Annotated in this window: 196 protein-coding genes and 12 pseudogenes (1 of these 208 cut by a window edge); 103 read left to right on the top strand and 105 right to left on the bottom strand. The window is 57.7% G+C overall.

What is annotated here, in order from left to right:
• Positions 1-1,873, bottom strand: the 5' portion of a protein-coding gene (treS, locus tag HGP17_RS10170) for a maltose alpha-D-glucosyltransferase (RefSeq protein WP_168809104.1). 1,406 nt of this gene lie to the left of the window's left edge; the window shows 1,873 of its 3,279 coding nt (coding positions 1-1,873); the start codon lies at positions 1,871-1,873; its stop codon lies off the left edge, out of view.
• A 16-nt stretch (positions 1,874-1,889) separates the two neighbouring features.
• A complete protein-coding gene (locus HGP17_RS10165) occupies positions 1,890-5,093 on the bottom strand; it encodes an alpha-1,4-glucan--maltose-1-phosphate maltosyltransferase (protein WP_168809103.1) in 3,204 nt (1,067 codons plus the stop codon).
• Between the two features lie 509 nt (positions 5,094-5,602).
• Here HGP17_RS10165 and HGP17_RS10160 point away from each other — a divergent pair.
• From HGP17_RS10160 to HGP17_RS10150, 3 genes are all read left to right on the top strand, one after another.
• Positions 5,603-5,989 carry a response regulator gene (locus HGP17_RS10160; RefSeq protein ID WP_168809102.1) on the top strand — a complete coding sequence of 129 codons (387 nt, stop codon included), beginning with the start codon at positions 5,603-5,605 and terminating at the stop codon, positions 5,987-5,989.
• Positions 5,990-6,284: 295 nt separating this feature from the next.
• Positions 6,285-8,312, top strand: coding sequence for a transketolase (tkt, locus tag HGP17_RS10155; RefSeq protein ID WP_168808514.1), 2,028 nt, complete (start codon positions 6,285-6,287; stop codon positions 8,310-8,312).
• A 355-nt stretch (positions 8,313-8,667) separates the two neighbouring features.
• A complete protein-coding gene (locus tag HGP17_RS10150) occupies positions 8,668-9,183 on the top strand; it encodes a sigma-70 family RNA polymerase sigma factor (protein ID WP_168808513.1) in 516 nt (171 codons plus the stop codon).
• Between the two features lie 568 nt (positions 9,184-9,751).
• On the opposite strand, the gene HGP17_RS10145 is transcribed toward HGP17_RS10150, so the two are convergent.
• The 3 genes from HGP17_RS10145 to HGP17_RS10135 all read right to left on the bottom strand — a co-directional run bounded on the left by HGP17_RS10145 (position 9,752) and on the right by HGP17_RS10135 (position 12,943).
• The gene (locus tag HGP17_RS10145) at positions 9,752-10,027 is read right to left on the bottom strand and encodes a hypothetical protein (protein WP_168809100.1); all 276 of its coding nucleotides are present in this window, start codon (positions 10,025-10,027) and stop codon (positions 9,752-9,754) included.
• A 182-nt stretch (positions 10,028-10,209) separates the two neighbouring features.
• Positions 10,210-12,072, bottom strand: a complete 1,863-nt coding sequence (gene malQ, locus HGP17_RS10140) for a 4-alpha-glucanotransferase (RefSeq protein WP_168809098.1) — start codon at positions 12,070-12,072, stop codon at positions 10,210-10,212.
• 97 nt (positions 12,073-12,169) lie between these two features.
• Complete coding sequence (locus HGP17_RS10135) at positions 12,170-12,943, bottom strand: SDR family NAD(P)-dependent oxidoreductase (RefSeq protein ID WP_168808512.1); 774 nt, start codon at positions 12,941-12,943, stop codon at positions 12,170-12,172.
• 430 nt (positions 12,944-13,373) lie between these two features.
• On the opposite strand from HGP17_RS10135, the gene HGP17_RS10130 reads away from it, so the two are divergent.
• Together HGP17_RS10130 and HGP17_RS10125 are read left to right on the top strand one after the other, a co-directional pair.
• Entirely contained in the window at positions 13,374-13,622 is a 249-nt protein-coding gene (locus HGP17_RS10130) for a hypothetical protein (RefSeq protein WP_168808511.1), read from the top strand.
• A 40-nt stretch (positions 13,623-13,662) separates the two neighbouring features.
• Complete coding sequence (locus HGP17_RS10125; RefSeq protein WP_168808509.1) at positions 13,663-14,373, top strand: Crp/Fnr family transcriptional regulator; 711 nt, start codon at positions 13,663-13,665, stop codon at positions 14,371-14,373.
• A 170-nt stretch (positions 14,374-14,543) separates the two neighbouring features.
• Here HGP17_RS10125 and HGP17_RS10120 read toward each other — a convergent pair whose 3' ends face one another.
• Positions 14,544-15,002: a cyclic nucleotide-binding domain-containing protein gene (locus HGP17_RS10120; RefSeq protein ID WP_168808507.1), complete on the bottom strand. Its 459-nt coding sequence runs from the start codon at positions 15,000-15,002 to the stop codon at positions 14,544-14,546.
• Positions 15,003-15,260: 258 nt separating this feature from the next.
• Positions 15,261-15,545 (bottom strand): hypothetical protein, encoded by a 285-nt coding sequence (locus HGP17_RS10115; RefSeq protein WP_168808505.1) that lies wholly within the window; start codon positions 15,543-15,545, stop codon positions 15,261-15,263.
• Positions 15,546-16,908: 1,363 nt separating this feature from the next.
• Between HGP17_RS10115 and HGP17_RS10110 the strand changes: the two genes are divergently transcribed.
• The 5 genes from HGP17_RS10110 to HGP17_RS10090 all read left to right on the top strand — a co-directional run bounded on the left by HGP17_RS10110 (position 16,909) and on the right by HGP17_RS10090 (position 23,766).
• Positions 16,909-19,290, top strand: coding sequence for an FdhF/YdeP family oxidoreductase (locus tag HGP17_RS10110; RefSeq protein ID WP_168808503.1), 2,382 nt, complete (start codon positions 16,909-16,911; stop codon positions 19,288-19,290).
• 140 nt (positions 19,291-19,430) lie between these two features.
• Positions 19,431-19,958 carry a DUF4142 domain-containing protein gene (locus tag HGP17_RS10105; protein WP_168808501.1) on the top strand — a complete coding sequence of 176 codons (528 nt, stop codon included), beginning with the start codon at positions 19,431-19,433 and terminating at the stop codon, positions 19,956-19,958.
• 25 nt (positions 19,959-19,983) lie between these two features.
• Positions 19,984-20,526, top strand: coding sequence for a DUF2934 domain-containing protein (locus HGP17_RS33995; RefSeq protein ID WP_205925910.1), 543 nt, complete (start codon positions 19,984-19,986; stop codon positions 20,524-20,526).
• A 738-nt stretch (positions 20,527-21,264) separates the two neighbouring features.
• Complete coding sequence (locus HGP17_RS10095; protein WP_168808499.1) at positions 21,265-23,205, top strand: PAS domain-containing sensor histidine kinase; 1,941 nt, start codon at positions 21,265-21,267, stop codon at positions 23,203-23,205.
• Positions 23,206-23,469: 264 nt separating this feature from the next.
• Positions 23,470-23,766, top strand: a complete 297-nt coding sequence (locus HGP17_RS10090; RefSeq protein WP_168808497.1) for a PRC-barrel domain-containing protein — start codon at positions 23,470-23,472, stop codon at positions 23,764-23,766.
• Positions 23,767-24,721: 955 nt separating this feature from the next.
• Here HGP17_RS10090 and HGP17_RS10085 read toward each other — a convergent pair.
• The 5 genes from HGP17_RS10085 to HGP17_RS10065 all read right to left on the bottom strand — a co-directional run bounded on the left by HGP17_RS10085 (position 24,722) and on the right by HGP17_RS10065 (position 29,217).
• Positions 24,722-25,333: a flavodoxin family protein gene (locus tag HGP17_RS10085; RefSeq protein WP_168808495.1), complete on the bottom strand. Its 612-nt coding sequence runs from the start codon at positions 25,331-25,333 to the stop codon at positions 24,722-24,724.
• Positions 25,334-25,770: 437 nt separating this feature from the next.
• On the bottom strand, positions 25,771-26,526 hold the full coding sequence (locus HGP17_RS10080) for an SDR family oxidoreductase (protein ID WP_168808493.1): 756 nt from the start codon (positions 26,524-26,526) through the stop codon (positions 25,771-25,773).
• A 43-nt stretch (positions 26,527-26,569) separates the two neighbouring features.
• Positions 26,570-27,349 (bottom strand): SDR family oxidoreductase, encoded by a 780-nt coding sequence (locus HGP17_RS10075; protein ID WP_168808491.1) that lies wholly within the window; start codon positions 27,347-27,349, stop codon positions 26,570-26,572.
• A gap of 39 nt (positions 27,350-27,388) precedes the next feature.
• The gene (locus tag HGP17_RS10070; protein WP_168808489.1) at positions 27,389-27,997 is read right to left on the bottom strand and encodes an NAD(P)-binding domain-containing protein; all 609 of its coding nucleotides are present in this window, start codon (positions 27,995-27,997) and stop codon (positions 27,389-27,391) included.
• Complete coding sequence (locus HGP17_RS10065; protein WP_168808488.1) at positions 27,994-29,217, bottom strand: MFS transporter; 1,224 nt, start codon at positions 29,215-29,217, stop codon at positions 27,994-27,996. The genes HGP17_RS10070 and HGP17_RS10065 overlap by 4 nt, the downstream gene beginning before the upstream one ends.
• Before the next feature lie 113 nt (positions 29,218-29,330).
• Here HGP17_RS10065 and HGP17_RS10060 point away from each other — a divergent pair, with 113 nt between their 5' ends.
• A complete protein-coding gene (locus HGP17_RS10060; protein WP_168808486.1) occupies positions 29,331-29,951 on the top strand; it encodes a TetR/AcrR family transcriptional regulator in 621 nt (206 codons plus the stop codon).
• A gap of 134 nt (positions 29,952-30,085) precedes the next feature.
• Here HGP17_RS10060 and HGP17_RS10055 read toward each other — a convergent pair whose 3' ends face one another.
• On the bottom strand, positions 30,086-30,340 hold the full coding sequence (locus tag HGP17_RS10055) for an NAD(P)-binding protein (protein WP_168808484.1): 255 nt from the start codon (positions 30,338-30,340) through the stop codon (positions 30,086-30,088).
• Positions 30,333-31,073 carry an SDR family oxidoreductase gene (locus tag HGP17_RS10050; protein WP_168808482.1) on the bottom strand — a complete coding sequence of 247 codons (741 nt, stop codon included), beginning with the start codon at positions 31,071-31,073 and terminating at the stop codon, positions 30,333-30,335. Before HGP17_RS10050 ends, HGP17_RS10055 begins: the two co-directional genes overlap by 8 nt.
• 79 nt (positions 31,074-31,152) lie before the next feature.
• Between HGP17_RS10050 and HGP17_RS10045 the strand changes: the two genes are divergently transcribed.
• Positions 31,153-31,761, top strand: coding sequence for a TetR/AcrR family transcriptional regulator (locus HGP17_RS10045; RefSeq protein WP_168808480.1), 609 nt, complete (start codon positions 31,153-31,155; stop codon positions 31,759-31,761).
• Positions 31,762-31,986: 225 nt separating this feature from the next.
• On the opposite strand, the gene HGP17_RS10040 is transcribed toward HGP17_RS10045, so the two are convergent.
• Positions 31,987-32,577 (bottom strand): 3'-5' exonuclease, encoded by a 591-nt coding sequence (locus HGP17_RS10040; protein WP_168808479.1) that lies wholly within the window; start codon positions 32,575-32,577, stop codon positions 31,987-31,989.
• A 211-nt stretch (positions 32,578-32,788) separates the two neighbouring features.
• Here HGP17_RS10040 and HGP17_RS10035 point away from each other — a divergent pair, with 211 nt between their 5' ends.
• The 12 genes and pseudogenes from HGP17_RS10035 (at position 32,789) to HGP17_RS09975 (ending at position 46,870) form a co-directional block, all read left to right on the top strand.
• A complete protein-coding gene (locus HGP17_RS10035) occupies positions 32,789-33,316 on the top strand; it encodes a hypothetical protein (RefSeq protein WP_246704010.1) in 528 nt (175 codons plus the stop codon).
• Between the two features lie 91 nt (positions 33,317-33,407).
• Complete coding sequence (locus HGP17_RS10030; protein ID WP_168808477.1) at positions 33,408-33,572, top strand: DUF1328 domain-containing protein; 165 nt, start codon at positions 33,408-33,410, stop codon at positions 33,570-33,572.
• Positions 33,573-34,371: 799 nt separating this feature from the next.
• The gene (locus HGP17_RS10025) at positions 34,372-35,355 is read left to right on the top strand and encodes a substrate-binding domain-containing protein (RefSeq protein WP_168808476.1); all 984 of its coding nucleotides are present in this window, start codon (positions 34,372-34,374) and stop codon (positions 35,353-35,355) included.
• A gap of 96 nt (positions 35,356-35,451) precedes the next feature.
• Positions 35,452-36,474 (top strand): galactitol-1-phosphate 5-dehydrogenase, encoded by a 1,023-nt coding sequence (locus tag HGP17_RS10020; protein ID WP_168808475.1) that lies wholly within the window; start codon positions 35,452-35,454, stop codon positions 36,472-36,474.
• A 60-nt stretch (positions 36,475-36,534) separates the two neighbouring features.
• Complete coding sequence (locus HGP17_RS10015; RefSeq protein ID WP_168808474.1) at positions 36,535-38,049, top strand: FGGY-family carbohydrate kinase; 1,515 nt, start codon at positions 36,535-36,537, stop codon at positions 38,047-38,049.
• Positions 38,049-39,035, top strand: coding sequence for a sugar-binding transcriptional regulator (locus HGP17_RS10010; RefSeq protein ID WP_168808472.1), 987 nt, complete (start codon positions 38,049-38,051; stop codon positions 39,033-39,035). The genes HGP17_RS10015 and HGP17_RS10010 overlap by 1 nt, the downstream gene beginning before the upstream one ends.
• On the top strand, positions 39,035-40,525 hold the full coding sequence (locus HGP17_RS10005; RefSeq protein ID WP_168808470.1) for a sugar ABC transporter ATP-binding protein: 1,491 nt from the start codon (positions 39,035-39,037) through the stop codon (positions 40,523-40,525). The genes HGP17_RS10010 and HGP17_RS10005 overlap by 1 nt, the downstream gene beginning before the upstream one ends.
• Positions 40,518-41,519 carry an ABC transporter permease gene (locus HGP17_RS10000; RefSeq protein ID WP_168808468.1) on the top strand — a complete coding sequence of 334 codons (1,002 nt, stop codon included), beginning with the start codon at positions 40,518-40,520 and terminating at the stop codon, positions 41,517-41,519. Before HGP17_RS10005 ends, HGP17_RS10000 begins: the two co-directional genes overlap by 8 nt.
• 31 nt (positions 41,520-41,550) lie before the next feature.
• Positions 41,551-42,504 (top strand): deoxyribose-phosphate aldolase, encoded by a 954-nt coding sequence (gene deoC, locus HGP17_RS09995; RefSeq protein WP_168808467.1) that lies wholly within the window; start codon positions 41,551-41,553, stop codon positions 42,502-42,504.
• A 13-nt stretch (positions 42,505-42,517) separates the two neighbouring features.
• Positions 42,518-44,887 (top strand): aldehyde dehydrogenase family protein, encoded by a 2,370-nt coding sequence (locus HGP17_RS09990; protein ID WP_168808465.1) that lies wholly within the window; start codon positions 42,518-42,520, stop codon positions 44,885-44,887.
• 800 nt (positions 44,888-45,687) lie between these two features.
• A pseudogene (locus tag HGP17_RS09980) lies at positions 45,688-46,646 on the top strand (IS66 family transposase); the annotation flags it as partial.
• A complete protein-coding gene (locus tag HGP17_RS09975; RefSeq protein WP_168808463.1) occupies positions 46,643-46,870 on the top strand; it encodes a hypothetical protein in 228 nt (75 codons plus the stop codon). The pseudogene HGP17_RS09980 and the gene HGP17_RS09975, both read left to right, overlap by 4 nt.
• Before the next feature lie 333 nt (positions 46,871-47,203).
• Here the strand turns inward: HGP17_RS09975 and HGP17_RS09970 are convergent, their stop codons facing one another.
• The 8 genes from HGP17_RS09970 to HGP17_RS09935 all read right to left on the bottom strand — a co-directional run bounded on the left by HGP17_RS09970 (position 47,204) and on the right by HGP17_RS09935 (position 57,840).
• The gene (locus HGP17_RS09970; RefSeq protein WP_168808461.1) at positions 47,204-47,503 is read right to left on the bottom strand and encodes a hypothetical protein; all 300 of its coding nucleotides are present in this window, start codon (positions 47,501-47,503) and stop codon (positions 47,204-47,206) included.
• 5 nt (positions 47,504-47,508) lie between these two features.
• Positions 47,509-48,996: a siroheme synthase CysG gene (cysG, locus tag HGP17_RS09965; RefSeq protein WP_168808460.1), complete on the bottom strand. Its 1,488-nt coding sequence runs from the start codon at positions 48,994-48,996 to the stop codon at positions 47,509-47,511.
• Positions 48,968-51,625 (bottom strand): nitrate reductase, encoded by a 2,658-nt coding sequence (locus tag HGP17_RS09960; protein WP_168809094.1) that lies wholly within the window; start codon positions 51,623-51,625, stop codon positions 48,968-48,970. The genes cysG and HGP17_RS09960 overlap by 29 nt, the downstream gene beginning before the upstream one ends.
• Complete coding sequence (gene nirD, locus HGP17_RS09955) at positions 51,625-51,969, bottom strand: nitrite reductase small subunit NirD (protein ID WP_168808458.1); 345 nt, start codon at positions 51,967-51,969, stop codon at positions 51,625-51,627. Before nirD ends, HGP17_RS09960 begins: the two co-directional genes overlap by 1 nt.
• Positions 51,970-51,979: 10 nt before the next feature.
• Entirely contained in the window at positions 51,980-54,430 is a 2,451-nt protein-coding gene (gene nirB, locus HGP17_RS09950; RefSeq protein WP_168808456.1) for a nitrite reductase large subunit NirB, read from the bottom strand.
• A 17-nt stretch (positions 54,431-54,447) separates the two neighbouring features.
• Positions 54,448-55,707 (bottom strand): nitrate/nitrite transporter, encoded by a 1,260-nt coding sequence (locus tag HGP17_RS09945; protein WP_168808455.1) that lies wholly within the window; start codon positions 55,705-55,707, stop codon positions 54,448-54,450.
• 307 nt (positions 55,708-56,014) lie between these two features.
• Complete coding sequence (locus tag HGP17_RS09940) at positions 56,015-57,241, bottom strand: CmpA/NrtA family ABC transporter substrate-binding protein (RefSeq protein ID WP_168808454.1); 1,227 nt, start codon at positions 57,239-57,241, stop codon at positions 56,015-56,017.
• A complete protein-coding gene (locus HGP17_RS09935; RefSeq protein ID WP_168808453.1) occupies positions 57,238-57,840 on the bottom strand; it encodes an ANTAR domain-containing response regulator in 603 nt (200 codons plus the stop codon). Before HGP17_RS09935 ends, HGP17_RS09940 begins: the two co-directional genes overlap by 4 nt.
• 179 nt (positions 57,841-58,019) lie before the next feature.
• Here HGP17_RS09935 and HGP17_RS09930 point away from each other — a divergent pair, with 179 nt between their 5' ends.
• On the top strand, positions 58,020-58,319 hold the full coding sequence (locus tag HGP17_RS09930; protein ID WP_281412752.1) for an autotransporter domain-containing protein: 300 nt from the start codon (positions 58,020-58,022) through the stop codon (positions 58,317-58,319).
• A gap of 217 nt (positions 58,320-58,536) precedes the next feature.
• On the opposite strand, the gene HGP17_RS09925 is transcribed toward HGP17_RS09930, so the two are convergent.
• The 3 genes from HGP17_RS09925 to HGP17_RS09915 form a co-directional block, all read right to left on the bottom strand.
• On the bottom strand, positions 58,537-59,160 hold the full coding sequence (locus tag HGP17_RS09925) for a GntR family transcriptional regulator (RefSeq protein ID WP_168808444.1): 624 nt from the start codon (positions 59,158-59,160) through the stop codon (positions 58,537-58,539).
• 502 nt (positions 59,161-59,662) lie between these two features.
• The gene (locus HGP17_RS09920) at positions 59,663-61,144 is read right to left on the bottom strand and encodes a PAS domain-containing protein (protein WP_168808442.1); all 1,482 of its coding nucleotides are present in this window, start codon (positions 61,142-61,144) and stop codon (positions 59,663-59,665) included.
• Positions 61,145-62,061: 917 nt separating this feature from the next.
• Positions 62,062-62,628 (bottom strand): PAS domain-containing protein, encoded by a 567-nt coding sequence (locus tag HGP17_RS09915; protein WP_168808440.1) that lies wholly within the window; start codon positions 62,626-62,628, stop codon positions 62,062-62,064.
• A gap of 227 nt (positions 62,629-62,855) precedes the next feature.
• On the opposite strand from HGP17_RS09915, the gene HGP17_RS09910 reads away from it, so the two are divergent.
• The 3 genes from HGP17_RS09910 (at position 62,856) to HGP17_RS09900 (ending at position 65,979) form a co-directional block, all read left to right on the top strand.
• On the top strand, positions 62,856-63,143 hold the full coding sequence (locus HGP17_RS09910; RefSeq protein ID WP_168808438.1) for a hypothetical protein: 288 nt from the start codon (positions 62,856-62,858) through the stop codon (positions 63,141-63,143).
• Positions 63,144-63,382: 239 nt separating this feature from the next.
• Positions 63,383-65,221 carry a methyl-accepting chemotaxis protein gene (locus HGP17_RS09905; RefSeq protein WP_168808436.1) on the top strand — a complete coding sequence of 613 codons (1,839 nt, stop codon included), beginning with the start codon at positions 63,383-63,385 and terminating at the stop codon, positions 65,219-65,221.
• Positions 65,222-65,685: 464 nt separating this feature from the next.
• Positions 65,686-65,979, top strand: a complete 294-nt coding sequence (locus HGP17_RS09900) for a hypothetical protein (RefSeq protein ID WP_168808434.1) — start codon at positions 65,686-65,688, stop codon at positions 65,977-65,979.
• A gap of 120 nt (positions 65,980-66,099) precedes the next feature.
• Here HGP17_RS09900 and HGP17_RS09895 read toward each other — a convergent pair whose 3' ends face one another.
• A complete protein-coding gene (locus tag HGP17_RS09895) occupies positions 66,100-66,456 on the bottom strand; it encodes a hypothetical protein (protein WP_168808432.1) in 357 nt (118 codons plus the stop codon).
• 63 nt (positions 66,457-66,519) lie between these two features.
• On the opposite strand from HGP17_RS09895, the gene HGP17_RS09890 reads away from it, so the two are divergent.
• Positions 66,520-66,930 (top strand): YcxB family protein, encoded by a 411-nt coding sequence (locus HGP17_RS09890; RefSeq protein ID WP_168808430.1) that lies wholly within the window; start codon positions 66,520-66,522, stop codon positions 66,928-66,930.
• 456 nt (positions 66,931-67,386) lie between these two features.
• Here HGP17_RS09890 and aphA read toward each other — a convergent pair whose 3' ends face one another.
• The 4 genes from aphA to HGP17_RS09870 all read right to left on the bottom strand — a co-directional run bounded on the left by aphA (position 67,387) and on the right by HGP17_RS09870 (position 71,567).
• Complete coding sequence (gene aphA / locus HGP17_RS09885; RefSeq protein WP_168808428.1) at positions 67,387-68,073, bottom strand: acid phosphatase AphA; 687 nt, start codon at positions 68,071-68,073, stop codon at positions 67,387-67,389.
• 67 nt (positions 68,074-68,140) lie between these two features.
• Positions 68,141-68,656, bottom strand: a complete 516-nt coding sequence (locus HGP17_RS09880) for an NUDIX hydrolase (RefSeq protein WP_168808426.1) — start codon at positions 68,654-68,656, stop codon at positions 68,141-68,143.
• Positions 68,649-70,334, bottom strand: coding sequence for a Na/Pi cotransporter family protein (locus HGP17_RS09875; protein ID WP_168808424.1), 1,686 nt, complete (start codon positions 70,332-70,334; stop codon positions 68,649-68,651). Before HGP17_RS09875 ends, HGP17_RS09880 begins: the two co-directional genes overlap by 8 nt.
• Before the next feature lie 225 nt (positions 70,335-70,559).
• Positions 70,560-71,567, bottom strand: coding sequence for a LacI family DNA-binding transcriptional regulator (locus HGP17_RS09870; protein ID WP_168808423.1), 1,008 nt, complete (start codon positions 71,565-71,567; stop codon positions 70,560-70,562).
• A 186-nt stretch (positions 71,568-71,753) separates the two neighbouring features.
• Here HGP17_RS09870 and HGP17_RS09865 point away from each other — a divergent pair, with 186 nt between their 5' ends.
• The 10 genes from HGP17_RS09865 (at position 71,754) to HGP17_RS09820 (ending at position 82,891) form a co-directional block, all read left to right on the top strand.
• Positions 71,754-72,782: an ABC transporter substrate-binding protein gene (locus tag HGP17_RS09865; protein WP_168808422.1), complete on the top strand. Its 1,029-nt coding sequence runs from the start codon at positions 71,754-71,756 to the stop codon at positions 72,780-72,782.
• Positions 72,783-72,851: 69 nt separating this feature from the next.
• The gene (locus HGP17_RS09860; protein ID WP_168808421.1) at positions 72,852-75,092 is read left to right on the top strand and encodes an iron ABC transporter permease; all 2,241 of its coding nucleotides are present in this window, start codon (positions 72,852-72,854) and stop codon (positions 75,090-75,092) included.
• Entirely contained in the window at positions 75,089-76,153 is a 1,065-nt protein-coding gene (locus tag HGP17_RS09855) for an ABC transporter ATP-binding protein (RefSeq protein WP_168808420.1), read from the top strand. Before HGP17_RS09860 ends, HGP17_RS09855 begins: the two co-directional genes overlap by 4 nt.
• 47 nt (positions 76,154-76,200) lie before the next feature.
• Positions 76,201-77,001, top strand: a complete 801-nt coding sequence (locus tag HGP17_RS09850) for an inositol monophosphatase family protein (RefSeq protein WP_168808419.1) — start codon at positions 76,201-76,203, stop codon at positions 76,999-77,001.
• Between the two features lie 50 nt (positions 77,002-77,051).
• Positions 77,052-77,327 carry a MurR/RpiR family transcriptional regulator gene (locus tag HGP17_RS09845; RefSeq protein WP_168808418.1) on the top strand — a complete coding sequence of 92 codons (276 nt, stop codon included), beginning with the start codon at positions 77,052-77,054 and terminating at the stop codon, positions 77,325-77,327.
• Between the two features lie 322 nt (positions 77,328-77,649).
• Positions 77,650-78,921: a sn-glycerol-3-phosphate ABC transporter substrate-binding protein UgpB gene (gene ugpB, locus HGP17_RS09840; protein WP_246704045.1), complete on the top strand. Its 1,272-nt coding sequence runs from the start codon at positions 77,650-77,652 to the stop codon at positions 78,919-78,921.
• A 56-nt stretch (positions 78,922-78,977) separates the two neighbouring features.
• A complete protein-coding gene (ugpA, locus tag HGP17_RS09835) occupies positions 78,978-79,859 on the top strand; it encodes a sn-glycerol-3-phosphate ABC transporter permease UgpA (RefSeq protein WP_168808416.1) in 882 nt (293 codons plus the stop codon).
• A gap of 9 nt (positions 79,860-79,868) precedes the next feature.
• Positions 79,869-80,717 carry a sn-glycerol-3-phosphate ABC transporter permease UgpE gene (gene ugpE / locus HGP17_RS09830; protein WP_168808411.1) on the top strand — a complete coding sequence of 283 codons (849 nt, stop codon included), beginning with the start codon at positions 79,869-79,871 and terminating at the stop codon, positions 80,715-80,717.
• On the top strand, positions 80,717-81,796 hold the full coding sequence (locus HGP17_RS09825) for a sn-glycerol-3-phosphate import ATP-binding protein UgpC (protein WP_168808409.1): 1,080 nt from the start codon (positions 80,717-80,719) through the stop codon (positions 81,794-81,796). Before ugpE ends, HGP17_RS09825 begins: the two co-directional genes overlap by 1 nt.
• A gap of 33 nt (positions 81,797-81,829) precedes the next feature.
• Positions 81,830-82,891: an ABC transporter ATP-binding protein gene (locus tag HGP17_RS09820; RefSeq protein WP_168809092.1), complete on the top strand. Its 1,062-nt coding sequence runs from the start codon at positions 81,830-81,832 to the stop codon at positions 82,889-82,891.
• 5 nt (positions 82,892-82,896) lie between these two features.
• On the opposite strand, the gene HGP17_RS09815 is transcribed toward HGP17_RS09820, so the two are convergent.
• The 4 genes from HGP17_RS09815 to HGP17_RS09800 all read right to left on the bottom strand — a co-directional run bounded on the left by HGP17_RS09815 (position 82,897) and on the right by HGP17_RS09800 (position 86,361).
• Positions 82,897-83,433, bottom strand: a complete 537-nt coding sequence (locus HGP17_RS09815; protein WP_205925909.1) for an NUDIX hydrolase — start codon at positions 83,431-83,433, stop codon at positions 82,897-82,899.
• A gap of 232 nt (positions 83,434-83,665) precedes the next feature.
• Complete coding sequence (locus HGP17_RS09810; RefSeq protein ID WP_246704009.1) at positions 83,666-84,409, bottom strand: metallophosphoesterase; 744 nt, start codon at positions 84,407-84,409, stop codon at positions 83,666-83,668.
• Between the two features lie 459 nt (positions 84,410-84,868).
• On the bottom strand, positions 84,869-85,513 hold the full coding sequence (locus HGP17_RS09805) for a TenA family protein (protein ID WP_168808405.1): 645 nt from the start codon (positions 85,511-85,513) through the stop codon (positions 84,869-84,871).
• Between the two features lie 5 nt (positions 85,514-85,518).
• Positions 85,519-86,361, bottom strand: a complete 843-nt coding sequence (locus HGP17_RS09800; RefSeq protein WP_168808403.1) for a BtpA/SgcQ family protein — start codon at positions 86,359-86,361, stop codon at positions 85,519-85,521.
• A 26-nt stretch (positions 86,362-86,387) separates the two neighbouring features.
• On the opposite strand from HGP17_RS09800, the gene HGP17_RS09795 reads away from it, so the two are divergent.
• Positions 86,388-87,290, top strand: coding sequence for a PfkB family carbohydrate kinase (locus HGP17_RS09795; protein WP_168808401.1), 903 nt, complete (start codon positions 86,388-86,390; stop codon positions 87,288-87,290).
• A 3-nt stretch (positions 87,291-87,293) separates the two neighbouring features.
• Here the strand turns inward: HGP17_RS09795 and HGP17_RS09790 are convergent, their stop codons facing one another.
• Genes HGP17_RS09790 through HGP17_RS09765 form a run of 6 tightly spaced genes read right to left on the bottom strand, consistent with a single transcriptional unit; the run spans position 87,294 to position 92,973 of the window.
• A complete protein-coding gene (locus tag HGP17_RS09790; RefSeq protein WP_168808399.1) occupies positions 87,294-88,064 on the bottom strand; it encodes a glutamine amidotransferase in 771 nt (256 codons plus the stop codon).
• Between the two features lie 17 nt (positions 88,065-88,081).
• Positions 88,082-89,158, bottom strand: a complete 1,077-nt coding sequence (locus tag HGP17_RS09785) for a phosphotriesterase (RefSeq protein WP_168808398.1) — start codon at positions 89,156-89,158, stop codon at positions 88,082-88,084.
• Positions 89,158-90,162 (bottom strand): ABC transporter permease, encoded by a 1,005-nt coding sequence (locus tag HGP17_RS09780; protein WP_168808396.1) that lies wholly within the window; start codon positions 90,160-90,162, stop codon positions 89,158-89,160. The genes HGP17_RS09785 and HGP17_RS09780 overlap by 1 nt, the downstream gene beginning before the upstream one ends.
• Positions 90,159-90,968 carry an ATP-binding cassette domain-containing protein gene (locus HGP17_RS09775; RefSeq protein WP_168808394.1) on the bottom strand — a complete coding sequence of 270 codons (810 nt, stop codon included), beginning with the start codon at positions 90,966-90,968 and terminating at the stop codon, positions 90,159-90,161. The genes HGP17_RS09780 and HGP17_RS09775 overlap by 4 nt, the downstream gene beginning before the upstream one ends.
• Positions 90,965-91,915 carry a substrate-binding domain-containing protein gene (locus HGP17_RS09770; RefSeq protein WP_168808392.1) on the bottom strand — a complete coding sequence of 317 codons (951 nt, stop codon included), beginning with the start codon at positions 91,913-91,915 and terminating at the stop codon, positions 90,965-90,967. The genes HGP17_RS09775 and HGP17_RS09770 overlap by 4 nt, the downstream gene beginning before the upstream one ends.
• The gene (locus HGP17_RS09765; protein ID WP_168808390.1) at positions 91,912-92,973 is read right to left on the bottom strand and encodes a LacI family DNA-binding transcriptional regulator; all 1,062 of its coding nucleotides are present in this window, start codon (positions 92,971-92,973) and stop codon (positions 91,912-91,914) included. Before HGP17_RS09765 ends, HGP17_RS09770 begins: the two co-directional genes overlap by 4 nt.
• A 313-nt stretch (positions 92,974-93,286) precedes the next feature.
• Here HGP17_RS09765 and HGP17_RS09760 point away from each other — a divergent pair.
• Positions 93,287-93,522 (top strand): annotated as a pseudogene (locus tag HGP17_RS09760) (IS3 family transposase); the annotation flags it as partial.
• Positions 93,523-93,641: 119 nt separating this feature from the next.
• Here HGP17_RS09760 and HGP17_RS09755 read toward each other — a convergent pair.
• From HGP17_RS09755 to HGP17_RS09730, 6 genes are all read right to left on the bottom strand, one after another.
• Complete coding sequence (locus HGP17_RS09755; RefSeq protein ID WP_281412751.1) at positions 93,642-94,838, bottom strand: multidrug effflux MFS transporter; 1,197 nt, start codon at positions 94,836-94,838, stop codon at positions 93,642-93,644.
• A gap of 414 nt (positions 94,839-95,252) precedes the next feature.
• Positions 95,253-95,546 (bottom strand): type II toxin-antitoxin system RelE/ParE family toxin, encoded by a 294-nt coding sequence (locus tag HGP17_RS09750; protein ID WP_168808387.1) that lies wholly within the window; start codon positions 95,544-95,546, stop codon positions 95,253-95,255.
• Positions 95,546-95,800, bottom strand: coding sequence for a type II toxin-antitoxin system ParD family antitoxin (locus HGP17_RS09745; protein WP_168808385.1), 255 nt, complete (start codon positions 95,798-95,800; stop codon positions 95,546-95,548). Before HGP17_RS09745 ends, HGP17_RS09750 begins: the two co-directional genes overlap by 1 nt.
• A gap of 882 nt (positions 95,801-96,682) precedes the next feature.
• Entirely contained in the window at positions 96,683-97,921 is a 1,239-nt protein-coding gene (locus HGP17_RS09740) for a hypothetical protein (RefSeq protein WP_168808384.1), read from the bottom strand.
• Between the two features lie 43 nt (positions 97,922-97,964).
• The gene (locus tag HGP17_RS09735) at positions 97,965-99,218 is read right to left on the bottom strand and encodes a HipA domain-containing protein (protein ID WP_168808382.1); all 1,254 of its coding nucleotides are present in this window, start codon (positions 99,216-99,218) and stop codon (positions 97,965-97,967) included.
• Entirely contained in the window at positions 99,211-99,525 is a 315-nt protein-coding gene (locus HGP17_RS09730; RefSeq protein WP_168808379.1) for a helix-turn-helix domain-containing protein, read from the bottom strand. The genes HGP17_RS09735 and HGP17_RS09730 overlap by 8 nt, the downstream gene beginning before the upstream one ends.
• A gap of 245 nt (positions 99,526-99,770) precedes the next feature.
• Here HGP17_RS09730 and HGP17_RS09725 point away from each other — a divergent pair, with 245 nt between their 5' ends.
• Positions 99,771-102,083, top strand: a complete 2,313-nt coding sequence (locus tag HGP17_RS09725) for a hypothetical protein (RefSeq protein ID WP_205925933.1) — start codon at positions 99,771-99,773, stop codon at positions 102,081-102,083.
• A gap of 113 nt (positions 102,084-102,196) precedes the next feature.
• Here the strand turns inward: HGP17_RS09725 and HGP17_RS09720 are convergent, their stop codons facing one another.
• Positions 102,197-103,291 carry a GSU2403 family nucleotidyltransferase fold protein gene (locus HGP17_RS09720; RefSeq protein WP_168808375.1) on the bottom strand — a complete coding sequence of 365 codons (1,095 nt, stop codon included), beginning with the start codon at positions 103,289-103,291 and terminating at the stop codon, positions 102,197-102,199.
• 331 nt (positions 103,292-103,622) lie between these two features.
• Here HGP17_RS09720 and HGP17_RS09715 point away from each other — a divergent pair, with 331 nt between their 5' ends.
• The gene (locus HGP17_RS09715; protein WP_168808372.1) at positions 103,623-105,224 is read left to right on the top strand and encodes a globin-coupled sensor protein; all 1,602 of its coding nucleotides are present in this window, start codon (positions 103,623-103,625) and stop codon (positions 105,222-105,224) included.
• Positions 105,225-105,618: 394 nt separating this feature from the next.
• Here the strand turns inward: HGP17_RS09715 and HGP17_RS09710 are convergent, their stop codons facing one another.
• The 5 genes and pseudogenes from HGP17_RS09710 to HGP17_RS09690 all read right to left on the bottom strand — a co-directional run.
• Positions 105,619-106,677, bottom strand: a complete 1,059-nt coding sequence (locus HGP17_RS09710; RefSeq protein WP_168808370.1) for an HD domain-containing phosphohydrolase — start codon at positions 106,675-106,677, stop codon at positions 105,619-105,621.
• A gap of 11 nt (positions 106,678-106,688) precedes the next feature.
• Positions 106,689-108,890 carry an ATP-binding protein gene (locus tag HGP17_RS09705; protein WP_168808367.1) on the bottom strand — a complete coding sequence of 734 codons (2,202 nt, stop codon included), beginning with the start codon at positions 108,888-108,890 and terminating at the stop codon, positions 106,689-106,691.
• Entirely contained in the window at positions 108,887-109,384 is a 498-nt protein-coding gene (locus HGP17_RS09700) for a molybdopterin-dependent oxidoreductase (RefSeq protein ID WP_168808365.1), read from the bottom strand. Before HGP17_RS09700 ends, HGP17_RS09705 begins: the two co-directional genes overlap by 4 nt.
• A 549-nt stretch (positions 109,385-109,933) precedes the next feature.
• On the bottom strand, positions 109,934-110,668 hold the full coding sequence (locus HGP17_RS09695) for a LuxR family transcriptional regulator (RefSeq protein ID WP_168808363.1): 735 nt from the start codon (positions 110,666-110,668) through the stop codon (positions 109,934-109,936).
• Positions 110,669-110,806: 138 nt separating this feature from the next.
• Positions 110,807-111,439, bottom strand: a pseudogene (locus tag HGP17_RS09690) (ATP-binding protein); the annotation flags it as partial.
• Here HGP17_RS09690 and HGP17_RS09685 point away from each other — a divergent pair.
• A pseudogene (locus HGP17_RS09685) lies at positions 111,429-112,622 on the top strand (DHA2 family efflux MFS transporter permease subunit); the annotation flags it as partial. The pseudogenes HGP17_RS09690 and HGP17_RS09685 sit on opposite strands and share 11 nt — an antisense overlap.
• A gap of 302 nt (positions 112,623-112,924) precedes the next feature.
• Here HGP17_RS09685 and HGP17_RS09680 read toward each other — a convergent pair.
• From HGP17_RS09680 to HGP17_RS09635, 10 genes and pseudogenes are all read right to left on the bottom strand, one after another.
• Positions 112,925-114,010: pseudogene (locus HGP17_RS09680) on the bottom strand (IS110 family transposase).
• 200 nt (positions 114,011-114,210) lie between these two features.
• The gene (locus HGP17_RS09675) at positions 114,211-114,768 is read right to left on the bottom strand and encodes a fasciclin domain-containing protein (RefSeq protein WP_168808359.1); all 558 of its coding nucleotides are present in this window, start codon (positions 114,766-114,768) and stop codon (positions 114,211-114,213) included.
• 164 nt (positions 114,769-114,932) lie between these two features.
• Positions 114,933-115,568 (bottom strand): glutathione S-transferase, encoded by a 636-nt coding sequence (locus HGP17_RS09670; RefSeq protein WP_168808358.1) that lies wholly within the window; start codon positions 115,566-115,568, stop codon positions 114,933-114,935.
• A gap of 112 nt (positions 115,569-115,680) precedes the next feature.
• On the bottom strand, positions 115,681-116,625 hold the full coding sequence (locus HGP17_RS09665; RefSeq protein ID WP_348648923.1) for an alpha/beta hydrolase: 945 nt from the start codon (positions 116,623-116,625) through the stop codon (positions 115,681-115,683).
• Between the two features lie 125 nt (positions 116,626-116,750).
• Positions 116,751-117,476 (bottom strand): anti-sigma factor, encoded by a 726-nt coding sequence (locus HGP17_RS09660; RefSeq protein ID WP_168808354.1) that lies wholly within the window; start codon positions 117,474-117,476, stop codon positions 116,751-116,753.
• Positions 117,473-118,015, bottom strand: a complete 543-nt coding sequence (locus HGP17_RS09655; RefSeq protein ID WP_168808352.1) for a sigma-70 family RNA polymerase sigma factor — start codon at positions 118,013-118,015, stop codon at positions 117,473-117,475. The genes HGP17_RS09660 and HGP17_RS09655 overlap by 4 nt, the downstream gene beginning before the upstream one ends.
• 128 nt (positions 118,016-118,143) lie before the next feature.
• Positions 118,144-118,575 carry a DUF2177 family protein gene (locus tag HGP17_RS09650; RefSeq protein WP_168808350.1) on the bottom strand — a complete coding sequence of 144 codons (432 nt, stop codon included), beginning with the start codon at positions 118,573-118,575 and terminating at the stop codon, positions 118,144-118,146.
• Between the two features lie 21 nt (positions 118,576-118,596).
• The gene (locus HGP17_RS09645; RefSeq protein ID WP_168809088.1) at positions 118,597-118,950 is read right to left on the bottom strand and encodes a DUF2147 domain-containing protein; all 354 of its coding nucleotides are present in this window, start codon (positions 118,948-118,950) and stop codon (positions 118,597-118,599) included.
• Positions 118,951-119,002: 52 nt separating this feature from the next.
• Positions 119,003-120,241 carry a cyclopropane-fatty-acyl-phospholipid synthase family protein gene (locus HGP17_RS09640; protein WP_168808348.1) on the bottom strand — a complete coding sequence of 413 codons (1,239 nt, stop codon included), beginning with the start codon at positions 120,239-120,241 and terminating at the stop codon, positions 119,003-119,005.
• A 42-nt stretch (positions 120,242-120,283) separates the two neighbouring features.
• Positions 120,284-121,660 (bottom strand): NAD(P)/FAD-dependent oxidoreductase, encoded by a 1,377-nt coding sequence (locus tag HGP17_RS09635; RefSeq protein WP_348648907.1) that lies wholly within the window; start codon positions 121,658-121,660, stop codon positions 120,284-120,286.
• A gap of 235 nt (positions 121,661-121,895) precedes the next feature.
• Here HGP17_RS09635 and HGP17_RS09630 point away from each other — a divergent pair, with 235 nt between their 5' ends.
• The 7 genes from HGP17_RS09630 to HGP17_RS09600 all read left to right on the top strand — a co-directional run bounded on the left by HGP17_RS09630 (position 121,896) and on the right by HGP17_RS09600 (position 126,491).
• Entirely contained in the window at positions 121,896-122,654 is a 759-nt protein-coding gene (locus tag HGP17_RS09630) for a DUF1295 domain-containing protein (protein ID WP_168809084.1), read from the top strand.
• Entirely contained in the window at positions 122,651-123,679 is a 1,029-nt protein-coding gene (locus HGP17_RS09625; protein WP_168808346.1) for a cyclopropane-fatty-acyl-phospholipid synthase family protein, read from the top strand. The genes HGP17_RS09630 and HGP17_RS09625 overlap by 4 nt, the downstream gene beginning before the upstream one ends.
• Positions 123,679-124,203 (top strand): hypothetical protein, encoded by a 525-nt coding sequence (locus tag HGP17_RS09620; RefSeq protein ID WP_168808344.1) that lies wholly within the window; start codon positions 123,679-123,681, stop codon positions 124,201-124,203. The genes HGP17_RS09625 and HGP17_RS09620 overlap by 1 nt, the downstream gene beginning before the upstream one ends.
• 60 nt (positions 124,204-124,263) lie before the next feature.
• On the top strand, positions 124,264-124,806 hold the full coding sequence (locus HGP17_RS09615; protein ID WP_168809082.1) for a lipocalin family protein: 543 nt from the start codon (positions 124,264-124,266) through the stop codon (positions 124,804-124,806).
• 160 nt (positions 124,807-124,966) lie between these two features.
• Complete coding sequence (locus HGP17_RS09610) at positions 124,967-125,281, top strand: DUF982 domain-containing protein (RefSeq protein WP_168808342.1); 315 nt, start codon at positions 124,967-124,969, stop codon at positions 125,279-125,281.
• 537 nt (positions 125,282-125,818) lie between these two features.
• Positions 125,819-126,178, top strand: coding sequence for a type II toxin-antitoxin system RelE/ParE family toxin (locus HGP17_RS09605; protein ID WP_168808340.1), 360 nt, complete (start codon positions 125,819-125,821; stop codon positions 126,176-126,178).
• Complete coding sequence (locus tag HGP17_RS09600) at positions 126,168-126,491, top strand: DNA-binding transcriptional regulator (protein WP_168808338.1); 324 nt, start codon at positions 126,168-126,170, stop codon at positions 126,489-126,491. The genes HGP17_RS09605 and HGP17_RS09600 overlap by 11 nt, the downstream gene beginning before the upstream one ends.
• A gap of 202 nt (positions 126,492-126,693) precedes the next feature.
• Here the strand turns inward: HGP17_RS09600 and HGP17_RS09595 are convergent, their stop codons facing one another.
• Complete coding sequence (locus HGP17_RS09595; RefSeq protein WP_246704008.1) at positions 126,694-128,742, bottom strand: CHAT domain-containing protein; 2,049 nt, start codon at positions 128,740-128,742, stop codon at positions 126,694-126,696.
• A gap of 519 nt (positions 128,743-129,261) precedes the next feature.
• Here HGP17_RS09595 and HGP17_RS09590 point away from each other — a divergent pair.
• Together HGP17_RS09590 and HGP17_RS09585 are read left to right on the top strand one after the other, a co-directional pair.
• The gene (locus HGP17_RS09590; RefSeq protein ID WP_246704007.1) at positions 129,262-130,464 is read left to right on the top strand and encodes an AAA family ATPase; all 1,203 of its coding nucleotides are present in this window, start codon (positions 129,262-129,264) and stop codon (positions 130,462-130,464) included.
• Positions 130,461-131,018, top strand: coding sequence for an RloB domain-containing protein (locus tag HGP17_RS09585; RefSeq protein ID WP_168808333.1), 558 nt, complete (start codon positions 130,461-130,463; stop codon positions 131,016-131,018). The genes HGP17_RS09590 and HGP17_RS09585 overlap by 4 nt, the downstream gene beginning before the upstream one ends.
• 135 nt (positions 131,019-131,153) lie before the next feature.
• Here the strand turns inward: HGP17_RS09585 and HGP17_RS09580 are convergent, their stop codons facing one another.
• A complete protein-coding gene (locus HGP17_RS09580) occupies positions 131,154-131,837 on the bottom strand; it encodes a nucleotidyltransferase domain-containing protein (RefSeq protein WP_168808331.1) in 684 nt (227 codons plus the stop codon).
• A gap of 21 nt (positions 131,838-131,858) precedes the next feature.
• Complete coding sequence (locus HGP17_RS09575; RefSeq protein WP_168808329.1) at positions 131,859-132,785, bottom strand: WYL domain-containing protein; 927 nt, start codon at positions 132,783-132,785, stop codon at positions 131,859-131,861.
• Positions 132,786-132,980: 195 nt separating this feature from the next.
• Here HGP17_RS09575 and HGP17_RS09570 point away from each other — a divergent pair, with 195 nt between their 5' ends.
• From HGP17_RS09570 to HGP17_RS09560, 3 genes are read left to right on the top strand one after another with little or no spacing between them, the layout of a single operon-like run.
• Entirely contained in the window at positions 132,981-134,180 is a 1,200-nt protein-coding gene (locus HGP17_RS09570) for a metallohydrolase (RefSeq protein ID WP_168808327.1), read from the top strand.
• Positions 134,177-136,465, top strand: a complete 2,289-nt coding sequence (locus tag HGP17_RS09565; protein WP_168808325.1) for a hypothetical protein — start codon at positions 134,177-134,179, stop codon at positions 136,463-136,465. The genes HGP17_RS09570 and HGP17_RS09565 overlap by 4 nt, the downstream gene beginning before the upstream one ends.
• Before the next feature lie 2 nt (positions 136,466-136,467).
• Positions 136,468-137,238, top strand: coding sequence for a hypothetical protein (locus HGP17_RS09560; RefSeq protein WP_168808323.1), 771 nt, complete (start codon positions 136,468-136,470; stop codon positions 137,236-137,238).
• Positions 137,239-137,249: 11 nt separating this feature from the next.
• On the opposite strand, the gene HGP17_RS09555 is transcribed toward HGP17_RS09560, so the two are convergent.
• Positions 137,250-138,380: an RHE_PE00001 family protein gene (locus HGP17_RS09555; RefSeq protein WP_205925906.1), complete on the bottom strand. Its 1,131-nt coding sequence runs from the start codon at positions 138,378-138,380 to the stop codon at positions 137,250-137,252.
• 197 nt (positions 138,381-138,577) lie between these two features.
• On the opposite strand from HGP17_RS09555, the gene HGP17_RS09550 reads away from it, so the two are divergent.
• The 3 genes from HGP17_RS09550 to HGP17_RS09540 are packed head-to-tail and all read left to right on the top strand — an operon-like array spanning position 138,578 to position 140,411.
• On the top strand, positions 138,578-138,835 hold the full coding sequence (locus HGP17_RS09550; protein WP_168808321.1) for a type II toxin-antitoxin system VapB family antitoxin: 258 nt from the start codon (positions 138,578-138,580) through the stop codon (positions 138,833-138,835).
• Positions 138,832-139,239: a type II toxin-antitoxin system VapC family toxin gene (locus HGP17_RS09545; protein WP_168808319.1), complete on the top strand. Its 408-nt coding sequence runs from the start codon at positions 138,832-138,834 to the stop codon at positions 139,237-139,239. The genes HGP17_RS09550 and HGP17_RS09545 overlap by 4 nt, the downstream gene beginning before the upstream one ends.
• Complete coding sequence (locus tag HGP17_RS09540) at positions 139,236-140,411, top strand: site-specific integrase (protein WP_168808317.1); 1,176 nt, start codon at positions 139,236-139,238, stop codon at positions 140,409-140,411. The genes HGP17_RS09545 and HGP17_RS09540 overlap by 4 nt, the downstream gene beginning before the upstream one ends.
• Positions 140,412-140,756: 345 nt before the next feature.
• Here HGP17_RS09540 and HGP17_RS33550 read toward each other — a convergent pair.
• The 10 genes and pseudogenes from HGP17_RS33550 to HGP17_RS33535 all read right to left on the bottom strand — a co-directional run.
• Positions 140,757-140,992: pseudogene (locus HGP17_RS33550) on the bottom strand (hypothetical protein); the annotation flags it as partial.
• A gap of 106 nt (positions 140,993-141,098) precedes the next feature.
• The gene (repC, locus tag HGP17_RS09535; RefSeq protein ID WP_168808316.1) at positions 141,099-142,439 is read right to left on the bottom strand and encodes a plasmid replication protein RepC; all 1,341 of its coding nucleotides are present in this window, start codon (positions 142,437-142,439) and stop codon (positions 141,099-141,101) included.
• A gap of 155 nt (positions 142,440-142,594) precedes the next feature.
• The gene (repB, locus tag HGP17_RS09530; protein WP_168808315.1) at positions 142,595-143,587 is read right to left on the bottom strand and encodes a plasmid partitioning protein RepB; all 993 of its coding nucleotides are present in this window, start codon (positions 143,585-143,587) and stop codon (positions 142,595-142,597) included.
• Between the two features lie 79 nt (positions 143,588-143,666).
• Positions 143,667-144,869 carry a plasmid partitioning protein RepA gene (gene repA / locus HGP17_RS09525; RefSeq protein ID WP_168808314.1) on the bottom strand — a complete coding sequence of 401 codons (1,203 nt, stop codon included), beginning with the start codon at positions 144,867-144,869 and terminating at the stop codon, positions 143,667-143,669.
• 306 nt (positions 144,870-145,175) lie between these two features.
• Positions 145,176-148,757, bottom strand: a complete 3,582-nt coding sequence (locus tag HGP17_RS09520) for a hypothetical protein (protein WP_168808313.1) — start codon at positions 148,755-148,757, stop codon at positions 145,176-145,178.
• Positions 148,758-149,064: 307 nt separating this feature from the next.
• A complete protein-coding gene (locus HGP17_RS09515; protein WP_168808312.1) occupies positions 149,065-149,985 on the bottom strand; it encodes a recombinase family protein in 921 nt (306 codons plus the stop codon).
• A gap of 1,206 nt (positions 149,986-151,191) precedes the next feature.
• Positions 151,192-153,429, bottom strand: a pseudogene (locus tag HGP17_RS33545) (GAF domain-containing protein); the annotation flags it as partial.
• Positions 153,430-153,480: 51 nt separating this feature from the next.
• Positions 153,481-155,256, bottom strand: a pseudogene (locus HGP17_RS33540) (ATP-binding protein); the annotation flags it as partial.
• A gap of 1,103 nt (positions 155,257-156,359) precedes the next feature.
• Positions 156,360-157,571 (bottom strand): plasmid replication protein RepC, encoded by a 1,212-nt coding sequence (repC, locus tag HGP17_RS09500; protein WP_168808311.1) that lies wholly within the window; start codon positions 157,569-157,571, stop codon positions 156,360-156,362.
• Positions 157,572-157,879: 308 nt separating this feature from the next.
• Positions 157,880-158,137, bottom strand: a pseudogene (locus HGP17_RS33535) (plasmid partitioning protein RepA); the annotation flags it as partial.
• Between the two features lie 392 nt (positions 158,138-158,529).
• On the opposite strand from HGP17_RS33535, the gene HGP17_RS09490 reads away from it, so the two are divergent.
• Genes HGP17_RS09490 through trbI form a run of 11 tightly spaced genes read left to right on the top strand, consistent with a single transcriptional unit; the run spans position 158,530 to position 168,617 of the window.
• Positions 158,530-159,168, top strand: a complete 639-nt coding sequence (locus tag HGP17_RS09490; protein ID WP_168808309.1) for an acyl-homoserine-lactone synthase — start codon at positions 158,530-158,532, stop codon at positions 159,166-159,168.
• Positions 159,165-160,136 (top strand): P-type conjugative transfer ATPase TrbB, encoded by a 972-nt coding sequence (gene trbB, locus HGP17_RS09485; protein WP_168808307.1) that lies wholly within the window; start codon positions 159,165-159,167, stop codon positions 160,134-160,136. The genes HGP17_RS09490 and trbB overlap by 4 nt, the downstream gene beginning before the upstream one ends.
• On the top strand, positions 160,126-160,536 hold the full coding sequence (gene trbC / locus HGP17_RS09480) for a conjugal transfer pilin TrbC (RefSeq protein ID WP_168808298.1): 411 nt from the start codon (positions 160,126-160,128) through the stop codon (positions 160,534-160,536). The genes trbB and trbC overlap by 11 nt, the downstream gene beginning before the upstream one ends.
• Positions 160,529-160,828 carry a conjugal transfer protein TrbD gene (locus tag HGP17_RS09475; RefSeq protein ID WP_168808296.1) on the top strand — a complete coding sequence of 100 codons (300 nt, stop codon included), beginning with the start codon at positions 160,529-160,531 and terminating at the stop codon, positions 160,826-160,828. The genes trbC and HGP17_RS09475 overlap by 8 nt, the downstream gene beginning before the upstream one ends.
• A gap of 11 nt (positions 160,829-160,839) precedes the next feature.
• Positions 160,840-163,302 carry a conjugal transfer protein TrbE gene (locus tag HGP17_RS09470; RefSeq protein ID WP_168808293.1) on the top strand — a complete coding sequence of 821 codons (2,463 nt, stop codon included), beginning with the start codon at positions 160,840-160,842 and terminating at the stop codon, positions 163,300-163,302.
• A 4-nt stretch (positions 163,303-163,306) separates the two neighbouring features.
• A complete protein-coding gene (gene trbJ, locus HGP17_RS09465) occupies positions 163,307-164,086 on the top strand; it encodes a P-type conjugative transfer protein TrbJ (RefSeq protein ID WP_246704006.1) in 780 nt (259 codons plus the stop codon).
• Positions 164,080-165,270, top strand: coding sequence for a P-type conjugative transfer protein TrbL (gene trbL / locus HGP17_RS09460; protein ID WP_168808289.1), 1,191 nt, complete (start codon positions 164,080-164,082; stop codon positions 165,268-165,270). Before trbJ ends, trbL begins: the two co-directional genes overlap by 7 nt.
• A 14-nt stretch (positions 165,271-165,284) precedes the next feature.
• Positions 165,285-165,947 carry a conjugal transfer protein TrbF gene (locus HGP17_RS09455; protein ID WP_168808287.1) on the top strand — a complete coding sequence of 221 codons (663 nt, stop codon included), beginning with the start codon at positions 165,285-165,287 and terminating at the stop codon, positions 165,945-165,947.
• A 17-nt stretch (positions 165,948-165,964) separates the two neighbouring features.
• Complete coding sequence (gene trbG, locus HGP17_RS09450) at positions 165,965-166,819, top strand: P-type conjugative transfer protein TrbG (protein WP_168808285.1); 855 nt, start codon at positions 165,965-165,967, stop codon at positions 166,817-166,819.
• A complete protein-coding gene (gene trbH / locus HGP17_RS09445; protein WP_168808283.1) occupies positions 166,819-167,298 on the top strand; it encodes a conjugal transfer protein TrbH in 480 nt (159 codons plus the stop codon). The genes trbG and trbH overlap by 1 nt, the downstream gene beginning before the upstream one ends.
• Before the next feature lie 11 nt (positions 167,299-167,309).
• Entirely contained in the window at positions 167,310-168,617 is a 1,308-nt protein-coding gene (trbI, locus tag HGP17_RS09440; protein WP_168808281.1) for an IncP-type conjugal transfer protein TrbI, read from the top strand.
• A 63-nt stretch (positions 168,618-168,680) separates the two neighbouring features.
• Here the strand turns inward: trbI and amyA are convergent, their stop codons facing one another.
• The 7 genes from amyA to HGP17_RS09405 form a co-directional block, all read right to left on the bottom strand.
• Positions 168,681-170,165, bottom strand: a complete 1,485-nt coding sequence (gene amyA / locus HGP17_RS09435; RefSeq protein WP_168808279.1) for an alpha-amylase — start codon at positions 170,163-170,165, stop codon at positions 168,681-168,683.
• A 103-nt stretch (positions 170,166-170,268) separates the two neighbouring features.
• On the bottom strand, positions 170,269-170,460 hold the full coding sequence (locus tag HGP17_RS09430) for a CsbD family protein (RefSeq protein WP_168808277.1): 192 nt from the start codon (positions 170,458-170,460) through the stop codon (positions 170,269-170,271).
• A gap of 1,137 nt (positions 170,461-171,597) precedes the next feature.
• Positions 171,598-171,792 carry a hypothetical protein gene (locus HGP17_RS09425; RefSeq protein ID WP_168808276.1) on the bottom strand — a complete coding sequence of 65 codons (195 nt, stop codon included), beginning with the start codon at positions 171,790-171,792 and terminating at the stop codon, positions 171,598-171,600.
• A 276-nt stretch (positions 171,793-172,068) separates the two neighbouring features.
• The gene (locus HGP17_RS09420; protein ID WP_246704041.1) at positions 172,069-174,348 is read right to left on the bottom strand and encodes a xanthine dehydrogenase family protein molybdopterin-binding subunit; all 2,280 of its coding nucleotides are present in this window, start codon (positions 174,346-174,348) and stop codon (positions 172,069-172,071) included.
• A 50-nt stretch (positions 174,349-174,398) separates the two neighbouring features.
• Complete coding sequence (locus HGP17_RS09415) at positions 174,399-175,385, bottom strand: xanthine dehydrogenase family protein subunit M (protein WP_168808272.1); 987 nt, start codon at positions 175,383-175,385, stop codon at positions 174,399-174,401.
• On the bottom strand, positions 175,382-175,888 hold the full coding sequence (locus HGP17_RS09410; RefSeq protein ID WP_168808270.1) for a 2Fe-2S iron-sulfur cluster-binding protein: 507 nt from the start codon (positions 175,886-175,888) through the stop codon (positions 175,382-175,384). Before HGP17_RS09410 ends, HGP17_RS09415 begins: the two co-directional genes overlap by 4 nt.
• Before the next feature lie 661 nt (positions 175,889-176,549).
• Complete coding sequence (locus HGP17_RS09405; protein WP_168808268.1) at positions 176,550-177,968, bottom strand: YsnF/AvaK domain-containing protein; 1,419 nt, start codon at positions 177,966-177,968, stop codon at positions 176,550-176,552.
• A 513-nt stretch (positions 177,969-178,481) separates the two neighbouring features.
• On the opposite strand from HGP17_RS09405, the gene HGP17_RS09400 reads away from it, so the two are divergent.
• Both HGP17_RS09400 and HGP17_RS09395 read left to right on the top strand, forming a co-directional pair.
• The gene (locus HGP17_RS09400; protein ID WP_168808267.1) at positions 178,482-179,228 is read left to right on the top strand and encodes a porin family protein; all 747 of its coding nucleotides are present in this window, start codon (positions 178,482-178,484) and stop codon (positions 179,226-179,228) included.
• A 542-nt stretch (positions 179,229-179,770) separates the two neighbouring features.
• Positions 179,771-181,594 carry an EAL domain-containing protein gene (locus HGP17_RS09395; protein ID WP_168808265.1) on the top strand — a complete coding sequence of 608 codons (1,824 nt, stop codon included), beginning with the start codon at positions 179,771-179,773 and terminating at the stop codon, positions 181,592-181,594.
• Positions 181,595-182,005: 411 nt separating this feature from the next.
• Here the strand turns inward: HGP17_RS09395 and HGP17_RS09390 are convergent, their stop codons facing one another.
• Positions 182,006-182,359, bottom strand: coding sequence for a response regulator (locus tag HGP17_RS09390; protein WP_168808263.1), 354 nt, complete (start codon positions 182,357-182,359; stop codon positions 182,006-182,008).
• Positions 182,360-182,395: 36 nt separating this feature from the next.
• A complete protein-coding gene (locus tag HGP17_RS09385) occupies positions 182,396-183,838 on the bottom strand; it encodes an ATPase domain-containing protein (protein WP_168808261.1) in 1,443 nt (480 codons plus the stop codon).
• Positions 183,839-184,012: 174 nt separating this feature from the next.
• On the opposite strand from HGP17_RS09385, the gene HGP17_RS09380 reads away from it, so the two are divergent.
• A complete protein-coding gene (locus HGP17_RS09380; protein WP_168808259.1) occupies positions 184,013-185,092 on the top strand; it encodes a PAS domain S-box protein in 1,080 nt (359 codons plus the stop codon).
• A 744-nt stretch (positions 185,093-185,836) separates the two neighbouring features.
• On the top strand, positions 185,837-188,833 hold the full coding sequence (locus HGP17_RS09375) for a DEAD/DEAH box helicase (RefSeq protein ID WP_246704005.1): 2,997 nt from the start codon (positions 185,837-185,839) through the stop codon (positions 188,831-188,833).
• Between the two features lie 335 nt (positions 188,834-189,168).
• Here the strand turns inward: HGP17_RS09375 and HGP17_RS09370 are convergent, their stop codons facing one another.
• Positions 189,169-189,990: a Ku protein gene (locus tag HGP17_RS09370; protein ID WP_168808257.1), complete on the bottom strand. Its 822-nt coding sequence runs from the start codon at positions 189,988-189,990 to the stop codon at positions 189,169-189,171.
• Between the two features lie 3 nt (positions 189,991-189,993).
• Positions 189,994-190,881, bottom strand: coding sequence for a Ku protein (locus HGP17_RS09365; RefSeq protein ID WP_168808256.1), 888 nt, complete (start codon positions 190,879-190,881; stop codon positions 189,994-189,996).
• A 435-nt stretch (positions 190,882-191,316) separates the two neighbouring features.
• Here HGP17_RS09365 and HGP17_RS09360 point away from each other — a divergent pair, with 435 nt between their 5' ends.
• Positions 191,317-191,664, top strand: a complete 348-nt coding sequence (locus HGP17_RS09360) for a PAS domain-containing protein (protein ID WP_168808253.1) — start codon at positions 191,317-191,319, stop codon at positions 191,662-191,664.
• Positions 191,665-192,198: 534 nt separating this feature from the next.
• Here HGP17_RS09360 and HGP17_RS09355 read toward each other — a convergent pair.
• Together HGP17_RS09355 and HGP17_RS09350 are read right to left on the bottom strand one after the other, a co-directional pair.
• Entirely contained in the window at positions 192,199-192,519 is a 321-nt protein-coding gene (locus HGP17_RS09355) for a hypothetical protein (protein WP_168808251.1), read from the bottom strand.
• A gap of 717 nt (positions 192,520-193,236) precedes the next feature.
• A complete protein-coding gene (locus HGP17_RS09350) occupies positions 193,237-193,431 on the bottom strand; it encodes a helix-turn-helix transcriptional regulator (protein ID WP_168809074.1) in 195 nt (64 codons plus the stop codon).
• 1,364 nt (positions 193,432-194,795) lie between these two features.
• Here HGP17_RS09350 and HGP17_RS09345 point away from each other — a divergent pair.
• From HGP17_RS09345 to HGP17_RS09315, 7 genes are all read left to right on the top strand, one after another.
• On the top strand, positions 194,796-195,104 hold the full coding sequence (locus tag HGP17_RS09345) for a hypothetical protein (RefSeq protein WP_168808249.1): 309 nt from the start codon (positions 194,796-194,798) through the stop codon (positions 195,102-195,104).
• Positions 195,105-195,107: 3 nt separating this feature from the next.
• Positions 195,108-196,328, top strand: a complete 1,221-nt coding sequence (locus tag HGP17_RS09340) for an FAD-dependent monooxygenase (RefSeq protein WP_168808247.1) — start codon at positions 195,108-195,110, stop codon at positions 196,326-196,328.
• A 99-nt stretch (positions 196,329-196,427) separates the two neighbouring features.
• The gene (locus HGP17_RS09335) at positions 196,428-196,739 is read left to right on the top strand and encodes a PepSY domain-containing protein (RefSeq protein WP_168808245.1); all 312 of its coding nucleotides are present in this window, start codon (positions 196,428-196,430) and stop codon (positions 196,737-196,739) included.
• A gap of 22 nt (positions 196,740-196,761) precedes the next feature.
• Complete coding sequence (locus HGP17_RS09330; RefSeq protein ID WP_168808243.1) at positions 196,762-197,376, top strand: general stress protein; 615 nt, start codon at positions 196,762-196,764, stop codon at positions 197,374-197,376.
• Positions 197,377-197,971: 595 nt separating this feature from the next.
• Positions 197,972-198,541 carry a type 1 glutamine amidotransferase domain-containing protein gene (locus HGP17_RS09325; RefSeq protein ID WP_168809072.1) on the top strand — a complete coding sequence of 190 codons (570 nt, stop codon included), beginning with the start codon at positions 197,972-197,974 and terminating at the stop codon, positions 198,539-198,541.
• Between the two features lie 34 nt (positions 198,542-198,575).
• A complete protein-coding gene (locus HGP17_RS09320; protein ID WP_168808241.1) occupies positions 198,576-199,433 on the top strand; it encodes an SDR family oxidoreductase in 858 nt (285 codons plus the stop codon).
• Positions 199,434-199,472: 39 nt separating this feature from the next.
• The gene (locus HGP17_RS09315) at positions 199,473-199,838 is read left to right on the top strand and encodes a low affinity iron permease family protein (RefSeq protein WP_168808239.1); all 366 of its coding nucleotides are present in this window, start codon (positions 199,473-199,475) and stop codon (positions 199,836-199,838) included.
• On the opposite strand, the gene HGP17_RS09310 is transcribed toward HGP17_RS09315, so the two are convergent.
• Entirely contained in the window at positions 199,835-200,227 is a 393-nt protein-coding gene (locus tag HGP17_RS09310; protein WP_168808237.1) for a low affinity iron permease family protein, read from the bottom strand. The genes HGP17_RS09315 and HGP17_RS09310 overlap by 4 nt on opposite strands.
• A 74-nt stretch (positions 200,228-200,301) precedes the next feature.
• Positions 200,302-200,535, bottom strand: a complete 234-nt coding sequence (locus HGP17_RS09305) for a hypothetical protein (protein WP_168808235.1) — start codon at positions 200,533-200,535, stop codon at positions 200,302-200,304.
• A gap of 468 nt (positions 200,536-201,003) precedes the next feature.
• Between HGP17_RS09305 and HGP17_RS09300 the strand changes: the two genes are divergently transcribed.
• Positions 201,004-202,275: a cation:proton antiporter gene (locus tag HGP17_RS09300; protein ID WP_168808233.1), complete on the top strand. Its 1,272-nt coding sequence runs from the start codon at positions 201,004-201,006 to the stop codon at positions 202,273-202,275.
• Between the two features lie 59 nt (positions 202,276-202,334).
• Here the strand turns inward: HGP17_RS09300 and HGP17_RS09295 are convergent, their stop codons facing one another.
• Both HGP17_RS09295 and HGP17_RS09290 read right to left on the bottom strand, forming a co-directional pair.
• Complete coding sequence (locus HGP17_RS09295) at positions 202,335-202,910, bottom strand: cysteine hydrolase (RefSeq protein ID WP_168808231.1); 576 nt, start codon at positions 202,908-202,910, stop codon at positions 202,335-202,337.
• Between the two features lie 5 nt (positions 202,911-202,915).
• Positions 202,916-203,191 carry a hypothetical protein gene (locus HGP17_RS09290; protein WP_168808229.1) on the bottom strand — a complete coding sequence of 92 codons (276 nt, stop codon included), beginning with the start codon at positions 203,189-203,191 and terminating at the stop codon, positions 202,916-202,918.
• Positions 203,192-203,374: 183 nt separating this feature from the next.
• On the opposite strand from HGP17_RS09290, the gene HGP17_RS09285 reads away from it, so the two are divergent.
• From HGP17_RS09285 to HGP17_RS09265, 5 genes are all read left to right on the top strand, one after another.
• Positions 203,375-203,887, top strand: a complete 513-nt coding sequence (locus HGP17_RS09285; protein ID WP_168808227.1) for a ferritin-like domain-containing protein — start codon at positions 203,375-203,377, stop codon at positions 203,885-203,887.
• 75 nt (positions 203,888-203,962) lie between these two features.
• The gene (locus HGP17_RS09280; protein WP_168808225.1) at positions 203,963-204,508 is read left to right on the top strand and encodes a YidB family protein; all 546 of its coding nucleotides are present in this window, start codon (positions 203,963-203,965) and stop codon (positions 204,506-204,508) included.
• Between the two features lie 4 nt (positions 204,509-204,512).
• The gene (locus tag HGP17_RS09275; protein ID WP_168808223.1) at positions 204,513-205,031 is read left to right on the top strand and encodes a hypothetical protein; all 519 of its coding nucleotides are present in this window, start codon (positions 204,513-204,515) and stop codon (positions 205,029-205,031) included.
• Between the two features lie 8 nt (positions 205,032-205,039).
• Complete coding sequence (locus HGP17_RS09270) at positions 205,040-205,483, top strand: YetF domain-containing protein (RefSeq protein WP_168808221.1); 444 nt, start codon at positions 205,040-205,042, stop codon at positions 205,481-205,483.
• A gap of 93 nt (positions 205,484-205,576) precedes the next feature.
• Positions 205,577-207,043, top strand: a complete 1,467-nt coding sequence (locus HGP17_RS09265) for an HWE histidine kinase domain-containing protein (protein ID WP_168808219.1) — start codon at positions 205,577-205,579, stop codon at positions 207,041-207,043.
• Positions 207,044-207,157: 114 nt separating this feature from the next.
• On the opposite strand, the gene HGP17_RS09260 is transcribed toward HGP17_RS09265, so the two are convergent.
• Positions 207,158-208,024 carry an alpha/beta hydrolase gene (locus HGP17_RS09260; protein WP_168808217.1) on the bottom strand — a complete coding sequence of 289 codons (867 nt, stop codon included), beginning with the start codon at positions 208,022-208,024 and terminating at the stop codon, positions 207,158-207,160.
• Positions 208,025-208,607: 583 nt separating this feature from the next.
• Between HGP17_RS09260 and xth the strand changes: the two genes are divergently transcribed.
• The 3 genes from xth to HGP17_RS09245 all read left to right on the top strand — a co-directional run bounded on the left by xth (position 208,608) and on the right by HGP17_RS09245 (position 211,664).
• Entirely contained in the window at positions 208,608-209,378 is a 771-nt protein-coding gene (xth, locus tag HGP17_RS09255; RefSeq protein ID WP_168808215.1) for an exodeoxyribonuclease III, read from the top strand.
• Between the two features lie 906 nt (positions 209,379-210,284).
• Complete coding sequence (locus tag HGP17_RS09250) at positions 210,285-210,863, top strand: TetR/AcrR family transcriptional regulator (RefSeq protein WP_168808213.1); 579 nt, start codon at positions 210,285-210,287, stop codon at positions 210,861-210,863.
• A 69-nt stretch (positions 210,864-210,932) separates the two neighbouring features.
• A complete protein-coding gene (locus tag HGP17_RS09245; RefSeq protein WP_168808211.1) occupies positions 210,933-211,664 on the top strand; it encodes an SDR family oxidoreductase in 732 nt (243 codons plus the stop codon).
• A gap of 495 nt (positions 211,665-212,159) precedes the next feature.
• Here HGP17_RS09245 and HGP17_RS09240 read toward each other — a convergent pair whose 3' ends face one another.
• The 3 genes from HGP17_RS09240 to HGP17_RS09230 form a co-directional block, all read right to left on the bottom strand.
• Positions 212,160-212,486: a helix-turn-helix transcriptional regulator gene (locus tag HGP17_RS09240; RefSeq protein ID WP_168808208.1), complete on the bottom strand. Its 327-nt coding sequence runs from the start codon at positions 212,484-212,486 to the stop codon at positions 212,160-212,162.
• A gap of 30 nt (positions 212,487-212,516) precedes the next feature.
• A complete protein-coding gene (locus tag HGP17_RS09235) occupies positions 212,517-212,696 on the bottom strand; it encodes a hypothetical protein (protein ID WP_168808206.1) in 180 nt (59 codons plus the stop codon).
• A gap of 105 nt (positions 212,697-212,801) precedes the next feature.
• Entirely contained in the window at positions 212,802-213,017 is a 216-nt protein-coding gene (locus HGP17_RS09230; RefSeq protein ID WP_168808204.1) for a hypothetical protein, read from the bottom strand.
• Positions 213,018-213,598: 581 nt separating this feature from the next.
• On the opposite strand from HGP17_RS09230, the gene HGP17_RS09225 reads away from it, so the two are divergent.
• Positions 213,599-213,877, top strand: a complete 279-nt coding sequence (locus HGP17_RS09225) for a hypothetical protein (protein WP_168808202.1) — start codon at positions 213,599-213,601, stop codon at positions 213,875-213,877.
• Here the strand turns inward: HGP17_RS09225 and HGP17_RS09220 are convergent, their stop codons facing one another.
• From HGP17_RS09220 to HGP17_RS09210, 3 genes are all read right to left on the bottom strand, one after another.
• Complete coding sequence (locus HGP17_RS09220; protein ID WP_168808200.1) at positions 213,878-214,132, bottom strand: hypothetical protein; 255 nt, start codon at positions 214,130-214,132, stop codon at positions 213,878-213,880. It abuts the gene before it with no gap.
• 185 nt (positions 214,133-214,317) lie between these two features.
• Positions 214,318-214,617: a hypothetical protein gene (locus tag HGP17_RS09215; protein WP_168808198.1), complete on the bottom strand. Its 300-nt coding sequence runs from the start codon at positions 214,615-214,617 to the stop codon at positions 214,318-214,320.
• Positions 214,614-214,817: a hypothetical protein gene (locus tag HGP17_RS09210; RefSeq protein WP_168808196.1), complete on the bottom strand. Its 204-nt coding sequence runs from the start codon at positions 214,815-214,817 to the stop codon at positions 214,614-214,616. The genes HGP17_RS09215 and HGP17_RS09210 overlap by 4 nt, the downstream gene beginning before the upstream one ends.
• A gap of 144 nt (positions 214,818-214,961) precedes the next feature.
• Here HGP17_RS09210 and HGP17_RS09205 point away from each other — a divergent pair, with 144 nt between their 5' ends.
• On the top strand, positions 214,962-215,507 hold the full coding sequence (locus HGP17_RS09205) for a phospholipase D family protein (RefSeq protein WP_168808193.1): 546 nt from the start codon (positions 214,962-214,964) through the stop codon (positions 215,505-215,507).
• Positions 215,508-215,532: 25 nt separating this feature from the next.
• On the opposite strand, the pseudogene HGP17_RS09200 reads toward HGP17_RS09205, so the two are convergent.
• Positions 215,533-216,305 (bottom strand): annotated as a pseudogene (locus HGP17_RS09200) (SOS response-associated peptidase).
• 871 nt (positions 216,306-217,176) lie between these two features.
• Between HGP17_RS09200 and HGP17_RS09195 the strand changes: the two are divergent.
• The 5 genes and pseudogenes from HGP17_RS09195 (at position 217,177) to HGP17_RS09175 (ending at position 223,951) form a co-directional block, all read left to right on the top strand.
• Positions 217,177-217,929 carry an ImuA family protein gene (locus HGP17_RS09195; protein WP_168808191.1) on the top strand — a complete coding sequence of 251 codons (753 nt, stop codon included), beginning with the start codon at positions 217,177-217,179 and terminating at the stop codon, positions 217,927-217,929.
• Complete coding sequence (locus tag HGP17_RS09190; RefSeq protein ID WP_168808189.1) at positions 217,850-219,361, top strand: DNA polymerase Y family protein; 1,512 nt, start codon at positions 217,850-217,852, stop codon at positions 219,359-219,361. Before HGP17_RS09195 ends, HGP17_RS09190 begins: the two co-directional genes overlap by 80 nt.
• Complete coding sequence (locus HGP17_RS09185) at positions 219,358-222,615, top strand: error-prone DNA polymerase (protein WP_168808187.1); 3,258 nt, start codon at positions 219,358-219,360, stop codon at positions 222,613-222,615. Before HGP17_RS09190 ends, HGP17_RS09185 begins: the two co-directional genes overlap by 4 nt.
• A gap of 778 nt (positions 222,616-223,393) precedes the next feature.
• On the top strand, positions 223,394-223,594 hold the full coding sequence (locus HGP17_RS09180; RefSeq protein ID WP_168808185.1) for a hypothetical protein: 201 nt from the start codon (positions 223,394-223,396) through the stop codon (positions 223,592-223,594).
• 58 nt (positions 223,595-223,652) lie between these two features.
• Positions 223,653-223,951: pseudogene (locus tag HGP17_RS09175) on the top strand (plasmid stabilization protein).
• 775 nt (positions 223,952-224,726) lie between these two features.
• Here the strand turns inward: HGP17_RS09175 and HGP17_RS09170 are convergent.
• Entirely contained in the window at positions 224,727-225,668 is a 942-nt protein-coding gene (locus HGP17_RS09170) for a LysR family transcriptional regulator (RefSeq protein WP_168808183.1), read from the bottom strand.
• Between the two features lie 118 nt (positions 225,669-225,786).
• Here HGP17_RS09170 and HGP17_RS09165 point away from each other — a divergent pair, with 118 nt between their 5' ends.
• From HGP17_RS09165 to HGP17_RS09145, 5 genes are all read left to right on the top strand, one after another.
• Positions 225,787-226,266: a carboxymuconolactone decarboxylase family protein gene (locus tag HGP17_RS09165; protein ID WP_168808181.1), complete on the top strand. Its 480-nt coding sequence runs from the start codon at positions 225,787-225,789 to the stop codon at positions 226,264-226,266.
• 84 nt (positions 226,267-226,350) lie between these two features.
• Positions 226,351-227,268, top strand: coding sequence for an MBL fold metallo-hydrolase (locus HGP17_RS09160; protein ID WP_168808179.1), 918 nt, complete (start codon positions 226,351-226,353; stop codon positions 227,266-227,268).
• A 158-nt stretch (positions 227,269-227,426) separates the two neighbouring features.
• Complete coding sequence (locus tag HGP17_RS09155) at positions 227,427-228,179, top strand: SDR family oxidoreductase (protein WP_168808177.1); 753 nt, start codon at positions 227,427-227,429, stop codon at positions 228,177-228,179.
• A gap of 60 nt (positions 228,180-228,239) precedes the next feature.
• Positions 228,240-228,656 carry a cupin domain-containing protein gene (locus tag HGP17_RS09150; RefSeq protein WP_168808175.1) on the top strand — a complete coding sequence of 139 codons (417 nt, stop codon included), beginning with the start codon at positions 228,240-228,242 and terminating at the stop codon, positions 228,654-228,656.
• Between the two features lie 75 nt (positions 228,657-228,731).
• On the top strand, positions 228,732-229,760 hold the full coding sequence (locus tag HGP17_RS09145) for a mechanosensitive ion channel family protein (protein ID WP_168808173.1): 1,029 nt from the start codon (positions 228,732-228,734) through the stop codon (positions 229,758-229,760).
• Here HGP17_RS09145 and HGP17_RS09140 read toward each other — a convergent pair.
• Together HGP17_RS09140 and HGP17_RS09135 are read right to left on the bottom strand one after the other, a co-directional pair.
• Positions 229,743-230,231 carry an Rrf2 family transcriptional regulator gene (locus tag HGP17_RS09140; protein ID WP_168808171.1) on the bottom strand — a complete coding sequence of 163 codons (489 nt, stop codon included), beginning with the start codon at positions 230,229-230,231 and terminating at the stop codon, positions 229,743-229,745. The genes HGP17_RS09145 and HGP17_RS09140 overlap by 18 nt on opposite strands.
• A 195-nt stretch (positions 230,232-230,426) precedes the next feature.
• Positions 230,427-230,686: pseudogene (locus HGP17_RS09135) on the bottom strand (transposase); the annotation flags it as partial.

Here is a 230,686-nt window from a genome sequence, read left to right as displayed (position 1 = left end):
ACGGCATCGGCGTTGCCGAAACCAGACGCGCGTCCTGGAGTGGTTGATCCTTGGCGCCGAACCAGCGGCGCTTCGACAAGTAAGCCGGCAAGACGTCTCGGCTCAAGGTGGCGACATGCTGCGGCAATTCCACAAGTTCCGTCAGACTGCGTCTCACAACAACGGTGGTGAAATCCGCGAGCTGCTCGGGCGGCGCCGCGCGCCACGTCGGTCCATCCGCTTCTGCATTCAACTGAAACCAGAAAAATCCATAGGGCGCCAACGTCAAAAGATATGTGAGCTGGCCGATCGGAGGAAACGGCGACATTCCGGTTAGCTCGATAGGCACGCGCCCTTCGAAGCTCGATAGATCAAGCTCGACTGCCTGCGGTAGCCGGGAGAGGTTGGCGACGCAGAGGATGATCTCGTCATTATACTCACGTAGATAAGCGAGGATGCGACGGTTGCTCGGCGTTAGAAACCGCAGAGATCCCCGTCCGAAAGCACTGTGTCGCCCGCGGAGCGCAAGCATGCGCCGCGTCCAGTTCAACAAGGAGTGCGCGTCTGAGACCTGTGCCTCGACGTTCAACGCCTCAAATCCGTAAAGTGCATCGGCGACTGGCGGCAACACCAGTCGCGCTGGCTCTGCGCGGGAAAAGCCGCCATTTCGATCGGGAGACCATTGCATCGGAGTGCGCACGCCGTCACGATCGCCGAGGTAGATATTATCGCCCATCCCGATCTCGTCGCCGTAATAAACGACGGGCGTGCCCGGCATCGACAAGAGTAACGCGTTCATGAGTTCGATGCGCCGCCGGTCGCGCTCCATAAGGGGTGCAAGCCGACGACGGATACCGAGATTGATGCGCGCACGTTTGTCGGAGGCATACGTCTCCCACAGATAATCCCGTTCTGCATCGGTCACCATTTCAAGCGTCAGTTCATCATGGTTGCGCAGGAAGATTGCCCACTGGCAGGCGTCGGGAATATCCGGTGTTTGACGCATGATATCGGTGATTGGAAATCGGTCTTCCTTGGCGATGGCCATATACATGCGCGGCATCAGCGGGAAATGAAACGCCATGTGACACTCGTCGCCATCACCGAAATATTCGCGCGTATCTTCAGGCCATTGGTTCGCCTCGGCCAACAACATCACTCCGGGATGCGTGGCATCGAGTGCGGCGCGCATTCGCTTCAGGACCTGATGGGTTTCGGCGAGGTTTTCGTTGTTCGTCCCCTCACGCTCGACAAGATAAGGAATGGCATCCAGTCGAAACCCGTCGATCCCGGTTTCAAGCCAGAACCGCATGATGTCCAGCAATTCTTCCATCACAAGAGGGTTGTCGAAATTGAGGTCCGGCTGATGCGAATAAAAGCGGTGCCAATAGTATGCGCCGGCCACAGGATCGAACGTCCAGTTCGACTTCTCGGTATCGAGGAAGATGATGCGCGTTTCTGGAAATTTCTGATCCGTATCAGACCACACGTAAAAATCCCGTTCGGGACTGCCGACAGGCGATTGGCGGGCTCGCTGGAACCAGGGGTGCTGATCGGATGTGTGATTGATGACCAGCTCAATGATGACACGAATGTTGCGCTCATGAGCAGCCGCCACGAATTTGCGAAAGTCATCGACAGTGCCATAGTCCGGACTGACGTCCCGATAGTCGGCGATGTCGTAACCGTCATCACGCCTGGGTGACGGAAAAAACGGCAACAACCAGATCGCTGTCACGCCGAGAGCTGCGATATGATCGAGCTTCTGATACAAGCCCTCGAAGTCTCCGATACCATCGCCGTTGGCGTCGTAGAATGACTTGATATGCAATTGGTAAATGATGGCGTCTTTGTACCAAAGGAGATCGGCGGTACTCGTGTTCAAATCGTCCATGACTGCGGCATCCATCTCACACTCCTCCCGTTCTGATACGCCAGATGGCAAAGGGTAGCCGGTTCGGATCCAGTCTGATCTGCTGCCATTTGCCCGAGCGATCGAACCGTTCGCCGCTGACGAGATCCTCGAAGGCGAGTGTGCCCTCGTCACCGAGACCGAAATGCCAAAGGGGAAACTCAACCGTGCTCTCTTGCATGGTGTCTGGATCGAGGGTCACGGCGATCAAGAGGACGTTGCCACGGTCCGTGCTTGCCTTTTCGAAAAACATGACGTTGGGGTTCGAAGAGGAAAGCAGGGTCAATCCAAGATGGGATTGAAGCGCGGGGTTGTCCTTTCGGATCCGATTGAGCATGGCGATTTCAGCTTTGATGTTTCCAGGGCGATCGTAATCCCACGCTCGGATCTCGTATTTCTCGCTGTCGGCGTATTCCTTGCGTTTTGCATCCGGCCGGCCCTCGCACAGTTCGAACCCGTTATAGACGCCCCATAGACCGGAGAGGGTCGCCGCCAGCGCCGCCCGGATGAGATAGGCGGGCCGCGGCGCGTTCTGGAGAAAATCGGGGTTGATGTCATGAGTATTGACGAAGAAGTGCGGCCGGAAAAACTCTTTTGGCTCTCCTTGTGTGAGCTCGATCATATACTGTTCGAGATCCCATCGTGCATTTCGCCAGGTGAAATAGGTATAGGATTGCGAGAATCCGACCTTGGCAAGCCGGTACATAACTTTTGGACGCGTGAACGCTTCAGACAGAAAGACCACATCGGGATGGCGAGCGCGAATATCGCCGATCAGCCACTCCCAGAATGGAAACGGTTTGGTGTGAGGATTGTCGACACGAAAGAGCCTGACACCTTCCTCGACCCACATGTCGACGATATCACGTAACTCCACCCAGAGCGCGGGAACTGAATCCTTCGCATAGAAATCGACGTTGACAATATCCTCGTATTTCTTGGGCGGATTTTCCGCATAGCGAATGGTGCCGTCCGGTCGCCAGTCGAACCAGCCTGGATGGTCCTTGAGCCAAGGGTGATCCGGTGAAGCCTGAATGGCGAGATCAAGTGCGATCTCGAGCCCGTGTAGCCGCGCCTGGTCCACCAATCGCTCGAAATCACCGAATTGACCAAGCAGTGGATGGATGGCGTCATGGCCTCCCGCCTCCGAGCCGATCGCGTAAGGACTGCCCGGGTCCGCCGGTGTCGCGATCAGCGAGTTGTTGCGCCCTTTGCGATTGGTATGACCGATCGGATGGATCGGCGGGAAATAAAGAACGTCAAAACCCATTTCGCGAATTGCCGGGAGACGCGCGACGACATCGTCGAACGTGCCGTGTCGCTCGGGATCGCCACTCTGCGAGCGAGGAAAGACTTGATACCAGCTCGCGAACGCGGCCTCTTTGCGCTCAGCCTCGACACCGAATGTCGACGAGTGGGTCAGGAATGGCCGGCGGTCCGCCTTGGCCATCAACTCGCTGAGGCGACCCGACAACAGCATTTCGATTTTCTGCGGTGTCGCACAATCTTTGAGTTGAGAGGCGATCAAGAGAAGTTCCGCCTTGCCTTCTGCGTCCATTATCTCGCTGGGATGTTCCGCCGACTGACGAACCAGATCCTCTCCCTCGATCACCTCCAGATGCAAATCGAGACGCGCCTCGTTCTTTTTGGCAAACTCGTAGCGAAAAATCGCAAAGGGATTTTTCCACGCTGCAACGCGAAACTCGAAGCGGCCGATGCGGTCAAGGAGAAACGATCCGCGCCAGCGATCGTTTTCAGTGAGATCCATTCTCGCTTCGCGCCACACGCTTTCGTCGCAAGGACGGTAGAGCAAAGCCGCCGAAAGCACATCATGACCGTCGGCAAAGATGTCCGCTTCGATCGTGACCGCGTTGCCGATGACGCGCTTGATCGGAAAGCGGCCGCCGTCCACCGTCGGGCTCACGTGCTCGATGGCGATACGCGGCATGGCTGTCGCATCATCGATAGCAAGCCGAACCGGAGCGCCGATAATTGCCGGACGCTTTGTCATGGCTAAAACAACGAGCTCACCAGGAGCGACCTGCACCGATGCGATGTCGTTCGGCCGAAAGGGTGCGGCTATCCGCGCGATCTGGTCTTCGGCGACGGACCTGCTTTCGCGCAGGTCGCGGTTGATCACGACCAGCCGCGCATCCTCGGCATTTCTCAAATCCGGTTCATCAGCCTGGGTCAGTATGGTCAGCGACCCCATGGTTTCAGAACGGATCGCAGTCCACTTCGTAGAATCAGCTGCTTTGGCAAAATTCAGATCGCGCAGATCTGTCGAGATGTCGAAATCTCCATCCGCTCTTAGTTTGCGCAGGCCCTCTGCTCGTCCATAAAGCGGGTCCAGCGGCAAGGTCGCGCCAAACTCAAAACCCATCGGGATCAGAAGGCCATCGCCAAACTCAGCCGCCACATTCAGCGCGCGGCGTGACCTGCGTTCTCGGACCTCGCGGCTCTCCAAGCCATGGGCGATGCGTTTTGCAAATGGCGCTTCCGGAAACGCGATCTGTCGATCGAATGACCGCTGAAGTCGATATTCATTGAGAAGCCAGCTTTCGCGCAGATCCCACCATGCAACAGACGAAAATACGGCATCAAACCCACAGCCCTGCAACGCCTCACGCAGTGCAAAGTCGGTTCCAGGCGTATAGGCAAAACACTGGGTTCCCGCACGCACGTCTTTCGCCGCTGAAATCAATTGGCGCCAGCTCTCCGGGGAAAAACCTTCAAGGCCAAGCATCCGGTAACCGCAAACACCATACTCGGTAAACCTTGCGAGCCGTGCCGCCCACTCCTCGCTCAGCTCGCGCGAAGAGCCGTCCGAGACGCCGTTCAAAGCCAATGGCGACCGCCTTGGATCGAGCCCTCCCCTGGTCGATGAAGTGATCTGGATCGGCACATCCAGCATCAGACCGAGTTCTCGCTCCTGCGCCAGGTGAGCGAGATGGGTCACGCCCTCCTCACTGTCCTCTCCCAAACCCAGAGCGGGATCAAGCCGCTCATAGTCGGCCGTTGAGAAGACACTCCCGCCTTCCGAACGTTGAAAAACCGGCGCGGATAAAACGCTATCGAAGCCAAGCGAAACGGCATGATCAAAAAGCTCCGCCCATTGATCACGGCCCGCAAGTAAAAGTGGATTCACATAGTAGATTTTCGCATAATTGACCAAGAGCCGTGGCTTGGAAGCAAGCGTCATCCTGCTGTTCTCCAATGTCGCGCCGACGACTTTGGTCACGGCGATTATCGGAGCTAACCTGCCAAGGCGCTACTTGTTCCGATAGAACGACAGGAAGGGCGTTTTGACATCTGGCGTCATTCAACCCAACCGGCGACTTGTTCGGAACATTCGTTCTTAGACATAGTTGGGCACGATCGCCAGAATAACTGCGATAGAACGGCCAAGGTCGGAAGCGGAAAGATCCGATAATTTCGCAGCCAGCGTGATTTTGGTATTGTGGTCCAGTAGCCACTTGTTGCCAGTTGCGGATCAACCAGGGCTGTCAAAGTTGCGGGATGCTCCATTTAAGACCGTGATTATCGAGGTCAGGCAGGAAGGGCTTCCCTTGCAGTTGCCCCCGATCGAGCTGCAAAGCCCGAGCGACGCGTGAATTCATGAGCTGCGCGTCGGCTTGGTTGCAAAAAGGACATGGGTGTTCAATCGGAAGCGTTGCCGCTTCCTCGATAGACGAATGCGACGGAGGATGGATTATGGCCGCGTCTTACAGCCAGATGTTTGCCGGAAGGCGTATCCTGATCGTCGAAGATGAATATTTATTGGCCGACGAGACGAGATATCGACTGGAACAACTCGGCGCGATTGTTGTCGGACCAACTGGGCAGATCGACGTGGCGCTTCAACTGATCGATGACGAGCACGTGGATGCAGCTATCCTCGATATCCACCTTGAGGGAGAGCTCGTGTTTCCTGTTGCTGAGCGTCTGGTGACGCTCGACATTGAATTCGTGTTCGCAAGCGGGTACGACGCGTCGGTTCTCCCTGATAAGTTCAAGGGCTTCGTTTTGAACGAGAAGCCCATCGATCTGGAGAATATCGCGCGGGCGCTCTTCGGGCCCAAGAGAGACCTCCATTGAACTCGTGCATCGCCAAAATGTAAAACAAAATCTTTGCCCAGCCCGCGCAACTGCCGCCTGTGTCTAAGTAAGCGACCAGGAGTGAAACGAGCGGCAGCCGGCCTTAGGCGATAAGAAGCCGCCCCGGACAAATGCGCCGCTCGACAGCCTGTCCAAACTGGATCGAGACTTTGCGGGAACTTTCGCGGTTCGCCTTTGTTCGCAGGAGGACCGCGTATAGCCAAACGGACGGATAATATCGTGCGGGTGTTATGTGCCACATGGCGGTTCGTCGCGATCAAAGCCGGAGATACCAATGACCGATCAACAAACCTCCTCGTTGAAGAAGCCTGCCGACGAACGGCTTTTCAAGCTCGCAAACTGCATTCGATTTCTTTCGATGGATGCCGTGCAAAGGGCCAAAAGCGGTCACCCCGGCATGCCGATGGGCATGGCCGACATTGCGACCGTGCTCTTCACCGAATTCCTGAGATTCGATGCCGCTGATCCATATTGGTTCGACCGCGATCGCTTCCTGATTTCCAACGGCCACGGGTCCATGCTCCTTTATAGCCTGCTTTACCTGACCGGCTACAAGGATATGACAATCGAGGAGATCCGAAATTTTCGGCAGGTTGACAGCCGGACCCCTGGCCACCCCGAATATCACCATGCCGCTGGCATCGAGACAACCACCGGCCCGCTCGGACAAGGCGTTGCAAATTCAGTCGGCTTTGCACTTGCCGAGCGTATCATGAACGCCAAGTTCGGCGATGGATTATCGAACCATTTCACCTATGTGTTCCTCGGAGACGGTTGCCTTATGGAGGGCATCAGCCAGGAGGCGATCGCGCTGGCCGGTCACCTGAAACTTGGTAAATTGATCGCTTTCTGGGACAATAATTCCATTTCGATCGATGGATCGACCAAACTTGCCGAGTCAGACGATCAGTCGGCACGTTTCCGCGCTTCAAATTGGCATGTACAAGACATCGACGGCCATGACACCGATGCTGTTCGACAAGCGATTATCGAAGCGCAGAGTGTCGTTGACCGACCATCGATGATTGCATGTAAAACGATTATCGGCTTTGGCTTTCCCACCCGGGCCGGGACGAAAAAAGCTCATAGCGACGCACCCGGTGAGGACGAAATCGCCGGTGCTCGCACCCTGCTCGACTGGCCGTCTCCACCGTTTGAAATACCCGACGAATTGTTGCGGGAATGGCGTCGCACCGGTGCGAAGGGGCAAGAAGAGCGTAAAGCCTGGGCTTCCCGCGTCAACGAGCTTGACGGCGATGTCAGATCGGAATTCGATCGTCGCATGAAAGGTGAGCTCCCAACAGATTGGCGGGATGCAATCAAGGCCGCCATGGAGGAGCTTCGTGCCAGCGACAAAGAGCTTGCGACACGCCAGGCGAGCGGCATCGTCCTCAACCATCTGGCGCAAAGATTACCGGAGCTCATCGGTGGATCAGCAGATCTGACGACATCGAACAATACCAAAGCGACAACGCAGATCGAGATCTCTCCGGGGAACTATGACGCTTCCTACATTCATTACGGCGTGCGCGAACATGGTATGGCCGCTGCCATCAATGGGATGGCGCTCCATGGGGGACTTATTCCATATGGCGGCACATTTCTGACGTTCTCGGATTATGCGCGCCCGGCCATCCGGCTCGCATCCATGATGGAAATACGCTCCATTTTCGTGATGACGCACGATTCGATCGGCCTTGGCGAAGACGGTCCCACGCACCAGCCGATCGAACATCTGAGCGCTCTTCGCGCCATCCCTGGGCTTGCCGTCTACCGCCCGGGTGACCCTATTGAGACAGCGGAATGTTGGGAGGCAATCCTCAATGAGCCCCGCCAAGCGGCCGTTATCGCTTTGTCCCGGCAGCCCATGCCGCTTTTGCGCAAAGATCCCGTTCGCACCAATCTCTCGCAAAGGGGTGGCTATGTTCTGCTCGAGGCCGAAGGTGGTCAGCGCGACGCGACGATCATGGCGACCGGCTCCGAGCTGCATCTCGCCGTCGAGGCGCGCCAGAAACTCGGTGCGGAGGGAATCCAGGCGGCTGTGGTCTCGATGCCGTGTCGCCTTCTCTTCGACAAGCAGGATCGGGACTACAAGCTGCAGGTCCTTGGGCCGACGACTGCCCGTGTCGCTATAGAAGCCGCCGTGCAGGACAGCTGGGATCGCTACCTCGGCCTTGACGGCCGTTTTATCGGCATGCACAGCTTCGGCGCCTCAGGCAAGATCAGCGACATCTATAAGAAGTTTGGTATTACATCGGATGCGGTCGTTTCCGCCGTAAGGGATATGTTGGCCGAAACGTGACGGTGCGACCAAACACACAGCGCACCTGATTTTATGCCGCTTTCGTCAATGGATCTGGCAATGATAGATCGGGCAATTGATCATGTTGCCGGTATCGCGTCAACGTGAGTGACGCGATAATCATTGATACCGACCGAAAGAACAATCGCCGATCCCCGAACAATACCATGTCATGCCTCAGTTGTTTAAGTGGACTTTGAACCGCATAACCGATCGTTCGGGCAAACAGGTTTTGCGAACCCAAGCTTCAACAGCGAATTCTCAAAAGAGAGGTATGTGCGCTTGCGTACCAACAGAAGAACTATGGAACATCGGCATCTAACGGACATTGCAGGTCTGTTAGGAGAAACTCACAATGCCGACAGACATAGACCCATCCATGCAGAAAGACATAGTCGCTCTGCTTCCTGCCTTACGCAATTTTGCACGCAGATTCGTTGTCAGCGAGACAGACGCAGACGACCTGATGCAGGAAACAGTCGGCAGGATGATTGCTCATCTAAATAGCTTCGAGCCCGGCACAAAATTGAAAAGCTGGGCATTCACGATCATGAGAAACACCTATATGACGGAATACAAACGTCAAAAGCGTGTGCACCTCTGTTCGAACGATGATGGCCTGTTCGAGGTTCCTGTCGCAAGCCAGCAGAATCTCCATCTTTATGCCATGGATGTCAGCCTGGCGCTCGACCGTCTTCCCGCATATCAACGAGACGCGCTGCTGATGATCGTTGACGGCGTCTCCTATGAGGCGGCGGCGGAACGTTGCGGATGCGAGATCGGGACGATCAAAAGTCGCGTTTCGCGTGCCCGAACAACGCTCGCAGAATTCCTGGGAGAAAAATCGGCACGCGCCGCCGCATTCCTTTAAAGCTGAACCGACGTTTCCGGCGATGTCAGTCCTCCTCAGCAGGGAATGTCTTTACTGGTCGAGCGACAGCAAAAGCCTTGATTGGGCCACCGATCGTGTAGCCAGAATCAGCTTGACGACGCTGCCGCAAAGCGAAATCGCTTCTTCAGACACCCTCTGCCGGTGCGTAGCCGGATTGCTGCTAGCCAAGCGACGTCGCTGCCTAGTTAATCACTGCCAGCCCACGACCGGAAGGAACTCAGCAGAGGCAGGAACGTTACCAAACGAAGGAGACCATTATGGCTAGGTATCTCGACACTAATCTTTCCGCTGGCGTGCCCCCCGTCCCGGACTTATCGACGCGCATCCGTACCAATCCGAGGTTGAGAGCTGCGGCCTGGTCTTTTTTAATTGGTTGCGTAGCGCTAATTGCCGCGGCGATATTGATGTTTTACTTCACGTGAGAGCGTTTGGTGGGCTGACCGCTACCTAGAACAGATCTTGCGATCAGTGCGATTACTCGTTGGCGGATCGATGGCGTAATTACGCGCCTCATTTTATCCGTGGCGGCGTGAGACTTGCCGCAAGTTCAATTCAGGCGGCGCTGCTGCCTGCTTGAAAACTGATGAACCAGAACAATACCTTGTTCGAGCAACACCTCGGCCGCAGTGTTGTCCCGCTCAGCTGAATTGTTGACCATCCCTCTGATCGTGTGGGCAATGCACATGGAGTTGGCGGCAAAACGCAGGTCGCCCACCTCCTCGGCTTCATCCGCAGTGGCTTCCAACGCATCGGCTACTGTTTTCAGCAAAGTCGACCGCTCTTTAAGCGTCATGTCCTCGAACGATTTACAGCACTCATGCATCTTCATGTCCAGCGCGTCGCGGGCGCGGCTCCTCAGTTTGATATCGTTGGAAATATTTCCTTAGATGGCGACCGTATCAGTCCTAAGCAAGTCATGACTGCCGTGCGCTAAGCGCAATTCAAGCAACGACCTTGATCCACGCAGCGCCGAGCCTCCCTGACGCGTCGCACCCCGTAATAAGTTCAGGCGTTTCTCTTGCTCGATGGCGGACGTTCACTTCGCATCGCGTCGGCGATGTGATGCAGCAATTCCACCTTTAACAGGCTTTCGATCGGAACTGAAAGCTTTGGCTTCCAATTGGGATAACTTCGGCTTGTTCCGGGAATATTGGTGGGCCGTTCCTCAGCGGTCATATCCGCCAGTCGCACTGCACTCATCACGGACGACGTTCGAGCGATAAAGCGATGCGCCTCGACCACGAGCGCGGTCAATTCTTCTTCTGCCGGACGTCGAAGCCTGCGCCGACCGGCAAGCCGCTTACCCGCCATGCCAAGCGCAATGCGCAGATCCTCGCGCTCACGTACGCGCTGCTTTAAATGCTGTTTCGTCACATCGTGCGGAACGATCCCATGGTTAAGACGCGCTTCTATATCGGCGCCAGCCCACCAGCAGGCCAAGGTCTGATGATCGTGGGTTGAAATGCAGGCGATCGAGTGCCGGGGATATTCATGCGGAAGCCTGAACCCGCCGTCGGTCCGCTCATACGACAAAATCCGATAGGAAAGGATCTGCGCCTCTGCCAGATCTTCCTGAAGCCCTGCGGGCAGAATGCCGAGATCCTCACCGATCACCAGGCAATGATACTGTGACGACGCCTCTGCAAGCAGCTGCATCAACGATTCCTGAGGATAGTTCACATAGGCTCCACCGTCCGGTTGGCAGTCGAGCGGCACAAGAAACAAGCGCCGCAACGCCGCTGCATGGTCGATCCGGATTGCGCCGGCATAACGCATGGCGGCGGCCAGCATTCGACGAAATGGCGGTTCTTCACCGGACGCAATCACGGTGGGACGAAATGCGGCAAGGTGCCAATCCTGCCCTTGTGTGGCATAGGGATCCGGTGGACTTCCGATCGTGGCGCCAGCCACATACGCGTTCCGATCGCTCCATGTCGCCGAACCGTCGACCGCTTCACCGACGGCAAGATCAAGGTAAAGGCCTATGCGCAATCCCGCATGTCGCGCGGTGATGGCTGCGTGCATCAATTGCTTATGGGTAAGCCACTGCAACCAGATATGAAAGTCGATCTCATCGCGGTGGCGATTTGCGTAGGACATGACCGCGGGAGTATCGGGGGATTGAAATTCTGCGGGCCAGGTTTCCCAGCTCGCACCGGCGCCCTGCTGGGTCATGGCGCTCGAAATAACCTCGAAGAGCGCGTGCAATCTAAGCTTTTCGCCGCCCTCTCGGACAAAGATCCTGAAACCCGGCTGATCATCGATGACGGCGTCATTTGCATTTCGCCATATTCGCCGGAGTTCGCTAAGCTTGATCTCAGCCACTTGTTCGTAGTTTACCTCGTCGGTTTGCCGGAGTTCTCGCAGTTTTTTGTCGAGCGCTGAATCCGCCTTGAAGCCACACACTTTGTCGACGGCAATATAGAGGGGATTGAGCATAGATCGATTTGATGGCTCGTAGGGGCTGCACCGATCTGGGGCTGCGAGAAACGGTGCGTGCAGCGGATTGAGGCCGACAAAGTCAGCGCCCAGAGAGGCAGCGATCTCGATCATCCGGACCAGGTCTTCAAAATCACCAATTCCCCAGTTTCGTTCGGACCGCAATTCATAAAGTTGTAAGCTAATTCCCCAGACCCGCTCGTCTTCCAAAAAGCCTGGAAGGTAAGATTTTGCGATGCCTTTGGAAGATCGCGCATTTGCCGGCCGCTTGGCCACCGATCGATCGGTGCTCGGGTCTACGTCGACCTTAAGGGCGCCGAGAAGCTTTTGCTTTGTTGCATCGCTGATCGGGACCTCAACGCCGTCAGGGCTTGGCCTCGTGAGGCAGATACCCTGTTCGGTGGCAAGTCGGTCGAGATACGATTTCATCGTGGCGCCCCCTGTTCTGTAAAAACGCCGGACTGCCCAACGTAAGTGCCGAGACCCTCGACTCACACGTCTGATATCTTGGGACGAATCGAGATTGCTAGCGCAGCAAGCCTTGACCGCCGTCGACCCAGATGGGAGATCCTGTAATGTGCCGCGCTTTCTCGGATGCCAGAAAGACGATGACTTCCGCAACATCCTCGCTGCGACCCGGCAGGCCGCCCGTGATCGGAACCTGACCCTGCGGCCAGACCACCGGTATTTCGGTCTCGCCCTTCTTGCGCAAAGTTGTATTGGCGCCGATGTCCGTATCGATCTCGCCAGGACAAACCGCATTGATACGAATGCGATGTCGTGCCAACTCGAGAGCCAATTGCTGAACCATCGCGACCTGCCCCGCTTTCGTGGCAGTGTAAGCCGTCGCCCCCGGCGTGGTGAATGTCCTCGTCCCGTTAATCGATGAGACCACCACGATGGAGCCGCCGCCAGTGCGCTTCAATTGGGGAACAGTTGCCCGGATGGTCAGGAAGGTTCCGGTCAGGTTGACAGCGATCGTTTTGTTCCACTCAGAAAGTGCGAGGTCGTCGATCGGCGCCCACACGCCATTGATGCCCGCGTTGACGACAACGACGTCAAGGCGCCCGAACCGACCGACGAGTTGAGCGACAGCGTCGGACATCTGGCGTTCGTCTGAAACGTCCGCAATCAGCGCGACCGCTTCTCCGCCCGCTGACGAAATGTCGTCGGCTGTCGCCGAGATCTCCTGATGAGTGTGTCCGAGCACACCCACGCGATAGCCGTCTGCGGCCAACGCCAATGCCGCTGCCTTCCCAATTCCAGATCCCGCTCCAGTCACAAGTGCAACAGCCGGCATAAATCAGGTCTCTCCGAATTTGAAAAGCGGGTTTCGTGCGTATGTCGGCGTGCTCATTTATGAAATTATCCGCAGATCATCGGGTTGATGGTAGCCGTCAGGTCCAACCTTTGCCCGGCAAAATGGTTCCGATGTCTCTGCTGTTTTGAGATAGGCGGAGCATGCATACATATGGCCGGCGCTCAGAAGTCGGGCCTTAGATTGCTCGAATTTCGCCACTGGGCAAAGCCTGGTGCAAACCTCATGAGACCTACCGGGTCTGACAAGTTCGAAAGCGATCGGTTGCGGCTTCTTGCGCTACCGCTTCGATATTGTTCGAAACTGTTGGGATAGCCTGTCGGTCAACGTTCGCCAAAGCAGTACATGATGGCTTCAACACGCTGGAACCTTTGAAGACGATCGCCGTTCCCAAGATCAGAACGATTTCCGAATGGAACAGAAAATGCCCCGATATTATTTCCACGTTCGATCACATGAAGGCTTACAACGCGATATTGAGGGATCGGTGTTCGATACAGCCGACCAGGCGCAGGTCGAAGCCGTCAATTCTGCAAGGGAGATCGTCGGTGCTCGGATTGCGGCGGGGGAAAGCGCTGATGGCGATACTTTCATTGTTGAAGATGAGAACGGAAATATCGTCTTTCAACTTCCATTTCGCTCGGTCGTGAGATTCGACTGAGAGGAGAGCGGCGAGAACTCTTAACGAGGCATGCAAGGACATGGATCGCAACTATGTTTCGACGAACAAGCTTTTATCGATCCTCCCGGTCGAGGACTACGCGACGATCGTTCCAGATCTGGAACATGTTCAGCTTAGGATGGGTGCGGCTATTGCCATGGAAGGAAGCCCGATCGATTACGTTTACTTCCTGACAAGCGGAATCGGATCGCTGTTGACCCATACGCCCGAAGGCCGCACCGCCGAGGCAGGCGTTTTCGGCCCTGAAGGCTATGTACCCACGTCCGCTATCGCAGGCGTTGAAATCAGCTCCTACGACGTATTGATCCAGTCCGAGGCCGAGGCCGATCGGATGAGCTATCATCGATTTAGACAGCATATGCTCGAAAGTAAGAATTTTTCGAAGCTCATGATCCGGTCGATAGAGGCTTTCTCGATACAACTTGCCTACAACGCAATTTCGAACGCTCTGCACGACGTGACGGAACGGCTCGCACGATGGCTCTTGATGTGCCATGACCGGGTTCCTGGACACGAAATCACCCTGACCCACGAGTTTTTATCGACAATGCTCGCTGTGCGACGCCCAAGCGTAACAACCTCTCTTCATGTATTGGAAGGAAACGGTTACATTCGCGCGGAACGCGGCAGGATCACAATCCGAAACCGTAGCGCCCTGGAGGAATTCGCGCACGATGCCTATGGCAAGCCGGAGCGGGAGTACGATCGACTTTTTCAGAACCTGTTCTAGGGCCGGCGCGCTCGAACATTTCATAACAGACTTGAATTTCCGCGCCTTCGCACTTTTGCGGGCGCTTTTATCATGTCTTCGACCACCCTATTTTCCAGGGTTGGTGTCGCCCTCAAATACAGTCTATACGCAGACTCTGGTGTGCTAAGCACCGTTTTGGCCGCACCTATTTACGTTGCAAGGTGTTCTGCGCGCAGTGTCGTGAGTTCACCGGTGGTGTGAATCAGTCTACCGGCGAGGACGCGCATCACTCCTATCGCGATATACGGGTTGTCGTCGATCAGCCTCACAAATTGCTCTTTGCCGATGCGGAGAACCTCCATGTTCGTGGCAGCCCGCACTGTCGCCGTTCGCGATGTATCGCAAAGGATTGCGATCTCGCCGACGATGGAGTTAGGATAAACATCCGCCACCTTCGCATCGCCGTCCGCCGAATGAACTAGAACTTCCGCAGATCCGGCGAGAATGACGAAAGCGGCGTCACCCCGGTCGCCCTGCCGACATAATGACGCGCCGGATCGAAATTGCTTCCGCTCGGACGTAAAAGCAAGAAGTTTCAACTTTGGTGTTTCGATCGCCGAGAAAATCGGAACTTGCCTCAACATCTCCACTTCATCGCGCAAATACATCCGGATGGTCTCCTTAAGCTTTTGCCTTCAATCCTCAGCGGCTTCAGTGTTGATTAGCCGCCTCAGGACGCAAAGCAGCCGGGGCGAGCTGCCATCGCCACTCGTCAGGCTGCGAAAAGTCGTTCACGGCAACGCGAAGCGAGGTCGAGATAAAGGCGTTGCGGTTTCACCGCGTCCCTTGCCGACAAAGTAACTCGCCACATGCAAACCGTTTTGAAAGGTCGAAGGTTCCCACCAGGGTTGAGGGCAGTGTGTGGACTACGAGTGTGTCTTCCCCATTGTGAGATCGCGCAGGTCTCTCGTAATGGCGGTAAGTCTTTCGATGTTGTCCTGGAGTTCGCCTGCGAACATATCGCCGACGACCGGCTCGACACCTGCGAGCGTCATGCGTGACAAGGTGCCACGCGAAACGACTTCCATCTCGTCGAGTTGTTCATCGGTCACGCCGAGCATAAGATAAAGACGACTGAGCGTGTGCGCGACCATATATTCGATCGCAGCAAGGCGAGCCTCCAATTTCAACTGAGGTTCAGTAGGGATCATCTGCTCTCCTCCACTTTTTCACCAGACCGAACACGGCTGATCAGATGTCGGGCAAACAAACTAGCTGGATAAAACAATGTGCCGGACTAGGCTTCTCAACATTGGCACCGATGGGAAGTCTCTTCAAAGACCGCCGAACCGGAACATCGCTCCATTGTCCACTTCGGATGGCGCAAGGCGAGCTTGCTAGACCAGGTCGCAAGTGCGAGGCTGATCAACAACGGCGGTCACGGGCCTGCTTACAACACCGCCTACGAGGTCGGCTAAGCCCTTGTGCTTGGCGCTTGCGACCAAAAGCTCTGGAACGGTCCTGTGACCTTCTCGGAACAAGGTAATGATGATGGCCCCGGCCAATTCGACGTCAGGATCAGATTTTGCAAGACCATGCTCATTGCGCCACTGGTCAAGGACGGTTCGGACAATCTCAAATTCTGCAGGCCCAAATGCCGTTTCGAAGAATGCACGCATCGAACTTGACCTACTTACTCGCTTTGGGATCGATACGCAGAGCAACGATCAGAAGCGAGGATCCAAAAGCAAACAGAACACTAAGCTGTGGGCGGTGAGGTGACATAGTCTGTCATACAACCGGGCCAAACCTCGAGCCTCGGCTGCTGGCAATAGAAGATTAGCTTGTGTCGGAACAATTTAAAGAGGTAAAGGCGCCAAGGGGGCAATCTGTACGCTGGCGTACAACAAACCGAGGCGGCCTCTCCAGAGCGGCTGCGTGCTTTACGATATCGTCGCCAATGGGCCAGGGGACTTGTCCAAACAGACGAACCGCATGTGCAACGCACCACGAATGCTCTCTGCGATCGCCGTGTATGCTTGATGGCCCTTACGTGAAGGAGGCGATTTTGCGTTGCTACGCCACCACGCCTTTGATGAACACGAACTGATAATTGAGAATTTTGAGTTGCGAAAACTGCCTCCGGCGTCTCTGTCTGTTTTCGTACAGTTCCAAGCCAGAAGGTGTTTTGGGTTGCTTGAGCTAGGATGTGCCCTACCTCTTATTCATGGACAAAGACAATCCCGGTGCCAATCGCCCAACGCGTGAATCCAACTCTCACGCAGCCCGAAAGCGGCGTTTCGATGCGACACACGATGAGGCTATGGCATTGATTGAGGCCGAAGCCAAGCAGCGGCGTCTCAAGACCGAACGCTTGCGTAAGCTGCGCCTAAAAGAAGACGGCTGATCTGCCGGATCGAAGACATTTCAATTTCGCAACTGCCAGCCGTCGCGTCGACAGATGCGAGCGAAGGTTCCGTTTTGCCGCCCACGGGAACATCGGCCCTTTGGCGCGGTTTGACCTCTCTTGCCGAATAAGCGTTTGGCATGCTTGCCAAGCATGCGGAGGACTCGATGAAATCGACTGCGCGCACATCAAGGATCAAACCCTATTCGGGCCCCGCCGGGGGCTGGGGATCAGCGAAATCTGTCGGCGAAATCACCCTTCGGGAACGCCTTCCGCTCAAAGGTCCGGAGCTTCTGGCCAAACAGAACCGGCCTGAGGGCTATATGTGCGTCAGCTGCGCCTGGGCCAAGCCGGCAAAGACGCACCCCCTGGAATTCTGTGAGAACGGTGCAAAGGCGACCGCATGGGAGGTCACGACACGTCGTGCCGATCGCGCCTTCTTCAAAAGACACAGCCTGCGTGAGCTCGAGACATGGTCTGACCACGATCTGGAGGAGCAGGGGCGATTGACCCATCCGATGCGTTGGGACGTGGCCACGGACCGATACGTGCCTGTCAGCTGGGCAGAGGCCTTCGAGGAGATAAGTCGTGAGCTTCGCGCGCTTGATCCTCGCCAGGTCGACTTCTACACATCGGGTCGAGCCTCCCTTGAAACCAGCTACATGTATCAATTGTTCGCCCGGATGTACGGCAGCAACAACATGCCGGACAGCTCGAATATGTGCCATGAAAGCTCGTCCGTCGCACTTCCGGAGAGCATCGGTGCGTCGGTTGGAACTGCGATCCTCTCCGACTTTCAGAATACGGACTGCATTTTTTACATCGGACAGAACGTGGGGACCTCCTCACCGCGCCTGCTGCATGACTTGCAGGACGCCGTCGACCGGGGCGTCCAGGTGGTCACCTTCAATCTTCTCCGCGAACGAGGCCTCGAGCGCTTCACCAATCCGCAGTCGCCGGCCCAGATGTTGACGGGCGGTGAAACAAGGATCTCCTCCAATTACTATCAGGTGCGAAACGGCGGCGATATCGCCGCACTGTTCGGCGTCTGCAAAGCACTGATCGAGGCTGACGATGCGCTGCGGGCTAGTCATAAAAGTCACGTTGCAGGCGCCGATGGTGAACCCAGAGATCCGGACAATGCGTCGATGGTCGCCTTTGCGGCTTCCATCGCGGCGGTTGATGACAAACACATTCTCGACCACGGCTTTATCCATGACCATACGTCCGGGTTCGAGCAATTCGCACAAACGGCCCGCAGCCACGAATGGGCAGATCTTGAGCGATTTTCGGGTCTCAGCCGTAGCGAAATGACGGAAGCTGCCGCGATCTACGCAAGATCCAATGCGGTCATGATGGTCTATGGAATGGGCCTGACACAACAGCCGATGGGCGTTCAAAACGTCCATATGGTGTGCAATCTGGCACTCCTTCGGGGCAATATAGGAAAACCCGGAGCAAATATCTGCGCCGTTCGGGGGCATTCGAATGTCCAGGGCCAGCGCACGGTCGGAATTACCGAAAAGCCGGGTCTTGTGCCGTTGGACAAACTTCGTGACCTCTATGGCTTCGAACCACCAACATGGACCGGACGAACAACCGTCGAGACCTGCAAGGCCATGATTGGCGGCGAATCGCGTGCGATAATCAGTCTTGGCGGCAACTTCCTGCGTGCGGTGCCCGACACGGCTGCCATGGAAGACGCTTGGCGCAAGTTGAGGCTGAGCGTTCAGATCGCCACCAAGCTCAACCGAAGTCATGTCATCCATGGCGAGGTCGCCTATCTGTTGCCCTGCCTCGGCCGTATCGAAATTGATGAGCAGGAAAGTGGGCCTCAAGCGGTGTCGATAGAGAGTTCGATTGCGCATTTTCACGGCTCGCGTGGCCAGACGAAACCGGCAAGCTCCGAGCTTTTATCGGAACCTGCCATTGTCGCGGGGCTCGCTCAGGCAACGCTTGGAAACACAAAGGTTCCCTGGGCCAGATGGGTGGGAAATTACGCGCAAATCCGGGATGCGATCGAGCAGACATACCCGGAGACGTTCAGAGATTTCAACAAACGTCTGTTCCAGCCTGGAGGTTTCGTGCGGCCGCTGCCTGCGCGCGAGCGCAAATGGGTGACAAAAAGCGGAAAGGCCAATTTCCTGACGCCTGAGCGCCTGTTTCCCGACCTGATGGTCGAGGATGAGCAGGACATCCTTCACCTCGCGACATTGCGGTCCAACGACCAGTTCAATACGACCGTCTACGGCTACAACGATCGGTTTCGCGGCGTGAGCGGCACAAGAAGAGTCGTCTTCATGAACCGTGACGATATCGCCCGAATGGGCCTGGCGGCCGGCGACAATGTCGATCTGACGACCGCGATAGATCAAAAGACACTCCGCGTGGTGACGCAGCTTGCAGTCGTGCCTTACGATCTTCCAAAAGGGTCCTGCGGCGCTTATTTCCCGGAAGCAAATCCATTGTTTCCGCTGTCTCACCATGATCCAAAATCGAAGGCGCCCGCGTACAAGCTTCTGCCCGTGCGCGTCAGCCGGTCTTCATGACGCCTGTTTGCTGAATCGGCTCCTGGTTCGGTCCGGTGCGAAACCAGACAGTTCGATCATGGTGAAGAAACGCAGTAGCGGATCGGGAACACTTACGGTCGCCGAATGTTTGGGGCGCATAGAAACGCGAGGACCCATTCATGAAACATTTAGCCATCGTATCAATTGCCGCCCTGCTTGCCAGCCCGGCCTTCGCACAGTCGGCGGCCGAGAAAACTGGCGTCAACTCAATGATCGGTGTTGCACCTAAGACCGAAGACTTCGTTCAGGAAGCCGCCACCAGCGACATGTTCGAGATCGCTTCAAGCAAGCTTGCCGTTGAGCGAGGTGACGACGCGACCAAAGCGTTCGCACAGCAAATGATCACAGATCATCAGAAGACGACGGACGAGCTGAAGGGTCTGGTCACAGGCGGCAAGGTCAAGGCGCCTCTGCCAACCGCCATGACGTCGTCCCAGCAAAGTATGCTCGACAAGCTGAACGGCCTTAACGGCGCAGATTTCAACAAGCAATATCATTCGGATCAGGAATCCGTTCACGAAGATGCAGTCGACCTGTTCAAGCGTTATGGGGACGGAGGCGATAATGCCGATCTGAAGGCTTGGGCCGCCAGGACGCGACCCGCACTGGAACACCATCTCCAGATGGCAAAGGACCTTAACAAGTGAAACTGGCCGCCGTTTGGAGAACACTATGATCAACGATGATGAAAGAAGATTGCGAGCCTACCAGATCTGGGAACGTGAAGGTCGCCCGGAAGGCCGTGATGCGGCGCATTGGCACGAAGCCGGCCAGGCCGGCCCAGGTGAGTTTCAAGAATACCGGACATATTCCCCGGGCTTGGCTCCTACCGGATCGATTGTTATCAAGTTCTACCGATCGGGCGACCAGATCCGAGGATATGTCCGCAGGATCGCGGATGCGGCCGAAGATGACGCCATCTTTCCCGGCGAGGAGATGGAGCCGGACGCCGCTTTCAAACTTGCCGGATCTCATCGGGGCGAAGGCAGCGCGGTCTTCATCGAGCTCACCGAGGGTGTCGACTGGGATCCGGCCTGGGGGCCAAAAGAACCGGCTGTCCCTTCGGAAACGGATGATGCCCGTTCGTCTGACGGGCGTGCCGCCGACCGTCGGAGACAAGATTTGGCTGATGACGCTTCGAATGGCATCAAGAACGCCCTGAATGACAAGGCCGACCCGGTGCGAAAGCGCAGGCAAAATCCGCGAGCGCACTGACTTCGGCCGATACCGGTCGATTGGATCAAATGGTTTACCAGGGCGTTGGCGGCTGTCCCGAGCCGACAATGCCGGTGCCTTCGCAATGCTGGCGATCATGGCGTCTTTCGTAGCCAGCAGTCTCGCTCCATCTCTATCCAGACTGGAGCGTGATCGCGTGCCTTTGGCAAGGCGCGCACCCATCGATCGACATCGTCCATCCTCCAGCGGGTCGCCAATGGTGAATTGAGGAAAAAGTGATCGATGCGCAATCCAGCGCCAAGCTCGGGATGCCTCTCGCCAACATGTCCTAGAAGGTGTGGATGGGCGCGCTCGGATACAGTTCGCGTAGAGCGTTGGCCAAGCCGTCTTTCCTCATTCAGGCAAAAGCACGCCGACCCTCTCCTCGAATTAGCGCATCGTCGCGCCAGCGCTCTGGCTTGTGGATGTCAAGCTCAGTGGGCACGACGCTATAGTCGCGAATGAGCGCACCCGGCACGTCGAGAGCAAGCAACTTTTGTTCGCAGATCTGCAGCCGGCCCATCCCGTGAAACCTGTAGTCGTCTTGAAGGACCAAGGGCCTCGGAACTGTCTCGCGTTGACGTCATGCCTAAGCCTTCATTGCCCGACGCAGGATTATCCCTGAAGAGGCGTTGAAAGCCTCGCGCCGTGTCCGCTACCGTACCCTTACCCGCTTAAGTGAAATACCTGCTTGCAGCCTGATCGCGCAATCCTAAATTGCTTTTGGGAGACGGCCGAATGACGACAGACAGCACCAACTTTGAAAACGCGAACTCTGATCGCCGATACCGGATACTTGTCGACGCAATCACCGACTATGCGATTTATATGCTCGACACGCAGGGCCGTGTTTCGAGTTGGAATGCCGGTGCCCAACGCTTCAAGGGCTATACGGAAAATGAGATCCTCGGCGAGCATTTCTCGCGCTTTTATACAATTGAGGACAAGGCCGCAGGCGTTCCGGCGATGGCGCTTGCAACGGCGGAAGAAGATGGGCGGTTTGAGGCCGAGGGCTGGCGCGTCCGGAAAGATGGGGAGCGATTTTGGGCTCACGTGATCATCGACGCCATTAGGGATACGCAGGGACAGCTGGTTGGCTTTGCCAAGATAACGCGAGACCTGTCTGAACGAAAAGTCGCAGAAGAAGTCCTCAAGCGTAGTGAGGAGCAATTTCGCCTCCTCGTCCAGGGCGTGACCGATTACGCCATCTACATGCTTGACCCGAACGGCCTTGTCTCGAGTTGGAACGCCGGCGCCAAGCGCATCAAGGGCTACGCTCCAGAGGAAATCATCGGCCAGCACTTCTCCAAATTTTATACGGAGGAAGATCGTCAGATCGATCTCCCACGCCAGGCACTCGAGATCGCTGCGCGGAACGGCCGGCTGGAGAAAGAGGGATGGCGCGTACGCAAGGATGGAACACGCTTTTGGGCGACGGTCACAATCGATGCGATCCATCGAGATGACGGCACGCTGATTGGCTTCGCTAAGATCACGAGAGACATCACCGAGAAGCGCCAGGCTCAGGAGGCTCTCGAGCAGTCTCGGCAGGAGCTGTTTCAATCACAAAAAATGGAAGCGCTCGGACAGCTGACGGGTGGAGTTGCGCATGATTTCAACAACCTGCTGACCGCGATTTTGGGAAGCTTGGAAATCGCGCGCAAGCGCGCGTCCGAAGGCCGTGACGTCGGTCATCTGATTGAAAACGCGATTGCCGGTGCAAAACGAGGCGCGTCGTTAACGCAAAGGTTGTTGGCATTTTCGCGTAAACAAGACCTCAAACTCGAGCCGGTTTCAGTAACGGCTCTCGTTTCCGGAATGGCCGACCTTGTGCAGCGCTTGATCGGGCCGGCGATCTTGATCGACATGGTTTTTCCATCGACGCTCCCCGATGTGCGGTCGGATCCCAACCAGCTCGAAAACGCACTCGTCAACCTCATCGTGAATGCGCGTGACGCTATGCCTGCCGGCGGTTCGATCACCATCTCGGCCAGAGAACACACGGCCGCCCCGGGCAACGACTTGGGCCTGTCTGCCGGCGGATACGTTTGTCTTTCCGTCAAAGACGAGGGCGAGGGGATGGATGCATCGACGCTCGAAAACGCGATGACGCCATTTTTCACGACAAAGGGCATCGGCAAAGGCACAGGACTTGGGCTACCAATGGTGCAAGGCTTGATGGCGCAATCGGGCGGGCGACTGGTAATGCGATCGACACCGGGCGAAGGCACGGTTGCTGAGCTTTGGCTACCCCTTTGCAATGAACAGGCGGAGCCAGCGACAAGGGTCGAACGAATGGCTGCTGCTCCAGACCGGCGCCTGTCCGTCATGGTCGTCGATGATGACAGTCTCGTGCTGTTGAACACCGCCCTCATGCTTGAAGATCTTGGTCACACGGTGATCGAAGCTCACTCCGCAAAGGAGGCGCTCACCCTTCTCGAGGCAGGTCAACTGCCGGACGTTGTGATTACAGACCATGCGATGCCGCAGATCACCGGCGCCGAATTGCGAGAGAAGATCATGCAGCTCTATCCCGATCTCGAAGTCGTGTTGGCGACTGGCTATGCTGAACTGCCACATGGCGCCAAGGAAGGGCGCATTCGCCTTTCGAAGCCCTTCTCGCAGGCTCAATTGAGCGAAGCCCTCGCGCAAGCGTCTGAGGCAACAATCAAGAGATGAATGTCGCCCACACGCGACGTGGTTTTTTTAAAACCGCTCGGCCACGATAAAGACGGAACGTATCGCCCATCCGTTCTTGCGTAAGTGGGTATGCGCATGAACCTGGAGCGGTGGCGACCGTCGACCAGCCTGCGCGCCGGATCGGAAGCACCGCGACAAAGCGCCCGCGGTCCGCGCCGCGCAGCGCTCGAATGGAGAGGCTGTGCAACAGGAACATTTAGCCTCGGCAATGGTTTGCCTAATCTAGAAACGATGGAGGCAAGTATGGACCACAGCAATCACGTGAGACTGGAAGATGCCGAGTTTACGCCAGATGTGCTTGAAGGCGCCACGGTTTACGGAGCGGACGACCACACTGTCGGCAAGGTCGACCATTTCCATGGAAGTGGCACAAGCGGCACTGTGGTTATCGATGTCGGCGGTTTTCTTGGAATTGGCGCAAAGCCCGTTGCGGTCCCGGTGTCCGACCTGAACTTCATGCGGGACGAAAATGGTACGGTGCATGCCGTAACCAGCTGGACGAAGGACCAGCTTAAGGAAATGCCGAAACATCAGGACTGATACCGCAGAACCTGATCAAACCTGGAAGACGGCGCAGAAATGTTCGCCGTCTTTTTTTTCTGGCGTCGCGTCGGGTGCGGACGTCTTCAGCTTACCAAGCGCGCTTCAATTTAACAGGCAGATCGGCAAAAGTCGCTTCAAGCTCCCAGTTCACTTTTCAATGGTTATACGATCTTCGACATCAAATCAGCCGAGGGGGAGTCGGTGAGCCGCTCGAGCTCTTCGAGTGTATCGCCGGCGTCACATTGACGCGACGGCTGACGTGCATGCACGACTGCCCAACCATTCCTGAATTACGACCCGGTCATGATCTATAAATTCGGACCGGGCGGCGCTGGAAAAGTGATAACGAAGCTAAGCATGTGCGTCGAGAGACCTTTCTTGGACAAGATTTCCCGACCGGAAACCTTGGCCAGCAAGGGTGCGCGCTTTATCGCAAGCACAAAATTCGGATCGTCTCGGACGCGAACTTCAAGCCTATGAGCTGCAATAGGAAGCCGGTGCACATCAAGGGAATACTCCAGCGCGCGCTGAAGCGGCAGAAAGGTAAAAGAAAGGCCGATACCTTATGACGGCTACCGGCCTTTGGGGGAGAATGATGGAAGTCTGCGGAGGAAAACCGCGAGCTTCCAACAATGTTCCCGAGCGAGAATATAGCGGGCATCTTTCATGCCTTCAGCAGCTTGCCAGCCCCACCGAAAGGGCATACAGAACGCCTCTAATTATGCAAGAAGTGCCCGAAGCGGGGCTCCATAAGGCTGGCACCATAGCAAGAAGCCAGTTCGTCTTTTCAAGTTCCCACATTCCACGCGTCTCGAGAGCAGCTTCGACTTGTCCGTCGGTGATCGACTCCGTTCGCGAGTTGAGCGCCGCCCATCACGACCTGCACTGGGCGCCATGAGATCGCCGTGCATACGTTCCTGCGTGGCGATGTTAACATCGCCGGATGCGGACACTACTTTTCACCCGGATATTGACTGGCTTTCAGGAGACTGGCCAAGTGGACGGTATTCCTTGCAAGCATCGCGACAGCTGTCGTAACTTTCTTCGGAATTTCCTTAAGATCGACGAAGTTCGTGCTGCCCATCGCTTCGCCAACCCAGTAGGCGACGGCGTTTGCCGGAATCGTGAAACCGACGTCATTGAGCGCCTGATATAGCTCGGCGGATACGTGATGAGCCCCATCCTCGTTCCCGACAACGGCGACCGCTGCAACCTTGCCATATGAGACCATTCTGCCTTGGTCGTCCGTTTCTTCAAGGAAGGCATCCATGCGCTCAAGAACGCGTTTGGAGATGCTGTCGGGTTGTCCCATCCATATTGGTGTCCCAAATATCAGGATGTCAGCCGCGAGCACCTTTTTACGCAGAGCTGGCCAATCATCGCCACGGCCTTCATCGGAGGTGACACCTGGAAGGATGTTGTGATCGGCAAGCCGGATGGTCTCCGTTTCGACGCCAGCTTTCTTCATCTCAGCGGCGATGAGACCAAGCATGCGGTCGGTGGAGGACGGCTCATTGCCAGTCCGCTTCAGAGTTGCATTGAAGGCGAGTGCTTTGAGCGTCATGATGTTTTCCTTTCGCAACGACGAGCCGAAAACCTCTGCGACCAACGAATGTTCCCGCCACTTGGCGGCTAGGGCCAACTCAGGCAGCCATCCCATGTGCTTTTGGCAGATCTCCATTTCGGTTTTTTCAGTCTTCTCGAGATGCAGGCACATCGATCGCAAATACCATCGCTCTTCACTCGCTCACTGCGGGTCAAGCGACGTTGTGATCAGCCTGACCAGATATTCCCAGCCATTGCACAAACGTGGATTCCTCAAGTCCACGCCCGCCGACAATGGTTGCGAGCGTGGAACTGAGACATTTGTCGATGAGCAGCGTCAAGATTCGCTTCGGGAGGTCGTCGAGTTTAAGCGTGCAAGTGCTCTTCGGCGCTTTCGCGCGCCAGGCAGGCTTGCCTCATAATGATTTCTCGTTGGCACGCGCCTGACGCCGGTCGTTACGCGGTGAAGCCGCCGTTGACATCGATGACCGAGCCGGTCGTGAAGCCCCCGTGCGGGCCGGCCAGGAAGACCACTGCTCCTGCCACCTCGCTCAGCTTGGCGTAACGGTGGATGGCGTGGCTCTCCATGATGATCGGAGGGAGCTTACCCTTCGATCCGGCTGCCATGTCGGTGTCCATCATGCCAGCCTGGACGACGTTGACGGTGATGTTGCGGCCGCCGAGATCGCGGGCAGCGCCGCGCGAGTAGCCGATCACCGCGGCCTTGGACGCTGCATAGTCAGCAGTCCCTGGGAAGGCGATGCGCGTGCCGAGACCCGAGCCGATCGAGATGATACGACCGCCATCCGGCAGAACTTTTGCGGCGGCGCGTATGTTGGCGATCACGCCGAAGGTGTTGATCGCCCACTGGCGATCCATCGCCGCATTATCGATCTCGGGATCGTCGATCGTCTTGCCCTGCCAGGCGACGGCGGCGTTGTTGACGAGGATGTCGAGCTTGCCGAGCTTTTCTACGACCTTGCGGATCAGCGGCTCCGACGCGTCGGGATCGCCCTGGTCAGCCTCAATTGCGATCGCACGAACGCCCTTGGCGATGAGACCCTTGACGACAGCGGCCGCTTTCTCTTCGGAAGCGACGTAGCTGATCGCCACATCCGCGCCCTCATCCGCAAGCGCATTGGCGATTGCAACGCCGAGACCGCGCGAGCCGCCGGTGACAAGGGCAACCTTGCCCGAAAGTGATTTGCTCATTGTGATACTCCTTGGTTCGATGACTTTACAATGAAGGTACCCGTCACCAGGGCAGGCGTTCGTCGCCGAAGAAGAAGCCGCCCGTCGGACCGTCTTCGCCGAGACTTGCGTAGTGGATGGCGTTGCGAGCACCTTCTTCGGCGCTCATGTTCGCCTGGTCGCCGCCCATCGTGGTGCGCAGCCATCCAGGGTGAATGGCGTTGATCTTGATGGACGTGCCGCGCAGTTCTTCGGCGAGCAGGATCGTGAAGGCGTTGAGCGCCGCCTTGGACGTGTCGTAGCCGAGCGCGCGCACCGGATAAACGGGCGAGCTGGGATCGGAGAGATGCGTGAGCGATCCCCGGATGCTGGATACGTTGACGACGCGGGCGGCGTCCGAGCGCCTGAGCAGCGGCAGCAGTTTCTGGGTGAGGAAGATCGGCGCAAAGAAATTGGCCTCGAACGTCTCGCGCACGGTCTCGGGCAGCACGCCGCTCGGCGGCGGATCGGCGGGCGTTCCACCATCAACGCTGTCGAGCAGAATGCCGGCATTGTTGATCAATATGTCGAGCCGCCCATGCGCGCTCTCGATCACGGCATAGGCGGCGGCGCGATCGGCCTCACTTGTCACATCGAGCTTGATTGCCGATGCCGCGAACCCCTCGTCGCGAAGGCCAGCTGCAGCCGCCTCGGCTTTGGCCAGATTGCGCGCTGCGACAATCACGTGCGCGCCGCGCGCGCCGAGTTGGCGACTGGTCTCGAGGCCGAGGCCGCGCGCGCCACCCGTGACGAGCGCAATCTTGTGAGTCAGGGACGGTTCGGCATGTTGGACTTGGTCAGCCATGGTAATGCTCCTGGGGTTGAAGGGTTAGTGGAGCCGCGCTCATGCCTCCCGCTTCACTGGAGCCAGCAGCTCCAGCGCGGAGAGCGGACCGCCGAGCTCCATCTGCCGACCGGCGACGGCCAATGAGCCAAGGGCCAATGGCTGAAGCCCGATCTCGGCGATTAGATCGGAGATTGTCGAGACAGCGGCCTTATCGTCGCCGGCAACGAACAGCACCCGCTTCACGTTTTCCGCGTGCGGCGCAAACATCGTAGCGAACGGGAGCGTGCCGAAAGCTTTGACGACAAAGGTCTTAGGCGCGAGCCGGGCGATGATCTCGCTGCCGGAGTCGCCCTTGAGGTCATCGATCCGCGCGTTCGGCGGATAGCTCAGAAAAATATTTGTCGTGTCGACGAGAATGCCGCCTTCGCGGGGAATGTTGGTGGCTAAGACATCGCGCACCTTGATCCAGGGAACCGCGAGGAAAGCGACATCGCAGGCAAAGGCGTCCGCCACAGAGGCCGCTGTCACAGTGACGGTCGGACCGACACTCTCCGCTACGCTAGCCGGTCCCCGGCTGTTCGCGACCAAAAGCTCATGGCCCGCCTCTGCAAGCTTCGTTGCGAGCGTCTTGCCGACGAGGCCCGTGCCGACGATACCTATCTTCATTGGGGTTCTCCTAACGAGGATGACGGGGCCGGCGGTGCAGGGATTGACCGTAAAGCCAACGGAATGAGTGCGCCCGCGATGCAGACTGCACCACCCGCGAGGAAGGCCGAGCCAATCCCCGATGAGTCTACCATGATGCCACCGATCGCCGCGCCAGCCGCGAGCGCGATCTGGAAGGCGCTGACCATGAGCGCAGAGCCGGCCTCGTAGAGCTGAGGCGATGACGTGAACATCCACATCTGCACGCAGACCGGGACGGCCCCGAACGCAAAGCCCCAGACCATGACCATCACGATCGCAGACGCGTCGTGCGCGATCGCTGCAGCGATTACCATCACCCCGACTGCAGCGGCCGTCATGATGAAGGCGGTGCGGATATCTCGGACAGCTAAGCGCTCGCCTGCGAAGGACCCGGCGATTCCGGTCACCGCGTAGCCTGCGAGCGCCAGCGCGACGCCGCTCTGTGTCAAGCCAAGCGTGTCGCGCAGATATGGCTCAAGGAAGGTATACGCAATGAAATGGCCGCCCGCCACGCAGGCGCTGGCCACGAGGCCAATGCGCGCCATTCTGACTTTGGCAAACTCGATCAGCTTGCCGACGTGGATTGGCGCATGAGTGGGTAGTCGCGGCAGGTAGACAAGCTGGACAATCACAACCAACACGCCAAGCACGGCGTTCGCCGCGAAGACCATACGCCATCCCGCCCAATCCCCTGCGACCGCGCCGACCGGCATCCCGAAGACCGTACCGGCCGATATCCCGGCAGAAATGATCGAGGTCGCCCTTGCGCCCGCGTTTTGGGGCACGAGCCGTCGCCCAACGGCGACCGCGAATGACCAGAGGCCACCTACCGCGAGGCCGAGTACGAGGCGGCCGATGAGGAAGATCGTGAAGCCTGGGGCAACCGCGCTAATAAGGTTGGAGAGCACGATCGCTGCGGTAAGCGCCACGACCACGATCCGGCGGTCGGCGTCGCGAGCCAATATGAGAAGCAAAGGTGCAGCGAAAGCCGCGATGAAGCCCGGCGCTGTAACAGAGAGGCCCGCCAAACCTTCGGAAACACGCATATTCGTTGCAAGCGGCGACAACAGGCCGATTGGCAGGAATTCGGTTGCCACCAGTAAGAATGTGCCGGCCGCGATAGACCATACACCTTTCCAGCTCGTGCCGGCGGCGTTCGCGTCGCCCGTGTTCTGTCCGCTTCCCGCAATGGTGCTCACGCGGCCTCCAATACAATACTGTACGTTATGGTAATAAGCGGTATACTATCTCGACAAACGCCGTCAAGCGTTTTATAACGACTGGTATCAAAAAGGATGAGATTGGGCAGACGATGGGCCGTCACCGCGAATTTGAACTCGACGTGGCTTTGGAGGCAGCGCTCCGAGCCTTCTGGAAAAAGGGCTACGAGGGCACGTCGTTCGACGACCTGACCAAGGCTACGGGCGTCGTGCGGCCAGGCCTCTACGCGGCGTTCGGAAACAAGGAGGCCTTGTTCCTAAAGGCGCTTGATCTTTACGACACCAAGTACACAGCCTTTATGGGCACGGCCTTGAAACAGCCGACCGCACGTGAGGTGGCAAGGCATGTCCTTGAAGGCTCGGTCAATCTGGTCACTTTCTATCCTGCGAGCCCGGGGTGCATGTCCGTCAATGGCGCGGTCGGCTGCTCGGACAGTGTCGCTGGAATTCGGGACGAACTGGTCAAGAGGCGCAACGATGCGCAGGAGGCGCTTAAATTGCGGTTTGAGCGGGCGCGTGCCGACGGCGACCTTGCGGCCGATGCCGACTGCGCGATGCTTGCGGGCCTTCTCATGGCTGTATCGCACGGCATGGCCGTCCAGGCAAAGGCCGGCCTGCCCAGATCCGCACTGCAGCCGATCGCCGATCATGTGCTCTCGACTTGGCCAAGCGCAGGGACGCTTCCCTCGCCGCACCGATCGATCACAAGCTAAGTGCGGCGCGTGCGTTGCCGGGCGGTGAAATTATTGACGACTGTCGAGATCTTCTGGTGGAGCTCCCCTACACCAAGGCTATTGCACCTTTGAGCAAGGTGAAAATACCAGACACGACGAAGATTAAGATTTGCTCAAGCGATCGACGAGCCGACAAACGCGCCCAAGCGCGTCGCACTATCGTTACGAGTAGCGCCGATAGCGGCAAGCGGAAGACCACCGCCCTGCGTTCGCGCGCCTGGGCCGGCATCACGCTCGAACACGCGGACCGTGACACCTTGGGTTTCAAGCGGGCGGGCAAGTGTCAAGCCGGCACGGCCGCCTCCGACGATCAAAACCGACTTGCCATGCAGAAGGTGAGACGGCGCAAGGTCAATGTTGTCAGGCATGGGCGAGCCCTCCATCGACGGTGATCTCGGCGCCCGTGATGTACGAGGACGCATCGGACGCCAGGAATAGCACCGCTTCCGCGATCTCCTTCGGCTTTCCCCATCGCTTCATGGGTACCTTTTCGGCCACGAAGTCGCGAACGTTCGGATTCGCGGTCGCAGCTTTCGTCAGCGGTGTATCGGTCGCGCCTGGACTGACAACGTTGACGCGGATGTGGCGACTAACGATGTCGTCGTTAACCGCGAGCGCTCGCCCGAAGCTACGGATTGCGCCCTTGCTGGCAGCGTAGAGCGGGTCACCCGGCCATCCCTTGCGGCCAGCAACCGAGCCAGTCAGCACGATCGACGCGCCGTCGCGCAGCGCAGGGAGCGCATGAACGATGCTGAAGACAGCGCCTTTTACGTTAGTGTCCATAAGCGTGTGGTAGGTCGCCTCCGTTGTCTCCGCGAAGTCGGGCGTCTCGGACATGCCAGCGTTGACGAAGAGGATGTCGATGCCGCCCAGGCGCTCTCCCGCCTGTTTCATCGCCGCGGCGACCGCCGCGGTCTGCGTGACATCGACCGCCAGCCAGCTCGCTTCTGAGCCAAGGCTAGCAACAGCGGCCTCTAGATGCAGACGATTGCGACCGAGGATCACAACTTTAGCTCCTTCGCTGACAAGCAATCTCGCGCTTGCCAGACCGATACCGCTGCTGCCGCCAGTTATCACTGCCGCCTTCCCTGCCAACCTCATCGCAATGCCCTCAGTTCAACGATCGTTGATTTATGCGCAATGACTGGCGCGAGTCAACGGTTGTTGATAAAGTGCAGGGATGGCAGATCAAACAACGACCGCCGCCCGCAAGCGCAAACAAGAAACGTCTCCACGTGATGCACAGGCATCGCGGTCGCGCATTTTCGACGCGGCCAAGCTCCGCTTCTCACAAAGCACTTATGAAGGCGTAGGCGTACGCGACATCGCCAGTGATGCCGGTGTCGATGCAGCCCTTGTGATCCGCTATTTTGGCTCGAAGGAAGGTCTCTTCAAAGAGATCGCTGCCCAAGCGTTTGGGACGGCGGAATTTCTGAAGGACGGCGTTGAAGGGCTGCCCCAGAACGCAGCTGATATTCTCATGGCCGAGATGGACGGTTCTGCCTGGCGTAGTGGCTATGATCCATTGCGCCTCCTCCTCGCTTCGATTGGAAGTCCAGTCGCTGGCCCTATACTGGCGCAATATCTAGATGCTGATTTCGTGCGCCCTTTGACCGAGGCAATCGGGGGCATGCACGGTGCGGAGCGTGGGACAATGGTAGCAGCGTGGATCATCGGCTTTGCATTGATGCGCATCAGCGGGCCTGCTTGCCACGATACCAAATTTCGACGGGATACGCTGCGCCGTATCTTCGTAGCGACCCTAGATTCTACGATGAAATTTGACTGAATTTGCATGTTGCGTGTTGCTGTTGATGAGATTGGAACCATCGGCGCGAAATAGCGTCTCGATCAACGTTTTGATTTTACACAACCAATGAATTTGTTAAGCCTTCAGGGATATGCGATGCTGAATTCTCGTAAATTATCAGCCGCTTCGATGATCATCACCAATGTCGGCCCTTGTCTCAGCGCTGAAGAAGCATCGAATTGCCGCACTGAAAACAGCGTAAGGCTATTTCCGAGAACAGCTGCAAGGGGAATAGCCGTCCGAAAACAATCGACCGATTTTCACGCCAATCCGCTCGGGGATATAGAGTATGTTTTCGAGATTCAAATCGCGCGCGATCGCGATCGAAGCTTCGGCACACATGGCTGCATCGGCCGCCGCATTGTGATGCGTGAAACTCAAGCCAAGATGCTGGGTGAGCACGTTCAGCTTGTGCGAGATCAGTTGCGGCCAGACGCGCTGCGCCATTTTGACGGAGCATAGGTAGGAAAGGTCCGGATAGCGCAGACAATAGCCATCGAGTGCAGATCGCCACACACTGAAGTCGAAGGCAGCGTTGTGGGCGATCATGGTCGCGCCATGAAAATCATCGGCAAACTCATCCATGACTTCCGGGAACTCGGGCGCGTCCTCGACGTGTTCGGGTCGGATGCCATGAATGCCGATGTTGAATGAGGAAAACCGCATGTCCTTGGGCCGGATCAAGCGCTCCTCGACGCGCACAACCTGAGTGCCCTCAATCCCCGCCAAGCCAACGGAGCAGGCGCTGCCTCGCTGCTCGTTCGCCGTCTCGAAATCTATCGCTATGGTCTTCAAACTTGCTATCCGATTATATTCGCGTGCTCTTACCACAGACAAGCGGCGTCTCACAGCCTCAAGATCCTGCCGTCTCATCCCCACGGTGAAGCATTGCAGCAGCCGGGATCTCAAAATATTCTCAATCTCTAACATGCCTATTCATTCGCCACAAAGATGACGATTTTGCATGGTGATCGAGTGCGCGTATCACTGGGAGAGCTGATTGGGCATGGACTGGATCACTCGTCACATCGACCATCCGCTTCTGGAAGGAGCGTCGGCAAGCCTGCGAGCTTGGCATAGCTGGACAGGAAGACCGCCTGAGCATCTTGAACCTGTCTGGAATCTGGCTGTTCTAGGCGCGCTGTTTGTTGCGACCGGCCATCTCCTGAGTGGCAACGCGCTCGCGTTGAGCGTTGCAGCAATCATCATGCTATCGTTGCCATCCGGCTTGAAACTCCTCGCTGCATTCCGCAAGGGAGGCCACCCATACGGCGTTCGCGAATACAAGCTGCTCAGGGCACAGGCGATCTTCAATCGCGACACGCGCTGGACGCTTCGTCTGATGGTGTTGATCGCCGCGGGCTGCCTGCCATTCTTTTCGCAGATCAGCGACCCGATAGGGGCGATGTTTATGCTGGGCGCCAGCCTCTGGTTTGTTCTGACAGCGCCGGCCAAATTCTACCTGGAGGCCGCAGAGCCGCCAGTGCCGCATGATGGCGACCCTATCTACCGCGGCAATTTGCAACTTGGTTGATTGATTTCGACGCCTTTCGCTGAAGTGAGGATTTGCGGAACCATTTTGGTCAGGTTGCCGTTATCAGCACATCGGACAAAAGGAGAGCGCAATGCTTTACTATGCTTTGGTATTCCTCGTTGTGGCGCTGATTGCCGGCGCCCTGGGCTTTGGTGGGATCGCAGGCGCCTCTGCTTCGATCGCACAGGTTCTATTCTTCATCTTCTTGATACTCTTCGTGGTATCGCTTGTCCTCCGCCTGTTGCGGCGGGTATAAATTTTCACAAGTCAATTCGATGACATGGCCCGACGCCGCAAAGCGCCGGGCTTTTGTTTTGTCAACTCCACAGATCTAGCACATTCGGACGAGCATCGGGAAATTGCCCAGTTGCCTGCAGCCCTTTGTCGCGACTTCATTGCAGGCAAACCGTCGGTCGATACGCTCTTGCTCGCTTCTGGCGCGGCAATTCAGGAACAAAGCGATCGCCTCTTCGCTCTCTCGAAATGAAGGGTCATCGACCGATCGGTGCTTCCGATGTGTTCCCAACGGCGGGTCGGGCGAGTGTCCCTGAAGATGGTCTGCGCTATCGACATGTCGAATCTGCCGATCGGCTCTTTTGATGGCGATGGGATCGCGAGATCGTCCCTGAGTGTTTGACACTATCCTTGCTGCCAATCTACATGCACACGCAAGCCAAGGTCGACAATGGATGGTGCCGCCGTCTCATCTTCGGGTCGCACCAGATTTGCGGGCGGTCGCGGACGACCCCGGTCTCTCGATACCGTGTTGTATCTCACGCGAAATCCGCAAATGCAGGAATTGCGGCTGCCATGCATTTGGTGTCGCGGCGTTGGGTATCCCCGAATATCACGTTCATAATAATTTACGCGTTACTTTTCGTCACAAATAGTTCAGCATTTTCAATAATTTAATTTGAATCTTACGCCATTGTTCAAATCATCATTGACATAAAAACCCACCCTATGGTTCGCTAAAAACAGCGGAAGTGATTTAATATCACAAATGCTGGATTGCTGGGAGAGCAATCCGTCTTCGAACACTTTGGGAGGTTCCAATGCATACGCGTCGCAAGCTCACTGCCGGTTTTTCGGCTGCCGTTTCGGCTCTTGCCCTGATTTCGATGGCCGCGTCGGCCGAGGCGAAGGACCTGAAGATCGGCTTTAGCCAGGTCACGCTGCAATCCCCATTCTACGTTCAACTTAAGAACGGCGCGGAGGCGGCAGCCAAGGCATCCGGCGATACGCTGGTCTTCCTTGACGCAAATGGCGACGTGACCAAGCAGAACAATGATATCCAGGACCTGATCACCCAGGGCGTGAACGCCATGATTATCAATCCGGTCAATCCCGATGCCGTCGGACCTTCGCTTGACGCGGCCGCTGCAGCGGGCATCCCGGTCATCACGGTCGACCGGCCCGTCAACGGCGGCAAGGTCGTCGCCCATGTCGGCCGCGACAACAAGGCCATGGGCAAGCTCGTCGGCGAAGCCGTCGTCGCCAAGCTGAAAGAAGCCGGCGTCAAGGGCGCAAAGATCATCGAGATCCAGGGCGACGCCGGGGGTGCCGTCATGATGGACCGTCGCGATGGCTTCCATGATGCAATCAAGGGAAGCGACGCCAAGATCGTCGAAGGTCCCTACGCCGAATACATACGCGCTAACGCGGTCACTGCCATGCAGGACCTCCTGCAGGCCAACCCGGACGTAAAGGTTGTCTATGCTCACAATGACGACATGGCGCTCGGCGCACTCCAGGTCTTGAAAGAAAACAACCGCAACGACGTTTTCGTCGCCGGCGTCGACGGCCTGTCGGAAGCACTTGGCGCCATGGGCCCGAATGGGCAATACATTGCGACGGCCCTGAACGACCCGCAGTATCTCGGCGACGTCACCATCCAGGTCGCGCGGGAAGCTGCCGCCAAGAAGCCGGTTCCGAAGTTCGTCGACGCGGGCTCCGCGCTGGTTAACCCAGATACCGTTTCGAAGTATCCGCATACCGGCCTCTTTGCGGAATATCGTCCCACCGTCCTCGACAAGTAATGCCTCCCAAACCGCCTGGAGGGGTGCGCCCCTTCAGGTAAGTCGCCGCCGAACCATCGGCGGCATCTTTCTCTTTCATGTTCAAGGACCGATACCATGCGTGCAGCCGTACTTTACACACCGGGAGACATCAGGCTGGAGGACGTGGCCAAGCCCGAGCCCAAAGTCGGCGAAGTCCTGCTCCGGGTGGCGGCCGTCGGCGTATGCGGCTCGGACCTGCCGCGCATGCTGATCAAGGGCGCGCACAAGATGCCGATCGTCTGCGGGCATGAATTCTCCGGCCGCATCGAGGAAATCGGGCCCGAAGTGCATGGCTTTTCGGTCGGCGATCTCGTCACCGTTCCACCCATGCTGCCCTGCGGCAAGTGCGACCAGTGCGCCACCGGCAATTTCTCGCGCTGCCGCGACTATGATTATTTCGGTTCCCGCCGCGACGGCGCCTACGCGGAATATGTCTGCGCACCCGTCGCCAACCTTTTGAAAGTCCCTGAAGGTTGCGACCCCCGCGCCGCCGCTATGGTCGATCCGGCCTCGATTGCGCTGCATGCGATCTGGAAGGCCGGCGGTGTAAAGATGGGCGACCGCGGCGCCGTCATCGGCTGTGGTCCCATCGGGCTCTTCGCCATCCAGTGGATGCTGCTGATGGGCGCGACCGAGGTCTTAGCGATCGACGTCTCCGAGGCAAAGCTTGCCATGGCCCGCGAAGCTGGCGCAACCCACACGTTCCTGCCGGACGGTGAAATCCCGAAGGGCCTGCTTGCCAATATCATCGTTGAGGCGGCCGGCCATCCGAGTTCGATCAACGCAGCCGTCAAGCTTGCGGCCCCCGCCGGCCATGTCGTCTTCATCGGCATTCCAGTCGGTGAAGTCCCGTTGTCAAACGCTTCCTTCCAGCATTTTCTACGCCAGGAAATCTCGCTGCACGGCTCGTGGAACTCTTTTGGAGCCCCCTATCCAGGTCCACAATGGACGGTGACGCTGGACAAGCTTGCCAGCGGCGCGCTGAAATGGGAATTCATGATCACGCACGAACAGGGGCTGGAGGAGCTGCCTCAAATATTCGAGCGCATCAGGACGGATCGCAGCTTTTACTTTTCGAAGATCATGTTCCGGCCCTGATCGGCTGTCCCGGCCGCAAGGCCGGGACCGTCCGGAGAATAAGGTTGGAGGAGAGACTGCATGGCTCACATACTGAGCTTCGATTTCGGAACAGGCGGCGTCAGGGCGGGCGTTTATGACACGGACCATCGCCGCATGCTCGGTCAGGCGGAAGCTTCCTATTCAACGCAGTACCCACGCGCCGGTTGGGCCGAGCAATCGCCTGGGGACTGGCGCGCAGCCCTTCGGAAAGCCGGCCGTGCCGTCCTGCAAAAGACCGATCGCACGACAATCGACGCCGTCTGCTGTGCCACGACGTCCTCCACTGTGGCGGTCTGCCAGCGCGACGGCACGCCTCTGTCGCCTGCCCTCCTGTGGATGGATTGCCGCGCCCAGGCCGAGAGCGACCGCACCGCGACACTAGACCATCCCGTCATGCGCTTTTGCGGAGGTTCCGATGCCGTAGAATGGCTTGTGCCGAAGTCCATGTGGCTGAAGCGCAACCAGCCGGATGTCTGGGCGAAGGCCGAGGTGGTCTGCGAGGCGCTCGACTACGTGAATTTCGACCTGACCGGCGAATGGGTCGGCTCGCGCATGAACGCAGCTTGCAAATGGAACTATGACAGCGAAGGCCATCGCTTCGTGCCCGAGATCTACGAAGCGCTTGGCATTCCCGATCTCATCGGAAAGCTGCCGCAACGCATCGTCCCCGTTGGCGGCGTCATCGGCATGCTGCGTCCCGAGATGGCGGCCGATTTCGGACTTGAGAATTGTCCAGTCGTCGCCCAGGGCGGCATCGACGCCCACATCGGAATTCTCGGGGCAGACACGGTCGAACCTGGCGGCATGCTGTTCATCGGCGGCACCTCCATCGTCCAGCTGGTACAGTTGGCTGAAGAAGGCGACGTGTCCGGTTTCTGGGGACCTTACCCCAATGCGCTGACCGATGGCCGCTGGCTCGTCGAATGCGGCCAGGTCGCCGCCGGCTCAATGCTCAACTGGCTGGCCGGCGAGATATTCGGCCTCGACCGTGAAGGCCATGCCGCGCTGATATCAAGGGTCGCCGCCAAGCCCGACCATTCCGATGGCCTGCTGGCCCTTGACTACATGATGGGCAACCGCACGCCCTATCGCGATGGCGCGCTGCGCGGCGCGCTGATGGGCCTCACGCTTGGGCACACCCGCGCCGATATTTACGCCGCTGCGATTGATTCCATTGCGCTCGGGTCGGCCAACGTCATCTCCGTGCTGAAATCTCGCGGCGTTTCCATCGCCCGGGTCATGATGGCGGGCGGCATCGTCAAGAACCCCGCCTGGCTGCAAGCGACTGTCGACGCCATGAGCCTGCCGGTGCAGGTGGTGCGCGAGGACAATCTCTCTTTGGTCGGCACCGCTGTCGCGGCCGCATCGGCGATCGGCGTTTTTCCCAACTTGCAATCCGCTGCGAAGGCCTGCGTCGTGCCGGGCATCGAGCTCAAGCCCGATCCGCGCCGCGCCGATTGGTTCGCCGGTATGCTGCCACTCTACCGCGAGACAACTGAGCACCTGCGCCCCGTGCTGCATCACCTCGCTCATCGCCAGATGGGGCCGCACTGATGAGCGACAGAAACCCCTACTCCGCACGCTTGCCGATCAACGAGCAACGCGACCATCTGATGATCCAGGTGGCCAAGCTCTATTACGACCTCGACCGCACCCAGGCCCAGATTGCCAGCGAACTCGGTCTCACCCGCTGGCAGGTCGGTCGGCTACTGACGGAGGCCAAGGAAACCGGTGTCGTGCGCATCGAAATCACGCCGCGAGCTGGACGCCGCACTTCGCTCGAGGTTGAGCTGCACCGCCGGTTCGGCGTCCGCGAGGCAATTGTCGTACCCACTGGCGAGATCGACGATCAGACGCTGATCATCGACAGCGTCGCCCAGGCGGCCGCCACGCATCTCGCCAGCCTTAGCCCAAAGCCCGCACTGATGGGCGTCAGCTGGGGCCGCACCATGGCAGCCGTTGCCCGCGCTTTGCCGAAGGACTGGTGCCCCGGCCTCAACGTGGTAATGGTCAATGGTTCCACGGCGCTGACGACGACCACCAGCCGCAATTCGGCGGTCGCTGAGGAATTCGCGCAGTCCGCAGGTGGCCGCGCCATCCTCCTGCCGGTGCCTGCCATCCTCGGTTCACGCTCGACCCGCGACGCGCTGGAGCAGGATCCGATTATCTCGCGGGTGATGCAGCTGGCAGAGGAGGCGCCGGTCATCTGCTTCGGCATGGGCGGCCTCAGCCACCAGTCGGTGCTGCTCGGCTCCGGCTATCTCGACGAGAACGACATTGCCGTCCTGCGGGATCTGAATTCCGTCGGCGATATCATGGGGCGCTTCGTAGACGCCAAGGGTCGTATCGCCGATCGCAATCTGGATGACCGTACAATCGGCCTTCGGCTCGAGGCGCTGTCGCGAAAAGAAAGGGTGATCGGCGTCGCCGCCGGCGAAGACAAGCATCTGATTGCGGCCGCCGGTCTAAGGGCCGGCTACGTGACGGACCTCGTCACAGACGAGGGGACCGCTCTCAGAATACTGGAGGAGACTGCCTGATGGAGGACGTGCTTCAAATCGAACGCCTGTCGAAGCGCTTTCCGCCGGAGATCGTGGCGCTGGCGGACGCAAACCTGACCGTTCGCAAGGGCGAGGTCCACTGCCTGCTGGGCGCCAACGGCGCCGGCAAGTCGACCTTCCTGAAGCTGATTGCCGGAGCCTTGTCGCCATCTGACGGTGAGATCAGGGTCGATGGCGTCAAGGTGAATTTCAGGGCGCCAGCCGAGGCCGCAGCCTCCGGCATTTCGATGATTTATCAGGAGCTCGACCTCGTACCGCAGCTCACCGTCGCCGAGAACCTGTTCCTTGGCCACCCACCTGCGAGCTACGGCTTCCTGAGGAAAAGCAACCGCCGCCTGCGTGCGAGGGAAGCCCTCGCCCGCGTCGGCGCCACCTTCTCGCCGGACGACCGCGTCGGCAGCCTGTCGATCGCAAACCAGCAGCTCACGGCCATCGCCCGCTCGCTCACCCGTGATGCCAAGGTCATCATCATGGACGAGCCGTCGGCCGCGCTCAATGAGACCGAACTCAAGGCCGTATTCCGGGTCATCCGCGAGCTGACCGCACAAGGGGTCGCCATCCTCTATGTCAGCCATCGGCTCGGCGAATTGCGCGAGATCGGCGACCGCGTTACCGTCCTGCGCGGCGGCCAGACCATCGAAACCTTCCCGGTCGAAGGCACGCCCGACAGCGCGCTGGTCGAGGCCATCCTTGGCCGTAACCGCGCCCTCGTCGAGCGGCTGGACCGCGCACCGGTCACCGGTGAGGTCGTTCTGAAAGTCGACCGGCTGACAGGCGCGCACGGTCTCGATATAAGGGATTTCGAGCTGCGCCGCGGCGAGATCGCCGGGTTGACCGGCCTGAACGGCTCCGGGCGCACTTCCTTCCTGAAGGCGCTCTTCGGTGCCGACAGCAGCAACGCGCAGATGACGCTTCATGGCAAAACCTTCAAGCCGAAGTCCCCGCGCGATGCGATCAGCGCCGGCCTCGGCCTCGTGCCGGAAAGCCGCAAGACGGAAGGCCTGATCCTGGACGCGCCCATCTATCGCAACGCAATGCTGCCGACCATGCAGGGCCAACTCTTCGCTCGCCACGCGCAGATGAAGGCACAGACGATCCCCGTTCTCAAACAGCTGTCCACCAAGTACGGCGCGCCGGAGCAGAAAGTCATCCAGCTCTCGGGTGGCAACCAGCAAAAGGTCGTGCTGGCCAAATGGATCATTAAGGGCGCTCAGTTGCTGCTGCTCGACGAACCATCCCGTGGCCTCGACATCGGTGCCAAGGCGGACCTCTACCGGCTGGTCGATCAGCTCGCTTCCAAGGGCGCGGCCGTCATCGTCGCCTCCTCCGAGCTGGAGGAACTCTACGCCGCCTGCGATACCATCTGGGTCTTCCACGAAGGCCGCAACATCGCCCGGTTCGATCCGGCAAAGACCGATCAGGATACCATCCTGAAGCACCAGATTCTGGGAGAAGACTACCATGACTGACACCGTTACTGGGACGCCGCCGATGCAAAGCTCCTCGCGCCGCCTGATCGATCTGGCGATCGAATACAATTTCATCGTGATCTTCCTGGTGGTGGTCGCCATTGCCGCAATCCTGTCGCCGAATTTCCTGACGCCGGTTAATATCGCCAACCTGTTCCAGCAGGCGGCCGTCACGGGCGTCGTCGCCATCGGCATGACGTTCGTCATTCTCACCGGCAACATCGATCTCTCCGTCGGTTCCGTCACTGCGCTGTCGGGCATGCTGGTTGCCGTGCTGCTGGCAGCCGGGATGCCGATCGCTCCTGCCCTCTTGCTGACGATCCTTGTCGGCGCCTTCGCAGGCGCTGTCATCGGCCTGATCACGGCGATTGCCGAGGTGCCGAGCTTCATCGTCTCGCTCGCCGGCCTCGTCTCCTTCCGCGGCATTACCTACCTCCTAACGGATGGTGTGCCAGTCTCCGGCCTGCCACCGTCTTTTGGCTCGATCTCCTCGACCATGATCTCCATTCTGCCTGGTGCCTCCATCAGCACCATGGGCTTGATCTTCGTCGTGCTGTGCATCATAGCCGGCGGTATCCTTCGGCTCACCGTCTTTGGTGAATCCGTCTATGCGACGGGAGGTAATGCGGAAGCCGCGCGCCTCTCCGGCCTGCCCACCACCCGCATTCTGATCCTCGTCTTCACGGTCTCAGGAATCATGAGCGCGCTTGCTGGCATCCTGCTGACCTCGCGCCTGCGCATCGGCCAGCCGACGGCAGCCCAGGGCCTCGAACTCGACGCCATCGCGGCCGTCGTCCTCGGCGGCACCTCGCTTTTCGGCGGCCGCGGCGGTGTGCTGGGCACCTTCTTTGCGGTGATGCTGCTGCAGGTGCTGCGCAACATCTTCAACCTGCTCGGCCTCGGTTCGTTCTACCAGATGACGGTCACAGGGCTCATCATCGTGGCCGCCATCCTGCTCAACCGCTTCATCGACATTCGCCGTGGCCGGGGCTGATGCCCGCACGCTCAAAGACCGGACAACACCTATGACAGAGCATTTTCCCCGTCCGCAGGGCACACCCCTGACAACCGACTGGTTCGAAGGCCACGCGGTCAATCTCAGCGCCACGGAACGTCGTGCCTCGACACTCGTCACGCGCCGCACCGTTAAGAAGGAGTGGCAGGCCGCCTGGCTCCTGCGCGCTATCACGTGCATCGACCTGACGACGCTCGCCGGCGACGATACGCAAGGCCGTGTCCAGCGCCTCTGCGCCAAGGCGAAGGCCCCCATTCGCACCGACCTGCTGGGAGGTCTCGGCCTCGACAGGCTTACCGTCGGCGCCGTCTGCGTCTATCCGACGATGGTGCCGCATGCTGTCAAGGCGCTCGGCAATTCCGGCATTCCCGTTGCGTCGGTTGCGACGGGCTTTCCGGCTGGCCTTACTCCCCTCCCCATTCGGCTGGCCGAAATCCGCTATGCCGTCGAGCAGGGTGCCAGCGAGATCGACATCGTCATTACCCGCGAGCACGTGCTGACCGGCAACTGGACTGCGCTCTACGACGAAATCAGCGCCATGCGCGAGACCTGTGGCCCGGCCCACATGAAGGCAATCCTGGCGACCGGCGACCTGCGCTCGCTATCCAACGTCTACAAGGCCTCGATGGTCGCCATGCAGGCAGGCGCGGACTTCATCAAGACTTCAACCGGCAAGGAAGAAATCAACGCCACCCTTCCCGTATCGCTGACCATGGTGCGCGCGCTGCGCGACTATCGCGACCTCACCGGCCAGATTGTCGGATTCAAGCCGGCCGGCGGCCTCAAGACCGCCAAAGACGCAATCAACTGGCTGATCCTGATGAAGGAAGAACTCGGCACCCGCTTCACCATGCCCGATCTCTTCCGCATCGGCGCCTCTTCCATGCTCGGCGATATCGAACGCCAGCTCGAACATCATCTGACAGGCCGGTATTCGGCCGCCAACCGCCACGCGCTGGCTTGAGGAAATGACCACCATGCCTTCCATCAAGGATATCATGCAAACCATGGATTACGGTCCCGCTCCCGAAAGCAATTCCGAGGTCAAGGACTGGCTGCAGGCGCGGTCAGCCGGCATCGGCCACTACATCAACGGCAAGTTCACGGCTGTCGAGGGTACGTTGATCGACGTCATCAACCCGGCGACTGACGAAATCATCGCCCGCATCGCCAAGGGTACGGTCGACGATGTCTCGGCCGCCGTAAATGCCGCTCGCGCCGCCTTCCCGAAATGGTCAGCACTGCCAGCTCATGAGCGCGCCAAGTATCTTTACGCCATCGCGCGACACATCCAGAAACGCGAACGCTTCTTCTCCGTGCTGGAGACGATGGACAACGGCAAGACGATTCGTGAGACTCGCGATATCGACATTCCACTCGTCGCGCGCCATTTCTACCACCATGCCGGCTGGGCCGAGATTCTTTCCGACGAATTCCCCAACCACATCGCCGTTGGCGTCTGTGGCCAGATCATCCCCTGGAACTTCCCGCTGCTGATGCTCGCCTGGAAGATCGCCCCAGCCCTTGCCGCTGGCAACACCGTCGTCCTCAAGCCCGCCGACCTGACGCCGCTGACTGCCTGCGCGTTCGGCGAGGTGCTGGAGGAGATCGGCCTGCCCCCTGGCGTCGTCAACATCGTCCACGGCGATGGTGAGACGGGTGGGGCTATCGCCGGTCATCCTGATGTCGACAAGGTCGCCTTTACAGGCTCGACCGACGTCGGCCGGATCATCCGCCGTCAGATCGCCGGCTCTGGAAAGAAGCTGAGCCTGGAGCTTGGCGGCAAGTCGCCTTTCATAGTGCTTGAGGACGCCGACCTGGACGCAGCCGTCGAAGGTGTTGTCGACGCAATCTGGTTCAATCAAGGGGAAGTCTGCTGCGCCGGCTCACGCATCCTCGTGCAGGAAGGCATTGCGCCGAAATTCTTCGATAAGCTGAAAAGCCGCATGGCCTCGCTGCGTGTCGGCGATCCGCTCGACAAGACAATGGATATCGGCGCGGTTGTCTCGGCCAAGCAGCTTTCGCGGATCAAGACCTTGCTCGCCAAGGGTGAGGAAGAGGGCGCGACGTTGAACCTCGCGCCGATCGACCTTCCGAAGAAAGGCTCCTTCTGTGCGCCCGGCTTCTTCACCGGCACGGCGGCTGCCCATCTGGTCTCGCAGGTCGAGATCTTCGGCCCGGTCGCCACCAGCGGCACGTTCCGCACGCTCGACGAAGCCGTGGCTCTCGCCAACGACACGCGTTACGGCCTCGCCGCCTCCGTCTGGTCGGAAAACATCAACCGCGCCATCGAAGTTGCCGCCAAGGTGAAGGCCGGCGTCGTATGGATCAACGCCACCAACATGTTCGACGCGGCAGCTCCCTTCGGCGGCTACCGCGAAAGTGGCTTCGGCCGCGAAGGCGGACGCTCCGGTATGGGCGAATATCTGACCCTGTCCTCCGACAAGCAGGCGAAGCCTCGCCCGGAACCGTCTCTCAAGCCATTGGTGACGCCCTTTGCAGGCAAGGTTGGTGCGGATATCGACGTCACCTCCAAGCTGTACATCGGCGGCAAGCAAGTCCGCGCCGACGGCGGACAAAGCTATACTGTTACGGGCAAGGGCGGCCAGGTTCTCGGTCAGGCGGCGCTCGCCAACCGCAAAGATATCCGAAATGCGGTAGAAGCCGCCAACAGGGCAACCTCCTGGAGTGGCGTGACGGCCCATAACCGTGCGCAAGTGCTCTATTTTCTGGCCGAGAACCTCAGCCAGCGCCGCGGTGAGTTCGTGGCGGCACTCGCAGCGACCGGCGCCAGCCCAAAGCCGGAAGAGGAAGTTGAACTGACTATCCGCCGCGCCTTCTGGTATGCCGCCCAGGCCGACAAGTTCGATGGCGCAGTGACGGCCACCAAGTCCCGCCATGTGACGATGACAGTCAACGAACCCTTCGGCACAGTTGGCATCGTGGCGCCGGACGAAGCGCCTCTCCTTTCGCTGATTTCGCTGATCCTGCCGGCGATCGCGCTTGGCAACCGCGTCGTCGCCATTGCCTCCCAAAGCCATCCGCTAATCGCGGCTCGACTTTACCAGGTGATCGAGACCTCCGATGTGCCTGACGGCGTCATCAATCTGTTGACCGGCGAACGTGACCTTCTCGCCAGGACGCTCGCCGAGCACGATGACATCTCCGCTGTGTGGTACTGCGGCAGCGCGGACGGTTCGGCCATGGTCGAGGCCGCCTCGACCGGAAATCTGAAAGTAACCTGGGTGGACAATGGCAAGCTGCGCGACTGGAGGCAGGCTCAGGGATCGGAATTCCTGCGCCGCGCCAGCCAGACCAAAACCATCTGGCTGCCTTACGGCGAATAACGAAACAAGGGGCGTTACGGCGCCCCTTGTTGAATCCATCTTCGATAACACTTCCGCCGCGTGAATGCAGGGGCGATGGATCCTTCAGGGCAAGACGCTCTTATGCGGCCGGCTTGCTATCGCACATCTGGCCAACACCTTGCCGCACTCAGGTCACCGCAGCTTGACCTGTATCTCAGAGAACCACAAACCGCGTTCTGCGACAGTGGGCCTCGATTTCGCGTTCGAACTGCATCATTGCCGCGACGACCCACGGCTCGAATATCGCTGGTGGATCAAATTTCCTAGGTTCGGCGAAAATAGCAAAGCGCAGGACGCTCGACAGGGACACCATCCACCTCACAAGACCCGGCACTCGCCCTCGTGAGGTCCGCCGTACCGGGTCCGTACCGCTTCTTTACAGTTGCGACAATGCTTAAGTAAGTCCACTTCCTTTCGCGGCAAGCCCGTCATGGGACGAATGTGTTTGTTGTGCCACTAGTCGGCGACGACCCATCGATGAATCCGCGTCCAAGCTTTCTGGAAAGACTTTCCTTCCCGAATGAGATTAGATGAGGTGCCTTGAACGATAGTTTTGGCGTAAGCGTCGTTTTGAACCCACCTTCCGGATCAACTTGTGATTGACGATGTTGAGCCTAAATAGAGGGCTTAGACATATGTCGATTTCAGAGCTTACGCTTAAAACCAAGATGATGAGCCGGTTCGTCGGTTCGAGGTTTTCACTGGAAGTGGTCGTCGCCGTGAATGGAGCGACGAGCTGAAGGCGCAGATCGTCGCGGGAAGCTATGAGCCCGGCGTGACGAGGTATAGACCTCGATCGCTCAACGTTGGCTGATTGGGTTGGACGTGCGGCCTGGCATCTGCGGCCGGTTCATCAGAGGCTACTTGAGGTGTTGAAGTCATCATCCAAGCTCTTCGCGGACGAGACGACAGCACCGGTGCTCGATCCGGGGCGCGGCAAGACCAAGACCGGCCAACTTTGGGCCTATGCGCGGGACGACCGACCATGGCAGAGAGGAACGATCCGCCGGGTGTCGTTTATGTCTATGCGCCAGATCGCAAGGCTGAACGCCCGATGACCCATCTCGACAGCTTCGTCGGCATTCTCCAAGTAGACGGTTACAGTGGCTACCGCCCGTTGGCTGCCAAGAATGCCGTCTCGCTGGCCTTCTGCTGGCCGCATGTTCAGCGACGCTTTTACGAGTTGGCAGCAGCCGGTTCTGCACCCATTGCCACCGAGGCGCTCCGGCGCATTGCCGAGCTTTACAGGATCGAGGATGATATCCGTGGTCGGGCTTCCGAGGAACGCCGTGTCATCCGACAGGAAAAGAGCCGCCCGATCGTTGACAGCCTTGCGCCCTGGCTTACCGAAAAGCTCGGCCTTATCAGCCAGAAAACGAAGCTGGCTGAAGCAATCCGATACACCTTGTCGCGGTGGGATGGGCTAACCAGGTTCATCGATGACGGCCGCATCGAGATCGACTCCAACACCGTCGAGCGATCCATCAGGCCAATTGCCCTAAATCGTAAGAACGCACTCTTCGCGGGTTCCGACGCCGGGGCCGAGCACTGGGCGACCATCGCATCACTCATCGAGACCGCCAAGCTCCACGATGTGGAACCGCTCGGCTATCTCGCCGATGTGCTTACTAAGATCGTCAATGGTCACCCAAACAGCCAGATCGACGAGTTGTTGCCCTGGTCATACGAGGCCGATAAAATGCTCCCGATAAAACAACAGGCGTGGAGTGTGCCGTGACAGAGCAGAGCATCTCATGGGAGCAGGATGGAATCGACTCCGGCTGGTTCTTCGCCAAGAATGTCGGCTCTGTGAGAAGCAGTTCCAGTTATCGCCCTGGCGGCTGGTGGTTCCTTCCGAAGTGGTTACCCGACACCGAAGACCATGATATCGGCCCCTTCAAAACCAAAACTGCCGCGCTGGCAGAAGCTGAGCGTCTGACTGCCCATCAGCTCACAAAATAGGCGTCAACTTCCGTCTGACGTGGCCTCAGGACAGCGCTTACGTTTCCTCGTATGATTGAGCGAATAAATCTCGCAACCGGCAGACACCCGTACATCCCGACCTGTCAGACACGCATGACGGATGTGCTCACACAGCTCCCATAAAAGCGGCGGTGCGGTCGTTGTATTCCGACTTCAAGCCCGCGGCGACCGGACGATTGGGGAGCCGCCCGGCGAGGACTTTGTCATCACACAAAAATTCAGCCGGAAAGCATTGGGAGCGGTCGACGTCGTCATGGTTCCCCGGACCGTCGTGAAGCATACCGTCATTTGGTTGCCTCAAAAACCTGCCCCTCATGCGAGTGGATAAACAAGCCGTATATAGGCCAATAAGAGCGCGACAGAAAGCGGCACGGCTATGCGTATGTTAAGGCCCTGGACAAACCGGGCAAGAAGAAGTCCGACGACAACAATCAGGATGCCGATCGGCCATGCCGCAATACTGAACGCCAAACCGAACGACGTGATACAGACTGTCGACGCCAAAATGAGAAGCGGTTGCGCAGAGTTTTCAATAGGTAATGCCGTGTCGAAGATAGTTGCAACACGGTTCCAACTTAAACCGATCGAAAAAATGAGCAGAAGGGCTGCCATGTTAGTCATCGCACGCCAGCCATCATCGGAGACGAATTGTCGGTGAGTTCAAGTTCGACACTTATGGGTTTGTATGCAGACAGTGCCGTACCCACAGCGATGAGAACAGGTTCTTCGTAGCCGATCGCATCAATACCCTCGCCCATCTCCGCCAGTTTTCCGTTCCACGTGCGTTCGTTGGGTCGGCTGACATTGCTGACGATGATGACCGGCGTTGCAGAGGGTAGGCCAGCAGCCATAAGATTGTCGGCAATCTGGCAAGCCGTTCGTCCACTCATATAGAATACATTTGTCGTCCTCGGCTCCGCCAGCGAGTGCCAATCCATGTCAGAGATCATCCCGCCATTACGGGAATGCCCTGTGACATAGCGGACAGATTGCGCATAATCTCTATGTGTAAGCGATACGCCGAGGCGCGATGCCATCGCGCTGGCTGCGGTAATACCGGGAATGACGTCAACAGGGATGTTTTTCTGTCTCAGGCAAGCGATCTCCTCACCCGCACGACCGAAGATCATTGGGTCTCCAGACTTCAATCGGACAACGCGTTTGCCTGCCTTGGCGAGCCCAATCATCATCTCGTTGATGTCCTCCTGTCTGCAGCTAGTGCGGCCGCCTCTCTTGCCGACGAGCATACGGCGAGCCTCTCGACGGGCGAGCTCCAGAACGTCTGCTGATACCAGATCGTCGAAAAGAATGACGTCAGCTGCTTGCAGCGCGCGCACGGCCTTCAGCGTCAGCAAATCCGCATCGCCCGGTCCCGCGCCAACCAGCGTCACGCTACCAACTGTCGGGGTGGCGTCCTTAATCCCGTGAGCGATCTTAAGGAGCTCGCTTTCGGCGTCCTGAGCAGGAACGCCGCTGAATGCAAGGTCGGCAAGCTTCTCCCAGTACGTGCGCCGTTGCCAAGCCGTCGTCAGAAGCTCATTGACCTGGCCTCTGACGGACCGCGCAATGTGAGCCCAGGACTGTATTGCGCTTGACAACAAAGTCTCGATCTTCCTGCGGATCGTCTGCGCCAAAATGGGCGCTGCACCGTCCGTCGAAATGGCGACGACGACTGGGGAACGGTTGACGATCGAACCGAATTGAAACTGGCAATAAGCCGGCTTGTCGATCACGTTTACAGGCACGCCAAGCGAACGGGCTGCGTCGAAGAAGTGACGAGCCTCGACATCACCTTCGATATCCGCGATAGCGAGTTCGGCATTTTTGAGATCGTCTCGCATCCACACCCTGTTGTGATGTCTGAGGGTAGCGCTTGGATGTTTTGGCAGCTTCAGGAACAGCTTTTGCAGACCGTCGCTCACCTCTTCGGCAAACACCTCGACCCGCGCACCGCAGGCCGCCAGCAGCTCAGCCTTCCAGGCGGCGCCATCGGAACCGCCGACCACAACGACGCGCTTTTTCTCAAGCGCCCAAAAGACCGGCAATTTCGAAAGCGGCTCTATGCGCCGCAGATCTTCACTCGGCGGCGGCTGTAAGACATGCATCGATGATCCCCTTAATTTCGGCGCGGCACGAACCGCAATTTGTGCCTGCATTCAACGTCTTGCCGATGGCTTGAACGTTGCGGCAGCCGCTGCGCACGGCGGCGGCGATCTGATTGACGCCGACGCCGAAGCATGAGCAGACCGTGGCTCCCGGATCTGGCTGGTCCGCCCCCGGTCGACCGGCGATAAATGCGAAACGCTTGCGCAGATCCGTATGATCCGCGACAAGCTGTGCCGTCGCCCAATTGCGGGCAACGGCCACGGGCTCGCATGAGAGAAACAGGGCAGCGAGAAGGCGCTTGCCCGAGAAAAATGCGAGCCGCATGACGCCGGCCTGCGCATCGACGTAACCAAGTGGTTCTATGCCTTCAGGAATGGAAAAGATGGTGCGGCACCACGAAATCCAATCCGCCTCGGCTGCATCGAAGGCGAGCTCCATCCGCCATCCGCCATTGGCCCTCGCGATCGCCCAATAGGCTGCGTTGAGGGACGCAGGCTCTGATACCGACAGCGCAAAGCCGTAATGCCTCACAATGAACGGCCGCACAGCGATCGCGACATTCTTCGATGCGGGTTGGCCTGAGATGGGATCCGTCCGAGGTGCCACAACGGCATCGATGCGCCCCTTGGCGGTAAATTGATCGTTCCAATGCATCGGCACGAAGGCACTGCCACGAGCCTGGCGTTCTGTGATCAGCGCCCGAACAACCGCCGTGCCGTACCGGCTCGATATTTCGACGAGATCGGCCGTGACCACGCCAATCTCGGCTGCATCGCTCGGATGCAACTCGGCAAAGGGTTCGGCGATGTGCGAGGAAAGACGGGCACTTTTGCCCGTTCGCGTCATTGTGTGCCAATGATCACGAACCCGCCCCGTATTGAGGATGAACGGGTAGCGATCATCGGTTTGCGTGCGACTGGCGACAGTTATGGGAATAAATCGAGCTTTGCCGTCTGTGTGGTAGAAGCCACCCTGCGCGAAGAAGCGTCCTCCGAATGCCTTGCCCTCCTTTGGCTGAGGCCATTGGAACGGTTGGCAGTTGTCGTAGCTGCTGGAATCCATGCCGGCATAGCCGCCGATATCGAAGTCGCGTGTCCCATCGTTTTCGAATGCCGACAGGCTGGCGTGCTCATCGAAGATCGAAGCACTGGACGAATAGTGAAATGCCTCGGTATAGCCCATGCGACGGCCGACTTCAGCCAGCTGCCACCAATCCGCTCTTGCTTCTCCGGGTACCTCCAGGAAAGCACGCTGGCGTGAAATGCGCCGCTCGGAGTTCGTCACTGTGCCGTCCTTCTCGCCCCATCCGAGCGATGGCAGAAGAACATGGGCATGTCGTGTCGTATCGGTGCTTGCAAGAACATCGGAGACGACGACAAACGGACAGGCCCTGATGGCAGCCTCGACCGCGTTGGCATCGGGCATGGAGACAGCCGGATTCGTTGCCATGATCCAGATGGCCTTGATGTGGCCGTCAGCAATTGCCTTGAACATGTCGACGGCTTTGAGGCCGGAGGTGGTGACTATATCCGGCGAGCGCCAAAAACGCTGGACGCGGTCGCGATCTGCCGCATTTTCGATTTCCATGTGGGCGGCAAGCATATTCGCAAGTCCGCCAACTTCCCGACCTCCCATGGCGTTTGGCTGACCGGTCAGCGAAAAAGGTCCCATACCGGGTCGACCGATGCGGCCCGTGGCGAGATGGCAGTTGATGATGCCGTTGACCTTGTCCGTTCCCGAAGCGGACTGGTTGACGCCCTGGCTATAGCAGGTAACAACCCTTTCCGTCGTGGCAAACAGGCGAAAGAACTCCCGAAGCTGCATCGCAGGCAAGCCGGTCTCGTGCAAAAGCTCACTCCAGGACAGGGCCGCGGATTTGTCAAAGGCGTCGCCGAAGCCGCGCGTATGCTCGGCTATGTAGTTCTGATCGATCGCATTTTCGGCAATCAGATGTGCGAACAACCCCATGAACAGAGCGACATCTCCATCCGGCCGGATTGCGAGATGAACGTCAGCGATATCCCCAGTCATCGTCCGACGCGGGTCTATGACAACGATTTTCATGCTCGGCCGCGCTATCTTGGCTGCGGCCAGACGCTGATAAAGGACGGGATGGCACCAGGCGAGATTCGAGCCTGCAAGCACGACAAGATCGGCAAGTTCGATGTCCTCATATGTGCCCGGCACCGTGTCGGAGCCGAAGGCTCGCCGATGACCGGCCACAGACGAGGACATGCAGAGGCGCGAATTCGTGTCAATGTTGGCCGAGCCGATGAAGCCCTTCATCAGCTTGTTGGCTACATAATAGTCTTCCGTCAGCAGCTGACCTGAGACATAGAAGGCGACGGAGCCCCGGCCGTGCTCGGCAATCGTCTGTGAAAATCGCTGAGCGACGAGGTCAAGTGCCGTGTCCCATTCGACCCGCTGCCCCGATACTTCCGGATAGAGAACGCGCCCGTCGAGATCTATGGTTTCGGCAAGTGCCGACCCCTTCGAACAAAGCCGCCCGAAATTGGAGGGATGTTCGGGATCGCCCCGCACCGAAACTGCGCCGTCTTCGGCGAGCTTGGCGATCACGCCGCAGCCGACGCCGCAATAGGGACAGGTTGTCCTGACCTCCTTCTCCATCATTCGGCCGCCATCATCATGCTTCCAAGAGCTATGGAGAGAGCACCATTCTCGTTGCGAACGGGCAGAGTTCTGACTGCGCCTTGATCGGCGCCGAGGGCCCTGCCCGTTTCGAGCGAGATCACCCAATTGTGCAGCGGACAGGTCACGGCTTTCGCGTGGACGATACCCTGCGAAAGCGCCCCACCCTTGTGCGGACAATGATCCTCGATTGCAAAGACCTCGTTTTCAGCGGTCCTGAAGACGGCGATCTTGCCCCGCGGCGTCTTCACGCAGCGCGCGCCCCTGAGCGGAATATCGGTGATATCGCCGATCGGATGCCAGGTTTCATTTGGCCAGGTCATGTCCATCTCCTCACTCGGCTGCCTGTGGATAGCCGATCGTCGCCATCGGCCTGAACTCATGCTTGTCCTTGCCGGACACGCGCTCCGACCAGGGATCGATCTGAGCAAATGTCTGGGAGAATACGAAGCGATCGTAGTAAGCCTTGCGCCTCTCGCTATCGCTCATGATCTGGCGGCGGATCTCGTCGAGACCGACGCGCTTTGCCCATTTGTAGATACGCTCGAGATAGCGGGCCTGCTCGCGATACATTTGCGTCAGCGCCACGATATGCTCCAGCGCCTCGTCTTCTGTCCGCACGAGGCCAAGGACTTCCGTGCCCTTGATGTCGAGACCGGCGGCACCCGCAAAGTGGATTTCGAAGCCGCTGTCGACGCAGATCACGCCGATGTCCTTGCAGGTCGCCTCGGCGCAATTGCGCGGACATCCAGAAACCGCCATCTTCAGTTTGGCGGGCGTCCAGGAGCCCCACATGAATTTTTCGATTCGGATGCCAAGCCCGGTCGAATCCTGCGTGCCGAAACGGCACCAGTCGGAACCAACGCAGGTCTTCACTGTGCGCAGACCCTTGGCATAGGCCTGACCCGAGACAAAACCGGCCTTGCCGAGATCGGCCCAGACACCAGGCAGATCTTCCTTCTCGATGCCGAGCAGGTCGATGCGCTGGCCGCCCGTGACCTTCACCATGGGGATTTCGAACTTGTCGACGACGTCGGCAATGGCGCGCAGTTCGCTCGACGAGGTGACCCCACCCCACATGCGCGGGACAACCGAAAAAGTTCCGTCTTTCTGGATGTTGGCGTGGACGCGCTCATTGATGAAGCGCGATTGGTAGTCGTCGGCATATTCGTCTGGCCAGTCGCAGACGAGGTAGTAGTTGAGAGCAGGACGACATTTGGCGCAGCCGCACGACGTCTTCCATTCCAGTTCCTGCATGACGGCCGGAATGGTTTTCAAACCCTTGGCCTTGATGAGCCGGCGAACGTCGTCGTGGCCGAGTTCCGTGCAGGCGCACATCGGCTGGACGGCGGCGGGGTTATAACTGTCGCCAAGCGTCAGCGTCATCAGTTGTTCGACCAGCCCCGTGCAGGAGCCGCAGGATGCGGACGCCTTGGTATGGGCGCGTACATCGTCCAACGACGAGAGGCCCTTGGCCGTGATGGCAGACGTGATCTTGCCCTTACAAACGCCGTTGCAGCCGCAGATTTCCGCATCATCCGGCAAGGCTGCAACGGCCGCCATAGGGTCCAGTGGCGCTCCTCCTTGATAGGCTTGACCAAAAATCAGTGTCTCGCGCATATCGGCTATGTCAGCCTGCTTCTTTTTGAGATCGTTGAACCAGGCGCCATCGGCAGTTTCGCCGTAGAGTACGGTGCCGATGATCCTGTTGTCTTTGAGCACAAGACGTTTGTAGACACCGGCCGACGCATCCCGCAGGACGATCTCTTCGCGATCGTCTCCATCGGCAAAGTCGCCCAGCGAGAACAGATCGATACCTGTGACTTTGAGCTTTGTCGGCGTGTCGGAATGAACGAAGGTGGCAGAACTGTCGCCGGCCAGGTGTGAGGCGGCAATGCGCGCCATCTCATAAAGCGGCGAGACAAGACCATAGACCATGCCGCCCACTTCTGCACATTCTCCCAGCGCCATGATGCTGCCGTCCGACGTCTGCATGCCATCGTCGACGACGATGCCGCGATTGACGGTGACGCCGGCATCCCGGGCGAGCTCGACATTAGGGCGGATGCCGACGGCCATAACGACGAGTGTCGCGGGTATGATGCGGCCGTCATCGAGTTCGATACCTTCCACCCTTTCCTTGCCGACAATTGCCTTGGTGTTGGCTTTACAGATGACCTTGATGCCGCGCTCCTCGACAGCTTTCTGCAGCAAATAGCCTGCGGCCGGATCGAGCTGACGCTCCATCAGCGTCGGCATGACGTGGAGGACCGTCACGCTCATGCCGCGGGAAGCAAGACCGGCTGCCGCTTCGAGACCGAGCAGCCCGCCGCCAATAACAACCGCCTTCTCGCGCGACTGAGCGGCAAGCAACATTGCCTGGACGTCGTCGAGGTCGCGATAGGTAATGACGCCGGGCAGGTCCCTGCCCGGAACCGGAATGATGAACGGGACGGATCCCGTGGCGATCACCAACTTGTCGTAGCTTTCTATCACGCCATGATCCGACGTAACGGTCTTCGCGACCCGGTCTATCGCGACGATCTTATGCCCCTTGTAGAGCATGATGCCATGTTTGATGTACCAGCCGTCACCATGGATGATGATCTGTTCATAGTCTTTTTCGCCCGAAAGCACTGGAGAAAGCATTATGCGATCGTAATTGACCCGCGGTTCTGCATTGAAAATAGTCACGTGATATTGGCCGGGTGCTTTATCCAGGAGGTGCTCCAGCATGCGGCCGGGTGCCATGCCGTTGCCGATGATGACAAGTTTCTCGGTCATTGTTTAAAATCCTTGTTTCAGAGTGCGGCAACGGACTGCGCAGATAGGCTGCGGCGCTCGATCTGCCTGACCGACAGATGCATCCAGACGAGCGAGACGATGATGATGGCAAACAGCAGCATAAAGCAGCTGGACCACAGACCGGTCATGTCCTTGAGGAAACCGAAGGCGATCGGCAAGACAAAGCCGCCGAGCCCGCCCATCATGCCGACCATGCCGCCAACCGCACCAATGCTGTCAGGGTAGTAGGCGGGAATGTGCTTATATACTGCCGCCTTTCCAAGGCTCATCACAAAGCCGAGCGTGAAGATGACGACGATGAAGACTGCTGGCCCGACACCGATGGCGGTGCTCGTGGCGGCAGGGACGGACAGGATGAGGGTCGTCGCGGCAGCGACGGCGAACATCACATACAAGACGCTGCGGGCGCCCCTCCTGTCCGAAAGCGCGCCGCCGAAGGCGCGGAAGACACTGCCGGGGATCGAATAGGCGGCGGCAACCATACCGGCTGTTTCGAGATTGAAGCCGTAGACACCAACGAGATAGCGCGGCAGCCACAGCGACAGCGCAACGAAACCGCCAAAGGCAAAGAAGTAGTACAAAGAGAAGCGCCAGACCTGCAGGTTCTTCAAAGGTGCGAACTCTTTTGCCAAGCTCTTTGGTGCGCGCCCGCTTTGCCGAAGATTTCGGTAGGCCGGGTCGTCGGTCGTGGTGAACCAAAAGACGATGGCCATCAGCGCCAGGACACCGGCCCAGATCTGCGCCACGGCGGGCCAACCCCAAGCAAGCAGGACGAATGGAGCCGCAAATTTCGTGACGGCTGCTCCGACATTGCCTGCACCAAAGATGCCGAGCGCCGTTCCCTGTTTTTTCGCTGGGAAGAATGGAGAGACATACGCGATACCGACGGCGAATGTGCCGCCGGCAAGGCCAACGCCGAGGCCGGCAATCAGCATCTGCAGATAGGTGTGAGCATACGATAACAGAAATGTTGCCAGAGCCGCGGCCAGCATGGTGAGCGTGAAAACGAGGCGGCCGCCATAGCGCTCGGTCCAGATCCCAAGCACGATGCGCACCAGTGAACCGGTCAGAACGGGGGTGCCGACCAAGAGCCCGAACGCCGCCTCGCTCAATCCCAGATCCTGCTTGATACGAATGCCGATGATCGCGAAGATCGTCCAGACGGCAAAACAGAGGGTAAAGGCGGCTGTGGAAATCCAGAGCGCCCGGGTGGCTTCGTTGGCAGATGTGGATTGCGATTTCTTGATGACAGACATGGCTTCTCCGAGGCCCGACAAGGTCGCGCCGATCCATCGTTACGATTGAAAACAAAAAGCCGCTGCTCAGGGTGCGCGAACACAAATGTGTTCGCGGTAAACCTGGTCAGCGGCGTTGCTTGAGGCGCCCGTCGTTGGACACCGGATACTATGGCCGTGTTGGCCTATCTATATGGCAAGCAAGGAGCGTGCCAAATACGAAATTGGCGTACTTTTCCGAGTTTTGAGGGTGGCACACAAACAGATCGTCTATCGACGCCGCAAAAGCCACCACGAGCGGCATTAAAAATTGTGCAGTGCTTATAAACTAGGCGCCAATTGGATCGGTTCGCTGGGACGCGATGTAGCTTTCCACGCGATCCGGATCGAAGAGATTGCCGTCGAAAAAGCCGTCCGGCCCCAATGTCAGCGCACCGCTGGAGCCAACGGGCGTTTCCGCTCGCAGCGCTCCTTCGACCTTGGCACTTGCCGAGGGCATGGCAACGCCAAGCGTCTTTAACGCTTCACGATAAATGTCAGGGCGGTAGGTGTTGCCTGCGACTTGCTGATGCGTGGCGCTATGCGCAACCTGCCCCCAACGGACCATTTGGGTATAGAACCAGAGTGCATGGCTCTTCCATGGAAAGGTCGCCGCCTTCGCGTTCGGAACGAAGAAATCTCGAACGGCCCTCATCTCGCCGCCGCCGGTCGGTAAAACACCTGAAAGTGCCGGCAGCAGCAATTCAGCCGGCCGATCGATATAGCTCGGTGCGGCGAGCAAGGTTGCCAACGTCTGGCGGTTCGCAGGATCAGCGCACCACAGAGAGGCTTTGTAGAGCGAGCGCAGAAGAGCCGCCATCGCTTCGGGGTGCGCATCACCCCAGCGGCCATTAACGCCAAGCACTTTCTCGGGACTGGATTTCCAGATCTCGGCCTTGACGGTCGCCAGATGGCCGCCGCGCTTCAATGTTCCAAAGCTGTTCCACGGCTCGCCGGCGCAATAGCCGTCGATCGCGCCTTCCATCAAGGCATCGCCCATATCTGGAGGTGGCAAGACGAGCATGTCGATGTCACGATCGGGTTCGATGGCATTGGCCGAAAACCAATAACGCAGCTCGTAATTGTGGGCCGAATAGGGATGGACGACCGCAAAGCGAAGCTTCTCGCTTAGCCGCTCTGACAGGACCCTGCGAAGCGCGAGACCATTCGTTCGAGCATCGAGATCCGCCGTCGCACCATGCTCGACCATTCGGCGCCAGAGATCATCGGAGACTGTCACGCCATTGCCGCCCAGACCGAGTGCCATCGGCACGATCATGCGCGGAGCCGGTGCAGTCAGCCCGAGATTACAGGCAATCGGCATCGGCGCGAGAATGTGGGCGACCTCGAAATGCCCAACCGCCAGTCTATCACGGATCGAGGCCCAGGACCGCTCTCGCACGAGCGACAATTCGAGATCTTCCTCCTGGGCAAATCCTTGCTCCTTTGCCACGACAAGAAGTGCGCTATCAAGCAGAGGCACGAAGCCGGCGGTAATCTGATGACTGTAGCTCATGCCTCTCCTCGCGGATCTAGCAGGCTTGCAGCCGTAACGAGGCTCTGCGCGATCTCGACAATTTTCTTGTTCTGGTTCATGGCAGTCTTGCGCAACAAGCCATAGGCAGCTTCCTCCGAAAGACCACGGCTCCGCATCAGCAGTCCTTTTGCCCGATCAATCACTTTGCGGTTTTCGAGCTCGCTTCGCGTTTCTTCAAGTTCACGGCTCAGTCGCGAAAATGCGTTGAAGCGACTGATTGCCATCTTCAGGATGGGGCGAACACGCTCCTGCTTCAGTCCGTCGACGATATAGGCGGATACTCCGGCTTCGACTGCGGCTTCGATGGAGGCTTCATCGGAGCGATCGACGAACATGGCGATCGGTCGTCGAACGGCGCGCGATAGCTGGAAGAAGTTCTCAAGCATGTCGCGGTTCGGATTCTCGAGATCGATCACGATCACATCGGGATTGATCTCCGTAATACGCCGAGCTAGGCCGTGCATGTCATCGATGATCGTAACCCGATCATAGCCAGCTTCGCGCAGGCCCACCTCAATGATGGAGGCGCGAATGCGGTTCTCATCGATAACAAGTACATTGAGACTTCCCTGCTTCATCTCAATACCGTGTGAATTTCCAACATCGCCGTGCAACGCATTCTTTCGACGACTTAGAGCGTCTTGCCAACCTCTGTCCAGCCATGGTTTGATTTTGAGCCCGCAATCGCTCCACCAGCCCAAGATTTTTCCGTTCGTCATTCGCCGGTCGGATTTGTTAGGGGCGCTTGCCGTTCAGAATGGCAGCGGATAGGGCGTCAACCGACGTGAACTTCGAAGGAACGAATATCGTGGCTCGGGGTATGCTCGGCTGGCAACATGCTTTCGGCGACACCGATCCGCTTTCCACCGCGCGTTTCGGCACAGGAAACTCCTTTACGGTATCGGGTGCTCCCATCAACAAGAATGTGGCGCTGATCGAAGCTGGCCTGGACTTCAACCTAGCACCAAACGCGATCCTCGGCATTGGCTATATCGGTCAGGTAGGTTCCGGAAGCTACTCACATGGCGCTAACGCGATGCTTAAAGTCAAGTTTTGACCGGCTAGTTATTTAAGACAGGTCAGAAGCTGCGCATCCGGCGCGACTTCTGCTATGGACCTCTCGCCTTGATACCGTTTTGATCAAGAGCAAGACAACGCCTAGCGGCGGGGCCTTTTGCTCCTCAAAGCGTGCCGAGATTAGCGGTAGGTGTTCAATCGGCGCCGAATACAATACCTCTTCGTGCTTGCCGAGCGATGACCTAGCCGAGCCATAGTTAGGTAAAATGGCGACTAACTGCGTTCTCGACAATCTGTATTGCGACATTTTGGCGGCGCTGATGATAGATACGCAGCCCTAAGACCAAGTTATCAAAATCGCCTTTGGCCCAGAAACGAGTAAGGGTTTGGAGTTCGACCACTCTATCCTGCAGTACCCCGTCCTTATGAACACGATAAGGCTGCAACCTATCGCTCACGTTGCCGCCATAGGCGATGTAGGCCTCCTGGCCGGTCGCAAGAAAAATGGAGCGGAAAAATTTCCATGTCAATGCAGCGGTGAGATCGAGGTATTCACCCATCTCGACATCCACCGTCCTGTGCGATAGGCCGGATCGAACGATATTAACAGCGTCAACAACAAGCACCTCGTGAACGTGATACAGCGCCTGCAGCTGCGGTCCACTCAAACGCGGCACGTAAAATCCCTCACCGTCCGAGCGCTCCAACATATTCTGTGCTGCCAACCTGTGAAGAGCGACGACAACAGGAGTTGAACTGATATCGAGCATCCGCCCAATGTCGCGCGGGGTAATATGCTCCCCCGGCTTATAGTTTCCCGCAAGAAGTTCAGAAGTAAGTCTGTCGTAGACGATCCGATCGAGGGCGAGTTTAGGGGTCATCAGCTTCCAACATGTCCTCGCTCGAACTGAGCTGTTACTCAGTGCATGCGGCAATAATGGAGTCAAGTTGCATAAGGCACCGCTCATTAAATTTATGATATCCCCATCCCCAATTCACGGTGCATTCGAGCAGAGTTATCGGGTGGCAATCGAGTAGATCGTGCCCGAGCATACAAGAGGCTATGTCGTCATGAAGATCGCCGCCGAGGTCCTAGCAGCCACGTTGGCCCGCCCCGTTCATGACGCCGCCAGATAGGGCACGCTAACCGCTCCGATCCTTCGTCCGAAGCTGATCATCCTGAGCCTCGTATCTGTCGAAAAGACACAGTCCGCGACAAATTGCGTCCACAGGCCCGTAGATCCGCTCTCAAGCAAAGGCCGCATCGGTGGCCGGAACAGTCTTCGCCTGACCAAGAAATGGAGCAATCTCAGAAACTTGTTCAACGGAACAAAGGCCTTGGTTCCGTGACGTCAGCCGGACGGGCGCCTATTTTCCGGTCCGTCATCGCTCAAATGCTCGCTCCGCCGGCTGAACGTCGCCCAACGCGGCCACGGGCGCGATGATTTCATAAAGGATACCCGACCGGCGGTAGTCGATCCTGGCCTCTCCCCGCAGCTCCAGCTTGACCGTATCCTCAATGATTCTCGAGCCGAAACCCTTGCGCTTGGGTGCGACAACCTCGGGGCCACCCATCTCACTCCAATAGAAGTGCAACGTCGGGTCACTTTCGCGCTCGATCTCCCACGAGATTGTCACCGACCCCTGCGATGAAGTCATCGCGCCGTATTTTGAGGCATTGGTCGCCAGCTCATGCAAGGCGAGCGATAGTGCTGAGACAACCCTCGCCCCGACTTCAACGCGCGGTCCGGCGATCTTTATGTTGCCGCCGTCGAATGGAGCGAGCGTCTGTTCGACGACGTCCCGAAGCGTTGCACTGCTAAAGCCTTCCTTGGTCAAGAGATTTTGGGCAGTCGACAAAGCCTGAACGCGGCCAAATGCCAACGTGCGCGCTTCTTCGATAGTCGTCGCCGAGCGAAGTGATTGGGCGAAGACCGATTGCGCCATGGACAGCGAGTTCTGTACGCGATGATTAAGTTCGCGTGCAAGGAGCTTTCGGTGCTGCTCATCATGCTTACGAGCCGTGATATCAAGCGAGATGCCTGCCATCGATGTCGGCGCGTCGGTCAAATCGCGGTCGACCTGGCCGCGAACCTCGATCCATCGCTCCTCGAGAACCGGGGTGTTTATCCGATACTCGACAACGAACTCGCCATTCCCTGCGATCGCTTCCTCGACCGCCAATTTCCACCTTGTCCGATCGGATGGATGGATGGCTTGCTCCAAGTCCTCGTAGGAAAACGTGTCCTTGGGGGAGCGGCCAAAGTTCGTCTTGCAGTGGTCGGAGGCAATGAGCCTTTTCGTTGCAAGGTCGAGTGTCCATACACCCATGCCCGCGGCTTTCAGGATAAATCTAAGCCGGTTCTCCGTCGTCGAAAGATCGAGCATTCGACGCTCGATTTCGGTTTCCAGTTCGCCATGAGAAACTTGCAACTCGGTCACGCGGTTTCTGTCGGGAGAGACATCAAACTGGGATGCAAAAAAATGACGAAGCTCACCGGCTTCATCGAAAACTGGAGAGATCAGCAGACGGTTCCAAAAGGTTGAACCGTCCTTGCGGTAATTCAGGAGATCAAGCTCAATCGGTTCCCGCCGCGCGATAGCGTTACGGATGCGGGTGACATCGTCGCGGTTCGTGCCGAGCCCTTGGAGCAATCTGCAATTGTTCCCCATGACTTCGTCACGTGAATAGCCGGTGAGCCTTAGGAACGCGTCGTTGACGAAGATGATCGGGTTATCGCGCTGATGTGGATCGGTAATGAGCATCGGCATGCGTGTCGTGCGAACGGCGGCAGCGAATGGATCGCTTGACGCCGCCGTTTTGTGAATTTCTCTATCGATTCGATCATCTTCAGTCTCGGTCATTACGCTCCGCCACTACGCCGCTATCGGCAGCTCATCATATCGTAAGGAAAATCAGGTTGACCGCGTCGGAAATGCGCCCGTCGTTTGGTGGATAAAGAGCACAACCTTTGAATGTCAGACTTAGTCTAAAGTTCCGTTCGAACCAGTGTCGTCGGATAACATCTGGTCTCATGGGACAGGTGTCTAACGATATGCGCAATTTTCATGCTCCAAACCGACAAAATCTGATCCCGCTATTCATGTCGTTGAAGTAAGCCTTCAGTAGGACAGGTTCCGGCTTCCGTTAGACAGACGACTTTTGGCGCTCGGCAAAAAGCTCAAGGCCCCGCCGTAATGAAGCGAAGAGGAGCTGCTCACGCGATCCAGCTGGTGGCGCGCCAAAGACGTTAATCGCCGATGACAGGGCAATGGATCCAACAGGTTACGGCCTCTCATATATTTCTAATCAAGTGCCTCTCGACTTCTACAGTTCCGCGCCAAGGCCTCTTCCGCCGACACCAGTGCCATCGAAGCGCCGCTCTAGAATGACGTCCGTATCATACGAATGCGTTCGCATCAGCCTGGTGAGTTGCTCGCTGCCGCAATAAGCCATCGGTAACACCGTTTTGTCGCTTGCCTCAAGGCTGACTGAGATTCTCTCGTGTCCGAGAATGGCCGCTCGGCACACCTGCTTTCGAGATTACGGGGTAGATCCGGGTCGAGACGAGCATTGCGCCACAACAATCGCGAGACCGGATCCTAGGGACGACAACTGTATCGATCGACGTCGCAATGGCGTCCGAGCTTGTCTTATAGTCACTGCTTTTGCCAAGTGCGGACACGGTGCACATCGTGGCGAAGTCGACCGCTCGGACCATGGCGCTGAAAGCGAATCAGCAAGGCGACCGGACGACCGAACACAGCGAGCACCAATGCATCTAACCCTGAAAGCGGCTCGTTAGAACGACATCGTCTGACTGGGCGCCAGGTGCGTCATCACCTGTCGTATCGAACTCCGCAATAGCGTTGGCAAGATGGTCGGCAACCCTTGCCTGTCCCGCTTGACTGGCAGCGAAATGCGCTGCTTCGCAAAGGCTGCGGACATTTGCCTTCAAAACGCTCTCTTCCGCTATCGGCTGTACGACCCCGGCGTAGTGGGTCGCGCCACCATTCCGCCCCTTGAAGCAGCGGCCAAATGCCATAACGTCGATAGGAGGGCCTTGCCGCTGGACGATTCTATAGTCCTGTTGACAGGGTCCTCCACTCAGGATCGTGTCATGAATCGACTTGGCTGCCCGGGCTCGATCGTCTGGATGGATCCGATTGAGAAAAGTCATCAGCGGCAGTCCGCGCTCAGCCTCATGGGGGTCGATCTCGAATATACGCGCTAGAGCCTGATCAGCAAAGAAAAGATCGCTATCCACATCCCAAGTAAATACACCGACGTGCTCCTGTCCGTGCTGTTCCACAAGATGTCGTGAGTAGACTTTCGTGATCTGTGCCATGGTTCCCCGCCTTCACCATTCGTTCTTTTCCCGATATTAGATCCTTGAACCAAGACCGCAAGACTAGAGACTATTCGAATAGTCGAAATTAATGACGGTGCCGTGTTTTTAACTGCAATTCCCCCGCTTATCTCGATCTGAGCGAATTCATCGATTGAGGTAAGACGGCAGATATGCTCTTTGCTCGGCATGATAGGCCGCTGCGCCGCGACAGCTTGGGTGAACCGATGGATGCCTTCGATCAATCTGGTGCAAAAGCTTTCACCGCAAGGCAGACCCTCTCAAAATCTGTGTCCGATATCCTGACGATACTTCAATCGGTCGCCGACCACGGCCATTTGGACAACGTTACCGACCTACATTCTCGTCGCCTTGCTATCGCTGAGCGGAGCGGAAGACGTCAGTCGATCAAACACGTGATTTTAGACAACAAAGTCATCGCCACCATGACTTATACGTGTGGATCCGCCGCAGTCCTTGACGTGCTCCAAATGCTGAGCAACTTTTTCGAGTAATATTCGCCCGCGATTTTGCATCCCTAGACCGAGATTTACTACGTGGACGGCATAACAGCTTGCCTTTATCTCAAAACTGCTTTCGCTTCCTGCGTGGTAATCTGCTGTTAGCCATTTTCGATCAACATACTCACCGGACATGATCTCCGATCCGAAGCTGACTTTCCAGGCAATGACTGTCTCGGCGGCCCGTAGCCCTGACACACGCGGATATTTTCCGCCCAATGCCGGAGACATTGATGACCCGCCCGAATATCAAGACGCTGCTATCATGCCTGTTTGGCGCCGTTGGGCTTATGGTTGCCATGCTTGCCTATGACGCCATTTCCAGCATGGCCGCTATTCATCATCGCAGCGCTGTGATCGCCACAGAAAAGATGCCAAAGGGGATTGCCGGTCGCGCCCTTGAAGCGGCTTTTCACCGTGTCAACTTCGCCAATGCTCGCTTGATCCTCGCGTCCACCCCAACCGAGATGACGGACGCCGAACAGTCGGTTGCGCTTCGCACCAGGACCCTTGACGCGGCGCTCGCTGCTTATGGGCAAATGTTCGAGAGCGCGGAGGGACAAACGCTCGTGACTGAGCTTACGAACGCCGTATCCGCATATCGCAAACCGCTGCAGGAAATGCTGGCGCTTGCCCGTGCGAACAAGGATGCTGAGGCCAATACTATATTTTTCAGTCAGATGTTTCCGGAAGTCGCCAAAGTCACTGCCGCCCTCGACAAGCTGATCGAATTCAACGACGGCGAGACTAAAGCGACCTTGTCGGAGGGCGCAGTGGCCTACAATTCCGCGACTACAATGATCTATCTCGTGGTCGGGCTCACTGCTCTGATCGTGACTGCCGCAGTTTACTTTTCTATCACCAGCATCGCCAAGCCGATCCAGACGATCACCGCCTCCATGCAAGCGCTGGCAGCAGGCGATACCGCGAAGGTCATCCCTTACGCCGGCCGCACCGATGAAATCGGTGGGATGGCTGCTGCGGTCGAAATCTTCCGCGAAAATGCACTTACCAACATTCGTCTTGAGGAGGAAAGTGCCGCACAGCGCGGACTGACCGAACAGGAGCGTCTTCGAAACGAGGCGGCAGAGAAGATAGCGGCAGCTGCCATGCGCCAGGCAACTACCGGACTTGGTCTTGGCCTGAAGCATCTTGCCTCCGGCGATCTCTTCTTCCAGCTGAACGAGGCCTTCGCTCCGGACTTCGAGTCCCTGCGGGCCGACTTCAACGCGTCTGTCTCGCAGCTCGCCGATGTTCTCGGCGAAGTCGCCCAGAGCGCGCATTCTATCGACGGCGGTACCCGCGAGATCAGCATTAGTGCCAACGATCTCGCGCGTCGTACCGAACAGCAGGCTGCCTCTCTCGAACAAACAGCTGCAGCACTCGACCAGATCACCGTCAACGTCTCGAATTCTTCGAAGCGGGCGGAGGAAGCCCGGCTGGTGGCGATCGAGGCCAGTGCCAGTGCGGCCAAATCAGGAGCGGTTGTCGCTGAAGCAGTCGGTGCCATGCAGAAGATCGAACAGTCCTCAAACGAGATCTCGAGTATCATCGGCGTTATCGACGAGATCGCATTTCAGACAAACCTTCTGGCGCTGAATGCGGGCGTTGAGGCGGCGCGCGCCGGAGAAGCAGGCAAGGGTTTTGCGGTGGTTGCTCAAGAAGTGCGCGAACTCGCGCAGCGCTCAGCAACCGCAGCAAAGGAAATTAAGACGTTGATTGGCACCTCGGCGGTTGAGGTTTCGGGCGGCGTCAAGCTTGTTCGGGAAACAGGCGAGGCACTCGCAGCGATCCAGAACTATGTCGCCACCATCAACAAGCACATGGATTCTATTGCCACATCTTCCCGCGAACAGTCTGTCGGGCTCGGTGAAGTCAATACTGCCGTCAACCAGATGGATCAGGTGACGCAGCAGAACGCCGCCATGGTCGAAGAAACCAACGCCGCAAGCGCCACGCTTGCGGTCGAAGGCGGTCGTCTCAAGGATCAGATCGCCCGGTTCCGCTTCTCAGCTGCGGATAGCGAGCAGGCTCAGCCGTCACATAGCTATGCCGCACGACGCGCCGCCTGACAAAGATGGCCCCGCGAGGCGTTGTCACAGCCGGGGCGTTCCGTTCATCGAAATTATAATCACCGAACCACCAGCTACATGCAAAAATCCAGCCGAATGACACCAGCGAACTCACCCGGTAAACTGGTGGCGACATGTCAACGATCCGACAGGCGAGCGGTATGCGGCGGTCGGATCGTGGCCCTGTCATAGTCCAGGAGAGGTGTGAGGGCCGTCTGATTATTGCGCCGGCGACACTGCCGATTGTTCAGCCAGCGCCGGAAGTGTTGTCCGAGAATTGGTTCTTGAATATTCGTCCGGCCCAAAAGGCTGTCTTGTCATCATGCCACTTTAGAACGAGGTCGCAGAGTGCCTCACGCCTGTTTACGCTTAACCTAACAAAATAATGTTCTTTATGTGTTCTAATTTTCCGACGGATGCTACAATATATGAGTATATGATAGGAACCGCTCGAGGCGTAGGCAATGCTCAACACCGATACGCGACAAGCCCATTGGCGCCGCGCGAACCCCGACAAATATGATGCTCACCTTGCCGTGCAACGTGCACTAAAGCTTGGAGAGTTGTTAAAGCAGACGTGCGAAGTTTGCGGAATTGAGTCCGTGGACGCTCACCACGACCAATATGACGATCCGTTGGTCGTCAGGTGGCTTTGCCGTCGCCACCACACCCGCCTTCATCATTATGGAGAAGACATGTTCCCCGTGCGGGATGTTCCGCGGATAGGATTTGACATTGGTTCAGCAACAGCCGTATGACTTCGAAGAAAGGGGCCGATCAAAGCGAACGCTCATCGCAATCTTCGTGGCCTGCCCTGTACGGACGACAACATGCTTCCGTCCTCAACGATGCGATGGACCACAACGCGAATCTCATCTTCATTCCCCTTGGTAACGCCACGCCAGACTATTGCGGCGCTGGACGCCGTTGCTTCGATGATGACCAATCAAGCTCGCTCGGCGCGGTTGATGTTGCCAGGCGTCTGGTCCCACAGTCGCCACTGGCTGCGTGATTGGCTTGGCCGATTCGGTCCCGATCTGGACAGCCAAATAGATTTCGGCAAAATCGCGACCTAAGCAGCGGGGAAAATTGCCGGTGGCAAAACTCAGGCGCAGGCTTTTTACCTTTGTCGAGAACTGCGCGACGAAAATCAAGCAAGTAGCGAGACTCATATGAATCGGAAAGTCACATTCATACTGAGCGAGCTCGACTTGCGCCGCGCAGGGCATCTTCATGTTTTCAGCGCGATATGTGATCTCCGAACAATCATCAGAGTCTCGACTATTTGGAGCGGCGGAGTGGTGGCGCTGGCGGGTTTTTTTCACATGATCGGGATGCCTTGGTCCGAACTGCTCGAGAATTTACCGCTATTTACCCTGATCATGTTTATCGCGACTTTTGGCGTGGCGTTTGTCATTCCGCTTGTACTCGGGCCCATTATCATTCGCCACCGTTTCCGTCAGGATACACTACTTCGTCAAACCGCCACGGTTAGTTGGGATGAGGATGCTTACGAGGTCGAGCAACCGGGGATATATAACCGAATTGCTTGGGGCGACTATTCGAAGTGGCGTGAAGGTCGCCATCTTTTTATGTTTTGCAGGTCGGACTACAGCTATCAGATGCTACCAAAACGGGTGCTGACCCAAGAGCAGATAGCGGACATCCGAAGGTGTTGTTTCGGAATTCTCGCGCACGCAACTATGTAGCTAAAGAAGCGTGAAGTGCTCTCTTCTTTGACCAGCCAGTCGTCATGAACAAAAAGCCTCAAGCGCAGGTTTGAGGACAGGCTTATGTCTAACGACTATCAACCCATCGAAGTGATCGCAAGCGACGTCCTCCGAAGGCGGGGACAACGACATCGTGCAGGCGGCGCGTCAGGGTGCGTCATAGAGCGTTAGCCCGACTGTCCAGCAGGTCGTCAGCCGCCAACTCGATATGCTCCATGCTCGCCATCCTGCCTCGCCGAGCACGTTGGCCTTGAAGCGAAGAGATGTCTGATCCGAGAGAAAGCCCTCGAGATTGTCATTGGCGCGTGCCGCCGCAAGGTCGAACGAAAAGTTTCCCGATCCTGAAAAGCCGAGCGTTATGACGGTTACGCCGAAGGTGAGTTAGGACGTCAAACGCATAATGATCGTTCAAGCTTCAACGCTCGTGACCGGCTTTCAGTGATCGGAATCGATGATCACCTCTTCTCCCAGAGATCCGTTCTTCGGCAGAGGCTTGTAGGTCGTGTTGGAAGCGCGAAGAACACGAATGGGACGTGCACCGACTTCGATGGCCTGCTTCATGTCTCCGTCCGCGTCGCCATAGTAGATCTTGACGCCCTTGTCCTTCAGGAATGACGTCTTCGTTGCATCGCCGGCGGTGAACACGACGGGGTTGACCGAGGCCATATTGAAGTCGCGCTTGATGGTTTCGGTCAGGCGCTCGCCCTCGCTCTTGGTGCGCCCCGTAATGAAATAAATCGTATCGCCGCGTTTTGTATGCATGGCGATCAGCTTGGCGGCAACATCCTTAGGAAGTGAATAGTTGATGTCACAGTTTGCATTGATGTCGGCCCAGAACGCCGGATTCTTTAGATAGTCGTACTTGCCGGGCGAGTATTTTTGCTGGCCATAGAAAAAACATGGGCTGGAGAACAACACGGTGTCGTCCACGTCGAATCCAACTGTCATCGGTGGCTGCCCCTCCAGCGATTTCTCGATCTGGGCGACGTCCACCCAATGGATCGCGTCGTGGTGGGAGAGTTCGTCGGTCGTAGCCCCGGGCGTGGCTACATCGAAGGCAGAGGCACCCTGCGGCATTGCCAGGCATGCGACAAAAGCAATTTTATAGAGCATTCTCTTCATTGATTTCTCTCTTTTTGGCTATCCGATGGAGATCGTGGATTTTGGTCGTGATTTCTGCATCTCATTGTCACTTCGGATTTGTCACTTTCGACTTTTTGCGCTTGGTCAACACCGTTTCAACTTGACCAAGAAGGCTCTTGAGTTCCGGTTCGCGCACAAGGACCGATGCTTCATGCGGCGTAAGCCAAACGAGCGTCCGCTGTCCCCTTTCCTTGAACTCAAGGTCCATCGCCACCACCTCCACCAGATGAACCTGGACGACAGAAGCGACCTTGTCGCCGGTGTCGAGCATCTTCAGATAGGTGTAATAGCCGAGCGGTTTCTTGCGCGCCTTGCCCCGAATACCCGCCTCCTCCCAAGCCTCACGTTCCGCGACCTGATGAGGCGCGCGTCCGTCCATCGCCCATCCTTTGGGAATGACCCAGCGACCGCTTCGACGGGAGGTGATCAGCAGCACTCTGATGCCGTCGGGCAGGCGCATATAGCAGATCGCCGCATATTGCTCGATCGCCTGTCCGCGAAACAGCCGGTCGGCCTGCTCTGCAAGCTGGCCGAGATAGGTCTTGCTCTTCCGCTTAGGCATGCGTTTGTGCGATTGTTCGTCCATCCGGCTTCACGGTTCGGCTCTGCAGGAGTTCGCCGCGTTCTTCCAGAACCGGATAGGCGGCGGCCGCAACGAGATGGGAGTTGATCTGCTTCAGATCGCGCACAAGATCGAGGTGAAGCGAGCTGGTTTCCATTGTCTCGATACTGCCGTCACGCAGTCTTTGGAAGTGGGCTTCTGTCCCCTCGCGCTCCGCTTTTCGGAACAGGACCTTTTCATCGGCCAGCAGCCGGGCGGCGCGTTCATCCTGCGTCATGAAGAGCGCCGCCGCCGTCTGCAGATTGGCGGTCAGTCGATCGAATAGCCGCGACAGGTCAAGTTGCCCTTCTTTCGAGAAGTTGAGGCCCCGGCGGAGGCGTTTGGCGAGATGCGGCAGCAGGTTCTGATCGAGAACATCGCCGGCATGCTCCATGTTCATGGAGAACAGCAGGATCTCGTTCAGGCGCCTTTTATCGACCTCGCCGAGCTCGTCCGGGTCGATCGAAGTCAGGTAGGTCTTGACGGCGGTGTTCAGGCTATCGAGCACATTGTCTTTGGCGCGCAAAGCCGACAATGCCTTGCGATCCGTGCTGGAGAGAGCAGCCTTCGCGCCGGTGAGCATTTCAGTCAGCACATCGACCAGCCTGAGAGCCTCGCGCGCTGCAGCGCCAAGTGCGACGACAGGTGTTTCTCGCGCCGCCGGATCAAGATAGCGTGGCCGCGCCGGATCGCTCTCGTCAACCTTGCGCGGAAACATCTTGGTCAGCGCATCTGCATAGGGCGACAGAAACGGCATGAACAGCGCTGCCAAGACGAGATTGAACGCCGTGTGGAAGTTGGCGACGGCACGGGCGTTGTTGTCGTCGATCATGGCCGACAGCCGGGCGATCGGCGACAACAAGAGCAAAGCAATAGTCACGCCAATGATGCGGGTCAGCAAGTTTCCGATCGGCAGACGTTTGTGCGACAGATCCGAGCCTGAATGGCCCTCGACGACGGGATTGATCGCCGTGCCAAGATTGGCACCGAGAACGAGCGCGAAAGCCTGTTCCGGCTGGATCAATCCCTTGCTTGCCAGTGATACGATCAGCAGCACGACGGCAACGCTCGAATGGGCGGCCCATGTCAGAACGGCGGCTAGCAGAATGCTGAGCACCGGGGTTGCCGAGATCGCGGCGAGAACGGACGACAGCGCGCTCGATCCCTCATACTGCGTCATGAGCTCCAGCAGTTGGTGAAGTGCCAGCAGCATGAAGCCAAGCCCAATGACGACGCGACCGAGATCATGGACTTGGGGGTTGGAGACCCGGCGGAACATCAGCACGCCGATCAGGACCAGTGCAGGCGACGCCGCAGAAACGTCGAAGGACAGAACCTGAACGATCAAGGTCGTGCCGACATTCGCGCCGAGCATGACCGCCAGTGCTGGGACCAGATCGACGAGGCCGCCGGCCGCAAAGCCCGATGCCATCAGCCCTGTGGCCGTGCTGCTCTGCAGGATCGCCGTGACCCCCATTCCCGCAAAGAATGCTTTGACGCGGTTGCTGAGTGCATGGCCGAGGAAGGATCTGAGATTGGGGCCAAAGGCACGCTGAATACCTGTCTGCACCATGCGGGTGCCCCAGAGCAACAGCGCGATATGCCCCGCGAGCGCGATCAAACCAACAAACAGAGCCATGGTGATCCCTTCGATTGAACAGGCTTTCAAGCAGCATTCGCCGCCATGTAGACTCGAAACGTTTCGTTAGCTGACTATGTTTCTCCTGAATGCTCGGCAATGCAAGAAGGATTGTCACAAAACTGTCATATATCTTCGTTTGCGTCGCTACGACAATACGTTAGTCAACTTTGTGAATGTCCAATTTCAGTTCTCGGGAGACTGAAGCAAGAGGAAGGATTTGCCCTAACCTGCCCTCACCGACCCTCTCCACACCAGCTCCGGATGTAGCAATTTGGATGTTCGTTCATTTTCGCTTGACGGCTCCGCCGATAGCCACTGTACCGCCTCGCCGGCGATAACAGCTACCGGCTGTGCGAAGGTCGTCAGCTGATAGGAGGTCCAAGAGGCTTGTTCGATATCGTCGAAGCCGACAATGCTGAGCTGTTCCGGGATTGAAATCGAGAACTGGTGTCGAGCAGCGTCCATGAATCCGCAAGCCAACAGATCGGTCGCGCAGAACACCGCGTCAGGGCGCTCGGTTCTGGTCAGCATTCGCTGCGCAAGCATCTTTCCCGAATCGTAGCTGGTAAAGCCATAACGCTCTACGGTTACGTCCAACCCCTGTGTCTTGGCGGCTGCAACAAAACCCCGCTCACGAGCCATCAAACTCGGCGTTCCCGCATCGGAATTTGCGAAGGCAAGCCGCTGACATCCGGCCCGCAGGAACGCGGTCACAACTCTATGTGCCGCCTCCGTATCGTCCAGGTTGATACGCAACGGGCCTGGTTGATCGTCGTCTCGATTGATGAGAACTAGCCTTTGGCCGCTGCGCAGACACAGCTGCGTGATCGACTTGTCCGGCAGTCCGGACAAGATGATCGAGGCATCTGCCCGGTACCGTATCGCCTGTTGCAAGGCGCGATCAACGCTACCATCGGACCGATCGGTGTTGACCAACATCGCAACCTTGCCCGCGGTCTGCAATTGCTGGGTCAATTCCCTGAGGAGGGCTGAGCGATAAGGCGTTGCCACATCGGATACGATAAGACAAACAATGCCGCTCTCGTTGCGCATCAACCCGCGAGCAAGCTGATTGACGTGATAGCCAAGCTCTTCGGCCGCTTCAATAACCTTTCGACGGGTCAACTCAGACACGGAAGCACCGGGCGTGAACGCCCTGGACACGGCCGAGCGCGACACTCCCGCTCGCTTGGCAACCTCATCTGCACTCACGAAGAGTTTTTGAGACACACACCTGCTCCACAAAGCCATGCACGGATATTTGCGCCGTTTTGCAATGCCGTGCAAGAGTGACTTTGTTCTAGTTAACGACATTTTTGCGACAAATCGGTTGACACGCCCGGCAATCACCGGCAGCATTTGCACACGCTTGCAAAGAGCGATAGGCGTGGAGGCGCCGTCTTAACGGAGGAAATCATGCGATCAATCAAGTTGGCCGCGGCATTGCTTGCCGCGGGTGTGTCCTTTTGCGCCTTTTCGGCTCATGCCGCCGGGGAACTGAACATGATCTGCTCAGCAGATCCCGAAGTCTGCGACGTCATGAAGAATCTTTTTGAAAAGCAGTCCGATATCAAGGTGAACATGGTTCGCCTTTCTGCAGGCGAGACCTATGCAAAGATCCGCGCGGAAGCGCGCAACCCGAAGACTGATATCTGGTGGGCTGGAACTGGCGACCCTCACTTGCAGGCTGCGGCGGAAGGTTTGACGCAGGAGTACAAGTCACCGCTTTTCGACCAGCTCCAGGACTGGGCCAAAAAGCAGGCCGAAACCTCCAAGTTCCGCACAGTCGGCGTTTACGCCGGCGCGCTGGGTTGGGGCTACAACACGGAGCTCTTGAAAAAGAAGGGATTGAAGGAGCCCAAATGCTGGGCGGATCTTCTCGATCCTTCTTATAAGGGAGAAATCCAGATCGCCAATCCGAATTCGTCCGGCACGTCGTATAACACCCTTGCCACGCTCGTGCAGATTATGGGCGAAGACAAGGCGTTCGACTATCTCACGAAGTTGAACGCCAATATCTCCCAATACACGAAATCCGGCTCTGCTCCCGTGAAGTCTGCGGCGCGCGGAGAGGCGACGGTTGGCATCGTCTTCATGCACGATGCGGTGGCACAGACCGTCGAGGGCTTCCCGATCAAGACCGTCGCGCCATGCGAGGGGACCGGCTACGAAATCGGCTCGATGTCGATCATCAAGGGCGCGAAAAACCTGGAGAACGCCAAGAAATGGTATGACTGGGCACTGTCAGCTGAAGCGCAATCGCACATGAAGGATGGCAAGTCCTATCAGCTACCGTCGAACAAGTCAGCGGAAGTGCCGAAGGAAGCACCGAAGTTCGAAGACATTAAGCTCATCGATTATGATTTCGCGAAGTACGGCGATCCGACGGTCCGCAAGGCACTACTCTCGCGCTGGGACAAGGAAATCGGCGCCAAGGCTAACTAAGCCAAAGGCCTCGGGCTGTCGACCCTTGCGTGTTCGGCGGCCCTCATCGGACGTAAGCGGGAGACCAGCATGGGAAAAGCCGATCGCAGGCAGGACATCGCCATCATCGTCGGCGTCGTGGCAATGTTTATATTGCCCTGGTACCGGATAGACGGCGGGTTTTATGGCTTTGGATGGCTCGCCAGCTTCCCCAATGATGCGGCAACCGGTCCTGCTGTCGTGCAAATCTTTGGCTTTGGCCGATGGTGGCTGCTAGCCGCGCCTCTTATCCTTATGGCAGCCGGTGCTGCTCGGTTTGTGCGGACACCTGAGCGGCAAGGCGCTGTGCTTGCCTGGGCAGGCGCGCTTGGGGTGGCATTTCTCGCATTGCAGGGTCTTGCGATCAACTTCACAGGGTGGAGCTGGTCCTTCAGCGAGACCCTGTTTAGCCCCCTTGCCGACGGTCAACCGTCTATGGGCGCCGGTGCGATTGTCACCTCGATTGTCTTTGTCATGCTGTTTTCGCTCGGATTGGCAAAACGAGGAGTGATGAAGGGAGATGGGTTCGTTGTCGGCTCCATCACGATGCTCATCTTTCTTGTCGCAATCTTCGTGTTCTACCCCGTTGGCAGCATGTTCGTCGCGGCTTTCCAGTCGATCGATGGTTCATTCGATCCGACCGGCTTTGTCACCAACATTCAGGATCCTTCCGTCTGGAGCCTGAGCTGCGTGGTCGGTGGTGATAGCTGTGGTGTCGCCTGGCGCACGCTTTGCCTCGCCATCCTGACGGCCACAGGCGCAACCGTGCTCGGTCTTTGCTTTGCACTTGTGGCAACGCGGACCCGGTTTCCCTTCAAGAAGGGCCTGCGGCTATTGACGATCCTGCCGATCATCACACCGCCCTTTGTCATCGGGCTCGCCCTGATCCTGTTGTTTGGCCGCTCAGGCGTGGTTACCGAATGGGTCGCCAGCCTTGCGGGTACCGAGCCGAGCCGCTGGCTCTACGGCATGACTGGCATCTGGATTGCCCAGGTTCTCTCTTTCACGCCGATTTCCTTTCTGGTTTTGATTGGGGTCGTGGAAGGTGTCAGCCCCTCGATGGAGGAAGCGTCACAAACCTTGAGAGCCAATCGCTGGCGCACCTTCTGGCGAGTTTCCCTTCCGCTGATGACGCCCGGCTTGGCCAATGCGTTCCTGATCGGTTTCATCGAAAGCATGGCTGACTTCGGCAACCCGATGGTGCTGGGCGGAAGTCACGGCGTTCTCTCAACGGAAATCTTCTTTGCGGTGGTCGGCTCGCAGAATGATCCCTCACGGGCAGCCGTTCTCGCCATGATCCTTCTGGTCTTCACCATGACCGCTTTCATCGCTCAACGCTTCTGGCTTTCGGGCAAAAGTTTCGCGACGGTAACGGGCAAGGGTGACTCCGGCGCGCACATTGCCCTACCGAAAGGCCTCTCCATCGCCGTGCATGCCCTCGTCCTTCCCTGGATCGCATTTACGTTGGTCGTCTACGGGATGATCCTGTTTGGCGGCTTCGTCAAAACCTGGGGCCTGGATAATAGCCTGACCATCGAGCACTACGTCAAGGCCTTCTCCATCGGGTTCAGGAACGGTGGAGGGTTGGAGTGGTCCGGCGTTGCCTGGAACTCCTTCTGGACGACAATGGAGATCGCCCTGATATCGGCCCCTCTGACTGCTGCCGTCGGACTGCTCACGGCCTACATCATCGTCCGCCAACGCTTTGTCGGCCGAAACCTCTTCGAATTCGCGTTGATGATGAGCTTTGCCATTCCAGGAACGGTCATCGGCATCAGCTACATCATGGCCTTTAACCTGCCGCCCCTTGAGATGACCGGAACCGCGCTAATCCTTGTCGCGTGTTTCGTCTTCCGCAATATGCCTGTCGGCGTGCGCGGCGGTGTTGCGGCCATGAGCCAGCTCGACAAGAGCCTCGACGAAGCATCACTGACGCTGGGCGCAAACAGCTTTAGAACAATCCGCAAGGTCATCCTGCCTCTGCTGCGGCCGGCGATTACCGCGGCCCTCGTCTATTCTTTCGTGCGCGCTATTACATCGATCAGCGCCGTGATCTTCCTCGTCAGCGCGCAGTATAACATGTCGACGGCATTCATTGTCGGACTGGTGGAGAACGGCGAGTACGGTGTTGCGATCGCCTATTCTTCCGCGCTGATCGTCGTGATGATCGCTGTTATCACAGGCTTCCAGTTCCTTGTCGGCGAACGCCGTCTGAGACGCGAGAACCGCGTCGCCATGGCTGCGCCCGCCGCAACAGCTGCTACTCCGATCGGTCAGGAGAGACCCGCATGAGCATGATCAAACCTGGATCCGTCGTCTTCGAAAACGTGAAAAAGACGTTCGGCGCCTTCACCGCCATCCCAAACCTGTCCCTGACGATTGAGCCTGGCACCCTCGTCACCTTGCTGGGACCCTCGGGCTGCGGCAAGACGACGACGCTGAGAATGCTTGCGGGCCTTGAGCACCCATCGTCCGGTCGAATTTCGATCGCCGGCAAGGACGTCACCATGCTGCCCGCGAATGAACGCGATGTGTCGATGGTGTTCCAAAGCTATGCGCTGTTTCCGCATATGACCTCGCTGGACAACGTCGCCTACGGCCTGGAATCATCGGGCATGAAACGGAAAGAGGCTCGCGAGCGCGCCGAAGAAGGCCTCCAGCTTGTCGGCCTCAGCGGCATGGGCAAGCGACTACCCGCCGAGCTCTCGGGCGGCCAGCAGCAGCGGGTCGCTGTCGCAAGAGCGCTGGTCCTCGAACCACAGGTTCTCCTACTCGACGAGCCGCTTTCAAACCTGGATGCGCGCCTGCGTCGGCGCGTTCGCACGGAAATCCGGGAGTTGCAGCAACGCCTTGGCTTCACCGCGGTCTACGTTACCCATGACCAGGACGAGGCATTGGCAGTATCCGATGAGATCATCGTGATGAAGGAAGGCGAGATCGCTCAGCAGGGCACACCCCGCGATCTGTATGAAACACCAGCGTCCGCCTTCATTGCAGACTTCATGGGAGAGGCAAACGTGATCACATGCAATGTTATCGACATCGAAGGTGGCCATGCCATCATCGATGTCGAGGGGCTGCGTCATCGAATGGCAGCAGCGAAAGCGGTGAAGGGTCCTGCTCAACTGGCCGTGCGGCCGAACGCCATAAGCCTGTCGCCGAGTACCGCAGCCACCGGGTTCCGCGGTCAAATCATCCACGCAGCCTACCTCGGCGACCACGTCGAATACGAAGTCAAGACGCAGAAGTCGACCCTCTTCGTGGTCGATAACGGCATGGAGCAGCCTCTCCCGACATCGACGGAGGTGGCGATCGGTTTGAAGGATCGCGGCATAGCAATTATCGGCGGCTAAGCGCGCATCCTCGTCGTAATCGACACATTTGGTACAAGGAAAATGCAATGAACTCCCAGTCCGTCACCGGCATTGAAGAACGCTTTGCGCTTGCCCAATCCGTCGCCCGCGAGGCCGGCAAACTCGCGCTCGATTATTTCAAGCGTCGCGACACGCTGATCATCGAGACAAAACGCGATCTCCAAGATGTCGTCTCGGTTGCCGATCGTGAAGTCGAAGAGTTGATCCGAAGCCGCTTCGGTGAGGCCTACGACACAGACGGCATCCTCGGCGAGGAATATGGACTTGAACAGGGCGTCTCTGGTTACACGTGGGTGGTCGACCCCATCGATGGCACCAGCCCGTTTGTAAACGGCATGCCAAACTGGTGCGTTTCGATCGCGCTTCTCCATGAGGGCATTCCTGTTGTCGGCGTGATTTACGCTCCCTGCTTCGACGAGCTCTATGCAGCAAGACGCGGAAATGGTGCAACGCTGAACGGCAAGCCGCTGACAGTCGATCCGACGAGGACGATCCAGAATGCCGTAACCGGCTTTGGCGCAAACAGCCACGTTACGCCAGCATCGGTCGGCAAGATCGTTGAGGGCATTCTCGAGGCGGGCGGCAACTTTGTTCGAAATGGGTCGGGCGCTTTGATGTTGGCCTACGTGGCTTCCGGCCGCCTTGTTGGCTACTACGAACCCTACATGCACGCCTGGGATTGCCTTGCCGGCTATTGCCTCGTGAAGGAAGCTGGTGGCTGGTATCATCCCTTCCCGGCAGAGGGCGAGCGCCTGACAAAGGGCGCGCCGGTGCTGGCAGCCGCTCCGGGCGCAATCGACGACCTCAAGAAGATCGCGGGCCTGTAGCCCGGTCGGTCCAGGTGGATGCAAAGCGTGAGTTTTTTCAGGAGACATGCATGGCTCTGGAATTTCCCTCTCCCCGCAACAGAAGCGAAATGCTCGGCTGTCTTGCGAAGTTGGGTCCGTTTCCCATGCAGCTCACTCGTTTGGCTGAATATGCGTTGCGCCATCCGGACGTCATGGCATTTGCGTCGTGTTCACTCATCGCGTCGTCTGCAGGCGTTTCGCCCAGCACAGTTTCCCGATTGGCGGTTGTGCTCGGTTTCCCATCGGTCAGGGAATTCCGAGAGATTTTCCGAGAAGAGTTGCGGCGGATGTCGCGGCGACACTAGCCGCCACAACTCAGGAAGGCCGAGCGTCATTTGCCAACTTCATTTGAAACCCTAGCGGGTGGCTCGCCTCCAGGCGGTGGCGGAACCAAAGACTGGAAGATGGATAGCTGGCTTATAAATAAATCTCGCCATCTGGACAGAAAACCATGCTGCGCTAACTCTGATGAACGCGCTTGCAGAAGGGACCGATGGGGCGCGATGTTTAGAAACCTGCAGCAGATATACGGTGATCTGGGAGGGTCGCCCCCTGCTGCACGAATAACCATGATTTCAGGGAGGAAATATGACCAATCGTTTCATTGTAGCTTGCTCAATCATAGCAATGGCCTCTGTTGCCAGTGCTCCGCACGCGTTTGCAGCAACCGAACTTCAATGGTGGCACGCAATGTCGGGCGCAAACAACCAAGTGGTCGATCAACTCGCCAAGGAGTTCAACGACAGCCAAAAAGACTACAAGGTCGTTCCGGTCTTCAAAGGCACCTATCCTGAAACGCTCAACGCGGGCATCGCCGCTTTCCGGGCAAAGCAGGCGCCGGCAATCCTTCAGGTGTTTGATGCGGGTAGTGGCGTGATGATGGGAGCCGAAGGGGCGATCATGCCCGCGGCCGATGTTTTGAAGCAGGCGGGCTACGACTTCAATAAGGCGGATTATCTACCGGGGATTGTTTCCTATTACTCGAAACCCGACGGCACCATGCTGTCCTTCCCCTATAACTCCTCCTCGCCGATCCTCTACTACAACAAGGACATCTTCAAGAAAGCCGGTCTGAATGCAGACAACCCGCCAAAAACATGGAACCAGGTTTTTGATGCAGCCAAAAAGATCAAGTCAAGTGGCGCTGCGAGTTGTGGACTGACATCAACCTGGCTCACCTGGATCCAGACAGAGAACTATGCGGCCTGGAATAATGTCCCCTACGGCACGAATGAAAACGGCCTCGGGGGCACCGATGTCAAGCTCGAATTCAACGCTGCACCCTTCGTGCAGCACTTCCAGGCGATCGCCGATCTCGCGAAAGACGGCACCTTTCGATATGGCGGCCGCACGTCCGAGGCCAAGCAGCTATTCACCTCAGGCGAATGCGGCATCCTGACGGAATCCTCCGGTGGCCTCGGCGACATCGTCAAAGCGGGCATTCCTTATGGAATAGGCCAGCTTCCCTATGATGAAGGAGACGGACGCCCTCAAAACACCATTCCCGGGGGCGCGAGCCTGTGGGTGTTTGCGGGCAAGACAGACCAGGAGTACAAGGGGATCGGCGAATTCTTCCATTTCCTGTCACAGACCAAAATCCAGGCCCGTCTGCATCAGGTCTCAGGCTATCTGCCGGTGACAATGGCCGCCTACGACGAAACCAAGAAGTCAGGTTTCTACGAGAAAAACCCTGGCATGGAAACACCCATCCTCCAGATGATGGGAAAGCCACCGACGGCAAACTCCAAGGGCGTTCGCCTCGTCAATCTTCCTCAGGTGCGCGATATCATGAACGAGGAATTCGAGGCGATGCTCGCTGGTAAGGAAGATGCCAAAACGGCACTCGACAAAGCGGTCGAGCGGGGAAATGCAGCGATCGCTGAGGCGAACGGCAACTGACGACGCGAAATCACGGTCCGCGCGCGAGTGTGGACCGCACCCTCTAGGAGATTGTCGTGCAGACCGTCGTCTTTCCCAACAAGGTACTTCCCTATTTCCTCGTTGCACCACAGATCGTCCTGACCGTGGTCTTCTTTTTCTGGCCCGCCAGCCAGGCGCTCTACCAGTCCTTACAGCGCGAGGACCCTTTCGGCATGAAGAGCGGGTTTGTCGGGCTGGCAAACTTCCGCCAGATCCTGCGCGATCCGAGTTACCTGCATTCCCTACAAGTGACCGTACTCTTCAGCGTTGCCACGGCCGCTCTTTCCATGATTGTCGCGCTGGCACTGGCGACTGCTGCAGACAGGGTCGTGCGCGGGCAAACACTTTATCGGACACTTTTGATCTGGCCCTATGCTGTAGCGCCGGCCGTCGCCGGCATGCTCTGGCTGTTCATGTTCAATCCGGCAATGGGCACGTTTGCCTATATGCTACGACGCGATGGTATCGCTTGGGATCCGCTGCTGAACGGCAATCAGGCAATCTGCCTCGTTGTTGTCGCAGCGGCATGGAAACAGATTAGCTACAATTTTCTGTTTTTTGTCGCGGGCCTGCAGGCGATTCCGAAATCTCTGTTGGAAGCTGCGGCCATCGACGGATCGCGTGGTGCCCGCCGCTTCTGGACGATTGTCTTTCCATTGCTGGCTCCGACAACCTTCTTCCTGCTTGTCGTCAACACCGTCTACGCCTTCTTCGACACGTTCGGTATCATCGACTCAGTCACGAAGGGTGGTCCTGCCAAGGCAACGGAAACGCTTGTCTACAAGGTTTACAATGACGGATTCGTAAACCTCAACCTCGGGTCTTCGGCGGCGCAATCGGTAATCCTCATGATCATCGTCATTGGGCTCACCGCTTTTCAGTTTCGCTTTGTCGAACGGCGGGTCCATTATGGGTGAGGTCCGTTCATGATCGAAAAGCGCCCCGTCGCCAATCTCGTCGGCCACCTGATGCTCATTCTTGGCATCATCGTCGTGGCTTTCCCGATCTACTACACCTTTGTCGCATCGACCATGACGTCGGCGGAAATCCTGAAACCACCGATCTCGCTGTTGCCCGGTAGGCATTTCGTCGAGAATTATAGCGATGCCTTGTCGGGCGGTGTGGAACGCGTCGTCGGCGTCAGTCTCGAACGGATGCTCTGGAACACGATTCTTGTTTCAGTGGTGATTGCCCTCGGAAAGATCATCATTTCGTTCCTTTCTGCCTATGCGATCGTATTTTTTCGGTTCCCACTGCGCATGGTGTTCTTCTGGATGATCTTCATCACGCTGATGTTGCCGGTCGAGGTGCGCATCCTTCCGACTTACAAGGTGGTCGTCGATCTCGGCTTGATCGACACCTATGCCGGTTTAACCCTTCCCTTGATGGCGTCCGCAACTGCCACATTTCTGTTCCGGCAGTTCTTCCTGACGATACCCGGAGAACTCGTCGAGGCAGCGCGGATCGACAACGCGGGACCCTTCCGATTCATGCGGGATATTCTGCTTCCGCTTTCGACCACCAACATCGCCGCCCTCTTCGTCATTCTATTCATCTACGGATGGACGCAATACCTCTGGCCTTTGCTGGTGACCAACAATGCGCAGATGACCACCATCATTATCGGATTGCGCAAGATGGTGGATTTTGCAGATGCTTCGACACCGTGGAACCTCGTCATGGTGACGGCAATCGTCGCAATCATTCCCCCCATAGTCGTCGTAGTGCTGATGCAGCGCTGGTTCGTCAAGGGACTCGTGGAGACTGAGAAGTAATGGCTGCAATCACCCTTAAGGACGTCCGCAAGATCTACGGCAAGAGTGTGGAGGCGATTTCCGGTATTTCGTTAGAGATCAAAGATGGCGAGTTCGTTGTTCTCGTTGGCCCGTCCGGATGCGGAAAGTCGACACTTTTGAGGATGATCGCCGGGCTCGAAGGTATCACATCAGGTGAGATTTCGATCGGAAACCGGGTCGTCAATGACCTCGAACCCTCGGAGCGAGACATTGCCATGGTTTTCCAGAACTACGCCCTTTATCCGCACATGACGGTGCGCCAGAATCTCACCTATGGTCTGAAAAACCGAAACATGCCGACGGCTGAAATTGAAAAGCGCATCCAGAAAGCTGCGTCATCGTTGGAGATCGAAAAATTTCTTGATAGAAAACCGCGACAATTATCGGGCGGACAGCGTCAGCGTGTAGCGATGGGTCGCGCGATCGTTCGAGAACCAGCAGCGTTCCTGTTCGATGAGCCGTTGTCGAACCTTGATGCAAAGCTTCGTGTGCAAATGCGTGTCGAAATCAAGGCACTCCAGCACGCTCTCAAGACGACCAGCGTCTACGTCACGCACGATCAGATGGAAGCGATGACACTCGCCGACCGGCTGGTCGTTCTCAATGCCGGTCGGATCGAGCAAGTTGGAACACCCATCGAACTCTATGAACGGCCGGCCACGACGTTCGTTGCGACCTTTATCGGCTCACCCTCGATGAACCTTCTTCGGATGACCGACGGTTTTGTGTTGCCGGCCCTTGGCTCATCGAGCGGTAGCAATGCGACAGTCGGAATTCGCCCGGAGGATATTCGCTTGGCCGAAAGCGGAAGCGCTACCGCCTTTAGCGCACGGGTGCGGGTCCAGGCGGTGGAGTTGGTCGGCGCCGAAAGCTACGTCTACGGCATTCTTGCCGATGGCCAATCGATGGTCTTTCGCGTTGCGGGCCGATCGCTGATTGCGCTCGGCAGCGAGCTCGACATCGCCGCTTCCCTGGAGGCTCTGCATTTCTTCGATGCTACTGGCAACCGTCAAGAACCGACAACGCACGCAGGGAGTTCGATACCCGCCAGAATTTGACCGATGTTCAACAACGAGGGCGAACGAAAGCCGATGGCATTCCTCGAACTGATCCATGTCAAAAAAGCCTTTGGCGCCCTCTCCGTGGTCGAGGATTTCTCCGTTCACATCGAGAAGGGCGAGTTTATCTCCTTCCTCGGGCCGTCGGGTTGCGGCAAGACGACCGTACTGCGCATGATCGCTGGCTTCGAAACGCCAACCGCTGGCACGCTGACGATCGCTGGCAAGGATCAGCGGCCGCTCAAGCCGAACCAGCGTAACATCGGCATGGTGTTCCAGGCCTACGCGCTGTTCCCGAACATGACAGTCCATGACAACGTCGCATTCGGCCTGAAGGTTGCCGGCATGGCAAAGCCTGAAATTGACAAGCGCGTGAAGGAGATGCTTGCCCTTATCAAGCTCGATCAACTCGCCAGCCGCTTCCCCTATCAGATGTCCGGCGGCCAGCAGCAGCGCGTCGCACTCGCACGCGCCATCGCCGTCAAGCCGCAGGTCCTCCTGCTAGACGAGCCGCTCTCTGCTCTCGACGCCAAAATCCGCGTATCCTTGCGCGAGGAAATCCGCGCGATCCAGCAACAGCTCGGCATCACTACGGTCTTCGTGACGCACGACCAGGAAGAGGCTCTGTCGATTTCGGACCGCATCGTCGTCATGAACGCCGGCCGCGCCGATCAGATCGGCACGCCCTTCGAGATCTACAACACGCCGGCCACGCGCTTCGTCGCCTCCTTCGTCGGTACGCTGAACCTGATCGAAGGCAGGGTCGTTGACCCGGATGCCAACCGCATCATGATCGGCGATCGGGACATCACACTGAAGCACTCGGTCACCGCCTTCAAGCCCGGCGACAAGGTCACGCTGGCGCTGCGTCCGGAAGCCGGCTCGCTTACCGAATCCGCCAAGGGCGATACCGCTTTAACTGGCGAGATCACATCGGTGCATTTCCTAGGATCGGTCATTCGAACTCGAATGAACGTTGACGGCAACACAATCTCCTTCGACATGTTCAACAACCCGCATCATATGCCGCCCACCGTTGGCGAGCGGGTGACGCTACGTTTCAAGGCTGCAGACCTGCTGCTTCTACCGCAATAGCATTCTCAGTCGATCGTGCGGCTGGAAGGCACGACGTTCGCAAAAAGCTGAATCTGCTGGCGCACCTGACGCCGAAGCTTCGATTTTGCCTTCTCCTCGATCTGAAAAAACAGCTTCTTCAGATCCGGCTCGGCGACGCGTGCGGCTGCCTCTTCACAAGAGACCCAAGCGTAGCGGCGCTGCCCCCGTTCCTTGAAGTCTTTCACGAGATGATGGACCTTCAGTGCATGGGTCTGGACGACACAAGGTCGGCGCTCGCCGTCAGCCATGAGCTTTGTATAGGCGAACTCGCCAAGCGGACGCTTGCAGACCTTGCCTTTGACGCCAGCCTCCTGAAGCGCCTCAATCTCCGCGACCCGATGCGCCTGCTTGTTGTCCATCGGCCAGCCTTTCGGGATTGCCCAACGACCTGTCTCGCGCGTGCTGATCAGGAGATATTCGACGACATTTTCATGGCGATTGATGCGGTAGCAGAGTGCGCCGTATTGCCGGTTCGCCACCTCGTCAGGGATGTTCGTCTTCGCGCTGACCGATTGTTCCATCGACTGCTATCAGCTCCCATCAAATCGCCACGGGGTAGCATGAGTTTAGCCTAATACAATAAACTGGCAATTCTTGTGGTTCTGTCTTATTTCAATCGACGCAGTCAGCCGGACGCCTTGCGACTGCCTAAGTCGCCATCGCAGCGCAGGCGATTAGGCTATGGATTCTAGTTTCTTCTAAGGCACAGCCCTATTCAGGCTTACCCTCGGCCATGGGAAAGCGGAGTTCAAGCTATTCAGCCCGCCACTCTTCAACTCGCACGTCTCCGGTCTGGGTCAAACCGGTGCATATGAAGTGCGAAAGCTGATCATTTCGAATGACAGCCGCGGATAAGCGGCCCGATCTGTAGGCTCCGGTATCCAATGCTATGCGGTTTGAATAAACCTCGGGCCTAAGCGAACCCGTGATCGTATGCCCATGGACGACTATGTGATCGAAATCCTCGAAATGATCGAGAAACTCGGCTCGGATCCAACGCAGATCATATTCCGTCTGCGCTGCCAGCGGCACATCGGGACGAATGCCAGCGTGAACAAAGCAGAAGCTGCCGATTTGCTTGTAGGTCAGTGCCCGATCCAAAAGGACGAGGTGATGCGGGAACGCTTTCAAGATATCTGCGGCAATATTCTTAAAATCCGGGACGGGTCGATCCGAGTACGAACTGAGGGTCGCAAGTCCGCCCCAGTCCATCCAGTTTATAGCATCCTCAGATGAAAGGTCCCCGCGAAGCAAAGCACGCAGATAGAAATCATGATTGCCGAGAATAAGCTGCGAGCCGGGATAACGATCAAGCGTCGACATTACTTGATCAAGCACCTGTGGGCTATGCGGGCCGCGGTCAACCAAGTCACCTAAAAATAAGACTACTGGTTTTGAATGGCGATGGGCAGAAGCCGCATGGATATAATCGAGGAGAGCTGCGAGGAGATCAGCCCGTCCGTGCACATCGCCAATAACATAGATTTCGGGCAGCATGGGCTCGGACACTCTCTCCTGAGAATAGATTTGGCAAGATAGGAGCTCAAGCTCAGCATCGGCCAGGTTGGTGATTATGCTTTCTGTCATTCCGCGAGCAACGGCAACGCTATAAATGCGTCTGATGCATTATTTTCGCAGCGGTCGAGGTAAATGGTACCGGCTCATCCGCCGCGTCGTCTGCAAAGCGATTACGTGCATTTGACTACCCCTTTGTCTCGCTGGGTCCGTTCTGGGCGACTGCCGTTCGAGGGGGTCGGCTTCGCTATTGATGGGATATTCACTCTCGACCCCAGTCATTCCGATGAACCGGCGAGCGCGGCCGAATGGACGTCTCGATGGGATTCGAACCGCGATCCGCGCCTAAAAAAGCGCTAGGAAATTGAAAAGGCCGTTACTTCACGCTTGGCGGCTAGTGCATTTTAACCCTTTATTATGGAACTTTGACGTTTGGCCTCGTCAAAAGTAGGCCGCTTCATGGAAATCAATCTCCAGGCGTTGCGCTCGCCCGAAAATTCCGCTCAACCGCGCGCGCTCGGCGGCATCTATGTTCTTTCCTGCCTCATCCAGCTCGGCCTTCAGCCAGCGCGCCTGCGCTTCGAACTCCGGTTCGGCATGAAGCCTGACCCACTCCTTGAGCAGCGGGTCGCTGATCTCAGTCCGATTGGCTTGGTTCGACCAGGTCCAGTACATCCATTCGGCCGCGAACATGGCCGCGATCGTATCGAGGAAGCCGCCATCGCGGGCAATTGCCAGCATCCCGTCCCGGAAGGCGGCGACATCTGCGCGCGCTATATCGTATCGCGTGGGATCGATGCCGCGCTCGGCGAATGTCTTTTCGAAATAGGCGATCTGCCGGTTGGCAAGCGCATCGAGCACGCCGATCAGCCAGCGTTTCTGCGCGATGGTCTCGGCCTTGGCGGTGGCATAGGAAAAGATCGCGATCGCCGTATCGACGAAGGCACCTTCGAAAACGAGATAACGTTCGAAGGCGTCGTTCGGAAGCCGGTCGGCCTTGATATCCTCGGCGAAGCGATGGTGAACCATCGCCTCGAATACATCGCGGTTCTCGTCAAGCATCTGCTCGGTGAGGGTCTGCGCCATGGCTGTTAGGCCTCCAGTCCGGGCTTTGCCGCTTCGACGAAGGCCGCAACACGGGCAGGCTCCACGGGGTTCCACCAGACGCCGCCTTCCTTCAGCGAAGAAGCGACGATGACGCCGTTGGTGCGCTTGAGGATCTCGACGATATTGTCCTTGGTGACGCCGGAGCCGACAAGCAGCGGCAGATGGGTGGCAGCACCGATTTCCTCGATCTCTTCCATCGTCGCGCTGTTGCCCGTCCTCTGGCCGGTCGCGATGACGACGTCGGCATCGAAGAAGGCCAGATCCCGCGTCAACTCATCGATCGTCCGGTCCGCGGTGATCGCGTGTGCACCGTGCTTCACATGGCTGTCGGCAAAGACCTTGATATGCTCGGCACGCAACAGCGAGCGATAGCGCATCGCCTCGGCGGCGCGGCCCTCCATGAAGCCCTCGTTGGCGACATAGGCATTGGCCCACTGGTTGACACGGATGAAGCGGGCGTTGCCGGCCATGGCAATCGCGAAGGCAGAAATGGGTGCGTTGGCAAGGACATTAATGCCGAGGGGCACGCCGACGGAGCGAGCGATACGGTCAGTCACGACTGACATGAAGGCTGCGGTTTCATGGCCGATATCCTCAGGCTTCGAAAACGGAATATCCCCATGATTTTCGATGATCAGCCCGTGAATTCCACCCTTGACGAGCGCCTCTGCGTCACGAATACATGCGTCGTAAATTGAATCCATCGCTGCGCCACGATAGCGCGGAGCACCTGGGAAAGGCGGGCAATGGATCATGCCGATCAGCGCCTTGTCAGTACCGAAGATTTCCCGTATGGCGCTTGAAGCCCTATCCGATATTTGCTGCATTTCTCGTTCCTTTCTGAAGGTCTGCCATGCGTGCCTATGTCATCGGTAACGTCGCCGTCGACGAAACCATATCCGTACTGTCCATGCCCGAAGCCGGCGCCTCGATCCTTGGTCGAGAGGAAACCCGCGACCTCGGCGGCAAGGGCGCCAATCAGGCCGTCGTGATGGGCCGAACCGGCCTTTCCACGACGCTTGTCACGGCCGTCGGCGAGGATTTCCGCGCCCAGACGATCCGCGACCAGCTTGCCGGAGAACCGGTGGATGCCCGCCTTTTGGGGCACCCCGACCGCTCCAGCGACTTCTCCATCATCTTCACGACGCCAGACGGCGAGAACGCCATCGTGACGACGACGGCCTCTGCCGAGGCGATGACGCTCGCCGAAGCGCTTGCGCCGCTTGCGGATGCAACGGCCGGCGACCTGGTGGTGCTGCAGGGCAATCTCAGCGAAAGCGTCACCCGCGGCATCCTTGCCGAAGCCCGGCGCCGCGGCCTGACGACCGCCTTCAACCCCTCGCCGCTACGGCCCTACTTCGTCGAGCTTTGGCCTCTCATCGACATCGTCTTCCTCAACAAGGGCGAGGCCGAAAGCCTGACCGGTTCGTCCGGCGAGGCCGCCATTCACCGCCTTGCCGAAGCCGGCGTCGCCCAGATCGTCCTGACGCTCGGCGGCAATGGTGCGATCCTTGCCGGCAATGGCCATGTGCTTGCGACCGTCCCTGCACTTTCCACCGACGTAGTCGACACGACAGGTGCCGGCGACACCTTCATGGCCGTCGCGCTTGCCTCGGCTGCCCTTAGAAATACGACACTTGACGTCAGGGCCATTCGTCACGCAACCGCCGCTGCCGCCATCACCGTCAGCCGTCGGGGAACGCGCTCAGCCTTCCCTGACAGCGCCGATCTCGCCGGCATCCTTGCCGGCGAATAAGGCCTATTTCTCTTCGGTGAGCCAACCGAGAATGTTCTTCCAAAGACGACCGTAACCCTGCCATTCGCAAAAGGCGGGCGACAGCCAATGCGGGCCGATATCGGACGTCCAGGCCGCCGTCCGGCCCTTGCCGAAATGACCGGTCACCAGCAGCGGATGTCCGCCCTGGTCATCGGGCAATCGGGCGACGACTTCGACATCGTCGCGCTCACGCACCTCGACTTCGTTGACGCCGAGCAGCAAGGGCCATTCGCGCGGGATGCCGGCGACGGTCGCGTGATCGGACTTGACGATGACAGGTGTCGTTCCCTCAGGGATTTCGACCCGATCGTCATAGGGCAGGCACGTCACCGGCAACACATCCTCGACGGCGGTGCGGTGCCAGCGCGCCTTGCCATCGATTCCCTGGAAGGAGAAATAACCGCCAACCATCAGCAGGCCACCGCCCTTTTCGACCCAGGCCTTGAGCAATTTCAGGCGGTTCGGCACGGTCTTCGAATGCAGCCAGACCGCCGGCGGCAGCAGCAGCGAATTGGCGCCGATATCGGACAGGATGATCGCGTCATAGGCATCCAGCCCGGCCATGTCGAAGGGCAGTTGCTCGACGGCGTCGTGGGCGGTCATATAGGTGAGCTCGTACTCGCTGCCGGCGAGCGCCTTGACGAGCGGCTCGGCGCCAAGGTGGAACGTGACGCTCCCGAACTGGTCGAAGCCTTTGTAGTGTGTCGCGGAACTGACCCAGCTCTCGCCGACGAGAAGAACCTTCTTTGTCATCATGTTTCCTTTTCTTCTTATGGGATTGTGGCGGCCTCGAAGACCGACCTCGGATTGGCGCGCATGAAGATGTCGAGCGTTGCGTCATCCAGCCCGTGACGCTTCAGCCGCGGCAGGAAATGGCGCAGGATATAGGCGTAGCCATTGCCGCCATAATGCTTGAGCATCATCTTCAAAAACACGTCGTGGGATAGAAGCAGCCGGTCCCTGTGTCCCATCTCGACAAGCCTGGCGAGCGCGCGGGCCGCCTCTTCGTCGCTCGGGCATTGCACCTGCTGGTCGGCATAGAAGAAGTCCATGCCGATCATATCGTATTCGAGGAAGGCACCGCGGGCGGCAAGCTCCGACTGATAGGTCAGATCGTCATGCGAGGGGTTCATGTGGCAGAGCACCGTGTGCCTGAGATCGCCGCCTTCCGAGACCACGATATCGAGCACCTTGTGACCGAGCCGATACCAGCCGGGAAGATGCACCATGAGAGGCAGCCCGGTGCGCACATGCGCCTGCACCGCGCCTCGGAGCGATTTTTCTTCCTCATCGGTGAAATCGGAGGAAACGCCGATCTCGCCGATGAGCCCGATTTTCACGTCGGTGCCATCGGCGCCGAGGATCGCCTCGGACACGATCTCGTCGGCGATCTGAGCCACGGACATATCGGCCACCTTCGCGGGATGTGACGAGCCGAGATAGAAGCCTGCGCCCATGACGATGTTCAGTCCCGTCGCCTTGGAGATGCGTCGCAATGCCAGAGGATCGCGGCCGATGCCCTGGCACGTCGGTTCGACGACCGTCTGGCCGCCGAACCCGGCAAAATCCATCAACTCCGTCACCGCGAGCTTTTCGTCATCCAGCGTGATGTTGTGCTTGTTGACGAACGGGTCTTGTCGCAACTCGCCAAGGATCTCCATGCAGACGAAGCCCTCGGCGAGATATTGCCGATCCGGCGTCTTCGGTGCATGCCACCAGCAGCGGCAGTCGTTCAAAATATGCTCGTGCATCAAGGTGACGCCCATATCGGAAACCGGCACTGGCCCAGAAACCGTCATCACGTGCCCGGACCGAACATGTCCGGGTGAAAGCTCATTCGTCGCCATCAGCTCTTCCTCCTGCCCGCCAGCCGGAAGTTGGTGGTGAAGATGCGCGTATTCAGCCAGATGGCGACGAGAATAATCGCCCCGGTGACGATCTGGGTGAAGAAGGGCGAGATATGCATCAGGATCAGGCCGTTGCCGATGACCGCGATGGTCATGGTGCCGAGCACCGTACCGATCATTGTGCCGCGACCGCCCATCAACGACGTGCCGCCGAGGACGACGGCGGCAATTACCTGAAGTTCGAAACCGACGGCCGCGTTCGATGAACCGGAGCCGAGACGCGCGGCGATCAGAAGACCCGCCAATGCCGATGCAACGCCCGAGACCAGATAGACGGACGCGACAATCCATTTGGCTGGCATGCCGACACGGCGAGCCGCCTCCATGTTCGATCCCACCGCCACGATCTGCCGCCCGTATTTGGTGATGGCCATGACGACATAGCCGGCAATCGCGATCACGATCGCAATCAGAGCCGGAACGGGAAAGCCGGCCAGTTCGCCGCGTCCCATATAGAAGAAACCAGGATCGTCATTGATCGGAATAGAGTAACCCTGGGTCAGATAGAGCGCCACGCCACGCAATATCGAAAGACCGGCGAGCGTGACGATGAAGGCAGGAATGTTCTGATAGGCGATGAACCAGCCCTGCAACAGACCGATGATGCCGCCGAAGACGAGCATGCCGATCGACACGATGGGCCAGGGGATGCCGGTCGCCAATGTGATGGCAGCGACCGCGTTGATAAGCGCCAGCATCGAGCCGACGGAGAGATCTATACCGCCGGTGACGATCACCAATGTCATGGCGACCGCCACGACGAGAATGGGGGCGGCCTGACGCACGATGTTGAGGATGTTGCCCATCGTCATGAAGGTCGTCGTCGTCAACGAGAAGAAGACGAGGCATGCCAGGAAAAAGAAGGCGATTGACAGGACCTGAGCGTTCTCGCTCAGAAAATCCGATAGCGGCGAGCCCTTGCTGCGTTCGGTGTAGACGGTCAATGTCTTTCCCCCCCGACAATGAGCTTGACGAGATCCTCAAGATTGGTCTTGCCGATATCGCGCTCCGCAACCTTGGTGCCTTCGTACATGACGGCGATCCGGTCGCAGACCCTGAAGAGATCCTGCAGGCGATGGGTGATTAGAACGACCGACACGCCGGTCGCCTTGACCCGATTGATGAGCGACAGGACCGCTTCGACCTCGGCCACGGCAAGTGCGGATGTCGGCTCGTCCATGATCAGCACCTTGGGATTGAACGAGGCCGCCCGCGCAATCGCAATCGCCTGCCGCTGACCACCCGAAAGCTTCTCGACCTTGGCCGAGAGGCGCGGAATGCGGATTTCGAGCGCATCCAGCATTTTTCGGGCCTCGGCCAGCATCTTCTGCTGATCGAGGAACGGCCCCTTGCTGATTTCGCGGCCCAGGAAAAGATTGCCGACGACGTCGATATGGTCGCAGAGGCTCAGATCCTGGAAGACCATTTCAATGTGGCGATCGCGTGCGTCGGCAGGCCCGGAGAAGCGGACTTCCTCGCCATTCAGCGCGATGGTTCCCTCATCTGGCAGATAGGTGCCGGAAATGATTTTTGTAAGTGTTGACTTACCAGCGGCATTGTCGCCGACGAGACCGAGGCATTCACCGGGAAAGAGATCGAGATCGATCCCGCGGAGCGCCTGATGCGAGCCGAAGGTTTTACGGATGCCGCGCAGCGATACCGCCGGCGTCACGGCGGAAGAGCCGGAGGAATGCGGGGAGGCTTGCGCCTCCCCGGCTCCGGCGTAGACAGGCCGGTTTTCCATCATCATTTGAAGACGGCCCTGTACGGATCAACGTTCTGCTTCGTCACGATGGTAATCGGGACGGAGATGCTTTTCTCGACGCTCTGGCCGGCGGTCAGCTTCGCCAAGGCTTCAACGGCTGCCTTCCCCTCGCCTGCCGGATCCTGCTGGACGACGGCAACGACATAGCCCTGATCGATGCCTGCAATCGCCTGCGCGGTCAGATCCCAGCCGAAGACCTTGATGCTGTTCTGCTTGCCCTGGCTCTGGACTGCGGCGATGGCGCCGAGGAGCGCCGGTTCGCCGGTGGCATAGATCGTCGTCATGTCCGGATTGCCGGTGATGAGATTTTCAGCGGCGGAAAGCGCATTGTCCTGGATGTTCTGGCCGTCGACGACGCCGACGGTTTCGATGCCGCCGCCCTTGATGGCGTCTTCGAAGCCTTTCTGGCGGAGGTTCTGAATAAAGGAGTTCAAGGCGCCGACGATGCCGACCTTGGCCTTGCCGCCCATATTCTTCTTCACATAGTCGAGGTAATAGGCGCCGATATCGGCGCCGGCCTTGCTGTTATCGACGCCGATCTGCGACTTCTGCGGACCCTCGGGCAGGACAGCATCGATGGCAACGACCGGAATGCCGGCATCCGACGCCTGCTTGACGGCCGGCATGATGCCGTTGACGTCGATCGCAACGACAATCAGGCCATCGACCTTCTGCTGGATATAGGTTTCGATCGCGCTGTTCTGCGCGCTGGCGTCATTATTGGCATTGAAGATAACGAGCTTGTCGCCAGAGGCATCTGCGGCCTTCTGAGCGCCCTCGTTGATCTGATTGAAGAAAAGGGCCTGCTGGTTGATCTGTACCAATGCATAGGTCTTGCCGGCTGCATGGGCGAGTGGTGCACCGAAGGTCACACCCGCGAGTGCGGTAAAGGCAAGGGCGGCGTTGAACGCCCGACGTCTGATCAGTTTCATGTTCTCATCCTCTGGTTTTGTTGTCGTTGCTTTTTATATGTCGACGGCGGTGCAACGGATTTCCGCACGACGATTTCGACTGGCACGAGCTCCTCTGTGGCAAGCTGCTCGCTTTGCTGCCAGTTGGTTTCAAGAAGAAGGGACAGGGCGCGCTGACCGATGGCACGCACCGGCTGCCGGATCGCCGTTACGGGCGGCGCAAAGAGATGTAGCGGGCTGACATCGTCGAAGCCGATGAGGGAAAGATCCTCGGGGATCGAAATGCCCTTTTCCCGCAGCACTTCGATCATCCCGATGGCGATTTCGTCCGAGCTTGCGAAAATGGCCGTTGCCGGCATGCCTTCCTCAAGGAAACGCCGCGCCATGTCCCGCCCGCAGGCAATGGTGTATTCGCCGCTATAGCGTCGGATCGACACGTCATCGGCGAAGCGCTCCCGTAGCCCTGAGCACAGGCCATTGAAGCGTCGCTGCGTGCTGATCATGGCATCGGGGCCGCCGACATAAAGCACATGTCGATGGCCGAATTCGGCCAGATGACGGCCGGCAAGCTGGCCACCCTGAAAATTATCGCAGAAGAGTTTCGGGACGGCGGCAAGTGGCACATCTTCGTCGACGACGATGACCTTACCTGTTCGATTGATGAGCTCTGCAAGCTCCCCATCGTCGGGATGGTTGGTGACGAAGACCAGTCCGTCGACGTGGTTGTGTTCGATCAGCCTGAGGTAGGCAACTTCGCGACCGGTCCGGTTAAGCGTCGCATAGAGCGTCACGGCGAGCCCCCGATCGTTGGCCTCCTCTTCGATGGCGGCAACCATCGTCGCAAAGAACGGGTTGGCGATATCGGGCACAACAAGACCGATCGTATCGGAGCGGCCGCGGCTCAAGCGCCGCGCATGAGGGTTCGGCTGATATTTGAGGGATGCGATCGCCTCGTCGATCCGTTGCTTGGTTGCTGCCGGCAAGTCGAGTGAACCGTTGAGCATGCGCGAAACCGTCGCCACCGATACGCCGGCGGCTTTCGCCACATCCTTCAAGCCGGGAGTCCGCTCGTTCGCCATATCTTGTAAACCGCTTTAGTAAAACGCTTTACTCAAAAGACATTACATCCTTCTCGCTGTCAAGCGGCCGGCGTAAGGTCAGAGCGTCTCGCTTTGATCGTCGCGCGCTCAAAGCGCCATTAACTCGGAAGCTACGGATCTCCACACCCCAGAGAAATCGGGGTTGAAGCAAGCAGAACGATCGAGGTGACTTGAAGCCCCCGTCGTCGGCCCTCGAATGCAACCTCAAAAAGGCAGAGCGAACAATAGGTAGTGATAACGCTTCAAAAACCGCTCTCAAAGCTAAAGCCGAAGATACTCGTCACCCGCACTTCGCCTATTCCTCAAGCACCACAACTTGGTTCACTCCATGAGCCGACGTTGTAACTGCCATGACAATGCGGTGGCGGAGAGCTTCTTCAGAGGATACGTCGCAGGGTCTACCGTTCACGCGATGAAGTTCGCCAGGATGTGTTCTACTACATCGAGATGTTCTCCAACCCGAAACGCAAGCACGTCAGAAACGGAATGCTGTCGCCCGTAGAGTTCGAGAAGCAGCAGAAAATCTAACCCGAGGATGTCTACGAAACTCGGGGCTATTCAGTCATCGGTCTGCGCGATCCGGGCTCTAAATAGCCCTTTGGTTTGATTGAAACGGTTATGCGTGACGATTTACGCCGCCTTGCTCATCAGGGACGTTTTGCCCCTTTGAACAGCAGTGATACGTTAAATGCGGATGCGGCAACGAATCCGCAAACACAAATCAAAGTCGGCAAATTAGAAGTCGGCGACGCGGTCAAAGACAGCAAGAATGTGAACAAGGCCCCCCCAAATGTCTGGGCTAGCCCCAATACCGCGGTACCAGCTCCAGCTGAAGATTGCTGGAAGCGTAGTGCCGAAGCCATAATATTTGGGATCGAAAGACCCATCCCCAAGGCAAACAGCGAGAACGACAGCACAATGCTGGAGATAGATAGCAGATTGCCTCTCGCGAGGGCAAAAAATAGTAGACCACCGGCTACACACGTTAAAGTTCCAATCTGCGCAACACGTTCGGGTGTTAGCCGCTTCAAAGCTATTCGGCCCAAGTATGAGCCCGCAAGAAATGCTGGCACCGAAAGACCGGTAACAAATCCTACCCTGGTAGCATCAACGCCGAACAGATCGGTCAGCATAAAAGGTACTCCCGCGTTGTATGCGTAGAGGCCGCCGATAACAGCGCCCGCAGCTATCGCCTGAACCGCAAATCGAGGCTCCATAAGGAGTGTCGCGTAATTTCGAAACAGCGTGACAAAATTGAACCGGCTCTTGGCGTGAATTGTTTCCCTGATGTAGAGTCTGGTCAGGACAAGCAGAGATGTCGCAAGCAACGCCATGATCACGAAATTACCTCGCCAACTGACGGTCTTGCTGAGATACCCGCCGATCATTGGTGCGATGGCGGGTATGGAACCTGTGATAATCGCGAGCGTCGAGCCTGCCTTCGCGAATCCTTCGGCGTCATTTGTGTCTCGCAAAATGGCGTAGACGGAAACGACGATTGCTGACGCGCCACATGCTTGGAGAATTCGTGCGATCTGCAGGAACGCCATGGTTGGAGCAAAAGCGCAAGCCACTGAGGCGATCCCAAACAGAGTTAAGCCGCCAAGCAGTGTTGGCCGCCGCCCGATCTGGTCACAGGTACCGCCGAAGACCAATTGCGAGATAGCAAAGGCAAGCAAGTAGAGCGTTACTAGCGACTGGGCGTTTCCCGGCAAAGTTCCAAATGCTTTTGAAATATCTGGTAACGAAGGAGTAAGCAGCAAAGTTGACATGGTTACGACACTCAAAGTTCCCGCTAAAAGTGCCGGGAAAACCGCTCGGCTGAGTCGAGATTGATCCCCCATCGCTTGCCCTCTCTCACAATCTTCGAAACTCACGATAGACGAACAGTCTGAGATCTCTCAACTTTTCGACATGGGAAAATGGTGTCGCAGGCTTGATTGTTTAGCACAACGGCTAGCTTAGCACTATGAAAACATTCCCGTTTCCGGAGAATTTATATGGTCTATTTGTCTTTCTCGAAGGCTTGGGAGCACAAGACTTGCCGAGCGGCGCAGATAACCAACGGCCGCGGTGATGTTTGCGAAGGCGTAATTGTTCAGGCGATGCCGTTTGCAGATGAAGGGCCAACTCAGTAGCGGAAGCGCAGTCAACTGAAAAGTGAGGCTGCAGCCCGCAGCACTTTGCCCACTAGGTTAGCGCTCTTGATGGGATACGAACTTGAGGCAAGCAAGTTTTGAAATCGCAGGCCGCATTCATTAAAGCGAATCCGCTGCCCAATCCTCGTGTCCGTGCCTGATCCGGATCACGAATATACTTTCGTCGTCGTTGATCCGATAAACGACGAGATGAGCCTTGAAGGGATGGATTCTGACAGGTGGAGAAATTTCGTGGCGTTCGCGCGCCATTCGTGGGTTGGCGGCAATGAGTTCGAACAAGGCAAAGAGATCATCGTGATATCGTTTGGCTACCAGTGCTCCGAAGATGCGGATGCCCTCTGCCGCGATGGAAATAATATCCTCTTCCGCCTGAACCGAAAGGCTAAACGTCATTAGACGTGTCCGCGGCGGGTCCCCGCTCGCGCGGTGGCAACTGCAAACAACTCGACCGCCGAACGGTTCCCAACGCCGCTTTCGATACCGTCATCGACAAAGCGCTGCATCTCGGCAACCTTATCCGTACGGGCTTGATCTCTGCGTATCAAATCCCTGACGTAATCGCTCGCATTCGAGTACCTACCCGTCTTCGTTTGAGCTTCTACCCAATCCTTCATGGGATCAGGAAGGGATACATTCATCGTCGCCATTTGTGTCTCCTTCGCTTTCCAGGATATCCTCCGATGGCAAAGTTTGTCAAACTTACGATCATCGTATGCTTTCTCTTGATGGGAAACGAACCAAAGGCCTCGTTCTTACAACAGCTATCCATTTGAAATGCCTCAATAGCAGATATCAGTTTTTCTGCTCAAAATAGCCGACTTGAGGCCGGTTGCGGAATGTCAGGTTTTTAGCACCGATTATGTATAGCTGTCGCTCGAAAGCCAGGCATCATTCGATTCGTGCCGGTCAGCTCAGCCTGCTCCGGCACGGGCTCAGCACGCGTATTCGCGGGTCGGCGGGCTATTCTCCCAAGCCAAAAACGATGTGGGTTGATAAGATCTCCCGCGCTCAGATCATCGGCCCCGTCGTCGAGCGACTACTCGAAAGCTTCGCGCGGTCCCTCGGCTTCCTCACGCATTTTGGCGCGCCCCTAGGTCGCGCAAAAGGCGACAAACGACTCGAGCGTGCACCTTTAGAGTCCAATATTATTCCTCCGAACACCCCTGACCTGGCAGCCTCAGAACAGCTAGTCGTGGAGGCAATCTGAAGCACCCACAGCCCAGCGGGGCCGAGATCACTTAATGGATTGCCGGTAGCATAACGATAGAGTTTAGAGTCGGATCGTCGGCTTTTCCAAGTGGATCCCCGATAACCAGTGTCTAGTCGAAGAGGCTTGCACCGTATGGCGAGCAAGCTTCCGTTCTGGCCAGCCAACACCCCGCCGAAACCAAACCGCGCCTATTCGATCGAAGCTCGGAAGCCGTTGGTAATCCCCTTTATCTCGCCGTAGGATTCTGCGGTGATTAACAGCCAGTTCATGCCACAACGGCATGGCCACCTAAATTGGTGTTGCCGGTGGTCGCCGCCGGTTACGAGCCTGTGTCTCCTACGAAGCCGAACGATTTCAATTCCTGCAATCCTGCAAGATATTTCTCCCGCTGCGCTTTCGGCTTTGCGAGCGGCGTAGCGAGGACGAAATCCTCATCGGTCGTGGACAACATGTTGTAAATCCAGGGAAGCCAGGGATTGCTGGGAGGAATGCGACCTTCCCAACCACTGTCCAAATTGCTTCGCTGTACGATGCCCTGCGTTTCGGGATCAAGACGAAAAAGCCTCCCCGGAATACCTGTGCTGTCGAAGCTCATGAGCCGCGCTTCCGACAGGTCGAGAGCCCATTCTACCGATCGGTAGAATTCCTCGCGGGAGCGATCATAAAGGCTCTGCGTCTGCACGCCCGCCGAAAACTCGACGATGGTGTTGATCTTGAGAGGAAAGATATTGCCGGTCAGCTTGACGCGCGAAAAAATCGTGCCCCAGACGATCACCAAATCATTCGCCTTGCAGTTCGTGATCTCGACGTCCTCCAAGCGTGCAGGCCCGAGTTGGCATCCCACGAACTGACTGTTGGATATCTTCACGTTTCTTACGACGGAACGGGACCCGTTCGCTTGATGGTAGGACAGCGTACAGTTGTCGATCACGCATCCGTCGAGCTGGATATCAGCAACGACGCGGTCCGCGCGCGAATCTTTTATCATGCTGAAAGTCTCGTTCTGATAGGAAATCATCGCGGAAATACCGTATTCGTTGGAAGGCCGGGGTGGATGCGTTGTAGTGGGTCCGTAGGGCCGTGCCAATTGGCTCGGCAGGCCAGCTTGCGTCGTGACGTCATACGTACCGCCTGCATCGACAAAATCCGGAGAGTGGATGAACTGCCCGTTCGGTCCACGCGCCATGCCTGTATGCTGCAGGGTGGGGTCATTGCGCAGGTTTTGCGCTGCGCGCCTCTCCACGGCTTTGCCGTAGGAAGCAGCGGCCAGACCATCGCGAACAACGAGATGGTTGTAACTTCCGGGCGACATGAGCTGCCTCGCCATGCCCGGGTTTTGCGCGAGTTCCGCGATTGCCTGATCGACGGCACTTCTTATTCTGGCCATCTCCGCGACACGTGCGGCGAGTGTACTGGTTATCGGAAAAATCCCGCTACAGAACGCCGGGTCGCGGGAGAATGATGCCGAGCACCATGTCGTGCAGGAAGTGCCGTCGCTCAGAATCGTTGAGGATACCCTTTGGCGACGCGTGAAGATGCGCCAGGAGAATTGGCGCACAAGCTAGGACAGGGCTTCGCCGCGACCGCTCGGCCGGGTGGCGTCAACCCGCATAGGTACTAAGGATCGGTGTCATCAGCCTTACATGCGTATCGATACGCTCGAGAACCTCCGTCGGAACAACTGTGCGTTCCGGCAGCGACCACCAAAGTTCGTTCACGCGCTCCACCGTGTCGGCCACCGCCTTGAGTACGGCCGCTTCCGGCAGGCGTGCACGATTGGAGAAGGCTTTCCACCGCTGTACGTTCAGCGCCTTGAAGGGTCGCTCGCCAGCGAGCGACAGAGCCATGGCATCCGCGGGGATGTAAGGGACCGTCGAGAGCACGTCATAGACAGGCGCGAGTTGCGGTTTGTCACCTCCCTCGCGATAGATCAATGACCAGTTCTTCAGGTGCATATCGCCATTGCCTGTTATCGCAGCCAGAGCCAGCCGGCGGACGAACTCAAGCGCAGCAGTGGACGAAACTGCAACATTCAAAGCTGCGGCGATATCATGGTAGGCGGCTCCCTCGTATTTCCGGGAAGGATAGACGCCGAACACCTGCGCGAAATCCTCGATATGGATCCGCTCACCCTCTGCGCCACGATCGAAGCGTTTGACAAGTAGGGCTTTTCCATCCGACAGCGTCTCGAATTCCTTCGGTATACCCTCGAACTCCGATTGCTCGACCAGCTCACGTTCCGGAACCTCCATGCCGATCGCTTCAGCCAATGCGAGGTTGGCATATTCATTTTCCGACACGCCAGGAAATGAGGTCGATGGAAACTTGGCGACGTAGGATCCCTGGTCTTCGCCGAGCGGCAGCGTCAGCCCGCCACCCTTGCCCGTGTTCTTGATGACCGAAAGCTTCATCTGGACGCCGGCGAGCGAAAACCGTGCTTTCGGCTTAGGGGCTGGCAGATTATCGAGAGGGGCAATCGCCCTGTCGCTCGGCATGACGCGGACGGCACCAGGAAGATCCGAGCCGAGCGCGACGAGCAAGTCGAAATCGTTTCCGGCGCGAATACTCCCCGCGTGGTGTTTTTCCATCGCCTCGCGCAGCCTGTCTTCGGGAAGCAGATTGGCAAAGAACGCCGGCAACGCGCGGGCAACGGGTTTCGGGTCCTTACGCAGTCCGCCAGTGGCTGCGCGAAAAGACAGGCTAAGCACCGGAAAGCCGCCCGTCTCGCGATAGCTGTCTTCGAAACTGAAGGCGTTGAAGTCGCCGGGCGTCCTGACGATCGTGCCGACCTTCACATCGTTCAGCAGCACGTCTAGCGACGAGATGGATCTCGGATCAGATGAGGCCTCAGGCATCCTCATCTCCGTCCGGATGAGCAAGGAATGCCGGGAGATCGTCGAGATCGTCATGCGGACGCAGCAACGCATCGACGGCCGAAACCATGGCTTGTGGTATGAGCATCAATTCAAGCCCGAGAGCGCGGCCGATATTGATCAGCGTCGTCGTGCGCGCAGCGCTGGTTCCAGCCTCTATCTCGCGATAGCGGGGACGCGATATTCCCGCCATGTCCGCAACCTGCTCCTGGGTCAACTGCCGGCCTTTACGCGTAGCCTTGAGCAACTGCCCGATTTCCAGCAAGGATTGTGACTCAGACCGTGCCATCGAACCTATCCCACCGTTCTCCGTGGAGTAGGGCTAGCTATCTCAAACATTAGGCACTAGGTCAACGTAAAAGATAAAAATACGGATCATTACTTCCTAGATGATCCGTTTATATATCATTTACACTGTTTTCCGAATGGCTGCGCTACTGCCAGCGAGTCGTACCCACCATACATGCTTTGTTAAAGGCACGTCCCTATTCCCGCTCGCCCTCGGCATTGGTGCCGGAGAGAAACGGAATGAGAATGCCCAAACACGATCTTACATCACGTCATTTTCAGCGAAAAATTTCAGAATTCTGCGAGGTGCGTATCGCACCCATAACCTCAAAGCGGGTGCTGGAGAATGTCCGCCCCTACCTGATCAGCCTGATCATTTACCGCAAGCAGCCGCAGATCCTGAACGGCCGTCTCGACTGGACCGCGATCGGAGAAGCGTGCGGGATCGAAGGCGAAATGACAGCCGAACTCAGGAAGCAGTTGCGGCCCGCGCTGGATGCGATCGTCCGGTGGCTGAAGGCGGCGCCCATTGCAGACGACGTTCCACCTGCAAAGCTTTCTGCCCATCCAAGCAAGATTGAACCGGTCAAAAAAACGGCGGCAGCTTCCTCAACCAGAAAACCGCAACGCGGTCCTGCGCCGAAGCAAATCAGCCCATTCCCTGATCCGTTATTCGAGGCGACCGACGATCCGGAGAGCTTCCAGGACGCGCTCACGTACCATATGCGCCGGTTTGGCGACAGTTATTGGCAACTCTATCGTGCTGTGGTTCGTTTGACCGAGACCTTCGACAGCAAGACACTCCTGTCCTGGATCCAGGGCGAGCGTGTGCCACGGTCGGTTGCAAGCTTCGACATCCTGCGGCGGATCGAGATGCGCTACCGACTGTCGGAAGGATATTTCAAGGCGAAGCTACCGCACCAGACCCGTTCGTTGTACGGCCATGATCTGGGCGACATCAGCCCGGCCGAGCGTCGGCGGATTTCCCTGCATCTGCCGGATGATTTCAGCAGCCTGCCCTTCACCAAGCGGGAAGAAATCCTCGACTGGGTGCGTCGGGTGATCATCTCCGGTTCGACCGAGTATCGCCGCTACCAGGCGGCGGCAAGCAAACAGCGTTATGCGATCCGCTTTCCCGGAGTCACCTATGGCGGCAGTTCACTTTCGCCGCGTACTTTGGCATCTGCTACCAATGCCAATCAGCATATGGTCGAGGAACTTGACGATCCGGATCTTTTGTCCGGTGTCGTCTATGCCCCGCCGCGTCTTGCGATGGAAATGGCAGACCTGATCAGGTTCAAGACCTCAACGCTGACAGCGATCGGCTTGCAGCGCAACGGGGTGTGGGGCGAAGAGACCGCCTCTCAGAAGATCGAGCATCTCGGCCTGATGTTCGGCGCGCTGGCCGCCTCCCCATCCGGTATCGTCAAAGGTCGGGGCGTGCCGCTCAGCCAGTTGAGCTTCGGCCTACTGGTCTTCCCCGGCATCTGGGATTGGTATCTGCAATGGCGCGAGCAGCGGCGGGGTTTCTACACCAAGTGGGAAGAAGACATGCTGATGGTTGCGCAGGCGCTCACCCGGGCGGAGGTGGGCTGGATCCGCCAGCACCCGGAGCTTCTAAAAAATGTTCGGCCTATCGAAGGGCTGATCGCGCCGGAGGAGATCGAGTTCGCAACCCGCGACTGGAACGGTGCATGCGACGCGTTCCACCGGCATGCAGCCAATCGATCGAAAGAAATCCAACGGGTCATGCGGGTCCATCGCGATCCGTTCGAGCCGATCATGTGCATTCTCGAAGCCGACAGCCCACTAGCGGAGTACCGCAAGATCACCGACGAGATCCTCAAACGCATGCCGGACGAAGATCGATATCCGCGGCCGGCGGCGGAAGCCGTGCGATCCTTTCTGCTGTTGCGCCTCGGCCTGCATCTCGGTCTCCGCCAGAAAAACCTGCGTCAGTTGCGTGTCTGCCCACGCGGGTATTTCCCGACATCCGAGCGCCGCCTCGAAGATATGAAATGTGGCGAGCTGCGCTGGAGCGATCGCGATGGCGGTTGGGAGGTGCTGATCCCGTCGGTCGCGTTCAAGAATGCTAGTTCATCATTCTTCGGTCAGAAGCCGTTCCGACTGGTCCTCCCGGATCTGCTTGATCTCTATAAATACCTTGAGGCCTATATCGACAAGCATCGCGGCGTGCTGCTCGGGAGGGCAAAGGATCCTGGCACATTCTTCGTTAAGACAGTGAAGACGACGAGCCTCGACGCGGCCTACGATTCAACAAAATTCTACGAGGCTTGGCGAACCGTGATCCAGCGATATGGGATCTATAACCCTTATACCGGTCGCGGTGCGATCAAGGGCCTGCTACCGCATGGACCGCATAATCTGCGGGATATCCTTGCAACTCATATTCTGAAGCAAACCGGATCCTACGAGCAGGCAAGCTACGCCATCCAGGATACGCCAGATGTCGTGCAGCAGCATTATGGTCGCTTCTTGCCGCAGGACAAAGCGGCGCTTGCTGCGAAAATACTAAATCAGGTCTGGGAAGCGGCTTAACGATCGATCCCGTCAGATGCGGAAAAATCGCGCCTGACGGGCCGGCTTCGCCTTGATGGGACTCGAACTCTCGGCCCCCTATTAAACGTCGCCGCTTCGATGCTAAGGGCGGCCTATTCTGCGAACGGAAGCTCAATGTCTTCGCGGTTTTTCCTTGCCCCCTCGATCAGGACCGTTTTGAACCGCTCGGCATCATGTGCCGGCAACATCCCCACCCCGGTTCGAATTCCTTCTTGCCACGCAGGCCCGCGCTCCCACGCTTCGTTGTAGACGAGCGCCAAGTCGGAAGATCGCCTTGTCTGCTGCAGGGCTTCAAAGAGTAGCGCAGCTTGACGAACATCCTTTTCTCGCTTCGACGGCTCCTGGCCGTCAGCGTGTCGACGGCTGGCGACTATAAGCTTGTGGATCGCATACCGGGAGGGATCAGGTACGACGACGGAGACACCGCTTCGATGGAGCAGCATTGTCCTGATGGGTTCCCTGATAAGAAAATCGAGAAAGCGGAGTGGATCCGCGCTGGCGCCGCCGAGGGCGGGCATTCGCGCCGGCTGATCGACGTGATCGTCCGAACCACGGTTCGATGTCAGGAATTCAACCCTGTAGCCGTCGGCATTTTGAAACGCAGACGAGGCCGCTGATCCCGATCGATGGGGGACTGGCCGGAAGCTGACGTCGACGCTTTGCAGCAGCTCAACGATCGGAGGCAGGCTGTCTTCGACCTCCCGACTAATTGCATAGTCCTGGGCGATGTCCGCATCGCCGGTCAGGATTGCAGCCATGGGAAGGCGGACGCCCAGCAGTCCCGAATAGCATTGAAAGGCTACCGTACCGATGAGAACACCCCGGAGCCGGAAGAGACCACCGTCGGCAAGAGCCTCGACGATGTCGCCCGACATAGCATCAGGAGCGATCATCCCGCCTTCACGGGTTAGGGTGTTGACCATGCGCCTGCGAGCACGTAGGTCGTCCTTGTCCCGCCGGTGATCAGCGACGCGCCGTGCGATATCCGCATCATCAGCTGGGCCGACGTATCGACGTTGTGTGCCACCATGTCCATCTGGGATGTCGAAGTACCAGTATTTGCGCCCCTTGATGGTCGCCAGGGTGAACCGACCCTCCGGGGGGAAATCGGCCGTCCAAGCGGCGTCGAGCGAACGCTGGCCTAGCTCGGCGAGTATGGTCTGATACATCAGGTCGATTGACTTCATAAGCTCGGCTCCTGCGTTATACTGTTTCTCAAAAACAGTATAACGCAGGAGGATAGGTAGCAAGATTGGATGCTCGAGGATTAGACGGGTTCTCCGTCAAAGCGGTTCGGGCCAGACATCAACGATCCAGCGATATCTTCGTTAACGCTTATTTAGTTATGAGACCCTAAATTTGGGGTTGTTGGATCGCAGGTCCTCACCCGCTCCATGACGGAGCCAAACCTCACCGTCGTCCATATATCGAGCCTCGGCGAAACCACTCGCGTCGCGAACGGCGGAGCCGTGATCGGCGGCCTTTTAGCGCACGGGACAGCAACATAAAGGAATTTCAATGGCAAGAACCGACGCCTCTTCGAAATTGAAGGAAAGACTTGAGTTCGTCGAACTTCGCGAACCCGAGATCGGATCGCTAAAGGCCCTGGCGCCTATCATCGCCCGTTCGCTCGACGGGGCGCTTGACAGGTTCTACGCGAAGGCGACGGTCCATCCGGAGACGGCAAAGTTCTTCTCCAGTTCTTCCCACGTCGCCCATGCCAAGGGACGCCAGGCAAAGCACTGGGAGAAGATCGCTTCTGGAACCTTCGACGCTGACTACGTCGAGGCGGTTTCGGCGGTCGGACGTACCCACGCCCGCCTTGGACTAGAGCCGCGCTGGTACATCGGCGGATACGCTCTCATGATCGACGGTATCGTCCGGAGCATCGTCGAGGCTGAACTCAGCGGCTTTCTCGTTAAGTCTCGCAGCAAGAAGCTCGGCGCCGAATTAAGCAGCGTTATCAAGGCTGCGCTCGTCGACATGGACTATGCCATTTCTGTCTATCTCGAAGCCTTGGCAGAAGAGCGAGCACGGTCGGAGGAGGCCCGACTCGCGCAGCAGGCCGATCAGGAGATGGCACTCGGTGCGTTAGCCGAGGTCCTGGCTAAATTGTCGAACGGCGATTTGACGGCAACGCTCGACGCGCAACTTGCTGGCGTTTTCGATAGCCTGAAGACCAACTACAACACGTCGATCAGCAGTCTCGACGAAACCATGCATCGGATCGAAAGGTCCGTTAAGGAGGTTGCTTCACAGTCTGGGGAGATCGCCAAGGCAACAAACGACATGGCGAAGCGCACTGAGAGGCAGGCGGCCGCACTGGAAGAGACCGCAGCTGCACTGGAAGAGATCGCGACAATCTCTTCGCAATCCAGAGACCGGACGGATGAGATTCGGGCGGTGGTGGCGAGGTCAGCCGACGAAGCTGAGAAGTCGGGACTGGTCGTCGAGCAGGCGGTGAAGGCCATGAGCGATATCGAGGAATCCTCGCAGAGGATGACGCAGATAATCTCGACGATCGACGAGATCGCGTTCCAGACCAATCTCCTGGCGCTGAACGCCGGAGTCGAGGCGGCGCGCGCGGGCGAGCAGGGAAAAGGATTCGCGGTCGTGGCACAGGAGGTCCGGGAGCTCGCCCAGCGGTCGGCGACGGCGGCAAAGGAGATCAAGGCGCTGATCGGCCGGTCCTCGGAAGACGTTGCGAAAGGCGTCGTGCTCGTGAACTCGACTGGCGCAGCCCTGAAGGCGATTGGAGAGCAGGTCAGCTCGATCAACGTGTTCATGACGACAATTGCAAGCTCTTCGGAGGAACAGGCAACGGGCATAGCATCCATCAACGCGGCGGTTTCGCAGATGGATCAGATCACGCAGCAGAACGCTGCAATGGCCGAGCAGTCTTCCGCCGCGACGCAGCGGCTTTTGTCGGGAGCGGCCGCCCTTGAACGGCTCGTGTCTGCCTTCAAGATTTCCGGAACGGTAAAAGCACGAATGAGCTTAACCGAAGCCGGGATTACGGCCCCGATGGCTTCACCGGCTCGCGAGCTTTGCAAAATGATAGCAGCCGGTTTGAGCAGAGGAACCGGGAGTGCTGCCGCCGAGAGCTGGCAGGACTTCTGATGGCGCCCGCACCCTCGGTCTCGATAATCTCCGATCCTATTTGGCAGCGCTCCTTTGGCGATCCATTCTGAATGAGCTAGCCCAAAATTTGGGGTACAGATTAAGCATCGCTCATCTGACTTTCACTGACGGCTACTCGGGTGAACCCGGTCAAATGCGCCATCGTCCAACGATACAGGCGCGCTGGAGAAATCGTTCTCAAGGGTTATGTCGGTACGCAACGGCGGGCTTGGCGTATCTGCAGGTCGTTCGCGGCAGTTTATGCTGCTTGCAACCCTTTTGATCGACATCCGATCGCTGAAATAGTCGGCGGTCGGCTGGCGTCGCATTCCCGCGGTTTCCAGCTATCGGCAATGAAGTAATTACTTTCTGCATCTGCTTTTCGACCGCTTCTTTACGCGGTGGCTACCATCTCGATTTCATGATCCTGAAGAGACTGATGCACCTTCAATATATCGGGAAGCGCCTTCTCGAACGCCTCCACGCAGGCCGGATCGAACTGTGTTTCCGCACGCTCCCTGATGTGCGCGACAGCCTGCCCAACTGACCAAGCTTCCTTGTAGGGGCGTGCGGTTGTCAACGCGTCGAAATTGTCTGCGACAGCAACGATGCGGCCAGCGATGGGGATATCGGCCCCAGAGAGCCTCCGCGGATATCCCTGCCCGTCCCAGCGTTCGTGATGGCTTGCGGCGATCTCGGCCGCGAGCTGCAGGAGACTGGACTTGGATTCGCGCAGGATGTCGCAGCCGAGTAGCGTGTGCGTTTGCATGGACGCGAACTCCTGCTCCGTCAGCTTGCCCTTCTTCAGGAGGACGGCGTCCGGAATGCCCACCTTGCCGATGTCGTGCATTGGCGCAGCCAGTCTGATGTCGGAACATTCCGCCGGAGAAAGACCCAACGCCTTTGCTATCAGATCGGAATACTCGCCAACGCGCTTGGTGTGGAGACCGGTCTCGGAATCCTTGAAGCTGGCGGCGATCGAAAGGCGGTCAATGATCTCCTCCTCGCGCTCACGGATTTCGAGCGTCGCCTTGTCGACCTCCTGCCGCAGCCATTCCGCCTTGTCCGCGAGCTTGTTGCGGGCTTCGACGAGCGCGACCAGGTTCTTCATCCGAGCCTGGAATTCGAGCGGATTGACTGGCTTGTTCAGGAAGTCGATCGAACCCGCGTCAAGGCAGGCCATCCGCGTCGTCATGTCCGTGTCAGCCGTCACCATGACGACAGGCTTGCCCTTGTAGCGATCGAACATGTTGATTTCGCGCAGCAGCTCGACGCCGTTGTATCCGGGCATCTGGTAGTCGATCACCGCGATGTCGAAATCGAGCTTCGGCATTTCCGTCAGCACGTCGGAAGGATCGGAAAAGCTGACGGCCTCGCAGTCCGGAAGCCTCGACACCAGCTTTGACAGTAGAACGAGGTTGGTCTGGTTGTCATCGACCAATAGGATACGCATTCATTGCTCCTTTATGCGGCGTATGCCCGCCGCTGCTCATCGACCGCCCGTAAAAGCTCAAGCAGTCCGTCTTCCGAAAGTGGTTTCTGGCGCAGGGCCTGCGCGATGTCGGCGATATCCTGCAGTCCGACATTGCCGGCAGCGCCCTTCATCGAATGCAGCAGGCGGTCGAGCATTTTGGCGTCGTCGCCGCGCATCGCCTGCGGAAGGTTGGAGAGGATCGCTGCTGCGTCGGCGAAGAAGGTGCTCAGAAGCTCGTCGAAGGTCTCCTGACCGAGGACATCGATGATCTCCTGCTGCCGCTGGTTGGCTGACGGGCGTTCGGAAGCGGGAGCTTCGCCCCCCGCCGCCCCGGCTGCGCCGTCCGGACTGAGGCAGTCGAGGACGCCCGCGAGCTGGCTCAACGTGACGGGCTTGGACTGGAAGGCCGTCATGCCCGCCTCGACGCATAGTCGCCTGTCGTCGTCGGAGGCGTTCGCCGTCATCGCTACGATAGGCATGCCGCGGAAATGACCGCCCATGGCCCTTATGTGGCGAGTCGCCTCGATGCCATCCATGTTCGGCATCTGCATGTCCATGAGAACGAGATCGAACGACTGTTTCGCGACCGCGTCGAGCGCTTCGAGACCGTCGTTTGCGATGGTGACGTCCTGACCAAGGTGGCGCAGGAAGCCAACAGCGACCTGCTGGTTGACCACGTTATCCTCGACGAGGAGGATTTTGTGTTTCGGTCTCGGACCCCGGGCGGCTGCGGATGTACAGTTGGTCGGTTTCGAAGCAGGTTCGGCAGGTTCGGCGGGGATTTCGAACCAGAAGGTGCTGCCTTCTCCCTTGCGGCTGGCCACACCGATCGACCCGCCGAGTGCGACGACGATCTCCTTGCATATCGTCAGACCGAGACCAGTGCCGCCATACTTCCTGCTGATCGTGGAGTCGACCTGCGAGAAGGGCTTGAACAGCTTCTCCTGGCCTTCCCGATCAATGCCGATCCCCGTGTCGCTGACCGCGAAGCGCAGGACTGGACGTCCGTCGGACTCGCCTGCGTTCATCTTGAGAACCACGGCTCCGTCCGATGTGAACTTGATCGCATTGCTGAGAAGATTGAGGACGACCTGCCGGACACGCGTCGCGTCGGTGAGAATGGTCTCCGAGTTCAGCCCATCGTCGATCTCTGAAATAAGTGTGTCTCCATGCTCCGCGGCGCGGTCTCGCATCATCTCGACGGTGCTGGCGACGAGCGCCTTGATGTCAGTCGGAGCGAGAGAGACGTCGATCTCCCCGTTCTCCATCTTTGCGAAGTCGAGGATTTCGTTGAGTATCTCCAGCAGCGACTGCCCGGAGCGTCTGATCGTCTGGATTCCCGCCCGAACCTGCTCCGGCGGATCGTCGAGTTCGAGAAGCTCGGCGGTACCAAGAACGGCGTTGAGCGGAGTGCGGACTTCATGACCCATCGTCGCCATGAACTGCGATTTGGCACGGTTTCCTGCCTCGGCACTCGCGTAGGCCTCTTTCAGCTCGCTGGCGATTGTTTCGAACGCGAGAGCGGCTGAACGGACCGAACGTAGTTGGCGTCGCAGGGTGATGACGAGGACGCCGACCGAGATGGCCAGCAGGGCCGTGACGACGCCTGACCGGATCTGGAGAACCTCCAAATCGTCCCTGGCATCTGCGCGTTCGGCGCTGACCTTATTGTTTATTTCCGTCAGCAGCTTTTCGGTGTCCCCTGCGAGCGGATCGAGATCCTTAGCAAATTCGCGGAGATGGTCCAGATCTATATCCTGCCCCTTCGCAACGGCATCGAACCATGGCGCCTTCGACATCACGATCGGCTCAATCTCTTCGACCAGAGCCTTGAGCTCGGGGCTCTCGTCGAGGCGCAGATCGAACTTCGCCCTCTTCAGAATTGCCATCCGGGAATAGAGGATGTCGTAGCGGGTCGAGAGCGCCTTTATGGACGGTGCGGACAAGTCGCCAGTCGCCGCCATGATGTCAGCCACTTCGTGGAGGCGGCGCGCTTCTCGGTCAAGCTGGTACACAGACCAGAGCGCGTTTTCGCGAACGCCGTCCTGAAGCGCTTCGTACTTTCCATAGATGCCCGAAAGAAGGTAGATCAGTCCGACCATCAGCAGCATCGCGAACGCCTGCAGGAAGGCGGTCGCCTTGCTGACGCGCCTGATGACGTCGCCGTTCTTTCGGGCAGCTTCGTCCATCATTCAGCCTCGATCGTCTTGATCTGCCAGACCGAACGGGAGAAATACTTCTCGTTGTAGAGCGACTTGTCCTCGTCGAACGGATAGATCAGGAAGAGCGGTCCCTTTTCGCGGACCGACATCGTCTGGCCGTCCATGCGGGTTGCCAGCATCGTGTCGATCTTGGCGTCGTCCGCCGGAACCTCCGCGGAATAGTCGTTCAAAGCGACGATCTTGAGCTTCTGCGGATGGGCGCCTGCAGCGTCGAGAACGGCGCGCAGCAGCGGACCGGAGAATTCGACCTTGCCCGTGGTCCACGGTGTCTCCATGGCGCCCTTGCGACCCTGCAGGGCTTCAAGCATGGCCAGATCGAACTGCGCGGCACTGCCCGCGTTCGGGTGGTCGAGTTTCCCGGTCACGGTCAGTACGACATCGCCTTTCGGCGCGTCGAGCGCGAACGAGCAGACAGGTGCAAGCATCGCGGCGGCAAGAGCCACCGAGCTCAGAAGAATGCGCATGATAGGATACCTTGAACTTGCCGGCGGTTCTCCTGCCGGACGCCAGAACGACATGCCAGACGGCCCGGTCCGATGACCCTTCACCGAGGCGGCGAGGTCAGAGCCGACATCATGTCAGCCTCGGCAATATTGCCCGGACACCCCAAATCTAGGGGCCAATCGTTCATGCAATATGAATCTAATGTAGCAGATTAGAACTTGAACCCAATTTTTGGGGTCGCCGCGGCGATCTAGGTAAACAACGGGTAACCGAATGGTGCTGGAGCAGCGGATTCATCGGTTGCGACTGACGATCCGCGGCGCTGGCTGGCTGCAGTCGCCGACAATCCGCGCCCGGGTGATCATACACGAGCCGCCGCAGATGTGGTTGGCTTCGGGGTCGAATTCCTTTTGGTCCGCTGCGGGAACTTCTACCCTTTACGTGGTCAGATCTTCGTCTTCAACAATCGGCCGCGGTTTGATGATGAACAACGAGCAATAGTCGGTTCCGAAAAATCGTCCAGGGCGGTCTCAACCATGCAGCGTGAGCTCTTGATTTCGATCAAGCGCTCAGGCGATCAGTCGGCGTCGGATGGCTTCGGCGATCGCCTGGGTGCGATTGACGGCGCCCAGCTTCTTAACCGCGGACTTGATGTAGCTGTTGACAGTCTCGACCTGATAGTTGGTGGTCTTCGCGATGCCTTCGCTGGTCAGCCCAAGGCTCGCCTGAGACAGGCAGGCGATCTCGCCCTTCGAGAGGCGCATGTGTTCGGCTGCAAACCGATCCATCAGCGGCTTGGTGACGGCAGTGTGAACGGCTTCCGAAACTAGCGAGAGGAAGGTGATCTCGTCCTCGTCAAAGGGAGTGTCACGCGTGTATCCGACCGCGCCATAGACAGTGTTATCGCGGAGGATCGGGATGATCGTCCGATTGTGGACCCCGAAGGTGCGCTGCAAGTAAAGCAGTCGCTGCGGTACCTCGTTCTCCGCATACACCTCGCTCTCAACAACGACCTTCGTCGATGACTTGGCAGCCAGCACGAAGGGGTCCACCTGCGGGAGCTTGTCACTCATGTAGGCCTCGATGAAGGCGGGAGGCAGATCCGTGTCGATCGAGAAGCCTTCTCCGAAGCGGTAGTGGTCGACGTCGATGCCGGAGATGAAGATGTAGTCAAACGGGACCGCCCTGCGAAGCCGGTCGATGAGATCGTTCTGGCCAAAATAGCGGTGCTTGGGCACGGAACGCAGATCGATATAATCGTCAAGTGCAGTCGGAGAAAGGACTGAAAGGGCGCTAACAGGCATCGTTGCGACTCGCGCGTAGATGAAGACACCCTAGTAATGGTGGTCGAAAGTTAAACAGACGTTAATTTGGGTAGCAGTCGTAGGTAAGCCCCCAAGAAATGCTGCGTCCCGAATCCTTCGCGCAACAGACCTCGACCCTCAATTCTGAAACGTAATCGCAAAAATAGACCCAGTTTCTGATGCCGACCGTCGCAGTTCGCCGCGGTGGATCTCGGCGATGCGCGCGATGATCTTCAACCCGATCCCGAGACTTTCGGCCCTCGCTTTTGCGGCAGATTGTTCGGCGGCTCCCGTCCGGCAATCTTCAACCTCGATAACATGAGGTCCGACACGGACGATGATATGAGATTGATCCGGCGTATGGCGAACGGCATTTTCGACCAGATTGCGGATGGCGTCGCGCAGCAGCGCCGGAATTCCTTGGATGATGGCCCTATCGCCGACTGCGATCAGCTCAACGGAATGCTGGTTCTCGTAAACCCAAGGTGCGACTTGCTCGACTGCAGATGCCGAAAGCGCGATGAGGTCGACATTTTCAAAGGCGCCGTGATCGAAGCTTTCGAGGCGGGCAAGCGTCGTTAGCTGGGACAAGAACCGCACGAGATCATCGAGGTCTGCCTCAACCATTCGCGCCCGCGGATGATCAATCCGGCCTAGTTCCAGCTTCATTGCTGCGAGTGGTGTACGGATTTCATGCGCGATCCCTGATGTCAGCGTTTTCTGCGACTTCATCAACTCCGCCACCCTATCGAAAGCCCGGTTCACGGCGACAACCGTGTTCCTCTTGTTCCCGGACAACATACAGGCGCTCGCAACGACGGTTGCCGGCGTTCTTGCCGTACTTGCACCTACCGTAGGACCGATAGTCGGTGGCTGGCTGACCGAGAGCTATTCCTGGCAATGGCTTTTTCTGATCAACGTCGTTCCCGGCATTCTTGCTGCCGGTGTGGCCGCCAGATCGCTTCCAAGCCAGCGTACTTCCTTTTCGCGATTGAGAGGTTTTGACGCTGCAGGACTGGCGGCGATGGCGACTGCTCTGATTTGTCTGGAAATCGGATTGAAGGAAGCGCCGACCAGTGGATGGCTTTCAATCACCGGTGGCGGGCTGTTTGTGGTCGCATCGATTTCCGCCGCGTTTTTCATCTGGCGGTCGCTCTGCACTTCCTCTCCCCTGGTAGACCTGCGAAATTTTCAGGATCGAAACTTTTTAGTCGGTTCGACACTGAGCTTCGTGCTCGGAATCGGACTATTTGGGTCCGTGTACATGATGCCCGTCTTTCTTGCCTTTGTCAGGGGACACAATGCCTTGGAGATCGGGATGACGATGCTGGTAACCGGTATCGCGCAGCTTTGCACTGCCCCGATTGCCGTCGCCCTGGAAAAACGAATAGATCCGCGGCTGCTTTCCGCTGCAGGCTTCACCCTCTTTGCCGTCGGGATCGGTATGAGCGCATGGCAGGATCCGACAACGGATTTTGATGCAATGTTCTGGCCTCAGGTTGTCAGAGGAGTTTCCATTATGTTCTGCCTCTTACCCCCTACACGTCTGGCGCTCGGTACTCTTTCAGCGGACCACGTCCCAGACGCCAGCGGACTGTTCAACCTCATGCGTAACCTTGGCGGCGCGATCGGTATCGCGCTGATCGACACCGTCATCTACACACGATCCGAACTGCTCGGGCAGAGAATCTGGAACGGTCTGGAGAAGGGAAACCTCGCCGTTGCGGAATACGTCGGGGTACCGACCGCGATAGTGGCGGGCCATCAGGGGTCTTTCGACGAACAAACGACGGCAACGCTCGACCCGCTCGTTCAAACCGCCGCGACGGTCAGAGCCCTCAACGAAGCTTGGGCAATGATTGCTGTGATGACTTTCCTCGCTATTTTGCTCATTCCCTTCGCGAGAAATGTTGCATCAAAGGCAGGCCGCCTTGAAAGCTCGAGGCACTTTTAGTGGGTTTGGTCAACGTGGTCTGCACTTGAGCGCCCGGATCACTCGGCGGAGGGAGGATCCTCTTCGACCTCGCTTTCGCCGCCCGTTGAGGCCCGGGTCAACTCTTAGTGGAGACGTATGGCCCGCCTTGTTCACAAGTAGAATTTTTAGATTCCTGTACAGACTGCTTTAACGTATTCGGTCTCACGGTTATGCCGTCGCCAAGATGGATATCCGCACGCCCGGAGCCTCAATAATCAACGCGGCTTCAATGAGCCATTTGGACTGTTGGCTTTCCGGACGCCGGTCAACTGTCAGGCCATCTATAGTCCTTCTCGCAAACATAATGGGCTGCGGGTTGGCACAGCCGATCTAATCACGCCGAAGTGGCACCGTATGGCCTGTTCGTACGGCCGGTCCTTTCGTAAGACAGCCCAGGCAATGCGGGCGAGCTTGTTCGCAAGCGCCACGATCACGACATTGCGGTGCATACCCCGAGCAAGCAGGCCTCGAAGCCATTGCCCGAGAGGGGTATCGCTCTGGCTGAGTGTCGGCATGGCCGCTGGCGCGCCATGTACAAGCAACGTTCGGAGGTAGACGTTTCCACGCTTTGTGACGCCCAGCAGACGAGGCTTGCCGCCGGTCGTAAATTGCCGTGGTACAAGTCCTAACCATGCGCCAAGGTCACGAGCACGATCAAAGCTGCTGGCATTTCCTATCGTGGCAATCAAAGCTGTGGCGTTCAGCACCCCGATTGCTGGGATGTCTGTTAGCCGTCGCGCTGCGGCATCCTTTCGTACCAGCGACAAAACTCTCCATTGAGAGCCGCAATCTTGGTATCAAGCATCTTCCATTCGCATCGAAGTTCACCGATCAGCCGGTGAACGCGTTCCGATAGGCTGCTGGTCTGCTCGTCTAAAAGCATGTCGAGCGCACTTTCAAATTTGCAACGGCCGGTGGCAAAGATCAGGCCACGCTCCAAGAGGATCGCGCGCATCTGATTGATCAGCGTCGTTCTTTCCGCAACGAGGCGGGATCGAACCCTATGTAACGACTGGATATCAAGCTGCTCTTCGCTTTTGAGGTCGACGATCCTCATCGTCGGACGCGACGCGGCTTCTGCTATGCCCCCCAATCCGGTCATCATTCTTCTGCGCCTTCACATAAGGTAGGACATATTCCGGCGACATCAGTCGGACCTCATGCCCTTGGGACACAAAAAGCCGCCCCAGGTGGTGAGCACCACAGCACGCCTCCATAGCAATGAGGCAAGTCGGTATCTTGCCGACAAAATCAATGAGCGTCTGCCGCCGCATCGTTCGCCTGGTAGTCACCGCACCTTTCTCATCAACGCCGACAACGCTGCAGCTATTCTTATCGATATCGATACCCAAAATTGAAATGGTCATGGATCGGCTCCTCTTCCTTCAATGACGGATCATCATACTTGATGTCCTCGGAAGGGCGGGCCATCCCATAATCAACAGTCAGCGGTAACGGTTTAAAATCGACCAGATGGAAAAATGTTCGTGCCAGCGTTATTGGGCCAGCTGGGCACCATCGTACAAGCGCAAGAAGCCTGAGAAGACTTCTTGCGCTTGTTTGCCGATTACATCTTCGGCAGAAGTACCTTGTCGACAACGTGAATGACGCCGTTCGACTGTTTGACATCTGCTATAGTGACGTGGGCGACGTCGCCGTTCTCATCGGTCAACGTGATTTTGCCCTTCATCTGCGTGGCCTTGATGATGCAACCACCGACCGTGGTGATGTCGTGTTCACCGCCATCGTCCTTGATCATCTTTTTAACAGTCATCGACATGGCATCGGCAGCAACGACGTGGCACGTCAGGATCTTGGTGAGCTTTGCCTTGTTCTCGGGCTTGAGCAGCATCTCCACCGTACCTCTCGGAAGCGCCGCGAAGGCTTCGTTCGTAGGTGCGAACACCGTGAACGGCCCTTTGCCCTCAAGCGTATCGACAAGACCGGCAGCCTTGACTGCGGCGACCAGTGTGGTGTGGTCTTTTGAATTGACTGCGTTTTCGATGATGTTTTTTGAAGGATACATTGCTGCCCCTCCCACCATCGGGTCTTTCGCATGGGCGGCAAATGCGATGAACGAAACAGCGGCCGCGGCAACGGCTGTCCGCAGGGTCGACTTGAACATGGTCTCTCTCCTGTGATCAGGAGGCGGCCATGCCCCATGCATGCCAACTCTCTCGATCAGGAGTATTTACGAGTGTCGTTCAGACTAAGTTTCACAGACGAAGGACTTTTCAACCAGTCCATTCCGCCACTTTGACCCGCCGCTCCCCGAACCTTCTACAGCTGTCACAAAAAAGCGTAGTGACCGCCCTTCTCTAGCGCGCGTTGGTACGGGTGCCGGCTATGGATCCTGTCAAGCCATGCGATCGTCGCCGGCCTTTTACTGCCCAACCAATTACCTGATCTGGCCGCTTCCAGAGGGAAGCTCATCATAATATCGGCAGCCGTAAATTGGGCTCCTGCGAACCATGGTCTAGAAGAAAGCTGAGCCTCGACATAGTCGAGATGGACGTCTAGCAAGGGTTGAACCCTTTTGACGGTCTTCCGGCCCAGCAGCGGAACTTGTGATAGCACAAGAAGCGCAAACAACACCGGCATCACTGAGCCTTCGGCGTAGTGAAGGAACTCCCGATATTTCAGCACTTCGCCGGAGCAGCTCGATGGACCAAGTTTTCCACCTGCTTTACTCACCAAATACTCGCAGATGGCACCGCTCTCTACGACAATAACCTTCTGACCATCGCTGTCCGTGTCTTCGATAATCGGCGACTTACCGAGGGGATGAATCTTCTGCAACTCGGCTGGCGCAAACATGGTGGGACGGCGCTTATAAAAACAAATTTCGTATTCGAGCTCGAGTTCGTCAAGCATCCATAGGACACGTTGAGACCGACTGTTATTGAGATGATTAACTTTTAGCACGCCAATTTCCTATGGATTGATGGCTGGGGGGCCTTATGTCAAGGCAGCTTAGGTGCCGCTCGATTGACGACAAACAAGAGAGCGTCGAAGCGTTTTCCCACGGAAACCCACATCAATCTGCACCGTCGTCTGCGATACGCTTCTCCACAGCCCTGGAGGCGGCAATCAGATCAACGTTGCGGCCGGCGACCTTTTCGATGGCAGCCACGGCGAGATCGCTTGCGACATAATCCGATTTGTGACCGAGGTTATGGACGACGATCAGTTGCGCCCCCCTAATGTCGCGGGCAAGATGTACGGCATGCACTTCCGGAGAGACGATCTCGTCCCTGTCTCCCGTGATAATGACCGTCGGTGCTCTGATCGTGTGGTAAGCCTTGCTGGCTGCTACTGCCCAGACGCTCAGCGCCGCGATTTCTCGCGCATTATGTCTGAACGCAGCGGGCGCGAGAGCGCCAAGCGCCCGCGTTTTCGAAATATAGTCGGCAGGTCGCCGGTTCGGAGCAAACACCGCTTTCGTCGCACGATCGATCAAGAGAATTCCGAGAGGTGGAACGATAAATGTGCTGAACAAGGCCCCGGTGATGGGAGACCGCGCAGCAGCGTAATACCAGGCCACACCACCCTTCCATGGATAGACTGCAGGGGACAGAAATACGAGCCCCGCGACCTTATCCGGATGTCTGACAGCCATGGCAGCGGCGATCGCGCCACCGAAGGAATGTCCGACGATAATTGCCTTGTGAATCCCGCGCTTGTCCATCAGTGTTGCGATCGCGTCCGCCTGTCCGTCTGGCAACAGGTTTTCCGGTCCCCCGGCATCTGAGTTTCCATGCCCTGGGCGATCGACAAATAATAGCGTCGCCCTGCCCTCTAGCTTGGCGCGGAACGATAGCAATGGGTCATAGAGCCTTGTGCTGGCGCCATGGATGAAGACGATCGGTGGCAGGTTGGCATTCTTCGCGCGCAGCAAGACACTGTTTAGCCAGAAGCCTCCGACGTCAACGCGCATGGCAGAATTTGAGCTATCGCTCGCCTTGGCTGTCGAGAAACCAATGATGATGAAAACGATCAGAAATGCTATCGCGGTCGGAGCACGCAGCATGAAGACCAGCATCGCCTTGTACCTTAAGTCGATATTTCGATTGCAGCAGTTGGCTTTTGCAACTTCGTCAAGTGCGATCAAGGCCGGCGCGCCGATCCGCTAGCAACGACTGGACCCGTCGGCAGACCGGTTGGCGATCCCCCCAAGGGTTCCAGACTGACAGCAAGCGTCGCGCCTTCGCCGATGCCAGCCCGCAGATCAGCCGGGATCACCATCTCTCCACTTTCCCCCTGCTGGAAGACGCCGAGCGATTTTGGTTTACCACTGCCCGGCACCAGCCACAGCTGCAACGACTTGTCCGCGCTTTCGCTGGCGACAGGAATGATTTGCAGATGTCCGTTCGACGGATCAAACGATGTGTGCAACGTGATTGGATTTCCCGGCGCGGAGAGTTCGGCGACGAGGCGATCGCTCTGACGAATGGTAGATTGTGTTACCGAGATGTAGCCGATTGCGGCAATTGCAGCGGCTGAGGCCGCGACAGAAAATCCTCTCCAGAACCCGATCGATTCCCAGAGCCCGGCTCGCTTCGCTTCGCTTTGAGCCTGCCCGAAGAGGCGGCGCTCGATGTTCTCGAACACTGCCGATCGAGGCTGCTGTTCCTCGTAGTCCTCGTTGAAGGATCCGAGGTTCAATTGCCAGCGCTCGACCAGAATGGCGAAGGCCCGGTCCGACACCATACGAGCCTCGACCCGCCGGCGTGCGGCGAGTGATAGAACGCCGAGGACATATTCACCGGCGAGGATCTCATCCTGCTCTCGCCGACCCATGCCGGCGCCGTCATCTTGATCACTCGACGTCATCGTTGCATGCACTCCCGCAATTTCAGCAGGCTGCGCCGCAGCCAGGTACGCACCGTATTGAGCGGCACGCGAAGCTCTTCGGCAAGTTCCAGATAGCTGAGGCCTTCGACATAGGCTTGTCTCACTGACCGGGCATGAGTTTCGTCGAGTTCCCCCATGCAGGCATCAATGCGTCTGCCTTCGTCAGAAAGCAACACCCACTGTTCCGGTGACGGCGTTGTGTCGTCGGTAATGTCGAACGCTTCGTCGATATCTTCAGCGACTGGCTTACGGGCGCGGATCGTATCGATCGCATGGTTTCTCGCGATGGCGGCCATCCAGGTCGACGGCGCCCCGGCGCCGGTCGCGTATGACTTCGCCTTCTGCCAAATCTTGATATAGATTTCCTGCAGGGCTTCCTCGGCATCCGATTTGTCCTTGAGGATGCGAAGGCAGATCGCGAACAATCTGGGGCTTGTCGCACGATAGAGCTCGGTATATGCGCTTCGGTCGCCAAGCGCGACACGATTGATCAATTCTGCGATGTCTGTTTTATGCATTCGGTGGGACCTCGGCGCTTGACCTTTATAGAGACCACGACTCTCGAAAGGCAAGATCGCTCGATTGCAATTGGCGACCGACGGCATATTGCTGGAAATCAAAATCGACCTGGACGCAGTCGTGTTGATCATCGGCTCTGATTCCAAGACCTTCTTCCACCGGCGAAACGGTCACTGATCCAACAGCCCGCTCCCGCAGCAAACGCGGAAAGGAATGTTCCCCAGCAGAGATCGGCGATTGTCAGCGCTATCGACCAGTTCTTGAGGGTAGCCTGATTTGTCAGATCATAGGTGGCATAAGCCGTGAAGCCGAGGACTGCGCCGTAGAGAACGGCCGTGCGCCATGACCCCAACAGGAGGCCCGGGCGCACCGCGAGAAATACGAGCCCGGCAGCATAAACCAGGTAGAAGGCGATAGCCGGCGCCAGCCGCGCGTCCTGTATCAGCATGTCCCCCATGACGGGTTTGTAGAGACGATCCGCCATGTTCGTGAGCCATATGGCGTCCACGCCGACGAGGGCGATCAGCGTCGAGAGATAGGCGACGGCATAGGCTTTCACGGCAACCTCCCTATCGCAACATCAATTGATGCGCGTCCACTCGACGCCCTTGCACAGGAGGCCGGCAACCACGCAGCCTTTGGTCGTCATCCGGTCGCCATCGACTGTCACGGTCAGCTTGTAGGTCAAGTCGCGCTGCGGGTCGAAGGCGGTTCCGGAATAGGTGCCATTCGACGCCGGCTTGATGGACATGACAAGCTTGTCGCCCTCCTTTTCGCTTGGCGTTCCCGGCTTGATCCATGTGTTCACGGCGCAGATATCAGATCCGCAGGGGCCGATCCTGACCTTTGCGTTTCCGTCACTGCGCGCCCATTGGCCATCGAGATCGGCAGCGGCGGCCGTCCCGGCGATGCCGAAGGCGAAGGCGGCGACCATACTGATGCCGATTCCGATTCTAATCATGCCATCTCTCCTCGTCTGACCGCTCTCATTCATGATCCGGCTCGATCGTGTAGAGCCCGACATTGATGGTTCCCTCCTCAAAGCCGGCCTCGCAATAGCAAAGGTAATAGTGCCAGAGACGCCGAAACCGTTCGTCGAAGCCAAGTTCTGCAATCACCGGCCAGCGTGCTTCAAATCGTGCGCGCCATTCGGCCAGTGTCCGCGCATAGGATCGTCCGAAATGATCGGTCGCGGTGATCTTGAGCCCCGCAGCTCTCACGGATGCCGAAAGCACGCTGTCGGACGGCAGGAAGCCTCCGGGAAAGATGTATTTCTGAATGAAATCGGTGGTGTTGCGATATGTGGCAAAGCGCTGTTCTTCGATGGAAATGATCTGGAGAACGGCTCGACCGCCCGGTTTCAGGCAGCGTTTGAGCGTATCGAAGTAGCTCGGCCAATAGGCCTCGCCGACCGCCTCGAACATTTCGATCGAGACGATGCGGTCGAATTGGCCGTCGATGTCGCGATAATCCTTAAGGCTCAGATCGATCTTGTCGGATACGTCGGAGATCTCGACGGCATGCCGTGCCCAGTCGAGCTGGGAAGGGGACAGGGTGATGCCCGTCACGCTCGCATCAGATTTTTCCGCCAGATGAAGCGCCAGGGCGCCCCAACCGAAGCCGATTTCCAATATGCTTTCCCCACCCGAAAGATCGAGTTTTTCAGCGATCGTTTCGAGCTTCTTCTGCTGCGCTGCCTCGAGCGTCGGGGTCGTCATGTCGAAGATCGCCGAGGAATAGAGCATCGATGGGTCGAGCCATTCCTTGTAGAACGCGTTGCCGAGATCGTAATGGGCCTCGATATTGCGGCGGCTGCCACGTTTCGTGTTGGCGTTCAGCAGATGCTTGACCCGGTTGAGCAGGCGCATCGGCAAGCCGCCCTCTATTGCCGGCGCCAATGCCTCGCTGTTCCTGGCGGCAAAGCGGATGACCGCGGTCAGATCGGGGGTCGTCCAGTCGCCGTCGATAAAGCTTTCGGCAAAGCCGATGTCGCCGGCGGCGACGACCCGCCGCAGCATCCGCCAGCGGCAGATGGTGATCGAGGCTTCGGGACCATGATGCCGTCCGCGCTTCTCGATGATCTGGCCGGCGGGCAGAACGAGCCGCAATCGGCCGTAGGCGATCGTCCCGAACAGACGGTCGATGATTTTTCCAGCCCAGCCGAACCGCCCCGAATCCTCAGAGAGGTCGATGGGCGCACGGGAAGATTCGTCAAGCGAGCTCATAGGCGTTACCATTTCGTTTGATCGGTGATTGAAGGCGCTTCGTCATGCCATGACTTCCAGCTCTCCAGAGTGTACAAGAGTCTCGAGCCTCGGCTTGCGCACAATGCGGGCGCTGTCCTGCTCCACCTGCCAGGGTCTGCGCATCCCGCTGAGGTCTTCGGCAGCCGCAAGGCCCGCCTGGATGCCGTCTTCGTGAAAGCCCGATCCAAAATGAGCACCGCAGAACCAGGTATTGCGCACCCCTTGCAGCGACCAGATTTCCTGCTGGGCCCGATCGGTCCCGAGATCGAAAACCGGATGTTCGTAGACCTCTCGACGGATGACAGCGTCACCGCGGGGTTCGTTACGGGGATTGAGTGTGACGAAGGTCGGCGGCGCGTCGCCCAAGGGCTGAAGCCTGTTCATCCAATAGGTGATCGACGGATGAACGGGTCCGAGGCCGCGCGTGTCGGCAACGTAGTTCCAGCTTGACCACGCGGCTCGTCTTTTCGGCATCAGCGCGGTATCGCTGTGGAGCACAGCCTCGTTGCGGCAATAGCGGAAAGCGCCAAGGATGCGTCGTTCCTCATCGCTCGCATCAGCCAGCATTCGCAGCGCTTGATCAGCATGGGTTGCGATGACGACATCGTCGAACATATGCCCGCCGCCATGCGCATCGATTAGCTCGACATGGTCCGCCGCACGACGGATCGTCTTTATCGGCGTCGAAAGCCTGATGCTATCGGAGAATTTGGCCGTCATCCGCGTCACATATTCGCGGCTTCCTCCGCGCACCGTGCGCCAGATTGGCCGGTTCCATAGTTCGAGCAGGCCATGGTTGCGGCAGAATTTCACGAAATTGGCGGCGGAATAGGCGCCGACCTGCATGGCAGGCGTTGACCAGATGGCCGCCGCCATCGGGTAGAGATGGTCATCCCGGAAGGCCTGGCTGTAACCGCCTCGCCTGAGGTAGTCGTCGAGAGACAGCCTGCCCATGCTGGGCAAATCGCGCGGAGCTTCGCGATAGAACCGCAAGATGTCGCGCATCATCGACCAGAAGCGCGGCCTGAGCAGGTTGGATTTCTGCGCGAAGAGCCCGAGGCCGGTGCCGCCGGAATATTCGTAAGCACCGTCGTTCAACGAGAACGCAAATGACATGTCCGAGGGAGCTGTTGGGACCTCAAGTGTACGAAACAGTGCGCTCAGATTGGGATATGTTACCTCGTTGTAGACAATAAAGCCCGTATCGACCGAAATCCGGCGGCCGGCGCTTTCGAACTGAACAGTGTTGCTGTGCCCCCCTAGCCGATCGGCAGCCTCGAAAAGCGTCACGTCATGACGGTTCGACAGAAGCCAGGCCGCGGAGAGCCCGGAAATACCGCTGCCGATCACGGCGACGTTCAGGCGCCGGCCGCCTGCATTGCGATCTATGTAAGCCACGCACGACCTCTCTTGATGATGACAATCACCGGCCTCTCTCAAGAGCATGTACGGGAGAATAGGCTGACCAGTTTCAGGCAACCGTGTTTTTTCGAGTTTTTATTGGGAAGCTTGCGAAACTACCTGGCCACTTTCACCGTAAAGGTGTTCAGGCGGGCAGGTCGCGCGCCCGAACACGAGCGGATGACGAAACGTGGTTCTTACCATCATCATTGCAGTCTGGCTGTCTCTGGTCATGGCCGGCGCCTGGGGCGTACAGCGCGCGACGGGTGCGAGCGGATGGATCGACACCATATGGTCTTTCGCGGTCGGGTCCGGCGGCATCCTCGCGGCGGCCTTCTGCGATGGCATGCCCGAACGCCGTTGGTCCGCCGCAATTGTCGTCGCCCTCTGGGCCCTCCGGCTGGCCGGCCACATCGGCGCGCGCACCAGAGGCAATGGTGAGGATCCGCGCTATGCCAAGCTGATCGAGGAATGGGGAAAGGATGCCGGCCGGCGGTTGTTCCTCTTCCTGCAGATCCAGGCCGTTGCGGCCTTTGTCCTCGTTCTTGCTGTCTATATTGCGGCAATGCGCGCCGCCGCTTTTCCGCGCCTTGTCGACCTCATCGCGATGTCGGTCGCGATCCTGGCGCTGATCGGCGAGGCTGTTTCCGACGCCCAGCTCGGCCGCTACCGAAAAACACCGCAGGCAAAGACCGAAATCTGCGAGATCGGCCTCTGGCGTTACTCGCGTCATCCCAACTACTTCTTCGAGTGGCTCTTCTGGTGCAGCTGGCCAGTCATGGCGATTTACTCATCGGGATGGAGCTGGTTGTCGCTGCTCGCTCCGCTGATGATGTACTGGCTGCTTGTGCATGTTTCGGGAATTCCGCCTCTCGAAGAGCACATGCTGCGTTCGCGCGGCGAGAAATTTCGCGCGCTGCAAGGCCGCGTCAACGCCTTTTTCCCCGGACCCCGCAAATCCCTCACTTCCGATCAAGGACACCTGCCATGAACATGCTGGCCTTCGCCATCAATACCGCCGAGCGCGCGCCGCTGACCGATACCATGACGCTCGCCGGCATAGACTTCCTCTGCGGCCGCAACAAACGCCGATTGGCGACCACCCCGGCAGACAGCGAAGCCGCATTCGCGGCGGCAATGTCGCGGTTTCCGATTGCCACGCATACGAAGGAGGCGAACCGGCAGCACTATGAGGTTCCCGCCGAATTCTTCGCGCTGACGCTTGGAAGCCGCCGCAAATACTCCTGCTGCCTCTACCCGAGCGAAACAACGACGCTCGATCAGGCGGAGGCGCATGCGCTGGCGGAAACGGTCAGCCACGCTGCGATCGAGGACGGCATGAGCATTCTTGAACTTGGCTGCGGCTGGGGATCGCTCTCCCTGTTTCTCGCCCAGCAGTTCCCCAATTCGCGGATCACCTCCGTTTCGAACTCGGCCTCGCAGCGGGCCTACATAATGGATCTTGCCGCAAGGCGCGGATTGACGAACCTGTCGGTCGTCACCGCCGATATGAATGATTTCTCGACAGGCGAGCGCTACGATCGCGTCGTCTCCGTCGAGATGTTCGAGCATATGTCGAACTGGCGGGCGCTGCTCGAACATGTTCGCGGCTGGTTGAAGCCGGACGGCAGGCTGTTTCTGCATGTCTTCACGCATAAGGATCGTTCTTACCGTTTCGATCATGACGATCCCGCCGACTGGATCGCGCATCATTTTTTCACCGGCGGCATCATGCCCGCCCACGACCTGCCGCATCGCTTCGGCGATCTTTTCCAGGTGGAGCAGGAATGGCGCTGGTCGGGCTCCCACTATCGCCGCACGGCGCTCGACTGGCTTGAAAATTTCGATAGCGAGATCGACCGGATCCGACCGATTTTTGCGCAGGTCTACGGCAAGGATGCCACGCTGTGGCAGCGTCGCTGGCGGTTGTTCTTCCTGGCGACGGCCGGCCTGTTCGGCCACGACGGCGGCGATGTTTGGGGCGTGGGACACTATCTGATGGCGCCCAGTTCCTGATGTCGGCGGCACCGAACGCGCCGGATCCGCTCACGCAAGCGACTGCCACGGTCGCCTGGGTAATCTTTGCCAACAAGCCGATCTACCCGCTTTATGTCTGGTATCTGGTCGGCAACGGGGTCACGGCCTCGCTCGGCACGCTGGCAGCGGCCCCCTTTTTCCTGGCGATACCATTCGTCGCTAGGCGGTCGGGTCTGGCAGCGCGGATCATGCTGCCGGTCGTCGGCACGCTCGATACGCTGTTCGAGACCAAGCTGCTCGGGCCAGGCTCGGGAACGCAGTTGTTTTTCACTGCCTGCATCATGCTGGCGGGCGTCTCGTTTCGTCCGGACGAGAAATGGTGGCAACGAAGCGTTGCGATCATCGTCTTCGCATCTTTCGCATTCTCCCGGTTTTACCTGGGAGCGCCGCTGCATAGCTGGAGTACGGACGATCTTGCCGTTCTTCTCAATTTGAACAGCTTCGCCTTGGCATGTCTGCTGACCTTCATCGCGCTTCGCTTTGCCGGTCAGGACCGGAGATAGATATCAGTGCCGGTACGGCGGTCTTCCAAGGATGGACTGTAGGAAACGAGGTATATGAACATGCGGTACAGACTGAAATATGCTTCCGTTGCAGCGCTTGTTTTTTCGTCGTTTTTTCTGGCGACGAGCGCGCTTGCTGCGCCCAAGGTTGTCGCGCCCAAGGTTGTCGCAGTCGGGCAGGATCATTATCAAGGGACCTGGCTGGAAATCGCCAGGCGCCCGATGTGGCTGACGAATGGTTGCGTCGCGGGCTATTCGACCTACAAACGCGGCAAGGTGCCGGGCGAGATCGCCGTCGAGGACGGATGTCGGGTCGGATCGCCGACAGGGCGCTTGAAGACGGTGCAAGGCGTGGGTCGGATTCTCGATCTCGGCGGCGCCAATGCGAAAATGCGCGTCCACTACGCTTGGCTCATCAATTTCAACTATTGGGTCCTGTACCAGTCACCTGACAGGTCCTGGTTCATCAGCGCCGATCCCGACATGACCAATCTATGGATCTACGCGAGAGCCGTTCCCTCGAAGACGAAGCTGAAGCGGATGGTTCGCAAGGCAGGCGAGCTCGGCTACGACGTTCGTAAGCTTGAATTTCCGGCGCAATAACAATGAACCCTGCACATCGCCGGCACAATTCTGGCCAGCTGTGCCCGGCAGATCATCCTTGCCTCCAAAGAAGCGCCACGCCGACGATCAAGTTCCCGTGATCGCTGAAACTGCAATGGCCTGCGTCTCGTAGATCAGAACATGCAGGGAGGATAATCACATGGATTCGCTTATCAGGCTGAACATGATGGACAGGCAATATCGCGGGTCGACCACGGCTGCGGAATGGGGCCTGCCTGTTGTCATCGAACTTGGCGGTCATAGAAATTTCCTGAGCATTACCAGCGCGCTGGAAGCCGCAAGTTGTCTCCTCGACGATTGGCCATTCGATGGCAGCGAAGCCATGGAACATGCTCTGGAAGTTTGCTTCGCGGCGTGCAAGGGCCGCGCGCAGCCTGAGAAGGCACGGGATGCCTTCTTGCAGGCGGTGAGCGAGGCGAAACTCTACGTCAGGCCGCATTTCGGCGGGCATTAAATGGCGTGACAATCTCAAGGGGATCCCTGATCTCCTTCTGTCTTGCTCTTGAGCAGATATGAACCTGTGACCCGCTACGAACTTTGGCCTAGCGAACGACCAGCGACGCTGGTTGGTGATTGTGTGCTGCTGAATGAACGTTGCCGATTGGCGAAGCGACTGAGACAAGAAGCATCGGTTGCCGTGGGGCTTACCTGATTTCGACTGAAATGCTCCATACTTTGTCAAAGGTCCCGTCTTATGTGCGCTCGCCCTCGGCACTGGTGCCGAGTGAAACGGAACAGCAGCATGTCGAACAGGATCTTTCACTATCTTGGATAGCATAACTCGCCTGTTCGTAGGAGCCGGTCTGCTTGAGGAAATGAGTTGCCAGGATATCCCGCAGATTATGTGGGCCGTGCGGCAGCAGTCCTTTGATGGCACCTGCCGCAGGACAAGCCTGCCTTGGCTGCCTGCATTCTGAGAATCAGGTATGGGAAGCTGCATAGTTCTCTCCCTATACCTTGATGGATATAGCACTTAGTGCTATATAAACCGATGTCAGACAGAGTGTTCAAAACAGCATGGTTCGCCAAGGCGGCAAAGAAGGCGCGCATTTCCGACAAGGCTTTGTCGGCGGCAATCCGCCAAGCGGCACTTGGACAGGCCGACGATCTTGGTGGTGGTGTCTTCAAGAAGCGTCTCAACGATAACATGCATCGTTCAATCGTTCTGGCCAAGGCAGGCGAGTTCTGGGTGTTCGCCTATCTCTTCGCGAAGAAGGATCGGGCGAACATCGATGACGACGAGCTTCAAGCATTCCGAAAGCTCGCTGACCTCTACCGCCGCAAGACGAAAACTGATCTCGAGGCGGAACTCGAGGCCGGCACCCTTTTGGAGATAAACCATGGCGACTAATCGCAAGTTCAAGAGCGATGCCTTCGAGGCAATCCACAGTGCTGTTGAAGGCATGTATTCGGCGGGGACCATCGATAAGGAAACGATGCGGACATTCGATGAAGATTGTCTTGTGGTCCCACCTGACCTGACGCCGGATGAGATCAAGGCTTTGCGTGAGAAGAACCACGTCAGCCAGCCGGTCTTCGCCCGCTATCTGAACACCAGTCAGTCGACAGTGCAAAAGTGGGAAACCGGCGCCAAACGGCCTAGCGGACCCGCGCTGAAGCTACTTTCGCTTGTGCAGAAACACGGACTTCAGATGTTAGCGTAACCGGAGCTCCGGTCCCTCGCGAGTTCGATTTCGTCATTTTCGCCTTGAAAGGATCTGAACCGCAGACCTGTAATTCACCTTTCAAAATCGCAAGCCTACATACGGTCAACGGACGTAAGCTCTGAATTCAAAATTCCTTATAACCTAGAGATTTGGACCTGCAGGGATTTATAACGCTCGGATTGCTCGCGCCACCAGGTCGCTAGCCTGCGTTTTCAGCTCTGACACGCATCGCGTTTTCGATCAGTATCTCGTCGCTTAAGACGATTGTTTCCGGGTTACCCAGTTGGCTATAACGGATCGTATCCGACTTTGCGATTGCAGCAAGGACCAGCTGGCGGGTGGCGCTGACGTCAAGTTCACGCACTACGGCCAGTCGCTCGATCAGCTTGTCAAACCAGCTAGGGTCGAGGCCGTTGATTTCAGTATTGGCTTTGCCTTGTAGTTCGTCGTATATATCGGTGCCCGGCTCTCCTGCAAGCTCGATGATAATCTCCGTCGCCAGCGACATGCGCAGCATACCGCTGACAATCTCAGTCCAGGTTATCGCTCTCTGGTAGGCCTTCACGGCGACGGGTGCAAACTCGGCCAAACGATGCATAAGCCTGGCGATGAGAATGGCGGAGCGTCGTCCATCAACCGGAAGGAATGTGGCAAGGACCGTTCGTGCCCCAAGTGCGATAAATCCATTCGCGACAGTCGCGTGGCTCGAAGCGTCGATACCGTGGGTGTCGCAGGCGCTAAGTATGACGATCGGCGGGCATTTTACTTTCCCGCGAAGGCTCCAAACGTCGAGGGACTGATCTCCAATCTCAAGCTTGCCGACGGGCTTTTTGTCATTTGACGAGCCATGACCATCGAAGATTAGAATTGCACCTTCGAAAGCGTTGAGCGCAGCTTCCAGTTCCTCGACGCTGGAGACCCTGACATGCACAAGCTCAAGATTCGGCCACGCGTCGCGGATGAGACCAATCGAGTTCGAAAGCATATTTCGAAGAGGGTCGTCTGGAGCAAACGACGAAACAACCAAAACTTGGCGCAATTCTGAATGCGTGACGAACATCGGCTCTAAAAACAGAAGCTGGCCCATCATCACGTTTCCCGGCGTTACCGGGATGCGAGAGCAGTCCCTGCGAAATGACAGGGGAAGGTCATCGATCGGAAGCCATTCCAAGGGCGCGTCAGAGACGATCTTCAGCGGGCCGCTGGTGCTCCTAATAAAGCCTATTCTGTCCTGGCCGACGGCTGCCGTCAGCTGCCTCTGAACTTCCGCGAAGAGCCGTGGCGCCTTACGGCGAGCCGTTGGACTTTCGGCTCGCACGTTCCGAGCATATTCGGAAAGAGCTGCGTAGACGTGGTTGACCGCAGGGGTCAATCTCACCACAGGCGTCGTCGTCTGCGCGGCCAGGAGCCCAACAGCGAAAGTTTGTGTGCGCAGTTCGTCCGAGCGAATACGGGATATAAGTGCCGCTTCTTTCGACGTTTCGAAAAATTCCCTATCGTCCTTTCCGTGGGTGGGGCTCAGCCCCCTTTGTTTCTGGAAATAGCGGAGAGCCCGACGAACGGCGCGCCCCGCAGGGCCGCTCGCGTGAACGCGGTCATACAGGCCGCGGAAGAAGGCTGGTTCGAACAGTATCGCGCCGCTCGTTGCAGCGCTCAGTGCGAATACGTCATGAAATCCAACCGCTCGACGGAATTTCAGAATCGCAGAGGCGCTTTCGAGAATTGCGTCCGTATAATCCTTCTCCACAGCGGACGCGAAGGGAACAGATGGCTTTAGAGTGTAGCCGACACGGGCCATCGCCATGTGGTTAGGAATCGTAACGTTGTGACCTTTGACCTCGTAATCTTCGAGTATGGTCTGAGGCCATTCCCAGGAAACGTCCGCGCGAGCAACGATTTGTGTCTGTTCCCTGCTCAAGTTCCTGGCAGCGCCTCGCAGTTTTCTCAAACAATAGTCGCGCAAGAGTTCCAAGCGAAAATCCTCCGCGAAAATGCCAAGGCCTTTATACTGGCTTATGTGAAACGCTGAGAATCCTGTCTTAGCGCGCCACGCCTCAATGCGCTCAGCAACTTGCTCGTCTCCTGCTCCGGAAAAGACGACACAGCAGATGGGTAGCTGATCTTCGGACAGTGTCTCCAGCGCCGAAATATCGAGGGGATACCACACAAGTTGCCGCCCTCCGGCGATACGCTGGACCGCTATATCGGCCGGATTTCGCGTTCGTTCCTCGATGTCAGCAGGCATCATCGGAAGCCCTCGCATTGCCCAATGCAAATGCACCCAACTTTGCCCGAACCCTTGAAACGGCGAAATGTCAGCTGGCGACTCGTAGTCGCCTAGGATTAGGAAGTAGTAGATGCGGAGGGGGTCGGGCCACTTGATTGAACCCACATAGTTGGTATTTCGCGACGATATCATGCTATCGACCCTGAGACATTGTTCGAATTTCACATCGCCATGACGTTCAAGGCAATAGCTTCTTATGCTGGGGCGTCTGCGCTCCACCAGGATTGCGGGTGGTCCTTCTGATCCCAACTCAGGAACTATTAAGGAAATTGTTTTGTTGCGCCAGGGAGAGCCGCCTGGCGAGAACCTTCTCCACCTCCTGCTGGCACGCCGAAAGCGGTGACATCAATTTTGCAGCCCGCTCTCCGGTTGCCGCAAGATGACCGATCGAAGGCGGCATCTTGACAAAATTTCGCTGCAATTGTCTATTCATCCTCACGATTTTGGAGATCAAGGGTTCGATTTGACATGCTACACAGGTTGGAAGTCGAGAATTTTTACTCGATCCGTGACCCGCAAGTAATAGACCTGACCGTCGCCGCCAACACGCCGGAAGAACCTGGCCGTCTCGCGCCGCTTTGGCTTGGATCCAACGACAAGGCGCCAAAAGTAGTCGCGCTTTTCGGGCCAAATGCATCAGGGAAATCGACTATTCTCAGGGCACTGTCTTTTATCAAATGGTTTGTGAAGGACAGTTTCGCTTCGCCCCGTGGCAGTCGCATGCCTTTTGACCGATTCAATTCCAAGGAAATGCTCGACGCCTCGACCCGTCTCGCGGTCCACCTCGCAGGCATCGAAGATATTGAGGAAGCTGGCAAAGTGGGGGCCGCGCAATGCCGCTACAGCTACGAGGTAGTTATCGGCGGAGCTTCTGGTAAGCAGATCGTGGAGAAGGAAGCACTCTACTACTGGCCATCAACGGCCTCGAGGAAAGTGCGTCTTTTCGAGCGCGATGCGGCAGGCGAGGTTGTCGCCTCGAAGGCATTCGGATTGACGGGGTATAGACAGGCACTTGAGAAAGTCTTGAGGCCGGACGCCAGCGTTATCTCAACGTTGGCGCAGCTGGAGCACCCCTACTCGAAGCTTTTGTGGCAAACTGCAAGCCTCCTCATATCGAACATTCTGATCGAGAAATACGATGCTACGGACGACGCGGCGGTTCGCCACTACGCCGAACATCCCGAGCAATTAGCAATGTTCAACCGCGAGATTCAGCGTGTCGATGTCGGGATACGCGAGATGAAGATCGAACAAGGCCATAACGGTCCGATCGCGCTTTTCGAGCACGAGGGTCTGGCCTTACCAATGCCAATGATCTACGAGAGCCACGGCACGCGCCAATTTATCCGCTTGTTTCCGTTTATTTTCGAAGCGCTCGATGCTGGTGGAGTGGCCGTACTCGACGAGCTCGACGCAACTATCCATCCGCTTCTGCTTCCGGAAATCTTGCGGTGGTTTTACGACCCGATCCGTAATCCTCACGATGCCCAACTTTGGATGACCTGCCATACACCGTCGTTGCTCGAGGAGCTGACGAAAGAAGAGATATTCTTCTGCGAAAAGAACTACGAGGGCCAAACCGCCGTTTACGGCCTCCGTGACATTCAATCGGTCCGACGGAGCGATAATTATTACCGCAAATATCTGGGAGGCAGCTTCGGCGCTGTTCCGCAAATCGGATGAGGCGGCGAGTTGTCATTCCGCAACGCAAGCGCTTTTTTCTTGGATGCGAGGGTGAAAGCGAGCAAAGCTACGGCGCGCTTCTCTCGCGCATTGTGGGTACACAGCGTCAGGATTTCTTCCTCGACACCGTGCTGTTGCGACCGGGTGGCGGCGATCCGTTGGCGCTCGTCGAGCTGGCTGCAAAGAAGAAGAAGTTGGGCGAGAAGAAGGGTGACTACGCGGCTGCGTTCGCACTCATTGATTCCGATAAAAAGGGCGTTGCACCGCAGCGGGATCAGCAGGCACTTGCTCTTGCCGTTACTGCCGGCCTCACCATAATCTGGCAGGAGCCATGCCACGAAGCGTTGCTTCTCAGGCATTTTCCGAATGCTCAACAGCTAAAGCCGCAGTCGACGGCACTGGCCATCAGCGCTTTGAGAGACAAGTGGGCGACCTACACGAAGGGAATGCCGGCCGCCAAATTAGCGGCGGTGATCGATGCAGCCGGACTGCGCCGCGCGCGAGGCGTTGAACCGGGACTGAATGCCCTGCTCGTTGAACTTAGCTTCGAGTGAGAAGAGCCACTTCCAATCTAGATGACTCTAAAAGCTCGCGTTTTCGCCGGGACGTCCACCTGATGCTATGTGCCGCACTTGTCCCTTGAAAAAGGCTGTTGCCGAAGCTCACGGTTGCAACGAGGCAGCTACGCCTCAATAATCAAACGTTTGCGAGGGCGCCTCGGCCTTAATTAACGAGAGGGCGACGTTGTTGGAAGTATCCGAAAAGCGTTTGACGTAAGCACCGTAACTTGGCGCGCCACGCTGAAATCTCACCATGCCGAAAGCATTAAGAAACCTGCCGAGCATTGCCGTAGCGTGTGGGTCCGCCCGATCTGTTTCTTTGTTCTTTATCAGCGTCAAAACATCACTTGATTGGGCGAATCGCGACAATTCCGTTGCGGAAAACACCGGCCGTTTTAATTCAGCTGATTTTGCTATCAGAATGGTTCGAACACACCAGGCAATGCGCCGGTTGACGAGCGACTGAAGATGACCTCTGTGGCCGAAATCAATGATGAACCAGCCGAGGTCTGACGCGTGCATAATTTCGTGCTCGTAAGAGCCACGGAGCACAAAATGCTCGCGCAGGAGCTCAAGTTGACCTGTGGGATCGTAGATAGCCTTAGCCTCCCGGGCTATATGGCATACGAACAGGTCACCACTACTCGCTCGTCGCAGAAGGTCATCCAGTGGGTAGATCGAGGTCGATAAATGGCCCTTTTGCACATGCTGCGGACGGTCATCCTCAGAGATGAGCAGTAAGTCGGTATCGGAATATATGTCTTCGTCACCTCTAGCATGACTTCCGTACAAAAGCATTGCTGTTATGGTCATATCAATAATTGCCCAACCCGGTCATACGCCGAGGCTCGCGTCTTTGCTTTTCCTGAGTTTTTCGACAGAAAGACGTCGCACAACTTCCCGGGTCTGAACGACCTCGTTGAGGTTCTTTAGAACGAGCTGCTGCTTCTCGGGCTTGAGAACACCTACCTCGACGTCCAGATTATGTTCATTGATGATGTAGAAGGCGGCGCTCAGCCGGGACGGCACCCGTAATTCCTCGTTTGTCATATCATATTCTGACGCGACAGCAGCCTGCTTGAGCTTGTCGAGCTCTGGATTCGGAACCATAACCAGTTCCATGGTGTGATGCCACTCAAGGTCTTGATCGGCATGAACCTCGCATTTTCCGAGAAGACGGGCATCCGCAATGCGGTTGAGACTGTAGTCTCTGAAGTCGTTGTGCTCTTTTGACCAGGCGCGCACATACCAACGGCCTGCAGCGAACAAAAACGAGTGGGGCGCGATTGTCCGCTTCCCCGCTGGGCTACCGGTAAGGGAAGCGTATTCGATTTCGAGTTCAGCATTTTGCTTAATCGCGTCAAGTATTCGAATGAGCTGGCCCGGGCTCGTCGAACGCCGCTTGATAAAGCCTACGACCTCGACGGGCGGCGTCTCAGAGAACCAGGTGTCGCTCTCGCTCATCCAACCCCTTTGCACCGCCATAAGTTGTAATAGATATCGGTCGGAAAATGGCCCGATTAACTCTGGAATGAACTCTTCGGTGCGGACGAAGCTCTTCTGGCTTCTGTCATATTTGAGGTTCCGCTCAGCGCGAGCCTGGTACTGAGCAATGTCGGACGACGCCTGCTGCTCCGAGATTCCGAAGAAATCCACAAGATCTTTTCGGTTGAAGGCTCCGTCCCAGAAGAGCCGAAAGTCAATAAATTCCAATCTCTTGGTAACACCCCATCTCAATTCGCGATCCGCAGAATCCGCCATGAACTAATCTCCTTTTCCGATTCATCCGAAAAAGATGCATCGCATTACTTGATTGGTTATCCAATCGCACCTACCTTTTATGGAGGCACCGGGTGGTGCCGTCAACGCATCGGAAATGGCAGTGCGTCGATTGTCGGGATGTTCGCTCGACCTAAACGCGTAATCAGCAAAGTAAGCCCGAGCGAGGTTTGATCGATGGCAGCGAAGACGACACATTTCAAAGTAAACAACGGCGACATGACCCTCTTGAGGACGGGCGATGGCCACTCCATCGTCGTGGATGTTAATATTCGGGCAGCCGCAGACGATCCGGATGACGACGCACCTGATGTTGCGAAGCAACTCCGGGAACGGCTGTCACGCGATGATGAGGGCCGCCTCTACGTCGATGCGTTCTTGTTGACGCACCCGGACGCTGACCATTGCAGAGGTCTTGAGAAGCACTTTCATCTCGGACGGCTTGATGAGTGGAAGAAGGTGGACGATAAGATCGTAATCCGTGAAATGTGGTCTTCACCGATCATTTTCCGGCGGGCATCTCGGCATCATAACCTCTGCGCGGATGCCAAAGCATGGGCTGCAGAAGCTCGTCGCAGAGTTCGGGAATTCCGGGCAAACGGTTACGCCTATGATGGGGATCGCATTAAAATTCTGGGTGAAGACGTCGATGGTAAGACCGACGATCTGACGGAAATCTTGGTCGTAGGTGGCGACGTATTCCAGACGGTTAGGGGCGTAACTGACAACACCTTTTCCGCGCATCTTCTTGCTCCACTCCTGGCCGACGATGAGGAAGAAGCCGAGTTTCTGAGCAAAAACAATTCGAGTGTCGTCATCAACATTTCACTCGGCAAGACCGACCTGCAGAGTCCCAGCTACTATCTCCTGGGTGGAGATGCAGAGGTCGGTATCTGGGAAAAGCTCTGGGGCAAGTACGGAGATGATCCCACTCAGTTCCAATATGATGTCTTGATCGCCCCGCATCACTGCTCCTGGCACAGCCTTTCCTGGGACAGTTGGTCGGATTTTGGCGAAGACGCCGAGGCTTCCGACGACGCGAGATCTGCTCTCGGTCAACCAATGTCCGGCGCGTTCGTTATTGCTAGCAGCAAGGAGATCAAGGATGATGATGCCGATCCGCCCTGCATTTGCGCAGAGCGCGAGTACAAGTCGATCCTGAAATCGGTCAATGGAAACTTCACGTGCCTGGGCGAGCTATCCGGTGACGCTCCGCTGGAGTTTGAAATTACCGCGTCTGCTGGGCCGAGACGAATGGAGCGGCCCGCGAACAAGTCGAAGCTGGCGGCGCCGGCGCTTCTCGGCCTTTCAGGCGCTGCAGCAGGCAGTCAAACCGCGCTTGGCTCGCAGCCGTTCAAGCATGGTGACGACGATTGAGCACGCTGCCACCCGCAATCTTCAGAGCGGTGCGCCAGATAATGGCGCACCCTCGCGTTGTCCGGGTAGAGAATAACCTGGACCGCGACATGTCGATTGTTGTCCATGTTGACGCCGGGCTCGGGAGCCGGTGGCAAGCAGACGGCGTAAGCCCAAACGGTGTTAAGTTGATCGAGCCAATTATGGTTCGATTCTCAGAGCATTATCCAAGCAACTGCCCTGACGTTTGCCTGCGTTCCGATTTCGATCGGTCGCACCCACACCTCCTGCCAGGCAGCCCCGATGAGCCACCACGCCCCTGCTATATAGACGGACATCCCCACGATTTTCTTCGTCTTCGAGGCATGCACGGAGTCATATCCCAGGTCGCCGATTGGCTTGAAAAAGCGGCATCTGCGGAACTGATCAATCCGACACAGGGGTGGGAGCCTGTTCGCCGAGATCGGCTCGACGACTATGTTGAAGTCGATGCCGACATTCTCCGAGCCCTGGTTGATAGGGACGGCGGTGGGGCGTTCTTCCGAGCCCCCTTCACAATGATAGGAGATCGCAAATCTCGATCGCTGTGCTGCCATGTATTGGAAAGGCTGCAATTGCGAGAGGATGTCGCCAAAACGCTCTTCAGCCAATATAATCAGATTGGGATCGCAGTCGTCGTTTGGCCTGGTCGATCACCCGCGGGCGAAGAGGTTGTGGCTTCAACTTACGCCCCCGAGACGGTCACCAACGTCAAAGAACTCTACGAGCGTGCGTACTCCCTTGGCCTTCTCAAGCAACTGGAAACGTTTCTTGGCCTCGTTCGCACACGTCTGAATTCGGTGCCAAGCGGTGTCCCGACGGTCATTGCAGTCGCACTTCTGGTCCGACGTCCTCTCGAGGTCATCGGACAAGGATCTCGAATCGAGATTCTTCCCTATGTTATCGAGGTCTCTAATTCCGATGACCTGGCGACTGCCAGCTTGTCTCCTGTCCGCCTGGCAGCGCACCGAGATGCGCTTAGTCCAAAGCTCCTGTCGACAATGGCTGGACGGAAGGTCATCGCTGATCCGCCAAAATGGACCCTACTAGGTGCAGGCAGCGTCGGGTCCAAGCTCGCAATTCATTTAGCCCGGGAAGGCAGAGGTCCCGGAACAGTCATCGACAGCAGTTTGATGCGGCCACACAATTACAGCCGACACGGTCTGCTGCCTCAATCTCGCTTCGACGCTCTAAACGACGTCAAAGCGCAAGCGCTGAGCCATTCAGTAAGGATGTTGGGACAAGCCTGTACCGGATATTACACGGACGTAGCGTGGCTTGCGGCAGCTGGAACTGACGAGGAATGGAAAAAAGCTTGGCCGCGCGGGACGCAATTCCTCGTGGACGCCACAGGCTCTCCATCCGTTACAGACGCACTGTGCCTCTCGAACATTGCCCGTTCTCGGCCGCGCGTCGTGGAGACATGTCTTTTTGCGGGCGGGCTAATTGCTTATTTCGGCCTCGAGGGGCCGGGTATAAATCCCAATGTTCAAGACCTTGCCGCTGAGAGCTATAGGATCTTTACCAACGATGACACGCTGCGTGGGCTGGCATTCAACGGGACCGGCGAGCTTGTCGCAATTGGCCAAGGATGCTCGACGCTTACAGCTCGAATGTCGGACGCGACGCTTTCAGCGTCGATACCCGCGATGGCAAATAAACTTGCCGGCCTTCTTGACGACGGCGAACCCGAAAGTTCGGGTGAGATTATGATCGGCCTTGTTGAGAAGAACCTACTCGGCCAGTCATGGCAATGCAACAAAGTGGAAGCCTTCATCAAACTTTCAGGCGACGATCCTAGCGCACCATCCGTGAGAATTTCACGACGTGTTGTTTCCGTCATCGACCAAACAATCGAAGCTCACAGCGACGTCGAGACAGGCGGCGTTTTAATCGGTCGCTTCAACGAAAGCACCAACAGTTTTCACGTGGTCGACTTGATCCGTGCGCCAAGCGACAGCAAATTCACGGCGACGCTTTTTTCCCTTGGCACCGCCGGACTGTCCGAGCGCATCGCGGAGTACGTGGATCACAGCCATGGAACGCTGTACCCGATCGGAACCTGGCACAACCATCTATCCGACAGCGCGGCATCAAGAACTGACCTCGCTACCGGGGTTCAACTCGCCTTCGGACAGAGGTTTCCTGCCGTCATCTTGATCCGCACGCCTTCCATTTTCCACGGGCTCGTTGTCGAGCAAGCACACGCTGAAGATACAAACGAACCTGCTGTAACGGTAGCTCGCATATCGGAGGAGGAAGCGTGACAATGGGCCTCTTCAAGCTTTTTGATGCTTACACCGTAAGAGCTCGAGTCGTACCCGGCCTCATCGCAGGTCTACCTACGCTCGCCTTTCTGTTTCTTAGTATACCGTGGGATCATTTCAACGTATCGCAAGCGATTTCGGCGACGATGGCTTTTGTCCTGCTCATTGCTTTTGCCGATCTTGCGCGTCATCTCGGTAAAAAAGCCGAAACGAAATTGGGAACTCGATCCGCTCCGGAATTGTGGTTTCGCGATAACGATGCCGTCGATAAAATATCCAAAGATAGGTATCGCGACTTTATCGCAACACAGCTCGGTGTTGCCGCACCGACAGCTGAAATGGAAGTCGGCGATCCCAACGCCGCTCGACAGTTCTATTTAAGTGCTGGTACTTGGCTCCGAGACCATACTCGCGACCAAAAGAAATTCCGAATTTTGACTGACGAGCTTTTCACCTATGGATTTCGGAGAAACCTCTTCGGCCTGAAGCCTGTTGCCCTGATACTCAATTTCCTTGTGCTTGCCTTGTGTGTTGTTGCAATGGCAATGACGCTCCCCGTCGAGCTACCGACCCTGCAATCCCCCGATAGACTGCTAATCGCGATTGTGGCAGTCGTCTTCCATTCAGCTTTCATGATCCTTGCGGTAAATAAGGACTACGTGCGCCAAGCGTCGCAAGCTTATGGAATTCAGCTCATTTTGTGTTGCGAGACTCTCATGTCAGGCGTTAGCCGTACGCCACGCAAGCGGGTGTCGAAGGCTGCAACAACATAATCGGGCCGTCTTCAGAGTATCCCCCACGCCCGAAACCTCCCCCTCCCGGTCATCTCGCGCAACCCTAGCTCCAAAACGATCCGCCGCGCCGCCTGCGGCGTGACCTCGAGCGTCTTGGCCACCATCCCGGCCGACACGAGCGGTTTCGCCATAACCAGCTTGATCAGTTCCGGCAGTTTTGAAGACGTTCGTCTTCCCGACAATTTGCGCTCCATCATCTGCCGAGCGAGTGTCAGCCGATCGTGCTCTTTCATGCCGATCTCGGCGGCCGCCAAAAAGCCGTGGGCGATGGCGAGCAGCCGCGTCCCGCGATCGCGGTGACGGCGCCTATCGACCGGAATAGTTTTCAAGCCGAGATTGATGGCCGCGAGATGGGCACCTGATGTGATGCCAACCTGGCGCAGAATGGAGGCGCAAAACAGCCGGCCGAGCCAAGGGGCGTGCTGAAGCACGGACAGTTCGTTCCAGGCATCCAACGCAACGATCGCCTGCAGCACCGCCGGCAAGTTTTCCGCCTGGCGCAGCACGCCGCGCCATTCCACCAACCGGGCATCCTCGTCCCAGTCGAGATCATAGACCAATGCGTCTCCATCCGCCGCGCCAATCTGGCCGGGCGGAGTTGCGTTCTCGATCGCGGCCTCCGATCGGGCGAGCACCGCATCGATGGCGGCATAGTCGACGCGGGGAAGATTTTCGACGTCGTCGGCGTCATCCCCCTCCCCTTCCGGATCGATTGTGACCGCACGCCGGATGGCACCGATCGTCTGCGCGTCTTCCGTGTCAGCCGTCGTGAACTCTGCGGTTTTCCGCAGCGAGCGGATGCCGTCGGCCGACAATGCCCAATCCGGCAACTGTGCGGCGATGCGCCGGCGCGTGCGCAGCACGTCGCGGGCGATGGTCAGCTCGTGGGTGGGCGTGCGAATATCTCTGGTGGCGTCGTGGAGCACGAGGTCTTCGAGGTGAACGAGTTCGCCGTCGATCCACAGCGAGGCACAGGCATCGGCAAAGTGGGTGCGCTCGAGGAAACCGGCGCCGACCGCCGATCGGGCGATCCGCTCATCGAGACGCGTCAGCGCGGTTCCAGCGTCAAAAGCGGGCCGCATCAAGGTCGAAATGCTGATTCTCGTGAGATCGTAAGCCATTGATTTTATGGTAAACGATTTCTTACACGAACTCTATCTGTGTTTTACTGTTCGCCACATGGTATGATTGCCGGCTGGTGTTATAACCATCGATAATATTCAAGTATCGATAGTGAGCCATCTTGTGGCATTCTCTTGCTATCTTCGGCTCAAAACACTATCTTTACGCCACGATATCCGCGCTAGGAGTGCTCAAAATGTCCGAACCGCAGCTTTCCATTCGCAGTGCCAAGGCACGCGATCTAGCGCGCGCGCTGGCCAGACGTACCGGCCAACCAATCAACAAGCTCGTCGAGATCGCGCTCGAGCGCTACGATATCGAGCTGCGGCAGCTGAACAAGGCCCATCCACTGGATGCCGTATGGGAACTCGCCGCCGAAGGCCGACGCTCCGTTCCTTCTGGCACCACGTCTGCTCACGACGATCTTTACGACGAAAATGGGCTGCCGAAGTGATCGCCCTCGATACCTCCGTCCTGGTCGCGATTATGCTCGATGAGCCGGAAGCCGAGACGTTCAAGACGGTATTGCGGCAGGAGCCAGTGATCGTCATTGGCTGGCCCACATTGTTCGAAACACGAACTGTGCTGACCGCCAAGCGGTTTTCCAATCCCGGCGAGATCATTGCCCGTTTTTCCGAGGCGCCCAACATCACCGTCCTCGCCTTTGATCGAAAGCATTATCACGCGGCCGAACATGCGTTGGAGCGCTATGGCAAGGGCCGGCATCCGGCCGGCCTCAACATGGGCGACTGCTTGTCCTATGCAGTCGCCGCGGTCGCCAAGGCCCCTCTCCTCTTCAAGGGGAATGATTTCGCGCGGACAGACGTAAAGTGCCATCCCGCATCGGCTACTCAATGAAAAGCAAAGCTGTCGTCCGGCCCTCCCCCGCTGATCCAGTGCTTCTCCGCGCCGAAGAACTGGATACGCTCGACGCCATCCTGCCCTTCGCGCGCCGCGATCAACTGGCCACGCTGCTGACCGATGACGACATCGCCACCCTTAAGCATCTGGCCAAGGAAGGTATGGGCGCCAATACCCTTCGGGCGCTCGCCTCCGATCTCGGCTATCTCGAAGCGTGGTGCGAGCTTGCCACCGGCGTCCCCCTGCCCTGGCCGGCGCCGGAAAGCCTGCTGTTGAAATTTGTCGCCCATCATCTCTGGGATCCGGTCGAACGTGCGGAGGATTCTGCCCACGGCATGCCTTCTGACGTCGAGATTGGAATGCGCGCCAAAGGCCTGCTGCGTGTCCAGGGGCCGCACGCGCCGGAAACTGTGCGACGGCGACTGACATCCTGGTCGATCCTAACCCGCTGGCGCGGCCTGACCGGGGCGTTCTCGGCGCCTTCACTCAAATCTGCCCTGCGACTGGCAGTCCGTGCCGCTCCGCGGCACCGCCGGCGCAAGAGCAAGAAAGCCGTGACTGGTGATATTCTGGCAAAGTTGCTGGCCACCTGCGCCGGCGATCGCCTGGTCGATCTTCGCGATCGCGCGCTTTTACTCACTACCTTTGCCTCCGGAGGGCGCCGACGCTCGGAAGCCGCTAATGTGCGAGTCGAAGACCTCATCATCGAGGAACCGGTGCACATAGATCCACGAAACCCCGTCTCCCCTCTACTCCCCTGCCTCACCATCAACCTCGGCCGCACCAAAACGACGACAGCCGACGACCGCGCGCAAGTCATCCTGATCGGTCGGCCGGTCCAAGCGCTGAGGCAATGGCTTGCCGAGGCAAAGATCAACACGGGACCAGTCTTCCGGCGTATCGATCAATGGGGCAATATCGATCGACGATCCATAACCCCGCAGTCCGTCAATCTGATCCTCAAGGCGCGTTGCAGGCAAGCGGGCCTAGATCCTGACGAGTTCTCGGCTCATGGGCTACGCTCAGGCTATCTGACCGAAGCCGCCAATCGTGGCGTATCCCTGCAGGAGGCGATGCAGCAGTCCCTCCATAGGTCCGTGGCGCAGGCAGCGAGCTATTTCAACAATGCCGACCGGAAAAACGGACGCGCCGCGCGGTTGCTTGTTTAGCACCGCGTCTTCGACTTTCGTAAGACGGTTCGGCCAGTCTTCCTTGCAATTCTGGAATTGTACTCCATAAATCCAAGGTTGATTAACTGTCGAATATTGTCAGAACTGGATAAGCTCCTAGCCACGCGCCCAGAGGTCGCTTTCGTCGGTCCGCGTCAAGTCGGAAGGTCGACCTTGGCTGAACTCGAATAACGCATCAGGCACTTCTCGGCGCCAAACCTACCTAGAATGACACCACCGAGCCTCACTGCTCTGAAAACGGCCGACCTTCTGAAATTTTCGCGGTAGAGCCTCGTTAGCGCACTTTGTGTTAGCACGCCTACTCTTGCTCGGGCATGATCACGGCCAGCACTGCTTCAACTCGCATAGGCACAGTACGCTTGTGCTCGATGTCGGTGATTTCCAGTGCGGCCCGACCCGTCTGCGGTGGCTCGGTGGTGATCGCGAGAATCGCCGGACGCGTGTTTCCATCAGCGGACCTACGGGGCACTGTTTTCGGTCCTCGGTTTCGGCGCGCTGCTGCTGCCAAGGCCAGAGGTAGGGAAAGGCGAGACAGCAACCGGACGGAATTTAAGCCTCATCGCCGTAGCCTTCGCCGCGCGCCAGTCGCTCGAGCGTCTCGTTGAAGGAGTGACTTTGCTTCCGTACGACGCCCGCTCATTGCGCTGCATTTTAGGAGGATCACGTTTATTCGCATCGTTGCTCTTCGTTGCGAGCGGGACTGGCTGTCGCATACCTCACTTGACCTGTTGCGGTGTGTTGGTCACTCAACGAGTGAGTTGATTTTGCTTTAAGCAAGGCGGATACCATGGGCCTGACTGAGAACTGTTGCTTGACGGCGCGCCTGCTCAGATCACGGAGATATGCGCCCGCAGAATTGATATGCGTTGCCCTCTCGAGAATACAGGCGATCGCAATTCCCGCATTTTCCGGTCCCATTATGGCGGAGGCTTCGTTGAAGGCAGAGGGACTGATGTTGAGGATTAATCGGACCACACTCGTTGCGGCGAGCAAATCTCTCCAGGTTCTAATTGATCCTCCCGGGCCATAAGGATGGACCTCCCTGCAAGCTCGTAGCACTGTGTCGAGAGCAACATTCGGGTTCAATCGGGATCCGGAATTGTGTGCCGTTTCGGCTGTTTGTCTGATATCCGACTGGTTATCTTCGTTGCGATCGATCCCTGAGGTAGAGATCAAGTTCCTTTTCTGTGGTTCGGCGACAGTTTCAGATTCAAAAGAGGATTGTGTTTGTGAATCCTGTATGTGGCGCTCATTTTGAGACTCTATGGCGCACATATCTTGTGTTTTTTCGTGTAGGTCCAACAGGTTGATGATCGTTGAACGGAGCTCGCTCATTTTAATCAGAAAGTTCTGCGCTTCATCAAGAGTCGGCCGACGCGATAACGTCGCAAGAATTGTTCTGAAGCGATCGTTGAGCTCATTCCAATTGCCGCTCACGTTTCCGTTTAGAGCCAGCTGAATAAGCTTGGTGATGTCACGACGGTAAAGAGTGATCTTCTCCCTGGCAGAAAGAAGAAGTTGTCGGTCAGTCGCGTTCTGGGCGGCGATTGTCTCAATTTCATGTGCCCGCGAAAGCAGGGGAGCGAGACTAAAGCCGAACGCTTCGTTAATTTCCCCTGCCCTGCTGCGGCGGGCAAAGCGCTTCCCGTTTGCGCTATCCTTGCGGAGTATAAGCCCCGCATCAATGAGTGCTGAAAGGTGGCGCCTCAGTGTGGCAGCCGTCATTCCCCTAGCACGGATGGAGAGCTGTGCATTGGACGGAAAGACAATAACGCCGTTCGCGACACAAAGCTCGTCTGCTGGATAAAATGACAGGAGGGCGTCAAGAACCGTTAAAGAACGGTCGGTGACATTGAGATGATTGCGAGCTTCGCAGACTGCTCGAAAGAGCTTCCACTTGTTTCGCTTGATATCGGGTACGGCCATCTGGGCTTGCCGTTGCTTTTTCAACGAGGCAAACGTCATCGACCGCCGCCCAAAGGGCGTCGTTACGCATGCAACATCCATGTTCTTCCACCTTCACAAAGGCAAAAGAAATTCGTTCACCGAAACGGTGCCAAGACTCTTGACGGGGATTCGTGAAAATGCGATTCTCTGATTGCTACATACAGAGGAAGGCTTCCACGACGGCAACGTTTAGGGGGCCTTTTTTCTTTTGCGGTTTAGTCTCCTGCTTTGGTCTGTTCGTCACGCTGGAACCTCTGATAGAGTTCCTCCAGCTGATCTGATAGATATTCTCCGAACTTCGATGCATCCTTCGACGTCAGCGCAAGCGTGAACGTCTTGCCTGCTGATTTGGTCGTGACCGCGACGGATTTCGCTGCGACATCGAACTGGCGGAAGGATGGGGATGCCGAAGGCTTCTTCGGCTTCTTGACGGTCTTTAGCTCACCAAGAAGTACATTGACGCGATCCTGTTCCGATGCACCGCGAAACAAGTCGCTTGAAATGCATTCGAGCGCACGCCCGGCGTTCGCTGGGACCTGCACCAATTTTTTGAGCTCTTCCCAACGGTCGCGCCCAACGCCTTTTGCGGCACCAACGGCTTCAAGCACGGGCTCGGGGATCGTTTCGGCGACAGAGAGCATTCGTGACAGAAGCGTGTCGTCAATCGTCAGGGCGATCTTCACAACATCCTTGCTCATACCATTGGCAACGAGCTTTCTGGCAAACAACGATTTTTCGATGAATGTCAGATCTGCGCGCGCCGTGTTTTCCTGGCCCTGTGCAATGACATGGGCAATATCTGCGAGTTGCTTGACAACAGCGCGAACGGGGATGTGCAGCTCACGAGCGGCCCGTGCGCGGCGATGACCGAAAACGATCATGTAACGCCCTTCGGCATCCGGATGGGGACGCACAAGGATCGGTGTCGACTGGCCGGACTGGCGAATTGCTTCACGCAGCAGGACGTAATCTTCCTGGTCGTCGCCGATGCGGTCGGCGACGAACGAGCCTTCGAGCAACTCCGGATCGAGAGCAACGACGGTTTCGCCTTCGAGCATGCGAATGGACGTTTCAGCAAGCTCATCAAGCGATTGCATCATCGAGCGCGAAGCGCCGCGTCGGGTATATTCCGCACGAGCCTCGGTCGTTCGCTGCTGATCCTCTGCGGTCGGCTGTACGAACTTCGCCAAAGAATGGTTTCTAGCCATCACTTCCCTCCCCAAGTGGCTCCAAGTCTATGAAGTAGCGGCAGATTTTCCGGTTCTGCACGGCTGTCAAAACGTCCCGTCATTTGCGGCCCCACGCTTTGTGGATGAGACCGGTCACTTCCGCATTGACGGCATTCAGGCACTCGAGGGCCCGATCGTAAGTCGATCGCGTGAACTGATTCTTCTCGACCTCGTATAGCGTCTGCTTGGTGATGCCAGCGTCACTGATCGCGGTGGATTTCAGCATGTGGTTTTGCAGCATGCGCTTCGAAAACATCGCCTGCATGAATCCGACCATCTGTGCTTGGGGCCCATCGGTTGGTTCGTACCGCGTTACCAGGTATCGGAACCAGTTCAACTTCACGCGAGCGCCTGCCCCCTTGATAGATTCAAGGATACCGCCGAGCATCAGCAGGAACTGGCTCATCGACATGATGTCGAGCATCTGCGGATGAACCGTAATGAGAACGGATGTCGATGCAGTCAGAGCTGTTAGCGTAAGATAGCCAAGCTGCGGCGGGCAGTCGATGACCACCACATCGTAGCGATCTTCCACTTCCTTCAGCGCGTTGGAAATGCGTGTGAAGAAGAGCCGGCCCTCCGTTGAAGACTTGTTCGATGCGGCAAGCGGGGTCTGGTATTCGTATTCCTGCAGCTCGAGATTGGCCGGAACGATATCTAGGCCCGGAAAATTAGTGGGCTGGATAACTTCGGTGATCGACTTGCGTTGGTCGTCGTACCGCAGAGTCTCAAAGAGCGAGGGGTTCTTGTCGAGCTCGGGCTGGATCCCATGAAGGGCTGTCAGCGACGCCTGGGGGTCGAGGTCGATCGCAAGGACCCGGTGACCCGTCAGCGCCAGATATTGCGCGAGGTGCGCCGTTGTCGTCGTCTTGCCCGAGCCGCCCTTGAAGTTGACCACGGACACGATCTGCAGCGGTTCCCCTCCCCTGCGATGGGGAACGTAACGTTTGAAGTCGCTGCGCCCATTCTTGTCCAGGAATTGGCGCAATTCGAGCATCTGCTCGGCTGTGTAGGTCCTGCGACCCGACGACGTCGTCGCGGGAACGGGACCCTTGCCTTCGAGATGAAGCTTCTTGATATGATTTTGGGTAACACCGAGATAATCGGCAACCTCCGCCAGAGAGAAAGAGCGTAGACCTTTCTCTGCATCCGGCGGATACTGCTCCAATCGGAGCATGTTAAGATTGTCAGAGATCAGCTCTCCCTGCTGGAGAATTTCCTGATCGAAATCCGATGCCTCGATGTTGATTGCCATGTTCATACAGCCGAATCCAGAATAACGCTTTTAGCTCGCGCGCGGTCGAATAAGCGTTATTAATACGTGCGATTCTACACGTTGGGCAAACTCTTTTTAGTTAACAAGATCTTACCGGGAGCTGGCGACAATGGTAATTGCCGGAGATGTGCCCGCAAGCTACTGATTTATATGCGTAAAAGCGCGTTCTGCACGGCTGTCAAACAAGTTGGGGGAATCGTTCTGGCTGTCTTGTCCAATATTGACCGCCACGCACGGTTCGGCGGATGGCTATACGACATGGTTTGGCCTCCTGCTCCATGAAGTCGGATGCTATGTGCCGAGCTCGAGTTCCGCAGCGGCCTCGTAGAGCCATCGTCTGCATTCCGGATTAGCTTCATCCTTGGCAAGCTGTTCAAGGTGGACGATGTCCGCGGCAACACTGTCACCTACGGTCGAACTTGTGATGCCAGCGATCCCGGTTGGCCTTCTGTAGTCATAGAGATTGCTGAGCAACGCGGCTCTGACCCGCGTGCTATCGCCATACTTTATAATGATCGTGCGGCTGATACCTTCCCTCCAGACGGAGCCGGTGAGGTCGTCCGGTGCTGCAAGTGCGCCTAGCACGGCGCGGGTATCTGGATCCTCGGCGATCCAATCAAGTACGATTTCAGGGTCTACGCTGGACAGCGCGCCGCGCGCCCGACCGACCAGCAGTCGTTGGCCGCGGGACCAGTCGAAGATCGGCATCCGGTGTTCGTGCGGCGTTTGCAACATCTTTGCGGAAAGCCACGGCCAGACATCGATCGCGGCTTGTGCGGTGGCTTCTAAAAGGACCGGCCCCGTTAGACGGCCTAACCTGGCATCCCCCAGATGCTCAAGAAGGCGCTCGATCAACACGGCCCGGTGGGCAGGGCTGTGTTCGATGACCCAGGCGGAGAGGGTCGTCCATTGCGTGACAAATGATGCGTCGCCGTGTGGGAATCGTCCCAACCCGTCAAACGGAAGCAGCGCCGCAGCGAGGAGCGTGTCGAAAGACAGCGTGCGCTTAAGGATAGCGCAGGTCGCAGCGAACGTGAAGGCCGCTTTTTCATTGCCGCCTTCCTGGTGATCGAGAAGCGCAGACAGCCATTTATCCAATGTTTCGTCAGAGAGGCCCCGGAGGTTTGTTTGCTTGGTCAGCGCGATAAAATCCGTCGGATGCGCTCTGCCGTCAGCAAGACAGTCAAGCAGCGTGGCGGCCACCTCTTCGGTCATCTGGCTCTCCCGCAAAAGCGCAGGACTGTTTCGATGCGGATGGGCTAACAAACGTATCGCAGCTTCTTCCCAGAGATCGGGATCCCGGATTCGAACGAGATGGAGATAGCCGGCAACGAACTCGTTGCCGCCGGTTCCGTCGAGCTCAGTCCAGGCATCGATGAGGGTAGACCAATGCTGAAATTGGAGATCGTGTTTCGCCAGCCAGAAGCCGATTTCGAATCCTCGAAGATTTCTGCTTGATAGTAGCCAGTCCAACAAGGCGTCAAAGGCTCCTGCGCTTTCCATCAGCTCCCGTGCAACTTCATCAATGCGGTCATTCGAAAAGGGGATGCGATTTCCCTCGACCGTATCGAACTGGAGCGTGAGACGGACGGCGCAGCAGGCCTTCAATCGAGCTTCGAGGGATGCGGTTGGGTTCGACGATGAAAGATCAGAGGCGCGCTTTCGGAATATCTCTGGAAGACCGATGGTCCCCAAGGTCTGGAAGCGATCGATCGCGTCGGCGAAGTCTTTTCCTGGACAATCGTCAAGGCCGGCGATTTCTTCGAGCGTCTCCGCAATCGGGCCTCGGAGGGTCGGGAACACCGACAGCTTTGGAAATTTGGCAAGCAGGATGGCGATGACGTCTGCTCTTGTCGCGCCCGTGAGATCTGAAAGCATCTGGGCGAGGCGGCGCCAATAATGAAGGTAGATAGCTTCCTTGGAAGCCGCGCTCTCATTGGGTGGAGCGTCAAAGGCCGGCTCGCCATCGAAGGTATCATCGGGCTGCGGCTCAAACATGGACGGCGTCAGGGCTGCGGCGAAGGCGGCAAGGGCGATCTCTGCTTGTCGAGGGTCCGCATCGCGAACGTATTTGGCTAGCAGCTCGACGTGTCTTCGGGCCGCCGGTTCCGAAAAAGGCAAGGTCGCCGAGAAGAGCGCGATGAAAGCCTGACGTGCTCCAAAGAGCTGCCAATCGCTCTCGTCTAGCGCCAGGGCAATTAGCTTTTTTATCGCTGGCGCAAACAGATCGTCAAAGCGAGCCATGTATCTCAGAGCGGCAACAACACCGAAATTGCCATCGCCGAAACGCGGCGTGCCGTTCTCGAAAAGGACGTCCAGATGTCGCATGGCCAGGCGAGGGCAGGCGCGTGCCAGTCCGTTAAAGAGCTCGGCTGCGTTTGCGGCACGAAGCCATTCGCCGTTGCCTTCCTTTGTCTTGAGATACCGGCCTGCGAACCTTCGAGCCTGCGGAGACAGAAAGGCGAACTCAAACATCTCCCCCATTTCGTAGTCAGTGCTGCTGAGCAGTTGATCAAAGAACGGGGTCCACCTATCCTCGTGCGAGAACGTCTCCCACCAGTCGATCCAGAGTTTTACCTTTAGCGCAAACGGCGAGAAGGAGTATCCATCGCCATGAGCCAGCACGCCACGCCACTTCATCTCGTCCACGATTGCTCGGACGTCGCCACGTCCAACCTTGCCATCGAGCTGCTGGAACAAGATGTCGTTGTTCGCATCGCTCTTTGGAATCCCCGGCGAGTTGAGGAGTGCAAGTGTTGCAAGGACTGCCCGAGAGCTCTCAACTGAATCGCCCGACGATGTCCCGATCAAAAGCTGATCCAGGCCTGAGTGTCGCACGAAAGCAGCAAGGGGGTTCGCACTGTGGTGGGTTAACACGTGAGCCAAAACCTCGAATGCTTGAAGATTGCCGTCACACAGTCTGGCCCAGCGTTTGATGTCGTTAGGATCGAGCGTTAGCTCCGACTTTGCGAGAAGCTTTTCGCTGTACGGTCTGTTCAAGCCATCGATCGTAAAACCGATCGTGTTGGATATCTTGCCGCGGTCATCGACCGAGAGCGCGATCGTGATCAGCGAGATGGGAAGGGTGATGAGGCTCTGTTGAAGCGCCAGGCAATCATCCAGACTGCAATGATCGACTACAAGGATCAGGCGTTGCACCTTTGTCGCCTTCAATGTGGAAAGAGCCGCAGGCGTGATGTCGGATGGTTTGCTTGCGAAGACAACGTGTGGTGAAAGGTCGTCGACCCGCAGGGCGTCGCGAAGCCATCGGCTCTTGCCAACGCCAGGCGTGCCATAGATCCTGATGGGGCGGGAAGGATAAGAGCCGTGGCGCAGGGTATCGCGGAGTTCGAGCTGAGCTGCAATGCGTTCGTCGAGCTCTTGCAAGGGGAGGGGGAAGAGCGATTGCTCGGACTGATCCCAGCGCCCGAACCAGCTTAAAGGAAATCCTGCCTGCTCCCTGATCATCAAGGCGATATCCGGGTAAGATTGCAGGAGCGTGCATATCTGGCTTTGTTTCCAGACCTTGATCTTCGCATCCTGATAGGGGTCGACAGCCAGGGAGTGCAGGAAAATGCGGATCGCAGTTTCCGAGGCCTCCGCGTCGCGTTTCAAACCATCTACGCCAAAGAGCAGCACGGCGAAAGTGCCCCCAGCGTCGAGGCAGCACCTAACACTATCCAGCAGATCCTCCCGTCGATACGGCACCTTATCAAGCTTGCGACCACCTACCCACCGGCGAATGATTTTCGATGGCGTGATCAGGAGATTTTCGATGTCCTTGATGCGATTTGGTTTGGGATCGACCTTGCCTGTCTTGATCTGATAGGAGGTTTGTGGCGACGGGATGAAGGCGCTCGGGCGGAAATCCACATCCGTGTCGACGCTGGCGTCGACGCCACCGTCTGGATTGTTGCTACAAAAGGGCGTGTCGGTCGCCGTTGGGGAAATGCCGCGCGAAATGGCTTCGGACCAGATGAGCTGCCGGACGACCTCTGTCCCGTCCCGGTCGTATAAAGCGAGGTCGGAAGGTTGCACATTGAAAAAGCTTTTTCGCACGACATGCCTATCCAATTGGAAGATACGGGCGCGAGATAGCATGTCGGGGCATGATCGAAACCGCTATCCGACCGCAGGGTGAATGGCGACCTAATAAGTCGGCCCAGAGCTCGCGGCGAAGCTAGTTCAGGCGCAGCAGTCCAAATCGATGGGCTTCGTCCAGGAGAGCCTTGACGGAGGACGCCTGCCACTTGCGGCCTCCGCGGGGAGGGCGTTCGCCTAACCGCTCGAGCTCTGCGCCGATCGCGCGGAGCGAAAGATCGGGATCGGCAATGGCGATCGACGCAACACGCTTCATCAACCTGTCTTCGGGCGGGCGGCGAGGGGATCGCGCCAGCAGCTCCGGCTCCGCAAGCTTGTCTTCAACGAGCCGATGTACGGCGCGTCGCAGCCGTTCGACGGTCCAGGATTGGCCGCGTCGATTGAGGATCTGAACGACATTCTCCCAGGTATGTTGTGGCCTCAGTTGCTTTACCGTTGGCAACCAGGTCTGAACCGACATCAGGAGTTCATCGAGGTATGCTTGCTTGCGCGCCCGCGAGAGCGCTTGCTTTGCTTCAGGACGCCCCTGACGAATACCGGGATTCCCCGCCAGCCGGCCACGGGCCTTGGCACTCGCCATGCCGGACTTGGTTCTTTCCGAAATCAGGTTTCGCTCGAGGCGGGCGACGGCGCGAAGAACCTGAAGCGAAAACAGGCCCTGGGGAACCGCTGTGTCGATCGGGTCGTCCAGGGAGCGGAAGTGCACGCCACGGGCATGCAGATCGTCGATGACCTGAAGGAGATGGCTGACGGATAGGGCGAGTCGGTCGAGACGAACAACGACCAGAACATCTCCGGCTTTGACCTCGCGCAAGAGCCTGTTCAGGACCGGCCTGGACGAAGATATCCCTGACCCTTGTTCCTGATGAATGCGCACGCAGCCGGCGGCACGAAGTTTTTCTACCTGCCCACCGCCAAGCCGCTCGTCGATCGAGGTGCGGGCATAACCAATCAATCGCTTCGCTCCGAGGCTGACCGTGTCGGCCACTTCAATTGTCATCTCACTTGCATCCTCGCCTGCGAACACGATTGTACAGAATGGGAAGCTATCGGTAAATGAACCTTTGTTTGCGTCTTTTAAGATCGGATTAGAGCGCCATAGGGCAGGTTTTTGTGATAGACCTAAAGGGTAACTCACCGAAAGCGCGAAACTCTTGCCTGTGATCTCTGCGGAGGAAATGGCATGAAACGCCTGTCGCAAGGAACCATCGGCGCATGATGAGGGCTCCTTGTTTTGACAAGGACATGATTGGGCGGATGCGGCCGTGCCTGTTGGCGTTGTAGCGCCTCCAAGGAGATTTCAGTTCTCTTGACGTCCAGAATTTTCTCAGCCTCACCGAACGACATCGGCGGCGATGCCTGGAATCTGCCATGCGTTGGCTCAGGCCGCTCACGCGCGTCTCGAATTGAGCATCTTGCGCGATTCGGTGATCCAGGATTACATATCCAGCGACGGCAGAGCAGGCAAAAAGAGTCGGTCTCTCATTTACGTCATTCGACGGCGCGAAATAAGCTCCTTTAGGTCCAATTAAGCCGCTACCTAACCTGCTCAAATCAAAGTTCAAAATTCCCTTATGGAAGGGTTTACGGCGTTTGCTTCCACCGGTGAGGCAACGTGAATATCGCGCGCTTACGTGAGTTTTCGCATGGGGGAATCCCGCAATTGGCAGCCGATGTTGCGATGGTTTTCGCCGTCCTCTCCGGTGGTAAATGGCGACGGCAGCCGCGATCGGGCGTTTGAGACCATTGTGGACAGGTCGTCAATCAGGCCAGTAGGATGCACAATCGCCACGTTACAATCGACGTGCAGCTCTTGACGTACCAACGCGGCGGCTTCCCTTATCTTGGAGTGTCGCCGCCGTAACTTGCGATCTCAACAACCTTCGATTTTGAAGCAAATGCGCTGTGGCACCTCACCGCTGGCGGACACCTTTGGCATCGATGTTGATATGGACGGGCCATGCTTTAAGAGCACGAGGTCTTCGTTCGGCGCTTGAGAGCAGAAAGCTTTCACCTAACTGAATTCACCACACGGACCGCGGATTTCAATACGCGAGTGAGACCTATCGACGAGCGCTCGATTCCGCCGATCTGTAGCGTTCCATGAGGGCCGTCGGCAACCCACGCCGGAACCGCGCGGCTCGCGCAACCTGTTTCAGTAACGGCCATGCTTCTTGGTTCAAACCGAACGCGGCTTATGATTGTTCAGAACGTGGCGCAGCTTTTTGGCGAGTGCATCGCGGGTATAAGGCTTGGAAAGGAGCTCGACACCGGTGTCGAGCTTACCGCCGTGAACAATCGAGTTTTCGGTATATCCGCTGGTAAATAGCACCGCCAGGTGGGGCTGGCGCACCTTGGCCTGTCTTGCCACATCTGCGCTTTTCAAGGGACCCGGCATCACGACGTCGGTAAACAGCAGATCGATGTGGATGCCGCTTTCGATAATCGTCAGCGCTGCGGAGGCATCCTTGGCCTTCAGAACCCGATATCCCAGATCGACCAACATCTCGACGACCGTATCGCGAACCTGCGCGTCATCCTCTGCAACCAGAATAGTTTCGGACCCGCCGGCCACTGGCCCGGTATCAGTCCCAGCGAGCCGATCTTCCTGCTGATGGACACGCGGGAAGTACAGCTTGATCGTCGTGCCATGTCCGATTTCGCTGTAGATTTTGATATGCCCCGCGGATTGCTTGACGAAGCCGTAGACCATGGAAAGTCCGAGACCTGTTCCCTTCCCGACAGGTTTCGTCGAGAAGAATGGTTCGAAGACCTGGTCGACAATCTCCGGGGGCATGCCGGAACCGGTGTCGGTAACAGCAAGCATGACGTACTGGCCAGCAGCCACGTCGCCGTTAAGACGCGCATAGTTGTCATCCAGGAAGGCATTGCCAACCTCGATGGTGAGTTTTCCCTCACCTTGCATGGCATCACGGGCGTTGATCGCAAGATTGAGGATTGCGTTTTCGACCTGTGTCGGATCGACAGAGACGTTCCAGAGACCGCCGCCCCGGATGGTCTCGATTTCGATTGCCTCGCCCAGTGTCCGCCTCAACATATCCTCGATGCCGGAGACAAAACGGCTGATATTGACAACTTTCGGCTCGAGCGGCTGTTTTCGACCGAAAGCCAGAAGTTGGCTGGCGAGTTTTGCCCCGCGCTCGACACCCGCCAGAGCGTTAGTGACACGACGCGTTGCCTGCTCCTGTCCGGCGAGGTCTTTTGACAGTAGCTGGAGATTGCCGGCAATCACCTGCAGCAGATTGTTGAAGTCATGCGCAACACCGCCGGTGAGTTGGCCGATTGCTTCCATCTTTTGCGCCTGACGAAGAGCCTGCTCCGTCTCGGCGCGTCGGGCGATTTCCTCGGCCACCTGATCCTCAAGATTTGCATTCAAGAGGCTGAGCTTTTCTTCCGCCGCGCGGCGTTGATCGATTTCGTTCTGCGCGGTGCGGAACAGTCTGGCATTGTCGAAGGCGATCGCGGCTTGTCCCGCTATTCCGCCCATCAACGTTTCATGATGAGCCGTAAACTTGCCGGGCTCAGGATGCCCAAAGAACAGTCCGCCTATAACCTCACCGCCACCGAGGATAATCGGAACGGCCAGATAGCTTCTGACCGGCAAGTGGCCCTTCGGCATACCATGATGGGGTGCACTGTGCCCGTACCGGGGATCCGCCATAATGTCGGCCGACCGGACAATCCCCTCGCCCATGAACGTGGGCGCGAAGACCTTTGTGTTCCGAGGCATCGGAAACTTGGAAAAGGCCTCGCGAGCCACGCCCGACAGCGTGTAGAGCATATAGCTCTCGCCGACATCGTTGACCACATTGTAGAAGAATGCGCCAAACTGGGCGCCGGTGAGCTCGACACCCGCATCGGTGACGGTCTGCACGAGCCGCTCCAGATCGAGTTCACCCGCGAGCGCCTCGCCTGTTCGATTCAGGGCCTCAAGCCGCCTCGTTTGCTGTCTTAGCGCCTCCTGGCTATTGCGCCGCTCGATAATGAGCGCTGCAGATCCCGCGACGAAGTCGAGCAGATCACGGTCGGATGACGGCGCTTCCAGTGCATGTGAATAGTAAAGCGCGAATGTTCCAAGGACCTCGGCTTCGTTCGATAGGATGGGAGCCGACCAGCAGGCGCGCAAATTATGAGCCAGAGCAAGGTCGCGATAATCCGCCCAAAGGGGATCATTCTCTATGTCGTGGACGTAGACCGGTTCTTTCCGATAGGCGGCGGCGCCGCAGGAGCCAACGTTCGGGCCGATCTCTATGCCATTCACGGCCTCGTTGAATTCCGTTGGCAAATTGGGCGCTGCACAATGGAAAAGCCGGCGTCGCTCCGGGTCGGTGAGAAGGATCGAGGCGATCACGCCACGAGAAGAGAGACCCTCCACCATGGTAACAAGGCTTTCCAGCAATTCTTGCAACGGCACGTCCTGCATTGCCGCTTCCAACAGACGCGCCTGCGCGGCTTGCACTCCTTCCGTCCGTTTTCGGTCCGTAATGTCGATAACCGAACCGACGAATCCGAGGAATGACCCATCATTGCCAAAGCGCGGCGCGCCCGCATCAAGCGCCCAACGATATTCGCCGTCGGCCCGCCGCAACCTGTATTCAAAACGGAACGGCTCGTGCCGCTGATTCGCCTCCAGGAACACGCGCTCAGCGTCGACCTTGTCATCGGGATGGGTCGCTCGCAGCCAGCCGTAACCTAGGCCATCCGCTTCCGTCTGGCCGGTAAACTCGTGCCAGCTGCGGTTCAAATAGGTACACGCCCCATCCTCGTCGGTCACCCACATCATGACAGGGGCGTGATCGGCCATGTTGCGGAAGCGGGCCTCGCTTTCGCGCAGCGCTGCGGTTGTTTCCCTACGCAATCTGGAGAGCTCAAGGTTCGACCGAACCGTAGCAACAAGTTCTCTGGCTGAGAAAGGTTTGACGAGATAATCGTCCGCCCCCGCATTGAGGCCTACCACTCTTGCCTCCTCACCCGCCCTCGCCGAAAAAGCAATGATGGGAAGGTCACGAAGCGCCGCGTCGTCCCTAACTTCCCTGATCAGACCGAAACCGTCGAGTCGTGGCATCATGATGTCGGTTAAGACGAGATCGGGACGCGATCGACGAATGGATTCAAGCGCAGCCTGTCCATCCCCGACGGATTCGACCTCATACTGTGCCTCGAGCAGGCGCCGTACATACGACCGCATGTCGGCATTGTCATCAGCCAGAACAATCCTGATCGAAGATCGGCGATTGATCGCAGTTGGTTCGGCTTCAGAAACGATTTCAGGTCTGGCGTTTTCTTCCTCGGGAAGCCACCGCAGCGCCTCTTGCACATACGAATCCGCACGAACCGACGTCAGCGCGATGGGCCGCTGTTGTGCTGCTAAGTCTTGCGGCGTCTGCCACGCATAAGCGAGCGGAATGCTGATGACGAAATCCGTCCCCTTGCCGAGTTTGCTTTCGACGCGGATTTCTCCGCCGTGAAACCTCACGAGTTCCTGGACCAGGGCAAGCCCGATCCCAGACCCCTCAATCGAGCGGCCGTGAGCGCCTTCGACGCGATGGAAACGCTCGAAGAGACGCGGAATCTCTTCTTCGGGAATTCCGACCCCGGTATCACGCACCCGCAAGATGGCGTTGCCCCTGGATTCCGAAAGTTCGACTGCAATCTCACCGTCGAACGTGAACTTGAAAGCGTTTGACAGGAGATTGAGAACAATCTTTTCCCACATCTCCCGATCGACATTAGCTGGTTGTGAAAGCGGAGCGCAGTTGACATTGAAGCTGAGGCCTGCCTTCTCGATCGCTGAGCGGAAGTTGCTCGCCAATTCTTGTGTCAGGACGGCCATGTCCGTGGGCTCGACATTCGCCTGCGCACGGCCCGCCTCGATGCGTGAGAAGTCGAGGAGCGAATTCACGAGCTTCAATAGACGCAATCCATTCCTATGGAGTACCTCGATGCGCTCGCGCTCGCGCGGGATCAAGCTGTCGCGGTCAGCAAGTGCGTCTTCGATCGGCCCAAGCATGAGAGTAAGCGGGGTACGGAATTCGTGACTGACGTTTGAGAAGAACGTCGTTTTTGCTCTGTCTATCTCCGCAAGCGCCTCGGATTTCCGGCGTTCCTCCTCGTAGGCACGGGCGTTGGCGAGCGAAGTGCTGACATGCGAGGCGGCGCGTTGGAGGAAGGAAACATATTCGGCATCAAGTTCGCGTCTCGGACTGATGCCGCAAACGAGAAACCCGATTGGCGCGCCGGAACTGCCCATGACGCTGATCGGCAACATCAGAGCACGTTCAACCGGTTCCGGCCAGGCTCGAGAATTTGGCTTCTCACGAAAAAGATCTTCAAAGCCCTCGACAGTAACCGGGCTTTCGCTTGCGATCATTTTGTCGATCGACCAAAGCGCACCGTGATCACCAGCGTAAACCGGCGATGGAGCATAGGAATCGATATCAAGACCGACCTTGGCGACCAACTTCGCTCCGGAGCCACCATTGTCGAAGCGGTAAAACAGACAAAAAGGTACGTCCTGCGGCCGTTTACCTAGAACCTCGGCCGCGAGCGTCATGACATCCTCCTCCGATCGGGCTGAGGCAATACGCTCGGCAAGCTCGCGCAGTGTCTTTTCGCGTCGTTCCTCGATCACGCGGTAGGTCGTCTCGACCACTGCGTTGAAGATGCCCTCCACCGTGCCGTTTTCGCCGCGGATTGGGCTGAAGGTGAAGTTGAAATAGCATTCTTCCGTATAGCCGTGGCGGTTCATCGGCAGCAGTTGATCTTCCTGCCAAACACCCTCGCCTGTTTGCTGCACGGACTCAAACAGCGGTCCGATGGCGTCCCAGATCTCGGGCCAAACTTCGCGGCCTGGACGTCCCATTGCCCATGGATGCTTCGCCCCTGGAATTTCGCTCCATGGATCGTTGTAAAGGAGCGCGAGTTCGGGGCCCCAATAAATGGCGATCGGGAAGTTGGTGCCGAGACAGATGCTGACCGCTGATCTCAGGCTCTGAGGCCAGGTGTCTGGTGGTCCGAACGGAGTTGTATTCCATTCGATCCCCCTCATCAGCGCGCCGGACTCGCCGCCACCGAAGAACATGTCGAACTTCGGAGTTTCGCCTGTGGCGTTCGCTATCTCAGTCACGGTTACCTCGACCAGGAGTGAATGCGGCAATTTGTGCGAATAAACGCATCTGCCTGCAGGGTATTAATTGGATGAGCCAGCGGATATAGCAAGAGCCGTCGTTGAAAAGGTCCAGATAGATCCCGTGGAGGCTTATTGTCTCTCTCCAAGCATATTCAATACCTTAGCTTGTTAGTCAGTTGACAACAATGCAAAGATTTCAGGAGCGCCGTCGCTATAGCCCACGACTAAGCGAGGGTCGCTTCCACTCTTCTTGCTCGCAACAGCGCCATAAGCACCGGTCCAAGTGAAAATCCGCCGCGGCGCGCCCTCGCCGTCAGGTCCCTGAGATATCCGCCGGCCGAGCTGATATGGTCCGTTCGTTCGAGGATAGCGGCCATGGTGGCTGCCGCATTTTCAGGACCCATCACTTCGCAAGCATCCTGGTAGGCTGAGGGAGTAACTCCGAGCATTGAGCGAACCACGACGGCGGCGCTCATCAGGTCCCGCCAACTTTCGATGTTGCCTCTCGGACCATACATTGAAACCTCCGGGCATGCCCGCAGGACCATACCCAAGGGAAACGCTTTTAGTGGCTCGGTCTTCCGTGGAACAACAGGGCTCGGTCTTTCGCCCTGCTTTGTTTCAAAGCCTGGTTCAAGTTCAATAATAGATTCAGTATTTGAATCCTTTATGTGCCAACGGATTTCGCTATCATTGACGACGGAACTTTGAGAATTAATCTGAACATCCAAACGGTTGATTATGTCCTGACGCAATTGCTCCAGCTCGTCTAGGATCACCTCATATGATTGCAGGGTCTTAGCCGACCGCAGTCGCCGCATCAGTTCCGCAAAGATGTTTTCGACTTTGCCCCATTCGCCTGGAGCACCATCGTTAACGGCTGCCGAGATCAGCTTGCGGACATCGCGTCTCGCAATGGTGATACGTTCCTTGGTTATCTTCAGTCTCCGCTGCTCTGCAGCGACCTGCTGAGCCAGGAGAGCGAGCTCTTCCGAGCGGCTGAGGAGCGGCCTCAGGTTGAAGCCGTACGCCGTCTCGATGGAGCCATCCATTGCTTTACGCGCGTAGCGTTTTCCGTTCGGGCTGTCACAGCGCTGTATAAGACCCGCATCGACCAGGTGCGCCAAGTTTTCGCGCAGCGTCGTACCGGCGATCCCGTTTGTTCGCGCCGTAAGCTGAGCGTTCGACGGAAACACGATGAGATTGCGCCCGTCGCTTAGCTCCGTTTCAGGATGAAACGTTAGAAGAGCGTTTAGCACTGCGAGCGCTCGATCGCGCACACCGAGCAAGGATCTGGCGTCGCAAGCATCCCTGAACACTTTCCATTTGTCGACGGTCTTGCCCTGTCTGATTCCAGAATTTCGGATTTGAGTTTTCACGAGGGCAAGCGTCATTGTTCGCCGCCCAAAAGGCGTCGTCACATTTTCACCGTGCATTTTCTCTCACCTTTAAAAGGCAAAAGAAATCCGCTCACCGAAACGATGCCACGAACTCTTGACTACGATTTATGAAAATGCGATTCTCCGGCTGCTTATACCTTTGAGAGAGGCTTCCATGACGGCAACGTTTGGGGGCCTTTTTCTTTTGCTGTTTCCTTTCAGACTTATTCTTCGGATGATGCGGACTGGCCGCGGAGGTGGGCGTAGAGTTCGGGAAGCCTTCCCATAAGCAAATTGGCGAAGGCTTCATTACGATTTCTGCTGATCTGAATTGTGCAGGGCTTTCCGGTTAGGGCCAGCGTGGCTACTTCGTTAATCTGCTCGAGCGAGTATGACCGACGGCGACTATTTGCGAGGTCTGGAGCCGGCGCAAGACCGTCGAGTGAAAGCTGACGGAGATACCCGTCAGAGACGCCGACAACCTCAGCGCCCTCTTCGGAAGAAAACGATCTCAGGTACTTCTGGGCGTTCGGCGGAAACGCACGTTCACCAACAGCACGCAACTGTGCAGACAGCGCTTCAGCACGCTGCGTGATACAGGCTGATGTCGATGCTTTTTCGATGTACCGAGCGATCACGTTCACTTTGGCCTTCTGTCCTCAGACGGTTTTATCGGCGTCAGACGCGCTTCTTCCGTCTTAAATGTAAGCCGCGATTCTAAGTCTGCAGCAAGGTAAAGAGGGTTAACTATCGATTAACACCATGATCCGCAATCGGAGGACGTTTGGCGAATTTGCCAGGTCTTACTGACGGTTAGCTTAAATAAGCTGGCGAGGAAAGCGCTGGGGAAACTGCAGATCTGCAGAAAATATGGCCGGTTTTGCGTCCGCATGGTGGCCTGAGCCGCGCCTCGACTCCCCGACTCAACAGAATCACATCCTGCAGATCTGCAGATGGCCAATCGTGGTTTGAGATGATCTTCATCCCGCCTGACAAAGTTCACACGGAGATAAGGATGCAGATCCTCACCATCTCGCCCGACGGATATGTCGAGCATCAAAATCTTCTGAACCAGATGTATCGGCTGCGCGCTGATGTCTTCGGCGGGCGCCTCGAATGGAACGTCACTGTCGTCAATGGTGGCGAGAGGGATCAGTACGACGACCTGAACCCGACCTACATTCTCGCGACCTTCGACGGCGATAAGGTCGTCGGGTGCGCGCGCCTGCTTCCCGCACTGGGACCGACAATGCTGGAGCGGACGTTTCCGCGGCTCCTCGCGGATGGCTCGCTCAATGCGACCCCTGCGATGATCGAGAGCTCCCGCTTCTGCGTTGATACGACTTTGCCCGCGGGCAGGGGGGAGGGTCAGCTTCACCTTGCAACACTGACCATGTTTGCCGGCATCATCGAATGGTCGATGGCGAATGGCTACGACAAGATCGTTACCGCGACCGATTTGCGGTTCGAGCGCATCCTGAACCGGGCGGGATGGCCAATGAGCCGGTTGGGTGAACCTGTGCCAATTGGCAATACCGTCGCCATTGCCGGCGCACTTCCAGCAGACCAGGAGAGCTTCAAAACCGTTCGTCCGTCGAATTATTGGTCCACGCTCTCCTCTGCGGCAGGTCTCTCTGGAAGGAGCGCGGCGTGACGCAGCTTCGCTCCCACACGAGATTGATTCGAAAGCTTCAGGACGCGCTTGGCGACCGAATTTGCATCGCGCTTGAGGACGCATTGGTTGTCGAGATCATGCTCAATCCAGACGGTCGCGTGTTCATTGAACGTCTCGGTCAAGGTGTAGCCGAAGCCGGCGTCATGACACCAGCGGCCGCGGAGGTCGTCATCGGCAGCGTCGCCCACGCGCTGCAGTCGCAGGCAGATCTTGAGCGCCCGATCATTTCCGGCGAGTTGCCCATCGGTGGTCATCGCTTCGAGGGTCTGCTCCCGCCCGTGGTGTCCGGCCCTACCTTTGCGATCCGTCGCCGCGCCTCGCGACTCATCCCGCTTGACGAATATGTGACGTTGAAGGTGGTGACGAAGGAGCAGGCTTCAGCCATCCGCAGCGCGATCGATGCTCGCATGAATATCGTGATTTCCGGCGGCACCGCCTCAGGCAAGACGGCGCTGGCAAACGCGATCATCGCGGAAATCGTTTCAGCGGCGCCCGACGATCGGATGGTGATCCTGGAGGATACCGCCGAAATCCAGTGCGCCGCCGAAAACGCGGTCTGCCTGCATACCAGCGATACGATCGATATGGCGCGCCTGCTGAAAAGCACAATGCGACTGCGGCCCGATCGGATCATTGTCGGCGAGGTCCGCGACGGCGCAGCGCTAACCCTCCTGAAAGCTTGGAACACCGGGCATCCAGGCGGGGTCACAACGATCCATTCCAACACGGCTATGTCGGCGCTGCGCCGGCTGGAACAGCTGACTGCCGAGGCCACCCATCAACCAATGCAGGGGGTAATCGGCGAGGCGGTCGATCTCGTCGTCTCCATCGAACGAACGGGGACGGGAAGGCGGGTCCGCGAGGTGATCCACGTGAAGGGTTATCGCAACAACCACTACGAAACCGAACACTGTGCCCAGATCGATGAGGACAGCCATGTCGCGTAAGACCCATCTCATTCTCGCGCTCATCACGTTCGCCGCCATCTCCTTCAGCCTTTCGGAGCCCGTATTGGCGTCCTCGGGCGGTGGCGGCCTTCCGTGGGAAACGCCGCTGCAACAAATCCAGCAGTCGATCACCGGCCCCGTCGCGGGGTTCATTGCCCTTGCGGCGGTCGCGATCGCCGGCGCTATGCTGATCTTTGGTGGGGAACTCAACGATTTTGCTCGCCGCCTCTGCTATGTGGCCCTGGTTGGCGGCGTTCTTCTCGGCGCCACCCAGATCGTCGCGCTGTTCGGCGCAACCGGCGCCTCGATCGGCCAGCACCATGCCGAGGCAGGTGCTACTCCCACGCTCTCTGCACCTGTGACGACGTCGTCGATAGTAGGGGAGGGGGCTTGTGGCTGAAGCCTCTTCTAACCTCACTCGGTCGCGGGTGCATCGGGCACTATCGCGTCCCAACCTGTTGATGGGCGCCGATCGCGAGCTTGTCCTAGTGACGGCGCTCGCCGTCGTCATCCTGATCTTCGTCGTCCTGACCTGGTATGCGGCACTGTTTGGCGTCGCTGTCTGGCTGGTCGCGGTCGCGACACTTCGCTTGATGGCCAAGGCCGATCCACTGATGCGGAGGGTCTATATCAGGCATATTTCCTACAAGACGCTCTACCGCGCAACATCGTCGCCGTGGCGCAGTTACTGAGGGAAAACGATATGGTTGCTCTCAAATTCTTCCGCCATTCCGGGCCGTCTTTTGCCGATCTCGTTCCGTACGCCGGGCTCGTCGACAACGGCGTCATTCTCCTGAAGGACGGCTCGCTGATGGCGGGTTGGTATTTTGCCGGTCCCGATAGCGAAAGTTCGACGGACGCCGAGCGCAACGAGGTATCGCGACAGATCAATGCCATCCTGTCGCGCCTCGGCTCCGGCTGGATGATCCAGGTGGAGGCCATCAGGGTCCCGACGGGGGATTATCCAACGGCGGAGGCCAGTCATTTCCCCGATCCGGTCACCCGCGCCATCGATGCCGAGCGGCGCGCCCATTTCCAGAAGGAGAAAGGACACTACGAAAGCCGCCATGCCCTGATCCTGACCTGGCGTCCACCGGAGCCGCGGCGGTCCGGACTGACACGCTATGTCTATTCCGATATTGGCAGCCGATCCGCTACCTATGCCGACAAGGCTATCGAAAGCTTTCTGGCCTCGATCCGCGAGATCGAACAGTATCTCGGCAATATCGTGTCGGTCCGGCGGATGGTGACACGCGATACGCCGGAGCGCGGGGGTGATCGTTTCGCTCGTTACGATGAGCTCTTCCAGTTCATCCGCTTTTGCATCACCGGTGAGAGCCACCCGGTGCGTCTGCCAGACATCCCGATGTATCTCGACTGGCTGGTGACGGCCGAGCTGCAGCACGGTCTGACGCCACTGGTCGAAAACCGGTTGCTTGGCGTTGTCGCAATCGACGGCCTGCCGGCGGAAAGCTGGCCGGGGATCCTCAACAGTCTCGACCTGATGCCGCTCACCTATCGCTGGTCATCCCGCTTCTTATTCCTCGACGCCGAGGAGGCCCGCGTCAGGTTGGAGCGCACCCGCAAGAAATGGCAACAGAAGGTCCGACCATTCTTCGATCAGCTCTTCCAGACGCAGTCGCGGTCGCTTGACCAGGACGCCATGTTGATGGTGGCAGAGACGGAGGACGCGATCGCAGAAGCATCGTCGCAGCTTGTGGCTTACGGCTATTACACCCCGGTCATTGTCCTGTTTGATGAGGACCAGCTAAGCCTGCAGGAGAAGTGTGAGGCAGTGCGCCGCCTGATCCAGGCTGAAGGTTTTGGTGCACGGATCGAGACAATCAACGCCACCGATGCCTTTATCGGCAGCCTGCCAGGCGTCTCCTATGCCAATATCCGCGAGCCATTGATCACCACGCGCAATCTCGCCGACCTCATCCCGCTCAATTCGATCTGGTCGGGAAGCCCGGTAGCACCTTGCCCGTATTATCCACCCGCATCGCCTCCGCTGATGCAGGTCGCCAGTGGATCGACACCCTTCCGGCTCAACTTGCATGTTGACGATGTCGGCCACTCCCTGATCTTCGGTCCGACCGGATCGGGCAAATCAACCCTGCTTTCTCTGATCGCCGCTCAATTCCGGCGCTATGGCGATGCACAGATCTTCGCCTTCGACAAAGGCGGCTCGATGCTGCCGCTGGCGCTTGGGATCGGCGCCGATCACTACCAGATCGGTGGCGATGTGCCGGGACCGGGGGAGGGCAGGGCACTGGCCTTCTGCCCGCTGGCTGACCTCTTCTCCGATGCGGACCGCGCCTGGGCGTCCGAATGGATCGAAACGCTGGTCGCGCTGCAGGGTGTGACGGTCACTCCCGATTTTCGCAATGCGATTTCCCGACAGATCGGGCTGATGGCGGAATCAAGCGGGCGCTCGCTCTCCGACTTCGTATCCGGCGTCCAGATGCGTGAGATCAAGGACGCCCTGCATCACTACACGGTTGATGGCCCTATGGGGCAGCTTCTCGACGCCGAGCAAGACGGTTTGGCGCTGGGTGCGTTCCAGTGCTTCGAGATCGAGGACCTGATGAACATGGGCGAGCGCAATCTTGTGCCTGTGCTCACCTATCTCTTTCGACGCATCGAAAAGCGTCTGACCGGCGCGCCCAGCCTCATCATCCTCGACGAGGCCTGGCTGATGCTTGGCCATCCGGTGTTCCGCGAAAAGATCAGAGAATGGCTGAAGGTGCTGCGCAAGGCCAATTGTGCCGTGGTGCTCGCCACCCAATCAATCTCTGATGCGGAGCGGTCTGGAATCATCGATGTGTTGAAGGAATCCTGCCCGACCAAGATCTGCCTGCCGAATGGTGCTGCACGCGAGTCCGGGACGCGCGAGTTTTACGAGCGCATCGGCTTCAATGAACGGCAGATCGAGATCGTCGCAACGGCGATCCCGAAGCGGGACTACTACGTCGTCTCGCCAGAGGGTCGACGGCTTTTCGACATGGCGCTCGGACCCGTCGCGCTCTCCTTTGTCGGGGCGTCCGGAAAGGAAGACCTCAAGCGCATCCGCGCTCTGTATCTTGAACATGGGGCCGCCTGGCCTCTCCATTGGCTCCAGCAAAGGGGGATTGGTCATGCCGAAATGCTTTTGTCCACCGAGTAAGATTTTGTATGCGGTATTGGGTCCCGCCATCGCGTTTTCTTCCGTTTTCCCCCTTGCCGCATGGGCCGGCGGCGTCACGGGACAGGCGACCGAATGGACGCAACTTGCCAACAATAGCGAACTGATCAGCCTCGTCGGCAAGTCGACCGAAGAGGTCAACAACCAAATCACCCAGATCTCGCAGCTCGCCGAGCAGATTCAGAACCAGCTCAACGTTTACAAGAACATGCTGCAGAACACCGCGCAGCTTCCGAACCACATCTGGGGCCAGGTCGAAAGCGATCTGAACAATCTACAGACCGTCGTCAAGCAGGGCCAAGGCGTCGCCTTCTCCATGGGCAATGTCGACGATGTCCTCAAGCAGCGGTTTCAGAGCTTTGCCGCCATGAAGAGCAACCTGCCCGATGGTGCGAGCTTTTCTTCGACTTATCAGAACTGGTCCGACACCAATCGCGACACGATCGCCGGCACACTGAAGGCGGCCAATCTGACGGCCGAACAATTTTCGAGTGAGGAAAGCACCATGTCGCAGCTCAGGTCGATGTCGGAGTCCGCCGATGGTCAGATGAAGGCGCTTCAGGTCGGACACGAGATCGCGGCGCAGCAGGTCGCCCAGATGCAAAAACTCCGGGGTCTGGTCTCCCAGCAGATGACAATGATGGGCACCTGGTATCAGTCCGAACAGGCACAAAAGGATCTGGCGCAAGCGCGTCGCGAACAGTTTTTTGGCGGGAATTTCAGCGGCGATATTCGAGGGGGACAGGAGATGAAGCCGCGATGGTAGCTGCCTCTTTTTTCCGCTCGATGGAGCGCACGATTATTGTGATCGCGCTCGTCCTGCTGGCGACCACGCCGGCGCTGGCACAACAGGGCCAGGTCCTGACCACACTTGAAAATTCCGTCGTCGCCGCCGCCAAGGGCTGGGAGACGACGGTGATGAATGCAGCTCGCTCGCTGTTCTGGATCCTCGCTGGCATCGAGATTGGGATCGCTGCCGTTTGGCTGGCGCTCAACGCCGCCTCGCTCGATAGCTGGTTTGCTGAGCTCGTCAAACGCATCATGTTCATCGGCCTGTTCGCCTTCATCCTCGATAAGGGGCCGGAGTTCGCGAAGGCCGTCGTCGACAGCCTCTATCAGATCGGCGTTGGCGGCGGCTCCGCGTCTCCTGCCAACATTTTCGATGCCGGTATTCGTGTCGCGGAAAAAATGTCGGAACAGGCAAAGTTCGGGCTGTTCGAGGATAATTCCCTGGCGATCGCCGCTGTTTTCGCCATGGTCGTCGTCGTTGTCTGCTTCTCGCTCGTCGCCGCGATCTTCGTCGCCGTCATGGTCGAGATGTATGTCGGCCTGCTCGCCGGTATGATCATGCTTGGCTTGGGAGGATCGACCTACACCAAGGACTTTGCGATCAAGTATCTAGTCTATGCCTTCGCCGTCGGCATGAAGCTGATGGCGCTGGTGATGATCGCCAAGATCGGCTCCGACATCCTGCTCGGTCTTGCCGAGGCGCCCACCGCAACATCGGAGCAGTTCATCACCACGCTGGCGATTGCCGGTATCTCCGTTGTCGTCTTCGTCATCGCCATGTACGTGCCGCCAATTCTGCAGGGTGTGGTCCAGGGCGCATCGGTCGGCGGCGGCATGGAAGCGATCCGCCACGGTGCACAGGCCGCATCCTTTGCGGCGGGCGCCGGATTTTTGGCAACAGCCGCGGCAAGCAGAGGGTTTCAGGCCGCGACTACGGCAAGGGCAGGGGGAGCATCCCTCGGCAGTGCTGCGCTCCGTGGCATGCAGGCCGGCATCGGCGGAGCGGCGGGTGCCGTCGGCTCGGCGGCAAAAGAGAAGGCGATCGGCTCGCCAGGCGCCTATGCCGGATCGATGCTCGGCCTAGCCAATGCCAAGCTCGATCAGCCCTCGGGTCGGGCCGGCACACCACATCCTCCGCCATCGATCAATGAAAACAAGTGACGGAGGCTGATAACATGGCCGGTCGAAATATCCCCGATAATCCTTATATGGCCGCGCGAAGCGAGTGGAACGAGCGCTACGGCTCGTACGTCAAAGCGGCCGCCGCCTGGCGCATCGTCGGTATCGCCGGAATGACCATGGCCCTCGTCGGTTTCGGTTACGCGCTCTACCAGAGTACGCAGGTCAAGCTGGTCCCTTATATCGTCGAAGTCGACAAACTTGGCACAGCGATCAATGCCGGCTTCCCGCAGCAGATCGAATATGCCGATCCGCGCGTGGTGCGCGCTACGCTCGGTAGTTTCGTGTCGAACTTCCGATCGGTCACGCCGGATGCAGTCGTGCAGAAGCAATATATCGACCGGACCTATGGTCTGCTCCGCACCTCGGATCCTGCGACCGAAAAGGTCAACGCCTGGTTTCGCTCGAATTCGCCCTTCGAAAAGGCGAAGACCGCGACAGTAGCCATCGAGGTTAACAACATCGTTGCACTCTCGAACCAGAGCTACCAGATGGACTGGACCGAGTTCGAACGCGACCGCCGCGGCAATGAAACCGCCACGCGCCGCTTCCGCGGCATCGCCACCGTGACCTTGACGCCGCCCCAGGACGAAGGCGTCGTCCGCCTCAATCCCATCGGCCTGTATCTACGCGATTTCGATTGGACAGCACAGCTTTGAAAGGCATGGCCCCGAGCATGAAAAGATTACACAAACCGTCACGGGCCGCGATAAGCGCCGCCATCATTATCATCGCCGTTGCCGCCTCTTCCATCTTTGTCTCGTCTGCTGCTCTCACCGCCGATGGCGTTACGGCGAACGAGGCAAAAGGTATGGGGATTTCGACACAATGGCGCGGAAGCCGGGGCCTCGTGACGAAAGGAGCGGATGGAAAGGTGATCTTCCTTTATGGTGAAGCGCAGCCGTCCGTCGTCTGCTCGCCGCTGCAGGTCTGCGACATCGAGCTTGAGGGTGGCGAAGTCGTTCGCGATGTTCTGGTCGGCGACACCGTGCGCTGGAAAGTAGAGCCGGCAACCTCCGGCACCACAGGCGGGCAGGCGATCCACCTGATCGTCAAGCCTTCGGAGCCGGGTCTGGTCACCTCGATGGTCGTGACGACGTCGCGGCGGACCTATCACATCCAGCTGAAATCCAATCCCAATGAGTATATGGCGCGCGTTGGTTTTGAATACCCCGAGGACGTCTCGGCAAAATTTGCCGACGTCAACGCGCGGCTCGACGCCGGCACCATGCCCGGCGCCGGCGTTCCTGCCGAGCACCTGAGCTTTGCGTATTCCGTCTCGGGCAGTGCGCGCTGGCGGCCAACACGGGTCTATTCAGATGGGCAGAAAACATACATCCAGTTTCCGCAGTCGATCTCCGGACAGGATGCACCGGTTCTCTTCGTCGTCTCTGGCGGCCAGAACCGAATCGTCAACTATCGCATGAGGAACAATATGATGGTGGTCGACTACGATGTCGACCGCGCTGTCCTTATCTCGGGCGTCGGCTGGAAACAGCAGAAGGTGACGATCAGCAGGGGAGGGCGGTAATGCTGAACCTCCTTCGTCACAGCCCGAGCGGTCTCCGTTCCTTGCGCCACCCAGCCGTCGTCTTCGCTGTCGCCATATTCCTTTCCGGATGCCAGTCAATGGGTAGTGAGGCTCTTGTCATCAGCGCAGCACCGGCCGAGGTGTCGGGACCAGCAGCAGGCGCTATTGCCGGCGACATGGTCAGCCGTCTGGCCGAACAGATCGGACAGGGAAAGGCAACCGTTGCGCTCAAGCAGGACGGTTCACCGTTCGGACAGGCGCTTGAGGCAGCGCTGAAGGGATGGGGTTACGCTGTTGTCACTGATCAGAAGACGGATGGCGGCGCGGCAGTCATTTCGCTTGCCTATGTGATCACGCCCTATGACGGGCTTGTGTTCGCACGGCTCTCGACGAGCAACATCGAGCTCGGCCGGGCCTATACCATGACGACATCGGGTGCAAAACCGGCAAGCGCTCTGTCTTCTATGCGGCGCGGGTAAGGGAGATCGTCATGGTGCAATCTCTCAAGCTGAGTGGTGCCGCAAACAGTCGGACCACCTCCGGCATCAAGCGCGTGAACCGCGTTCCGGTTATAGCCGCGATCGTGCTTTTGCTTGCCTTTCTCGGCATCATCTTCTTTGGACTTGCCTCGCGCGGGCTTTACTTTGGCAAGGATAGCGGTCCGGACACCAGTTCGGGCAATCCTGCATCGACCTATGCCGACCAGATCAAGCGGGGCGTCAGCGACGGCATTATTGGCGAGCCACAGAGGCAGGAGCCGTTTCAGCCGACGCCGGTCGAGACGAAGAAGGCCGAAGAGAAGATGGCAGACACCTTTACGCCACAGCCCGGGCAGGGACAGCAGCAGCGCGGATCGGAACTGGAGTCGGAAAGGGTTTGGCGTGCGCGCCTCACCCGTGAGCAACAGGAGCAGGTTCTGCGCGAGCAACAGCGTCAGCGAATGGCCCGGATGCAGGCGCGAGACTCCGCCTTCGATGCGCCGCTTGCCATCGATCGAGGGAAGCTGGAAGCACAGTCGGAAAACGATAAGAGCGGAACGAGTCGGATGCCGACAACAACCCCCGCGAACGGAAACGCGTCCGATCTCTACACCGCGGCCTTGCGCGCCGGACTGGGCGGCCACAACGTCGATCCGAACGGACAGAGTTCAAAGGAAGACTTCTTCAATGCCGATCTCCAGGAGCTCGGATATCTGTCGAACCGCGTCGTGCCGCAACAATCCCTCTACGAATTGAAACGAGGTTCGGTCATTCCGGCGACATTGATTTCGGGGATCAATTCTGACCTCCCAGGGCGGATCACCGCGCAGGTCAGCCAGAATGTCTATGACAGCGCCACAGGACATCGCCTGCTGATCCCTCAGGGCACCAAACTGTTCGGTCGTTACGACAGCAAAGTGTCGTTCGGGCAGAACCGCGTTCTTGTCGTGTGGTCCGATATCATCTTCCCGAACGGGTCGACATTGCAGATCGGCGGAATGGCCGGCACGGATGCCGAAGGCTATGGCGGCTTTAAGGAGAAAGTGAACAACCACTATCTCAAAACCTTCGGCTCGGCGATCATGATCGCGCTGATCGGGACGGGCATCGACATGGCGGCGCCTCAGATCTCGACGCTTGCCAATCAGGATACGGCATCCGATGCGGCAAGGCGAAATTTTGCCGAGACCTTTGGGCGAGTGGCCGGCCGGACCATCCAGCGGAATATGGACGTGCAGCCGACGCTGGAAATCCAGCCGGGCTATAAATTCAATGTGCTCGTTGATCAGGACATTGTTTTTCCGGGCCAATATCGCTGAAAACCGAAACCGCCTTTCAATGTCGCGACATTAAGCCATTCGCGATTTATTGAAGGCCATCGATTATCGTGCTGCGTTGTCGACCCAAACACTGACACTTCCGCCTCCGACTGGGAATGCCGCTCGCCCATCCTCGCCGATGACGATTTCGCCCTGATGATGGCCGAGGATATCAACATAGGTTTTACCCGCGTTGCCTCCGCCAAGATCGGCAAACTTCTCTCCGCCTTCGCCGTTCGACATCACGACTACGCAACCGGGCGCGTCGGCCGTGCCATGACGGATAAAACCAACCAAATGCGGATCATCGAACAAATCGGTTTGCGAGCCATGGGCGAAGCGCTGTCTTGCATTGACAAGCATTGGCAGGCATCCAATGGCCGGCATTTCGATTGATAGATGTTCCCCATCCTTCTCGTCCGTATAACTCGCGCCGTAGAGGTCGGGGTAAAACACGCACGGAACGCCATGCTCGCGCAGAAGGATCAGCGCGTAGGCCAACGGTTTGAACCAGGGATCGACGGCCGCTTCGAGGGATTGCAGGGGCTGGGTGTCGTGGTTGTCGACGATTGTCACGGCATGGTCCGGGAGCGCCGAGACGAGGGATCCCTCGAAGATCGTTCGCATGTCAAAATCGCCACCTTGCTTCGACGCTTCATGAAAACGATGGTGGAGCGCGACGTCGAACACCGCGAGCTGATGGTCGACGAGATCGAGATAGCTCTTTAGCGTGTCCATGTCCGGATGCCAGTATTCGGCGACGACGAACAGATCTTCCTTCACGGTCTGGCGCATGTGGCCGACCCAGTCACGGAAGAACCAGGCCGGGATGTGCTTTGCGGCATCTAGGCGGAATCCATCCACGCGGACCTGCCCGGACAGCCATTGGCCCCAGTATTTGAGCTCCTCATAGACGGCCTTGTTGCGAAACTCGACGTCGGCTCCCATCAGGAAGTCGAAATTCCCGAGTTCATTATCGACCTCATCGTTCCATTCGCCGTTACCGTAGTCGTTGACCACTTTGAAGACACCGCTTTCGTCCGGGTTTTCGATGACATCGACACCGCTGAAGCATTTGTGGTCCCAAACGAATTTCGAATGCGCTCCGCCACGGCCCGGGAAGGTGAAGCGGGTATAGGCAAATGCTTCAAACGCATCGTCGTCGATCTGCGTACGGTCGTCCGGGTTAACCCGACGCACACGGACAGCCTCTTTCTCGTCAGCGCCCATCTTGTGATTGAACACCACGTCGTGGATGACACCGATGTTGCTTTCGTTCAGCACCCGACAGGCATGTTCGAGTGCAGCCCTGTCTCCATATTTGGTCGCAACCGTTCCCTTCTGGTCGAATTCGCCGAGATCGAACAGATCATAGGTGTCATAACCGACGGAAAACCCGCCGGCAGCGCCCTTGTAGGCTGGGGGAAGCCAGACGTCCGTGATCCCCATCGATGCCAAACACTCGGCCTTTTCGGTGACTTCCTTCCAAAGTCCACCTCCATCTTGCGTGTACCAATGGAAGAACTGGAGCAGAGTGCGACCGGCCACGTTGTCCTCGTGAGAAGTTGAAATTGCGGATTGACGGAAATTGGATATCGATCGAAAAAAGCCCGCCGAAAGGCGGGCTCTGTGCATTCAGTTCGGCGTGATGTCAGGCGCGATCAACGACGTTCTTGACGGCTTCCTTGGCATTACCCTTGGCCTGCTGCAGATCGCCTTTTGCTTCCTGCGCACGGCCTTTGGCAGCCATCTCATGATCGTCGATGGCTTCGCCCACGGAGGCGCGTGCCTTGCCCGCGAGTTCGTTGGCCTTGCCTGCGATCTTGTCCGACGTGCTTCCCATTGCAAAACTCCTTTAGAGCTGAATTTTAACGATCGGATAATGCGCGGTGCAGATAATTGTTCCGGCTTCTGATATCGTTCTTGCCGCGATCCTAAGGTAGCCTCTTCCTCAAAGCTAAGCCTTTGTCGCGCCGGAAAGCCCAAGGATGCTCATGCAGTATTCGCGCGACATTCGGATCCGCACGGAGGGATCAACGCGGTGCTGATACAGCAAGTCGATCGTTACTACGCTCAGCCGCTTGGAGCGTGGCGCCCGTGGCGGTGGATGCGATGCGCGCTCCGATCGCAGTCTGGATTCTGAACCCAAACTTGGGGGCAATGTTGGCCTGGTCGCGGATCGTTCCAAGCGTTCTTGCGCTAAAATCTCATTGCTAACGAGCCGGAGGCCTCCGCAGTGTCGAAAAAAGGTCAGCCCGCGCTCATGCAGACTAGGTATTTCCTGGATCGCCTCCTGCTCTTTCGGAGACGTGGTCTGAGCAAGCTTGGCTCGGCGGATGTTGACAAAGAGCTCGCTTCGCCGGACGTGGTGACGAGTTCAATCGCGTCGGGCCGAACTCAGCGATAATCCGAAGTTCTTGCTGTCCGGACGCAATGTCGCTGCCTGGACCTCGATAACAATACGCTGAAGATCAAGGCGCTGCTTCTGCATCAGTCACAGAGGTCGGTCTGACCTGACGGCACCAAACGACTAACACCGCGCGAAGCTCGCCAAGTCATCTTTAATCGCAACCGCCGATTGGTCCGCACGTTGATTTCAGACGATCATTAAAGGAACGCGTTATGCCGTTGGTGAGGTCACATCGTCTCACTAAAGCGGGATGAGACGTCTTAAAATGAGGTCGGGCAACTGCGCCGGTTGCGGCCTTCCACTGGGCAATCGCGCAGATCCGTTGAACATGTGTCGTCAAGGCGGAGCGTTTGTGTTGCGTCGGCGCGAAGATGCGCATCACTTGCTTCCGTTATGGGAACAGCACATGTGAATTACCCGCGCGATCGTTCAGGCCCTCAAGCGACCATGTCCAACGGGCGCATGACATTCCGCTTCGCCGCGCTGTTTGATGATAGCGCTCCGAGCGTCAAAGAGACGATAGAGACAGAAGCCTAATAAATAAAAAGGGGCGCCGTGGCGCCCCTTCTTTTATTTTGCCGACGAACTTTTTTTGTGCGCAGCATCTGAATGCTCATGGGCTGATTGCGAGTGCGCGTGTGCAGTCTTTGAATGTTCACGCCCTTTCTCGTGATCGCCTTTGCCGTGATGCTCGGCGGCACTGCGATGCGATTTAGCAGCATTTTCATGATGCTCGGCGGCTTTCGTATGCGACTCTTTGGGCATTTTCCTCACCGTTCGTTTTGTTAGACTTAACTAAAGTCCAACTTCGGGTGCCATGTTTTGTTCCTGCCGTATTTTCTTGGACCCGTCGATGGCGTGGAAACGGACAGACCGCCTTCAGTGAATGATGTCGAGCCGTATTGGTGCGATCATCAAGATGGTGACTCCGCGGGGTCAGCGCCACTGGTCTCGCCTTCTGAAACAAGCCCACAAGCTCCAGTGCGCAGCTCTGCGATATTTCCGCTCTGCGCTGGCTTTTGTAACAACAGCCGTGAGAGGTCACAGGAGCTTATCGAGTGTAATGGGTAGGTCGCGCACTCGCTTTCCAGTGGCATTGTAAATCGCGTTGGCGATTGCTGCGCCTGTTCCGGTAATGCCGATCTCACCGATCCCATGAGCGCCCATTGGGGCATGCGGATCGGGAATATCTGTCCAAATGACATCGATCTCCGGGACATCCATGTGCACTGGAACATGATACTCGGCGAGGCTGGGATTCATGATCCGTCCTTTACGCTCGTCAAACTGTGTGTCCTCCATGAGCGCGAGGCCAAGTCCCATAATGATGCCACCTCGAAACTGGCTTGTCGCTGTTTTTGGATTAAGGATACGGCCGCAGTCGAACGAGCCGAGGAAACGCGAGACACGCGGCTCGCCGGTGACCTTGTTGACTCTTACCTCGCAGAACATGGCGCTGTGGCTATGCATTGACCAGTGCATCGTTTCAACGGGCTGCGGCGGCTGGGCTTCGACCACCACCTTGTCGCGCCGGGCGCGACTTAGGAGCGACTGATAGGTTTCGTGGCGCTCGGGATCGTCGAGTTTGCAGAGCCCGCCATTTTGACTACCAACCTCTTCAGCTTTCAATCCGGCGAGCGGAGAATCGTTGCCGGCAAGCCGCAGAAGCTCCTTTATCAGCTTGTTATGGGCAGCGATCACTGAAGCGCCGATCGCGGCGGTCTGCTGCGAACCACCTGCCATGACGACACCTGGTAGGGTGGAGTCGCCATAATTGAAAGAGATATCTTCCATTGGCAAACCCAGTCGGTCGGCGGCAACCTGGGTCTGAACGGTTGCGCTTCCCATGCCCATCTCGTGAAAGGCGATATCGACCGTCGCCTTTCCATCGCGGCTCAGCGTGATCCGCGCCGCTCCGCCCGGCATCCGATAGTAAGGGTAGGTGCCGGTGGCGCAGCCCATGCCGATCAACCATTCGCCGTCGGTCACGCTGTGCGGCGTTGGATTGCGTAAACTCCAGCCGAATTTCTCGGCACCTGCTCTATAAGCCTCGACGATGTTGCGCGACGAAAACGGCAGGCCGGAGATCGGATCCTTATCCGGCTCGTTACGGATGCGAAGCTCGATCGGATCGACGCCGATCCTTTCCGCCAGCTCGTCAATGGCGCATTCGAGCGCGAATGTGCCGACAGCCTCGCCAGGCGCACGCATGAAGGTATTACCGAGCATGTCCAGCTCGACCTTTTGCACGTCGAGGAGCACATTCTTCGCTGCATAGGCGCTGCGTGTAGGTAGGATGAACGGCTCGGGCATGGCGTTGTGCGGTGTCTTGATCGTTACGCCCTCGTGAATCAACGCAGTGAGCCTGCCATCTGCATCCGCGCCGAGGGCAACCCGTTGCTCAGTCGGTGAACGGCCGCCGACAAGGCGGAACACGCCTTCGCGTGACAGAACGATACGCACCGGTCGACGGGCGAGTTTCGCGCCTGCGGCCGCAATTATATGATGCTGCCACATTGACTTGCTGCCAAATCCGCCGCCGACGAAGGGCGAAGTGACGACCACCTGCTTTTCGTCGATGCTGAAGACCTGAGCCATCGACCATGCAGTATGGGCGACGAGTTGCTGGGCATCGTGCATCCGCAGCGTATCGCCCTGCCAGGTGACGGTCAGACCGTGAAGCTCGATCGGGTTATGATTGTGCCTTGGCGTCGTGTAGGTCGCGTCCACACTAAACGCTGCATCCTGTAGCGCTTTTTCCGCATCGCCTACCTCGTTGTGCAGCGGCTGACCCATGAATTCGGCAGTCCTGGTACCTTGCTCCCGCGCCTTTGAGAATTTGATCATCGCCTGATCTGTCACATAGGTAACGCGGATCAGCGATTTGGCGTGATCGGCCTGCTCCTGCGTTTCAGCGAGAACCAGGGCGATCGGCTGACCATTCCAGTAGATGCGATCATCCTGCATGACCGGCAGGCCATCGCCGCCGGCAGCTTTCTCCGCCGTCAGGAACAGCGGAGGGGGCTGCAGCTTCGGAGCGTTTCTGTAGGTCATGACGAGCACGACACCGGGTGCCTGTTCCGCATCCGTCGTATCGAGCGTAGAAATGCGCCCTTTGGCAATCGTGCCGTAGGCAAGGGCGGCATAGACCATGCCCTCAATCGGAAATTCTGCAGCAAACGGTGCTCTGCCCGTAACTTTTAGCGGTCCGTCGATGCGCGACACCGGTTGTCCGACATGGCCGTGCCGTTCACGGATGAGTGGGTCCGGCTCACCGCCTGGGATCCAGCTATCCGGCGCCATGGCGATCGCCTTTGCCATGCCCGCCTGGAAAAGCCCCTGGGCCGTCCGTTTCGCGTCTTGAAGAATGCTCATGCCGCACCTCCGGTAAGGTCTGTCAACACCGATACGATGGTACGCTTTGCGAGTTCGACCTTGAACGCGTTGCCTTCGAAGGTTCTCGCATCGGCAAGCTCCGCCTCTGCTGCGACGCGAAAGTTCGCCTCGCTCGCGGATTTGCCGCGTAGCATGGCTTCCGCCTTCTCCGCCCGCCATGGCTTGTGCGCCACGCCGCCAAGTGCAATGCGGATCGCGCGCACCTGACCATCTTCGATATCGAGCGTTGCGCAAACGGACACGAGCGCGAAAGCGTAGCTCGCGCGGTCGCGCACCTTACGATAGGTCGAGTGTGCCGAAATGCTGGCGGCCGGCAGCTCGATCGCGGTGATCAGATCACCTGGCTGCAATGTGGTTTCGATATCCGGCCTGTCGCCGGGGAGCCTATGAAAATCCTTCATTGCGACGCTCCGCGAACCACCACCTCCCTCCACATGCACGATGGCATCAAGGGCGGTCAGTGCCACGCACATGTCTGACGGATGGACGGCGATACAGGCATCCGATGCACCAAGGATGGCATGGCTGCGATTGAAGCCCCTCAGCGCGTCGCAGCCGTCACCGGGCGTCCGCTTGTTACAATGTGATCCCTCGTCGTCGTAGAAATAGATGCAACGGCATCGCTGCATCAGATTGCCGCCAACGGTCGCCATATTGCGGATCTGTGCCGATGCGCCGGCAACGATGGCGCGGGTCAGCGCAGGGTAGCGCGTGCGGATGAGCGCGTTTTCCGCTACAGCGGTGTTGCGCGTCGCTGCACCGATCATCAAGTCCCCCGCCGTGGTTTCGGTGATAGCGGCCGACAGTCCGGTAACGTCGACGAGGCCTGTCGGTCGCTCGATCGTCTCGCGCATGAGATCGACGAGATTGGTGCCACCGCCGAGGAACTTTGTGCCGCTGACGGCGCCCTTGGCGACGGCATCTCGAACATCCGATGCCCGGGAATAGCTAAAGGGGATCATTCGGCGGCCTCCTTCAGTGTCTCGCCGATCGCATCGATGATGCCGTTATAGGCACCGCATCGACAGAGATTACCGCTCATGCGTTCGCGCACCTCGTCATGGCTGAAATCGATCACAAATGAGCTTAGATCCGAGGTAACGAAGCTCGGAACGCCGCGGCGTACTTCACCGACCATCGCGACGGCCGAACAGATCTGGCCGGGCGTGCAGTAGCCGCATTGGAAGCCGTCATGCTCTACAAACGCCCGCTGCAACGGATGAAGTGCTTCTGGCTCGCCAAGCCCTTCGATCGTCGTCACGGAACGGCCGTCGAACTGGACGGCGAGCGCTAGGCACGACAGGATGCGTTCGCCATCGACAAGAACGGTGCAGGCGCCGCAAGCGCCTTGGTTGCAGCCTTTTTTCGTGCCGTGAAGATGAAGATGGTCACGGAGCAAATCCAGCAGCGAAACCCGAGGATCATCGGGAATCGAGGCTGATTTACCATTGATGGAAATTGTCATGCGTCTCTCCCGGTGCTGATTTGCAAGGCCAAGCAAGACAGTGAAACGCTGCCGCGGTCTCAATGTTTCGTCACATCTTAAGTCACGGACATCTGCCAACGGCAGCAGACCTTAAACGACCATGGCGCCAGACACACGGTTGGGATCCGCTTGTTTAGACCTGCCAATTCGCTACGCGGATGAGGCCGTCAAAAATGGGCTCGCTTTAGAACGTTCTTTTTCTTCATTCTTCAGGCGCGTGTGTCCAACAAGCCCTCGATCGAAAAATGGTGACAAATACCGGTCTTGGCACGCTTCATGTCCCGCGCTCGGCGATCTGGCTCAGTGCCAGCCTTAGGCGGGAGGCAAAAAGCGTGACATCGCTTATCGATGCGTGTCGCCGCGTCGACGCCTGAGCAACGCTTAAATGCTAACCCGATATCGCATCTTTGTAAGTGCAGCTCCATTGACCGCTATGGCTTTTGGCGTCCTGGCCGCAGCCAGCTTGGCCCAAATCGCACGAACTATCACCTGCACGCATCCCGCGTGCGAAGGTTTTGATTGTAGGGGAATTTAAGCTGTAGGCGTTTTCGACCCCACCCTTCTCAAATTCCCACTCGTAAAGCGGAAGCGGCCCGCGAACCGGGCCGTGGGCGAAGTAACGGTTCGAAGCTACCGCCGCTCAGTCGCGGCGATAACCCTGCGACTGGCTCTGATCGGAACCTGTCTGCGACTGCGACAGACCGTTGCGATCGTCGTCGATTTCGACTTCGGTCTTGCTGACGCTGTCGTTGATCGTTTCCGTGCGTTCGGACGCATTCTTGCGAATGCCGACCTCCTCGACGACATGTGCGTCCTTCTGAACGACAGGCTCTTCGTGATGGTCTTCGGCAGAGATCGTGCGATTCTGGAACGCGCGGTCGGCGTCGGCCAAAGGTCGGTCGACGGCACGCCGCTCGATTTCGACTTTCTCGTCACGGAGGCTGACGTCTTCGCGGACGGGCTGCTTGACGGTGTAGGCGCGTACACGAACTGAACCATTGTTGATATCGCGCTTGCCGACGCGGAGGTTTTCCTCGACAACCGGGATGGTCTGGTCGCGTGCAGCTGGCTCGAATGCATCCTCACGAGAGGCCGACGCCTGTGCGACCGCGTCGACTTCGTTGTCGAGCTTCGGCTGTTTGCGCGAGGCGTCGCCGGAGGTGACGCGGTCCGCATCACCTGAAACCGCAAGGTCTGCTTCTGCGGCAACATTGCGATCGTAGGCAGGTGTTGCAAACCCGTCGGTCGAACGGTGAGTGCTCCAGCCTTCCTGTCTCCACAGATCGGCGCGTTCGTCGATGTCGATCGAACCCTCGTCGTCGAGGATGTCATGTGCCGTTTCGTGGAGAGCGTCGCTTAGATTGGAGACCGATACCAGGAAGCCGCCGCGACGCAGGCCTTCCGCGTAGGTCGCCCGATCCTCGTCCGGAAAGAACCACTCGCCGAGTGCCGCCCAGAACCCCCGCCGATCGTCGCTGGCCACGTTGGCGGTTTCGCTGTCGGCTTCGTAGCCGGGCATGAAACGAATGTCTCGTTCGTCGACACCGGCCTCTCTCAGACGGGAGACGGCGCTTTCCGCATCCGAACGGCTGTCGAAGAAGGCGGAAAGAGTATTGTAGGTCCCCGCTGTGAGATCACGGGCGTTCTCGTTGTACAGCTCAGCCATGATATTTCTCCTTGGCTTTGTATCTTCTGATGTGCGCTCGACCGTAACGCGCTGCTGCCGCAGCTCGGTCTCCACGCGTTGGGGCTGGATGGTGCTCCTGCGACGTAGTCGGATCTCCGCCACCAGAACGAGCTTCTTCTGGACGACGAGACGTTCTTCGATTACTGGAACGATGGTCGTGTCCCCGTCGACGCGGACTTTCGGGACTTCGTCGACGGTGCGATTGAGCCGAACCCGTTCCACATCGACATCGTCACGCTGAAGGTTCACCGTCGTCAACACCGGGACGATGTCGGTTGCCGTCGCCAAGACGACGCGACCGTCCGAGATCGACTTCTTACTGACGTGGATCCGTTCTTCGACCCGTTCGAGTTTTCTTTCGTCTTCATGCATGGGGCTCACCTTCCGACAGTCAAACGAACCCGATTCCGGATGGTTCCCCCGCTTTCCGAAAGATTGGGTTTACGGTTGCGCCAAGTTTGTGGCGGTTCACCGTGGCGAGCTCCTCATCTTTAGTCGGGGACCAATCACTCCTCGCGAGCCCGAACGGTTTCAGGCGACAGACTTGAGGGTCAAAGAGACCATCGGAACTCTCATCGAGATGGAGCTATTCCCGAAAGCCTCGCTGTCGGGCGGGATGCATTTCAATGGATTAGCCCGGGTAAACGCCTCCCGGCCGGTTTCTTGCTCGAATGCGACAGCAAGATCGACATTATTTCTCTGTCTCTTGCGTTAAGTTCGCGTTGCAGAACGTGTGTGCTCCAAAAGCAACACTCGATGGGAAGGTATAGCCAAATGGCGAGATTTAGCTGCCTTATTTCCGTTGTGCAGAAAATCGCACTCTATTTCATTTTCGTGAGATACCGATTTTCAAAAAGCCCGCCGGGCTAGCTTCAGGATATCAAAATGAATAGGCTTTTGTTCGCCGCCCTTATTTCCACGTCACTTGTTTCAGCGGCCTCCGCCGCTGATATGGTCGCTCCGATGACACCACCCTCGGCTTCCGACAATGGAATGGGCTTCTACATCGGTTCGCTGAGTTCGGTGAACTTCCTCAAGCACACGAACTTCGATATTGCTGGTGTTAACGTCAACACGAAGTACGATACAGGCTACTACAGCGCCATCCGGGCTGGCTACAACTTCGGCTCCTACGGCTACGTCGCGCCGCGCGTCGAACTTGAAGTCGGTTACGGCAGCGCTTCCGTTGACGAACATCGAGTAAGCGGCTTTGGCGGCGTGGGAAGCATTGACTCGTATGGCGACGTCAATACCATCCAGGGTTTCCTTAATGGCTACCTAGATATTCCGCTTGCCCCTAATGGCGAAACCGGCGTCCTATCGGTCTTCACACCCTATGTCGGCGGCGGCATTGGCGCGATGAACGTGAAGCTCCGCAAGCAGGGTATCGGCGGGGTTGGCACACTGATCAATGACAACGATACTGCTTTTGCTTATCATCTGGACGCTGGCGTTGGCATCAACCTGCAGAGTGTTTTCTCCGGTTCCTCAATCTTCGAGAAGACCACTCTCGATATCGGCTACCGCTTTACTGCGGCTGACAGTTTGAAGTTTACGGCGCGCGACGGTTCTTCGTCGAACACCGACTTTAGTAGCAATGCGGTCACCATCGGCCTGCGCAAGCAATTTTGATCGGTATACTCTGATCGCTCGCTCCCGATCTCTGATCGGGAGCGCCCCTTCAGCCTGCAGACGGCTTTGATTATTTTGACCAAGGCCAAAGGGTTTGAGTTGCCGCCTTCATCGCGGAAGATCGGTGGCTACCATGCGTTATGACGCAATCTATCACGATGCTCGGGCGCTTCTTGGACTCGATCGAGACGGCAATCCTTCGTGTCGCTAGCCGTTCTTCCGATGCGGACAAATTTTCGCAAGTATCCAGATTGGCAAGGTCCGGACAAGTCCGGTCTAGCGTCTCCCTGAATCTTCTTCAGTGCGTTATCGTTGCACGCCGCTCTCGTCATGGCGTCCATTGTCGACCGCTGAGATTTGGCATGTTCGCAAGTCGAAACGCGTTGCTTTACCCATTGCTTCGAGTGCGAGACCTGCCAGGTTGAAATAACGGCTGGTCGATCACAACTCTTTATTTAGCAAATTTGCGGAAACCCTTTTAAAAAGCAGGCAATTCTAAACCAGTGAGCGTTATATCGTCTTGCGGTACGAGGAGGTGCGTCATGCTAGTCGGTGTTCAAAACATTATTCTCAGGATGGTTGCTCAAGGAGAGGGCCTCGAGGAGACCCTGACAAAGCTCTGCGGCGAGGTTGAGCGACTTTTGCCAGGCAGTCGCGCATCGATCCTCACTCTCGACAGACATGGGAAGCTCCATACGTGCGCGGCGCCAAGTATCCCGCAAAGTTACTCCGAGGCTCTCGATGGGCTACCGATCGGTCCCATGGCGGGCTCGTGCGGGGCAGCAGCATTTTTCAAAGAAGTGATCACAGTTGCCGATATTGAAACTGATCCTCGTTGGTCCTCCTTCAAAGCACTTGCCTTGCCAATCGGTCTGAAGGCGTGTTTCTCAACGCCCGTTTTCGGGAGTAATGGTGCTGTCCTTGGTACTTTCGCGCTCTATTTTTCTGAACCGCGGCCGCCGACGCCATTTGAACAAAGCATCGTTGAAGGGTGCTTGCCGCTCTGCTTGATTGCGCTTGAGCGAAATGAGCGCTTGCTTGAACATCGGCGCCTTGCGTTCACCGACGTTCTCACGAGCCTTCCAAATAGAGCAAAATTTAATGAAGTTCTCTCAGCGCAGCTCGAGAACAAAGCATTGTCGCTCCTACTGTTAGACATCGATAATCTCAAGGTCGTCAACGACACTTTTGGTCACGCTGCCGGCGATGAATTGATCGCAACGGTGGCCGCAAGGCTAGCAGCTGTCATCGAATCTCCTAACGCTTATCGTTTGGGTGGAGACGAATTTGCAGTCCTCCTCGACAATGCTGATCGGCCCACTATCGAGCGCCTGATCGGACAGATCATCGATGCGATCAGTCAGCCGGTCATTTGTGAAGGCCACTCTTTAATTTGCACCGTAACCGCCGGAATAGCGATCACCGACGGGTCGACTTATATGGACGCTATCAGACGAAACGCCGATATCGCCCTTTATCACGCCAAGGAAACGAACCGAGGCGGTCTCGTCATATATGATGACTCCATCTCAACCGCTATTTCCAAACGATTGGATGCGATTCAGCAAGTTGCCAACGCTCTTAAAGAGAACCGTCTGGAGGCATGGTATCAACCGATCGTGCGTCTCGATACCGAGGAAATCATCGGTGTGGAGGCGTTGGCGCGTATTCGATCGCATGATGGCGCCATCATCGCAGCCGGCGAGTTTCATGAAGCGACCAAGGATGCGCAGGTTGCGGCTGCCTTAACCCGGCGAATGATCGCATGTATTGCGCGCGATGTGGGGACTTGGCTCAAGCGCGGCGTTCCGTTTCAACATGTCGGCATCAATCTGTCTGCGGCTGATTTCACATGCAGCGATATTCCGGAAAGCTTGATTGCCGCATTCGAGCGAGAAAACGTACCCCTTCATCATGCCATACTCGAGGTGACCGAATCCGTATATCTGGGCGAGCGGAACCATCGCGCGGCGGCAAAGATCGCCTCGTTGCGGCGCGCCGGCTTGAAAGTTGCCCTCGACGATTTTGGAACGGGATTTGCCTCGCTGACCCATCTGATTAGCGTACCTGTGGATGTGATCAAGATCGATAAGTGCTTTGTCGATCGCCTGGGACCTGGCGATGTCGGGACGGGGATCGTTGAAGGAATCCTTCACATCGCAAAACGTCTCGGTATTCGGGTGGTCGCCGAGGGGATCGAAACTCGACACCAGGCACAAAGTCTTCTCAAGAGAGGTTGCATTCTCGGCCAAGGTTACCTTTACGCAAAGCCTGCCCCGCCCGACAAAGTTTTGGAAATGCTTCTGGAGCAAGCGCAGCGCGGTGCGGAGAGGCCGCAATCATCCAGCCAATATCGTGCGGGGTAACGTGCTCGTTCGGTCATCTCGGCGCTGAGGATCAGCTCATTCAACGTCCTTCCGCAACAACAATGAATGCGTGGAACGCGATCAAGACTGCGGCGAAGTCGGATTTGCGGCTCTCGAAAGGCTGGTCCGCCTTTGTTCATGAGCGCCACGCCAAAATAGAGTTCACTTGGTCCGATAGCGTACCCGCTTGCTAATTGAGGAACGTCGGCTCAGATTCATCGTTATCCTGGCGAGACCGCTGGCGTGTCAACTGGACGCGACAGAGATGGTGAACATGGTGATTTTTCCAGTTTCTTGCCATGGCCAACGAAAAGGCAGCCGAGCGCCCCACCTGTCCGCAGCGGTCTCGTCATTCGCATCGCCGGGTGTTTCAGTATGGTGGTCGAGCGCCACGGTCAGAGAGACTTTGATTCAAAGCAGAGCGGCAACCGTCGCGATCAGTTTCTTTTCGTCGTAAGGCTTGTCCAAAACGGCGTTGAATGCGTCGGGATGGGCACGACCGATACTTCCCTGAGCCCCACTGACGAGAATGATCGGGATGTGTGCAATCGCAGCATCGCCCCGTATCGCTTGTGCCAGCTCGAGACCCGTCATAAGTGGCATCATGAAATCCGTGATGACGAGCGCAGGCCGCTTTTCCTGCACCAGCGCCAGCGCGGCTCGGCCATGCGGAGCGGACTCTACTTCATAGCCGGCATCCTCGAGCATCATCGCCAGCACGTCGGCGATCAAAAACTCGTCTTCGGCTATAACGATCAAGGGCATCGGGTGCGGCTCATGCTTGTTCTGTCAAATCACGCTCTAGCGGGTTGTTGGCATCGCCAAGCCGGTCGCGGCCCCGGTGACGGCCTCCAAGGGAGTGGTAATAGTCATTCCGTCAGGTCCAAACCCAACCTCGTGGATAACGGGTTCGTAAGCACTGTCGCGCACCTTCAGCACGGAGATCGTGCGTTTGTAGCGAGAGGCAATTTCTACATGTCGCAGCATCACAAGATTATCCAGGAGACTCGAGATTTCTGACCCCGGCGCTGTGACTGTCGGCCCGAAAAGGTCCTGGAGTTCCCACGTTGCAAGTGCAGTAACGCCCAAGGCCCGAAGTTCGTTCGTAAGGGCTGCAAAAAATTCGACGAGACGCGGTTGATAGACGGCAGCCCGTTCAAAACCTCCCAAACCGTCAATCAGCAGGCGCTTGACCCCTCGGGCGCGGACCTCGTCGAGAAGCCGGTGGCCTAACTTATCAAGAAGATTCTCCGTCATCGGATTCCAGATCACCCTCAGTGCGCCAGAATTCAACGGTGTGTCCAGATCAACCCCCAATGCTCGCGCCTTTCCCTTCAGCCGGGCAGGGGTCTCGTAGAAGCCGAAATGCAAGGCTGGTTCCTGTTCGCTCGCAAGGCTTAGGAAGTTCAGGCCGAGCGATGTCTTTCCGCAGCCGGAGGGGCCGAAAATCAGGCTGACTGAGTGTGCTGGTAATCCACCGCCAAGCAGACGGTCGAATCCCGCGGTTCCCGTTGCTACAGGTGTCGCTGCGCGGTGTTCTTCCTCGACGGTTGCCGACGCAAGGGCGGCCTCCATGCGCGGATAGATGATAAATCCCCGCGAGGTGATCTCGAACTGGTGGTAGCCGCCCAGAGCCGCGCTTCCCCTCGATTTTTTGACCTGGAGCCGGCGGACAGCGCGGACACCGACAAGCTCGTCGTGAAGCTCGACGACACCATCCACCATCGTGTGCTCAGGACTGTCTTCCGCAACGCGCGTACTGGTAAGGAAAAGCACTGTGCAGCCGACGAAAGCGGCTTGGCTTTGGACTTCGGCTACGAAGGTCTTGACGTCGAGGGTGCTGTCGCCGCGATCGCTGGCATTCAAAAGACCGTCGAACACAAGCAGCGTGGCGCCGCGCCGGATAGTTTCCTCGCGAATAAGGCGAACGACCGCCGAGAGCCCTTCGTCGCGGAGGGTCTGAAATACACTGACGTACGATATATTAGTCCCGAGCTGCGAGCGGTCGAAAAACTCTAATGTGCCCAGTGACTGAAACAGCCGGTCGTGGGTTTCCGCCAGCAACGTGACGTATAATACCTTGCCGCCTCGCGCGAGATTTGCAAAGGCAACCTGATTGGAGAAGATCGTCTTCCCGGCGCCCGGCTGGCCCTGGATAATGTAGGAAGCGCCCTCGACAAGGCCGCCTCCGAGAACGGTGTCCATGCCAGGAATACCGGTTAACAGTCTTGGAAGTTTTTGCATTGCTTTGATGTCCAAACAGGTAGCGTCGCACGCAACGACCGCCCTAGCACAATTTCGCGATAGGCCATACAAGGGACTTTATCTTTGAACCGGAAAAGTTATCTTTTCATCGAACCTCGTCCAGAGGTTATCGTTCAAGTTCTTTTTGAGCTTTCTTAGGGCACGTGAACGCCAATGACTAAGTTTGTAAAACGTCACGACGGCAATTTGCCAAGTGAACGCCTTCGGCAACGCGGGGTCGGACAGAAAGCAGCACAGCCCGTTCATGATGCTGCTGCCCTTCTCGCCGCTATCGTTGAATCGTCCGATGATGCGATTGTCAGCAAGTCGCTTCTGGGCATTATCACGACCTGGAATCGAGGCGCCGAGCGTCTGTTTGGCTACACCGCCGAAGAGGCGGTAGGGCAACCTATTACTATGCTTATTCCTGAGGACAGGTTGCAGGAAGAGCCTGCAATTTTGGCGCGCATTCAGGCCGGTGAACCTGTCGATCATTTCGAAACAATACGACGGCGAAAAGATGGTAGCCTCCTCGACATCTCGTTGACGATTTCACCGATACGGAGCAGCGACGGCGCGATCATTGGCGCATCGAAGATTGCGAGAGACATATCCGAGAGGAAGCGAGCGGCTGAGCATCAAGAATTGTTGCTCCGCGAAATGCATCACCGCGTCAAGAACCTGTTTGCCGTAACAGGCAGCATCATCACGCTGGCAGCGCGCACCGCGCAGACGCCGGGCGATCTCGCCTCGGCGATGATGGATCGTCTCGTTGCGCTTTCGCAAGCCCACGAGATGACATTGCCGAGCTTTTCCGGGGGCGAAGCTTTCCAGGAGAAGTCGACATCGCTGTTTCGGCTTCTGTCGGCACTCCTTTCGCCATACGAGGAGCATGGCGCCGGACGATGGCATTTGCACGGTGAAGACATTTCTGTCAGTGCCGAAAGGGTGACAAGACTTGCGCTACTTTTTCACGAGTATGCCACCAACGCGGTCAAGTACGGATCTTTATCCGTGGCCGATGGCCGATTGGACATCACGGTCAGCGTCCGTAGCGACATCTGCGAAATTCAATGGCTCGAGTCCAAAAGTCATGTCTCAACCCGCCACGAGCCAGGGAAACCCGGTTTCGGGACCAAGTTAGAAGAGACGATCATTCGCTCACTCAACGCCGAAGTGTCCAGAGAGTGGCAGCCTGGGGGGCTGGTGATCAGGCTTTCGATTCCCCACGACGCGTTCACATCGGCCCGCTAAAGCTCGAATCTGATGGGGTATTGATATACGCGACATCAATGGTTTGTCGCGACTCTTTAAATGGCGTCAAGCCAACCATCGGCGCGCGAGACGCGCTTCTCGCGGTCGGCCTTGAGAGTGGGACGGCAACCGCCCTCTCATCGCCAACGCGCATGGCGTCGCATCTTCCACGTTCAGGCAGACGGATCGATCCGTGATTCTTCGATACCTATCGCGAACCACGGATCGAACGTAATTGACTCCGGTCGATGATGAATATTTGCCGCCTGAGATCAGGAAAACCTGTCTGGAGCAGTCGGGCCAAATTCACGCGACGCCTGACAAGTCGGAACGGGAGGCGCGAACTCGACAATATGATTCACGACGGACGCGGTTTTGGTTTAACAACGGAACCATCTAACGCCCTTACGGTTTAAGACCACGGTTGGCGGTCGCTAGCCTGAGATCGCCCAGGCGGAGGTGGAGATCGAGTTGCGCGTCATCGAATACATTCACACGGCTGCGATAAACTCACCCACGCCGATGCACCGGTGTCCCGCCGCGTTGATCGCTGCGACACTTATTGACACAACGCGGACCTCAAATCGGTCGCGCGCTTACGTCGCGCTCAGCGAAACTGCAGCCAACAGGGTTGCCGAAGCGATCCGATGTCTCGCCCCGGACCTTGGCATCGTCGTCTTCCCTCCATGGGACTGCTTGCCTTTTGACCGGGTACCTCCGTCTAAGCAGTCAATGGGACGGCGAATGGACGCGCTACGGGTGTGGTCTCGGCCGTCGCCGGAGAAGAGGCTTCTGATTACCTCGCTTGATGCTCTTCTCCAACGAATTCCTCCCACAAGCATTATTCGAAATAGTTGGTCCGAACTCGCCGTAGGAAAGGCGTTCGATCAGCGGGCGTTCGCAAGCTTTGCCCGGTGCACCGGCTACATCGAAGAAGGGATCGTCGACGAGCCGGGCGAGGTGGCATACCGCGACGATGTCATCGACATTTTCCCTGCAGGCGCGTCTGTGCCAATGCGTATATTTTTGGCAGAAGACGGGACCGTCGCGGAACTGCGATCGTATGACCCGTCAACGCAGCGTACAACGAGCACTGTCGATGCGATGGAGTTTGGGCCAGCCTCGGAGGCGATTGTCTTGGAAGCGGACTTCAACGATGGCACCGTGCTGCCCGAGGCGTCGGAGTGCGGCCTGTTCAAATTATATGACGATATGCAGACTGTGTTCGATGTGATGGGCGACGTCGATCTGACCATGGAGAATGGTTCAGACGACCGGTTGAGCAACTATCTCGATATTATCGACGAAGCGCGACAGGCCCGACAGCATTTCGATGGCGACAATACGAACCGCTCCCACTCGCTGTATCTTACACAATCCGCCTGGTCTGCCGCCATTACCGGTTTTCGTGTAATTGACCTTTATCTGAACGATAGGAGACCGCTGCCTCGATTCTTCGAGAGCGCAAATCCGCGAGGCTCTTTCATCGATTTCGTGAAGAATGAAAAACAGTCGGGACGCACCGTCGTTCTCGCGGGAAAGGGACAGATCTTCGACGGTCTGGTCCGGCGTCTGGAGCGACAAATCGGAATAGAGGTTCAATCTGTCAGCGCATGGACCGAGGTCAAGGTCGCACCCCGCGGTGCGTTCCTGAAACTCGAAAGCGCCCTGGACAGCGGCTTCGCCACCGCCCGCCATGCCGTCATTACCGTCAAAGATGTGCTCGGTGAATCAGCAATAGCAGGCGACATCACAGTGCAACTTGCCGAACCAGATCTAATGCTTGACGATGTGGTGGTCCATGAAGATCACGGCATCGCTGTCCTGAAAGGCATGGAAATCATCTCTGTCGAAGGCGCCATGCGCGACGCCGCCCGGCTCGAATATCGAGATGAGGCATCGCTTCTTGTCCCGATGGAGGAGTTTGACAAGATTTGGCGTTACGGCTCAGAGCCTGAAGCGGTGACACTTGATCGCCTTCATACTGAAGCATGGGTCAAAAGGCGCGCCGTAATCGATAAAGACATCCGGCTAGCTGCCCGCCACCTGATGCGCATTGCCAAGGAGCGACGGGATGCTCCGGCTGAGACATTTGTTCCGCGACAGACAGAATTTTCGAAATTCGCTCGTCGCTTTCCCTATGCCGAGACGGCACACCAGGCAGCCGCAATCGAAGCGGTTCTCGCGGATCTGGCATCAGGTACCGTCATGAGCCGGCTGATCTGTGGCGATGTCGGCTTCGGCAAAACCGAGGTAGCGTTGAGGGCCGCAGCGGCAGTCGCGTTCGCCGGTGGTCAAGTCGCCATCGTCGTCCCGACCACCGTACTCGCGCGCCAGCATTTGTCGACGTTCGAGCGCCGATTTGCGGACACGGGGATCCGGGTGGCAATGCTGTCTCGTGTTGTCGAACGGAAAACGGCTAATGAGGTCAAGGCAGGGCTTGCCTGCGGTGAGATTGGCATCGTTATAGCGACCCAAGCGATCCTCGCAAAGGATATTCGCTTCGCGCATCTCGGACTGTTGATTGTCGACGAAGAGCATCGGTTTGGGACGCGCCAAAAGCAGGCCATGAAGGCGCTGGCGCCGCTATTGCACACACTCGTTATGTCGGCGACGCCTATTCCCCGAACCTTGCAGTCCGCGCTGATCGGCGTCCAGGATGTCAGTGTCCTCGCAACGGCGCCATCGAAGCGCCGACCGGTCAGGACGTCCCTCACTTCGGTTGATCGCGCCTCGATGCGGATTGCTCTGATGCGGGAATACCGCCGCGGCGGTCAGAGCTTCCTGGTTGTCCCGCAGATCGAGGACCTTGATCCCGTAGGGGAAATGCTGCGTGCGATCGTGCCGGAACTTTCACTCAGGGTCGCGCACGGCAAGATGCAGGGCGCCCTATTGGACGAAACGATGGTCAGTTTCGCCGATGGAGACGGCGACGTCCTCGTGTCCACTAACATCATAGAAACTGGTCTCGATGTTCCCCGCGCCAATACGATCTTCATCTGGCGCGCGGACAGGTTCGGCCTGGCGCAGCTGCACCAGCTGCGGGGCCGCGTGGGACGCGGAAGAGCTCAGGGTATGGCTTATCTTTTGACGCCCGAGGAGGGCATTTCCGAGGAAACGCGTTTGCGTCTTTTGACGATGGTTGAAAAGGATCGTCTCGGTGCGGGCCTCGCGATCAGTATGCAGGATCTCGATCTTCGAGGAGGAGGAGACATCATAGGTGACAATCAAGCCGGTCATATGAAGTCGGTCGGGGTCAGATTTTACCAGAAGCTCCTGGAGCGGGCGGTAACCAGTTTCAGCAAGAGGTCATCGCTGGCAGAAAATTCGGCCGTGCTCAATCTTGGCATCGCAGGGTCAATTCCGCCGGAATACATATCTGAAGGAGCGGTGCGGCTGAACCTCTACGCCAGATTGCTCCGGGCAACAACTGAAAGCGAGCTGGAAGATTTCGCCGGAGAGTTCGAAGATCGTTTTGGCGAACTTCCTGAGGAAGTCTCAATCCTCTTTCGCCTAGCAAGGCTGCGGATAGTCGCCCGGCGATTCGGCATCGGCAAGCTTGATGGTGGCCCCCTCGCGATGGCCATGAGCTTCACTACGAAACCGACCAAAAAGACGATCATCTCGTTGACGCAGTTTCAAAAGGGAACGCTGCGCGATGGCCGTTTGATCTTTGAGAAAGCGACGGACAATGGCATCGAAAGGATGGCATTTTTCGAGCAGGTGTTTGCGAAGACTTGAACCTAGGGCGGCCTTCGACAGGGTTATCACGCAGCGTTGGCCGCAAACCAAGTGGGGCTCGCTTTGGAATTTGCCAACATGACATTCGATGAATTGCCGGTATCTCAGCGAGGGGCTGTACGTGAGCGTTTTGCTTTCGTGTCCGTCGCCGCTTCTGGTGTTCCGTCACATCGCAAGCCGCCGCGAACGACCTCATCGAAAACGAGCAGATGAATGCGATAGGAATAGGCCCGTTTCGGCAGGATCGGTCGTTCGCGCGGGAGCAGATGAGCACGTGAATCCTCGGGTCTTTGCGACCTGGAAATTATCGTCCGCCGCTCACGGGCGATCAGGACTCATCCGGCTTTACGCGACCTCAGCTCTTTGGCGACCGACTTCTTCAACGCATCCATGATGCTGACGACATTGCTTTTTTCTCCTCGATTATTCTTGGTTGACTGGGAGGATTTGGCTTTGGTCGGCTTTTTAGCTTTCTTTTTGTCGGCGATCAGCTTTAGCAAGCTTTCCTGGATTGGATCCGACACCATATCCGGTGACCAGTCCTTCAGGCGCTTATTGATTTTCGTTTCGAGAGCCGACACGCCCTTTGGATCCGACTTTTTGTCGATACCCGTAAAATACTCGCTCTCAGGTCGGATCTCATCGCCAAACCGCAATGTCCAGACGACGATGCCCTCGCCCCGTGGTTCAAGGAGAACGGCATGCTCACGCCGGCCCAGCACGACGCGGGAAATTCCGACGACATCCTCGCCTTCCATGGCCTGGCGGATCACTGCGAAGGCTTCGTCACCGATCTTGTCGTTCGTCGTGAGGTAAAAGGGAGTGTCGAGGTAGACCCACTCGATGCTTCCGCGCGGCACGAACTTCTCGATGTCGATGGTCCGAACCGTCTCCAGCTCGACGGACTCAAGTTCCTCATCCGTCAAAATCACGTAATCGTTCTCGCCCCGCTCGTAGCCCTTGGCCTCTTGCTCGTCCGTTACGGCTTTACCAGTGACACTGTCTATATAATGGGAGACGACCCGGTTACCGGTATCCTTGTTGAGCGTGTGGAAGCGCACCTTTTCGGATTCAGAGGTGGCCGGGGTCAACGCGACGGGGCAGGTGACCAGCGAAAGCTTGAGATAGCCTTTCCAGTAGGGGCGACGTGATGCCATCGATCAGCTCGCTTTCCTGGCTGCGGTTTTCGAGCGCGTCCTCGTGGACTTGGAAGCGGCGGCCTTTTTTCCGGTGTTGGCATTGGCGGCCTTTGGCTCTTTCGCCGATGTTTTGTCGATGCCGGCACTCTCTCGCAATGCCTCGAGGAGGTCACTGGGTTTGGAAACCTTGACAGGCTTCGGCTTAGGAAGGGCCTTGCCTTTCGCTTTGGCTTCTACCAATGCCGCGAGTGCATCCTCGTAGCGATCATCGAACTCCCCCGGATCGAACTCGCCCTCTTTTGTCTTGATGATATGCTTGGCAAGGTCCAGCATCTCGGCTTCAACCTTGATCTTCGCCACATCTGCAAACGCTTCCTTTGATGACCGAACTTCGTAATCGAAGTTCAGAGTGGTGGCAATGATGCCATTGCCGTGTGCTCGGATGAGAACAGTCCGCATCCGCCTGAACAGGACGGTTCGGGCGATTGCAGTCGCACTTGTTCTTCGCAAGGCATCCCGAATGCTGGTGAAGGCGTCATGATCGGCATGATCGACCGGAACGAGGTAGTAAGGTTTATCGAAATAGACGTTGTCGATCTTTCCGCACGGGACGAACGCTTCGGCCTCAAGCATCTTGTCAGAATCAGGAATGACCGCCGCCACTTCCTCAGGATCGATCATGATGTAATCGCCGTTTCCTGTCTCGAAGCCCTTTACCTGTTGGTCCCGTTCCACCGGCTCCTCGGTCTCGCTATCGACAAATTCGCGCTTCAACCGATTTCCAGTTGTCTCGTTAATCATATGAAAGTTGATCCGCTCGGATGTAGACGCGGCGGTGTAGAGCCCAACCGCGCAACTCAGCTCACCAATCTTCAGGTGCCCTTTCCACTGCGCGCGATGTGCTGTCACCGTCGTCCCTCCACATTGTCGCGAAACTAACCAAATTGCGTGGAATTGGTTCCGCGGATAACGATCTGTCGCGACTGCTGGGAAAGCCTGCCGCCTATGCCTGAAACGTGACGCAGTCCGTGAACGGTTGACGAGCTGCACTTCAGCACCTCGCGCTGATCTGGGTCGAAGAGATTATGAAAACGTGATTTCGGGATGACACGAACATCGCCAAACCTGGCGATGCAAATTGTTGATCACCCATTTCATATGCCGCTTTCTTGGCTAATCGATTTGAGAGTGACGATCAAATTTCAACGCAACTGCGATCCGGTGACCAATAGCGATTCATGAGAGGTGACACCGAAGAAATTGCGCGCGGAATATCAAGGTGTGAGGGATCCGTTCGTCCTCAGATTGCGTAACAAGCAATACCTGGGATGGAGGGTTCTAACGGTGAGCGAGGTTGAAAACGCGGAAGCTGGGATGTTTACCTGGCCGCTGACTGACAACATAGTCTACGGCGATACTGCTATCGCCTTTTTATTCGGGTTGGACCCAGCTAAAACTTTATTGGGCGTAACCGCTCGACGTTATATTAGAAGGATTTTCGTGAGTGATCGCAGCATCGTAATTAACTTGTGGATGCAGGCGATTACGACTGGGCGTTCGTTTCACGTTGAATTTCGAGTGAGAGATGAGACGGGACATTATAGGCACGTCGCTTCATCAGGCCGCTGCTTCAGGAACGCCGACGGCGTTCCGGCACATTTCATCGGCATCGTCTATCCACTGGGCCATTGATCGATGCCTTCTCAATGACGAATCTCAAGCAATTCATATTGGTCGCTTCGTTGGTCTCTTTGCAATGGGAGCAAAAACACGACCGCTATTTCCCCTACGCCAATCAGGATCAGGCCGGGGTTTTACGATGTTCTAAACCGCCTTGCCATCGTTCGGTTCTTCATAGGGAAATTCAAATCATGTCATAACGATCGGCGCCGCGTCATGGCTGGCAAAACCGACACATTATGGCCGCATAGGGACTTGGCGTAGAAGGATGCCGCCCGACTAGGCATTGCCGCATCTGCATAGACGCGGTACATATGCGGTACGGCGGACATCGTGAGGACCACGTGCCGGGTCTTGCGAGGTGTGAGGTGTTTTTGTCAAACGTGGTACACTTCGCGTTTTTTGCTAGCTCTAAAAGATCAAAAAAAGTTCTTTTTCTCGAACCGTGGGTGATTGCCGCAATCGGGCAATTTGAACGTGAAATTGAGGCCCACTGTCGTCGAACACGGTTCAGGAGCCTCTGAGGTTCGCCTTAAGGAGAAACTATCACCCTCTATCAACGACTTGAATCACTGTTTTCGTGTCGATAGCAATATGCAGGTCCCTGATCATGCCGGCGGCGTCGAGTAAGGCCGACTTAATTTTCGCATCGCTGGCTTGGCCCGAATCGATGAGTGCAGCAGTTGTTTGTAGATCGACGACGGCGTCGGTGTTTCCTAGGTTCGGCGGTATGCCTGCGACCTTCCGCATGTCGCAGATCATAATGACGGCCTGGTCTATCAAATAGATTTTCTTATAGCGGCTCACCTGCTCAAGTTCATTTGCAGCTCGCACGAGGTCGATAAGAAAATCGTTGATTGCACTCATCTGCGCCTTCCAGCATGATCGTGACCCATCGCTTGCGTGATGATGCGCCAATTTCGGGTGCCTATTGCAGGACCCTGCAAAAGCGCACCGTTGAGCAGCGCTGGAGCTCGCCCACCCATCTTATATCCAAGCCGATGAAGTTCGGCGACACGTCCAGGTTCCAGCTTCGAATTTGCCAGCTTTATCTCCATTTCCGCATAGAAGCGTATTGGTGCGTAAAATACCGTTAACCGGCTCCCTGCAATACAGATGATCGCTGAGACGTGGGAACAACAGCGGCTGTGCGGCGACAGTTGCCAGCGTTGCCACGCCTGACAGCGCAATGCGTCGGAACTATCACACCTGTCGCCGTTGATGGGATAACTAACATCGCAGAATTTGACCTGCGTCGATAGCTCAGTACGGCACCGTACGCAAACGTGACCCGCATCAACGCTTAGATTTTACATCGGCTAGCCGCAAGGCGGCTATATTCATAGTCGGCGGACAAACCGGAATTACAGTTCTTCCTCACTTTTCCCACTAAGTTCCATGGGTTTCGGATGACTGTTCATCGAGTGGCTACTAAAGCCTGGAGTAGTCTTCAGAGACCGCCAAGTCGTTTTGTGCGCCGACTTTTGGGCTCTGGATTAAGTTTAGTCAAAGACGGTGTAGCGCACATCGAAAACACTTTCGCGCTGCGATATGGTCAATATTCTCATCGATCCTTCTTATTCGTTACCAGCCCAGTGCGTGCTCGATGCGTTCAACATGATGAACGTCGGTGGAAGTACCATTTTCAACAGCTGTGATCTCCGCCTCGGTGAGACCTGTCGCAATTGCGAGATCTTCAAGACTATAGCCCTTCGATGCGCGTGCGTCGCGAAGGCGCAAACCGATTTGGTCACCTGCGCGATCCGACGGAACGTCCATATCAATGCGATTCATATTGTGCTCCAGTGCAACGTGATGAGCGTTTCCGATACCTGCGAATTCCGCGGCCGGTTCATTTCGACGATGAGTTCGTAACTGCGAGCCTCAGCTTTCGGAGCCGCTCGCTTTTCTCGTTGCGGAGGCGCCGCTCTTCTGCCACGGCGTCCGCCGCAACCTTGTTGGTATGTTCGAAAGCCGCCGTGCGCTCTCGCACGGTCAGAGTTTTTCTGATCCTGCTTACCATGACAATCATCCATGAAGGTTTTTCATATATGGGAAGATTGCGACGCCCCCTCAATGGGGTGAGCGCCCTTGTCCAGTAGCGTACGGTCGGTCCAATTTGTCTCGCGCTGTTACCGCAGCCATTTCTTTCCTCGTCAGCTACACCCATCATGACGTGAAGCTATCGGAAGTGTCCGCAGCATCTGCGGCACTGCTTGTTCGCCGGCGAAGCAGTGCTTGCTCCCTAGAGGTCGATTTGCGCCGGTCGAATTCCGACACGCTCGGCATCGGTGCGTCTGGGCGCAGCCCATGCCATGGGCTTTGTTCTCGGGATGTGACATGGCGAACACGACTTGCGAGCGTAAACCAATCCGGCCTGTCCTAGGGGGTTTTGACAAGCGCGGTCCACCAATGGCTTCCATGCTTGCCAGCTCAGCTCAGGATGAGCAGGCTTCAGGTCAAGCTGGGCGTGAAGCAAGGACCCGCACGCGTTCTCGAGCGCGGGACCGCTGAATCCCTATGAAATCGCCTGCTCACTTGCGGGCTTTCCCACATGACAAGGGAGCATAATCAGCGGTCCGAAACCAAGGCGCCGCCAAGGGTGTCCCTCGCGTTCGACCGGAGGATGATCGCCCGTTTTCGGTACGCGTGCCCGAACTACTACTTGCTCCGGCACGTACATCTTGCTCGCTTTAACGTTGACGATAAAGCCTCGAAATTCCCGTTCGCGTCATACGAAACGAGGTCGTGGAGCACCAACCTTGAGGCGGGCGGAGAACGTGTCTGGACGGAATGGCACGCGACTGTGCTCGAGGAACTCTTGCAAACTTGGTCGCCGCGAACATCAACTGGCGACTAAATGAACGCTCGTGGCGCTGGTCGCCAAAGCCCTAAGAGCTGAATGATGCCACACCTGGATGTCAACCTGGAACGCCGGCGCCGGAATGGTGAGGAGCCTCTCATGTCGATCCGTGCGTGCGCACGTCTTATATTCACCCGATCCAATTCTGGCTCAGAGCCTTCATAGACGGACTCGACGCGGTGATCGAAGCAGCTCGACTTCAATGCCGGGGGCCAAGAAATTTTCGCAACAACGATGTGTTTCGCGAGTTTCGCCATAACGAAACCACAGGAGACTCATTATGGCAGATGACGCCACCGTTACTGTCCGCGCCGATTTCGAAACGCGGGAGGCTGCAGACCTTGCGGTTGAGCACCTTGTACAGCAAGTCGGCATTTCCAGACCTGACGTCTTTGTCCAATCCGCGGCGGCGGCCAACACATCTGGTTCGAAGGCCTCAGGCGGCGATGCTTCGCACGGAAATACTTCTCGCGTTGACGCGCCACTCGCTGGCAACATCGAGGTCTCGGTCGATATCGAGGTCAGTCAACATCCCAAAGTCAACCGAATTTTCGAAGATTTGGGCGCGTTGCGTGTATCGAGTTATTAGCCGATGAAATGCGCGGGAGCAGACGGTGCGGCACGCCGAATCCTGATCACCGGGGCGAGCGTTGCTGGCAACGCGCTCGCGTGGTGGCTCACAAAGCGGGGTTTCGATGTAACCGTCGTAGAGCGCCACCCGCAGTTCCGCGACGGAGGACAGAACGTCGACGTTCGTGGTGCCGGGCGTGAGGTCCTGAAAAAGATGGGTCTCGAGCGGACGGTAGCCGGCAGCGGCACGGGCGAGAAGGGCGTCCGGTTTGTCGACGCGGACGACAAGACAGTCGCGCAATTCGATCTCGACGGAGCCGGCGCGGAGGGGCCGACCGCCGAACTCGAAATCTTGCGTGGCGATCTGGCTCGGATCTTCTACGACGCCTGTGGGGAAAACGTGCAGTTCAGGTTTGACGATGCCATCGATACCGTGGTCGAGAGGGGTGACATTGCAGACGTGAAATTTAAGAGTGGCACTCATTCGCAATACGATCTTGTTGTCGTCGCAGAGGGCGTCGGCTCCACCACTCGCGAGCTTCTCTTTCCGGACGAAAACAAACCCCGATGGCTCGACGTGACGATGGGCTACTTCACGATCCCCAAGGGCGAGGGCGACGGCGATCTTTGCCGCATCTATACGGCCGGTAAGGGACGCAGCATCTGGCTCCGACCCGATAGCAAAGGCACCACGCGCGCAATCCTTGTCGTCCAGAAGGAGGCCGACGGTGACGAGCGATTAGCACCGTCAGAACAAAAGTCTTTCCTGCGGGAACGTTTTTCCGACGTTGATTGGGAAGCGGAACGGGTCCTTGAAGGACTGGAGACCGCCGAAGACCTGTATTTCGATGTTCTTCGTCAGGTGAAGATGGATCGGTGGTCAAAGGGTCATGTCGTCCTAACCGGCGACGCGGCTTGGTGCGCCACTCCGATCGCCGGTATTGGCACAACACTTGCAATCGTGGGTGCCTATGTCCTGGCCGGAGAACTCTCGCGCTCAACAGAGCTTTGCGAAGCGCTGCAGCGTTATGAAGAAGTCCTGCGTCCCTATGTCGAGAAAGGACAGAACGTGCCGAAGTTGGCGCCGAAAATGCTGCAGCCACAGACTATACTGGGCGTAGCGCTGCAACGGGCCGTACTGCGCATCGCCGATACGCCGGGTATCAAGCAAGTCGTCACCAAGCTGTTCGTATCCAGCGCCGACGGATTCGAGTTGCCCTCGTATGCACAGGTTACCTCTTAGTGCGGATGCAACGGATTACAACAAATTTTTTACAAATAAATCATTGGAACCTATAGGTTTTCTGAGTGTTTCCGATTTATCCAATAGGAGGTAACGCCAATGAAAAAACTCACACTTTTCACCGCCGGTCTGCTCGTCGTTGCCACTGGCGCATTTGCGCAGAGCGAGACGCCGAGCACCTCGCAGACGACGCCGGCTGTCAACACCGAGCAGAATGCCGGTGCTCCTATCGCTGGCAAGAACAGCTTCACCGAAGTGCAGGCCAAGTCCCGCATCGAAGGTGCAGGGTACACCGACGTGTCGGGTCTGGCGCTCGATGACCAGGGAGTATGGCGCGCCACGGCTACGAAGGACGGCAAGCCCGGTAAAGTCTCCCTGGATTTCCAGGGCAACATCACCCTTGCCAAGTAAAAACGATCACGGAGGAATATCCATGAAGACCACGATCACAGGACTTTACGATAGCTACGACGACGCCAAGGCGGCCGTGAAAGCACTCGAAGATGCCGGCGTCCCGTCGGACGATATCAGCATCGTCACCAACAAGGCGAACGGCGACGTCGATGCCGAAGGGCAGGGCAATCGGGCAGGTGAGGGTGCGGGTACCGGTGCCGGTATCGGCGCTGTCGCCGGCGGTGCCGGTGGCCTGCTGACCGGCCTCGGTATGCTGGCTATTCCTGGCGTCGGCCCGGTCGTTGCGGCGGGCTGGCTTGCGGCCACCGCCGCTGGTGCGGTCGCAGGTGCCGTCGCGGGCGGTGCCGTTGGCGGAATCGTCGGCGCCATGATCGAATCCGGCGTTCCGGAAGAAGACGCGAACTTCTACGCCGAGAGCATTCGTCGCGGCGGCTCCGTCGTCACTGCACGTGTGGAGGATGACCGCCGCGTATCGGCCGAAGCCATTCTCAACAGCTCGCCGCGGGTGAACGTCGCAGACCGTCGCGCGCGATATGCGGAACAGGGCTGGACGCGGTTTGACGAGACGGCGGATCCCTACACCAGCGATCAGATTGCCGCCGAGCGCGACCGCTACCGCGTCAATCGGCTGTAATTCGCTGAAACCCAAAGCATCGGAAAGCCTCGCAAGTTGCTTCTGCGGGGCTTTTTTGCTGCCCATAGCCGGCACCTTTCGGCGCAGTTTTTCCATATCGAGATGGCATCAAGACAGGTCGGTGCGAGCCTGCGCGCCAACTGATGATCCATGTCGAAACGACATGGCGCGAACGTATGATCTTTGATTGTCTTCAATCGAGCCGGTTCAGCTATATCGCGCGCCAAAAAGCACGCACGGAATGCGAAGCTCCCGACACGACTTGAATAGCGAACCCATCAAAACTTCACCTGGAGAGATCTGACGGCCGGCACGCTCTCGATCTGCCGTTCCAAGCGGAGGTTCCAAAAGAGGAAAGAGCTGAGTGGAAAGCGTGGCGTCATAACATCGACGCGATGGCAATTTGTGGTCCACAGACATGGCGCAGCTCGGCCACCCTACGATCTGCGCCATGAACCCGATGGTGTTTTCTAAATCCCGGCCTGCGACCAAAGGGCCGGTCGCTGACGATCAAGGCACACCGGATGGAACTTTGGATGTTCTTGGAGCTTTGGACAGGGTTACCCACACAGATTCATGTCGAACGGAGAAAAGCATGTCCTTGTCAGGAAAGAGAATCGCCATCCTCATCGCTCCCCGGGGAACGGAGGAACCCGAATTCGTTCAGCCGAAGCAGGCGGTCGAAAAGGCGGGCGCGGCGGTGGTCGTTGTCGGCCTCGAGGCTGGAGAAGCTCAGGCGGTCAATGGCGATCTTGATCCAGGCGGCAAGTATAAGGTCGACAAAAAGGTGTCCGAAGTCTCTGCAAGCGATTTCGACGGTTTGGTCATACCTGGTGGAACGGTCGGTGCGGACAAGCTCCGCGGCGACCGGAAAGTGGTGGCCTTGGTGAAGGAATTTTTTCAGCAGGCGAAGCCCGTCGGCGTCATTTGCCATGGCCCATGGCTTTTGGTCGAAGCCGGAGTGGTGAAGGGCCGTACGCTCACCTCATACCCGACCGTCGCTACCGACGTTCGAAACGCTGGTGGCACATGGGTGGACCAGGAAGTGGTGACAGACAAAGGGCTCGTGACGAGCCGAAACCCGAAAGACCTCCCGGCCTTCTGCGCGAAGATTGTTGAGGAGTTCGCTGAAGGTCGCCATCCGGCTCAGGCGCGCAACGCCTGACTGATCGTCGGCGAAACAGGAAGGGATCGATCCTATGACCGAATATCCAAAACCGCCTTTTGATACCCCAAAACAGACGATGCCTGGCAAGACCGACAAGATGAATCCCCGTCCCGACCACGGTGAGCAAAGCTACAAGGGGGCCGGACGCCTAACGGGCAAGAAGGCCGTTATCACCGGTGGTGACAGCGGCATCGGTCGGGCCATCGCAATCGCCTATGCCCGCGAAGGCGCAGACGTTCTCATATCCTATCTCGATGAACACGATGATGCTGAAGAGACCAGGTCCTGGATCGAAAAGGCGGGCCGCAAAGCCGTTCTGTTTCCTGGTAACATCCAAACAGCCGACCACTGCCGACAGATCATTGACACGGCAGTTTCGAAACTGGGTGGACTTGACATACTCGTCAACAACGCCGCCCACCAGGCAAGCTTCAGCGATATCGGCGAGATCTCGGACGAGGAATGGGAAATCACCTTCCAGACGAACATTCATGCGATGTTCTATCTGACGAAGGCGGCGGTGAAGCACATGAAGCCGGGGGCTTCGATCATCAACACGGCATCGATCAACGCCGACGCGCCTTCGCCGCATCTGCTCGCATACGCAACGACGAAGGGCGCGATACAGAATTTTACCGCAGGTCTCGCGCAGATGCTGGCGGAAAAGGAAATACGGGTGAATGCTGTCGCGCCCGGTCCGATCTGGACACCGCTCATTCCGTCGACCATGCCGGACGAGAACGTCAGGAACTTTGGAAAGCAGGTTCCGATGAAACGTCCCGGACAGCCGGCCGAGCTTGCAACCGCTTACGTGATGTTGGCCGACCCGCTTTCGAGCTACGTCTCGGGTGCGACGATCGCCGTCACCGGCGGCGAGCCAATTCTGTAACATGACGATCGACAAGGACAGAAAGCGAAGGCTAAATCCATGAAGGAAGGTCGCGCTCGCTTTCTGTCCATATCTGAAGCCACGGTCAGGTTTGCGGGAGGCAAAGTTGTTCTCGTGGCTGCAGTCGGGCTTGTCATCATCTGGTGCGCAGCAGGAATTATGGCGCGATTACCGATCGAATGGTTTTTTCTGACGAACATGTTTGGAACCGCCGGCGCCCTGTTCATGCTTCTGATCATGCAGCATTCGCAAAATCGTGACATGGCCGCGCTTCAAGTGAAAATCGATAACCTCATTCGCTCCAGTGACACCGGCAATCACATGATTGGGGTCGAGCGGATGGAAGCGAATGATATCGTACGACTGGCAGGAAACCGATCTGCGGGACTGGATGGCGGGCTCTAACTCGCCTTCTGATCCGCAACGTCCTCGATGCACTCGGCTTTCTCGGCGAGCTTTCGGCTCATTTCACGCAACTGCTGCTCGTCCAGCTTTTCGATGCCCACGAACTTATTTTGGGCCTGCGAAGTCAGGATCAACTCGTCAAGCTTGGCCTGAAGGGCCTTACCATCACGATTTTGCGAATTTTGCAGAACGAAGACCATCAGGAAGGTGACGATCGTGGTGCTCGTGTTGATGACCAGCTGCCAAGTCTCGCTGTATCCGAAGAATGGACCAGATACCGCCCACGCGACAACGAGAACCACGGCAATGACGAAAGTCGCTGGCTTGCCCGAAAGATCCGCTACTGACGTCGCAAATTTGGAAAAAAAGTTTGATGTATTCTTGCTCATGGTTCCTCACCTCGTCCGGCGACTGATAACGCAGCCATGACTTGGAGGGTTCCTGCAGAGCAGTGTTCGGTCCGCTAGTGTACGCTGATGGAGGTTGGAGCGTTGACCCGTGTCGACCACTTGCCGACGTAGGTGCCAATGAGCACCGTGGAAAGGTCGTCAAGCGTGCGGTAGCCGTCATTGTAGAATTCAATGGCCGCTAAACACAGGGCGTGAGATGCCGTTTCGTCCGGCTCCACATCGTAGTAACGATACCAAGCTTGAACGGCTTGTGAGAGCACGCGGATATTTGCGTCATGAGTTGGCATGCGGGATCCTCCTGCAGAGCACGTAGCGGACTGCCGAAGGAGATCAAGGCTGCCTCCAGAACGCGACCGCTCACCGAGTTTCCAAAGCGCGTCATGGCCTGGTATTCTGACATGGCTCTTTGCCGCATTCACGCATGGATAAGAACTCCACAGTCAGCGAATACTGCGGGATACCGTTAGGCGGGCTTGTATTGCCGTTTAGGAACAGCTGACGGCGTTGAGCGTTTAGCCTGCTCGGTCGAAATAAGCGCTGCGATGGCCGCACCTCATGACACAGTTCCGAACTGGGCACCGCGAGCGCAATCCAGCACTTGCACAAGGTGAATGAACAATGCCTCCAACGGGAAGGATAAAAGCTGTCAAAGGATCGAGACCGCGGTGCGTGCGCTTTGCGACACTGGCGGTGCGGCCCGTGAAAGATGGCAGGTGGAGGAAGCGGCCTGAAATCACCGCGGGAGACATGTGCCATTGAACAGCTATGTCGTCACGCTCTTCATCTTCGGGGCGATCGTCCTACTGACGACATGGCTTCCACTGGTCTTGAAGCGGATGCCGTTGTCTCTGCCGATCTGCTGCATCGCGATTGGAATGCTGCTTGCGTGGTCGCCTTTCACGCCGCTTCCTCGGTTCAATCCGCTCGAAAATACGAGATGGGCCGAGCACCTCACAGAATTCGTCGTCATCGTCGCCTTGATGGGGGCGGGCCTGAAGATCGATCGGCCGCTCGGGTGGACGAGATGGATAATTGCTTGGAGACTGCTGGGCATCGCCATGCCTCTCTCGATCGCTGCGATCGCCTTCCTCGGCTGGAGCTTCCTCGGCCTCGGTGCGGCATCCGCGCTTCTGCTTGGCGCCGCACTCGCACCAACTGATCCGGTGCTGGCGGCGGACGTGCAGGTCGGACCACCACAGAGCGGGGAAGAGGATGACATTCGCTTCGCGCTGACCTCGGAAGCAGGTCTGAACGATGGGCTTAGTTTTCCATTCGTCCTGGCGGCCATTGCCATGACAGGAGGCGCGGCTGGTGAAATGAACTGGGTCGGCCGTTGGCTGATCTTCGACGTCGTCTGGAAGCTGGCCGCCGGCGTCGGGATGGGCTGGCTTGTGGGGTGTGCACTCGGATACCTGACATTCAAGATCCCGGAAAGCGGGCGGATCGCCAGAACGGGCGACGGACTGGCAGCGCTTGGATTCACCTGCGTCGCTTACGCCCTCACCGAACTCGTTCACGGCTTTGGTTTTGTGGCGGTCTTTGTCACCGCCCTGACGCTTCGCAATGTCGAGCGCCGTAGTCGCTTTCACGGAGAGCTGCACGACTTTGGTGAGCAGATCGAGCGTATGCTGATGATGGTGCTTCTCGTCTGCTTCGGGTCGATCGTCGCAGAAGGGTATCTGCTTCAACATGTCGACTGGCGCGTTGCCGGCGTTGCCGCCATCACGCTCGGGATCGTAAGACCGCTGGCGGGATGGATCAGCCTTACCGGCTGTCGTCATCCTCGTACGGAGAAGCTAGTCGTGTCGGTATTCGGTATTCGCGGGCTGGGATCGATCTATTACCTCGCCTACGCATCCGGAAAGACGAAATTTGAGGGTATCGAAACCGTCTGGGCGACGGTGCTCACAATCATCCTGGCTTCCATCGTTCTCCATGGCATAGCGGTGACCCCCGTCATGCGCTGGATCGACCGTAGGCGCGGCGTCGAGAAAGTGAAGCCAATCGTGGCCGCGGCCAAGGACTGAATCGGTTTCAAGGGGTTCGCGGTCTGCGGCAAAGAGACGGACGGCGGTATGTGATGCGGCTAGAGCTGGTGCAGGAATTCTTCGCTGGTGAGCACGTCCACCTGCACAGAAAACCGGTCGGCGAGGAGGAGCAGGGTCGCGTCGTGCGTTTCGTCGGCTCCGCTGCACACAGCGTTGCTCAGGACCTTCACCCCGTAACCGAGATCGATCGCTCCGAGAACGGCTGCGAGAACGCAGACATCGGTCTCGCCCCCGGTCACCACCAGCGTTTGAATGCCCTCCTCTTGAAGTGTCCGATGCAGCCGTCCGTCTGTCCATGGCGAGTAAGTCATCTTGTCAAATGTTCGCGCTGGCGGCACAAACCGTGCTAACTCCGGAACGACGTCAACAAGCCGACGGTCGATCCGTTCAAGGGTCATTGCCCCCCACTTTCGATAGTAGTTCTTCCACATGCCCGTCGCCTTATCGGCAGCCGCCGGCGGCACGAACCGCGTAAAGATCGTCCTTTGCGGGTAGCAGGCGGCGACTTCCACCACTGCGGGGGATATGCTCGCCATCCACGGCACGTGCCAAGGCGTCTGTTCCGCGAACATCGACTGCATATCGATGCAAAGGTGGGCCCAATTGTTCAACATCGAGCTCAGACGGCCGAAGAAGGTGCGTCGCCGAAGGTCGAAACAACAGGACGTACCGTGCTTGTTTCAAAGACTACCGCGCCATCTCTCAAGCGCTCGCCTTGTGCTGGATCAAAATCGCCGAACGTTGCGAGTTGGACCATGATGGCCTTTGCGCGGTCGATGGCGGTGGCGTCATCGACCGCGGTCGCAGCTATTTTTACGGCAACGACCTCACCCCCTTCTCCCTGGAATTCCACGGCGACCATTCCATTGACCGCACGGTCGACTTCGATGTTCATGAGCTGCATGGGTGCCTCCTTGCTCTGCCCATCCAAAGCTGTTGGACGCCATAAGTTCCTGTCCGGTAGCGGACCGGAACAAAACGTATGTCGGCGCATTCGGTCTTCGGTCTCCTGGAACCGGTGGTGACGGCATTATCCGGCCATCAGGGCCAGCGGGCCGGCCAACCTTAGGAGGATATGATGGCAACCACTTCCCCGAAAACACTCGACGACCTATTTCTGGATACGCTCAAGGATATCTATTTCGCCGAGAAGCAGATCCTGAAGGCCCTTCCCAAGATGGCGCGCGCCGCTCAATCCGAAGAGGGCAAGGCAGGATTCCTTCAGCATCGCGACGAGACCCAGGGCCAGGTCGAACGCCTCGAACAGGTGTTTGAAGTTCTTGGCAAGGCAGCCCGCGGCAAGACCTGCGAGGCGATCCAGGGGATCATCGCCGAAGGCGAGGAGATCATGGAAGAGTTCAAGGACTCGCCAGCTCTCGACGCTGGCCTGATTTCTTCAGCGCAGGCGGTCGAGCACTACGAGATCGCCCGCTACGGCACGTTGATCGCTTGGGCGGGCCAGCTCGGCTTGAAGGACGCGGTTCCATTGCTGCAGGCCAACCTCGAGGAGGAAAAGGCAACCGACGCAAAGCTCACGGAGCTCGCGAAAGCTCAGGCAAATGCAAAGGGCAAAGGCTCGAAGGCCGCCTGACCGACGAAAGAGGACCAAATTCTGCGGCACGCACCGACAGGCACGTGCCGCTTCGTATTGGAAGGAGATAAGACAATGATGAGCGGACCATTGAAGGCCCTGTTAGGCGTGCTCGCCGTCGCTGGCTATCAGAACCGTGATAAGATCGGCGAGCTGCTTCGCCAGATCCAAAGCTCACAGCATGGCGGTGGATCCTCCGCTGAGGAAGGTGATCGCGGCCAGCAGAACGGCGGCTTGGGCGGCCTATTCGCCAGTTCGAGCGGCTTCGGCGATCTTCTGGGCGGGCTATCGACCGGCGGAATCCTGAGTGACGGTCTCGCGGACCTTCTCAAAACCTTCCAGCAAAACGGCCATTCGGATAAGGCCGAGTCCTGGGTGAAGACCGGGCCGAATACTGAGATCGATGGCAGCCAGCTTTCCGAGGCCCTCGGTCCAGGGATTCTGAATGAACTCGCCTCGAAGACGGGATTGTCGCAACAGGAGATCGTAGACCGTCTCAGTCGCGATCTCCCGAAGGCGGTCGATGACCTCACTCCCGACGGTCGGGTCCCCGAGGCGGAGGACGGAGTTGCCAATTCCGCTGGCGGGACATCGAGGGCAGGTCAGACATCGACGGCGTGATGCCATGCCCGATCGGATGGATATCTCGAAACCGAGGTGTAGGCCCACACTTCCGGAAGGCGTCGGAGATCAACGCGCCTTTCAGCGCGCTTTCTGGGCCGTGCAACGGGTGGCGTGGCTCGTCTTCGCGTTGATCCTGCTCGCCTGTCTGCTGGGGTTGCTAGGTCGAGGCGGTATCTTCTCGATGAAAGCGGTGGCGTCATCCGGCGGAGACATCGAAATCCCGGCTATCTCACGTTGGAATGCTCCAGATGAAATGCGGGTGACGCTCGGCGCATCTGTCGTGGATCAGACTGTGTACGTCGATTCGAGGTTCCTGGAGACCTTCTCCGTGGACGGCATCGATCCCCCTCAGAAGACGACAGTCCAAAAGAACGGGCGCATAGGTTACGTTTTCAGGTCCGATGAGACGGCTTCGGCGAAAATCATTTTCCGGCTCAAGACGCAGCAGCCGGGTGTAAGAGCGTTCCTCGTCGGGATTGACAACGATGTCGCCGAACACTCAACCATAATATTGCCTTAGGAGTGACAATGGACGCTGTCGTTCGCGGGCTTGCGATCTACTTTACCCTGCTTGTTATCATTCGCCTGTCGGGCCGTCGCACTTTGGCGCAAATGACCCCTTTTGACCTGGTAATCGTCCTCGTCATCTCCGAGACTACGCAGCAGGCGATGCTGGGGGACGACTTCTCGATCACCAACGCCATCCTGCTGATACTCACCCTGTTTACGACCGATATTGGGCTCTCCTACCTGAAGCGATGGTGGCCGCGGGCGGGCCATGTGATCGATGGTGTCCCGACCATCCTGGTTGTCGACGGCGTCTACGACAGCAAAGCATTGCGGGGCTGCCGCCTGGATCGGGAAGACGTCATGGAGGCGGCAAGAAGCCAGGAGGGCATTGAAACAGTACAGGAAATCAAGTTCGCCATCTTGGAAGTCAGCGGTGCGATCAGCATTATCAAGAAGAGCTGACCTTTTGGCGACAAGCAACGCGGTTGCGGCGGTTTGCCGGTAAGTGCTATGGCCTGTTAAATGGGCATGGCCCTGGTAAACGGGGCTTATTATATGAATACCATGATCGGGACGAAAGAACGTGAGCGCCTTCAGGCTCTCGACAGTTACTGCATCCTCGATACGCCTCCAGAAAAGGACTTCGACGACGTCGCCAAGCTTGCCTCGGACATCTGCGGCACGCCGATCGCCGTCGTCAATCTGATCGGTGACCGGCGGCAATTCTTCAAGGCAGAGGTCGGTCTCGGCGTGCGCGAGACGCCGTTCGAAAGCTCCTTTTGCGCGAAGGCGATCCTGGAAAATGATTTTCTATTGGTGCCGGACGCAACGAAGGATCATCGCTTCGACTGCAACCCTCTCGTTGTCGGTGCCCCTCATCTCCGTTTCTATGCCGGAGCGTTGCTGAAAACGAGCGAGGGCCTGCCGCTTGGGACCGTCTGTGTTCTCGACTACGAGCCCAGGCAGTTGAGCGAGCTGCAGCAGAGAACGCTACGTGTTCTCGCCTCGCAGGTCATGGCGCGTCTTGAGCTCAGGCGCCTTGCTGCCTCTGAGGTTGCCGCCCGCAAGCTCGCTTTGGAAGACAACGCTCGCTATAAAGCGGTTCTTGAAAGCGCCATTGACTACGCGATCGTCGTTAGCGGCCGCGACGGCTTAATTACGGATTGGAACGAGGGCGCCGTCCGGGTCCTGGGCTGGACGGCCGCAGAGGCCAGGGGACACGACGTCTCGTTTTTCTTCACTCCTGAGGATAGAGAAGCCGGTATTCCTGAAAGCGAAATGCGGGCGGCAGCTGTGCACGGCCGAAGCATGGACGAAAGGTGGCATCTGCGTAAGAGTGGCGAGCGTTTCTGGGCCAACGGCGAGCTCATGCCACTTGTAGCTGACGACGGTTCGCTACAGGGCTATGTGAAAATTCTGCGTGATCAGACAGAAAAGCGTCTAGCCGAAGAACAGAGGCAGCTTCTTCTGGAAGAGATGGCTCACCGCGTGAAGAACAGTTTCGCGGTGGTACAGGCCGTCGCAACGCAGTCGTTGCGCGGTATCGCCCCGGAGGTCACGACCACCTTCCAGGAACGATTGATCGCGCTAGGCCGGGCACATGACATGCTGTTGCAAACGAGTTGGCAATCGACTCAGCTCAAGGCGCTCATCGACAGCGTTCTTCTCAGGGATACGTTCATCGAGCGCTTCCAGTTGCAAGGCCCGGACGTCGACGTCGGCCCAAAGGCCGCGATGTCATTGTCGCTGCTTTTACACGAGCTGGCGACGAACGCATTGAAGTATGGATCGCTATCGGTCGATGATGGCCGGGTTGATATAAGCTGGATAATTCGTGGCGAAGAGTTCGAGTTGACCTGGCGTGAGGTTGGAGGTCCACCCGCATTTGCGCCCCAGCGAAAGGGATTTGGATCGCGACTGATCGGCCTCGGCGTCAATGGGTCGAGGAAGGTCGATTTGGATTACGGCGATACGGGATTTTTTGCCCGGTTTCGTGCGTCCGCCGCCTCTCTCACCTCGTAAAGGCCTTGTCCCTGTTGCGAACGACCGTGGGCTTTGGGCGAAAAAGTCATGTTGTCCGTGCGCGTTGCTGCGCTTCCCATAAGGTTGCAACCGAACATGACCTTGAACGAGGGTTCACCGCCCTTTTCCGAGAAACGTGCGTATCGCTTCGGCCAACGCGACCGGGTTTTCCTCAGCGACATGATGACCGCTTTCGACGCCAAATCCACTGACGTCGGTCGCCCAGTTTCGCCAGATGGCAATGGGGTCGCCGTAGATAGACGCCAGATCATCCATCGTCGACCATAGACATAACGTCGGGCACACCACCCGTCGGCCCGCCTCGCGATCGGAGCGGTCGTGCAAGTGGTCAATGCGAATTCCGGCGCGATAGTCTTCAAGCATCCCGTGCACGACCCGCGGGTCATGGATCGCATTCAGTATGTCCTTATAGGCTTCAGCACCCATGAGATTGGGCGACAGGGCAGAATACCAGGCGGTCGGGTTGGCCAGGATCGCCCGCTCAGGTTTTTCGGGCTGAGCGAAGAAGAACCAATGATACCAGTCTCGTGCGAACTTCCAATCGGCCCGTTCGAGGTGCTCGAGGACTGGCAGTCCGTCGATCGTTATCAATCGCTGGACGGCATCCTGATGTTCCATGGCCATTCTGAAGGCGGTCAGGCTTCCGCGGTCGTGCCCGACGACGTGGAAGGTGCGATGACCTAGCTGCGCCATCAGTTCGACGAGAGCGGCTGCCTTCGCCCGCTTTGACGAGTGCCGGCTGTCGGGAGCGTCTCGGGGAATGTAGGACCGACCGAAGCCTGGAAGGTCTGGACAGACGACGGTGAACTGATCGGACAGAAGATCGGCCACGTGCCCCCAGGTCATGTGCGTTCGGGGATGTCCATGAAGAAGAAGGACTGCAGGGCCGGCGCCCCCGTAGCGCACTCTGAGCGATCCGATGGGGATGTCGACGTACGAAAGTTCAAACCCTTGAAACACGTGTAACCTACATCTTGAAACGCGATCCGGCGGGTTGATTGCCCGAGCCGATTTTATTGCGAAACTCGAATACGAGCTCGTTGTTCCGATATGACGATGAGCACGGCAGGCGGACAAGTTCCGGCTCGAACGAACGACGCACGATGTGATAGGCGCAGAGACTTGGCTAGCCTCAATGCCTGGCGTTAAGCGCTCGTTTGACGTAAGCGGGGAACACAAAGATCACATAAAACGCGGGTCCGATACCGGCTTGGCGGCGCGCCAAGCGCAGACAAAGACAATCGACCCGGCGCGCACGAATAAGCCAACGTAGGGATCGCCGAAACACCAGTGGTTTCATGCATCTTTCAGCTCGTCAGTGCGTTTTATCCCGTCACATTCGAAAACGGAGAATACCGATGAGTAAGTGTGAACTGATCAATGTTGGAACTGATAAGCGTTGTCTCGACCCTGATGACGAAAGCAAGTTCAGGGAAAGCGCTGTCAGCCGCTTCTGGTCAATCCACAAGCGTCACATGGCAACGAACAACGTGAAACCTGACGAGACGATCGTGGAGGCAGTGACGCCACGCACTGATCATCGGTGAAGCTCGCGACCTACAACCTCAACGGCATCAATGGGCGGCTGGAAGTACTCCTGCAGTGGCTGGCGGAGGCAGCCCCGGATGTCGTTTGTCTGCAGGAACTGAAGGCACCGGATGAAAAATTTCCGCGCCTGGCAATCGAGAAAGCGGGCTATGGAGCCATCTGGCGAGGGCAGAAAAGCTGGAATGGCGTGGCGATCCTGGCGCGCGATGCTGATCCGATCGAGACACGTCGCAGCTTGCCTGGTGATGCGGATGACGAGCAGGGCCGCTATATCGAGGCTGCCGTCAATGGCGTGATTGTCGGATGCCTCTATCTGCCGAATGGCAATCCGCAGCCAGGCCCGAAATTTGATTACAAGCTCCGTTGGTTCAAGCGCCTCCAGAAATACGGGCAGGAATTGCTCAGGCTCGGCGTGCCGGTGGCGCTGATTGGCGACTTCAATGTCATGCCGACCGATCTCGACGTCTATAAGCCTGAGCGTTGGCGCGACGATGCGCTGTTCCGGCCGGAAGTTCGCCGCGCCTATGCCGCGATGCTGAAACAGGGCTGGACCGACGCCGTTCGAACGCTCCATCCGAACGAGCCCATGTACACATTCTGGAAATACTGGCGAAACTCGTTCGAGCGCGATGCCGGCCTGCGGATCGATCAATTTCTCCTGAGCCCCACCCTCGCGACCAACCTGAAATCGGCCGGTGTGGATCGGTGGGTGCGGGCTTTGCCGCAAACGAGCGACCATGCGCCTGTGTGGATCGAGGTGGATTGAGAATGAGGTCGAAGGACTCAGGCGAAAGAAGTGACAAGGTCAGTGGCGCGGAGTACCCTGAGACACCTGACGGACGCTATTTCGTCGTTCGTGGCCGGCTCTGGCGCAAGAGCAATCCTAAGCTTTCAAAGTCGCGCCGCGACGAGTTGGTGAAAGAACTCTGTCGGCGCGGCGCGACGGTCGGAAATTCAAGGGGGATATCCGGAGCCTGGCATGGGCCCGTGAGCGGGTCGACGCCACCAAAATTGCGCTCGGCGAGCGGGGGCCGGTCTGGTGGAGTGACGGGGCACCCGATTTCAACCAGCATCTTGCGGCAAACAGCCCCTATGCCGACTGGTATGCCCACCTCAAGCGTTGAATAACTAGTTGTGTCGGTTGCACGATCGGATCGCCCGATTTCGAAGATCGAGGTACTGTACGGCTCGCGAGATGAAATAATAAGGGCATCACCCGGCACCGCGCGAGCGAGCGCCCGCGCCTTGTCCCACGGCGCTGGCATTTAGGCCCTCCTTCCCCAATGCGGCGGCAGCAAGACCGGCATAGCCTTCGCGCGGATCTGCTTGACCAGAGCGTTGGTGTGCGTGGTCTGGACCCCCAGATCGTTTGCCGTTGGGCCATCCGTCACCTTTCGAACGCTTGCCCATCACGGGACGTGAAGCCCGGCAAATGCATTAACGCTTTTTGTTCTTCGCGGACAAACCTGGCGTGCGGGACTTCCCGCCTGGCAGTTGACTGGCGGCATCAGGTTCCGCAAAGGGCGTGACAGGCAAGAGATAGCGATGCCTGACGAGATGTGAAGTTTGCGGACGTGGGGCTTTACTCTTCAGCCAACAGCTACTGGCACGGGCAGATAAATATTGGAAAATAATTATTGACCGATCTGTCCGTAATTGATAAAAAACTCTCATGGCAAGACCAAGGGAATTCGACCGGCAAGCGGCGCTGGAAAGGGCTTTAAGGGTATTCTGGGCGAAAGGTTTCGCCGCGTCGTCGACAGACGACCTGCGTGAGGCCATGGGGATAGGCAGGCAGAGCCTGTACGGCGCGTTCGGCGACAAACGAACGCTTTACCTAGAGGCCCTCGACGCATACCAGCGCAGGACGACGTCCGGACATCTTAGACGGCTATCCGATGGCGGCCCGATCGAGGGTATCGAGAACCTGCTTTTAGGTCTTGTCGCAGAAGATGACCAGGAGCGCGCGTTAGGATGCATGGGCGTTGGATCAGTCGGGGAATTTGGTGTGACGGACGCGGAGCTCAATGCCCGCAGACAAACGGTTAGCGACGTTCTTCATAAAAACATCGTTCTAAGAATTCGAGAAGGGCAGCAGGAGGGAAAGATCGACACAAGCCTTGATCCCGGGGAGGCGGCAGCGTTCGTACTCATGACAATGACCGGTCTCCAGCTTGCGGCACGCGGCGGAGCTTCCAGCGCCGCCCTCAAGGCGATGGCCCGCTTCGCGGCTGATCGCCTCAAGTGCTGATCGACCCTCCACATAGGAGGTATTTTATTTAACCAGTTATGGACTGATATGTCAAAAATGGAGAATGACATGACGATCACAAAACCCAAAACTGCCCTCGTGTTTGGCGGCGCGCGCGGCATAGGTGCAGCGGCCGTGCGCAGACTTGTCGAGGATGGCTTCGACGTTGCTTTTACTTACGTGTCCCGACCCGATAGTGCGTCTGAGCTCGCTTCCTCCGTGCAGGAGAGCGAACGGCGAGTGATTGCTATTCGTGCCGACAGCGCCGATCCTGAGGCGATCAAGGCGGCGGTGCGTAGGACAGTCGACGAACTCGGGCCGCTCGACACGGTTGTGGTCAATGCCGGCATTCTCCGCATCAACACCGTCGACGCGGTCGAACTTGGGGAACTCGACCTCATGATCGACGTCAATATCCGCGGTGTCTTCCTTGCAATCCAGGCCGCCGTCGCACAGATGAAGGACGGGGGCCGGGTCATCACGATTGGTTCCAACACCGCCGTCAGAACGGGCTTTCAAGGCACTAGTGTTTACCAGTTCACGAAGGCGGCGGTCGCTGCAATGGTGAAAGGCCTCGCGCTCGATCTGGCTCCCAGACGCGTTACGGTCAACAATATCCAGCCGGGACCGACGAACACGGACATGAACGCCGGATCGATTGAGTTCCTGACGGACCGAAGCCCCTTGAAGCGAGTCGCCGATCCAGCCGAGATCGCCGAACTCGTGTCATACCTTGCCGGCCCACGCTCTTCCTACATGACCGGCTCGAGCCTGACGATCGACGGAGGATGGATCCTTTGAAACAGATGGCGCCTGTGGCGACGCTGACAGCTGCTATCGCACCGTGTCCGTGTTGAATAGCGTCAGTGTGAGTGGAACCGCATAGCTTTGCGAGAAGTGGCGGCGAAGCATCGCTGCTGCGTCGGAACCGAAATCATTTCCATAAGCCCAATTTGCTTCCGTTTCGCGGGGAACATTCGCCCTCAAAGAGTGTTTGATTGCCGGAAGATTGCTCGCCCCATCTTCCGCTCTAAGGATGCGTCACGGTCCCCCTTCCCGGAATCCGTGGCGCATTTTGGCGTTCACTTGCGCTGTGGCTGGCGCCGTGACCGGCCTTCATTTGTTAGGGGCCTGCCGATCAACGACCCGGCACGAGCTTATAGATGGCCGATCCGATTAGCGATCCTCAGATATGCTGCCGGTAGCGCGTCAAAAGCATCGTGCGACTTGCTTGTTCAGTTGATATTCGCCGTCATCCGTTCCCCGTGCTGGGCGGGCTTGGTCGGCTGCTTCGGGTTAGCCGCCGGCGCCAGGTGGCGCGTCATTGACCAGATTCTCACGATACTGAACGATCTGATCCTCATCCACATCAAAGCTGCGCTCGTTACGCCCAAGAAGCGACACTCCAGGTCCGGGAGAGACAGCGCCCGCATCCAGAAACGCGACCCCGGCCGCCTCCAAAGCGGTGCGGATAGCAGCAAGGTCATTGCTGATCACTGTGCGCTTATTCGATTCAAATTCCGCCAGCGCCGCGGGGCCCACACCCGCGCATTCGGCCAGCTTCCCTTGCGACCAATTCAACAAGGCCCTGGCAGCTCGCGATTGCTCAGACGTAATCGACATTTTGGATACCCCCGACATCGCGCTTGAAACTTAGTGGGTCGCGCCGAAAAATCCGCCGAAGACAAAAACTCCAACGAAAAAGATAATGAACACGACCGCGATGGCGCCCAGAATGGCGGCGACGCCTTTGCCGGCTCTTGCTTTCTCTCTCTTCTCGCCCGGCGTGTCTGCAGAGGGAGTAAGGCTCGGCTCGTTTTGCGAATCTGGCATAGCACTGTTCTCCTATCATCTCTTGAACCCCGAGTTGGCCCGATCAGTTCCAACGGAGCGTGGTGTTCAACCTCACGATCCATGCGGAGCCCAGTCTTCGAAGTACTATCTTGCGCGGCCCATCGCGTAGCCGATAACGAAGGCGAGGGCACCGAGTGCGAGCACAATTCCAGTTGCTGTGTGTGGGTGCTGCTCGGCGCCCATGGCGACTGCCGTAGTCTCGCGTTTGACCGCGTCCGCGACATCCTTGGCTATCCTTCGAGCACCTGTTGGCGGCTCGACAGGGCTTGCGGTGAATCCAATATGCAGCTCGTCGGACATGCTGATCCTCCTTCTTTGACACGGGGAGGAACGGACGTGGGGGAAGGTTGTTCCTCTCTGCCGCGACATGAGCTTCGAGCTCAAGCTTGGTCACTGCTTTGGGAGCCACCTGCGCGCGACGTAGCTCGGTTGCACGTTTCGCCTGCTTTAACAGTGGTCGTCGCTTGATATCGGATTTCAGTGATTTTTTGCCAGCGTTTCACGCGGCCACACCTTGATGTCGTGCGTTCACTCCGCTCGATTTCGAGCGCTCCACCGCGCGCAAGAGAGTTTCTGATGGCGCATTGTCGCCGCGAATGTTGCAGCGGTGCCTTTCGGAGCTGTGTGCCGCTTGGTCAACGTGCAATGAGGACACCGCTTATTACACCGATCCTATCTAGGCTGACCCGCTATGCAGAGACGCGGCAAGGATCCGCTTGCGAACGTCACGGGGCGTACAGCCTGGTCTCTGTACGCTCGCGGACTGTGGACTCACACGACGAAGAGCGTATGATCAATTATCGTTGCCAACCGAGTTCGTAGGCGGTGACGATTGAGGGTTTATACGTGCTCCCGCCTGCTAAGGACCAAGGAGCGGCGCTATGCCCTTTTCGAAATACGCAGCGACCTTGAGCGATCCTCATTTTCGCGAAGCTTTAATGCTATGGGCTCGTAAATTTGTCGGATCCGACATTGCAGCGAACCATATCGTCGAGCGAACCATCGGTGTTCTTTGCAACGATCCCGAACTTCTTGCCGCTCGTGACGTAAACCAGACCGTGTTTGCCTTGTTGCGTCGTCATGCTTTCGATGAAACCGAGCACATCCCCGGTGCACCTTTGGGCGCTGATTGCGAGCCTGATGATGAGCGAGCGTTATAATCAGTCACGGTTTGCTGGCGCGATGACCAGGGTCCATTCATCCGGGCCACCGGCGTTATGCGTGTAACTGAAATGACCGTTGCCGATGCTGTCTAGAAAGACGTCCACGATCCAATCTGACGGAGCAGCGCCTGGCAGCGATTGTTCGTCAAGCCACCCGGCGAGAGCGTATATGTGGCCGAATCCGGTCACCGGCTCGATATGCGGCCGGTAGAGCGTCCAAAGCTTCGTACGACTTGCCTGCTCAGTTTCCATTTGCCGCCATTCGTTCCCGACGCCTCTCGGCCTTCCATTCCTCATCTGGGAAATGATCCCAACACCAATAACTGTTCAGGCCCTTGATTGGTTCAAGGCCAAAGCTGCCCCAGCCAGGTTGCTCGCACCAATGTTCGAAAAGATGGGCGGCGCCGGGGTCGTGGCAGCGTGCGCCTCATCGCCCATCAGTTCAATCCCTTTTGATGGGCTCGATCTAACGACCCGATAAGGGAGCCTGAGAAGTATTCCAGCACCTTCAGCGCATCTGCATAGCGCTGCGCATCGGACGTACCAAGCGCGCGTATACCGTTTTCCTTGAGATCAAGTCCGACCTGATGAATCAGCGAACTGACAAATCCACGCATATCTCCGCTCGTCGATCCGAGGCTTCCAAGCAAATGCCCGATCATGATGTCGTGCATCAGGCAGCGGGCATCCAGTTCCACAATTGTTTCTTCCAGTTTTGTGACGCGGCGCTCCATCATCTCTCATCTCCCGAATTTGACTTCGATTGCAGTTTTTCCAAGACGCGTCGAGCATCGTTGATCTTGCGAAGAAAACGCCCTGATTTGGCGGTCACTCCATTGCTCTCGCGCTGATCAAAAACTTCTTCCCCAAGATAAGATAGGAGATCCCGAAAGATCTCCGTGTCCTGGGGCGTGATCTTGTAGCCTGCCGTCTGCATGGCATACGTCTCCGTTCCGCCGACTTCGGCGGTTCTCACAATGAAGATTTTAGAACACTCAGGCTTGCCAGGCCTTATTTGTTCCCATTATGTTCATGGTCTGCAATTGAGTCAAGCGGACTCTTGATGTGCTATGGAATCGAGATGAAAGTCGCCTACACCAGCATTGCCGCCATACTGATCGCTGGCTCGACCTATGCCGGTCAGCCGGTTGAAGCAAAAATCTCCGTGTGTTTTACGCCAGCCGAGCAGTGCGAAAACCGGATCGTCGGCGAGATTGATCGAGCGGAATCTTCCATCCGCGTCCAGGCCTATGGCTTCACATCGCTCCCGATCATTCATGCTCTGCAGCAGGCCGCGGGCAGGGGCGTTGAAGTCCTGATTATTCTCGACAAGACGAACGAGCGGAAATATTCGGGTGCGACCTTGCTGGAAGCCAGCGGCATTCCGGTCTGGATCGATTTCGAGCCGGTGATCGCTCATAACAAGATCATCGTGATCGACGGTCATCTGACAGTCGGCGGGTCTTATAACTACACCGCGTCGGCGCAGAAGCGGAATGCTGAAAACGTTACGTTCACGGATAGCGCCGAGATTGCGCGCCAGTTCATTGCGAATTGGGATAGCCGGCTGAAGGCGTCCAGACCCTTCGAAGCGTTCTATACAATGAACGGGGATAACAAGTTTTAGCTCGCCAAAACACGTTGCATGGTAGCTATAACAGCCGCGGCTGCTCGATGAGCTCGCCCTCCTTCGTCACGATCGAGGAACCGTACGGCTCACGCGATGAGATCTGAAGTGCTGTGTCCGGTAGAGGACGGGCGAGGGCTTTTGCCTCGTCCCACGGTGCTGTCATCCAGACGTCGGCCTCTTCCTTTGTCAGCAGCAGCACCGGCATGGCCTTCTCGTGAATGGGTTTCACCAGCCCGTTCGGATCCGTCGTCAAGAAGCCGTAGAGGTCGTCGGTCGTCAGTCCGTCCTTGACCTTGCGCACGGACGTCCACTGCGGCACATGGATGCCGGCGAAGAACATCAATGGTTTGCTTTCATCGCGCGCGAACCAGGCGTTCGGTACCTTGCCACCGTCCTCCTGACTTGCCGGATCCGGCTCTGCGAAGCTGGTCACCGGGACAATGCATCGGTGCTCTGTGCCGAACCAGCGCTTCCAATGCGGCACTTTGAGATTTCGAACATTGGTCACGCCTCGATCCGGCTCCATGCGGATCAACTCGTCCATATCGACGGTCTGACCTTTGGCTTTCAATTTGGCGGCGCGCATCTCCGCAGCCTTCTTCTGCGCGAAGATCGGGGAGGGAAGCCCCCAGCGCGCATGGACCAACTGCTTTTTCCCGTCAGCGGTGTTTCGGACGATCGGCCCCATCTGGTCGGGATTCATTTGGTAGGCCGGCATCAGATTGATCAGGCTCTCGACGTCTGCGCCCACTTTGCGACCCAATCCTTGTCTTCCATGCGATAGAGATTGCACACGTGACGAACCCTCCTGTCGACACGGAAAATCTAGCGAACTGCTGTCGGCATGCAACTGCCGCAGATCTGGAAAGCTGCTATCCGCGTGCCCATCTCAATCGAGTTGAGGCAAACCGACTGCAGGAGGCGAGCATGCCGGGCTCAGGCATGATTTTTATAACGGGCTGCGAAGGAGAAATCCTCGAACCGCGGGAACTCTCAGGCAGACCGGCGATCCGCTGCGATTGTTGTCGCCAGCAACGCCCAGCCGAAGAGTTCGATGCGGATGGCTGCGGTATCTGCGTGACCTGTCTGGAATGCGACGACTTGCTGATCGACTTGGAAATATCTGAGCCGAGGCTCTAAGCCCGGTCTGGACCCGCTGCGGACAGCAGGCAAAGAAACCGCGTTTCGCATCGATCACCATCCGCGCTGGCAATCCGGTCACATCCCATCGATGCCATTCTCCGCAGACGGGCAAACGTGATGCTGGCGCCATGCTTTTTGACAATTTCGGCGCGGATCAAGGAGCCCTCCCGGCCGCATCGCAGGCATTCAATATGGATGATGGGATCACGAACCTTGCGCAGTGTGGTCGACAAATCTGGCGTTTGCTTCGGCTTTCCGGGCATGTATTTGCTTCAGATAAGGTGCCTCGACGATCGCCCTCTGGAATATTTTCCCAGAATTTTTTCGCTGGCGCGTATGAAACGTGACGGATACTAGCGGATTGAATCAGCTTGATAATATTCCACAATGCTAAGCCTATGAGATGATATTCCTATTTTTTGGCGTATTGACACTTATCTATTACTGGAACAGAAGATGAACATCAACATTCAACGACATGACGTCGTAGTTTTCAACGCGATCTACACAGGATTCGTGATCGATGCCGGCTGCCCGCCAACACGTCCTTGAGGAGCTTCGAGAGCGCATATCAGCGCTTGAAGGAGGCTCCGCACGGTCGGCTGGTACCATGCCGTTCGGCCTGGCGGAGATCGATGCAGTGCTTCCGGGCGGTGGCCTGGCCTATGGCGCCGTCCATGAATTTGCGGGCGGCGGTGCGGGCACCGTTGACGGGGCGGCGGCGGCGCTTTGTGCTGCGGGGATCGCAGCACGCACGAAAGGCCCGATCGTTTGGTGCCTGACGCGTCCGGATCTCTTCTTTCCCGCACTTGCCCAGGTCGGTCTCCACCCCGACCGCGTGATCTTTGTCGAATCCGACAAGGAGGAGGACGTTCTGGCCAACATGGAGGAGGGACTGTCTTTTGGCGGCCTGGGTGCCGTTGTTGGTGAAGTCGTCCGATTGCCTATGGTCGCCTCGCGCCGGCTGCAGTTGGCGGCCGAGCGGACGGGAACAATGGCGCTCGTGGTCCGTCGATGGCGACGGCAGACGGAAGCGAATGATTTCGGGCAGCCGACGGCGTCGGCAACGCGATGGCGGGTGAGCGTCATGCCATCCGAGGAGTTGCCAGTGCCGGGCGTCGGAAGGGCCCAATGGTTTCTGGAATTGATGCGCGTGAAAGCGGGTGAGTGTGCTGAGTTTCTCGTGAGGGCGTGCGATGACAAGGGTCGTCTCGATCTATCTTCCGGATCTGCCGACGGATCGCATTCGTCGCGCCGATCCCGGCATTCCGCCTGAACAGGCGATCGCCGTGATTGCCCGGAGCGGGTCGAAGCGCTGGGTGTCGGCCGCCGACGCGGCTGCGAGAAAGGCCGGCGTGCGTATCGGCATGCCAGCGGCCAAAGCACAGGCACTGTTCTGTGGCCTGATGCTGGTGGATGCCGATCCGGCAACGGATGCAGCGGCACTCGAACGGATCACGCTGTGGGCGCTGACGATCTATTCGCCGATCGTCGCTGTCGACGGAGTCGATGGCATCGTCATGGATACCGAGGGCGCCGATCACCTGCAGGGCGGCGAACTTGCCATGGTGACAAAGATCGCCAATCAGTTCCTGGCCAGAAAGCTTACGGCCCGTGTCGCTGTCGCCGACACCTGGGGCGCAGCGCATGCGTGCGCCCGGGCCATCAGCCGCGACACGGTCATCGTACCGATCGGCGACACGGTCCGCGCCGTCGAAAAGCTGCCGATCTCGCTGCTTCGTCTTCCCGGAAAGATCGCCAGCGATCTGCGCACGCTCGGCTTCCAGACGATCGGCGAACTGGCCAACACGCCGCGAGCGCCGCTGACGCTTCGCTTCGGTCCCGAGATCGGCCGGCGGCTCGATCAAATGTTCGGCCGTGTCTCCGAGCCGATCGATCCGATCCGCGCGGCCGAGCTGATCGAGGTCTCCAGAGCGTTTGCCGAGCCGATCGGTGCTGCCGAGACCATCGACAAGTATGTTGGCCGCTTGGTCGTACAGCTGATCGAGGAGCTTCAAAAACGAGGCCTCGGCGTTCGCCGTGCCGATCTGATCGTCGAGAAGGTGGACGGGACGCGGCAGGCGATCCGAGCCGGCACGGTAAAGCCGGTGCGTGATGTCGCATGGCTGACAAAGCTATTTCGTGACCGGACAGAGAAGATCGAACCCGGTTTCGGGATCGAGAGGTTGACCTTGGTCGCAATCATGGCCGAGCCTCTCGATGAGCGCCAGACATCCTCATCGCTGGTCGAGGAAGACGTCACGGACGTCACGCCGCTGATCGACATCTATGGCAACCGTGGGCAGCGGGTTTATCGGCTGGCGCCGGTTGCGTCCGACGTGCCGGAGCGCTCAGTCCAGCGGATCAGCGCTGCCGCTGATCCGATCGAAATCACCTGGGTCAGCCACTGGCGCCGGCCGGTTCGGCTTTTGGCGCGTCCGGAACTGATTGAGGCCATCGCCTTGTTGCCGGACAGGCCGCCGGTCTCCATCACCTGGCGCGGCAAGCGTCGCAAGGTGAAGCGAGCCGATGGACCGGAGCGGATCTTTGGCGAATGGTGGCAGCGCGACGCGGAGATGGAAGCGGTGCGCGACTATTTCGTCATCGAGGACGAGGCCGGCGAGCGCTTCTGGGTCTTTCGTTCCGGCGACGGCATCGATCCGGACACCGGCAGCCACCGGTGGTTCATGCATGGGATCTTCGCATGAGCTACGCCGAGCTCCAGGTCACGACCCATTTTTCCTTTTTGCGTGGGGCAAGCTCGGCGCAGGAACTGTTCGAGACCGCGAAGCTGCTTGGTATAGAGGCTATCGGCATCGTCGACCGGAATTCGCTCGCGGGGATTGTCCGGGCGCTTGAAGCGTCGCGCGCCACTGGTCTGCGCCTCGTCGTCGGCTGTCGGCTCGATTTGGCGGATGGCATGTCCATCCTGGTTTATCCGGTGGATCGCGTCGCATATTCGGGGCTGACGCGCCTCATCACTCTCGGCAAATCGCGAGGCGGCAAGAACAACTGCCTCCTGCACTGGGATGATGTCGTCAGTTATGCAGATGGCATGATCGGCATCCTGGTGCCGGATCTGCCCGACGATCTCTGTGCGATCCAGCTGCGCAAGATGGCCGACGTGTTTGGTGATCGCGCCTATGTCTCGCTTTGCTTGCGCCGCCGACAGAACGATCAGATGCGGCTGCACGAGATCGCCAATCTGGCAATGCGCTTCAAGGTAAAGACAGTCGTCACCAATGATGTCCTCTTCCATGAGCCGGGTCGCCGGCAGCTGCAGGACATCGTCACCTGCATCCGCAATCACACGACGATCGATGATGTCGGATTTCAGCGCGAACGCCATGCCGACCGGTATCTGAAGCCGCCTGACGAAATGGAACGGCTGTTTCCGCGCTACGCGCAAGCGCTGGCGCGAACGATGGAGATCGTCCGTCGATGCAGGTTTTCGCTCGAGGAGCTGACCTACCAGTATCCCGAGGAGGCGATCGTCCCCGGCAAGGATGCGCAGGCGTCGCTCGAGCATTATGTTTGGGAATGCGTTCCCGACCGCTATCCGGAAGGGCTGCCACCTGACGTTTTGAAGACGGTGCGTCACGAACTCGACCTCATTCGCACCATGAAATATGCGCCGTACTTTCTGACGGTCTTTTCGATCGTGCGCTATGCGCGGTCGCAGGGCATTCTGTGCCAGGGCAGGGGATCCGCGGCCAATAGCGCCGTTTGCTACATTCTCGGCGTCACGTCGATCGATCCTTCGACCAATGATCTCCTTTTTGAACGTTTCGTCAGCCAGGAACGCGACGAGCCTCCGGATATTGATGTCGATTTCGAGCACGAGCGGCGAGAGGAGGTCATCCAGTGGATCTATCGCACCTATAGTCGCGAAAAGGCGGCCCTCTGCGCGACTGTGACGCGGTACCGCGCCCGTGGCGCGATCCGGGATGTCGGCAAGGCGTTCGGGCTGCCGGAAGACGTTATCAAGGCGTTGTCGTCGGGCATGTGGTCCTGGTCGGAAGAGGTCTGCGACCGCAATGTCCGCGAGCTCAATCTCAACCCCGATGACCGGCGTCTTGTGCTCACCCTGAAACTCGCGCAGCAGCTGATGGGGGCGCCGCGCCATCTCGGCCAGCACCCCGGCGGTTTCGTCCTGACCCATGATCGGCTGGACGATCTCGTACCCATCGAGCCAGCGACGATGAAAGACCGGCAGATCATTGAATGGGACAAGGATGACGTCGAGGCGTTGAAGTTCATGAAGGTCGACATCCTCGCGCTCGGGATGTTGACATGTATGGCCAAAGCCTTCGACCTCATTCGCGAGCACAAAGACCGCGATCTCGACCTGTCAAAGATCGAGCAGGAGGACCCGGCGACCTATGCGATGATCCGCAAGGCCGACACGCTGGGCACGTTCCAGATTGAAAGCCGCGCCCAGATGGCGATGCTGCCGCGCCTGAAACCACGCACATTCTATGATCTCGTCGTGCAGGTGGCGATTGTCCGGCCGGGACCGATCCAGGGCGACATGGTGCATCCCTATCTTCGCCGGCGGGAGGGAAAGGAAACCGTTGAATATCCGACGCCGGAACTTGAGGCGGTGCTCGGCAAGACGCTCGGTGTGCCGCTGTTTCAGGAGTCGGCGATGCGGGTCGCGATGGTCTGTGCCGGCTTCACCGGCGGCGAGGCCGATCAGCTGCGCAAATCCATGGCAACCTTCAAGTTCACCGGCGGCGTCTCGCGGTTCAAGGACAAGCTGGTGTCGGGGATGGTGAGGAATGGTTACACGCCGGAATTCGCCGAGAAGACATTTTCGCAGCTTGAAGGGTTTGGCTCCTATGGTTTTCCGGAGAGCCATGCGGCATCCTTCGCGCTGATTGCCTATGCCTCAAACTATATCAAATGCCATTTTCCGGACGCGTTCTGCGCCGCACTGATCAATTCGCAGCCCATGGGCTTCTATGCGCCGGCGCAGATCGTCGGCGATGCCCGCCAACATGGCGTCGAGGTTCGTCCTGTTTGCATCAATCACTCACGATGGGATTGCACGCTGGAGCCGGTCGGAGACGTAGATCGTCACGCCGTGCGTCTCGGCATGCGCATGGTCCACGGTCTGGCGGCCGCCGATGCTGCCCGCATTGTGGCGGCGCGCGCCGATCAGCCCTTTGCAAGCGTCGATGATCTTTGGCGGCGGTCCGGCGTGCCGGCGGCGTCGTTGGTCGAGCTCGCCGAGGCCGACGCCTTTCTGCCGGCGGTCAATTTGCAGCGACGCGATGCGCTCTGGGCGATCAAGGCCCTGCGTGACGAGCCCTTGCCGCTCTTTGCCGCGGCCGCCGAGCGCCAAGAGAAGACGATAGCCGAACAGCAGGAGCCTTCGGTCAGCCTGCGGCAGATGACCGAAGGACATAACGTCATCCAGGACTACAGCCATACCGGCCTGACCCTTCGCCAGCATCCACTTGCCTTTCTGCGTAACGATCTGATCGCCAGCAACATCGTCACCTGCGAGGAGGCGATGTCGGCCCGTGATGGCCGCTGGCTGATGACGGCAGGGCTTGTGCTCGTCCGTCAGAAGCCAGGATCGGCCAAGGGCGTCATGTTCCTGACCGTCGAAGATGAAACGGGACCGGCCAATGTCGTCGTCTGGCCGGCGCTCTTCGAGCGGCGCCGACGCATCGTGCTGGGATCGAGCATGATGGCGATCAATGGACGGATCCAGCGGGAAGGCGAGGTTGTACATCTGATCGCCCAACAGCTGTTCGATCTTACCGGCGATCTTACCGGTCTTGCGGATCGTGACGAGGGCTTCAGGTTACCGACCGGTAGAGGCGATGAGTTCGCCCATGGCACGCCTGGCGGGCCGGATTCCAGAGAGCGTGCCGTGATCAGGGCCCGTGAAATCTACATTCCTGATCTTCATATCGATACGTTGAAGGTGAAAAGCCGGAATTTTCAGTGATGACGGCGCCTATGCGCTAAAAGGAGACATCACCGTAAAACGACGTCAGCGCAAAACTCGGTGGTTTTTGTCGAATGACAAATCGGGGCGATCGTATTCCAGCCCTTGCCTCGGACGACGCCGTCGCCTAGGAATGCTCTTATTCCAGGATAGATCGATTTATCTGTCGGCAAAAAATATCCGCATGCGGAGAGTGCTTCCCGGATGCCCCGTGCCCGGCGAGATCGCTTTCCAGGCAATCCGGGATGTGAACGGCTGACGCTTGGTATCGGCTCCCAATCCGATCTTGAGGCTCGTCAGGACATCCAACCGCTTTCTGAAGGACGGCGTAAGAATCGTCTCTGAAGTCGCATCCAGCCGTTCGGCGACTTGCCATCGGGTGGCATGGCTCCTCGGATTGCCGTGCAGCAACGACACCGGAGGACCTGACGCGCATGGCGCATGCCTGGAACACCGGTCGGGACTTCGATTTAGTCGAGAAGGAAATCTTCGAATATGCAAGTCCGCAATATTTAAAGGGGTGGAGTGCTCGGCCACACGGGATAAGAACTCGCCTGCCATTTCGTTGGAAAGAAACCGAAAAATCCTCATGTCTTCCATGCCGCCGCGTCCGGTTTACACGGCCGAGCCTTCGAGTGGGAATGGCCCCGCGCCTCCGAAAGTTCCGAAGTCGAGATGTAGAGATTGACTGAGTTGTCGAAGCCTTTAGTGTCTCGACGCGGCCGGGAACAATGAGCGCGCTTGACGGTTCGTTGGATCAGAGCAAGGAGGAATTATCATGGCTCTCAATACTCCCAAAGACGGTGCGCCCGGCACCACAGATCAGTCGCCCCGGTGGGAGGGACCGCAAGCGAACACCCCGCGCGGATATATGCCCGCGAAAGACGATCCGAACGTTGACCGAGACGCCGTCGGCGAAAACTTGCAGGACCCTCGCAAACGCAATGTCTCCGACGCGATGAAGACCCGCGACAAATAAACCACGGATCCGATGCCCAAAGCGTAATCCCAATTGAACATTTTTCAGGAGAACGGAACTGCCCCGCGGAGATAAATCCAGCTGGATCGCCAAGCCGAGCATATCGAGGAAGGCTACGAGGAGCGCGGCGTGTCCAAGAAGGAAGCCGCGCCACGCCTGGGAGACGGTCAACGCAGAGACGCACGGCGGAAAGAATCCGGCTACGGACCCGGCAAGTCTGGGAGCCACGCTCCGTCGCGCAAGGGTAGCCATCTCGGTGGCGAAGCTTCCGCTAACCGACCGAAGGCTGAGCGTTCCGCATCGGCGAGGCAGGCGGCCGAAACCCGCAAGCGCAACGAACATCATGGATTTCACTGAGCGGTCGCATCCAACTTGATCCCTATCGCTCAATAGCATCAATTGCGATCTAGGCTCGACGGCGTCGCGTCGGGCGGCACCGTTCGCGCGTCATCGCTCCACGAGGCACCGGGCGGAGTAGGGCGGACACAGGAGGCCTCGAAGCCGCTCATTGCACATTCGATGACGTTGTGGAAATGACAAGCTATCACGTGAAAATGTCCAAGCACATGGACGTGTTTCGAACGGTTAAAAACGAGTTGTTTCCGAAGAAACCTTATGCTTGGACTCGCATAGGTAGCTCTGAGCTGTACGCGCGCGGCTCCTCGCCGCGGTAAAATGTGTTGCCGTGAAGCGATGATTGGAACCTATGCGTCGCGAACGAATCTTTCCTCGCTGAGCAAAAAAGATACAGCAGTTTAGTGTAGCGGAGTCGGTGGATTTTTGGTTCGATTTCCTTCAAGCCGAAGGTACACGCGTCTGGGTTCGGCCTCTGGGCGAACCGCAAATAAGCCAACAATTATTTGCTCATCTCCTTCTGTGCCAGATCAAGGATCCAATCCTTCGATCGTTCGACTGCGTAACTGCGGGTACTGCTGCTGCGCTCTTTTACCAGAAATTCTCTGTAGGAGCTTGTCTGCTCCCATCAATGGTTCGCCAAAAGCACGGCGTCCTTGAGCGCGAGAGAATAGGGTTGCTTCGGATTTTGGCCTTTGCCGTTCGGTGGGAGAGGCAACCGCGGGGCTGTTACGACGCACCGCGGGAAATAATCTGTCGATTCGCAGGATGCCGACACCTAAGTAGTGTCCACCATCCGCGGTCCGGGAGCCTCCAAAGCGGACGACGAAGCCATGAGCGGGTCATCCCGCATCGCTGCAACAAGATAGTCGATGATGGTTCTCACCCGAAGCGGCACGTTGCGCCGAGTGGGATAGGCCAGGTTGATCGGCAGACGGGCGGGCGGAAAATCGGGCACCAGATTGACCAATCGACCGACCTCGATGTCGGGAACGGCGAGGACATGGGAGAGAATTGCAATGCCAACGCCCGCGAGCGCGGCGCGATGGACAGCGACCGCATTATTTACCACGAGACGTGGCGCGATGCGCACGGCGACTTCATCGGCCCCGTTGGAAAAGCGCCATGAACGGCCGTCGCCGCCGCGTGTGTAGCAGATGCAGTTATGGCGACTGAGATCCTCAAGCGTTCGGGGTAAGGCTCGCCGTTCCAAATAGGCTGGCGCAGCAACAAGAAAGGCTGTCGTCCAACCGATCCTGCGGCACACCAAGCTGGAGTCGCTAATGGGACCGAGGCGCACTTCGAGATCGATGCCCTCTTCGACCAGATCGGACGGTTCTTCGCGAAACAGCATTTCGACGGAAAGGTCCTGGTGGCGGTCTAGAAGGTTTGCAAGCCGGTCGCTCATGTAAAGCCCTAGCGGGGCAGGCAAGGAAAGTCGCACCTTGCCCGATACCGTCCCAACTGGACCGGCAGAATCGTCGAGCGCTTCGACCGCCTCGATAACCTTGAGGGCCATCGGGATCATTTGCTCGCCTTCGGCCGTCAGTGCCAATCCCGTGGTCGAGCGATGTAGAAGGCGCGTGTTGAGATGTGCTTCCAGGGCCGAGACCTGCCGAGAAACCGCGGGCTGCGTCAGCCTGAGATCGATGGCGGCAGCCGAAAACGATCCCGCCTCGGCAACCCGTAGGAATGTCCGCAGCGCGCAAACAATGTCCATTTCTGCCCCTTATCTCCTGACATAGACCTTATGTCCAACGCTTGGGTTCACCTCTCTCATAATATGGATATCATATATCCTCAAGGACTAAGGATATCCTTAATATGGAGAACGTGCCGTGACCCAACGCCTGAACTATGCCCAGAAATCGCCGGAGCTCTTGAAGAAGCTTTCGGATCTCAGTATCGCCCTCAAAGACAGCGCCATCGAACAGAAGATCCAAGATCTTGTGCAAATCCGCGCGTCACAGATCAATGGCTGTGCATTCTGCCTCGACATGCATGTCAAGGAAGCCAAGATCCACGGGGAGAGCGAGCTCAGGCTTTATCACGTCGCCATTTGGCGAGAGTCCAACCTGTTCATTCCGCGTGAGCGCGCGGCCCTCGCCTGGACCGAAGCAGTGACGAAGCTGCCGGAAGGCGGCATTCCGGATGAACTTTACGAGCGCGTACGGGGCCAGCTTTCCGAAAAGGAAATCTCCGACCTGACCTTCGAGATCATGGTCATCAATGCCTGGAACCGCGCCAGCGTCGCCTTCAAGTCGGTCCCCGGCTCGGCCGACAAGCTCTACGGCCTCGACAAGGCTGGTCTCAACTAAAGCCTTTCCCGCCGACAACCCATCGGACGACCTGTGCCGCAGAAGCGGACGCGAACGAATTCATCTTTCGAAACAGGAGATAAAATGACTCTGCAGAACATATCTCATCCCGTCAGATCAGGCGCCGAAGAGTTGGTCCCGTCTCGCTACGCAGTGAAGATTGGCGAGATCGACGTGCTTGTCGTGAGCGACGGCGTACTTCCCTTGCCAACCAAGATGCTGGGTTACAACGCCGACCCGACCGAGCACGCGGCCTGGCTGAGTGACATGTTCCTACCGCCCGACGCCTTCGACTGGGCGCTGAACGTGGTCGTGGTCCTTAGTGGCGAGCAGACCATACTCATCGACGCTGGGCTGGGATTAGACCCGGAGTTGAACTTGCCGCGAGCCGGGCAGTTGATCAAGCGACTGGAAGCCGCCGGTATCGACCTTGGTTCCGTGACCGACGTGATACTGACCCATATGCATATGGATCACGTTGGCGGGCTGCTCGTCGACGGAGTGAAGGAGCGACTGCGTCCGGACCTCAAGATCTATGTGGCGGCGGCCGAGGTCAAGTTCTGGGAGGCGCCCGACTTCTCTCATGTGTCCATGCCGCCGGGCTTCCCGGACGCTCTTCAAGCTGCCGCCAAGCAGTTCAGAAAGGAATATGAAAGCCATCTGCGATTGTTCGATGATGAGTACAAGGTGGCGCCGGGCGTTATCGTGTCTCGAACTGGCGGCCACACACCTGGGCATAGTGTGGTCCGCGTCGCCTCCGGAAAAGACCGGCTGATGTTTGCCGGCGATGCGGTGTTCGCAGTCGGCTTCGATCACCCCGACTGGTTCAACGGCTTCGAACACGACCCGGAAGAAGCCGCGCGCGTGCGCGTCCGTCTTTTGCGGGAGCTGACGGAGACGGGAGGACTTCTGGTCGCCACCCACATGCCGTTCCCCTCGGTCGGGCATGTGGCGGCTGACGGCGATGTCTTCCGCTGGGTGCCAGTGTTCTGGGACTACTAACTGTCCGGCAGGCGGTTGCCGGGCTGACAATGCAGCCTTAGGGCTGGGCCTCGCTCACCCGGGCGGACGCAGGCGTCGTCAGACCGGCACGACCAGCAATCCATCAAACAGAATGAACGAACAATGCGGCGCGCTAGGCGCCACGAACGGAGAAGCTTATGAAAATCGTCATCATCGGCGGAACCGGCCTCATCGGTTCGAAGACAGCCGACCGCCTTCGCAAGCAGGGGCATGAGGTCATCGCCGCCGCTCCGAACACCGGCGTCAATACGATTACCGGCGAAGGTCTCGCCGAAGCATTGACCGGCGCCTCTGTCGTCATGGATCTCGCAAACTCGCCCTCCTTCGAGGACAAGGCGGCGCTCGAATTTTTCGAGACGTCAGGCCGCAATCTGGCGGCGGCGGAAAAGGCAGCCGGCGTGAAGCATCATATCGCCCTTTCCATCATTGGCGTCGATCGCCTGCCCGAAAGCGGCTACATGCGCGCCAAGGTCGCCCAGGAAAAGATCATCCGGGAATCCGGCATTCCTTATACGATCGTCCACTCGACGCAGTTCATGGAGTTCCTGAGCGGCATCGCCCAATCCGGCACAGTCGGCGATACGGTGCGCCTGTCGCCGGCCTATGTGCAACCGATCGCATCCGACGATGTGGCCGACAACATGACCGTCGTTGCGAACTCTACGGCAATCAGCGGCATCGTCGAGATCTCCGGTCCAGAACGTGTCCGGCTGAATGAGCTCGTTGCCCGCTACCTCAAGACAATGGGCGATAGCCGCAAGGTCGTCGTGGATCCGGAAGCTCGCTATTTCGGCGCCCGTCTGGAAGATGGCTCGCTCGTATCCGATGGCCATCCGCGGCTTGGCCGGATCACCTTCGAGCAATGGTTCGCAACCTCCGTACGCAAGTGAACGAACACGGTGCGGCGCCGCAATTGCTGCACTACCGAGCTCTCAAAAAAGGAATTCGACATGATCAATCCAATTCTCGGCCTCGCTATAGCCGCGCTCCTGTCCACCACTGCCGTTGCACATGATGCCGGCGAGAAGGATGCCAAGGTCACGCTCGTCTACGAACATGAACTACCGAACGTTCCTGGCAAGAGCATCAAGGGCGTCCTCGTCGAATATGGTCCGGGCGGCTTTTCCCCGGCCCACACCCACCCGAACTCGGCCTTCATCTATGCAACAATCCTAGAAGGGGCGATCCGGAGCCAGGTCAACGACGGCCCGGTCAAGATTTTCAAGGCCGGCGAGAGTTTTTCCGAGCAGCCAGGTGATCGTCATGGCGTCAGCGAAAATGCCAGCACGACGGAACCGGCAAAACTCCTTGCGGTCTTCGTGGTCGACACGGCACAGCAGGAACTGACCTTCCCGGTCAAGAAATAGATGAACAGGCCGCGCGCCTGATCCGATGCGCGGCCGTTCTTCGACGTGATCAACCGTTATCGGTGAATTCTTGCCATGTTGGGCGATGACCACTTTTTGCCGCTGCTTCTGATCAACATTCTGGCGATTGTCGGCATCATTGTATGGCACGCTCAGGGCAGGAGCCGTCCGACAGGCCGCCTGGTCGTCCAGATCCTGTTTTTCACCAGCATGAGCCTTGTGCTCTACATAGGGGGCATCGCTCCACATCAGCCCGACGACATCTACACAAAGGGTTTTGCCGCGCTGCTTTCCAAATCGGCCAGAGTTCTCTGGTGGACCCATCTCGCGTGGACGATCATCGGCTTCCTCCACATCTATATCCGAATCAATCGCAAGCCGCGGGAAGCGCATCTCATCCTGGACATGGCGGTAGCCGTTATCTATCTCGGCGTGGCGCTGTCGGTGATGGGCTTCGTCTTCGGTCTGCAGATCGCCACTCTAGTGACGACCTCAGGCGTCGTCGCCGTCGTCTTGGGCCTGGCACTGCAGAATACGCTCGGCGACGTCTTCTCTGGTATCGCGCTGACCCTCGGGAAGGCCTATGCCATCGGGGACTGGGTTCAACTAAGCGATGGCACCGCGGGTCGTGTCACCGAGACGAACTGGCGCTCCACAAATCTGCTGACCGGCGCGAACAACATTGTCGTGTTGCCGAATAGTATGCTGGCAAGGCAAGGCCTGACCAGTCTCAGTCGCCCCGACGAGACGCATCAGATTGCGTTGACCTTACGCTTTGCCGCCAGGCAAAGCCCGCGCTTCGTCGAAGGCGTCATGCTGTCCGTGCTGCAAGCCTGTCCCCTGATTATCAAGGATCCGTCGCCGGCCGTTGCCCTGAAGACCATCGACGCGATCGCAATCGAGGTGGAACTGCAGTTCCACGTCGCTAGTCTCGCCATGGGGATGTCCGCCAAAAACGAGCTTATCGATCACATCCATGACCAATGCGGGGCTAGCGGTCTCTCGCTAGCCATGCCCGCCGAAAGCCTCGTGTACATGCCGACCATGACCGGCAGGGAATCTTTCGCTCCGAGTGAGGAAGCGCGCTTACCCGGCGCGCTTTAGGACCCACTCGAAGGTATCCTTCCAGATGGCGGGAGGTGTTTCTCGTGAAAGAATGTCTCCAAGATCCGCCAGCGTGACGCTTTGCAGCTTCTGTCGCCAGGCTTCGTCGGCTTCCCACATAATACGAGCCACCGCGCAAGGACTGCTGTCGCAATAGCCTTTCGGACGGCAGGGGTTGTTGGCGCGAATATCGGCGCAAACGAAGGTCCGCGATTTGCCTTCTACGGCCTCCACGATATCGAGAAAGGTCATTTCCGCTGGCGTTTTTGCGAGGCGATAGCCGCCGGATGGACCAAGCGTCGAATGAACGAGCCCGGCCTGCGACAGGCTCTGAAGTGCCTTGGAGAGATATTCCTTCGGAAGTCCGTGTAGTTCCGCCAGCGCCTTGGTCGACAGATAGCGCCCCTCGGGCAGGCCGGTAAGAATGGCACAACAATGCAGCGCCCATTCAACTTGGCTTTTTAAGATCATTAAGGTGTCCCGGTCGCGGAAAAAACCACCGCAGATTAAGGATACAAAGTATCCCTATTGTAGCCAAATGTAAATTCGAGAATTGGCGACGTTTCCCGTGCGGTGGCGCATCTTGCACTGGCGTCCGAAATCAACTCTGAAACCTTTAAAGACCGGCGAGTGGGATGCAATTTCCACCTTTGCTTCCCACTCAGCTCCTGGTACCGAACGCTGCTTATTTGCATCCGCTGCTATAAGGCTGGCATCGACGGCAAATCCTTCCACGCCCACCAATCCCTGAGCGAGGCATCGCTCCACCACCGTTTCGAACATGTGTCGCAGGATATCACTCTGCCGAAACCTGCCGTGGCGATTCTTCGAGAAGCTGGAGTGATCAGGTACCTTGCCGTTCAATCCGAGGCGGTAGAACCAGCGGTAGGCGAGGTTGAGATGGACCTCTTCACACAGCCGCCGCT

Origin of the sequence: Rhizobium sp. P38BS-XIX (assembly GCF_012641435.1) — a bacterium.
Classification (GTDB): domain Bacteria; phylum Pseudomonadota; class Alphaproteobacteria; order Rhizobiales; family Rhizobiaceae; genus Rhizobium.
The sequence above is the reverse complement of the archived record's forward strand: the minus strand, read 5'-3'. Positions and strand labels throughout refer to the sequence as shown.

What these genes read in the sequence shown, in the direction of transcription:
- HGP17_RS10165 (WP_168809103.1), bottom strand. Translation starts at nt 5,093, where the DNA reads ATGACGCTTGCTTCCAAGCCACGGCTCTTGGTCAATTATGCGAAAATC.
- tkt (WP_168808514.1), top strand. Translation starts at nt 6,285, where the DNA reads ATGACCGATCAACAAACCTCCTCGTTGAAGAAGCCTGCCGACGAACGG.
- HGP17_RS10150 (WP_168808513.1), top strand. Translation starts at nt 8,668, where the DNA reads ATGCCGACAGACATAGACCCATCCATGCAGAAAGACATAGTCGCTCTG.
- HGP17_RS10145 (WP_168809100.1), bottom strand. Translation starts at nt 10,027, where the DNA reads ATGCATGAGTGCTGTAAATCGTTCGAGGACATGACGCTTAAAGAGCGG.
- malQ (WP_168809098.1), bottom strand. Translation starts at nt 12,072, where the DNA reads ATGAAATCGTATCTCGACCGACTTGCCACCGAACAGGGTATCTGCCTC.
- HGP17_RS10135 (WP_168808512.1), bottom strand. Translation starts at nt 12,943, where the DNA reads ATGCCGGCTGTTGCACTTGTGACTGGAGCGGGATCTGGAATTGGGAAG.
- HGP17_RS10130 (WP_168808511.1), top strand. Translation starts at nt 13,374, where the DNA reads ATGGAACAGAAAATGCCCCGATATTATTTCCACGTTCGATCACATGAA.
- HGP17_RS10125 (WP_168808509.1), top strand. Translation starts at nt 13,663, where the DNA reads ATGGATCGCAACTATGTTTCGACGAACAAGCTTTTATCGATCCTCCCG.
- HGP17_RS10120 (WP_168808507.1), bottom strand. Translation starts at nt 15,002, where the DNA reads ATGTATTTGCGCGATGAAGTGGAGATGTTGAGGCAAGTTCCGATTTTC.
- HGP17_RS10115 (WP_168808505.1), bottom strand. Translation starts at nt 15,545, where the DNA reads ATGATCCCTACTGAACCTCAGTTGAAATTGGAGGCTCGCCTTGCTGCG.
- HGP17_RS10110 (WP_168808503.1), top strand. Translation starts at nt 16,909, where the DNA reads ATGAAATCGACTGCGCGCACATCAAGGATCAAACCCTATTCGGGCCCC.
- HGP17_RS10105 (WP_168808501.1), top strand. Translation starts at nt 19,431, where the DNA reads ATGAAACATTTAGCCATCGTATCAATTGCCGCCCTGCTTGCCAGCCCG.
- HGP17_RS33995 (WP_205925910.1), top strand. Translation starts at nt 19,984, where the DNA reads ATGATCAACGATGATGAAAGAAGATTGCGAGCCTACCAGATCTGGGAA.
- HGP17_RS10095 (WP_168808499.1), top strand. Translation starts at nt 21,265, where the DNA reads ATGACGACAGACAGCACCAACTTTGAAAACGCGAACTCTGATCGCCGA.
- HGP17_RS10090 (WP_168808497.1), top strand. Translation starts at nt 23,470, where the DNA reads ATGGACCACAGCAATCACGTGAGACTGGAAGATGCCGAGTTTACGCCA.
- HGP17_RS10085 (WP_168808495.1), bottom strand. Translation starts at nt 25,333, where the DNA reads ATGACGCTCAAAGCACTCGCCTTCAATGCAACTCTGAAGCGGACTGGC.
- HGP17_RS10080 (WP_168808493.1), bottom strand. Translation starts at nt 26,526, where the DNA reads ATGAGCAAATCACTTTCGGGCAAGGTTGCCCTTGTCACCGGCGGCTCG.
- HGP17_RS10075 (WP_168808491.1), bottom strand. Translation starts at nt 27,349, where the DNA reads ATGGCTGACCAAGTCCAACATGCCGAACCGTCCCTGACTCACAAGATT.
- HGP17_RS10070 (WP_168808489.1), bottom strand. Translation starts at nt 27,997, where the DNA reads ATGAAGATAGGTATCGTCGGCACGGGCCTCGTCGGCAAGACGCTCGCA.
- HGP17_RS10060 (WP_168808486.1), top strand. Translation starts at nt 29,331, where the DNA reads ATGGGCCGTCACCGCGAATTTGAACTCGACGTGGCTTTGGAGGCAGCG.
- HGP17_RS10055 (WP_168808484.1), bottom strand. Translation starts at nt 30,340, where the DNA reads ATGCCTGACAACATTGACCTTGCGCCGTCTCACCTTCTGCATGGCAAG.
- HGP17_RS10050 (WP_168808482.1), bottom strand. Translation starts at nt 31,073, where the DNA reads ATGAGGTTGGCAGGGAAGGCGGCAGTGATAACTGGCGGCAGCAGCGGT.
- HGP17_RS10045 (WP_168808480.1), top strand. Translation starts at nt 31,153, where the DNA reads ATGGCAGATCAAACAACGACCGCCGCCCGCAAGCGCAAACAAGAAACG.
- HGP17_RS10035 (WP_246704010.1), top strand. Translation starts at nt 32,789, where the DNA reads ATGGACTGGATCACTCGTCACATCGACCATCCGCTTCTGGAAGGAGCG.
- HGP17_RS10030 (WP_168808477.1), top strand. Translation starts at nt 33,408, where the DNA reads ATGCTTTACTATGCTTTGGTATTCCTCGTTGTGGCGCTGATTGCCGGC.
- HGP17_RS10025 (WP_168808476.1), top strand. Translation starts at nt 34,372, where the DNA reads ATGCATACGCGTCGCAAGCTCACTGCCGGTTTTTCGGCTGCCGTTTCG.
- HGP17_RS10020 (WP_168808475.1), top strand. Translation starts at nt 35,452, where the DNA reads ATGCGTGCAGCCGTACTTTACACACCGGGAGACATCAGGCTGGAGGAC.
- HGP17_RS10015 (WP_168808474.1), top strand. Translation starts at nt 36,535, where the DNA reads ATGGCTCACATACTGAGCTTCGATTTCGGAACAGGCGGCGTCAGGGCG.
- HGP17_RS10010 (WP_168808472.1), top strand. Translation starts at nt 38,049, where the DNA reads ATGAGCGACAGAAACCCCTACTCCGCACGCTTGCCGATCAACGAGCAA.
- HGP17_RS10005 (WP_168808470.1), top strand. Translation starts at nt 39,035, where the DNA reads ATGGAGGACGTGCTTCAAATCGAACGCCTGTCGAAGCGCTTTCCGCCG.
- HGP17_RS10000 (WP_168808468.1), top strand. Translation starts at nt 40,518, where the DNA reads ATGACTGACACCGTTACTGGGACGCCGCCGATGCAAAGCTCCTCGCGC.
- deoC (WP_168808467.1), top strand. Translation starts at nt 41,551, where the DNA reads ATGACAGAGCATTTTCCCCGTCCGCAGGGCACACCCCTGACAACCGAC.
- HGP17_RS09990 (WP_168808465.1), top strand. Translation starts at nt 42,518, where the DNA reads ATGCCTTCCATCAAGGATATCATGCAAACCATGGATTACGGTCCCGCT.
- HGP17_RS09970 (WP_168808461.1), bottom strand. Translation starts at nt 47,503, where the DNA reads ATGGCAGCCCTTCTGCTCATTTTTTCGATCGGTTTAAGTTGGAACCGT.
- cysG (WP_168808460.1), bottom strand. Translation starts at nt 48,996, where the DNA reads ATGCATGTCTTACAGCCGCCGCCGAGTGAAGATCTGCGGCGCATAGAG.
- HGP17_RS09960 (WP_168809094.1), bottom strand. Translation starts at nt 51,625, where the DNA reads ATGGAGAAGGAGGTCAGGACAACCTGTCCCTATTGCGGCGTCGGCTGC.
- nirD (WP_168808458.1), bottom strand. Translation starts at nt 51,969, where the DNA reads ATGACCTGGCCAAATGAAACCTGGCATCCGATCGGCGATATCACCGAT.
- nirB (WP_168808456.1), bottom strand. Translation starts at nt 54,430, where the DNA reads ATGACCGAGAAACTTGTCATCATCGGCAACGGCATGGCACCCGGCCGC.
- HGP17_RS09945 (WP_168808455.1), bottom strand. Translation starts at nt 55,707, where the DNA reads ATGTCTGTCATCAAGAAATCGCAATCCACATCTGCCAACGAAGCCACC.
- HGP17_RS09940 (WP_168808454.1), bottom strand. Translation starts at nt 57,241, where the DNA reads ATGAGCTACAGTCATCAGATTACCGCCGGCTTCGTGCCTCTGCTTGAT.
- HGP17_RS09935 (WP_168808453.1), bottom strand. Translation starts at nt 57,840, where the DNA reads ATGAAGCAGGGAAGTCTCAATGTACTTGTTATCGATGAGAACCGCATT.
- HGP17_RS09930 (WP_281412752.1), top strand. Translation starts at nt 58,020, where the DNA reads ATGGCAGCGGATAGGGCGTCAACCGACGTGAACTTCGAAGGAACGAAT.
- HGP17_RS09925 (WP_168808444.1), bottom strand. Translation starts at nt 59,160, where the DNA reads ATGACCCCTAAACTCGCCCTCGATCGGATCGTCTACGACAGACTTACT.
- HGP17_RS09920 (WP_168808442.1), bottom strand. Translation starts at nt 61,144, where the DNA reads ATGACCGAGACTGAAGATGATCGAATCGATAGAGAAATTCACAAAACG.
- HGP17_RS09915 (WP_168808440.1), bottom strand. Translation starts at nt 62,628, where the DNA reads ATGGCACAGATCACGAAAGTCTACTCACGACATCTTGTGGAACAGCAC.
- HGP17_RS09910 (WP_168808438.1), top strand. Translation starts at nt 62,856, where the DNA reads ATGGATGCCTTCGATCAATCTGGTGCAAAAGCTTTCACCGCAAGGCAG.
- HGP17_RS09905 (WP_168808436.1), top strand. Translation starts at nt 63,383, where the DNA reads ATGACCCGCCCGAATATCAAGACGCTGCTATCATGCCTGTTTGGCGCC.
- HGP17_RS09900 (WP_168808434.1), top strand. Translation starts at nt 65,686, where the DNA reads ATGCTCAACACCGATACGCGACAAGCCCATTGGCGCCGCGCGAACCCC.
- HGP17_RS09895 (WP_168808432.1), bottom strand. Translation starts at nt 66,456, where the DNA reads ATGAAGATGCCCTGCGCGGCGCAAGTCGAGCTCGCTCAGTATGAATGT.
- aphA (WP_168808428.1), bottom strand. Translation starts at nt 68,073, where the DNA reads ATGAAGAGAATGCTCTATAAAATTGCTTTTGTCGCATGCCTGGCAATG.
- HGP17_RS09880 (WP_168808426.1), bottom strand. Translation starts at nt 68,656, where the DNA reads ATGCCTAAGCGGAAGAGCAAGACCTATCTCGGCCAGCTTGCAGAGCAG.
- HGP17_RS09875 (WP_168808424.1), bottom strand. Translation starts at nt 70,334, where the DNA reads ATGGCTCTGTTTGTTGGTTTGATCGCGCTCGCGGGGCATATCGCGCTG.
- HGP17_RS09865 (WP_168808422.1), top strand. Translation starts at nt 71,754, where the DNA reads ATGCGATCAATCAAGTTGGCCGCGGCATTGCTTGCCGCGGGTGTGTCC.
- HGP17_RS09860 (WP_168808421.1), top strand. Translation starts at nt 72,852, where the DNA reads ATGGGAAAAGCCGATCGCAGGCAGGACATCGCCATCATCGTCGGCGTC.
- HGP17_RS09855 (WP_168808420.1), top strand. Translation starts at nt 75,089, where the DNA reads ATGAGCATGATCAAACCTGGATCCGTCGTCTTCGAAAACGTGAAAAAG.
- HGP17_RS09850 (WP_168808419.1), top strand. Translation starts at nt 76,201, where the DNA reads ATGAACTCCCAGTCCGTCACCGGCATTGAAGAACGCTTTGCGCTTGCC.
- HGP17_RS09845 (WP_168808418.1), top strand. Translation starts at nt 77,052, where the DNA reads ATGGCTCTGGAATTTCCCTCTCCCCGCAACAGAAGCGAAATGCTCGGC.
- ugpB (WP_246704045.1), top strand. Translation starts at nt 77,650, where the DNA reads ATGGCCTCTGTTGCCAGTGCTCCGCACGCGTTTGCAGCAACCGAACTT.
- ugpE (WP_168808411.1), top strand. Translation starts at nt 79,869, where the DNA reads ATGATCGAAAAGCGCCCCGTCGCCAATCTCGTCGGCCACCTGATGCTC.
- HGP17_RS09825 (WP_168808409.1), top strand. Translation starts at nt 80,717, where the DNA reads ATGGCTGCAATCACCCTTAAGGACGTCCGCAAGATCTACGGCAAGAGT.
- HGP17_RS09820 (WP_168809092.1), top strand. Translation starts at nt 81,830, where the DNA reads ATGGCATTCCTCGAACTGATCCATGTCAAAAAAGCCTTTGGCGCCCTC.
- HGP17_RS09815 (WP_205925909.1), bottom strand. Translation starts at nt 83,433, where the DNA reads ATGGAACAATCGGTCAGCGCGAAGACGAACATCCCTGACGAGGTGGCG.
- HGP17_RS09810 (WP_246704009.1), bottom strand. Translation starts at nt 84,409, where the DNA reads ATGCTGCCCGAAATCTATGTTATTGGCGATGTGCACGGACGGGCTGAT.
- HGP17_RS09805 (WP_168808405.1), bottom strand. Translation starts at nt 85,513, where the DNA reads ATGGCGCAGACCCTCACCGAGCAGATGCTTGACGAGAACCGCGATGTA.
- HGP17_RS09800 (WP_168808403.1), bottom strand. Translation starts at nt 86,361, where the DNA reads ATGCAGCAAATATCGGATAGGGCTTCAAGCGCCATACGGGAAATCTTC.
- HGP17_RS09795 (WP_168808401.1), top strand. Translation starts at nt 86,388, where the DNA reads ATGCGTGCCTATGTCATCGGTAACGTCGCCGTCGACGAAACCATATCC.
- HGP17_RS09790 (WP_168808399.1), bottom strand. Translation starts at nt 88,064, where the DNA reads ATGACAAAGAAGGTTCTTCTCGTCGGCGAGAGCTGGGTCAGTTCCGCG.
- HGP17_RS09785 (WP_168808398.1), bottom strand. Translation starts at nt 89,158, where the DNA reads ATGGCGACGAATGAGCTTTCACCCGGACATGTTCGGTCCGGGCACGTG.
- HGP17_RS09775 (WP_168808394.1), bottom strand. Translation starts at nt 90,968, where the DNA reads ATGATGATGGAAAACCGGCCTGTCTACGCCGGAGCCGGGGAGGCGCAA.
- HGP17_RS09770 (WP_168808392.1), bottom strand. Translation starts at nt 91,915, where the DNA reads ATGAAACTGATCAGACGTCGGGCGTTCAACGCCGCCCTTGCCTTTACC.
- HGP17_RS09765 (WP_168808390.1), bottom strand. Translation starts at nt 92,973, where the DNA reads ATGGCGAACGAGCGGACTCCCGGCTTGAAGGATGTGGCGAAAGCCGCC.
- HGP17_RS09755 (WP_281412751.1), bottom strand. Translation starts at nt 94,838, where the DNA reads ATGGGGGATCAATCTCGACTCAGCCGAGCGGTTTTCCCGGCACTTTTA.
- HGP17_RS09750 (WP_168808387.1), bottom strand. Translation starts at nt 95,546, where the DNA reads ATGACGTTTAGCCTTTCGGTTCAGGCGGAAGAGGATATTATTTCCATC.
- HGP17_RS09745 (WP_168808385.1), bottom strand. Translation starts at nt 95,800, where the DNA reads ATGGCGACGATGAATGTATCCCTTCCTGATCCCATGAAGGATTGGGTA.
- HGP17_RS09735 (WP_168808382.1), bottom strand. Translation starts at nt 99,218, where the DNA reads ATGCCTGAGGCCTCATCTGATCCGAGATCCATCTCGTCGCTAGACGTG.
- HGP17_RS09730 (WP_168808379.1), bottom strand. Translation starts at nt 99,525, where the DNA reads ATGGCACGGTCTGAGTCACAATCCTTGCTGGAAATCGGGCAGTTGCTC.
- HGP17_RS09725 (WP_205925933.1), top strand. Translation starts at nt 99,771, where the DNA reads ATGCCCAAACACGATCTTACATCACGTCATTTTCAGCGAAAAATTTCA.
- HGP17_RS09720 (WP_168808375.1), bottom strand. Translation starts at nt 103,291, where the DNA reads ATGAAGTCAATCGACCTGATGTATCAGACCATACTCGCCGAGCTAGGC.
- HGP17_RS09715 (WP_168808372.1), top strand. Translation starts at nt 103,623, where the DNA reads ATGGCAAGAACCGACGCCTCTTCGAAATTGAAGGAAAGACTTGAGTTC.
- HGP17_RS09710 (WP_168808370.1), bottom strand. Translation starts at nt 106,677, where the DNA reads ATGCGTATCCTATTGGTCGATGACAACCAGACCAACCTCGTTCTACTG.
- HGP17_RS09705 (WP_168808367.1), bottom strand. Translation starts at nt 108,890, where the DNA reads ATGATGGACGAAGCTGCCCGAAAGAACGGCGACGTCATCAGGCGCGTC.
- HGP17_RS09700 (WP_168808365.1), bottom strand. Translation starts at nt 109,384, where the DNA reads ATGCGCATTCTTCTGAGCTCGGTGGCTCTTGCCGCCGCGATGCTTGCA.
- HGP17_RS09695 (WP_168808363.1), bottom strand. Translation starts at nt 110,668, where the DNA reads ATGCCTGTTAGCGCCCTTTCAGTCCTTTCTCCGACTGCACTTGACGAT.
- HGP17_RS09675 (WP_168808359.1), bottom strand. Translation starts at nt 114,768, where the DNA reads ATGTTCAAGTCGACCCTGCGGACAGCCGTTGCCGCGGCCGCTGTTTCG.
- HGP17_RS09660 (WP_168808354.1), bottom strand. Translation starts at nt 117,476, where the DNA reads ATGACGTCGAGTGATCAAGATGACGGCGCCGGCATGGGTCGGCGAGAG.
- HGP17_RS09655 (WP_168808352.1), bottom strand. Translation starts at nt 118,015, where the DNA reads ATGCATAAAACAGACATCGCAGAATTGATCAATCGTGTCGCGCTTGGC.
- HGP17_RS09645 (WP_168809088.1), bottom strand. Translation starts at nt 118,950, where the DNA reads ATGGTCGCCGCCTTCGCCTTCGGCATCGCCGGGACGGCCGCCGCTGCC.
- HGP17_RS09640 (WP_168808348.1), bottom strand. Translation starts at nt 120,241, where the DNA reads ATGAGCTCGCTTGACGAATCTTCCCGTGCGCCCATCGACCTCTCTGAG.
- HGP17_RS09630 (WP_168809084.1), top strand. Translation starts at nt 121,896, where the DNA reads ATGGCCGGCGCCTGGGGCGTACAGCGCGCGACGGGTGCGAGCGGATGG.
- HGP17_RS09625 (WP_168808346.1), top strand. Translation starts at nt 122,651, where the DNA reads ATGAACATGCTGGCCTTCGCCATCAATACCGCCGAGCGCGCGCCGCTG.
- HGP17_RS09620 (WP_168808344.1), top strand. Translation starts at nt 123,679, where the DNA reads ATGTCGGCGGCACCGAACGCGCCGGATCCGCTCACGCAAGCGACTGCC.
- HGP17_RS09615 (WP_168809082.1), top strand. Translation starts at nt 124,264, where the DNA reads ATGCGGTACAGACTGAAATATGCTTCCGTTGCAGCGCTTGTTTTTTCG.
- HGP17_RS09610 (WP_168808342.1), top strand. Translation starts at nt 124,967, where the DNA reads ATGGATTCGCTTATCAGGCTGAACATGATGGACAGGCAATATCGCGGG.
- HGP17_RS09605 (WP_168808340.1), top strand. Translation starts at nt 125,819, where the DNA reads ATGTCAGACAGAGTGTTCAAAACAGCATGGTTCGCCAAGGCGGCAAAG.
- HGP17_RS09600 (WP_168808338.1), top strand. Translation starts at nt 126,168, where the DNA reads ATGGCGACTAATCGCAAGTTCAAGAGCGATGCCTTCGAGGCAATCCAC.
- HGP17_RS09595 (WP_246704008.1), bottom strand. Translation starts at nt 128,742, where the DNA reads ATGATGCCTGCTGACATCGAGGAACGAACGCGAAATCCGGCCGATATA.
- HGP17_RS09585 (WP_168808333.1), top strand. Translation starts at nt 130,461, where the DNA reads ATGAGGCGGCGAGTTGTCATTCCGCAACGCAAGCGCTTTTTTCTTGGA.
- HGP17_RS09580 (WP_168808331.1), bottom strand. Translation starts at nt 131,837, where the DNA reads ATGACCATAACAGCAATGCTTTTGTACGGAAGTCATGCTAGAGGTGAC.
- HGP17_RS09575 (WP_168808329.1), bottom strand. Translation starts at nt 132,785, where the DNA reads ATGGCGGATTCTGCGGATCGCGAATTGAGATGGGGTGTTACCAAGAGA.
- HGP17_RS09570 (WP_168808327.1), top strand. Translation starts at nt 132,981, where the DNA reads ATGGCAGCGAAGACGACACATTTCAAAGTAAACAACGGCGACATGACC.
- HGP17_RS09560 (WP_168808323.1), top strand. Translation starts at nt 136,468, where the DNA reads ATGGGCCTCTTCAAGCTTTTTGATGCTTACACCGTAAGAGCTCGAGTC.
- HGP17_RS09555 (WP_205925906.1), bottom strand. Translation starts at nt 138,380, where the DNA reads ATGGCTTACGATCTCACGAGAATCAGCATTTCGACCTTGATGCGGCCC.
- HGP17_RS09550 (WP_168808321.1), top strand. Translation starts at nt 138,578, where the DNA reads ATGTCCGAACCGCAGCTTTCCATTCGCAGTGCCAAGGCACGCGATCTA.
- HGP17_RS09540 (WP_168808317.1), top strand. Translation starts at nt 139,236, where the DNA reads ATGAAAAGCAAAGCTGTCGTCCGGCCCTCCCCCGCTGATCCAGTGCTT.
- repC (WP_168808316.1), bottom strand. Translation starts at nt 142,439, where the DNA reads ATGGATGTTGCATGCGTAACGACGCCCTTTGGGCGGCGGTCGATGACG.
- repB (WP_168808315.1), bottom strand. Translation starts at nt 143,587, where the DNA reads ATGGCTAGAAACCATTCTTTGGCGAAGTTCGTACAGCCGACCGCAGAG.
- repA (WP_168808314.1), bottom strand. Translation starts at nt 144,869, where the DNA reads ATGAACATGGCAATCAACATCGAGGCATCGGATTTCGATCAGGAAATT.
- HGP17_RS09515 (WP_168808312.1), bottom strand. Translation starts at nt 149,985, where the DNA reads ATGACAATTGAAGTGGCCGACACGGTCAGCCTCGGAGCGAAGCGATTG.
- repC (WP_168808311.1), bottom strand. Translation starts at nt 157,571, where the DNA reads ATGCACGGTGAAAATGTGACGACGCCTTTTGGGCGGCGAACAATGACG.
- HGP17_RS09490 (WP_168808309.1), top strand. Translation starts at nt 158,530, where the DNA reads ATGCAGATCCTCACCATCTCGCCCGACGGATATGTCGAGCATCAAAAT.
- trbC (WP_168808298.1), top strand. Translation starts at nt 160,126, where the DNA reads ATGTCGCGTAAGACCCATCTCATTCTCGCGCTCATCACGTTCGCCGCC.
- HGP17_RS09470 (WP_168808293.1), top strand. Translation starts at nt 160,840, where the DNA reads ATGGTTGCTCTCAAATTCTTCCGCCATTCCGGGCCGTCTTTTGCCGAT.
- trbL (WP_168808289.1), top strand. Translation starts at nt 164,080, where the DNA reads ATGGTAGCTGCCTCTTTTTTCCGCTCGATGGAGCGCACGATTATTGTG.
- HGP17_RS09455 (WP_168808287.1), top strand. Translation starts at nt 165,285, where the DNA reads ATGGCCGGTCGAAATATCCCCGATAATCCTTATATGGCCGCGCGAAGC.
- trbG (WP_168808285.1), top strand. Translation starts at nt 165,965, where the DNA reads ATGAAAAGATTACACAAACCGTCACGGGCCGCGATAAGCGCCGCCATC.
- trbH (WP_168808283.1), top strand. Translation starts at nt 166,819, where the DNA reads ATGCTGAACCTCCTTCGTCACAGCCCGAGCGGTCTCCGTTCCTTGCGC.
- trbI (WP_168808281.1), top strand. Translation starts at nt 167,310, where the DNA reads ATGGTGCAATCTCTCAAGCTGAGTGGTGCCGCAAACAGTCGGACCACC.
- HGP17_RS09430 (WP_168808277.1), bottom strand. Translation starts at nt 170,460, where the DNA reads ATGGGAAGCACGTCGGACAAGATCGCAGGCAAGGCCAACGAACTCGCG.
- HGP17_RS09425 (WP_168808276.1), bottom strand. Translation starts at nt 171,792, where the DNA reads ATGCCCAAAGAGTCGCATACGAAAGCCGCCGAGCATCATGAAAATGCT.
- HGP17_RS09420 (WP_246704041.1), bottom strand. Translation starts at nt 174,348, where the DNA reads ATGGCAAAGGCGATCGCCATGGCGCCGGATAGCTGGATCCCAGGCGGT.
- HGP17_RS09415 (WP_168808272.1), bottom strand. Translation starts at nt 175,385, where the DNA reads ATGATCCCCTTTAGCTATTCCCGGGCATCGGATGTTCGAGATGCCGTC.
- HGP17_RS09410 (WP_168808270.1), bottom strand. Translation starts at nt 175,888, where the DNA reads ATGACAATTTCCATCAATGGTAAATCAGCCTCGATTCCCGATGATCCT.
- HGP17_RS09405 (WP_168808268.1), bottom strand. Translation starts at nt 177,968, where the DNA reads ATGCATGAAGACGAAAGAAAACTCGAACGGGTCGAAGAACGGATCCAC.
- HGP17_RS09400 (WP_168808267.1), top strand. Translation starts at nt 178,482, where the DNA reads ATGAATAGGCTTTTGTTCGCCGCCCTTATTTCCACGTCACTTGTTTCA.
- HGP17_RS09395 (WP_168808265.1), top strand. Translation starts at nt 179,771, where the DNA reads ATGCTAGTCGGTGTTCAAAACATTATTCTCAGGATGGTTGCTCAAGGA.
- HGP17_RS09390 (WP_168808263.1), bottom strand. Translation starts at nt 182,359, where the DNA reads ATGCCCTTGATCGTTATAGCCGAAGACGAGTTTTTGATCGCCGACGTG.
- HGP17_RS09385 (WP_168808261.1), bottom strand. Translation starts at nt 183,838, where the DNA reads ATGCAAAAACTTCCAAGACTGTTAACCGGTATTCCTGGCATGGACACC.
- HGP17_RS09380 (WP_168808259.1), top strand. Translation starts at nt 184,013, where the DNA reads ATGACTAAGTTTGTAAAACGTCACGACGGCAATTTGCCAAGTGAACGC.
- HGP17_RS09375 (WP_246704005.1), top strand. Translation starts at nt 185,837, where the DNA reads ATGGACGCGCTACGGGTGTGGTCTCGGCCGTCGCCGGAGAAGAGGCTT.
- HGP17_RS09370 (WP_168808257.1), bottom strand. Translation starts at nt 189,990, where the DNA reads ATGGCATCACGTCGCCCCTACTGGAAAGGCTATCTCAAGCTTTCGCTG.
- HGP17_RS09355 (WP_168808251.1), bottom strand. Translation starts at nt 192,519, where the DNA reads ATGAGTGCAATCAACGATTTTCTTATCGACCTCGTGCGAGCTGCAAAT.
- HGP17_RS09350 (WP_168809074.1), bottom strand. Translation starts at nt 193,431, where the DNA reads ATGGACGTTCCGTCGGATCGCGCAGGTGACCAAATCGGTTTGCGCCTT.
- HGP17_RS09345 (WP_168808249.1), top strand. Translation starts at nt 194,796, where the DNA reads ATGGCAGATGACGCCACCGTTACTGTCCGCGCCGATTTCGAAACGCGG.
- HGP17_RS09340 (WP_168808247.1), top strand. Translation starts at nt 195,108, where the DNA reads ATGAAATGCGCGGGAGCAGACGGTGCGGCACGCCGAATCCTGATCACC.
- HGP17_RS09335 (WP_168808245.1), top strand. Translation starts at nt 196,428, where the DNA reads ATGAAAAAACTCACACTTTTCACCGCCGGTCTGCTCGTCGTTGCCACT.
- HGP17_RS09330 (WP_168808243.1), top strand. Translation starts at nt 196,762, where the DNA reads ATGAAGACCACGATCACAGGACTTTACGATAGCTACGACGACGCCAAG.
- HGP17_RS09325 (WP_168809072.1), top strand. Translation starts at nt 197,972, where the DNA reads ATGTCCTTGTCAGGAAAGAGAATCGCCATCCTCATCGCTCCCCGGGGA.
- HGP17_RS09320 (WP_168808241.1), top strand. Translation starts at nt 198,576, where the DNA reads ATGACCGAATATCCAAAACCGCCTTTTGATACCCCAAAACAGACGATG.
- HGP17_RS09315 (WP_168808239.1), top strand. Translation starts at nt 199,473, where the DNA reads ATGAAGGAAGGTCGCGCTCGCTTTCTGTCCATATCTGAAGCCACGGTC.
- HGP17_RS09310 (WP_168808237.1), bottom strand. Translation starts at nt 200,227, where the DNA reads ATGAGCAAGAATACATCAAACTTTTTTTCCAAATTTGCGACGTCAGTA.
- HGP17_RS09305 (WP_168808235.1), bottom strand. Translation starts at nt 200,535, where the DNA reads ATGCCAACTCATGACGCAAATATCCGCGTGCTCTCACAAGCCGTTCAA.
- HGP17_RS09295 (WP_168808231.1), bottom strand. Translation starts at nt 202,910, where the DNA reads ATGTTGAACAATTGGGCCCACCTTTGCATCGATATGCAGTCGATGTTC.
- HGP17_RS09290 (WP_168808229.1), bottom strand. Translation starts at nt 203,191, where the DNA reads ATGAACATCGAAGTCGACCGTGCGGTCAATGGAATGGTCGCCGTGGAA.
- HGP17_RS09285 (WP_168808227.1), top strand. Translation starts at nt 203,375, where the DNA reads ATGGCAACCACTTCCCCGAAAACACTCGACGACCTATTTCTGGATACG.
- HGP17_RS09280 (WP_168808225.1), top strand. Translation starts at nt 203,963, where the DNA reads ATGATGAGCGGACCATTGAAGGCCCTGTTAGGCGTGCTCGCCGTCGCT.
- HGP17_RS09275 (WP_168808223.1), top strand. Translation starts at nt 204,513, where the DNA reads ATGCCCGATCGGATGGATATCTCGAAACCGAGGTGTAGGCCCACACTT.
- HGP17_RS09270 (WP_168808221.1), top strand. Translation starts at nt 205,040, where the DNA reads ATGGACGCTGTCGTTCGCGGGCTTGCGATCTACTTTACCCTGCTTGTT.
- HGP17_RS09265 (WP_168808219.1), top strand. Translation starts at nt 205,577, where the DNA reads ATGAATACCATGATCGGGACGAAAGAACGTGAGCGCCTTCAGGCTCTC.
- HGP17_RS09250 (WP_168808213.1), top strand. Translation starts at nt 210,285, where the DNA reads ATGGCAAGACCAAGGGAATTCGACCGGCAAGCGGCGCTGGAAAGGGCT.
- HGP17_RS09245 (WP_168808211.1), top strand. Translation starts at nt 210,933, where the DNA reads ATGACGATCACAAAACCCAAAACTGCCCTCGTGTTTGGCGGCGCGCGC.
- HGP17_RS09240 (WP_168808208.1), bottom strand. Translation starts at nt 212,486, where the DNA reads ATGTCGATTACGTCTGAGCAATCGCGAGCTGCCAGGGCCTTGTTGAAT.
- HGP17_RS09235 (WP_168808206.1), bottom strand. Translation starts at nt 212,696, where the DNA reads ATGCCAGATTCGCAAAACGAGCCGAGCCTTACTCCCTCTGCAGACACG.
- HGP17_RS09230 (WP_168808204.1), bottom strand. Translation starts at nt 213,017, where the DNA reads ATGTCCGACGAGCTGCATATTGGATTCACCGCAAGCCCTGTCGAGCCG.
- HGP17_RS09225 (WP_168808202.1), top strand. Translation starts at nt 213,599, where the DNA reads ATGCCCTTTTCGAAATACGCAGCGACCTTGAGCGATCCTCATTTTCGC.
- HGP17_RS09220 (WP_168808200.1), bottom strand. Translation starts at nt 214,132, where the DNA reads ATGGAAACTGAGCAGGCAAGTCGTACGAAGCTTTGGACGCTCTACCGG.
- HGP17_RS09215 (WP_168808198.1), bottom strand. Translation starts at nt 214,617, where the DNA reads ATGATGGAGCGCCGCGTCACAAAACTGGAAGAAACAATTGTGGAACTG.
- HGP17_RS09210 (WP_168808196.1), bottom strand. Translation starts at nt 214,817, where the DNA reads ATGCAGACGGCAGGCTACAAGATCACGCCCCAGGACACGGAGATCTTT.
- HGP17_RS09205 (WP_168808193.1), top strand. Translation starts at nt 214,962, where the DNA reads ATGAAAGTCGCCTACACCAGCATTGCCGCCATACTGATCGCTGGCTCG.
- HGP17_RS09195 (WP_168808191.1), top strand. Translation starts at nt 217,177, where the DNA reads ATGCCGGCTGCCCGCCAACACGTCCTTGAGGAGCTTCGAGAGCGCATA.
- HGP17_RS09190 (WP_168808189.1), top strand. Translation starts at nt 217,850, where the DNA reads ATGACAAGGGTCGTCTCGATCTATCTTCCGGATCTGCCGACGGATCGC.
- HGP17_RS09185 (WP_168808187.1), top strand. Translation starts at nt 219,358, where the DNA reads ATGAGCTACGCCGAGCTCCAGGTCACGACCCATTTTTCCTTTTTGCGT.
- HGP17_RS09180 (WP_168808185.1), top strand. Translation starts at nt 223,394, where the DNA reads ATGGCTCTCAATACTCCCAAAGACGGTGCGCCCGGCACCACAGATCAG.
- HGP17_RS09170 (WP_168808183.1), bottom strand. Translation starts at nt 225,668, where the DNA reads ATGGACATTGTTTGCGCGCTGCGGACATTCCTACGGGTTGCCGAGGCG.
- HGP17_RS09160 (WP_168808179.1), top strand. Translation starts at nt 226,351, where the DNA reads ATGACTCTGCAGAACATATCTCATCCCGTCAGATCAGGCGCCGAAGAG.
- HGP17_RS09155 (WP_168808177.1), top strand. Translation starts at nt 227,427, where the DNA reads ATGAAAATCGTCATCATCGGCGGAACCGGCCTCATCGGTTCGAAGACA.
- HGP17_RS09150 (WP_168808175.1), top strand. Translation starts at nt 228,240, where the DNA reads ATGATCAATCCAATTCTCGGCCTCGCTATAGCCGCGCTCCTGTCCACC.
- HGP17_RS09145 (WP_168808173.1), top strand. Translation starts at nt 228,732, where the DNA reads ATGTTGGGCGATGACCACTTTTTGCCGCTGCTTCTGATCAACATTCTG.
- HGP17_RS09140 (WP_168808171.1), bottom strand. Translation starts at nt 230,231, where the DNA reads ATGATCTTAAAAAGCCAAGTTGAATGGGCGCTGCATTGTTGTGCCATT.